The organism is Blastococcus sp. SYSU D00922 (assembly GCF_054050495.1).
In genome coordinates this window covers 222557-444857 of sequence record NZ_JBJGZL010000001.1, presented here as the reverse complement: position 1 = coordinate 444857, position 222301 = coordinate 222557, and the positions used below count along the sequence as shown (strand labels likewise).

Annotated in this window: 245 protein-coding genes and 4 tRNA genes (2 of these 249 cut by a window edge); 68 read left to right on the top strand and 181 right to left on the bottom strand. The window is 73.3% G+C overall.

All coding sequences use genetic code 11. The features are described 5' to 3' along the window. The 3 genes from ACI78T_RS02385 to ACI78T_RS02375 form a co-directional block, all read left to right on the top strand. On the top strand, positions 1 to 40 hold the final stretch of the coding sequence (locus tag ACI78T_RS02385) for a PspC domain-containing protein (RefSeq protein WP_456556467.1). Its footprint begins 905 nt before the window's first position; 40 of the gene's 945 nt are visible here — the last part of the coding sequence; its start codon lies beyond the left edge, outside the window; the stop codon is at positions 38 to 40. Next, on the top strand, positions 33 to 335 hold the full coding sequence (locus tag ACI78T_RS02380) for a hypothetical protein (protein WP_456556466.1): 303 nt from the start codon (positions 33 to 35) through the stop codon (positions 333 to 335). Before ACI78T_RS02385 ends, ACI78T_RS02380 begins: the two co-directional genes overlap by 8 nt. A gap of 96 nt (positions 336 to 431) precedes the next feature. Beyond that, entirely contained in the window at positions 432 to 1187 is a 756-nt protein-coding gene (locus tag ACI78T_RS02375; RefSeq protein WP_456556465.1) for an META domain-containing protein, read from the top strand. On the opposite strand, the gene ACI78T_RS02370 is transcribed toward ACI78T_RS02375, so the two are convergent. Next, the gene (locus tag ACI78T_RS02370) at positions 1172 to 1768 is read right to left on the bottom strand and encodes a dienelactone hydrolase family protein (protein ID WP_456556464.1); all 597 of its coding nucleotides are present in this window, start codon (positions 1766 to 1768) and stop codon (positions 1172 to 1174) included. The genes ACI78T_RS02375 and ACI78T_RS02370 overlap by 16 nt on opposite strands. Before the next feature lie 62 nt (positions 1769 to 1830). Here ACI78T_RS02370 and ACI78T_RS02365 point away from each other — a divergent pair, with 62 nt between their 5' ends. Continuing rightward, positions 1831 to 2532, top strand: a complete 702-nt coding sequence (locus ACI78T_RS02365) for a helix-turn-helix transcriptional regulator (protein ID WP_456556463.1) — start codon at positions 1831 to 1833, stop codon at positions 2530 to 2532. A 4-nt stretch (positions 2533 to 2536) separates the two neighbouring features. Here ACI78T_RS02365 and guaA read toward each other — a convergent pair whose 3' ends face one another. From guaA to guaB, 3 genes are all read right to left on the bottom strand, one after another. Beyond that, positions 2537 to 4099 (bottom strand): glutamine-hydrolyzing GMP synthase, encoded by a 1563-nt coding sequence (guaA, locus tag ACI78T_RS02360; protein ID WP_456556462.1) that lies wholly within the window; start codon positions 4097 to 4099, stop codon positions 2537 to 2539. After that, positions 4099 to 5235: a GuaB3 family IMP dehydrogenase-related protein gene (locus ACI78T_RS02355; protein WP_456556461.1), complete on the bottom strand. Its 1137-nt coding sequence runs from the start codon at positions 5233 to 5235 to the stop codon at positions 4099 to 4101. Before ACI78T_RS02355 ends, guaA begins: the two co-directional genes overlap by 1 nt. Positions 5236 to 5302: 67 nt before the next feature. Next, on the bottom strand, positions 5303 to 6817 hold the full coding sequence (gene guaB / locus ACI78T_RS02350; protein WP_456556460.1) for an IMP dehydrogenase: 1515 nt from the start codon (positions 6815 to 6817) through the stop codon (positions 5303 to 5305). A 125-nt stretch (positions 6818 to 6942) separates the two neighbouring features. Between guaB and ACI78T_RS02345 the strand changes: the two genes are divergently transcribed. After that, positions 6943 to 7341, top strand: coding sequence for a DUF5319 family protein (locus ACI78T_RS02345; RefSeq protein ID WP_456556459.1), 399 nt, complete (start codon positions 6943 to 6945; stop codon positions 7339 to 7341). A gap of 282 nt (positions 7342 to 7623) precedes the next feature. After that, on the top strand, positions 7624 to 8259 hold the full coding sequence (locus ACI78T_RS02340) for an ATP-dependent Clp protease proteolytic subunit (protein ID WP_456556458.1): 636 nt from the start codon (positions 7624 to 7626) through the stop codon (positions 8257 to 8259). Between the two features lie 69 nt (positions 8260 to 8328). Here ACI78T_RS02340 and ACI78T_RS02335 read toward each other — a convergent pair whose 3' ends face one another. Further along, the gene (locus ACI78T_RS02335) at positions 8329 to 9054 is read right to left on the bottom strand and encodes a response regulator transcription factor (RefSeq protein WP_456556457.1); all 726 of its coding nucleotides are present in this window, start codon (positions 9052 to 9054) and stop codon (positions 8329 to 8331) included. A 303-nt stretch (positions 9055 to 9357) separates the two neighbouring features. Here ACI78T_RS02335 and ACI78T_RS02330 point away from each other — a divergent pair, with 303 nt between their 5' ends. Continuing rightward, entirely contained in the window at positions 9358 to 9657 is a 300-nt protein-coding gene (locus ACI78T_RS02330) for a WhiB family transcriptional regulator (protein ID WP_116451093.1), read from the top strand. A 116-nt stretch (positions 9658 to 9773) separates the two neighbouring features. On the opposite strand, the gene groL is transcribed toward ACI78T_RS02330, so the two are convergent. Next, on the bottom strand, positions 9774 to 11420 hold the full coding sequence (gene groL / locus ACI78T_RS02325) for a chaperonin GroEL (RefSeq protein ID WP_456556456.1): 1647 nt from the start codon (positions 11418 to 11420) through the stop codon (positions 9774 to 9776). A gap of 124 nt (positions 11421 to 11544) precedes the next feature. Further along, a complete protein-coding gene (groES, locus tag ACI78T_RS02320) occupies positions 11545 to 11853 on the bottom strand; it encodes a co-chaperone GroES (protein WP_092194970.1) in 309 nt (102 codons plus the stop codon). Positions 11854 to 12070: 217 nt separating this feature from the next. Between groES and ACI78T_RS02315 the strand changes: the two genes are divergently transcribed. Beyond that, positions 12071 to 13300: a THUMP-like domain-containing protein gene (locus ACI78T_RS02315; protein ID WP_456556455.1), complete on the top strand. Its 1230-nt coding sequence runs from the start codon at positions 12071 to 12073 to the stop codon at positions 13298 to 13300. Here ACI78T_RS02315 and tsaD read toward each other — a convergent pair. From tsaD to ACI78T_RS02290, 5 genes are read right to left on the bottom strand one after another with little or no spacing between them, the layout of a single operon-like run. Beyond that, on the bottom strand, positions 13290 to 14342 hold the full coding sequence (tsaD, locus tag ACI78T_RS02310; RefSeq protein WP_456556454.1) for a tRNA (adenosine(37)-N6)-threonylcarbamoyltransferase complex transferase subunit TsaD: 1053 nt from the start codon (positions 14340 to 14342) through the stop codon (positions 13290 to 13292). The two genes, ACI78T_RS02315 and tsaD, sit on opposite strands and share 11 nt — an antisense overlap. Continuing rightward, positions 14335 to 14829: a ribosomal protein S18-alanine N-acetyltransferase gene (gene rimI, locus ACI78T_RS02305; protein WP_456556453.1), complete on the bottom strand. Its 495-nt coding sequence runs from the start codon at positions 14827 to 14829 to the stop codon at positions 14335 to 14337. Before rimI ends, tsaD begins: the two co-directional genes overlap by 8 nt. 17 nt (positions 14830 to 14846) lie before the next feature. Then, positions 14847 to 15482: a tRNA (adenosine(37)-N6)-threonylcarbamoyltransferase complex dimerization subunit type 1 TsaB gene (tsaB, locus tag ACI78T_RS02300; RefSeq protein ID WP_456556452.1), complete on the bottom strand. Its 636-nt coding sequence runs from the start codon at positions 15480 to 15482 to the stop codon at positions 14847 to 14849. 11 nt (positions 15483 to 15493) lie between these two features. Continuing rightward, complete coding sequence (gene tsaE, locus ACI78T_RS02295) at positions 15494 to 15970, bottom strand: tRNA (adenosine(37)-N6)-threonylcarbamoyltransferase complex ATPase subunit type 1 TsaE (RefSeq protein ID WP_456556451.1); 477 nt, start codon at positions 15968 to 15970, stop codon at positions 15494 to 15496. Beyond that, positions 15967 to 16596: a uracil-DNA glycosylase gene (locus tag ACI78T_RS02290; protein ID WP_456556450.1), complete on the bottom strand. Its 630-nt coding sequence runs from the start codon at positions 16594 to 16596 to the stop codon at positions 15967 to 15969. The genes tsaE and ACI78T_RS02290 overlap by 4 nt, the downstream gene beginning before the upstream one ends. A gap of 50 nt (positions 16597 to 16646) precedes the next feature. Here ACI78T_RS02290 and ACI78T_RS02285 point away from each other — a divergent pair, with 50 nt between their 5' ends. Both ACI78T_RS02285 and ACI78T_RS02280 read left to right on the top strand, forming a co-directional pair. Next, entirely contained in the window at positions 16647 to 17324 is a 678-nt protein-coding gene (locus tag ACI78T_RS02285) for a TIGR04222 domain-containing membrane protein (RefSeq protein ID WP_456556449.1), read from the top strand. A 26-nt stretch (positions 17325 to 17350) separates the two neighbouring features. Continuing rightward, positions 17351 to 17953 carry a TIGR04222 domain-containing membrane protein gene (locus tag ACI78T_RS02280; protein ID WP_456556448.1) on the top strand — a complete coding sequence of 201 codons (603 nt, stop codon included), beginning with the start codon at positions 17351 to 17353 and terminating at the stop codon, positions 17951 to 17953. Between the two features lie 6 nt (positions 17954 to 17959). On the opposite strand, the gene ACI78T_RS02275 is transcribed toward ACI78T_RS02280, so the two are convergent. The 9 genes from ACI78T_RS02275 to ACI78T_RS02235 form a co-directional block, all read right to left on the bottom strand. Then, complete coding sequence (locus tag ACI78T_RS02275; protein WP_456556447.1) at positions 17960 to 19126, bottom strand: alpha/beta fold hydrolase; 1167 nt, start codon at positions 19124 to 19126, stop codon at positions 17960 to 17962. Beyond that, a complete protein-coding gene (gene alr, locus ACI78T_RS02270) occupies positions 19126 to 20268 on the bottom strand; it encodes an alanine racemase (RefSeq protein ID WP_456556446.1) in 1143 nt (380 codons plus the stop codon). Before alr ends, ACI78T_RS02275 begins: the two co-directional genes overlap by 1 nt. Continuing rightward, entirely contained in the window at positions 20265 to 21731 is a 1467-nt protein-coding gene (locus ACI78T_RS02265) for an NAD(P)H-hydrate dehydratase (RefSeq protein ID WP_456556445.1), read from the bottom strand. Before ACI78T_RS02265 ends, alr begins: the two co-directional genes overlap by 4 nt. Continuing rightward, on the bottom strand, positions 21728 to 22120 hold the full coding sequence (locus tag ACI78T_RS02260; RefSeq protein ID WP_456556444.1) for a holo-ACP synthase: 393 nt from the start codon (positions 22118 to 22120) through the stop codon (positions 21728 to 21730). Before ACI78T_RS02260 ends, ACI78T_RS02265 begins: the two co-directional genes overlap by 4 nt. A 19-nt stretch (positions 22121 to 22139) precedes the next feature. Further along, positions 22140 to 24002: a glutamine--fructose-6-phosphate transaminase (isomerizing) gene (glmS, locus tag ACI78T_RS02255; protein WP_456556443.1), complete on the bottom strand. Its 1863-nt coding sequence runs from the start codon at positions 24000 to 24002 to the stop codon at positions 22140 to 22142. A 108-nt stretch (positions 24003 to 24110) separates the two neighbouring features. Next, positions 24111 to 25454 (bottom strand): phosphoglucosamine mutase, encoded by a 1344-nt coding sequence (gene glmM / locus ACI78T_RS02250; protein WP_456556442.1) that lies wholly within the window; start codon positions 25452 to 25454, stop codon positions 24111 to 24113. Between the two features lie 11 nt (positions 25455 to 25465). Beyond that, positions 25466 to 25885, bottom strand: a complete 420-nt coding sequence (gene rpsI / locus ACI78T_RS02245) for a 30S ribosomal protein S9 (RefSeq protein WP_116451080.1) — start codon at positions 25883 to 25885, stop codon at positions 25466 to 25468. Beyond that, on the bottom strand, positions 25882 to 26325 hold the full coding sequence (rplM, locus tag ACI78T_RS02240) for a 50S ribosomal protein L13 (protein WP_456556441.1): 444 nt from the start codon (positions 26323 to 26325) through the stop codon (positions 25882 to 25884). Before rplM ends, rpsI begins: the two co-directional genes overlap by 4 nt. Positions 26326 to 26469: 144 nt before the next feature. Then, entirely contained in the window at positions 26470 to 26955 is a 486-nt protein-coding gene (locus ACI78T_RS02235; RefSeq protein WP_456556440.1) for a beta-class carbonic anhydrase, read from the bottom strand. A gap of 55 nt (positions 26956 to 27010) precedes the next feature. Here ACI78T_RS02235 and moeA point away from each other — a divergent pair, with 55 nt between their 5' ends. Genes moeA through ACI78T_RS02210 form a run of 5 tightly spaced genes read left to right on the top strand, consistent with a single transcriptional unit; the run spans position 27011 to position 30078 of the window. Then, positions 27011 to 28204, top strand: a complete 1194-nt coding sequence (gene moeA, locus ACI78T_RS02230) for a molybdopterin molybdotransferase MoeA (protein ID WP_456556439.1) — start codon at positions 27011 to 27013, stop codon at positions 28202 to 28204. Beyond that, the gene (gene moaC / locus ACI78T_RS02225) at positions 28201 to 28674 is read left to right on the top strand and encodes a cyclic pyranopterin monophosphate synthase MoaC (protein WP_456556438.1); all 474 of its coding nucleotides are present in this window, start codon (positions 28201 to 28203) and stop codon (positions 28672 to 28674) included. The genes moeA and moaC overlap by 4 nt, the downstream gene beginning before the upstream one ends. Further along, the gene (locus ACI78T_RS02220) at positions 28671 to 29165 is read left to right on the top strand and encodes a MogA/MoaB family molybdenum cofactor biosynthesis protein (protein WP_456556437.1); all 495 of its coding nucleotides are present in this window, start codon (positions 28671 to 28673) and stop codon (positions 29163 to 29165) included. The genes moaC and ACI78T_RS02220 overlap by 4 nt, the downstream gene beginning before the upstream one ends. A gap of 23 nt (positions 29166 to 29188) precedes the next feature. After that, on the top strand, positions 29189 to 29698 hold the full coding sequence (locus ACI78T_RS02215; protein ID WP_456556436.1) for a DUF6578 domain-containing protein: 510 nt from the start codon (positions 29189 to 29191) through the stop codon (positions 29696 to 29698). Between the two features lie 20 nt (positions 29699 to 29718). Then, on the top strand, positions 29719 to 30078 hold the full coding sequence (locus ACI78T_RS02210; protein ID WP_456556435.1) for a VOC family protein: 360 nt from the start codon (positions 29719 to 29721) through the stop codon (positions 30076 to 30078). Here ACI78T_RS02210 and fdhD read toward each other — a convergent pair. Continuing rightward, positions 30072 to 30902: a formate dehydrogenase accessory sulfurtransferase FdhD gene (gene fdhD / locus ACI78T_RS02205; protein ID WP_456556434.1), complete on the bottom strand. Its 831-nt coding sequence runs from the start codon at positions 30900 to 30902 to the stop codon at positions 30072 to 30074. The genes ACI78T_RS02210 and fdhD overlap by 7 nt on opposite strands. A 39-nt stretch (positions 30903 to 30941) precedes the next feature. Between fdhD and mobA the strand changes: the two genes are divergently transcribed. From mobA to ACI78T_RS02190, 3 genes are read left to right on the top strand one after another with little or no spacing between them, the layout of a single operon-like run. Beyond that, on the top strand, positions 30942 to 31607 hold the full coding sequence (gene mobA, locus ACI78T_RS02200) for a molybdenum cofactor guanylyltransferase (protein ID WP_456556433.1): 666 nt from the start codon (positions 30942 to 30944) through the stop codon (positions 31605 to 31607). A 38-nt stretch (positions 31608 to 31645) separates the two neighbouring features. Continuing rightward, positions 31646 to 32242: an AMIN-like domain-containing (lipo)protein gene (locus ACI78T_RS02195; RefSeq protein WP_456556432.1), complete on the top strand. Its 597-nt coding sequence runs from the start codon at positions 31646 to 31648 to the stop codon at positions 32240 to 32242. 42 nt (positions 32243 to 32284) lie between these two features. After that, positions 32285 to 32965 (top strand): NAD(P)H-binding protein, encoded by a 681-nt coding sequence (locus tag ACI78T_RS02190; protein WP_456556431.1) that lies wholly within the window; start codon positions 32285 to 32287, stop codon positions 32963 to 32965. On the opposite strand, the gene truA is transcribed toward ACI78T_RS02190, so the two are convergent. The 37 genes from truA to rpsL form a co-directional block, all read right to left on the bottom strand. Further along, positions 32943 to 33725, bottom strand: a complete 783-nt coding sequence (gene truA, locus ACI78T_RS02185; RefSeq protein WP_456556509.1) for a tRNA pseudouridine(38-40) synthase TruA — start codon at positions 33723 to 33725, stop codon at positions 32943 to 32945. The two genes, ACI78T_RS02190 and truA, sit on opposite strands and share 23 nt — an antisense overlap. Positions 33726 to 33796: 71 nt before the next feature. Next, positions 33797 to 34171 carry a hypothetical protein gene (locus tag ACI78T_RS02180; RefSeq protein WP_456556430.1) on the bottom strand — a complete coding sequence of 125 codons (375 nt, stop codon included), beginning with the start codon at positions 34169 to 34171 and terminating at the stop codon, positions 33797 to 33799. Beyond that, positions 34168 to 34779 carry a 50S ribosomal protein L17 gene (rplQ, locus tag ACI78T_RS02175; protein ID WP_456556429.1) on the bottom strand — a complete coding sequence of 204 codons (612 nt, stop codon included), beginning with the start codon at positions 34777 to 34779 and terminating at the stop codon, positions 34168 to 34170. The genes ACI78T_RS02180 and rplQ overlap by 4 nt, the downstream gene beginning before the upstream one ends. A 140-nt stretch (positions 34780 to 34919) precedes the next feature. Continuing rightward, a complete protein-coding gene (locus tag ACI78T_RS02170; RefSeq protein WP_456556428.1) occupies positions 34920 to 35969 on the bottom strand; it encodes a DNA-directed RNA polymerase subunit alpha in 1050 nt (349 codons plus the stop codon). 114 nt (positions 35970 to 36083) lie between these two features. Next, positions 36084 to 36710, bottom strand: coding sequence for a 30S ribosomal protein S4 (gene rpsD, locus ACI78T_RS02165; protein ID WP_135096854.1), 627 nt, complete (start codon positions 36708 to 36710; stop codon positions 36084 to 36086). A gap of 35 nt (positions 36711 to 36745) precedes the next feature. Continuing rightward, positions 36746 to 37153, bottom strand: coding sequence for a 30S ribosomal protein S11 (rpsK, locus tag ACI78T_RS02160; RefSeq protein WP_014377968.1), 408 nt, complete (start codon positions 37151 to 37153; stop codon positions 36746 to 36748). Positions 37154 to 37248: 95 nt separating this feature from the next. Beyond that, on the bottom strand, positions 37249 to 37629 hold the full coding sequence (gene rpsM / locus ACI78T_RS02155) for a 30S ribosomal protein S13 (protein WP_116451069.1): 381 nt from the start codon (positions 37627 to 37629) through the stop codon (positions 37249 to 37251). Between the two features lie 14 nt (positions 37630 to 37643). Beyond that, complete coding sequence (gene rpmJ, locus ACI78T_RS02150) at positions 37644 to 37757, bottom strand: 50S ribosomal protein L36 (RefSeq protein WP_012950458.1); 114 nt, start codon at positions 37755 to 37757, stop codon at positions 37644 to 37646. Between the two features lie 69 nt (positions 37758 to 37826). Further along, positions 37827 to 38048, bottom strand: coding sequence for a translation initiation factor IF-1 (infA, locus tag ACI78T_RS02145; protein ID WP_012950459.1), 222 nt, complete (start codon positions 38046 to 38048; stop codon positions 37827 to 37829). Between the two features lie 247 nt (positions 38049 to 38295). Then, the gene (gene map / locus ACI78T_RS02140; RefSeq protein ID WP_456556427.1) at positions 38296 to 39099 is read right to left on the bottom strand and encodes a type I methionyl aminopeptidase; all 804 of its coding nucleotides are present in this window, start codon (positions 39097 to 39099) and stop codon (positions 38296 to 38298) included. 71 nt (positions 39100 to 39170) lie between these two features. After that, complete coding sequence (locus ACI78T_RS02135; RefSeq protein WP_456556426.1) at positions 39171 to 39776, bottom strand: adenylate kinase; 606 nt, start codon at positions 39774 to 39776, stop codon at positions 39171 to 39173. After that, the gene (gene secY, locus ACI78T_RS02130) at positions 39776 to 41086 is read right to left on the bottom strand and encodes a preprotein translocase subunit SecY (RefSeq protein WP_456556425.1); all 1311 of its coding nucleotides are present in this window, start codon (positions 41084 to 41086) and stop codon (positions 39776 to 39778) included. Before secY ends, ACI78T_RS02135 begins: the two co-directional genes overlap by 1 nt. An 86-nt stretch (positions 41087 to 41172) precedes the next feature. Then, positions 41173 to 41616, bottom strand: coding sequence for a 50S ribosomal protein L15 (gene rplO, locus ACI78T_RS02125; RefSeq protein ID WP_456556424.1), 444 nt, complete (start codon positions 41614 to 41616; stop codon positions 41173 to 41175). Between the two features lie 19 nt (positions 41617 to 41635). Continuing rightward, entirely contained in the window at positions 41636 to 41818 is a 183-nt protein-coding gene (gene rpmD, locus ACI78T_RS02120; protein WP_135096864.1) for a 50S ribosomal protein L30, read from the bottom strand. A 1-nt stretch (position 41819) separates the two neighbouring features. After that, positions 41820 to 42434 (bottom strand): 30S ribosomal protein S5, encoded by a 615-nt coding sequence (rpsE, locus tag ACI78T_RS02115; protein ID WP_116451064.1) that lies wholly within the window; start codon positions 42432 to 42434, stop codon positions 41820 to 41822. A gap of 31 nt (positions 42435 to 42465) precedes the next feature. Beyond that, positions 42466 to 42867: a 50S ribosomal protein L18 gene (rplR, locus tag ACI78T_RS02110; protein ID WP_116451063.1), complete on the bottom strand. Its 402-nt coding sequence runs from the start codon at positions 42865 to 42867 to the stop codon at positions 42466 to 42468. Further along, positions 42867 to 43406 (bottom strand): 50S ribosomal protein L6, encoded by a 540-nt coding sequence (gene rplF / locus ACI78T_RS02105; RefSeq protein WP_456556423.1) that lies wholly within the window; start codon positions 43404 to 43406, stop codon positions 42867 to 42869. The genes rplR and rplF overlap by 1 nt, the downstream gene beginning before the upstream one ends. Positions 43407 to 43421: 15 nt before the next feature. Further along, a complete protein-coding gene (gene rpsH, locus ACI78T_RS02100) occupies positions 43422 to 43832 on the bottom strand; it encodes a 30S ribosomal protein S8 (protein ID WP_113832898.1) in 411 nt (136 codons plus the stop codon). A 120-nt stretch (positions 43833 to 43952) separates the two neighbouring features. Further along, positions 43953 to 44138, bottom strand: a complete 186-nt coding sequence (locus tag ACI78T_RS02095; protein ID WP_089336472.1) for a type Z 30S ribosomal protein S14 — start codon at positions 44136 to 44138, stop codon at positions 43953 to 43955. A gap of 17 nt (positions 44139 to 44155) precedes the next feature. Then, on the bottom strand, positions 44156 to 44740 hold the full coding sequence (gene rplE, locus ACI78T_RS02090) for a 50S ribosomal protein L5 (protein WP_456556422.1): 585 nt from the start codon (positions 44738 to 44740) through the stop codon (positions 44156 to 44158). Positions 44741 to 44745: 5 nt separating this feature from the next. Continuing rightward, complete coding sequence (gene rplX / locus ACI78T_RS02085) at positions 44746 to 45087, bottom strand: 50S ribosomal protein L24 (RefSeq protein WP_456556421.1); 342 nt, start codon at positions 45085 to 45087, stop codon at positions 44746 to 44748. A gap of 3 nt (positions 45088 to 45090) precedes the next feature. Beyond that, positions 45091 to 45459: a 50S ribosomal protein L14 gene (rplN, locus tag ACI78T_RS02080; protein WP_091929103.1), complete on the bottom strand. Its 369-nt coding sequence runs from the start codon at positions 45457 to 45459 to the stop codon at positions 45091 to 45093. 220 nt (positions 45460 to 45679) lie between these two features. Beyond that, positions 45680 to 45970 (bottom strand): 30S ribosomal protein S17, encoded by a 291-nt coding sequence (gene rpsQ / locus ACI78T_RS02075; RefSeq protein ID WP_456556420.1) that lies wholly within the window; start codon positions 45968 to 45970, stop codon positions 45680 to 45682. After that, positions 45967 to 46200, bottom strand: coding sequence for a 50S ribosomal protein L29 (rpmC, locus tag ACI78T_RS02070; RefSeq protein WP_097194642.1), 234 nt, complete (start codon positions 46198 to 46200; stop codon positions 45967 to 45969). The genes rpsQ and rpmC overlap by 4 nt, the downstream gene beginning before the upstream one ends. Continuing rightward, positions 46200 to 46616 (bottom strand): 50S ribosomal protein L16, encoded by a 417-nt coding sequence (rplP, locus tag ACI78T_RS02065; protein ID WP_089336467.1) that lies wholly within the window; start codon positions 46614 to 46616, stop codon positions 46200 to 46202. Before rplP ends, rpmC begins: the two co-directional genes overlap by 1 nt. A gap of 3 nt (positions 46617 to 46619) precedes the next feature. Beyond that, positions 46620 to 47543 carry a 30S ribosomal protein S3 gene (gene rpsC / locus ACI78T_RS02060; RefSeq protein WP_456556419.1) on the bottom strand — a complete coding sequence of 308 codons (924 nt, stop codon included), beginning with the start codon at positions 47541 to 47543 and terminating at the stop codon, positions 46620 to 46622. Further along, complete coding sequence (rplV, locus tag ACI78T_RS02055) at positions 47543 to 48004, bottom strand: 50S ribosomal protein L22 (RefSeq protein WP_116451057.1); 462 nt, start codon at positions 48002 to 48004, stop codon at positions 47543 to 47545. The genes rpsC and rplV overlap by 1 nt, the downstream gene beginning before the upstream one ends. Positions 48005 to 48024: 20 nt before the next feature. Further along, complete coding sequence (gene rpsS / locus ACI78T_RS02050) at positions 48025 to 48306, bottom strand: 30S ribosomal protein S19 (RefSeq protein ID WP_236825796.1); 282 nt, start codon at positions 48304 to 48306, stop codon at positions 48025 to 48027. 23 nt (positions 48307 to 48329) lie between these two features. Then, complete coding sequence (gene rplB, locus ACI78T_RS02045) at positions 48330 to 49163, bottom strand: 50S ribosomal protein L2 (RefSeq protein WP_089402108.1); 834 nt, start codon at positions 49161 to 49163, stop codon at positions 48330 to 48332. A gap of 45 nt (positions 49164 to 49208) precedes the next feature. Continuing rightward, the gene (rplW, locus tag ACI78T_RS02040) at positions 49209 to 49511 is read right to left on the bottom strand and encodes a 50S ribosomal protein L23 (protein WP_456556418.1); all 303 of its coding nucleotides are present in this window, start codon (positions 49509 to 49511) and stop codon (positions 49209 to 49211) included. Continuing rightward, positions 49508 to 50503 carry a 50S ribosomal protein L4 gene (gene rplD / locus ACI78T_RS02035; protein ID WP_456556417.1) on the bottom strand — a complete coding sequence of 332 codons (996 nt, stop codon included), beginning with the start codon at positions 50501 to 50503 and terminating at the stop codon, positions 49508 to 49510. The genes rplW and rplD overlap by 4 nt, the downstream gene beginning before the upstream one ends. Further along, on the bottom strand, positions 50500 to 51165 hold the full coding sequence (gene rplC, locus ACI78T_RS02030; protein WP_456556416.1) for a 50S ribosomal protein L3: 666 nt from the start codon (positions 51163 to 51165) through the stop codon (positions 50500 to 50502). The genes rplD and rplC overlap by 4 nt, the downstream gene beginning before the upstream one ends. A gap of 15 nt (positions 51166 to 51180) precedes the next feature. Then, complete coding sequence (gene rpsJ, locus ACI78T_RS02025) at positions 51181 to 51486, bottom strand: 30S ribosomal protein S10 (RefSeq protein WP_014377994.1); 306 nt, start codon at positions 51484 to 51486, stop codon at positions 51181 to 51183. A 133-nt stretch (positions 51487 to 51619) separates the two neighbouring features. Then, positions 51620 to 52813, bottom strand: coding sequence for an elongation factor Tu (gene tuf / locus ACI78T_RS02020; protein WP_116451054.1), 1194 nt, complete (start codon positions 52811 to 52813; stop codon positions 51620 to 51622). Between the two features lie 75 nt (positions 52814 to 52888). Next, on the bottom strand, positions 52889 to 54985 hold the full coding sequence (gene fusA / locus ACI78T_RS02015; RefSeq protein WP_456556415.1) for an elongation factor G: 2097 nt from the start codon (positions 54983 to 54985) through the stop codon (positions 52889 to 52891). An 80-nt stretch (positions 54986 to 55065) separates the two neighbouring features. After that, positions 55066 to 55536, bottom strand: a complete 471-nt coding sequence (gene rpsG / locus ACI78T_RS02010; RefSeq protein WP_089336457.1) for a 30S ribosomal protein S7 — start codon at positions 55534 to 55536, stop codon at positions 55066 to 55068. Then, the gene (rpsL, locus tag ACI78T_RS02005; RefSeq protein WP_012950487.1) at positions 55536 to 55910 is read right to left on the bottom strand and encodes a 30S ribosomal protein S12; all 375 of its coding nucleotides are present in this window, start codon (positions 55908 to 55910) and stop codon (positions 55536 to 55538) included. Before rpsL ends, rpsG begins: the two co-directional genes overlap by 1 nt. A 583-nt stretch (positions 55911 to 56493) precedes the next feature. On the opposite strand from rpsL, the gene ACI78T_RS02000 reads away from it, so the two are divergent. The 3 genes from ACI78T_RS02000 (at position 56494) to ACI78T_RS01990 (ending at position 58816) form a co-directional block, all read left to right on the top strand. Continuing rightward, positions 56494 to 57450 (top strand): hypothetical protein, encoded by a 957-nt coding sequence (locus ACI78T_RS02000; RefSeq protein ID WP_456556414.1) that lies wholly within the window; start codon positions 56494 to 56496, stop codon positions 57448 to 57450. 38 nt (positions 57451 to 57488) lie between these two features. Then, a complete protein-coding gene (locus ACI78T_RS01995) occupies positions 57489 to 57704 on the top strand; it encodes a hypothetical protein (RefSeq protein WP_456556413.1) in 216 nt (71 codons plus the stop codon). A gap of 71 nt (positions 57705 to 57775) precedes the next feature. Continuing rightward, complete coding sequence (locus tag ACI78T_RS01990) at positions 57776 to 58816, top strand: LLM class F420-dependent oxidoreductase (protein WP_456556412.1); 1041 nt, start codon at positions 57776 to 57778, stop codon at positions 58814 to 58816. Between the two features lie 95 nt (positions 58817 to 58911). On the opposite strand, the gene ACI78T_RS01985 is transcribed toward ACI78T_RS01990, so the two are convergent. The 21 genes from ACI78T_RS01985 to ACI78T_RS01885 form a co-directional block, all read right to left on the bottom strand. Then, positions 58912 to 62817, bottom strand: coding sequence for a DNA-directed RNA polymerase subunit beta' (locus tag ACI78T_RS01985; protein ID WP_456556411.1), 3906 nt, complete (start codon positions 62815 to 62817; stop codon positions 58912 to 58914). 89 nt (positions 62818 to 62906) lie between these two features. After that, positions 62907 to 66416: a DNA-directed RNA polymerase subunit beta gene (rpoB, locus tag ACI78T_RS01980; RefSeq protein WP_456556410.1), complete on the bottom strand. Its 3510-nt coding sequence runs from the start codon at positions 66414 to 66416 to the stop codon at positions 62907 to 62909. A gap of 436 nt (positions 66417 to 66852) precedes the next feature. Further along, positions 66853 to 67629 carry a hypothetical protein gene (locus ACI78T_RS01975; protein ID WP_456556409.1) on the bottom strand — a complete coding sequence of 259 codons (777 nt, stop codon included), beginning with the start codon at positions 67627 to 67629 and terminating at the stop codon, positions 66853 to 66855. After that, entirely contained in the window at positions 67622 to 68317 is a 696-nt protein-coding gene (locus ACI78T_RS01970; protein WP_456556408.1) for a hypothetical protein, read from the bottom strand. The genes ACI78T_RS01975 and ACI78T_RS01970 overlap by 8 nt, the downstream gene beginning before the upstream one ends. Positions 68318 to 68369: 52 nt before the next feature. Beyond that, a complete protein-coding gene (locus ACI78T_RS01965) occupies positions 68370 to 69644 on the bottom strand; it encodes an MlaD family protein (RefSeq protein WP_456556407.1) in 1275 nt (424 codons plus the stop codon). Next, positions 69641 to 70888 carry an MCE family protein gene (locus ACI78T_RS01960; protein ID WP_456556406.1) on the bottom strand — a complete coding sequence of 416 codons (1248 nt, stop codon included), beginning with the start codon at positions 70886 to 70888 and terminating at the stop codon, positions 69641 to 69643. Before ACI78T_RS01960 ends, ACI78T_RS01965 begins: the two co-directional genes overlap by 4 nt. Then, positions 70885 to 72123, bottom strand: coding sequence for an MCE family protein (locus tag ACI78T_RS01955; protein WP_456556405.1), 1239 nt, complete (start codon positions 72121 to 72123; stop codon positions 70885 to 70887). Before ACI78T_RS01955 ends, ACI78T_RS01960 begins: the two co-directional genes overlap by 4 nt. Further along, positions 72120 to 73151 carry an MCE family protein gene (locus ACI78T_RS01950; RefSeq protein WP_456556404.1) on the bottom strand — a complete coding sequence of 344 codons (1032 nt, stop codon included), beginning with the start codon at positions 73149 to 73151 and terminating at the stop codon, positions 72120 to 72122. Before ACI78T_RS01950 ends, ACI78T_RS01955 begins: the two co-directional genes overlap by 4 nt. Next, positions 73151 to 74209 carry an MCE family protein gene (locus ACI78T_RS01945; protein ID WP_456556403.1) on the bottom strand — a complete coding sequence of 353 codons (1059 nt, stop codon included), beginning with the start codon at positions 74207 to 74209 and terminating at the stop codon, positions 73151 to 73153. The genes ACI78T_RS01950 and ACI78T_RS01945 overlap by 1 nt, the downstream gene beginning before the upstream one ends. Continuing rightward, a complete protein-coding gene (locus ACI78T_RS01940; RefSeq protein WP_456556402.1) occupies positions 74206 to 75573 on the bottom strand; it encodes an MCE family protein in 1368 nt (455 codons plus the stop codon). The genes ACI78T_RS01945 and ACI78T_RS01940 overlap by 4 nt, the downstream gene beginning before the upstream one ends. 7 nt (positions 75574 to 75580) lie before the next feature. Then, positions 75581 to 76447: an MlaE family ABC transporter permease gene (locus ACI78T_RS01935; protein WP_456556401.1), complete on the bottom strand. Its 867-nt coding sequence runs from the start codon at positions 76445 to 76447 to the stop codon at positions 75581 to 75583. A 1-nt stretch (position 76448) separates the two neighbouring features. After that, positions 76449 to 77264, bottom strand: coding sequence for an MlaE family ABC transporter permease (locus ACI78T_RS01930; RefSeq protein ID WP_456556400.1), 816 nt, complete (start codon positions 77262 to 77264; stop codon positions 76449 to 76451). After that, positions 77261 to 78394, bottom strand: a complete 1134-nt coding sequence (locus ACI78T_RS01925) for an ABC transporter ATP-binding protein (protein ID WP_456556399.1) — start codon at positions 78392 to 78394, stop codon at positions 77261 to 77263. Before ACI78T_RS01925 ends, ACI78T_RS01930 begins: the two co-directional genes overlap by 4 nt. A 314-nt stretch (positions 78395 to 78708) precedes the next feature. Further along, complete coding sequence (rplL, locus tag ACI78T_RS01920) at positions 78709 to 79104, bottom strand: 50S ribosomal protein L7/L12 (RefSeq protein WP_456556398.1); 396 nt, start codon at positions 79102 to 79104, stop codon at positions 78709 to 78711. 20 nt (positions 79105 to 79124) lie between these two features. Beyond that, on the bottom strand, positions 79125 to 79745 hold the full coding sequence (rplJ, locus tag ACI78T_RS01915) for a 50S ribosomal protein L10 (RefSeq protein ID WP_456556397.1): 621 nt from the start codon (positions 79743 to 79745) through the stop codon (positions 79125 to 79127). Positions 79746 to 80003: 258 nt separating this feature from the next. After that, the gene (locus ACI78T_RS01910) at positions 80004 to 80657 is read right to left on the bottom strand and encodes an NADPH-dependent F420 reductase (RefSeq protein ID WP_456556396.1); all 654 of its coding nucleotides are present in this window, start codon (positions 80655 to 80657) and stop codon (positions 80004 to 80006) included. 92 nt (positions 80658 to 80749) lie between these two features. After that, positions 80750 to 81469 carry a 50S ribosomal protein L1 gene (gene rplA / locus ACI78T_RS01905; protein WP_456556395.1) on the bottom strand — a complete coding sequence of 240 codons (720 nt, stop codon included), beginning with the start codon at positions 81467 to 81469 and terminating at the stop codon, positions 80750 to 80752. A gap of 98 nt (positions 81470 to 81567) precedes the next feature. After that, positions 81568 to 81996 (bottom strand): 50S ribosomal protein L11, encoded by a 429-nt coding sequence (gene rplK / locus ACI78T_RS01900; protein WP_113828722.1) that lies wholly within the window; start codon positions 81994 to 81996, stop codon positions 81568 to 81570. Between the two features lie 40 nt (positions 81997 to 82036). After that, the gene (nusG, locus tag ACI78T_RS01895) at positions 82037 to 82939 is read right to left on the bottom strand and encodes a transcription termination/antitermination protein NusG (RefSeq protein ID WP_456556394.1); all 903 of its coding nucleotides are present in this window, start codon (positions 82937 to 82939) and stop codon (positions 82037 to 82039) included. A 42-nt stretch (positions 82940 to 82981) separates the two neighbouring features. Beyond that, positions 82982 to 83500: a preprotein translocase subunit SecE gene (gene secE, locus ACI78T_RS01890; RefSeq protein WP_456556393.1), complete on the bottom strand. Its 519-nt coding sequence runs from the start codon at positions 83498 to 83500 to the stop codon at positions 82982 to 82984. 70 nt (positions 83501 to 83570) lie between these two features. Then, a tRNA-Trp gene (locus ACI78T_RS01885) sits at positions 83571 to 83646 on the bottom strand. Positions 83647 to 83908: 262 nt separating this feature from the next. Between ACI78T_RS01885 and ACI78T_RS01880 the strand changes: the two genes are divergently transcribed. Next, the gene (locus tag ACI78T_RS01880) at positions 83909 to 85156 is read left to right on the top strand and encodes a pyridoxal phosphate-dependent aminotransferase (protein WP_456556392.1); all 1248 of its coding nucleotides are present in this window, start codon (positions 83909 to 83911) and stop codon (positions 85154 to 85156) included. Between the two features lie 22 nt (positions 85157 to 85178). On the opposite strand, the gene ACI78T_RS01875 is transcribed toward ACI78T_RS01880, so the two are convergent. The 9 genes from ACI78T_RS01875 to ACI78T_RS01835 form a co-directional block, all read right to left on the bottom strand. Next, on the bottom strand, positions 85179 to 86621 hold the full coding sequence (locus ACI78T_RS01875) for a M1 family aminopeptidase (protein WP_456556391.1): 1443 nt from the start codon (positions 86619 to 86621) through the stop codon (positions 85179 to 85181). Then, positions 86618 to 87025 (bottom strand): MaoC family dehydratase, encoded by a 408-nt coding sequence (locus tag ACI78T_RS01870; protein WP_456556390.1) that lies wholly within the window; start codon positions 87023 to 87025, stop codon positions 86618 to 86620. The genes ACI78T_RS01875 and ACI78T_RS01870 overlap by 4 nt, the downstream gene beginning before the upstream one ends. Further along, positions 87025 to 87468: an FAS1-like dehydratase domain-containing protein gene (locus ACI78T_RS01865; protein ID WP_456556389.1), complete on the bottom strand. Its 444-nt coding sequence runs from the start codon at positions 87466 to 87468 to the stop codon at positions 87025 to 87027. The genes ACI78T_RS01870 and ACI78T_RS01865 overlap by 1 nt, the downstream gene beginning before the upstream one ends. 32 nt (positions 87469 to 87500) lie before the next feature. After that, entirely contained in the window at positions 87501 to 87665 is a 165-nt protein-coding gene (gene rpmG / locus ACI78T_RS01860) for a 50S ribosomal protein L33 (RefSeq protein ID WP_116451031.1), read from the bottom strand. A 97-nt stretch (positions 87666 to 87762) separates the two neighbouring features. After that, a tRNA-Met gene (locus ACI78T_RS01855) sits at positions 87763 to 87836 on the bottom strand. A 47-nt stretch (positions 87837 to 87883) separates the two neighbouring features. Next, a tRNA-Thr gene (locus tag ACI78T_RS01850) sits at positions 87884 to 87956 on the bottom strand. Positions 87957 to 88026: 70 nt separating this feature from the next. Then, complete coding sequence (locus ACI78T_RS01845; RefSeq protein WP_456556388.1) at positions 88027 to 90564, bottom strand: putative bifunctional diguanylate cyclase/phosphodiesterase; 2538 nt, start codon at positions 90562 to 90564, stop codon at positions 88027 to 88029. 482 nt (positions 90565 to 91046) lie between these two features. Continuing rightward, on the bottom strand, positions 91047 to 93185 hold the full coding sequence (locus ACI78T_RS01840) for a hypothetical protein (protein ID WP_456556387.1): 2139 nt from the start codon (positions 93183 to 93185) through the stop codon (positions 91047 to 91049). Positions 93186 to 93187: 2 nt separating this feature from the next. Then, entirely contained in the window at positions 93188 to 93472 is a 285-nt protein-coding gene (locus ACI78T_RS01835; RefSeq protein WP_456556386.1) for a hypothetical protein, read from the bottom strand. A 151-nt stretch (positions 93473 to 93623) separates the two neighbouring features. On the opposite strand from ACI78T_RS01835, the gene ACI78T_RS01830 reads away from it, so the two are divergent. After that, positions 93624 to 94055: a pilus assembly protein TadG-related protein gene (locus ACI78T_RS01830; protein ID WP_456556385.1), complete on the top strand. Its 432-nt coding sequence runs from the start codon at positions 93624 to 93626 to the stop codon at positions 94053 to 94055. A gap of 50 nt (positions 94056 to 94105) precedes the next feature. Here the strand turns inward: ACI78T_RS01830 and ACI78T_RS01825 are convergent. Further along, positions 94106 to 94187 (bottom strand) — tRNA-Tyr (locus ACI78T_RS01825). Between the two features lie 91 nt (positions 94188 to 94278). Between ACI78T_RS01825 and ACI78T_RS01820 the strand changes: the two genes are divergently transcribed. Beyond that, positions 94279 to 94770, top strand: a complete 492-nt coding sequence (locus ACI78T_RS01820) for a YajQ family cyclic di-GMP-binding protein (RefSeq protein WP_456556384.1) — start codon at positions 94279 to 94281, stop codon at positions 94768 to 94770. Positions 94771 to 94787: 17 nt separating this feature from the next. Here ACI78T_RS01820 and ACI78T_RS01815 read toward each other — a convergent pair whose 3' ends face one another. Both ACI78T_RS01815 and htpX read right to left on the bottom strand, forming a co-directional pair. After that, positions 94788 to 95237 (bottom strand): iron chaperone, encoded by a 450-nt coding sequence (locus ACI78T_RS01815; protein WP_456556383.1) that lies wholly within the window; start codon positions 95235 to 95237, stop codon positions 94788 to 94790. Between the two features lie 94 nt (positions 95238 to 95331). Further along, entirely contained in the window at positions 95332 to 96207 is an 876-nt protein-coding gene (htpX, locus tag ACI78T_RS01810) for a zinc metalloprotease HtpX (protein WP_456556382.1), read from the bottom strand. A gap of 174 nt (positions 96208 to 96381) precedes the next feature. Here htpX and ACI78T_RS01805 point away from each other — a divergent pair, with 174 nt between their 5' ends. Beyond that, a complete protein-coding gene (locus tag ACI78T_RS01805) occupies positions 96382 to 98340 on the top strand; it encodes a 2-oxoacid:acceptor oxidoreductase subunit alpha (protein ID WP_456556381.1) in 1959 nt (652 codons plus the stop codon). Further along, the gene (locus tag ACI78T_RS01800; protein WP_456556380.1) at positions 98337 to 99428 is read left to right on the top strand and encodes a 2-oxoacid:ferredoxin oxidoreductase subunit beta; all 1092 of its coding nucleotides are present in this window, start codon (positions 98337 to 98339) and stop codon (positions 99426 to 99428) included. Before ACI78T_RS01805 ends, ACI78T_RS01800 begins: the two co-directional genes overlap by 4 nt. Positions 99429 to 99434: 6 nt before the next feature. On the opposite strand, the gene ACI78T_RS01795 is transcribed toward ACI78T_RS01800, so the two are convergent. The 22 genes from ACI78T_RS01795 to ACI78T_RS01690 all read right to left on the bottom strand — a co-directional run bounded on the left by ACI78T_RS01795 (position 99435) and on the right by ACI78T_RS01690 (position 123133). Then, positions 99435 to 100574 (bottom strand): PQQ-dependent sugar dehydrogenase, encoded by a 1140-nt coding sequence (locus ACI78T_RS01795; RefSeq protein WP_456556379.1) that lies wholly within the window; start codon positions 100572 to 100574, stop codon positions 99435 to 99437. A gap of 15 nt (positions 100575 to 100589) precedes the next feature. Beyond that, positions 100590 to 101666, bottom strand: a complete 1077-nt coding sequence (locus tag ACI78T_RS01790) for a polyprenyl synthetase family protein (RefSeq protein ID WP_456556378.1) — start codon at positions 101664 to 101666, stop codon at positions 100590 to 100592. Then, the gene (gene nuoN / locus ACI78T_RS01785) at positions 101666 to 103216 is read right to left on the bottom strand and encodes an NADH-quinone oxidoreductase subunit NuoN (protein WP_456556377.1); all 1551 of its coding nucleotides are present in this window, start codon (positions 103214 to 103216) and stop codon (positions 101666 to 101668) included. Before nuoN ends, ACI78T_RS01790 begins: the two co-directional genes overlap by 1 nt. Beyond that, the gene (locus ACI78T_RS01780) at positions 103213 to 104787 is read right to left on the bottom strand and encodes an NADH-quinone oxidoreductase subunit M (RefSeq protein ID WP_456556376.1); all 1575 of its coding nucleotides are present in this window, start codon (positions 104785 to 104787) and stop codon (positions 103213 to 103215) included. Before ACI78T_RS01780 ends, nuoN begins: the two co-directional genes overlap by 4 nt. 25 nt (positions 104788 to 104812) lie before the next feature. Beyond that, on the bottom strand, positions 104813 to 106717 hold the full coding sequence (nuoL, locus tag ACI78T_RS01775) for an NADH-quinone oxidoreductase subunit L (RefSeq protein ID WP_456556375.1): 1905 nt from the start codon (positions 106715 to 106717) through the stop codon (positions 104813 to 104815). Between the two features lie 13 nt (positions 106718 to 106730). After that, positions 106731 to 107030 (bottom strand): NADH-quinone oxidoreductase subunit NuoK, encoded by a 300-nt coding sequence (gene nuoK / locus ACI78T_RS01770; protein WP_116451019.1) that lies wholly within the window; start codon positions 107028 to 107030, stop codon positions 106731 to 106733. After that, positions 107027 to 107833, bottom strand: coding sequence for an NADH-quinone oxidoreductase subunit J (locus ACI78T_RS01765; RefSeq protein WP_456556374.1), 807 nt, complete (start codon positions 107831 to 107833; stop codon positions 107027 to 107029). Before ACI78T_RS01765 ends, nuoK begins: the two co-directional genes overlap by 4 nt. Beyond that, entirely contained in the window at positions 107830 to 108390 is a 561-nt protein-coding gene (gene nuoI, locus ACI78T_RS01760; protein ID WP_456556373.1) for an NADH-quinone oxidoreductase subunit NuoI, read from the bottom strand. The genes ACI78T_RS01765 and nuoI overlap by 4 nt, the downstream gene beginning before the upstream one ends. Beyond that, positions 108383 to 109858, bottom strand: a complete 1476-nt coding sequence (nuoH, locus tag ACI78T_RS01755) for an NADH-quinone oxidoreductase subunit NuoH (protein WP_456556372.1) — start codon at positions 109856 to 109858, stop codon at positions 108383 to 108385. Before nuoH ends, nuoI begins: the two co-directional genes overlap by 8 nt. Beyond that, on the bottom strand, positions 109855 to 112332 hold the full coding sequence (locus ACI78T_RS01750; RefSeq protein ID WP_456556371.1) for an NADH-quinone oxidoreductase subunit G: 2478 nt from the start codon (positions 112330 to 112332) through the stop codon (positions 109855 to 109857). The genes nuoH and ACI78T_RS01750 overlap by 4 nt, the downstream gene beginning before the upstream one ends. 73 nt (positions 112333 to 112405) lie before the next feature. Then, the gene (gene nuoF / locus ACI78T_RS01745) at positions 112406 to 113734 is read right to left on the bottom strand and encodes an NADH-quinone oxidoreductase subunit NuoF (RefSeq protein WP_456556370.1); all 1329 of its coding nucleotides are present in this window, start codon (positions 113732 to 113734) and stop codon (positions 112406 to 112408) included. A 4-nt stretch (positions 113735 to 113738) separates the two neighbouring features. Next, the gene (nuoE, locus tag ACI78T_RS01740; protein WP_456556369.1) at positions 113739 to 114743 is read right to left on the bottom strand and encodes an NADH-quinone oxidoreductase subunit NuoE; all 1005 of its coding nucleotides are present in this window, start codon (positions 114741 to 114743) and stop codon (positions 113739 to 113741) included. Continuing rightward, positions 114743 to 116071, bottom strand: a complete 1329-nt coding sequence (locus ACI78T_RS01735) for an NADH-quinone oxidoreductase subunit D (protein ID WP_456556368.1) — start codon at positions 116069 to 116071, stop codon at positions 114743 to 114745. Before ACI78T_RS01735 ends, nuoE begins: the two co-directional genes overlap by 1 nt. 13 nt (positions 116072 to 116084) lie before the next feature. Then, a complete protein-coding gene (locus tag ACI78T_RS01730; protein WP_456556367.1) occupies positions 116085 to 116837 on the bottom strand; it encodes an NADH-quinone oxidoreductase subunit C in 753 nt (250 codons plus the stop codon). A 13-nt stretch (positions 116838 to 116850) separates the two neighbouring features. Then, complete coding sequence (locus tag ACI78T_RS01725; RefSeq protein WP_456556366.1) at positions 116851 to 117543, bottom strand: NuoB/complex I 20 kDa subunit family protein; 693 nt, start codon at positions 117541 to 117543, stop codon at positions 116851 to 116853. Between the two features lie 12 nt (positions 117544 to 117555). Continuing rightward, the gene (locus tag ACI78T_RS01720; protein ID WP_164704475.1) at positions 117556 to 117918 is read right to left on the bottom strand and encodes an NADH-quinone oxidoreductase subunit A; all 363 of its coding nucleotides are present in this window, start codon (positions 117916 to 117918) and stop codon (positions 117556 to 117558) included. An 87-nt stretch (positions 117919 to 118005) separates the two neighbouring features. After that, a complete protein-coding gene (locus ACI78T_RS01715; protein ID WP_456556365.1) occupies positions 118006 to 119286 on the bottom strand; it encodes a geranylgeranyl reductase family protein in 1281 nt (426 codons plus the stop codon). Positions 119287 to 119392: 106 nt separating this feature from the next. Continuing rightward, positions 119393 to 120052, bottom strand: coding sequence for a phosphoribosyltransferase (locus tag ACI78T_RS01710; RefSeq protein WP_456556364.1), 660 nt, complete (start codon positions 120050 to 120052; stop codon positions 119393 to 119395). 13 nt (positions 120053 to 120065) lie between these two features. After that, positions 120066 to 120218, bottom strand: a complete 153-nt coding sequence (locus tag ACI78T_RS01705; RefSeq protein WP_456556363.1) for a hypothetical protein — start codon at positions 120216 to 120218, stop codon at positions 120066 to 120068. A 47-nt stretch (positions 120219 to 120265) separates the two neighbouring features. Beyond that, positions 120266 to 120607 carry a VOC family protein gene (locus ACI78T_RS01700; RefSeq protein WP_456556362.1) on the bottom strand — a complete coding sequence of 114 codons (342 nt, stop codon included), beginning with the start codon at positions 120605 to 120607 and terminating at the stop codon, positions 120266 to 120268. 65 nt (positions 120608 to 120672) lie between these two features. After that, entirely contained in the window at positions 120673 to 122178 is a 1506-nt protein-coding gene (locus tag ACI78T_RS01695) for a DUF222 domain-containing protein (protein WP_456556361.1), read from the bottom strand. A 217-nt stretch (positions 122179 to 122395) separates the two neighbouring features. After that, the gene (locus tag ACI78T_RS01690; protein ID WP_456556360.1) at positions 122396 to 123133 is read right to left on the bottom strand and encodes a demethylmenaquinone methyltransferase; all 738 of its coding nucleotides are present in this window, start codon (positions 123131 to 123133) and stop codon (positions 122396 to 122398) included. Positions 123134 to 123168: 35 nt separating this feature from the next. On the opposite strand from ACI78T_RS01690, the gene ACI78T_RS01685 reads away from it, so the two are divergent. Continuing rightward, on the top strand, positions 123169 to 124419 hold the full coding sequence (locus ACI78T_RS01685) for an isochorismate synthase (RefSeq protein ID WP_456556359.1): 1251 nt from the start codon (positions 123169 to 123171) through the stop codon (positions 124417 to 124419). On the opposite strand, the gene menD is transcribed toward ACI78T_RS01685, so the two are convergent. Continuing rightward, positions 124416 to 126104 (bottom strand): 2-succinyl-5-enolpyruvyl-6-hydroxy-3-cyclohexene-1-carboxylic-acid synthase, encoded by a 1689-nt coding sequence (gene menD / locus ACI78T_RS01680; protein WP_456556358.1) that lies wholly within the window; start codon positions 126102 to 126104, stop codon positions 124416 to 124418. The genes ACI78T_RS01685 and menD overlap by 4 nt on opposite strands. Next, a complete protein-coding gene (locus ACI78T_RS01675) occupies positions 126101 to 127024 on the bottom strand; it encodes an o-succinylbenzoate synthase (protein WP_456556508.1) in 924 nt (307 codons plus the stop codon). The genes menD and ACI78T_RS01675 overlap by 4 nt, the downstream gene beginning before the upstream one ends. A 43-nt stretch (positions 127025 to 127067) precedes the next feature. On the opposite strand from ACI78T_RS01675, the gene menE reads away from it, so the two are divergent. Both menE and ACI78T_RS01665 read left to right on the top strand, forming a co-directional pair. Further along, positions 127068 to 128207: an o-succinylbenzoate--CoA ligase gene (gene menE, locus ACI78T_RS01670; RefSeq protein ID WP_456556357.1), complete on the top strand. Its 1140-nt coding sequence runs from the start codon at positions 127068 to 127070 to the stop codon at positions 128205 to 128207. Then, positions 128207 to 129079: a 1,4-dihydroxy-2-naphthoate polyprenyltransferase gene (locus tag ACI78T_RS01665; RefSeq protein WP_456556356.1), complete on the top strand. Its 873-nt coding sequence runs from the start codon at positions 128207 to 128209 to the stop codon at positions 129077 to 129079. Before menE ends, ACI78T_RS01665 begins: the two co-directional genes overlap by 1 nt. 5 nt (positions 129080 to 129084) lie before the next feature. Here ACI78T_RS01665 and ACI78T_RS01660 read toward each other — a convergent pair whose 3' ends face one another. Continuing rightward, positions 129085 to 129393 (bottom strand): DUF4229 domain-containing protein, encoded by a 309-nt coding sequence (locus ACI78T_RS01660; RefSeq protein ID WP_456556355.1) that lies wholly within the window; start codon positions 129391 to 129393, stop codon positions 129085 to 129087. Continuing rightward, the gene (locus ACI78T_RS01655) at positions 129386 to 129814 is read right to left on the bottom strand and encodes an Lrp/AsnC family transcriptional regulator (RefSeq protein ID WP_456556354.1); all 429 of its coding nucleotides are present in this window, start codon (positions 129812 to 129814) and stop codon (positions 129386 to 129388) included. The genes ACI78T_RS01660 and ACI78T_RS01655 overlap by 8 nt, the downstream gene beginning before the upstream one ends. 106 nt (positions 129815 to 129920) lie before the next feature. Here ACI78T_RS01655 and ACI78T_RS01650 point away from each other — a divergent pair, with 106 nt between their 5' ends. Next, positions 129921 to 130151, top strand: coding sequence for a hypothetical protein (locus ACI78T_RS01650; protein WP_456556353.1), 231 nt, complete (start codon positions 129921 to 129923; stop codon positions 130149 to 130151). Here ACI78T_RS01650 and ACI78T_RS01645 read toward each other — a convergent pair. The 15 genes from ACI78T_RS01645 to ACI78T_RS01575 form a co-directional block, all read right to left on the bottom strand. Next, positions 130148 to 130438, bottom strand: a complete 291-nt coding sequence (locus ACI78T_RS01645; protein WP_456556352.1) for a hypothetical protein — start codon at positions 130436 to 130438, stop codon at positions 130148 to 130150. The two genes, ACI78T_RS01650 and ACI78T_RS01645, sit on opposite strands and share 4 nt — an antisense overlap. A gap of 126 nt (positions 130439 to 130564) precedes the next feature. Beyond that, positions 130565 to 131527 (bottom strand): c-type cytochrome biogenesis protein CcsB, encoded by a 963-nt coding sequence (ccsB, locus tag ACI78T_RS01640; protein ID WP_456556351.1) that lies wholly within the window; start codon positions 131525 to 131527, stop codon positions 130565 to 130567. Further along, positions 131517 to 133109: a cytochrome c biogenesis protein ResB gene (resB, locus tag ACI78T_RS01635; RefSeq protein WP_456556350.1), complete on the bottom strand. Its 1593-nt coding sequence runs from the start codon at positions 133107 to 133109 to the stop codon at positions 131517 to 131519. The genes ccsB and resB overlap by 11 nt, the downstream gene beginning before the upstream one ends. Continuing rightward, entirely contained in the window at positions 133106 to 133915 is an 810-nt protein-coding gene (locus tag ACI78T_RS01630; protein WP_456556349.1) for a cytochrome c biogenesis CcdA family protein, read from the bottom strand. The genes resB and ACI78T_RS01630 overlap by 4 nt, the downstream gene beginning before the upstream one ends. A 1-nt stretch (position 133916) precedes the next feature. Beyond that, the gene (locus ACI78T_RS01625) at positions 133917 to 134489 is read right to left on the bottom strand and encodes a TlpA family protein disulfide reductase (RefSeq protein WP_456556348.1); all 573 of its coding nucleotides are present in this window, start codon (positions 134487 to 134489) and stop codon (positions 133917 to 133919) included. Beyond that, positions 134486 to 135121: a histidine phosphatase family protein gene (locus ACI78T_RS01620; protein WP_456556347.1), complete on the bottom strand. Its 636-nt coding sequence runs from the start codon at positions 135119 to 135121 to the stop codon at positions 134486 to 134488. The genes ACI78T_RS01625 and ACI78T_RS01620 overlap by 4 nt, the downstream gene beginning before the upstream one ends. Next, on the bottom strand, positions 135118 to 136485 hold the full coding sequence (hemL, locus tag ACI78T_RS01615; protein WP_456556346.1) for a glutamate-1-semialdehyde 2,1-aminomutase: 1368 nt from the start codon (positions 136483 to 136485) through the stop codon (positions 135118 to 135120). The genes ACI78T_RS01620 and hemL overlap by 4 nt, the downstream gene beginning before the upstream one ends. Then, entirely contained in the window at positions 136482 to 136940 is a 459-nt protein-coding gene (locus tag ACI78T_RS01610) for a hypothetical protein (RefSeq protein ID WP_456556345.1), read from the bottom strand. Before ACI78T_RS01610 ends, hemL begins: the two co-directional genes overlap by 4 nt. Further along, entirely contained in the window at positions 136937 to 137929 is a 993-nt protein-coding gene (gene hemB, locus ACI78T_RS01605) for a porphobilinogen synthase (protein ID WP_456556344.1), read from the bottom strand. The genes ACI78T_RS01610 and hemB overlap by 4 nt, the downstream gene beginning before the upstream one ends. Continuing rightward, the gene (locus tag ACI78T_RS01600; RefSeq protein WP_456556343.1) at positions 137926 to 139473 is read right to left on the bottom strand and encodes a uroporphyrinogen-III synthase; all 1548 of its coding nucleotides are present in this window, start codon (positions 139471 to 139473) and stop codon (positions 137926 to 137928) included. The genes hemB and ACI78T_RS01600 overlap by 4 nt, the downstream gene beginning before the upstream one ends. Positions 139474 to 139561: 88 nt before the next feature. Then, entirely contained in the window at positions 139562 to 140503 is a 942-nt protein-coding gene (gene hemC, locus ACI78T_RS01595) for a hydroxymethylbilane synthase (protein WP_456556342.1), read from the bottom strand. After that, a complete protein-coding gene (locus ACI78T_RS01590; RefSeq protein WP_456556341.1) occupies positions 140500 to 141834 on the bottom strand; it encodes a glutamyl-tRNA reductase in 1335 nt (444 codons plus the stop codon). The genes hemC and ACI78T_RS01590 overlap by 4 nt, the downstream gene beginning before the upstream one ends. After that, entirely contained in the window at positions 141831 to 142490 is a 660-nt protein-coding gene (locus ACI78T_RS01585) for a redox-sensing transcriptional repressor Rex (protein ID WP_456556340.1), read from the bottom strand. Before ACI78T_RS01585 ends, ACI78T_RS01590 begins: the two co-directional genes overlap by 4 nt. Positions 142491 to 142695: 205 nt before the next feature. Next, a complete protein-coding gene (locus tag ACI78T_RS01580) occupies positions 142696 to 142944 on the bottom strand; it encodes a glutaredoxin family protein (RefSeq protein WP_456556339.1) in 249 nt (82 codons plus the stop codon). After that, complete coding sequence (locus ACI78T_RS01575; protein ID WP_456556338.1) at positions 142937 to 144484, bottom strand: AMP-binding protein; 1548 nt, start codon at positions 144482 to 144484, stop codon at positions 142937 to 142939. Before ACI78T_RS01575 ends, ACI78T_RS01580 begins: the two co-directional genes overlap by 8 nt. A 344-nt stretch (positions 144485 to 144828) precedes the next feature. Here ACI78T_RS01575 and ACI78T_RS01570 point away from each other — a divergent pair, with 344 nt between their 5' ends. From ACI78T_RS01570 to ACI78T_RS01560, 3 genes are all read left to right on the top strand, one after another. After that, positions 144829 to 145464 (top strand): sigma-70 family RNA polymerase sigma factor, encoded by a 636-nt coding sequence (locus ACI78T_RS01570; RefSeq protein WP_456556337.1) that lies wholly within the window; start codon positions 144829 to 144831, stop codon positions 145462 to 145464. A 115-nt stretch (positions 145465 to 145579) separates the two neighbouring features. Beyond that, positions 145580 to 146722, top strand: coding sequence for a DUF5667 domain-containing protein (locus tag ACI78T_RS01565; RefSeq protein WP_456556336.1), 1143 nt, complete (start codon positions 145580 to 145582; stop codon positions 146720 to 146722). A gap of 86 nt (positions 146723 to 146808) precedes the next feature. Continuing rightward, positions 146809 to 147723 carry an HAD family hydrolase gene (locus ACI78T_RS01560; RefSeq protein ID WP_456556335.1) on the top strand — a complete coding sequence of 305 codons (915 nt, stop codon included), beginning with the start codon at positions 146809 to 146811 and terminating at the stop codon, positions 147721 to 147723. 21 nt (positions 147724 to 147744) lie between these two features. On the opposite strand, the gene ACI78T_RS01555 is transcribed toward ACI78T_RS01560, so the two are convergent. The 6 genes from ACI78T_RS01555 to ACI78T_RS01530 form a co-directional block, all read right to left on the bottom strand. Continuing rightward, the gene (locus ACI78T_RS01555) at positions 147745 to 148653 is read right to left on the bottom strand and encodes a lysophospholipid acyltransferase family protein (RefSeq protein ID WP_456556334.1); all 909 of its coding nucleotides are present in this window, start codon (positions 148651 to 148653) and stop codon (positions 147745 to 147747) included. After that, a complete protein-coding gene (locus tag ACI78T_RS01550) occupies positions 148646 to 149752 on the bottom strand; it encodes an NAD-dependent epimerase/dehydratase family protein (protein ID WP_456556333.1) in 1107 nt (368 codons plus the stop codon). The genes ACI78T_RS01555 and ACI78T_RS01550 overlap by 8 nt, the downstream gene beginning before the upstream one ends. A gap of 10 nt (positions 149753 to 149762) precedes the next feature. After that, positions 149763 to 149861: a 30S ribosomal protein bS22 gene (locus ACI78T_RS01545; protein WP_012854759.1), complete on the bottom strand. Its 99-nt coding sequence runs from the start codon at positions 149859 to 149861 to the stop codon at positions 149763 to 149765. A 143-nt stretch (positions 149862 to 150004) separates the two neighbouring features. Continuing rightward, entirely contained in the window at positions 150005 to 150340 is a 336-nt protein-coding gene (locus ACI78T_RS01540; protein ID WP_456556332.1) for a helix-turn-helix domain-containing protein, read from the bottom strand. Between the two features lie 307 nt (positions 150341 to 150647). Beyond that, entirely contained in the window at positions 150648 to 151466 is an 819-nt protein-coding gene (proC, locus tag ACI78T_RS01535) for a pyrroline-5-carboxylate reductase (RefSeq protein WP_456556331.1), read from the bottom strand. Further along, entirely contained in the window at positions 151463 to 152089 is a 627-nt protein-coding gene (locus tag ACI78T_RS01530; RefSeq protein WP_456556330.1) for a hypothetical protein, read from the bottom strand. Before ACI78T_RS01530 ends, proC begins: the two co-directional genes overlap by 4 nt. Before the next feature lie 80 nt (positions 152090 to 152169). Here ACI78T_RS01530 and ACI78T_RS01525 point away from each other — a divergent pair, with 80 nt between their 5' ends. Next, positions 152170 to 152712 (top strand): type 1 glutamine amidotransferase domain-containing protein, encoded by a 543-nt coding sequence (locus tag ACI78T_RS01525; protein WP_456556329.1) that lies wholly within the window; start codon positions 152170 to 152172, stop codon positions 152710 to 152712. A 3-nt stretch (positions 152713 to 152715) separates the two neighbouring features. On the opposite strand, the gene ACI78T_RS01520 is transcribed toward ACI78T_RS01525, so the two are convergent. Together ACI78T_RS01520 and ACI78T_RS01515 are read right to left on the bottom strand one after the other, a co-directional pair. Next, the gene (locus ACI78T_RS01520; RefSeq protein ID WP_456556328.1) at positions 152716 to 153564 is read right to left on the bottom strand and encodes a hypothetical protein; all 849 of its coding nucleotides are present in this window, start codon (positions 153562 to 153564) and stop codon (positions 152716 to 152718) included. Continuing rightward, positions 153564 to 154508 carry a Ppx/GppA phosphatase family protein gene (locus tag ACI78T_RS01515; protein WP_456556327.1) on the bottom strand — a complete coding sequence of 315 codons (945 nt, stop codon included), beginning with the start codon at positions 154506 to 154508 and terminating at the stop codon, positions 153564 to 153566. Before ACI78T_RS01515 ends, ACI78T_RS01520 begins: the two co-directional genes overlap by 1 nt. Positions 154509 to 154549: 41 nt before the next feature. Here ACI78T_RS01515 and ACI78T_RS01510 point away from each other — a divergent pair, with 41 nt between their 5' ends. Continuing rightward, positions 154550 to 155356 carry a hypothetical protein gene (locus ACI78T_RS01510; protein WP_456556326.1) on the top strand — a complete coding sequence of 269 codons (807 nt, stop codon included), beginning with the start codon at positions 154550 to 154552 and terminating at the stop codon, positions 155354 to 155356. On the opposite strand, the gene ACI78T_RS01505 is transcribed toward ACI78T_RS01510, so the two are convergent. Next, on the bottom strand, positions 155249 to 156328 hold the full coding sequence (locus ACI78T_RS01505) for a helix-turn-helix domain-containing protein (protein ID WP_456556325.1): 1080 nt from the start codon (positions 156326 to 156328) through the stop codon (positions 155249 to 155251). The two genes, ACI78T_RS01510 and ACI78T_RS01505, sit on opposite strands and share 108 nt — an antisense overlap. An 82-nt stretch (positions 156329 to 156410) precedes the next feature. Between ACI78T_RS01505 and ACI78T_RS01500 the strand changes: the two genes are divergently transcribed. Next, positions 156411 to 156614, top strand: coding sequence for a hypothetical protein (locus ACI78T_RS01500; RefSeq protein ID WP_456556324.1), 204 nt, complete (start codon positions 156411 to 156413; stop codon positions 156612 to 156614). Between the two features lie 10 nt (positions 156615 to 156624). Continuing rightward, complete coding sequence (locus ACI78T_RS01495) at positions 156625 to 156831, top strand: DUF3072 domain-containing protein (protein WP_456556323.1); 207 nt, start codon at positions 156625 to 156627, stop codon at positions 156829 to 156831. A 6-nt stretch (positions 156832 to 156837) separates the two neighbouring features. On the opposite strand, the gene ACI78T_RS01490 is transcribed toward ACI78T_RS01495, so the two are convergent. Both ACI78T_RS01490 and ACI78T_RS01485 read right to left on the bottom strand, forming a co-directional pair. Next, positions 156838 to 157524 carry a winged helix-turn-helix domain-containing protein gene (locus ACI78T_RS01490; protein ID WP_456556322.1) on the bottom strand — a complete coding sequence of 229 codons (687 nt, stop codon included), beginning with the start codon at positions 157522 to 157524 and terminating at the stop codon, positions 156838 to 156840. After that, positions 157521 to 158744, bottom strand: a complete 1224-nt coding sequence (locus ACI78T_RS01485; protein WP_456556321.1) for a sensor histidine kinase — start codon at positions 158742 to 158744, stop codon at positions 157521 to 157523. The genes ACI78T_RS01490 and ACI78T_RS01485 overlap by 4 nt, the downstream gene beginning before the upstream one ends. 170 nt (positions 158745 to 158914) lie before the next feature. On the opposite strand from ACI78T_RS01485, the gene phoU reads away from it, so the two are divergent. Continuing rightward, entirely contained in the window at positions 158915 to 159574 is a 660-nt protein-coding gene (phoU, locus tag ACI78T_RS01480) for a phosphate signaling complex protein PhoU (protein ID WP_456556320.1), read from the top strand. A gap of 33 nt (positions 159575 to 159607) precedes the next feature. On the opposite strand, the gene ACI78T_RS01475 is transcribed toward phoU, so the two are convergent. Genes ACI78T_RS01475 through mshA form a run of 6 tightly spaced genes read right to left on the bottom strand, consistent with a single transcriptional unit; the run spans position 159608 to position 165413 of the window. After that, positions 159608 to 160357 carry a phosphoglyceromutase gene (locus ACI78T_RS01475; protein WP_456556319.1) on the bottom strand — a complete coding sequence of 250 codons (750 nt, stop codon included), beginning with the start codon at positions 160355 to 160357 and terminating at the stop codon, positions 159608 to 159610. A gap of 23 nt (positions 160358 to 160380) precedes the next feature. Continuing rightward, positions 160381 to 160683 carry a hypothetical protein gene (locus ACI78T_RS01470; RefSeq protein WP_456556318.1) on the bottom strand — a complete coding sequence of 101 codons (303 nt, stop codon included), beginning with the start codon at positions 160681 to 160683 and terminating at the stop codon, positions 160381 to 160383. Positions 160684 to 160721: 38 nt separating this feature from the next. Continuing rightward, complete coding sequence (locus tag ACI78T_RS01465; protein WP_456556317.1) at positions 160722 to 161966, bottom strand: aminotransferase class I/II-fold pyridoxal phosphate-dependent enzyme; 1245 nt, start codon at positions 161964 to 161966, stop codon at positions 160722 to 160724. Positions 161967 to 162022: 56 nt separating this feature from the next. Continuing rightward, positions 162023 to 163579, bottom strand: coding sequence for an MFS transporter (locus ACI78T_RS01460; RefSeq protein ID WP_456556316.1), 1557 nt, complete (start codon positions 163577 to 163579; stop codon positions 162023 to 162025). Further along, a complete protein-coding gene (locus ACI78T_RS01455; RefSeq protein WP_456556315.1) occupies positions 163576 to 164082 on the bottom strand; it encodes a YbjN domain-containing protein in 507 nt (168 codons plus the stop codon). The genes ACI78T_RS01460 and ACI78T_RS01455 overlap by 4 nt, the downstream gene beginning before the upstream one ends. Then, the gene (mshA, locus tag ACI78T_RS01450) at positions 164079 to 165413 is read right to left on the bottom strand and encodes a D-inositol-3-phosphate glycosyltransferase (RefSeq protein WP_456556314.1); all 1335 of its coding nucleotides are present in this window, start codon (positions 165411 to 165413) and stop codon (positions 164079 to 164081) included. The genes ACI78T_RS01455 and mshA overlap by 4 nt, the downstream gene beginning before the upstream one ends. Positions 165414 to 165502: 89 nt before the next feature. Between mshA and ACI78T_RS01445 the strand changes: the two genes are divergently transcribed. Further along, complete coding sequence (locus ACI78T_RS01445) at positions 165503 to 166285, top strand: SDR family oxidoreductase (protein ID WP_456556313.1); 783 nt, start codon at positions 165503 to 165505, stop codon at positions 166283 to 166285. Between the two features lie 63 nt (positions 166286 to 166348). Here ACI78T_RS01445 and ACI78T_RS01440 read toward each other — a convergent pair whose 3' ends face one another. Then, positions 166349 to 167356, bottom strand: a complete 1008-nt coding sequence (locus ACI78T_RS01440; RefSeq protein ID WP_456556312.1) for a UDP-N-acetylmuramate dehydrogenase — start codon at positions 167354 to 167356, stop codon at positions 166349 to 166351. A 34-nt stretch (positions 167357 to 167390) separates the two neighbouring features. Between ACI78T_RS01440 and ACI78T_RS01435 the strand changes: the two genes are divergently transcribed. Both ACI78T_RS01435 and ACI78T_RS01430 read left to right on the top strand, forming a co-directional pair. Beyond that, entirely contained in the window at positions 167391 to 168254 is an 864-nt protein-coding gene (locus ACI78T_RS01435; protein ID WP_456556311.1) for a class I SAM-dependent methyltransferase, read from the top strand. Next, positions 168251 to 169090 carry a spermidine synthase gene (locus ACI78T_RS01430; protein ID WP_456556310.1) on the top strand — a complete coding sequence of 280 codons (840 nt, stop codon included), beginning with the start codon at positions 168251 to 168253 and terminating at the stop codon, positions 169088 to 169090. Before ACI78T_RS01435 ends, ACI78T_RS01430 begins: the two co-directional genes overlap by 4 nt. On the opposite strand, the gene ACI78T_RS01425 is transcribed toward ACI78T_RS01430, so the two are convergent. After that, on the bottom strand, positions 169080 to 169592 hold the full coding sequence (locus ACI78T_RS01425) for an O-acetyl-ADP-ribose deacetylase (RefSeq protein WP_456556309.1): 513 nt from the start codon (positions 169590 to 169592) through the stop codon (positions 169080 to 169082). The two genes, ACI78T_RS01430 and ACI78T_RS01425, sit on opposite strands and share 11 nt — an antisense overlap. 41 nt (positions 169593 to 169633) lie before the next feature. Here ACI78T_RS01425 and ACI78T_RS01420 point away from each other — a divergent pair, with 41 nt between their 5' ends. After that, positions 169634 to 169828: a PspC domain-containing protein gene (locus ACI78T_RS01420; protein WP_456556308.1), complete on the top strand. Its 195-nt coding sequence runs from the start codon at positions 169634 to 169636 to the stop codon at positions 169826 to 169828. 27 nt (positions 169829 to 169855) lie between these two features. On the opposite strand, the gene ACI78T_RS01415 is transcribed toward ACI78T_RS01420, so the two are convergent. The 8 genes from ACI78T_RS01415 to ACI78T_RS01380 form a co-directional block, all read right to left on the bottom strand. Beyond that, the gene (locus ACI78T_RS01415) at positions 169856 to 170143 is read right to left on the bottom strand and encodes a DUF2516 family protein (RefSeq protein ID WP_456556307.1); all 288 of its coding nucleotides are present in this window, start codon (positions 170141 to 170143) and stop codon (positions 169856 to 169858) included. Between the two features lie 130 nt (positions 170144 to 170273). After that, entirely contained in the window at positions 170274 to 171029 is a 756-nt protein-coding gene (locus ACI78T_RS01410) for a hypothetical protein (RefSeq protein WP_456556306.1), read from the bottom strand. Further along, a complete protein-coding gene (locus ACI78T_RS01405) occupies positions 171026 to 171535 on the bottom strand; it encodes a helix-turn-helix domain-containing protein (RefSeq protein ID WP_456556305.1) in 510 nt (169 codons plus the stop codon). Before ACI78T_RS01405 ends, ACI78T_RS01410 begins: the two co-directional genes overlap by 4 nt. 87 nt (positions 171536 to 171622) lie before the next feature. After that, on the bottom strand, positions 171623 to 172606 hold the full coding sequence (locus ACI78T_RS01400) for an asparaginase (protein ID WP_456556507.1): 984 nt from the start codon (positions 172604 to 172606) through the stop codon (positions 171623 to 171625). Next, on the bottom strand, positions 172603 to 173163 hold the full coding sequence (locus ACI78T_RS01395) for an RsiG family protein (protein ID WP_116450955.1): 561 nt from the start codon (positions 173161 to 173163) through the stop codon (positions 172603 to 172605). The genes ACI78T_RS01400 and ACI78T_RS01395 overlap by 4 nt, the downstream gene beginning before the upstream one ends. Further along, a complete protein-coding gene (locus ACI78T_RS01390; protein WP_456556304.1) occupies positions 173160 to 173999 on the bottom strand; it encodes a 3-keto-5-aminohexanoate cleavage protein in 840 nt (279 codons plus the stop codon). The genes ACI78T_RS01395 and ACI78T_RS01390 overlap by 4 nt, the downstream gene beginning before the upstream one ends. After that, complete coding sequence (gene ygfZ, locus ACI78T_RS01385) at positions 173996 to 175078, bottom strand: CAF17-like 4Fe-4S cluster assembly/insertion protein YgfZ (RefSeq protein ID WP_456556303.1); 1083 nt, start codon at positions 175076 to 175078, stop codon at positions 173996 to 173998. The genes ACI78T_RS01390 and ygfZ overlap by 4 nt, the downstream gene beginning before the upstream one ends. After that, positions 175075 to 175530 (bottom strand): Fur family transcriptional regulator, encoded by a 456-nt coding sequence (locus ACI78T_RS01380; RefSeq protein ID WP_456556302.1) that lies wholly within the window; start codon positions 175528 to 175530, stop codon positions 175075 to 175077. The genes ygfZ and ACI78T_RS01380 overlap by 4 nt, the downstream gene beginning before the upstream one ends. 93 nt (positions 175531 to 175623) lie before the next feature. On the opposite strand from ACI78T_RS01380, the gene nhaA reads away from it, so the two are divergent. Together nhaA and ACI78T_RS01370 are read left to right on the top strand one after the other, a co-directional pair. Further along, on the top strand, positions 175624 to 176955 hold the full coding sequence (gene nhaA, locus ACI78T_RS01375) for a Na+/H+ antiporter NhaA (protein WP_456556301.1): 1332 nt from the start codon (positions 175624 to 175626) through the stop codon (positions 176953 to 176955). 320 nt (positions 176956 to 177275) lie between these two features. Then, positions 177276 to 177959 (top strand): hypothetical protein, encoded by a 684-nt coding sequence (locus tag ACI78T_RS01370; RefSeq protein ID WP_456556300.1) that lies wholly within the window; start codon positions 177276 to 177278, stop codon positions 177957 to 177959. Here the strand turns inward: ACI78T_RS01370 and ACI78T_RS01365 are convergent. The 3 genes from ACI78T_RS01365 to ACI78T_RS01355 form a co-directional block, all read right to left on the bottom strand. Next, positions 177956 to 179656, bottom strand: coding sequence for a DUF885 domain-containing protein (locus tag ACI78T_RS01365; protein ID WP_456556299.1), 1701 nt, complete (start codon positions 179654 to 179656; stop codon positions 177956 to 177958). The genes ACI78T_RS01370 and ACI78T_RS01365 overlap by 4 nt on opposite strands. Continuing rightward, a complete protein-coding gene (locus ACI78T_RS01360) occupies positions 179653 to 180186 on the bottom strand; it encodes an FABP family protein (RefSeq protein WP_456556298.1) in 534 nt (177 codons plus the stop codon). Before ACI78T_RS01360 ends, ACI78T_RS01365 begins: the two co-directional genes overlap by 4 nt. A gap of 135 nt (positions 180187 to 180321) precedes the next feature. Then, positions 180322 to 181251, bottom strand: a complete 930-nt coding sequence (locus tag ACI78T_RS01355) for an NAD-dependent epimerase/dehydratase family protein (protein WP_456556297.1) — start codon at positions 181249 to 181251, stop codon at positions 180322 to 180324. Between the two features lie 126 nt (positions 181252 to 181377). Here ACI78T_RS01355 and ACI78T_RS01350 point away from each other — a divergent pair, with 126 nt between their 5' ends. Together ACI78T_RS01350 and ACI78T_RS01345 are read left to right on the top strand one after the other, a co-directional pair. Next, positions 181378 to 182055 carry a TetR/AcrR family transcriptional regulator gene (locus ACI78T_RS01350; RefSeq protein ID WP_456556296.1) on the top strand — a complete coding sequence of 226 codons (678 nt, stop codon included), beginning with the start codon at positions 181378 to 181380 and terminating at the stop codon, positions 182053 to 182055. Continuing rightward, positions 182056 to 182784, top strand: a complete 729-nt coding sequence (locus ACI78T_RS01345; RefSeq protein WP_456556295.1) for a DUF4184 family protein — start codon at positions 182056 to 182058, stop codon at positions 182782 to 182784. Position 182785: 1 nt separating this feature from the next. Here the strand turns inward: ACI78T_RS01345 and ACI78T_RS01340 are convergent, their stop codons facing one another. The 8 genes from ACI78T_RS01340 to ACI78T_RS01305 form a co-directional block, all read right to left on the bottom strand. Then, positions 182786 to 183199: a hypothetical protein gene (locus tag ACI78T_RS01340; RefSeq protein ID WP_456556294.1), complete on the bottom strand. Its 414-nt coding sequence runs from the start codon at positions 183197 to 183199 to the stop codon at positions 182786 to 182788. After that, positions 183192 to 183569 (bottom strand): hypothetical protein, encoded by a 378-nt coding sequence (locus ACI78T_RS01335; RefSeq protein WP_456556293.1) that lies wholly within the window; start codon positions 183567 to 183569, stop codon positions 183192 to 183194. The genes ACI78T_RS01340 and ACI78T_RS01335 overlap by 8 nt, the downstream gene beginning before the upstream one ends. A gap of 92 nt (positions 183570 to 183661) precedes the next feature. Continuing rightward, positions 183662 to 183955, bottom strand: a complete 294-nt coding sequence (locus ACI78T_RS01330) for a DUF1416 domain-containing protein (RefSeq protein ID WP_456556292.1) — start codon at positions 183953 to 183955, stop codon at positions 183662 to 183664. Between the two features lie 9 nt (positions 183956 to 183964). After that, positions 183965 to 184792: a sulfurtransferase gene (locus ACI78T_RS01325; protein ID WP_456556291.1), complete on the bottom strand. Its 828-nt coding sequence runs from the start codon at positions 184790 to 184792 to the stop codon at positions 183965 to 183967. A gap of 34 nt (positions 184793 to 184826) precedes the next feature. Then, positions 184827 to 185258, bottom strand: a complete 432-nt coding sequence (locus ACI78T_RS01320) for a DUF4395 domain-containing protein (protein WP_456556290.1) — start codon at positions 185256 to 185258, stop codon at positions 184827 to 184829. A gap of 148 nt (positions 185259 to 185406) precedes the next feature. Beyond that, the gene (locus ACI78T_RS01315; protein ID WP_456556289.1) at positions 185407 to 185838 is read right to left on the bottom strand and encodes a TlpA family protein disulfide reductase; all 432 of its coding nucleotides are present in this window, start codon (positions 185836 to 185838) and stop codon (positions 185407 to 185409) included. 30 nt (positions 185839 to 185868) lie between these two features. Further along, entirely contained in the window at positions 185869 to 186564 is a 696-nt protein-coding gene (locus ACI78T_RS01310; protein ID WP_456556288.1) for an LmeA family phospholipid-binding protein, read from the bottom strand. Then, positions 186561 to 187418: a hypothetical protein gene (locus tag ACI78T_RS01305; RefSeq protein ID WP_456556287.1), complete on the bottom strand. Its 858-nt coding sequence runs from the start codon at positions 187416 to 187418 to the stop codon at positions 186561 to 186563. The genes ACI78T_RS01310 and ACI78T_RS01305 overlap by 4 nt, the downstream gene beginning before the upstream one ends. 175 nt (positions 187419 to 187593) lie before the next feature. Between ACI78T_RS01305 and ACI78T_RS01300 the strand changes: the two genes are divergently transcribed. The 6 genes from ACI78T_RS01300 (at position 187594) to pstB (ending at position 193490) form a co-directional block, all read left to right on the top strand. Further along, complete coding sequence (locus tag ACI78T_RS01300) at positions 187594 to 188340, top strand: winged helix-turn-helix domain-containing protein (protein WP_456556286.1); 747 nt, start codon at positions 187594 to 187596, stop codon at positions 188338 to 188340. A 7-nt stretch (positions 188341 to 188347) separates the two neighbouring features. After that, entirely contained in the window at positions 188348 to 189238 is an 891-nt protein-coding gene (gene mshD, locus ACI78T_RS01295; protein WP_456556285.1) for a mycothiol synthase, read from the top strand. A gap of 188 nt (positions 189239 to 189426) precedes the next feature. Beyond that, on the top strand, positions 189427 to 190539 hold the full coding sequence (gene pstS / locus ACI78T_RS01290; RefSeq protein WP_456556284.1) for a phosphate ABC transporter substrate-binding protein PstS: 1113 nt from the start codon (positions 189427 to 189429) through the stop codon (positions 190537 to 190539). A 113-nt stretch (positions 190540 to 190652) separates the two neighbouring features. Then, complete coding sequence (gene pstC, locus ACI78T_RS01285; RefSeq protein ID WP_456556283.1) at positions 190653 to 191606, top strand: phosphate ABC transporter permease subunit PstC; 954 nt, start codon at positions 190653 to 190655, stop codon at positions 191604 to 191606. Beyond that, positions 191606 to 192682, top strand: coding sequence for a phosphate ABC transporter permease PstA (pstA, locus tag ACI78T_RS01280; RefSeq protein ID WP_456556282.1), 1077 nt, complete (start codon positions 191606 to 191608; stop codon positions 192680 to 192682). Before pstC ends, pstA begins: the two co-directional genes overlap by 1 nt. Positions 192683 to 192710: 28 nt before the next feature. Beyond that, positions 192711 to 193490 carry a phosphate ABC transporter ATP-binding protein PstB gene (pstB, locus tag ACI78T_RS01275; protein WP_456556281.1) on the top strand — a complete coding sequence of 260 codons (780 nt, stop codon included), beginning with the start codon at positions 192711 to 192713 and terminating at the stop codon, positions 193488 to 193490. Positions 193491 to 193759: 269 nt separating this feature from the next. Here the strand turns inward: pstB and ACI78T_RS01270 are convergent, their stop codons facing one another. Next, positions 193760 to 195673 (bottom strand): LCP family protein, encoded by a 1914-nt coding sequence (locus tag ACI78T_RS01270; protein WP_456556280.1) that lies wholly within the window; start codon positions 195671 to 195673, stop codon positions 193760 to 193762. A 183-nt stretch (positions 195674 to 195856) separates the two neighbouring features. Here ACI78T_RS01270 and ACI78T_RS01265 point away from each other — a divergent pair, with 183 nt between their 5' ends. Next, positions 195857 to 196663: a hypothetical protein gene (locus ACI78T_RS01265; RefSeq protein ID WP_456556279.1), complete on the top strand. Its 807-nt coding sequence runs from the start codon at positions 195857 to 195859 to the stop codon at positions 196661 to 196663. A gap of 13 nt (positions 196664 to 196676) precedes the next feature. On the opposite strand, the gene ACI78T_RS01260 is transcribed toward ACI78T_RS01265, so the two are convergent. Next, positions 196677 to 197135 carry a DUF2795 domain-containing protein gene (locus ACI78T_RS01260; RefSeq protein WP_456556278.1) on the bottom strand — a complete coding sequence of 153 codons (459 nt, stop codon included), beginning with the start codon at positions 197133 to 197135 and terminating at the stop codon, positions 196677 to 196679. Between the two features lie 45 nt (positions 197136 to 197180). Beyond that, entirely contained in the window at positions 197181 to 197390 is a 210-nt protein-coding gene (locus ACI78T_RS01255; protein WP_456556277.1) for a DUF2945 domain-containing protein, read from the bottom strand. 301 nt (positions 197391 to 197691) lie between these two features. On the opposite strand from ACI78T_RS01255, the gene ACI78T_RS01250 reads away from it, so the two are divergent. From ACI78T_RS01250 to ACI78T_RS01215, 8 genes are all read left to right on the top strand, one after another. Continuing rightward, complete coding sequence (locus ACI78T_RS01250) at positions 197692 to 198477, top strand: siderophore-interacting protein (protein WP_456556276.1); 786 nt, start codon at positions 197692 to 197694, stop codon at positions 198475 to 198477. A 67-nt stretch (positions 198478 to 198544) separates the two neighbouring features. Beyond that, positions 198545 to 199324 (top strand): response regulator transcription factor, encoded by a 780-nt coding sequence (locus ACI78T_RS01245; protein ID WP_456556275.1) that lies wholly within the window; start codon positions 198545 to 198547, stop codon positions 199322 to 199324. Between the two features lie 65 nt (positions 199325 to 199389). Continuing rightward, positions 199390 to 200886, top strand: a complete 1497-nt coding sequence (locus ACI78T_RS01240) for a sensor histidine kinase (RefSeq protein WP_456556274.1) — start codon at positions 199390 to 199392, stop codon at positions 200884 to 200886. Positions 200887 to 200907: 21 nt separating this feature from the next. Continuing rightward, positions 200908 to 201633, top strand: coding sequence for a PaaI family thioesterase (locus tag ACI78T_RS01235; protein WP_456556273.1), 726 nt, complete (start codon positions 200908 to 200910; stop codon positions 201631 to 201633). Then, positions 201630 to 202364, top strand: a complete 735-nt coding sequence (locus ACI78T_RS01230) for an inositol monophosphatase family protein (protein WP_456556272.1) — start codon at positions 201630 to 201632, stop codon at positions 202362 to 202364. The genes ACI78T_RS01235 and ACI78T_RS01230 overlap by 4 nt, the downstream gene beginning before the upstream one ends. A 75-nt stretch (positions 202365 to 202439) precedes the next feature. Next, positions 202440 to 203348: a sulfate adenylyltransferase subunit CysD gene (gene cysD / locus ACI78T_RS01225; RefSeq protein ID WP_456556271.1), complete on the top strand. Its 909-nt coding sequence runs from the start codon at positions 202440 to 202442 to the stop codon at positions 203346 to 203348. Further along, positions 203348 to 204673 (top strand): sulfate adenylyltransferase subunit 1, encoded by a 1326-nt coding sequence (locus tag ACI78T_RS01220; protein WP_456556270.1) that lies wholly within the window; start codon positions 203348 to 203350, stop codon positions 204671 to 204673. The genes cysD and ACI78T_RS01220 overlap by 1 nt, the downstream gene beginning before the upstream one ends. A 3-nt stretch (positions 204674 to 204676) precedes the next feature. Continuing rightward, positions 204677 to 205921 (top strand): MFS transporter, encoded by a 1245-nt coding sequence (locus tag ACI78T_RS01215; protein WP_456556269.1) that lies wholly within the window; start codon positions 204677 to 204679, stop codon positions 205919 to 205921. On the opposite strand, the gene ACI78T_RS01210 is transcribed toward ACI78T_RS01215, so the two are convergent. From ACI78T_RS01210 to ACI78T_RS01200, 3 genes are all read right to left on the bottom strand, one after another. After that, positions 205848 to 207197, bottom strand: a complete 1350-nt coding sequence (locus ACI78T_RS01210; RefSeq protein ID WP_456556268.1) for a cytochrome P450 — start codon at positions 207195 to 207197, stop codon at positions 205848 to 205850. The genes ACI78T_RS01215 and ACI78T_RS01210 overlap by 74 nt on opposite strands. A 61-nt stretch (positions 207198 to 207258) precedes the next feature. Continuing rightward, entirely contained in the window at positions 207259 to 207429 is a 171-nt protein-coding gene (locus ACI78T_RS01205; protein ID WP_456556267.1) for a hypothetical protein, read from the bottom strand. A 94-nt stretch (positions 207430 to 207523) separates the two neighbouring features. Next, positions 207524 to 207913: an ATP-binding protein gene (locus tag ACI78T_RS01200; protein WP_456556266.1), complete on the bottom strand. Its 390-nt coding sequence runs from the start codon at positions 207911 to 207913 to the stop codon at positions 207524 to 207526. Positions 207914 to 208108: 195 nt separating this feature from the next. Between ACI78T_RS01200 and ACI78T_RS01195 the strand changes: the two genes are divergently transcribed. After that, the gene (locus ACI78T_RS01195; protein WP_456556265.1) at positions 208109 to 208489 is read left to right on the top strand and encodes a hypothetical protein; all 381 of its coding nucleotides are present in this window, start codon (positions 208109 to 208111) and stop codon (positions 208487 to 208489) included. Between the two features lie 60 nt (positions 208490 to 208549). On the opposite strand, the gene hrpA is transcribed toward ACI78T_RS01195, so the two are convergent. Further along, entirely contained in the window at positions 208550 to 212503 is a 3954-nt protein-coding gene (hrpA, locus tag ACI78T_RS01190; RefSeq protein WP_456556264.1) for an ATP-dependent RNA helicase HrpA, read from the bottom strand. Between the two features lie 173 nt (positions 212504 to 212676). Between hrpA and ACI78T_RS01185 the strand changes: the two genes are divergently transcribed. From ACI78T_RS01185 to ACI78T_RS01175, 3 genes are all read left to right on the top strand, one after another. After that, positions 212677 to 213180, top strand: a complete 504-nt coding sequence (locus tag ACI78T_RS01185; RefSeq protein WP_456556263.1) for a MarR family winged helix-turn-helix transcriptional regulator — start codon at positions 212677 to 212679, stop codon at positions 213178 to 213180. After that, positions 213177 to 214946 carry an MDR family MFS transporter gene (locus ACI78T_RS01180; RefSeq protein ID WP_456556262.1) on the top strand — a complete coding sequence of 590 codons (1770 nt, stop codon included), beginning with the start codon at positions 213177 to 213179 and terminating at the stop codon, positions 214944 to 214946. The genes ACI78T_RS01185 and ACI78T_RS01180 overlap by 4 nt, the downstream gene beginning before the upstream one ends. 252 nt (positions 214947 to 215198) lie before the next feature. Further along, positions 215199 to 216992, top strand: coding sequence for an acyl-CoA dehydrogenase (locus tag ACI78T_RS01175; RefSeq protein ID WP_456556261.1), 1794 nt, complete (start codon positions 215199 to 215201; stop codon positions 216990 to 216992). Between the two features lie 73 nt (positions 216993 to 217065). On the opposite strand, the gene ACI78T_RS01170 is transcribed toward ACI78T_RS01175, so the two are convergent. Beyond that, on the bottom strand, positions 217066 to 217212 hold the full coding sequence (locus tag ACI78T_RS01170; protein ID WP_164704443.1) for a hypothetical protein: 147 nt from the start codon (positions 217210 to 217212) through the stop codon (positions 217066 to 217068). Positions 217213 to 217423: 211 nt separating this feature from the next. Between ACI78T_RS01170 and ACI78T_RS01165 the strand changes: the two genes are divergently transcribed. Both ACI78T_RS01165 and ACI78T_RS01160 read left to right on the top strand, forming a co-directional pair. Continuing rightward, positions 217424 to 218905: an MFS transporter gene (locus ACI78T_RS01165; RefSeq protein ID WP_456556260.1), complete on the top strand. Its 1482-nt coding sequence runs from the start codon at positions 217424 to 217426 to the stop codon at positions 218903 to 218905. A 103-nt stretch (positions 218906 to 219008) separates the two neighbouring features. Next, the gene (locus ACI78T_RS01160; RefSeq protein WP_456556259.1) at positions 219009 to 220052 is read left to right on the top strand and encodes a YihY/virulence factor BrkB family protein; all 1044 of its coding nucleotides are present in this window, start codon (positions 219009 to 219011) and stop codon (positions 220050 to 220052) included. 57 nt (positions 220053 to 220109) lie between these two features. Here the strand turns inward: ACI78T_RS01160 and ACI78T_RS01155 are convergent, their stop codons facing one another. Further along, entirely contained in the window at positions 220110 to 220814 is a 705-nt protein-coding gene (locus ACI78T_RS01155; RefSeq protein ID WP_456556258.1) for a hemerythrin domain-containing protein, read from the bottom strand. A gap of 55 nt (positions 220815 to 220869) precedes the next feature. Here ACI78T_RS01155 and ACI78T_RS01150 point away from each other — a divergent pair, with 55 nt between their 5' ends. After that, complete coding sequence (locus ACI78T_RS01150; protein WP_456556257.1) at positions 220870 to 222051, top strand: acyl-CoA dehydrogenase family protein; 1182 nt, start codon at positions 220870 to 220872, stop codon at positions 222049 to 222051. Here ACI78T_RS01150 and ACI78T_RS01145 read toward each other — a convergent pair whose 3' ends face one another. Continuing rightward, positions 222052 to 222301: the 3' portion of an enoyl-CoA hydratase-related protein gene (locus tag ACI78T_RS01145; protein ID WP_456556256.1), read on the bottom strand. Its footprint extends 422 nt past the window's final position; 250 of the gene's 672 nt are visible here — the last part of the coding sequence; its start codon lies off the right edge, out of view; the stop codon is at positions 222052 to 222054.

Below are 222301 nucleotides of genomic sequence, written 5' to 3'. Positions count from 1 at the left end.
CAACTCCGGTGTCGGAGACGTGGAGGTGTCCCGTGGCTGACTACAGCGAGTTCCCGACGACGCCGACGGCGTGGCAGGAGCAGCAGCTGAAGGACTGGCAGACGGTGATGCCGCTGTCGACGGAGGACCCCGAGCCCCCGCGCAAGCGGCCGGTCGACCTGACCGCGCTCGTGCCGGGCGTGCTCTTCATCGTCCTGGCCGTCGTCGCGATGGCCGGCGTGGACCTGCCCTTCGGGTTCTGGGAGGACGGCGGGTTCGTCTGGATCCTGCTCGTCGGCGGGGGCGTCGCGCTCCTCGTCTCGGAGCTGAAGAAGGCGCGGCGCCGCAGGCGCTGAACCGGAGGGCGGACGTCGGGAGGGCCCGGGGAGCGATCGCTCCCCGGGCCCTCCGTCGTGCGGGAACCGGGATGCGCCGCTGGGCGTGGAGAGGGCGTGCACCGCGCACCGCTGCTGTTCGCCGCCGTGCTGGCGCTCGCCGCCTGCGGCGGGGGCACCGGCAGCGCGCCCGACCTCGCCGGCGAGTGGGAGTTCGCCGGAGGGACGGCCGACGGGGCGGCGCTCCCCCGGCCCGACGGCGCGACGGCGACCCTCGAGGTGGACGGCGACGAGCTGCGCGGCCTCGCCTTCTGCAACCACTGGTTCGCGTCCTACCGGCTCGACGGGTCGTCGTTCTCCGTGTCGGGGCTCGGGAGCACCCAGATGGGGTGCGAGCCCGAGGTGCTGGCGGCCGAGAGCGCGTTCCTCGCCGCTCTCGGCGCGGTGGACACGGCAGCGTCGGGCGACGACGGGCTGCTGCTCACCGGCGACGAGGTCGAGCTGCGCTTCACCCGGGCCGCGCCCGTTCCCGACAGCCCGCTCCAGGGCACCGACTGGGTCCTGGAGTCGGTCATCGACGGCCAGACGGCGAGCTCCACCGTCGGGGAACCGGCGGTGCTGCGGCTGGACGCCGACGGCACGGCCGAGGCCACCACGGGCTGCCGCACGATCACCGGCCGGTGGCTCCTGGAGAACGGCCTGCTGGTGATCGACGACCTGCTCGCCGACGGCACCGCCTGCCCGCCCGAGGCCACGCAGCAGGACGCCCTGGTCGCCGCCGTCCTGGAGAGCGGACCGACCACGGGCATCGAGGAGGACCGGCTCACCCTGACGACCGAGGACGGCCGCGGGCTCATCTACCGCGCGGGCTGAGCGCCGACCGCGTCGCAGAACGCCAGCGCCCGCCCCCACAGGAGCTCGGTCGCCGGACCGTCGTGCTCACCGGGGAGGCTGGGGTCGGTGAACAGGTGGCCGCTCACCGGGTAGTCGAACGCCTCGACCGGTGCCCCTGACGCCCGTGCGGCGGCCAGGAACTCCTCGTCCCACTCCGGGTGGCGCATCGGGTCGCCCTCCGCGGCGTGCAGCTGCACCCGGACGCCGGGCGGCCATGCATCGGCCCCGAGCATCGCCAGCGGCAGCGCGCCCGAGATCATCAGGACGCCGGCGCACCGCCCCTGGAGGGCCACGTGCTCGGCCATCCCGGCACCGTTGGAGAAGCCGGCGGCCACGAAACCGTCGGGGAGGTCGGCGACCCCCTCCAGGGCGGCACCCATGAGCGCCGGGAACCCGACGCGCTCCACGTGCGCACCGGCGGCCGCGTAGTCGTCGAAGACCAGCCCGTCGTACTGGTCGACCACGCGGACCTGGTGACCGGCCGCCCGGAGCCGGTCGGCCGCGTCGAGGACGCCGGGGCGGATGCCGAGGACGGAGTGGAAGAGAGCGATCGTCGTCATGGCAGGACCTTCCCGCGACCTCGGTGACACCGTCCTGTCACCGTTTCTGCCACGATCTCCGGGTGAACCGCACCGACCGGATGCACGCCGTCTCCGAGGAGCTGCGCCGGGCGGGCCGGCGCGGTCGGACGGCGCAGCGACTCGCCGACTGGCTGGAGGTCTCACCGCGGACGATCAAGCGGGACGTCGCCGCCCTGCAGCAGGCCGGCGTGCCGATCTGGGCGTCCGCGGGACCCGGTGGCGGGTATGTGCTCGACGCCGCCGCGACGCTCCCCCCGGTGAACCTCACCCCGGCCCAGGCCGTGGCGGTGGCCGTCGCCCTGGCCGGTGCCCCCGACGCCCCGTTCGCCGTGGACGGCCGGGCGGCGCTGGAGAAGGTGCTGGGCGTGATGGGCGCCGGCGCGCGGGGAGAAGTCGAGCGGCTCGGTGCCCGCGTGTGGGTGCGCGAGCCCGTGCACCGGCGGTCCACGGCGGCCGCCGTGATCGAGGAGGCGCTGCTGCGCCGCCGCGTCCTGGCCATCCGCTACCGCGACGGGGCCGGCGAGGTGACACGGCGCCGGGTGGAGCCGGTCTTCCTCGCCCGGCCCGGCGCCCACTGGCAACTGGCCGCCTGGTGCCGCGAGCGCCAGGGGCCGCGCTGGTTCCGGTGGGACCGGATCGAGGCCGCCGACCTCACGGCCGAGACCGCGCCGGACCACGATCCGGCCATCTTCGGCACACCACCGGACGACGCACGAGCGGTGCGCTCGCCCGCTGCGCCCTAGCGGCTCATTCCCACTCGATGGTGCCCGGTGGCTTGCTGGTCACGTCGAGCGTGACCCGGTTGACCTCCGGCACCTCGTTGGTGATCCGGGTGGAGATGCGGGCCAGCACGTCGTAGGGCAGCCGGGTCCAGTCGGCGGTCATGGCGTCCTCGCTCGACACCGGCCGGAGCACGATGGGGTGCCCGTAGGTGCGGCCGTCGCCCTGCACACCGACCGACCGGACGTCGGCCAGCAGCACGACCGGGCACTGCCAGATCTCGCGGTCCAGCTTCGCGGCGGTGAGCTCGGCGCGGACGATCGCGTCGGCCTTGCGCAGGATGTCCAGCCGCTCCTGGGTCACCTCGCCGACGATCCGGATGCCGAGGCCCGGGCCCGGGAAGGGCTGGCGCCAGACCATCGCCTCGGGCAGTCCCAGCTGGAGCCCGACCTCGCGCACCTCGTCCTTGAACAGCGTCCGCAGCGGCTCGACCAGCGTGAACTGCAGGTCCTCCGGCAGGCCGCCGACGTTGTGGTGGCTCTTGATGTTCGCCGTCCCGCTGCCGCCGCCCGACTCGACGACGTCGGGGTAGAGCGTGCCCTGGACGAGGAAGTCGACCTTCTCGCCGTGCTCCTTGGCGTCGCCGACGACGTCGAGCGCGGCCTGCTCGAAGACCCGGATGAACTCCCGGCCGATGATCTTGCGCTTCTCCTCGGGGTCGGAGACCCCGGCGAGCGCACCGAGGAACTGCTCGCGGGCGTCGACCACCCGCAGGTCCACACCGGTGACGGCGACGAAGTCGCGCTCGATCTGCTCGGTCTCGCCCTCGCGCATCAGCCCGTGGTCGACGTAGACGCAGGTGAGCCGGTCGCCGATCGCCCGCTGGACCAGGGCGGCGGCGACGGCCGAGTCGACCCCGCCGGACAGCGCGCAGAGCGCCCGGCCCTCGCCGACCTGCTCGCGGATCCGCTCGACCTGCTCCTCGACGACGTTGGCCATCGTCCAGGTCGGCTCGAGGCCGGCGATGTCGAAGAGGAAGTGCTCGAGCACCGTCTGGCCGTGCGCGGTGTGCCGCACCTCGGGGTGGAACTGCACCCCGGCGAGCTTGCGGTCGACGTCCTCGAACGCCGCCACGGGCGCACCGGTGGAGGTGGCGGTGACGGTGAACCCGGGGGGCGCCTGCGAGACGGCGTCCCCGTGGCTCATCCAGACGTTCTGCTCGACCGGGAGCTCGCCGAACAGCCGGCCCGCCGTCGTGACGGTCAGCGGCGTGCCGCCGTACTCGCGGTCGCCGGTGTGCGCGACGGAGCCGCCGAGGCTCTGCGCCATCGCCTGGAAGCCGTAGCAGATGCCGAAGGCCGGGACGCCCGCCTCGAACAGCGTCGGGTCGACCTGCGGGGCGCCGGGCGCGTAGACGCTCGACGGCCCGCCCGACAGCACGATGGCCGCGGGCTTGCGGGCGACGATCTCCTCGGCGGGCACCTCGGAGGAGACGATCTCCGAGTAGACCCCCGCCTCGCGGATCCGCCGGGCGATCAGCTGGGCGTACTGGGCGCCGAAGTCGACGACGAGGACGGTCGGGAAGTCCATCAGCTCGCGTGCCCACCGATCACCAGGTCCACCCGCTGGAACTCCTTGAGGTCCCGGTAGCCGGTCTTGGCCATCGTCCTGGCGAGCGCGCCGAACAGGTTGGTGCGGCCGTCCGAGGTCTCCGCCGGGCCGAGCAGCACCTGCTCGAGCGAGCCCACGGGCGCCACCGGCGCCGAGGTGCCGCCGCGCGGGAGTCGCGGGTGCGCGGCGACGGAGTCCCACCAGATGCCGCCGGCGGGCGCCTCGCGGGCGATCCGCAGCGACTCCCCCAGCTGGACGGCGTCCGCGCCGCAGGCCAGGGCGCGGGCGATGGCGCCGCTGGTCTCGATCCGGCCATTGGCGATGACGTGCACGTACCGGCCGCCGGTCTCGTCGAGGTAGTCCCGGCGGGCGGCCGCGGCGTCGGCGATGGCGCTGGCCAGGGGCACGCGGATGCCCATGACGGCGTCACCGGTGGAGAAGCTGTCGGCGCCCACACCGACGATGACGCCGGCAGCGCCGGTGCGCATCAGGTGCAGGGCGGTCGTGTAGTTCGCCGCCCCGCCCACGATCACCGGGACGTCGAGGTCGGCGATGAACTGCTTGAGGTTCAGGGCGTCGCCCTGCGTCGTCACGTGCTCGGCCGAGACGATCGTGCCCTGGATGACCAGCAGGTCGACCCCGGCCTTGAGCGCGGCAGGCGCCAGCTGCTCGGTGTGCTGCGGCGAGACGCGCACGGCCGTGGTCGCCCCGGCGTCGCGCATCTCGCGGATCCGCTCGCCGATGAGCTCGGGCTTCACCGGCTCGCAGTAGACGTCCTGGAGCAGCGCCACCGGCGGGGCCCCGGCGCCGGCGGCGTCCCGGAGCTTGCGGTAGACCGGCTCGGGGTCCTCGTACCGGGTCCACAGCCCCTCGGCGTTCAGGACGCCGAGGCCGCCGGCCTGGCCGACCGCGATCGCCGTCGCCGGGCTGACCACGGCGTCGGACGGGCTGGTGACCAGCGGGATGCCGAACCGGAAGGCGTCGATCTGCCAGGCGGTCGAGACGTCGTCCACGTCGCGGGTGCGGCGGGACGGGACGATCGAGACCTCGTCGAGGTCGTAGCCGCGGCGGGCGAAGCGGTTGAGCCCGATCTCGACGGTGTCGCGCGCGCTCATCAACGCCCCCGGTAGTTCGGTGCCTCGACGGTCTGACTGGATGGCATGTGCCGGTTGCTCATCTCGGTCACCGACCCCGGTAGTTCGGGGCCTCGACGGTCATCTGGATGTCGTGGGGGTGGCTCTCGACCAGGCCCGCCGACGTGATGCGGGTCAGCCGGCCGCGCTCCTTGAGGTCGGCGACCGTGGCCGCGCCCGCGTAGCCCATCGAGGCGCGCAGGCCGCCGACGAGCTGGTGGGCGACGCCGGACAGCGCACCGCGGTAGGGCACCTGGCCCTCGATGCCCTCGGGCACGAGCTTGTCGTCGGAGAGGACGTCGTCGGCGAAGTACCGGTCACGGCTGAACGACTGGTTGCCGCGCTTCTGCATCGCGCCGAGCGACCCCATGCCGCGGTAGGTCTTGTACTGCTTGCCGTTCATGAAGACCAGCTCGCCCGGCGCCTCCTCGACACCGGCGAACAGCCCGCCGATCATCACGGTGTCGGCGCCGGCGACCAGGGCCTTGGCGATGTCACCGGAGTACTGCAGCCCGCCGTCGGCGATGACCGGCACACCGGCCGGTCCGGCCGCCAGCCACGCCTCGTAGATGGCGCTGACCTGGGGGACGCCGACGCCCGCGACCACGCGGGTGGTGCAGATGGAGCCGGGCCCGACGCCGACCTTGACCGCGTCCGCGCCGGCGTCGACCAGCGCCTGGGCGCCGTCCCGGGTGGCGATGTTGCCGCCGACGACCTCGACCCCGTCGTCGCCGCCGAAGTCGTTCTTCACGCGGGCGACCATGTCGAGGACGGCGCGCTGGTGGCCGTGCGCGGTGTCGACGACGAGGACGTCGACGCCCGCGTCGACGAGCAGGCCGGCGCGCTTGTAGGCGTCCTCGCCGACGCCCAGGGCGGCGCCGACGACGAGGCGGCCGTCGGCGTCCTTGGTGGAGTTCGGGTACTGGTCGCGCTTGACGAAGTCCTTGACCGTGATGAGCCCGCGCAGCCGGCCGCCCTCGTCGACGATCGGCAGCTTCTCGATCTTGTGCTTCGAGAGGAGGGTCAGCGCGGTGTCCGCGTCCACGCCCACGGGCGCGGTCACCAGCGGCATCGGCGTCATGACGTCGCGGACCAGGCGGTTGTGGTCGGTCTCGAACCGCATGTCGCGGTTGGTCACGATGCCGAGCAGGACGCCGTCGGCGTCGACCACGGGGGCACCGGAGATGCGGTAGCGGGCCGACAGCGCGTCGACCTCGGCCAGGGTGTTGTCCGGCGAGCAGGTGACCGGGTTGGTGACCATGCCGGCCTCGGACCGCTTCACCAGGTCCACCTGGCCCGCCTGGTCCTCGGCCGCGAGGTTGCGGTGCAGGACGCCCATGCCGCCGACGCGGGCCATCGCGATCGCCATGCGCGCCTCGGTCACGGTGTCCATCGCGCTGGACAGCAGCGGCACGGCCAGCCGGATCCGGCGGGTGACCCGGCTGCTGGTGTCGACCTCGGTCGGGACTATGTCGGACGCCCCCGGGATCAGCAGCACGTCGTCGTAGGTCAGCCCGAGCGGGGCGAACTTCGCCGGGAGCTCGGGTACGTAGTCGGCCTGCATGTGCCGCCACCCTCCAGGAATCGGGGCCGGACTCCGAACCGGGCGCAAGGAAGTCCGTGCACGATCGTAGGCGGCGGCGCGGAAGGCGCGGTGCGCTGCCTGCCGGGGCGGTTACGGTGGAGCACGTGACTCCGTTCGACGACGCCTCCGGCCCCGACTTCGGGCCCCTCGACCCGCCGGGTCAGCCTCCGCTGACGATGGAGGAGCGCGCCGGTGTCCTCGACGACCTCGCCGAGCTCGAGGTGTTCCGCACCCTGCTCGAGCCGACCGGCATCAAGGGCATCGTGGTCGACTGCCCCGACTGCGACGAGGAGCACCACGTCGACTGGGCGCTGATGCAGGCCAACCTGCGGCAGCTGCTCGACGAGGGGCAGACCGGTCGGCACGAGCCGCCGTTCGACCCGAACCCCGACGACTACGTCAGCTGGGACTACGCCAGCGGGTACGCCGACGGCATCGCCGCCACGGCCGAGCGCGAGGAGCCGACCGGCAAGCACGGCGGCCGGCACGCCCGCGAGGACTGAGCTATGACATCGCGGTGCTCCGCACCGCACCGCGGCCAATGGCCGTCCCCCGCCTGAGGTGAGCCGCTTCGTCACGCCTGCGCGGGACCCTCCGGGCCCCACTCGGCGCGACCTCGTTCGTCCCCGGCCCGCCCACTCGGCATCCTCGCTGTCAATTGACTTTCGCGATCGGCGCAACAATTCTGCGGTCCGCGCAATTGTCCATTCGTCGGCGCTTTTCTGCGCCATTCCCGCAAGACTCCGGGGCGACACTACTCACTGCTCCCGCGGAGGCCCGGATCCATGAACACTGCCGCGTCGTCGGACGGAACAGCGCGTCTGCTGGGCGAAACCGGCTCGCCCGGCAGCCTCCAGGATTCGATCTACGGGCGCCTGCTGGGCGAGCGGATCATCTTCCTCGGCAAGGAGGTCGACGACGCCGTCGCCAACCAGCTCGCCGCCCAGATGCTGCTGCTCTCCGCCGACGACCCGAGCCGGGACATCCACCTCTACATCAACTCACCCGGCGGCTCGGTCAGCGCCGGCATGGCGGTCTACGACACGATGCAGTTCGTCGACTGCGACGTCGCGACCTACGGGATGGGGATGGCCGCCTCGATGGGCCAGTTCCTGCTGACCTGCGGCACGCCGGGCAAGCGCTTCGCGCTCCCCCACACGCGGATCATGATGCACCAGCCCTCGGCCGGTGTCGGGGGCACGCAGTCGGACATCGCCATCCAGGCCGAGCTGTTCGGCAGGCTGAAGCGCGAGCTCAACGAGCTGCAGTCCCGCCACTCCGGGCAGAGCGTCGCGCAGATCGAGCAGGACTCCGACCGCGACCGTTGGTTCACCCCGGAGGAGGCGCTCGAGTACGGCCTGGTGGACCACGTCGTCGCGAACGCGGGCGCGCTCCCGATCCGCGACGTCCCCGTCGTCTGACGCACCCGCAGACGCCTGAGGGCGGTCATCCGGTGCCGGATGACCGCCCTCAGGCGCATGGGACAGCTGTCAGCTCATGATGCCGCGGCGGAAACCCGTCGCGACGGCCTCGGCACGGTCCTTCGCGCCGAGCTTGCGGAAGAGCCGGCGGGCGTGGGTCTTGATGGTGTCCTCGGACAGGTAGAGCTCCCGGCCGATCTGGGCGTTGCTCTTGCCCTGGCTCATGCCGGTGAGCACCTGCATCTCGCGCATCGACAGGCTGGCCTGCGGCGCCGTCTCGCGGACGGTCGAGCGCACGGTGGTCGGGGCGGACCCGGCCAGCGGCGCGGCACCGCTCCACGCGGGGACGCCGTTCGACGGGGCGGCCGCGACCTGCTGCGGAATGCGCCCGCCGTCGGCACGCAGCCCCACGCGCGACAGGCCCAGGCCCATCTCGATCGGGCTGGCGTCCCAGCGGAGGTAGCCACGCGCACCGAAGGCGACGGCGGCGCGGACGCTCTCGGCGTCGTCGGGCGCACCGAGCACCAGCACCGGCAGGCCCGGGTAGGCGCGCAGCGCCTGGGTGGCGGCGCTCAGCCCGGTGTCGACCGCCCGCTGGGTGCCGACGATCAGCACGTCGGGCGACCGGGTGGCCAGTCGCGACATCAGCGAGGCGGCGTCGGCCACGACCTCCACCCGGCCGACGAAGGGCAGCGCGACCAGGCGCGAGGCGACGTCGTCCCGGACCCGCCGGCGCTCGTCGTACACCCACACCGTGGCGCCGTTGACCGGCGCCCGCATCCTGTCCTCGATCACGTCGTGCTCCTCGCTCCCCCCGACGTCTCTGCCGGGCCCTGCCGGCCGGGGGACACCCCGCCGACGACGCAGGTCCCGGTGGAATCACCTCCGGAACCTCCGCGTCCAGAACCCACCTTGATCGACACGATCGGGCTACGACAGCGGCCCTCACCCCGCGGGGTGAGGGCCACGAGAGACGGGCGGAGGACGAATCGGCCCGAAAAGTTGCGATCTCGACGTGTTTGACCATGCAAGGGCAAGGGCACCCGGCCCCTTGCAGCCGGACAGCCCCCTCCGGCTCACCTGAGCCCTGGAGGAGACATGGCCGACATTCGCAGGCTCCCGACGCCGGTCGCCGAGGTCTGGGACTGGCAGCTCCACGGCGCCTGCCGTGGCGAGAACACGTCCCTCTTCTTCCACCCCGACGGCGAGCGCGGTCCCGCCCGTGCCAGGCGCCAGGCCGCGGCCAAGGCGGTGTGCGCCCGGTGCCCCGTCCTGGACGCCTGCCTCAAGCACGCGCTGTCGGTCCGCGAGCCCTACGGGGTCTGGGGTGGCATGAGCGAGGAGGAGCGGGCCCGCCTGATCGCCGCGGAGCCCGCCGCCGTCGCCGCCGGGGTCTGATCCCCCCACCGACGCCGAAGAGGGCGGGTCCGGATTTCTCCGGACCCGCCCTCTTGTGCATGGCCCGTCCTCCTCACGCGGAGCTCGCGAGGCGTGAGGAGGACGGGGTCCTTCTGCTAGTGCGAGTGGCCGTGGCCGCCGTGCGAGTGGCCGTGGGTGTGGTGCCCGCCGCCGTGCTCGTGCTCCTCCTCGGCCGGCTTGTCCACGACCGCCGAGTCGGTGGTCAGGACCATCGCCGCGATGGAGGCGGCGTTGCCGAGCGCGGCCTTGGTGACCTTCACCGGGTCGATGACGCCCTGGCCGGCCAGGTCGCCGAACTCGCCGGTCGCGGCGTTGAAGCCCTGGCCGACGCCGAGGTCGCGCACCTTGCTGACGACGACGCGGCCCTCGAAGCCGGCGTTCTCCGCGATGCGGGCCAGCGGGGCGTCCAGGGCCGAGCGGACCGCGCGGGCGCCGGTGAGCTCGTCACCCTCGAGCGAGAGGCCGTCGATGGCCTCGGCGCTGTGCACCAGCGCCGAGCCGCCGCCGGGGATGACCCCCTCCTCGACCGCCGCGCGGGTGGCCGCGATGGCGTCCTCGATGCGGTGCTTGCGCTCCTTGAGCTCGACCTCGGTGGCCGCGCCGACGCGGATGACGCCGATGCCGCCGGCCAGCTTCGCCAGCCGCTCCTGCAGCTTCTCGCGGTCCCAGTCGGAGTCGGTCGCCTCGATCTCGCGCCGGATCTGCGCGACCCGGTCGCCGATGGCCTCGGACGTGCCGCCGCCGTCGACGATCGTGGTGGCGTCCTTGGTGACGGTGACCCGGCGGGCGGTGCCGAGCACCTCGAGGCCGACGGAGTCCAGGGAGAGCCCGACGTCCTCGCTGACGACCTGACCGCCGGTGACGATGGCGAGGTCGGTCATGAACGCCTTGCGGCGGTCACCGAAGAACGGCGACTTCACGGCGACGACCTTGATCGTCTTGCGGATGGAGTTGACGACGAGGGTGGACAGCGCCTCGCCCTCGACGTCCTCGGCGACGATCAGCAGCGGGCGGCCGCCGGTCGAGAGGACCTTCTCCAGCAGCGGCAGGAGCTCGGCCAGCGCGCCGACCTTGCCGCTGACCAGCAGCACCAGGGCGTCCTCGAGGACGGCCTCCATGGACTCCTGGTCGGTGACGAAGTAGGGCGACAGGTAGCCCTTGTCGAACTGGACGCCCTCGGTGACGTCCAGGTCGGTGGACATGGTGTTGCTCTCCTCGACGGTGATCACACCGTCCTTGCCGACGCGCTCGAACGCCTCGCCGATCAGCTCGCCCACCTCGGCGTCCTGGGCGGAGATGGTGGCGACGCCGGCGATGGCCTTGCGGTCGTCGACCGGGGTGGCGACCTTGTCCAGGGCGGCGTGGACGGCGTCCACGGCCGCGCGCATGCCGCGGCCCAGCGCCATCGGGTTGGCACCCGCGGCGACGTTGCGCATGCCCTCGTGCACCAGCGCCTGGGCCAGCACGGTCGCGGTGGTGGTGCCGTCACCGGCGACGTCGTTGGTCTTCGTGGCGACGTTCTTGGCGAGCTGGGCGCCGAGGTTCTCGTACGGGTCGTCGAGGTCGATCTCCCGGGCGATGGTCACGCCGTCGTTGGTGATCGTGGGCGCGCCGAACTTCTTGTCGATGACGACGTTGCGACCGCGCGGGCCGAGGGTCACCTTGACCGCGTCGGCGAGCTTGTCGACGCCGCGCTCGAGCGAGCGCCGGGCGTCCTCGTTGAACTTGATGATCTTGGCCATGCCGGACCTCTCGTAGAGGGAGTGCTGGGGGCGGGTTGGGCGGGAGGCGGCCCAACACAGACCGCCCCGGGGCCCGAGGGAATCGGGTCGCCCGGGGCGGTCGGTCAGTGCGGGTGCGGAGAGGTCACTTCTCCACGACGGCGAGCAGGTCGCGCGCGGAGAGCACGAGGTACTCCTCGCCGCTGTACTTGACCTCGGTGCCGCCGTACTTCGAGTAGATGACCACGTCGCCGACGTTCACGTCGAGCGGGACGCGGTTGCCGTTGTCGTCGATGCGGCCGGGGCCGACGGCGACGACGGTGCCCTCCTGGGGCTTCTCCTTGGCGGTGTCCGGGATGACCAGACCGGAGGCGGTGGTGGTCTCGGCCTCGTTGGCCTGGACCACGACCCGGTCCTCCAGCGGCTTGATGCTGACCTTGGTAGCGGTCGTCACGTCGGTGACGCCCCCTTCGGTGTCGGACGGCTGTGGCTATGACTTTGTGGTGCGTCGGTGCTGATGCTGTGGCACGGGATCCGGGCACCCGCCGTCGCGGGGGTCGGGCGCCAGCCCGTGTCGATTGGCACTCTACCCACGAGAGTGCCAGCCGCTCAACCGGGTCCCCGACGTGGGTGACGGCGGGGCGCGCGGCACCGTGCGCGAGGCTGTGCGGGTGGAACGGGCACCCGACGAGCAGGCCGCCGAGACCGTGCGGCAGCTCCGGGCGCTCGCGACCCCTGCCGGCGCCCAGGCCCTCTCCCGTGCCGCGGAGCTGCTGGCCGGACGGGTCGACGCGGTGACCGCGCTGAGCCGGCTGCGTGCCGAGGTCGGCGCCGATCTCGCCGGCCCGGCGTGGGGCATCGCGCGTCAGCGGGACCGCGCCCGCGCGACGTTCGGCGCCGACGCGGACCGGTTGATGTTCACCGGCGACACCCTCGAGCAGGCCGGACGTCCGGAACTCGCCGACCGGCGGGCCGCGCGGCTCCTGGCCGGCGGGGCCGCCTCGGTCGCCGACCTGGGCTGCGCGGCGGGCACCGACACGATGGCCCTGGCCCGCGCCGGTGCGCGCGTCGTCGCCGTCGACCGCGACCCGGTCGCCCGGGAGCTCACCGGCCGCAACGTGGCAGCGCTCGGGCTGACCGGCGTCGAGGTGCTCGACGCCGATGTCACCGAGCTCGTCGCGGCGGCGGCCGACGGCCGCGTGGCGGGGTGCGACGCCGCGGTGCTCGACCCCGCCCGGCGGGCGGGCGGGCGGCGGCAGCTCGACCCCGACCGCTGGTCCCCGCCCTGGTCGACGGTCGCGGCGCTGCTCGACCGCGTCCCCGTCTCCGTGGTCAAGGTGGCGCCCGGCCTCGACCACGAGCGGGTGCCCGACGCCGTCGAGGCCGAGTGGGTGTCGGTCGGCGGCTCGATCGTCGAGGCGCTGCTGTGGGCCCCCGGCGTCGCGACCACCTGGCGGCGGGCGACGCTGGTCCACGACGGCGTCGTCAACGAGGTCGCCGCCGACGACGACCCGGGCCCCGCGCCGGTGGGCCCGGTGCGCGGGTGGCTGCACGAGCCCGACCCCGCGCTCATCCGGTCCGGGCTCATGTCGCTCGTGGCCGACGGCGCCACCCTGGTCGACCCGACGATCGCCTACCTGACCTCCGACGGACCGGCGGAGACGCCGTGGCTGAGCTCGTACCGGGTGCACGACGTCCTGCCGTTCAACCTCAAGAAGCTGAAGGCGCACCTGCGGGCCCGCCAGATCGGCCGCGTCGTCGTCAAGAAGCGGGGCTCGCCCATCGAGCCCGAGACCCTCGCGCGGCAGCTCAGGGGGCCCGGGAGCGGTTCCGCCGTCGTCGTGGTCACCCGGGTGGCCGGCGCGCCCACGGTGCTGGTCTGCGAGCCGCTCAGCGGGTGACGACCTCGATCGGCAGCGAGCTGTCGGCGCCCAGATCGGGCAGCGACGGCGCGATCCCGGACGCCACCAGTCGCGAGCCGAGCGCGGCGACCATCGCGCCGTTGTCGGTGCACAGCCGGGGGCTGGGTACCCGGAGCACGATCCCGGCCGCGGCGCAGCGCTCCTCGGCGAGGGCCCGCAGCCGCGAGTTCGCCGCCACGCCGCCACCCAGGACAAGGTGGTCGACCCCGTGGTCGCGGCAGGCCCGCACCGCCTTCGCGGTCAGGACGTCGGCGACCGCCTCCTGGAACGAGGCGGCGACGTCGGCCACCGGGACGTGCTCCCCCGCCCGCTGCCGCGCCTCGACCCAGCGGGCCACCGCGGTCTTCAGGCCGGAGAAGGAGAAGTCGTAGGGCGCGTCCCGGGGGCCGGTGAGGCCGCGCGGGAAGCCGATGGCGGCGGGGTCACCCTCCCGCGCCGCCTTGTCGATGGGCGGGCCGCCCGGGAAGGGCAGGCCCAGCACGCGGGCGACCTTGTCGAAGGCCTCCCCCGCCGCGTCGTCCACCGTGCGGCCCAGCGACTGCACGTCCTGCGCCAGGTCTGGGACGAGCAGCAGCGAGCTGTGCCCGCCGGACACGAGCAGCGCGATGGACGGCTCGGCCAGCGGGCCGTGCTGCAGCTCGTCGACGGCGACGTGCGCGGCCAGGTGGTTCACGCCGTACAGCGGCTTGCCGAGCGCCAGGGCGTAGGCCTTGGCCGCGGCGACGCCGACCAGCAGGGCGCCGGTCAGGCCGGGCCCGGAGGTCACCGCGATGGCGTCGACGTCGTCGACCGTCGCGCCGGCGTCGGCCAGCGCCCGGTGCACGGTCGGGACCATCGCCTCCAGGTGGGCCCGCGAGGCGATCTCCGGCACGACCCCGCCGAAGCGCTCGTGCTCCTCCATCGACGTGGCCAGGGCGTCGGCGAGCAGGGTGTGCCCGCGCACCAGCCCGACCCCGGTCTCGTCGCACGACGTCTCGAAGCCGAGCACCAGGGCTCCCCCACCCGACCCGTGATCAGCCACGTCCGCCTCCCGTCCGGCTCAGCGCGCGCACCCGCTTGCGCTTCATGACGACCGCGTCGGCACCGCTGGGCTGGTAGTAGCCCCGCCGCCGCCCGATCTCGACGAACCCGCGTCGCCGGTAGAGGTGCTGGGCGGCCTCGTTGTCCGCACGCACCTCCAGCAGGACGACGGGGCTGCGCCGGTCGGCCTCGGCCAGCAGGTCGTCGAGCAGCAGCGACCCGATCCCCTCCCCCTGGAGGGCCGTCGTCACCCCGAGCGTCGCCACGTGCGCCTCGTCGTCGTAGGCGATCAGCCCGCCGTAGCCGACCATCACCGGTGGGCCCTCGACCGGTTCGTCCTCGTCGCCGCCCACGTCGAACTCGGCCACGACGTAGTAGCGGGTGTCGGACCGCGCGAGCTCGTCGCGGTACATCGCCTCGGTCCAGGTGTCCGGGGCGAACAGCTCCTCCTCGAGCCGCATGACGGCGGGGAGGTCGGCGACCGTCATCGGCCGCAGGGTGACGGTCACTGCGAGACCGCCTTGATCGCCGTCGGCGGGGTGGCGTCCGGGCGGCGCAGGTAGAGCGGCAGCAGCGGGCCTGCCGACGACGGGTCGAGCAGCTGCGGCTCGGCCGCGCGGAGCAGGCCCGCGGTGGTCACCTCGGCGGCCGCGACGTCGGCACCCAGCCGGGCCGCGAACGCCGGGTCGCCGACGAACGGGCCGGGCCGGCCCAGATCCTCCGGCCGGACGACGCCGGGCCCGTCGACGCGGTCGCCCGACTCGTCGTACGCGGCCCAGTAGACCTCCTTGCGGCGGGCGTCGGTGACGACGGTCCGGGCGCCCGCGCCGACGGCGTCCAGGGAGCAGACGCCGAACACCGGCAGCCCGCGGGCGTCGGCCAGCGCGGCGGCGGTCACCACGCCCACCCGGAGGCCGGTGAACGGGCCCGGGCCCAGTCCGGTGACGACGGCGTCCAGATCCCCCATCGTCAGACCCGCGTCGTCGAGGACGCTGGTGATCGCCGGGGTCAGCAGCTCGGCGTGCCGGTTGCCGGAGGGCACCGCGCGCTCGGCCAGCACCTCGGTCGCCCCGTGCTTCGACCAGTCGGCGAGCCCGGCGACGAGCGTCGGTGTCGCGGTGTCGAGAGCGAGGACGAGCACGTCGGTCAACGTTACTGAGTCGCGGGCCGACCCACTCGGCCGCCGTCCAGCCGGCGCTCCCAGCCGGGACCGTGGGGCACCAGCACCGCCGTCCGCACGTCGTCGTCGCGCCGGTCGAGGCGCACCTCGAGGTGCTCGTCGGTCAGGCGCTCCACGAGCCCCTGACCCCACTCGACCACCGTCACCGACTCGTCGGTCGAGGCATCGAGGTCCAGGTCGTCGACGTCGCCCACCCCGCCCAGCCGGTAGGCGTCGACGTGCACCAGCGGGATCCGCCCGCCGCGGTGCACGCGCGAGATGACGAACGTCGGGGAGGTCACCGGCTCGCGGACGCCGAGCCCGGCGCCGATGCCCTGGGTGAGCGCCGTCTTCCCGGCGCCGAGCGGGCCGACCAGGACGACGAGATCACCCGGCTCCAGGACACCCGCGAGATCGCGGCCCAGCGCCTGGGTGTCCTCCGGGGTCGGCAGGACGTGCTCGAGCCTCATGCCAGGGTCCCCGCGACGGCGGTCAGGTCGGCGAGCAGCCCGGCCCGCGGAGCGCCCTTCGGGCCGAAGCGGATGGCGGCCGACGGGTGGTAGGTGGCCCAGACGGCCCGGCCGTCCACCTCGTGCGGCCGCGCGCGGACCTGCGCCAGGACGGTCCTCGGGCCCAGGAACCACTTCGCGGCCGACAGCCCCAGCGCGACGACGACCGGCGGGTCGAGCAGTTCCAGCTGCCGGCGCAGCCACCCGCTGCAGCGGGCGACCTCGGGCGTCTTCGGCGTGCGGTTGGCCGGGGGGCGGCACTTCACGATGTTCAGCACGGCGGCCTCCGCTCTCGACAGGCCCGCCTCGGCGAGCAGCTGGTCCAGCAGTGCACCGGACTTCCCGACGAACGGCCGCCCGGTCTCGTCCTCGGTCGCGCCGGGCGCCTCGCCGACCAGGACGAACCGCGGCCGGCCGGAGACCGGGACGTCACCCACGACGACGTGCTGCCGCGTCGCGGCCAGCTCCGGGCAGGCGACGCAGGGCCGGTTCACCTCGGCGAGGGTGGCCCAGTCGGGAGCGGCCGCGGCGACGCGGGCGACCTCGTCGGCCGCGGCGTCGAACCTCGGCGGTCGGAGAGCGGCCACGGAGGCACCCTAACCGCGGGTCCTCGGCCCCTTCCGCCGTCCACCACCCGATGACAGCCTCGCCGCAGGGTCCACCGGAAGGGACGACGGCCATGACGGCACCCGCGCTCGACCTCTACGACATCGCTTGCCTGGCCGGCGGACCGGACCGGGTCGTCGACACCGCCCTCGTCGCCCTGGTGGGGTCCGGCCGCCTCCGCGTGCACTCACCCGGGCAGCTCGCCACCACCGACCTGGTGCGCCGCCATCCGGTCGAGGCAGCCGTCCTCGACGCGGTCGGGCCGACGGGGCACCGCTCGGTGGACACGATCCGGTGGCGGGTGCACGACGACGACCGGTTGCTGGAGGTGGGCCACCGGCTCCAGCAGGCGGGGCTGCTCGGCCGTACCGGTGCGGTCGTCGTCCTGCTCCACGGCCACCGGCGGGCGCTGGCCCCGACGCGGGCCGGCCGCCGGGTCCTCGGCGAGCTGAAGGCGCGGGCCATGGCCGGCGGGCAGTATGAGCTGGTCCGGGTGGCGCTCGAGGGTCCGCAGCAGCCCGGGAACCGGCTCCGGGCGGAGATCTTCGAGCGTCCGCCGACGACCGTGCCCCCGCCCCGCCCCGGGCACCGGTCGCGCGGCGTCGACCACAGCGACCCCCACCTCGCCGCCTACCGCACCGGTGGCAGTGCGGCTGCCGCCGGCGCGTACCTCTCCCGGAGTCACTGGAACGCCTCCGGAGCCCCCTAGGTCCGATCCTGGAGAGGACGACCGCCGTGACCGCACCGCAGCTGGACGTCTACGACATCGCCCACCTCGCCGGCGGGCCCGAACGGGTGGTCGACACGGCCCTCGTCGCCCTGGCCGAGGAGGGTCGCATCACCGTGCAGCCGCCCGGCCGGCTCGCCGTCGTCGAGCCCACGCGGCGGCACCCGGTCGAGGGCGCGGTGCTCGACGCCGTGGGCACCCGCGGGGACCGGTCGGTCGACGTCGTCCGGTGGCGGCTCGCGGACGACGACCGCGTCCTCGCCATCGGTCGGCGGCTGACCGCCGCGGGCCTCGTCCGTCGCTGGAGCGTCGTCCCTCGTCGGGCGGAGCGGCCGGTGCACCTGACACCGGCGGGACGGCGGGCGCTCGCGGCACTCGCGGCAGAGCCGCCCTCGGATCCCGCGTGGGACGGCGGCACGGCCGTCCTCGTCGCCCTGCACGGACGCGACCGGTTGAGCGACGAGCTCAGACGGTCCTCGATGTTCGAGCCCATCCCGGTACCGACGGCCAAGGAACGAGCGGCGGGCCTGCGACGCCGGCTCGACGCCGTCCGCACCTACCACCCCGGTGGGCCGATGGGCGGCGGTGGCGGCGGGGACGGCGGCGGCTGAACCGAGTCAGCGCGCGGCGTTCGCCCCGGCGCCGACGCGGCGCAGCAGCGCGGTGAGCGCGTCCGTCACCTCGTCGGGCTTCTCCAGCAGCACCATGTGCCCCGCGTCCGGGACGACGACGTACTCCGCGTCCGGCAGCCGCTCGAGGAGCAGCTCGCTGTGCTCCACCGGGATCATCTTGTCCTTGTCCCCGGTGAGGACGAGCGTCGGGATCGTGCGCAGCGGCTCGAGGCTGCCGGTCTCGTCCAGGCCTGCCAGCGCCGGGTAGAACTCCGCGATGACGTCGACCGGGGTGCCGGCGATCATTGAGTCCACGTAGTGCACGAGGGCCGGGTCGACGTCCGCCGAGGCGAAGGAGAGCGAACGGGTCACCGCGGACACGAGCTCGGCGGCCACCCGCCGGGTCCGCTCGGCGAACGCGGGACGCCGCCGCATCGTCCAGGCGGCGACCGGGAACACGGCCGCCCGCACCCGGGTGAGCAGCTCGGGCAGGCCGAAGTTCAGGTCGGCGAGCTGCCCGCTCGACGTCGACAGGAGGGCGGCGGCGGTGACCCTGGACCCGAACAGCGCGGGCCGCAGCGCGGCCAGGCCCATGATCGTCATGCCGCCCATCGAGTGCCCGACGAGGACGACCGGCCCGCGGGGAACCCGCGTCTCCAGCACCGTGTCCAGGTCGCGGGCCAGCTGCTCGATCGTCGAGCTCTCCGCGCGACCCCGGCCCGAGGCGCCGTGGCCGCGCTGGTCGTAGAACACGAGGCGGACGTCGGGGCGGTGGCCGTTCGCCGTCGCCAGTTCCGCGGCCAGCGCCCTCCGTTGGAACGTCCACGAGGCCATGGAGAGCGTGTAGCCGTGCACGAAGACGACGGTGAGGGGCGCGTCGCGCGGGCCGATCTCCTCCACGGCGAGCAGCACGCCGTCGTCGGCCTGCACGAGCGCGGTGCGGTCCGCGGCACGCGAGGCGGGGCCGAGCGGGTCGTCCTCGCGCAGCTGCGCCGCGGTGAGCTCGGCGACGTCGCCCACCGGTCCCAGTTCCGCGGCCCGCACCCGCCGCCGCGCGATCCGGGTGACGGCCACACCGGCCGCCGTGCCTGCGGCAGCCAGGCCGACGACGGAGCCCACGATCCCTGCGGTGTGCGCCCGCGAGTGCTTGGGCGCGGGCTTCGACCGGGCCATCAGACCGCCCCGGTCGAGCCGACGTAGCGGCGGGCGAACCGTCCGCCGACGCGGGTGACCAGCTCGTAGTGGATGGTGTCGAGCGCGGTGGCCCACTGCTGGGCGGTCGGCTCGCCGTCGTCACCGGGACCCCAGAGGACGACCTGGTCGCCGGCCGCGATCGCGTCGTCGCCGACGTCGAGGACGAACTGGTCCATGCACACCCGTCCGGCGATGCGCCGCTGCGCGCCGGCGGCCAGCACCGGGGCGGTGTTGCCCGCGGCCCGCGGGATGCCGTCGGCGTAGCCCACCGGGACCAGGGCCAGCGTCGTCTCGGCCCGGGTCGTGTACGTGTGGCCGTAGGAGACGCCCACGCCGGCCGCCACCCGCTTGGTCAGCATCACGCCCGCCCGGACGGTCATCGCCGGGCGCAGCCCGTGCGCGTGGGGGTCGGAGCCGCAGAGCGGGTCCAGCCCGTAGAGCGCGATCCCCGGCCGCACCATGTCGTACCAGGTCTCGGGCAGCGCGACGGTGGCCGCCGAGTTGGCCAGGTGCAGGCGGGCGTCGGTGAGCCCGGCCGACCGCGCCAGGACGACGGCCTCGTCGAACACCCGCACCTGTGCCCCGATCGTCGGGTGGGTGGGGGCGTCGGCGTAGGCCATGTGGCTCCACAGGCCGACCACCGTCACGTACCCCTCGGCCTGCGCGCGGGCGGCCGCCTCGACCAGCGCCGGCCAGTCGGCCATGGTGGCGCCCTCCCGGGAGAGCCCGGTGTCGACGAACAGGTGGAGCTGGGCGGTGCGGCCGGTGGCGCGCGCGGCGGCGACGATCTCCTCCAGGCCCCAGACGGCGTTGGCCGACACCTGCACGTCCTGCTGGAGCGCCGGCGCGTAGTCGGTACCGGGGTTGTGCAGCCAGGAGAGCACCGGCGCGGTCACGCCGGCGGCGCGCAGGGCGAGCGCCTCGTCGAGCACGGTCACACCCAGGCAGTCCGCCCCGCCGGCCAGGACGGCGCGGGCGGCGGGCACCAGGCCGTGGCCGTAGCCGTCGGCCTTGACCACGGCCATCAGCGGCCGGTCGACCCGGTCGCGGAGCACCGCGGTGTTGGCGGCGATCGCGTCCAGGTCGACGACGACCTCGGCGCGGGGAGCAGCGTTCGTCACGCGCCCGAGTCTCCCAGGCCGGACGGCGCGAGCCCGCGCACCCGGCCGATGGTCTCGGGGAGGCGGCGGACCAGGTCGCCGGCGACCAGGGGTCCCCGCTGGGCGGCCACCTGGCCCGTGCGGCCGTGCAGGTGGGCGGCGACCGCGCCGGTCTCGACCGCGGGCAGCCCGGTGGCGAGGACCGCGCCGGCGATGCCGGACAGCACGTCGCCGGTTCCCGCGGTGGCCAGCCACGGCGTCCCGGTGCCGTTGACGAAAGCGGTCCCGTCGGCGTCGGCCACCACCGTGGCCTCGCCCTTGAGCAGCACCGTGCAGCCGAGCCCGGCGGCCAGCCGCCGCGCCGCGCCCACCCGGTCGGTGCCGACGTCCTCCCCGAACCTGGCGAACTCGCGGTCGTGCGGGGTCAGCAGCGTCGGCGCCGCGCGCCGGCGCACCAGCTCCGGCTGGGCCGCGCACATCGTCAGGGCGTCCGCGTCGACGACCACGGGCAGGTCGGTGGCCAGCACCTCCGCCAGCACGCTGCGCGCGGCGTCGTCGGTGCCCATCCCGGGGCCGACCACCCACGCCTGGACGCGGCCGGCGTCACCGGGGCGGCCGTCGGTGACGATCGCCTCGGGCCAGGCCGCGCGCACGCCGTCGGCGGCCGTACCGGCGTAGCGGACCAGGCCGGGCCGGGTGCGCAGGGCAGCCCCGGTGCACAGGACCCCGGCGCCCGGGTACGTGGCCGAGCCCGCCACGACGCCGACGACGCCCTGCGAGTACTTGTCGTCGGTGGCCGACGGCGGCGTGAGGCGGGCGGCGACGTCGGCGTCCGTGAGCTGGTGCACCGTCGCGACCGGGAGGTCGAGCCCGATGTCGACCAGGTGCACCTGGCCGGCGAACGCGCGCCCCTCCCCCACGACCAGACCGAGCTTCACCGCGCCGAAGGTGACCGTGTGCATGGCGGGGAAGGCCTCGCCGTCGACGGCACCGGTGGAGGCGTCGACCCCGCTGGGGACGTCGACCGCGACGGTGATCCCGGCGCCCGCTCCCGCGAGCGCCGCCAGTTCAGCGGCGGCAGGCCGGAGGCCGCCGGACCCGCCGATCCCCAGCATCCCGTCGAGCACCAGGTCGGCGCGGGTGACGGCCCGCTCCACCCCGGGCGAACCCGCCGCGAGCACGCGTCCGCCCGCCCGGCGCAGCGCGGCCAGACCGGCGTCGTGGACGCGGTCGGGATCCAGGAGCACCGCGGTCACCCGGCAGCCCCGAGCGGCCAGCCGTGCGCCGGCGAACAGGGCGTCGCCCCCGTTGTTGCCCGTGCCGACCAGGAGGGTCACCGCGCGGCCGTAGGCGCTGCCGAGCAGGCGCAGGCACACCGTGGCGAGGCCGGCGGCCGCGCGCTGCATGAGCGTGCCCGGCGGGGTGGCCGCGAGCAGCGGCTCCTCGGCCGCCCTGACCTCGGCGGCGGTGCGGAGCCCGATCACGCGGGCTCCCCGGCGCGGGGAAAGCCCTCGGCGACGACGACGGCGGACGCGATGCCGCCGTCGTGGCTCAGGGAGACGTGCCAGGACGAGACGCCGAGCTGCGCCGCGCGGCCGGCGACCGATCCCCGGACCTCCAGGTGCGGTCGCCCGTGCTCCCCGACGGTGACCTCGGCGTCGTGCCAGTGCAGGTCCCCCGGGGCGCCGAGGGCCTTGGCGAGGGCCTCCTTGGCCGCGAACCGGGCGGCCAGCGACTCGCCCGTCCTCGGGTTGCCCGACGGCGTCAGCTGCTCGGCCGCCGTGAACAGCCGGTCGCGCAGCCCGGGCGTGCGGGTGAGCGATTCGGCGAACCGCTCCACCGGCACCACGTCGATCCCGACCCCGATGATCACGCGGGCCAGTCTGCCGGAACTACTCGACGGTCACCGACTTGGCGAGGTTGCGCGGCTGGTCGACGTCGTAGCCGCGGGTGTCGGCGATCTCGCAGGCCAGCACCTGCAGCGGCACGGTCGTGACGACCGGCGCCAGCAGCGTCGGCGTCCGCGGCACGCGGATGACGTGGTCGGCGAACGGGACGACGTCCTCGTCGCCCTCCTCCGCGATCACGATGGTGCGGGCGCCGCGGGCGCGGACCTCCTGGATGTTCGAGACGACCTTCCCGTGCACCGACTCGCGGCTGCGCGGCGACGGCACGATCACGATGACCGGCGTCCCCTGGTCGATGACGGCGATCGGGCCGTGCTTGAGCTCACCTGCGGCGAAGCCCTCGGCGTGGATGTAGGCGAGCTCCTTGAGCTTGAGCGCACCCTCCAGCGCGACGGGGAACCCGACGTGCCGGCCCAGGAAGAGGATCGTGCCCGCGTCGGCCAGCGAGCGGCCGAGCGCACGGACCTCCTCCATGCCGGTGAGCACCTGCGCGACGGCCTCGGGGAGGCGGCGCAGGTCGTCCACGATGGCGGCGACCTCGTCCTCGTACTTCATGCCGCGCACCTGGGCCAGGAAGAGGCCGACCAGGTAGCAGGCGACGATCTGGCTGAGGAACGCCTTGGTCGAGGCGACCGCGATCTCCGGCCCGGCATGCGTGTAGAGCACGGCGTCGGACTCGCGCGGGATGGTCGAGCCGTTGGCGTTGCAGATGGCCAGGACGCGGGCCTTCTGCTCCTTGGCGTGCCGCAGCGCCATGAGGGTGTCCATCGTCTCGCCGGACTGGCTGATGACGATGACCAGCGTGGAGCGGTCGAGCACCGGGTCGCGGTAGCGGAACTCGCTGGCGACCTCCACCTCGACCGGGATGCGGGTCCAGTGCTCGATGGCGTACTTGGCGATCAGCCCCGCGTGGTACGAGGTGCCGCACGACACGACGAAGATCTTGTCGATGTCGCGGAGCTCCTGGTCGGAGAGGCGCACCTCGTCGAGCATGAGGTCGCCCTTCTCGCCGATCCGGCCCAGGAGGGTGTCGGCGACCGCCTGCGGCTGCTCGGCGATCTCCTTGAGCATGAACCAGTCGTAGCCACCCTTCTCGGCGGCGGCGGCGTCCCAGTCGACCGTGTACGCGGTGGGCTCGACCGGCGCGCCGGAGAAGTCGGTGACGGTCACGCCGCGGGTGCGGTCGATCTCGACGACCTGGTCCTGCCCGAGCTCCAGGGCGTTGCGGGTGTGCCCGATGAAGGCGGCGACGTCGGAGCCCAGGAAGTACTCGCCGTCGCCCACGCCGACGACCAGCGGGCTGCTGCGGCGGGAGGCGACGAGCGTGTCCGGCTCGTGCACCGACGAGGCGACCAGCGTGAAGGCGCCCTCGAGCCGGCGGCAGACGGTCCGCATGGCCTCGGCCAGGCGCCCCTCGCCCTCCGGGGTGGCGGCGTAGGCGGCCGCGAGGAGGTGGGCGGCGACCTCGGTGTCGGTCTCGGACTCGAACTCGACGCCGGCGGTCTCGAGCTCGGCGCGCAGGACGGCGAAGTTCTCGATGATGCCGTTGTGGATCACCGCGACCGACCCGTCGGCGGACAGGTGCGGGTGGGCGTTGCGGTCGGTCGGCCCGCCGTGCGTCGCCCACCGGGTGTGGCCGATGGCGACGGTGGCCGCCGGCAGCGGCTGCTCCGCGAGGACCTTCTCCAGGTTGGCCAGCTTGCCGGCCTTCTTGGCCGAGCTCAGCCCGCCGTCAGCGACGACCGCGATACCGGCGGAGTCGTACCCCCGGTACTCGAGCCGACGCAGACCCTCCAGGACCACGTCCCGGGCGTCCTGCGGACCGACGTACCCCACAATGCCGCACATTGGTCCCAGGGTACCGGCGGGGGCGGACCAGTCCGTCCAGGACGGCCGCTTCGCGGCGAAGGACCACCCCACCGGGGGTCCTCCGCCCCAGCAGTCACAGCCGCCCGGTCACCCGACGGCGGCGACGACCTCCGCCAGCCGGTGCGCGACCTCGTCGGCCTGCTCCTGCGTGGGCGCCTCGACCATCACGCGCACCAGCTGCTCGGTGCCCGAGGGGCGCAGCAGCACCCGCCCGGACTCGCCCAGCTCCTCCTCGACGGCGTTCACGGCCTCGGCGACCGCCTCGCTCTCCGCCACCGCGAGCCGGTCGGTGACCGGGACGTTGATCAGGATCTGCGGCAGGCGCTGCACCACCGACGCCAGCTCGGCGAGCGACCTGCCCGTCGCCCGCAGGCGGGAGAGCAGGGCCAGCCCGGTGAGCAGCCCGTCGCCGGTGGTCGCGTGGTCGAGGAAGACCAGGTGTCCGCTCTGCTCGCCGCCGAGGCTGAGCCCACCCTCCCGCAGGGCCTCCAGCACGTAGCGGTCGCCGACCGCGGTGGTCTGCACCGCGATCCCGGCGTCGCGCATCGTGTGGTGGAACCCGAGGTTGCTCATCACGGTCGCGACGACGGTGTCGCCCTTGAGCGCACCGCGCTCGTGCAGCGCCAGCGCGCAGATCGCGAGGATCGCGTCGCCGTCGACGACCTCGCCATCGGCGGTCACGGCGAGGCACCGGTCGGCGTCGCCGTCGTGGGCGATGCCGATGTCGGCGCCCTGGGCGCGGACCGCGTCGACGAGCGGCCCGAGGTGGGTCGAGCCGATGCCGTCGTTGATGTTCCAGCCGTCGGGCTCGTTGCCGATCGCGTGCACGGTGGCACCGGCGCGGCGGTAGACGTCCGGCGCGGTCCCGGCCGCGGCGCCGTGCGCGCAGTCGACGACGACGCGCAGCCCGTCGAGCGGCTGGTCGACGGTGGAGAGGACGTGCCGGGCGTAGCGCTCGGCGGCGTCGGGCAGCGCCCGCACCCGGCCGATGGCCGCGCCGCTCGGCCGGTGGCCGTCGGACGAGCCGCTGACGACGGTGCGCTCGATGGCCGCCTCCACGGCGTCGGGCAGCTTGTGCCCGCCGCGGCTGAACAGCTTGATGCCGTTGTCGGGCATCGGGTTGTGGCTCGCCGAGATCATGACGCCGAGGTCGGCGCCGGTCTCCGCGGTGAGGTGGGCCAGGGCGGGCGTGGGCACCACACCGGCCAGCAGCACCTCGGCCCCGGCGCTGGTCAGGCCGGCCACCACCGCGGCCTCGAGCATCTCCCCGCTGGCGCGGGGGTCACGCCCGACGACCGCGACGGGACGCGAGGTCCCGTCGCGGTCGGCGAGCACTCCGGCGGCAGCACGTGCCACCGAGAGGGACAGCTCCGGCGTGAGGTCGGCGTTGGCCAGACCCCGGACGCCGTCGGTCCCGAACAGGCGACCCAAGGTCGTGCGGGTCAGCGCTTGGAGTACTGAGGCGCCTTGCGCGCCTTCTTGAGGCCGTACTTCTTGCGCTCGGTGACGCGGGCGTCACGGGTGAGGAAGCCGGCCTTCTTCAGCGCGGGGCGGTCCTCGGCCTCGACCTCGATGAGGGCGCGGGCGATCGCCAGGCGCAGCGCGCCGGCCTGACCGGTGACGCCACCACCCTTGAGGATGCCGACGACGTCGTACTGCTCGGCCTTCTCCAGGATCACGAACGGCTCACGGATGAGCTGCTGGTGCACCTTGTTCGGGAAGTACTCCTCGAGGGAGCGGCCGTTGAGCTTGAACTGGCCGGTGCCGGGCAGGAGCCGGACGCGGACGACGGCCTCCTTGCGGCGGCCGACGGTCTGGATCGGGCGCCCGTCGGCGTCGGTCAGGGTCGCGGGGCTGGTCACTGGGCCACCTGCTTGATCTCGAAGGTCTGGGGCTGCTGCGCAGCGTGGGGGTGCTCCGGGCCGGCGTAGACCTTGAGCTTGGAGAGCATCTGACGGCCCAGGCTGTTGTGCGGCAGCATGCCCTTGATCGCGCGCTCGATGACGCGGTCGGGGTGCGTGCGCAGCTGGTCGCCGACGTTGATGGTCTTCAGACCACCCGGGTGGCCGGAGTGCCGGTAGGCGCGCTTGTCGTCGCGCTTGGAGCCGGTCAGGGCCACCTTGCCCGCGTTCACGATGACGACGAAGTCGCCGACGTCGAGGTGCGGGGCGTACTGGGGCTTGTGCTTGCCGCGCAGGAGCTGCGCGGTCTGGCTGGCGAGTCGGCCGAGCACCACGTCGGTGGCGTCGATGACATGCCAGGCCCGGTCGACCTCGCCGGGCTTGGGTGAGTACGTGCGCACGGCGCTCGTGTCCTCCGTCGTCGTCGGGATGGCTGGTGGGATCGCCTCACCGAGCACGGGAGACGGAGCGACACGCGGGCACCAGCCGGCTTGCGCGCGCCAGCCGATCACGATACCAGCCGACGGACGCCGCCCCGACCGCGGTCAGACGACCTCGCGGATGCGACCCGTCTCGACGTCGTAGACCGTCCCCCGCACCTCGCGGGACAGCAGGTACGGGCTCTCCTGGATCAGCCGGATCGACTCCCGGACGTCGTCGTCGACGACGGTGAAGAAGCGGGGCGCCCACGGCGGACGACGGCCGGTCGCCTGCTCCACCAGGTCGGCGAAGCTGACGTCGTCGCTCTTCTCGAGCCCGCAGTCGGTGTGGTGGACCAGCACGATCTCGCGGGTGCCCAGCAGGTGCTGGGAGATGGTCAGCGAACGGATCGTGTCCTCGGTGATGACCCCGCCCGCGTTGCGGATGACGTGCGCGTCACCGACGTCGAGACCGAGCAGCCCGAACAGCGGCATGCGGGAGTCCATGCAGGCCACGACGGCGACCTTGCGCGCGGGTCGCACGTCCTTGCTCCCGGGGAACCGCTGCGCCCAGTCCTCGTTCGCCTCGAGCATCCGATCGATCTCAGCCACGGTCGGACGATAACCGGCGCGGCGGGACGCCCGCTCGATCAGCCAGGATGACCCCGTGCGCACCGTCGAGGAACACCAGGCAGTGGTGAACGCGCTGCTCGGCGCCCTCCCGGAGGAGACCGTGCCGCTGGACGACGCCCACGGGCGCGTGCTGGCTCGGGACGTCGCGGCCGCCGTCGCCCTGCCGGGCTTCGACAACTCCGCCATGGACGGCTACGCCGCCCGGTGGGCCGAGGCCTCGCGCGCACCGGTCACCCTGCCGGTGGCCGACGACATCCCCGCCGGTCGCACCGACGTCGTCCCACTGGCGCCCGGGACCGTGCAGCGGATCATGACCGGCGCCCCGCTCCCCGCCGGCGCCGACGTGGTCGTCCCGGTGGAGCTCACCGACGGCGGCACGGACGTCGTCGAGATCCGGGACTGCCCCGCGGCCGGCACCCACCTGCGCGCGGCCGGCGAGGACATCGCGGCCGGTGCGGTGGCGCTGCAGGCGGGCAGCCCCCTGGGCGCCGCGCAGCTGGGGCTGGCCGCCGCGGTGGGCGTCACCGAGCTGCCGGTCCGCCGCAGGCCGCGCGTGCTCATCCTGTCGACGGGCAGCGAGCTGGTCGCCCCCGGGCAGCCGCTCCTCCCGGGGCAGATCTACGAGTCCAACTCGCGGCTGCTGGTCGCGGCCGTCGAGGACGCCGGGGGCGAGGCGCGGCGGCTGCACTTCGTGCCCGACGACGTGGACCAGTTCCTGGGCACCGTCCGCTCCGAGGTGGCGGCGGCCGACCTGCTGATCACCAGCGGCGGCGTCAGCGCCGGGGCGTACGAGGTGGTCAAGGACGCCTTCCGCGAGCTGGGCACCGTCGAGTTCGCGAAGGTCGCCATGCAGCCGGGTGGGCCGCAGGGCGCCGGCACCGTCGACGGCGTCCCGGTCGTGACGCTGCCGGGCAACCCGGTGAGCGCGTTCGTGTCGTTCGAGGTCTTCGTCCGGCCCGCGCTGCGCCGCGCGATGGGCTACACCTCGCCCGATCGGCTGCACGTGCCCGCGCGCCTCACCGGACCGCTGCGCTCCCCCGCCGGCCGCCGCCAGTTCCTGCGCGGCCGCTTCGACGGCGGGCAGGTCTCGCAGGTGGGCGGGCCGGGCTCGCACCTGGTGGCGCACCTCGCCCGCGCCAACTGCCTGGTCGTCGTCCCCGAGGACGTCACCGAACTGCCCGCCGGCGCCGAGGTCGACGTCGTGCTGATCGAGGGAGCCCTGCAATGACCGAGCCCCGGCTCACCCACGTGGACGAGACCGGCGCCGCCCGGATGGTCGACGTCAGCGCCAAGGCGGTCACCGCGCGGGAGGCCACGGCCGCCGGCCGCGTCCTCGTCAGCCCGGAGGTGGTCGACCTGCTGCGCGGGAAGGGCGTGCCGAAGGGCGACGCCGTCGCCGTGGCGCGGATCGCGGGCATCGCCGGGGCCAAGCGGACGCCCGACCTCGTCCCGCTCTGCCACCCGATCGCGCTGCACGGCGTGACCGTGGACATCGACGTGACCGACGACGGCGTGGACATCACCGCGACCGCCCGCACCGCCGACCGGACCGGCGTCGAGATGGAGGCGCTCACCTCCGTGACGGTCGCCGGGCTCACGATGATCGACATGGTCAAGGCGGTCGACCCGCGGGCGTCGATCACCGACGTCCGGCTGCTGCGGAAGTCCGGCGGCAAGAGCGGGGAGTGGACCCGGTGAGCGACCTCCCCGCGGACGCCCGCGCGCTGGTCCTCACCGCCTCCAACCGGGCCGCGGCCGGGGTCTACGAGGACCGCAGCGGACGGGCCCTCGCCGACGGGCTGGTGCGGCTGGGCTTCGACGTCGAGGGGCCGCACGTCCGCCCGGACGACGCCGCCGAGATCGAGGCGGTGCTGCGCAACGCGGTGGACGACGGCTTCGACGTCGTCGTCACCACCGGCGGCACCGGGCTCTCCCCCACCGACGTCACCCCCGAGGCGACGCGCGCGGTGCTCGAGCGCGAGGCGCCGGGCCTCGCCGAGGCGATCCGCCGCTACGGCGCCGGCAACGGCGTCCCCACCGCGGTGCTCTCCCGCGGCCTGGCCGGGATCGCCGGGCGCACGCTGATCGTGAACCTGCCCGGGTCGACCGGCGGGGTGAAGGACGGGCTGGCGGTGCTCGGCCCGCTCCTCCCCCACGTCGTCAGCCAGCTGCGGGGAGGCGACCACTGAGCATCTCCCGGGACCGTCTCGAGGTGCCGGTCTTCATGGACGGCTGGCAGATCGAGTGCTGCGCGGACCGGCCTGGACCGGGCGACCGCGTGGAATGGCCGCTGCTGTGGGTCGACGACCGCTCGGGTCCAGGCAACCTGGTCGTCGACTGGCGCTCGGAGCCACTCGGACCGGGTGCGTGGAACGAGCCGGGAGACCGTCTGCTCCGACACGGCCCCCTGACCGCGTACTGGCGCGGTCCTGCGCCGCCGCCGGCCCACGGCGCACTGGTCGCTGACGTGCACGGCGGCGTCCCCGAGGCGGTTCCCCGGGTGCTGGGCACGGTCGTGTCGGTCGACGTCGTCGACCAGGCCTGGCGGCTGACCGGCCCGGGCACGTACGTGCCGATCCCCGGTGACTTCCGGCTCCGCCGGGTGGCCCGGAGCCCGCGGTGGTTCTCCTCCGACGCGACGGTCGGGCAGGACCTCCCCGACCCGATGCGCGAGGACAGCGGCGTACTGGTCGCGGTGTCGGTGGAGATGCCGGCGACCTGAGCCCGATGCATCCTGCCGAGGTGATCGGACGGCTGGAGAAGACGGTGCTCGACTGCCCGGACCCGCGGGAGCTCGCGGCGTTCTACGGCGAGATCCTCGGCATGCGGGTCAACGAGGACACCGACGGCGAATGGGTGGTCATCGGCCGCGAGCCGGGGATGCGGGAGCTCGCCTTCCAGCGAGATCCGGGCTACACCCCGCCGGCGTGGCCGGACCCCGCGCGCCCGCAGCACGAGCACCTCGACATCCGCGTGGACGACGCGGACGCCGCCGAGCGCGCCGTGCTGGCGCTGGGCGCCCGGCTGCTCCAGGGCGAGTCGGGCACCGGGTTCCGGGTCTTCGCCGACCCGGCGGGGCACCCCTTCTGCCTCGTCTACTGAGGCAGCACGACCCGCTCGGTGGACGTGTAGACGTTGCAGCCGTCGCCCCGCAGGAACCCGACCAGCGTGATGCCCACCTCGCGCGCCAGCTCGACAGCGAGGGACGACGGCGCCGACACCGCGGCCAGCACGGGGATGCCGGCCATGGCCGCCTTCTGGGTCAGCTCGAAGCTGGCCCTGCCGCTGACCATGAGCACGTGCGCGGCCAGCGGGAGACGACCGGCCCGCACCCCGTCGCCGATCACCTTGTCCACGGCGTTGTGCCGGCCGACGTCCTCCCGCAGGGCGACGAGCTCGCCGGCCGCCGTGAACAGCCCGGCAGCGTGCAGGCCGCCGGTCTTCTCGAACACCTGCTGCTCGGCCCGCAGCCGGTCCGGCAGCGCCAGCAGCACCTCGAGGGGCACGCGGACGCCGTCGGCGGCGACGTCGAAGGCGGTCTTCGTGCGGATGGCGTCGATGCTCGCCTTCCCGCACACCCCGCACGAGCTCGACGTGTAGAAGTTCCGCTCGAGGCCGGTGTCCGGGATCGGCACACCGGGGGCCAGGTCGACGTCCACCACGTTGTAGGTGTTGCGTCCGTCGGCGTCCACGGAGTCGCAGTACCGCAGGCCCGCGACGTCGTCGTGCCCCGCGATCACGCCCTCCGTCGCGAGGAAGCCGTGCACCAGGTCGAAGTCGTCCCCGGGGGTCCGCATGGTGACCGCGAGCGGCGCACCGGCCAGCCGGATCTCCAGCGGTTCCTCGGCGGCGACCGTGTCGGGCCGGGTGGAGTGCTGCGGCCCGCGGATGCGCAGCACGGGTGTGCGGCTGGTGACTCGTCCCACGGGAGGACGGTACCCACGTCAGAGCTCTACGGTGACGCCGTGGACCCGCTGCCCGACTTCACGGCCGTGGTCCTGGCGGGCGGCCGGGCGGCCAGGCTGGGCGGGCAGGCCAAGCCGCAGCTGCTCGTGGGCGGGCGCCCCATCCTGGCCGCGGTGCTCGACGCGGTCGCCGACGCGCGGAGCCGCATCGTCGTCGGCCCGCCGCAGCCGGCGCCGCCCGACGTCCTCGTCGTCCGCGAGCAGCCGCCCGGCGGAGGACCGGTGGCCGCGCTCCGGGCGGGGCTCGCCGAGGTGCCCACCGACGTGGTCGTCGTCCTGGCCGGCGACCTCCCGTTCCTCTCGCCGTGGGTCGTCCGCGGGCTGCTCGACCGCCTCACGGGCGACGGCGTCATGGCCGTCGACGACACCGGCCGCGACCAGTACCTGCTCAGCGCCTGGCGCACTCCCGCGCTCCGGGGTGCGGTGACCGCCGCCCGCGGTCCGGCTCCGCTCCGCCGGGTGCTGGCGCCCCTCGCGGCGGACCGGTGGCGGCCCGACGTGCGCCCGGGCGAGCCGCCCCCGTGGCTGGACTGCGACACCCCGGCCGACCTGGCGCGGGCCCGGGCGATCGCCGACGGGCACCTCGAGCCGCCCCGGCCCTCGCCTCCCCCGGCGGCGGCCCCGAGCCTCTTCCCGCGCTTCCAGGCTCCCCACGAGCCCGGCTGAGCAGCTACTTTTCGGCCGACCGCCCGAGGGAGGACCCGATGCGCACCCGCCGCGCCGCCGCCGTCGTGTCGGCCGTGCTGCTCCTGGCCGCCTGCTCCGAGGAGGTGCAGGGCGTCTCCAGCCCCGGCGACCCGGCGCCCCCCTCCTCCAGCTCACCGGAGCCCGCCCCGCCGTCGGAGGAGCAGCCGGACGACCCCGGATCGGGCACGGGGACCGACACGGAGGACAAGTCGGGGCCCGGGACGGGAACGGGTGGCACGTCGGGGCAGCCGGCGGTCGCCGGGATCAACTTCCGGAGCGACGAGTCGACGGCGACGCTGGTCGTGAACCTCAGCGGCGACGGCGTCCCGGAGTGGACCGTGGCCTACTCGGAGGCCACGGCCCCCGACGGCTCGGCGGTCGACATCGCCGGTGACGCGTTCCTCCGAGTGCGGGTCCGCAGCGACGCCGGCGGCGGTCAGGGCTCGTCCCGGTTCTCCATCTCGCCCGGCCCGGTGGCCGAGGCCCGGACGACCGGCGCGGCCGACGGCTACGAGGAGGTGCTCATCGGCGTGCGCGGCGGCGAGCAGCCGTTCACGGTCGACGCCCTCTCGGACCCCGCGCGCCTCGTCGTCGAGGTCCGCACCGCCGGCTGACCGCCGTGTAGCGGCGCCGTGCGGGCGGGTAGGGCGGAGCCCATGCGCATCGTCATCGCCGGCGCCCACGGGCAGGTCGCCCGGCGGCTCGGCCGTCTCCTGTCCGCGCGGGGTGACTCGGTCGTCGGCCTGGTCCGCAACCCCGCCCACGAGGCCGACCTGGGCGCCGACGGCACCGAGCCGGTCCTGCTCGACCTCGAGTCCGCCTCGGTCGAGGAGGTGGCGCGGGTGGTCACGGGCGCGGACGCCGTCGTCTTCGCCGCGGGCGCGGGGCCCGGGAGCGGGGCGGCCCGCAAGGACACCGTGGACCGGGCCGCCGCCGTGCTGCTGGCCGACGCCACCGAGCGGGCCGGGGTGCGGCGGTACGTGCTCGTCTCCTCCGTGGGGGTCGAGTCGGTCGCCGACGGCGCCCGCCCGGAGGGGGTCGACGACGTCTTCGTCGCCTACCTGCGGGCCAAGCTGGCGGCCGAGCAGGACGTCCTGGCCCGCGGGGCGCTCCGGACGACGGTGCTCCGGCCCGGCAGCCTCACCGACGATCCCGGCACCGGCCTGGTGACGCTGCGGCGGCACGTCGACCGGGGCAGCGTGCCGCGCGACGACGTCGCCGCCGTGCTGGTGGCGCTGCTCGACGCCGATCTGGACGGCGCGGTGCTCGAGCTCGTCAGCGGGTCGACACCGGTCGACGACGCGGTCACCGCCGTCAGGCGCGACGGGCTCTCGTGACCAGCGCCCGGGCGGCCAGCTCCTCGTCGACCGGGTAGTCCACGCGCACCAGGGTGAGCCCGCCGGGCGGCGCGACCGGCACCTCGCTGGAGCGCTCGGTGCGGGCGAAGAGCCCGGCGGGCCACTCCGGTGGCCGCCGTCCCTCCCCCACCGCGGTCAGGGCGCCGACGAGGCTGCGGACCATCGAGTGGCAGAAGGCGTCCGCCGACGCGAAGACCTCGATCAGCGGGCCGGTGCGGACGACGTCCAGCGCCAGGAGCGTGCGGATCGTCGTGGCGGCCTCGCGGCGGCGGCAGAACGCGGCGAAGTCGTGCTCGCCGAGCAGCAGCCCGGCCGCGGCCGCCATGGCCGCGCCGTCCAGGGTCCGGGGCCAGGCGACGATGTCGGCGCGGCGCAGCGGCGGCGCCCCGGCGGGGTCGTCGGTCAGCCGGTAGACGTAGTGCCGCCCCAGCGCGCTGAAGCGCGCGTCGAAGTCTGGGGAGACCTCCGCGACGGTGGGCACCGCGATGTCGCGCGGCAGGACCCCGCGCAGCCGGCGCACGAGACGGTCGCGCTGCTCGGCCCAGACCTGCGCCGGGACGTCGCAGTGCGCCACCTGCCCGGTCGCGTGCACCCCCGCGTCGGTCCGCCCGGCGACGGTGAGGTCGACCGGCACGCGCAGCACCATCGTCAGCGCCTGCTCGAGGTCGCCCTGCACGGTGCGCTGGCCGGGCTGCCGGGCCCAGCCGTGCAGCGAGGTGCCGTCGTAGGAGACGCCCAGGCGAAGACGGACGAGCCCGTCCCCCCTCGGGGGAACGGGCTCGTCCGGGTGCTGCTGATCGTTCAGCGGACCTACTTCGGGTCCGGCGCGGCGTCGCCGCCCTGGTACTGCTGGCTGGCGGTCGCGGCGTCACCGAGCTCGGCGGCCTCGATCTCCGCCGCCGCCGCGTTCGCGACCTCCGGCGAGAGGGCCGGGTCGTCCACCACGGCGACGTTCTGCCGCTCGGGCTCCGGCGTGACGTCGGAGTCGTCCTGGCGCTCGCCGTCCGGCACGAACACGTCGGAGACGACCTCCTGGGCCTCGTCGGTGACGCTGCCGTCGGTCACGGCCGGGGAGGTGTCCCCGCCGGGGCCGGTGGTCTCGCCCTCGAACGTGGCCCCCTGGTCCCCGCCACCGGCGGAGACACCGGCAGCGCCGGCGCCAGGGACGTCCTCGGGGGAGCTCATCGCGCGTCCGTGCCCTCGGCGTCGTCGGCAGCGGTCTCCTCGGCCGGAGCCTCGTCCTCGGCACCGCCCTCGGCCGCGGCCACGTCCTCGTTCTCCGACGCGAGGGTCTCCGACTCCTCGGTGGTGTCCGCGTCCGCGGTCTCCACGGCGTCGGCGGTGACCTCGCCAGAGGCGGCGGCCGCACCGGCGCCGGAGGCGAACCGGGTGCCGCGGGCGCGCTCGGCCTCGCCGACGGCCTGCTGGCCCACGGTCAGGGCCTCGACCAGCTCGATGACCGCCATCGGGGCGTTGTCGCCCTTGCGGGGACCGACCTTGGTGATCCGGGTGTAGCCACCGGGGCGGTTCTCGTAGCGAGGACCGATCTCGGCGAAGAGCGTGTGGACGACGTCCTTGTCCCGGATGGTCGTCATGACCTGGCGACGGGCGTGCAGGTCACCGCGCTTGGCGAAGGTCACCAGCTTCTCGGCCAGGGGACGCAGGCGCTTCGCCTTCGTCTCGGTGGTCGTGATCCGCCCGTGCTCGAACAGCGAGGTGGCCAGGTTGGCCAGCATCAGCCGCTCGTGCGAGGGGGACCCGCCGAGGCGGGGGCCCTTGGTGGGGGTGGGCATGTCGGTCCTTCCTCAGGCGGCCGGAGGGAGTGCCGGCTGCGTCCGTGGTGGTGCTGAGTCTCTGGTGGTGCCGTCGTTCAGTGTCGCTGCCCGGAGGGCGGTGCCGGACGGCGGGTCGCCCCGCCGTCCGGCACGCGGCCTCAGAGCTGCTCGGTCTCCTGGTAGGAGGCGTCGCTATACTCGACGTCGGCGTACTCGGCCGAGCCCTGGTAGGCGTCGGTCTCGTAGCCCTCGTCGTAGCTCTCGATCGAGGTGGGGATGAACCCGGGCGGGCTGTCCTTGAGCGCGAGGCCCATGGCCGCCAGCTTCATCTTGACCTCGTCGATCGACTTGGCGCCGAAGTTGCGGATGTCGAGCAGGTCCGCCTCGGAGCGGGTGACGAGCTCACCGACGGTGTGCACGCCCTCGCGCTTGAGGCAGTTGTAGGACCGGACGGTGAGGTCCATGTCCTCGATCGGCATCGAGAAGTTCGCGATGTCGGCGGCCTCGGCCGGGCTGGGCCCGACCTCGATGCCCTCGGCGTCGACGTTCAGCTCGCGCAGCAGGCCGAACAGCTCGACCAGCGTCGACCCGGCGGACGCGATGGCGTCGCGGGGGGCGATGGAGGGCTTGGTCTCGACGTCGACCACGAGGCGGTCGAAGTCGGTGCGCTGCTCGACGCGGGTCGCCTCGACGGCGTAGGTGACCTTGAGGACCGGCGAGTAGATCGAGTCGACGGGGATGCGACCGATCTCCTGGCCGGGCTGCTTGTTCTGCGGCGCCGGCACGTAGCCACGGCCCCGCTCGACGACCAGCTCGATCTCGAGGCGGCCCTTGCCGTTGAGGGTGGCGATGTGCAGGTCGGGGTTGTGCACCTCGACGCCGGCCGGGGGCGCGATGTCCGCGGCGGTGACCTCACCCGGGCCCTGCTTGCGCAGGTACATGGTCACCGGCTCGTCGGAGTCGGAGCTGACGACCAGGCCCTTGAGGTTGAGGATGATCTCGGTGACGTCCTCCTTGACGCCCGGCACGGTGGTGAACTCGTGCAGGGTGCCCTCGATCCGGATGCTGGTGACAGCAGCGCCGGGGATCGAGGAGAGGAGGGTGCGGCGCAGGGAGTTGCCGAGGGTGTAGCCGAAGCCCGGCTCGAGGGGCTCGATGACGAACCGCGAGCGCGACTCGGTGATCGTGGGGCGCTGTGCGATGAGCACGGTGGTTCTCCTTCACAGTCCTCCGGCGACCGCCATATGACGCCGTGAGGGGGGTGGTGCGGGCTCCGGCGGGCATCTGTCCGCCCGCCGGAGCCGGTGTTGCTGTTCGAGCTCCTACTTGGAGTAGAGCTCGACGATCAGCTGCTCCTGGACCGGGGTGTCGATGACCTGGCGGGCCGGGATGCTGTGCACGAGCACGCGCAGCTGGCTGCTGATGACCTCGAGCCACGGGGGCACGGGGCGCTCGCCGGCGCGGGCCTGGGCGATCTCGAACGGCAGCATCGTGCGCGACTTCTCCGCGACCTCGATGATGTCGTTCTCGGTGACCCGGTAGGACGGGATGTCGACCTTGCGGCCGTTCACCCGGATGTGGCCGTGGCGCACCAGCTGGCGGGCCATGTCACGGGACTCGGCGAAGCCGGCCCGGTAGACCACGTTGTCCAGCCGCGACTCCAGGATCTGGAGGAGGACCTCACCGGTCTTGCCGGTCTTGCGGTTGGCCTCTTCGTAGTAACCGCGGAACTGCTTCTCAAGGACGCCGTAGATGCGGCGCGCCTTCTGCTTCTCACGCAGCTGGAGCAGGTACTCGCTGTCCTTCGTGCGACCGCGGCCGTGCTCGCCCGGCGGGTAGGGCCGGATCTCGATCGGGCACTTCGGGGACTCGCACTTGCTGCCCTTGAGGAACAGCTTCATCTTCTCGCGCCGGCACATGCGGCAGTCGGCTCCGGTGTAACGGGCCACGTCTATCTACCTCGTTCGTTCTCGTCGGTGGCCGGTCAGACCCGGCGGCGCTTCTTGGGGCGGCAGCCGTTGTGCGGCTGCGGCGTCACGTCCTGGATCTGCCCGACCTCGAGGCCGGTGGCCTGCAGGGAGCGGATGGCCGTCTCGCGACCCGAACCCGGGCCCTTGACGAAGACGTCGACCTTGCGCATGCCGTGCTCCTGCGCCTTGCGCGCAGCGTTCTCGGCAGCCATCTGCGCCGCGAACGGCGTGGACTTGCGCGAGCCCTTGAAGCCGACGTGGCCGGCGGAGGCCCAGCTGATCACGTTCCCGTTGGGGTCGGTGATCGACACGATCGTGTTGTTGAACGTGCTCTTGATGTGAGCGGCGCCGTGGGCGACGTTCTTCTTCTCCTTGCGGCGGACCTTCTTGGCACCGGCCGCGGCGCGAGCCCTGGGAGGCATGTGGGTTTCTGTTCCTTCTCTTCGTGGCCAGAGATGGCACGCGGCGTGCCGTCGCCCCCGCCCTCACGGGTCGCTGCGACGGCACGCACAGCGGCTTACTTCTTGCCGGCCTTCTTCTTGCCGGCGATGGTCTTGCGCGGGCCCTTGCTCGAGCGCGCGTTGGTCTTGGTGCGCTGACCGTGGACCGGGAGCCCACGGCGGTGGCGCAGACCCTGGTAGCAGCCGATCTCCACCTTGCGGCGGATGTCGGAAGCCACCTCGCGGCGCAGGTCACCCTCGACGCGGAAGTGCTCGTCGATGTAGTCGCGGAGCTTCAGCAGGTCCTCGTCGCCGAGGTCCTTGACGCGCAGGTCGGGGCTGACGCCCGTCGCGGCCAGGGTCTCCTTGGCGTGGGCCTTGCCGATGCCATAGATGTAGGTGAGCGCGATCTCCATCCGCTTCTCGCGGGGCAGGTCGACGCCAGCCAGTCGTGCCATGTTCAGGTACTCCCTCAGCCCTGGCGCTGCTTGTGCCGGGCGTTGTCGCAGATGACCATGACCCGGCCGTGCCGGCGGATCACCTTGCACTTGTCGCAGATCTTCTTCACCGACGGCTGGACCTTCACCGGTGCCGCCCCTCATTCCTCAGATCGTGTGCCGGCCGCGCTCCCCGGAGGGCGTTCGCGGCCGAGCGGTTACTTGTAGCGGTAGACGATGCGACCGCGGGTCAGGTCGTAGGGCGAGAGCTCCACGACCACGCGGTCCTCGGGCAGGATGCGGATGTAGTGCTGGCGCATCTTGCCGCTGATGTGGGCGAGCACCCGGTGCCCGTTCTGCAGCTCGACCCGGAACATCGCATTGGGCAGCGGCTCGACGACGCGACCCTCGACCTCGATGGCCCCGTCCTTCTTCGCCATTCCCTACACGCGCTCCTCGACTCGATGGTCCTCGTCCTCGCGCGCCCACGGGGGAACCCCGTCGGACGTGCTCGGTGGTTGCAGAACAGGTGGTGCAGACGCTCTCGCGAGGGCGCTCCGGGTCGTGCGGCCACAGCACGACGACGGAGCGGCGCGAACGCCGTCGTTCACTGTACCCCGGCGCCACACGGGTCACCAACCCGCCCCGGTGAGGGGTGGGCTACACAGGCCCTCGGGAAGGGGGCCCTCAGGAACGAGGGGTGATCCCGAACGGGGCGAGGCCGGCAGCCCCGCCGTCCTCGGCCGTGAGGACCCAGGGTCCCTCGGGCGTGACGGCCACGGTGTGCTCGAAGTGGGCGGCCCGGGAGCCGTCCTTGGTGACGACCGTCCAGCCGTCGTCGAGCTCGACCGTCGCCGGGTCCCCCACGGTGACCATCGGCTCGATGGCGAGCGTCAGGCCGGGGACCAGCTTGGGGCCACGGCCGGGACGGCCGTAGTTGAGCACGTGCGGGTCCTGGTGCATCTCGGTGCCGATGCCGTGCCCGCCGTAGTGGTCGACGATCCCGTACCGGTGCGACTCGGCGGTGATCGTCTGCTCGACGGCGGAGCTGATGTCGGTCAGGCGCCCACCGGCGATCGCGCGGGCCAGGCCCGCCCACATCGACCGTTCCGTCACGTCCATCAACGCGGCGTCCTCGGCGGAGGGCTCCCCCACCGTGACCGTCACCGCGGAGTCGCTGTGCCAGCCCTGCAGGATCGCCCCGCAGTCGATGGAGATGTTGTCCCCCTCCGCCAGCCGGCGGTCGGGGTTCGGGATCCCGTGGACGATCTCGTGGTTGATCGACGTGCAGATCGTGCCGGTGAACCCGTGGTAGCCGAGGAAGTTCGGCACGGCACCCTTGGACCGGATGTGGTCCTCGGCGATGGCGTCGAGCTCACCGGTGCTCACGCCGGGGCGGACGGCGGCCTTCACCGCGGCGATGGCACCCGCCGTCACGAGCCCGGAGGCACGCATGAGCTCGATCTCGTGCGCCGTCTTGATCTGGATCATCCGTCCACTCCACTTCGCGAGCAGCGGGAGGCGGCTCAGGATCCCGGCCGACATCTCCTGCCCCTGTCCCGTCAGTCCCCGGAGGGCTGCCCGGACTCCGACACCCCGCAGGCGGCCAGCGCGCGGGCGGTGACCTCCTCGACCTCACCGATCGCGTCGATGCGGCGCAGGAGCCCCTCGCCCTCGTAGAAGCCGGACAGCGGCGCCGTCTGTTCCCGGTAGACCTTCAGGCGGTGGCGAACGGTCTCGGGCTTGTCGTCCTCCCGCTGGACCATCTGCCCGTCCACCAGCATGCGCCGCCCGGAGAGCCGGCGCACCAGCTCCTCCTCGTCGACCACGAGCTCGAGGACGCAGTCCAGGCCGTGCCCGAGGTCCGCGAGCGACGAGCGCAGTTGCTCGGCCTGGGCGATCGTGCGGGGGAAGCCGTCCAGCAGGAACCCGGCCTTGGCGTCGGGCTCGGCGAGGCGGTCCTTCACCATGGCCACGGTGATCTCGTCCGGGACGAGGTCCCCGGCGTCCATGTAGGTCTTGGCCTTCTGGCCGAGCTCCGTCTGCCCGCTCACGTTCGCGCGGAAGATGTCGCCGGTCGAGATCGCGGGGACGCCGACGCGGCCGGCGATGATCTGCGCCTGGGTGCCCTTGCCCGCTCCGGGAGGGCCCAGCAGGACGACGCGCACTACTTCAGGAACCCTTCGTAGTTGCGCTGGTTGAGCTGCGTCTCGATCTGCTTCACCGTCTCCAACCCCACTCCGACCATGATCAGCACCGCGGTCCCGCCGAACGGGAAGTTCTGGTTCTGCCCCTCCTGCGTGATCGACAGGAAGAGGTTCGGCAGCACGGCCACCGTCCCGAGGTAGATCGACCCCGGCAGGGTGATCCGGGAGAGCACGTACTGCAGGTACTCGGCGGTGGGACGGCCCGGGCGGATGCCGGGGATGAAGCCGCCGTAGCGCTTCATGTCGTCGGCGCGCTCCTCCGGGTTGAACGTGATCGACACGTAGAAGTACGTGAAGAACACGATCAGGCCGAAGTAGAAGGCGACGTGGACCGGGCTGCTCTGGTCGATGATGTAGTTCTCGAAGAACCGCCGCACAGGTCCGGTCTCGTTGCCCTGGAGCTGCGTGATCAGCTGCGGCAGGTACAGCAGCGACGACGCGAAGATCACCGGGATGACGCCGGCCTGGTTGACCTTCAGCGGCAGGTAGGTCGACGTCCCGCCGTACATGCGGCGGCCGACCATCCGCTTGGCGTACTGCACGGGGATGCGGCGCTGGGCCTGCTCGACGTAGACGACCGCGCCGATGATCAGCAGCGCGAAGACGCAGACGATGGCGAAGACGACGCCGCCCCGGGTCTGCAGGATGTTGCCGCCCTCGGCCGGGATGCGCGCGGCGATCGAGGTGAAGATCAGCACGGACATGCCGTTGCCGATCCCCTTCTCGGTGAGCAGCTCGCCCAGCCACATGATCAGGGCGGTACCGGCCGTGAGCGCGATGACGAGGACCACCGTCGTCCACACGGACTCCGACGGGATGATCGACTCGCTGCAGTTCGGGAACAGCTGCCCGCTGCGCGCCAGGGCGATGATGCCGGTGCTCTGCAGGACGGCCAGGGCGATCGTCAGGTAGCGGGTGTACTGGGTCAGCTTCGCCTGACCCGACTGCCCTTCCTTCTTCAGCTGCTCGAAGCGCGGGATCACGACGACCAGCAGCTGCACGATGATGCTCGCCGTGATGTACGGCATGATCCCGAGCGCGAAGACGCTCAGGCGCAGCAGCGCACCGCCGGAGAACAGGTTGACCAGCGAGTAGATGTCGCGCTGGTCGGAGGCCTGCGCCTGCTCGAGGCAGTTGTTGATCGCCTCGACGGAGACGCCCGGCCCGGGCACGGAGGCGCCCAGCCGGTAGACGGCGATGATCGCCAGGGAGAACAGCAGCTTGCGCCGGAGATCTGGCGTCCGGAACGCCGCGGCGAACGCCTGCAGCACGTGCCCTCCCCTAGTTCGGTCGGCTGAGGTTAGCAATGCAGCCGTCGACCCCCGGGACGACGGGCGTCCCGGGGGTCGAGGGTGCTTCAGAGAACGGTGGTGCTGCCCCCGGCCGCGCCGATCTTCTCGGCAGCGGACGCGGAGAACGCGTGCGCCTGGACGTCGACCTTGACACCGCCGAGCTCGCCGGTGCCGAGGACCTTGACCGGCTGGTTGCGGCGCACGGCGCCGGCGTCGGCCAGGGTCTCCGGGTTCACGGTGCCGCCCTGCGGGAACAGCGCCGCGATCCGGTCGAGGTTGACGACCTGGAAGACGACCTTGTTCGGGCTCTTGAAGCCGGAGAGCTTGGGCAGCCGCATGTGCAGCGGGGTCTGCCCACCCTCGAACCGCGCGTGCGTGTTGCCCCGCGCGCCGGTGCCCTTGGTGCCGCGACCGGCGGTCTTGCCCTTGGAGCCCTCACCACGGCCGACTCGCGTCTTGGCGGTGTGGGCGCCCGGGGCCGGACGCAGGTGGTGGACCTTGAGAGTCATGAGATGTCCCTACTCAGCTTCAGCTGATCTCTTCGACGGTGACCAGGTGCGGCACCGTCGCGACCATCCCGCGGATCTCGGGACGGTCCTCCTGCACGACCGAGTCGTGGATGCGCTTGAGCCCGAGCGAACGCAGCGTCTCGCGCTGGTTCTGCTTGCGCCCGATCCCCGACTTGACCTGGGTGATCTTGAGCTGTGCCATCTCAGACTCCCTGACCCGCACGCGCCCGCAGCATGGCGGCGGGGGCGACGTCCTCGAGCGGCAGACCGCGGCGGGCCGCGATCTCCTCGGGGCGGACGAGGTCCTTCAGCGCCTGCATCGTGGCGTGCACGATGTTGATCGGGTTCGAGGAACCCAGGCTCTTGGAGAGCACGTCGTGGATGCCGGCGCACTCGAGCACGGCACGCACCGGGCCACCGGCGATGACACCGGTACCGGGGCTGGCCGGCTTGAGGAGCACGACACCGGCGGCCGCCTCACCCTGCACGGGGTGCGGGATGGTGCTGGCGATGCGCGGGACGGTGTAGAAGTGCTTCTTGGCCTCCTCGACGCCCTTGGCGATGGCCGCGGGCACCTCCTTGGCCTTGCCGTAGCCCACGCCGACCTTGCCGTCGCCGTCGCCCACGATCACCAGGGCGGTGAAGCTGAAGCGCCGACCACCCTTGACGACCTTGGACACGCGGTTGATGGCGACCACGCGCTCGATGTAGTTGCTCTTCTCGGCGGGAGCGCCTCCGGGGCCCCGCCCGCCGTCACGACGGTCGCGGCGGTCGTTACCGCCGCCGGCGCCGCCGCCGCGTCGCTGTGGTCCTGGCATCAGACGTCCCTCTCGATCTGCTTGTAAGTCATCAGAAGTCCAGCCCGCCCTCGCGAGCCCCGTCGGCGAGCGCGGCGATGCGACCGGCGTACCGGTTGCCACCACGGTCGAAGACGACGGCGGTCACGCCGGCGGCCTTGGCGCGCTCGGCGATCTGGGCACCCACCTGGCGGGCCAGGGCCGACTTGTCGCCCTCCGCGCCGCGGAGGCCCATCGTCGAGGCGCTGGCCAGCGTGCGGCCCGCGGTGTCGTCGACGAGCTGCACGTGGATGTGCCGCGACGAGCGCTTGACCACCAGGCGCGGGCGCTCCGGCGTACCGGTGACGCGCTTGCGCAGGCGGTTGTGACGACGCAGCCGCGAGGTGCGGCGTGCCGTGCTGATGTCGGTGCCGACGGGCTTGTGCACCCGAGCGGACTTCTCTGCGGTTGCCATCACTTACCCGTCTTCCCGACCTTGCGCTTGACGACCTCGCCCTGGTACCGCACGCCCTTGCCCTTGTACGGGTCGGGCTTGCGGATCTTGCGGATCTTGGCGGCGACCTCGCCGACCTGCTGCTTGTCGATGCCCGTGACCCGCAGGCGGGTCGGGGACTCGACCGCGAAGGTGATCCCCTCGGGGGCCTTCACCGGCACCGGGTGGCTGAAGCCCAGCGCGAACTCGAGGTCGGAGCCACGCGCCTGGACGCGGTAACCGACGCCGACGATCTCGAGGGTCTTGGTGTAGCCCTCGGTGACGCCGGTGATCATGTTGGCGATGAGCGTCCGGGAGAGGCCGTGGAGGGCCCGGTTCTGGCGCTCGTCGTTGGGACGCTGCACGCGCAGCGTGCCGTCCTCGTCGCGCACGACCGTGATGGGCGCCGCGACGGTGTGGGTCAGCGAGCCCTTGGGGCCCTTCACGCTGACGTCCTGGCCGTCGATGGTGACGTCGACACCGCTCGGGACGGCGATCGGGAGTCGTCCGATTCGTGACATGGGTCGTTCGCTCCCTTACCAGACGTAGGCGAGGACTTCCCCACCCACGCCCTTCTTGTTCGCCTGCTTGTCCGTCAGCAGCCCGGTCGACGTCGAGATGATCGCGACGCCGAGGCCACCGAGGACCTTGGGCAGCGAGTTCGACTTCGCGTAGACCCGCAGACCGGGCTTCGAGACCCGCCGGACGCCGGCGATGCTGCGCTCGCGGTTGGGGCCGTACTTCAGGTCGATCTGCAGCTGCTTGAAGGTGCTGCCGTCCTTCTCGACGTCCGAGACGTTCCAGCCGGCGATGTAGCCCTCCTGCTGGAGGATCTCGGCGATGTGCGTCTTGAGCTTCGAGGACGGCATGACCGTGCTGTCGTGGTACGCCTGGTTGGCGTTCCGCAGACGCGTGAGCATGTCCGCGATCGGGTCGGTCATCGTCATGTCAGGTGGTGCCTCTCTCGCCGCGGTTCCTCGTGCGCTGGGTCTCGGAGACTTGGCGCCGGGCCTCTCGGCGATCAGTGGTGCTGTGGTGACCGGGGCTGCTGCCCCGGCCGGGTGCTGCTACCAGCTGGACTTGCGCACGCCCGGGAGCTCCCCGGCGTGGGCCATCTCCCGCAGGCAGATCCGGCACAGGCCGAACTTGCGGAAGACCGAGTGCGGACGGCCGCACCGCTGGCAGCGGGTGTAGCCGCGGACCGCGAACTTCGGCTTGCGGGCCGCCTTGTTGATCAGAGCCTTCTTGGCCATTGGTTTCTCCTACCGGCTCAGCGGATGGTGGTCACGACGGGCTGGCCGGCGAAGGGGAAGCCGAGCTGGCGGAGCAGCTCGCGGCCCTCCTCGTCGTTCGTGGCGGTGGTGACCAGGGTGATGTCCATGCCGCGCGGCCGGTCGATCTTGTCGACGTCGATCTCGCGGAACATCGACTGCTCGTTGAGGCCGAAGGTGTAGTTGCCGTGGCCGTCGAACTGCTTGGGGTTCAGGCCGCGGAAGTCGCGGATGCGGGGCAGGGCCAGCGACAGCAGCCGGTCCAGGAACTCCCACATGCGGTCGCCGCGGAGGGTGACCTTCGCGCCGATCGGCATGCCCTCGCGCAGCTTGAACTGCGCGATGGACTTGCGGGCCCGGACGACCGCCGGCTTCTGGCCGGTGATCGCGGTGAGGTCGCGGACGGCGCCGTCCATCAGCTTGGCGTCGCGAGTGGCCTCGCCGACGCCCATGTTGACGACGATCTTCGTCAGGCGCGGGATCTGCATGACGTTCTCGAAGTTGAACTCCGACTGCAGCGCCGGCGCGATGGTCTCGCGGTAGTGGGCGAGCATGCGGGGCAGCTCACGCGTGGGTGCACTCATGGCGTTCAGAGGTCCTTACCGGTGCGCCGCGAGACCCGGATGCTGCGGCCGTTGTCGTCCTTGCGGTAACCGACCCGGGTCGGCTTGTCCTCGGAGTCGATCACCATCACGTTGCTCACGTGGATGGGAGCCTCCTGCGTCACGATCCCGCCCTGCTGGGCGCCGCGCTGCGTCGAGGAGATGCGGGTGTGCTTCTTCACGCGGCCCACGCCCTCGACCAGCACGCGCTGGTCCTTCGGGTAGGCGGCGATGACGCGACCCTTCGCACCCTTGTCCTTGCCGGACAGGACGACGACGGTGTCACCCTTCTTGACCTTCATGGACGGCGTCTTCTTGTTGTCAGCCATGGCTCACAGCACCTCCGGAGCGAGCGAGATGATCCGCATGAAGCGCTTGTCGCGGAGCTCCCGGCCGACGGGGCCGAAGATGCGCGTACCGCGCGGGTCGCCGCTGTCGCGGATGATGACCGCGGCGTTCTCGTCGAAGCGGATGTAGGAGCCGTCGGGACGACGCCGCTCCTTCACCGTGCGCACGACGACGGCCTTGACCACGTCGCCCTTCTTGACGCCGGCACCCGGCAGCGCGTCCTTGACGGTGCCGACGATGACGTCGCCGATGCCCGCGTAGCGTCGCCCGGAGCCGCCGAGCACGCGGATGCAGAGGATCTCCTTCGCACCGGTGTTGTCGGCGACTCGCAGCCGCGACTCCTGCTGGATCACGTCCTACTCCCAAATCTTGTGGTGACAGCCGGGCCGGAACGGTGAACCGGCTGTCCGGGACCCGCGTGCGGACGCACCGGCGGCGAGCGCCGCCGGTGCGTCCGAAGCACGGGTACCGGGATGCGGCGCGCGCCCCCCGCGAAGAGGGCACGATGCGCGCCAGTCGTCCAGAGTACGCGTATCGCTCTGGTGTTGTGCTACGGCCCCGGAGGGCCGCTCCTTACTTGGCCTTCTCGAGGATCTCGACCAGCCGCCACCGCTTGGTGGCCGACGTCGGCCGGGTCTCCATGATCTGCACGCGGTCACCGATGCCGGCGACGTTCTGCTCGTCGTGGACCTTGAGCTTGCTGGTCCGGCGGATGACCTTGCCGTAGAGGGCGTGCTTCACGCGGTCCTCCACCTCGACGACGATGGTCTTCTCCATCTTGTCGCTGACCACCAGGCCCTCGCGGACCTTCCGGTACCCACGGCCGGCCAGGCCGGGGCCCGTGGCTTCCTGGGTCTCGCTCATGCCACACCCTCGTTCGGGGCGACCGAGAGACCCAGCTCGCGCTCGCGCATGATCGTGTAGATCCGGGCGATGTCGCGGCGGACGGTCTGCAGTCGCCGGTTGTTGTCCAGCTGGCCGGTGGCCACCTGGAACCGCAGGTTGAACAGTTCTTCCTTGGACTCACGCAGCCGCGAGGCGAGCTCGTCGGCAGAGAGCTCGCGCAGCTCCGGAGCGGTCAGACCGGCGGCCATCACACTTCTCCTTCACGCGTGATGAAGCGGCACTTCATCGGGAGCTTGTGGATCGCGCGGCGCATGGCCTCGCGGGCCACCGGCTCGGCGACACCCGACAGCTCGAACATGATGCGGCCGGGCTTGACGTTGGCGACCCACCACTCCGGCGAACCCTTACCGGAACCCATGCGGGTCTCGGCCGGCTTCTTGGTGAGCGGACGGTCCGGGTAGATCGAGATCCACACCTTTCCGCCACGCTTGATGTGCCGGGTCATGGCGATACGGGCGGACTCGATCTGCCGGTTGGTCACGTAGGCCGGCTCGAGGGCCTGGATCGCGTACTCACCGAAGTTGATCGCGGTGCCGCCCTTGGCGCGGCCGCCACGGTCGGGGTGGTGCTGCTTGCGGTGCTTGACGCGCCGTGGGATGAGCATGGGTCAGCTCTCCGTGTTCTCGGTCGTCTCGGTCGCGGTGGCCTCGGCGGCCGCGGTGGCCTCCGGACCGGCGACCTCGGCGACGGTCGTCTCGGGCGCGACCTCGCCGGAGGTCACGGCCACGGTGCTCTCGGTGGTGTCGGCGACCGGACCGGTCGTCGACTCCGCGGCGGCGCGGCCGGCCTCGGTGCCACCGGCGGTGGTGCCGGAGGAACCGGAACGACGCTGCGGGCGCTGGGCGCGCTCACGGCGCTGCTGACGCTCGGCGAGGGCCGCGAGGGCCTCCCGCTCGGCGCGCGAGCCGCTGACGTCACCCTTGTAGATCCACACCTTCACGCCGATGCGGCCGAAGGTCGTGCGGGCCTCGTAGATGCCGTAGTCGATGTTCGCGCGGAGCGTGTGCAGCGGCACGCGACCCTCGCGGTAGAACTCCGACCGGCTCATCTCGGTGCCACCCAGGCGACCCGAGCACTGGACCCGGATGCCCTTGACCTGCGGGCTGCGCTGGGCCGACTGCATGGCCTTGCGCATGGCGCGGCGGAAGCTGACGCGGCTGGACAGCTGCTCGGCCACGCCCTGGGCGACGAGCTGGGCGTCGGACTCGGGGTTCTTCACCTCGAGGATGTTCAGCTGCACCTGCTTGCCGGTGAGCTTCTCGAGCTCGCCGCGGATGCGGTCGGCCTCCGCGCCGCGGCGGCCGATGACGATGCCCGGCCGGGCGGTGTGGATGTCGACGCGGACCCGGTCACGGGTGCGCTCGATCTCGACCTTGGAGATGCCGGCCCGCTCCATGCCCTTGGACATGAGCTTGCGGATCGCGACGTCTTCCTTGACGTAGTCCTTGTACAGCTTGTCCGCGTACCACCGGGACTTGTAGTCGGTGGTGATCCCGAGCCGGAACCCGTGCGGGTTGACCTTCTGACCCACTAGCGGGTCCCTCCCCTCGTGTTGTTCTGCTGGGTCGCCGGGCCGGACTGACCGGTGTCCCGGCGAGCCTTGCGCGACTTCTGCGCGAGGACGTCGCTGGAGGCGACCTCGCTCACCTCGACGGTGATGTGGCTGGTCCGCTTGTTGATGCGGAACGCCCGGCCCTGCGCACGCGGACGGATCCGCTTGAGGGTGGGGCCCTCGTCGACGTAGGCGGCGCTGACGACCAGCGCGGCCGGGTCGAGCTGCAGGTTGTGCTCGGCGTTGGCCACCGCGCTGGCGACGACCTTGGCCACCGGCTCGCTGGCGCTCTGGGGCGCGAAGCGCAGCAGCGCCAGGGCCTCGTCGGTCGGCAGGTAGCGGATCAGGTCCACCACCCGGCGGGCCTTCATGGGGGTCACGCGGACGAACCGGGCCGTAGCCCGGGCGACCGGCGCCTCCTGTCCCAACTGGGAAGTCATCTGAATCTCTCTCTACCTGGTCAGCCCCGCCGCGAGCGGCGGTCGTCCTTGACGTGCCCACGGAAGGTGCGCGTGGGCGCGAACTCGCCGAGCTTGTGCCCGACCATCGCCTCGGTCACGAAGACCGGGACGTGCTTGCGGCCGTCGTGCACGGCCAGCGTGTGGCCGAGCATGTCCGGGATGATCGTGGAACGACGCGACCAGGTGCGGATCACGTTCTTGGTGCCCTTGGCGTTCTGTGCGTCCACCTTGGCGAGCAGGTGGTCGTCGACGAACGGGCCCTTCTTCAGGCTGCGTGGCATGTCTGTCGGACTCCTCTACCCGCTCAGCGCTTCTTGTTGGTGCGCCGGCGGCGCACGATCAGGGCGTCACTGGCCTTCCGCTTGCGCGTCCGGCCCTCCGGCTTGCCCTTCGGGTTCACCGGGTGGCGACCACCGGAGGTCTTGCCCTCACCACCACCGTGCGGGTGGTCCACCGGGTTCATGGCGACACCGCGGACGGTCGGGCGCTTGCCCTTCCACCGCATGCGGCCGGCCTTGCCCCAGTTGATGTTGGACTGCTCGGCGTTGCCCACCTCGCCGACGGTCGCGCGGCAGCGCACGTCGACGTTGCGGATCTCGCCCGACGGCATGCGCAGCTGCGCGAAGCGACCCTCACGGGCGACCAGCTGGACGCTGGTACCCGCGGAACGGGCGATCTTCGCGCCGCCACCGGGACGGAGCTCGATGGCATGAACCACGGTGCCCACGGGGATGTTCCGCAGCGGCAGGTTGTTGCCGGGCTTGATGTCGGCCGAGGGGCCGCACTCCACCGTGTCGCCCTGCTTGAGGCGGGCCGGCGCGATGATGTAGCGCTTCTCGCCGTCCGCGAAGTGCAGCAGCGCGATGCGCGAGGTGCGGTTCGGGTCGTACTCGATGTGCGCGACCTTGGCGGGCACGCCGTCCTTGTCGGCCCGGCGGAAGTCGATCAGCCGGTAGGCCCGCTTGTGACCGCCACCCTGGTGGCGAGCGGTGACCTTGCCGTGGACGTTGCGCCCACCGCGGCCGTGCAGCGGCCGGACCAGCGACTTCTCGGGATGGTCGCGGGTGACCTCGGCGAAGTCGGCGACGCTGGAGCCGCGGCGGCCCGGCGTCGTCGGCTTGTACTTGCGGATAGCCATTGCTGACTCAGTCCTCTATCTCTGGTCCGTGGGATCCGGGTGCCGTCAGGCGCCCGGGCCCCCGAAGATCTCGATGCGGTCGCCGGGAGCGACGGAGACGATGGCGCGCTTGGTGTTCTTGCGCCGCCCCATCTGCGTGCCCCGGCTGCGCTTGCGCTTGCCCTGGCGGTTGACCGTGTTCACGCCGAGGACCTTCACGTTGAAGATCTGCTCGACCGCGATCTTGATCTGGGTCTTGTTCGCCTCGGGCAGCACGATGAAGGTGTACTGGTTGCCGTCGAGCAGCCCGTAGCTCTTCTCGGAGATGACCGGGGCGAGCAGGACGTCCCGGGGGTCGCGGACGCTCACTTGGTCTCCTCGGTGCTCGCGTCGGTGGTGCCGTCCTCGGTGGGCGCGGTGGCGTCCGGACCGGCGTTGGCGGCCTCGGCCTGCTCGACCGGGGCCTTGGCGGCCTCGTCGGCGGTGTCGGGGGCTGCCTTCTTGGCCGGCGCCTTCTTGGCAGCGGGCTTCTCCGCCGGGACCTCGGCCTCGGCAGCCGCGGCCTTCTTCGCCGGGGCCTTCTTGGCGGCGGCCTTCTTGGCCGGAGCCTCGGCGGCGGTCTCGACGGTGCCCTCGCCCTCGGCGGGAGCGACCGACGGGAGCCCACCCGGCGTCACGCGGGTCGAGACGTCGGGCTTGGCGGCACCGCCGCTGCGGCCCTCGACGTACTCGGCCAGCGCCGACTCCGTGAAGACGACCTCGTCGGCCACCAGCACGTCGTAGGTGTTGAGCTGGCCGGCCTCGATCAGGTGCACCTGCGGCGCGTTGCGCAGGCTGACCCAGTTGAGGACGTCGTCCCGGTCGAGCACGACCAGGACCCGCTTGGCCTGGGTCACCGCGTTGAGGGTCGCCAGGGCGGCCTTGGTCTTCGGGGCGTCGCCGTCCACGAAGGCGGAGACCACGTGCACCCGGCCCTCGCGGGCCCGGTCGGAGAGGGCACCGCGCAGGGCGGCGGCCTTCATCTTCTTCGGGGTCTTCTTCGTGTAGTCGCGCGGCGTCGGGCCGTGGACGATGCCACCGCCGGCGAACTGCGGCGCGCGGGTCGAGCCCTGACGGGCCCGGCCGGTGCCCTTCTGCCGGTACGGCTTGGCGCCACCGCCGCTGACCTGACCACGGGTCTTGGTCGAGTGCGTGCCCTGACGGGCCGCGGCGAGCTGCGCCACCACGACCTGGTGCATCAGGGAGACGTTCGCGTCGGCGTCGAAGAGCTCACCGGGCAGCGTGACGCTGCCGGAGGTCTCCCCCGCCGGGGTGCGGACGTCGACCTGGCGGTCGGTGCGCGTGTCGATCGACTGGCTCACTTCTTGTCACTCCCCACGGGGCCGCCCTTGACCGCGGAGCGGACCAGGACGAGACCGCCCTTGGGACCGGGGACGGCACCCTTGATCAGGATGAGCCCGCGCTCCGCGTCGACCTTGTGCACGACCAGCGAAAGCGTGGTCGTCTTCACCGCACCCATGCGGCCGGCCATCTTCAGGCCCTTGAACACGCGGCCCGGGGTGGACGCGCCACCGATGGAACCGGGCGACCGGTGCTTGCGCTGGGTGCCGTGCGCCGCGCCGAGGCCCTTGAAGCCGTGACGCTTCATGACACCGGCGGTGCCCTTGCCCTTGCTGGTGCCGATGACGTCGACCTTGGCCACGCCGTCGAAGACGTCCGCGGTCAGCTCCTGGCCGACCGTGTAGTCGCCGGCGTCCTCGGTGCGCAGTTCGACCAGGTGCCGCCGCGGCGTGACGCCCGCCTTGGTGAAGTGCCCGCCCTCGGGACGGTTCACCTTGCGCGGGTCGATCTCACCGAAGCCGAGCTGGACGGCCGAGTAGCCGTCGACCTCGGGGGTGCGCACCTGGGTCACCACACACGGGCCCGCCTTGACGACGGTCACCGGCACGAGGCGGTTGTTCTCGTCGAAAACCTGGGTCATCCCCAGCTTCTCGCCGAGAAGACCGCGAAATGTGCTCGCCATGTCTGCTGACTGCCCTTACTGGATGTTGACGTCGACCGAGGCCGGCAGGTCGATGCGCATGAGCGCGTCGACCGTCTTCGGCGTCGGGTCGAGGATGTCGATGAGCCGCTTGTGCGTGCGCATCTCGAAGTGCTCGAACGAGTCCTTGTACTTGTGCGGCGAACGGATCACCGCGTACACGTTCTTCTCCGTCGGCAGAGGCACCGGGCCGACCACACGCGCTCCGGTCTTGGTGACCGTCTCCACGATGCGCCGCGCCGAGGCGTCGATCGCCTCGTGGTCATAGGCCTTCAGCCGGATGCGGATCTTCTGTCCCGCCATCGCTGTCTTCTGCTCCTGCCGATCGGTTGTGAAAGTTCGAGTGGGTCCGGTGACCCGAGGGGTGGGGCCGGGGTGTCGCACCCGGACCCGGGGACGGGCGGCGGCCGGAGACCGGCCGCCGCCCGTCGGGGTGTTACTTGAGGATCTTGGTGACCCGGCCGGCGCCGACGGTGCGGCCACCCTCACGGATGGCGAACCGCAGGCCCTCCTCCATGGCGATGGGCTGGATGAGCTCCACCGTCATCTCGGTGTTGTCGCCGGGCATGACCATCTCGGTGCCCGCGGGCAGCGTGACCACGCCGGTGACGTCCGTCGTCCGGAAGTAGAACTGGGGACGGTAGTTGTTGAAGAACGGCGTGTGACGGCCACCCTCGTCCTTCGAGAGGATGTAGACCGAACCCTCGAAGTTGGTGTGCGGGGTGATCGAGCCGGGCTTCACGACGACCTGGCCGCGCTCCACGTCCTCGCGCTTGATGCCGCGGAGGAGCAGACCGACGTTGTCACCGGCCTGGCCCTGGTCGAGCAGCTTGCGGAACATCTCGACGCCGGTGACGGTCGTCTTCGTCGATCCCTCGCGGATACCGACGATCTCGATCTCCTCGGAGACCTTGACGATGCCACGCTCGACGCGACCGGTCACGACCGTGCCACGACCGGTGATGGTGAAGACGTCCTCGACGGGCATGAGGAACGGCTTGTCGATCTCGCGCTCCGGCTCCGGGATCGCGGTGTCGACGGCGTTCATCAGCTCCATGAGCTTGTCGCCCCACTCGGCGTCGCCCTCGAGGGCCTTGAGCGCGGAGACGCGGACCACGGGGACGTCGTCGCCCGGGAACTCGTACTCGGAGAGCAGCTCGCGGACCTCGAGCTCGACGAGCTCGAGGATCTCCTCGTCGTCGACCATGTCGGCCTTGTTGAGGGCCACGACGATGTAGGGGACGCCGACCTGGCGGGCCAGGAGGACGTGCTCCTTGGTCTGCGGCATGGGGCCGTCGGTCGCCGCGACCACCAGGATGGCGCCGTCCATCTGCGCCGCACCGGTGATCATGTTCTTGATGTAGTCGGCGTGACCCGGGCAGTCCACGTGCGCGTAGTGACGGTTCTCCGTCTGGTACTCGACGTGGGCGATCGAGATCGTGATGCCGCGGGCCTTCTCCTCGGGCGCCTTGTCGATCTGGTCGAAGGCGGACGCCTCGTTGAGGTCCGGGTACTTGTCGTGCAGGACCTTGGTGATCGCCGCGGTCAGCGTCGTCTTCCCGTGGTCGATGTGCCCGATGGTGCCGATGTTGACGTGCGGCTTGGTCCGCTCGAACTTGGCCTTGGCCACTGGGTTCCTCTCTTCGTGTCTTCGCAGTCGTGCGCGTGCTCTGGGGCTTGCGGTAGTGCTCGGGTGGTGCCGGGGTTACTCGCCGGTCGCCTTGGCGATGATCTCCTTGGCGACGTTGGCCGGGACCTCGGCGTACGAGTCGAACACCATGGTGTAGCTCGCCCGCCCCTGGGTGCGGCTGCGCAGGTCGCCCACGTAGCCGAACATCTCCGACAGCGGCACCAGGGCCCGGACGACGCGGGCGCCGGAGCGCTCCTCCATCGCCTGGATGGTCCCGCGGCGGGAGTTCAGGTCGCCGATGACGTCACCCATGTAGTCCTCGGGGGTGACGACCTCGACGGCCATCATCGGCTCGAGCAGGGCCGGGCTGGCCTTGCGTGCGGCCTCCTTGAAGACCATCGAGCCGGCGATCTTGAAGGCCATCTCCGAGGAGTCGACCTCGTGGTACTGGCCGTCGATCAGCGACGCCTTGACGCCGACCATCGGGTAGCCGGCCAGGACGCCGTACTGCATCGCGTCCTGGATGCCCTGGTCGACCGACGGGATGTACTCCCGCGGGATGCGGCCACCGGTGACGGCGTTCTCGAACTCGTAGGTCGGGCCGTCGGCCGTGACCTCGAGGGGCTCGATCGTGACCTGCACCTTGGCGAACTGGCCGGACCCACCCGTCTGCTTCTTGTGGGTGTAGTCGACCTTCTCGGCCGCCTTGCGGATGGTCTCGCGGTAGGCGACCTGCGGCTTGCCGACGTTGGCCTCGACCTTGAACTCGCGCCGCATGCGGTCGACGAGGATCTCCAGGTGCAGCTCGCCCATGCCGGAGATGACCGTCTGGCCGGTCTCCTCGTCGAGCTTCACCTGGAAGGTCGGGTCCTCCTCGGCCAGCTTCTGGATGGCCGTGCCCAGCTTCTCCTGGTCGCCCTTCGTCTTGGGCTCGATGGCGACCGAGATGACCGGCGCGGGGAAGGTCATCGACTCCAGGATGACCGGCTTCTGCGGGTCGCTGAGGGTGTCACCCGTCGTCGTCTGCTTCAGGCCGTTGACGGCGACGATCTCGCCGGCGCCGACGCCCTGGCGCTCCTCACGCTTGTTCGCGTGCATCTGGTAGATCTTGCCGACCCGCTCCTTGCGGTCCTTGGTGCTGTTCAGCACCGGGGAACCGGCGTCGAGCTTGCCCGAGTACACGCGGACGTAGGTCAGCTTGCCCAGGTGCTGGTCGGTCTGGATCTTGAACGCCAGCGCCGAGAACGGCTCGTCCTCGTCGGCGTGCCGCAGGACCTCGGTCTCGCCGTCGAGCGCGGTGCCGACGATCGCCTCGATGTCCAGCGGGCTGGGCAGGTAGTCGGTGACGGCGTCGAGCAGGGGCTGGATGCCCTTGTTCTTGAACGCGGTGCCGGTCAGGACCGGGTTGACCTGCGCGGCGATGGTCGCCTTGCGGATCGCGGCCTTGAGGCGCTCGACGGAGATCTCCTCGCCACCGAGGTAGGCCTCCATGAGCTCGTCGTCGAAGTCGGCGATGCCCTCGAGCAGCTTCTCCCGGTACTCGGCCGCCTGGTCGGCGAGCTCGGCCGGGATCTCCTCGATGGCGTAGTCCTCGCCCATCTTGGTCTCACCGCGCCAGGTGAGGGCGCGCATCTGGACCAGGTCCACGACGCCGATGAAGTCGGCCTCGGCACCGATGGGCAGCTGCAGCACGAGCGGGTTGGCGCCGAGGCGCTCGACCATCATGTCGACGCAGCGGAAGAAGTCGGCACCGGTGCGGTCGAGCTTGTTGACGAAGCACATGCGCGGGACGCCGTACTTCTCGGCCTGCCGCCACACCTGCTCGGTCTGCGGCTCCACGCCGGCGACACCGTCGTAGACCGCGACGGCACCGTCGAGCACCCGCAGGGACCGCTCCACCTCGACGGTGAAGTCGACGTGCCCGGGGGTGTCGATGATGTTGATGTCGTGGTCTTTCCAGGTGCACTTCGTCGCGGCCGACGTGATGGTGATGCCGCGCTCCTGCTCCTGCTCCATCCAGTCCATCGTGGCGGCGCCGTCGTGGACCTCACCGATCTTGTACGTGATACCGGTGTAGAAGAGGATGCGCTCCGTCGTCGTGGTCTTGCCGGCGTCGATGTGCGCCATGATCCCGATGTTGCGGGTCCTGGCGAGCTCGGCCTTCTTGGCCATGTCCTACTCCTCTTCGTTGCGGTCCGCGTGCGGGGCTTCCGGGGTTCGCCCGGTGTCCCGCGGGCGGCGGGCGCCGGTGATTACCAGCGGTAGTGCGCGAAGGCCTTGTTCGACTCGGCCATCTTGTGGGTGTCCTCGCGCCGCTTCACGGCGGCACCGAGGCCGTTGCTCGCGTCGAGCAGCTCGTTCATGAGGCGCTCGGTCATCGTCTTCTCGCGACGGGCCCGGCTGTACTGGATCAGCCAGCGCAGGCCGAGCGTGGTGCTCCGCGAGGGACGGACCTCGACCGGGACCTGGTAGGTCGCGCCACCGACACGGCGGCTGCGGACCTCGAGGGCCGGCTTCACGTTGTCCAGCGCGCGCTTGAGCGTGACGACCGGGTCGGTGTCGCTCTTGGCGCGGCAGCCCTCGAGGGCGCCGTAGACGATCGCCTCGGCGACCGAGCGCTTGCCGTCGACGAGCACCTTGTTCACCAGCTGGGTCACCAGCGGCGACTGGTACACCGGGTCGGCGACGAGCGGACGCTTCGGGGCGGGGCCCTTGCGCGGCATTAGCTCTTCTCCTTCTTCGCGCCGTAGCGGCTGCGGGCCTGCTTGCGGTTGCGGACACCCTGGGTGTCCAGCGAGCCGCGGATGATCTTGTAGCGCACGCCGGGGAGGTCCTTCACACGGCCGCCGCGCACGAGCACCATCGAGTGCTCCTGCAGGTTGTGGCCGACGCCCGGGATGTAGGCGGTCACCTCGATGCCACTGGTGAGGCGGACGCGAGCGACCTTGCGCAGCGCCGAGTTCGGCTTCTTCGGCGTCGTCGTGTAGACGCGCGTGCAGACTCCGCGACGCTGGGGCGAACCCTTCAGCGCCGGAGTCTTGGTCTTCTCGACCTTGTCCTCGCGGCCCTTGCGGACCAGCTGGTTGATCGTGGGCATGGGTGGCCTGGATCTCCTACCTGCGCTGGGGTGGTGCTCTCTTGGTACTGCTGATGACTGGCGGTGCTGCGGGTGCCGGGCCCTGGTGGACCTTCCCGATTCTGGCCGCCAGGCACCCTCCGGTCCCCGCGGTCGGGCGTGTCGCCTGACCCAGGACCGGCCGATGTTCGTCGGACCGGATTCGGTCGCCCCTCGCGACTCGGCGCCGCCACCCTCCGGCGGAACCGGGGGGCGGTCCCCGGCGACCCGAAGGTCACCCAGGCGCACCGCGAACGGGAGCAGGCCCAGGGCACCCTGGGCACAGCAGACCACGATACCCGTGCCCTGGAGACCGGTCAAAGCCGGGTCCCTCACACACGCAGCCGGTGGCCGGCCGTCGTCCACCGGGGCGGACGACACCCCGGTCAACGACCCCCGGACCGGTTCTCTTCCCGGTCCTCGGGTCCCGTCCCGGGGGCTCCCGGCGGCAGGCCGCACGTTACCCCGGACGCGCCGCGAGGGGGAGTACGCCGCGCGGCCGCCGGGAACGTCGTACCCGGGCCCTAGCGTCCCTCTCCCCCACCCCCTGCGCCCTGGAGGACCGTTGGACCCCGATGCCGCCCGCGAGCTCAAGGCCCGCATCCTCGAGCGCCTGCCGTCGGCCGTCGAGGCGTCCAGCCAGGCCGTGGAGCACGACGCCCCCTGGCCGTGGGTGGCGGTCGGCCTGCGGCCCACGGGCGACGGGGCCCGCGTGGCCGTGCGCCTCCAGCGGGACGGCGACCGCGCGCTCCTGCCCGACCTGGGCCGGGCGGCCGCGGCGGAGGTCGAGGTCAAGGTGATCGGCCCGGTGCGCTCGCAGTCCTCCCCCGCCGAGCTGCAGCGCCGCGTGCGCCCCCTGCGCCCCGGGCTCTCGGTCGCGCACCGGTCGGTCACCGCGGGCACGCTCGGCGGCTTCGTCCGCACGGCGTCGGGCCTGGCGATCCTGTCCAACAACCACGTGCTGGCCGCCAGCAACGCCGCCGTCCCCGGGGACGCCGTCCTGCAGCCCGGTCCGGCCGACGGCGGCACCCCGCAGGACCGGGTGGCCACGCTGACCGCCTTCCAGCGCATGGTCCCCCGTGGAGCGAACCTCGTGGACGCCGCTGTGGCGGCCCTGGACGACGGGGTCGACGCGGAGCCGGGCGCCCTGCCCGGCGGCCCCCTGCTCGGGACCGTTCCGCCCAGTCTCGACGTCGACCCCGACGAGGCCGTCGAGAAGATCGGCCGGACCACGGGGCACACCGCCGGGCGGATCACCGCGGTGGAGGTGGACGGGGTCGCGGTCCAGTACGACGACGCGGTGTACCGGTTCGACGACCAGATCGAGATCGAGGGGCGCGCGGGGGCGTTCAGCGCCGGTGGGGACAGCGGGTCGGTCATCTGGCGCAGCCGCGACCGTGCGCCGGTCGCGCTGCTCTTCGCCGGCAGCGAGACGGGTGGCTCGGGCGGGACCGGCGTCACCTTCGCCAACCCGCTGGCGACCGTCCTGTCGACCCTCGGGGTCACCTGGGTGAGCGGCTGACGCTGTCGCGGACGGCCGTGGCGGGGCACCATGGGCCCATGACCGACCGGGCCGCGGCGCGTGCCGCCAAGAGCACGCTGGCGCAGCGCCTGTCCGGCGACCCCGGCGTCGTCGGCATCGGCCTGGCCCGTCGCGAGAGCGGTTACGTGGTCAAGGTCGACCTGGCCGACGCCGCCGTCGCCCCGCGCGTGCCCGGCGACGTGGACGGCGTCCGCGTGGTCACCGAGGTGATCGGGGTCGTGCGGCCCCTCTGAACGCGCGCACGGGCAGCCGATAGCGTGCCCCGAGGCGCCGACGAGGGCGCCGCGCGACCGAGGGAGTGCACGTGCGCATCGGCATCCAGGCGAGCTACAGCGGCGGGTTCCAGGAGACAGCGGCCGAGATCCGCGACCTCGAGTCCGCGGGTCTCGACATCGCGGCGGTCGCCGAGGTCTACACGTTCGACGCGGTGAGCCAGCTCGGCTACCTCGCGGCGGTCACCGAGCGGGTCGAGCTGCTGAGCGCCATCTTCCCCATCTACAGCCGCACGCCGGCCCTGACCGCGATGACGGCGGCCGGCCTCGACTTCGTCTCCGGCGGCCGCTTCACCCTCGGTCTCGGCGCCTCGGGCCCGCAGGTCATCGAGGGCTGGCACGGCGTCCCCTACGACGCCCCCCTGCAGCGCACCCGCGAGGTCGTGGAGATCTGCCGCCAGGTGTGGCGCCGGGAGCGGCTCGACCACCAGGGCAAGAAGTACACCGTCCCGCTGCCGGCCGACCAGGGCACCGGGCTCGGCAAGCCGCTGAAGCTGATCAACACGCCCGTCCGCGACCGGATCCCCGTCATGCTGGCCGCGCTCGGGCCGAAGAACGTGGAGCTGGCCGCCGAGATCGCCGAGGCGTGGGAGCCGATCTTCTTCTACCCGGAGAAGGCGGCCTCGGTGTGGGGCGACTCGCTCGCCGCCGGCAAGGCCAAGCGCGACCCGGCGCTCGGCGAGCTGCAGGTCATCACCGGCGTCCCGGTGGCGATCGGGGACGACGTCGAGCCCCTCCTGGAGTTCGTGAAGCCGGCGCTGGCTCTCTACATCGGCGGCATGGGCGCCCGCGGCAAGAACTTCTACAACGACCTCGCCGTCCGCTACGGCTACGAGGCCGAGGCGAAGACCATCCAGGACCTCTACCTGGACGGCAAGAAGGACGAGGCCGCGGCCGTCGTCCCGGACGACCTGGTGCGGGCGTCGTCCCTCATCGGGCCGGAGTCCTACGTGGCCGAGCGGATCGCCGCGTTCGCCGAGGCCGGCGTCACCACGCTGATGCTGCAGCCCCTCGACGGCAGCCGCGAGGCCCGGCTGAAGACCGTCGAGACCATGAAGCGCCTCGCCGGCTGAACCACGAGGGACTTTCGTTACAGAAAGTCCCCCTGACGCGAAAGGGCCCCGCAGCCAGATGACTGCGGGGCCCTTTCGTCACTCAGCTAGGGCGCTCAGCCCCGCCAGTCGTACTCCTCGAGGCGCACGGCCTCGCCGGAGCCCTGACCGAAGACGTCCGGGCTGTAGTACTGCCCGTCGTCGTAGCCGGCCATGGTGTAGACGGCGGCACGCGCCTCCTCGGTCGGCTCGACCGTGATGTTCCGGTAGCGGCTGATGCCCGTACCCGCCGGGATCAGCTTTCCGATGATCACGTTCTCCTTGAGCCCGAGCAGGCTGTCGCTCTTGCCCTGGATCGCGGCGTCGGTGAGCACCTTCGTCGTCTCCTGGAAGGAGGCCGCCGACAGCCACGACTCGGTCGCGAGCGAGGCCTTGGTGATGCCCATGAGCACCGGACGGGCCGAGGCCGGCTCGCCGCCCTCGGCGACGACGCGGCGGTTCTCGGTCTCGAACAGCGTCCGCTCGACCAGCGCACCGGGCAGGAACTCCGTCGCGCCCGAGTCGATGATGGTCACCCGCTTCAGCATCTGGCGGATGATCACCTCGATGTGCTTGTCGTGGATCGACACACCCTGCGACCGGTAGACCTCCTGAACCTCGCGGACCAGGTGCAGCTGCACCTCGCGGGGGCCCATGATCCGCAGCACCTCGTGCGGGTCCACAGCACCCTCGGTGAGCTGCTCGCCGACCTCGACGTGCGCGCCGTCCTCGACCCGCAGCCGCGACCGACGCGACAGCTTGTCGATGACGACGTCGTCGGAGCCGTCGTCCGGGGTGATGGTGAGCTTGCGGAACTGCTCGCCGTCCTCGATGCGGATCGTGCCGGCCAGCTCCGCGATCGGCGCCTTGCCCTTGGGGACGCGGGCCTCGAAGAGCTCCACCACACGCGGCAGACCGTGGGTGATGTCCTCACCCGCGACACCACCGGTGTGGAAGGTGCGCATCGTCAGCTGCGTACCCGGCTCACCGATCGACTGGGCGGCGATGATGCCGACCGCCTCGCCGACGTCCACGAGCTTGCCGGTCGCGAGCGACCGGCCGTAGCAGGTGGCGCAGGTGCCGAGCAGCGACTCGCAGGTGAGCACCACGCGGACCTTGACCTCGGACACACCGGCGTCGATCAGCTGCTGGATCAGGACGTCGCCCAGGTCGGAGTTGGCCTCGGCGATGACCGTCCCGTCCTCGGCCACCACGTCGGCGGCCAGGGCGCGGGCGTACACGCTGGTCTCCACGTGGGCGTCCCGCACGACCTTGCCGTCGACGACGGTGCCGATCGGCATGATCACGCCGCGGTCGGTGCCGCAGTCCTCCTCGCGGATGATGACGTCCTGCGAGACGTCGACCAGCCGGCGGGTGAGGTAGCCGGAGTCGGCGGTGCGGAGCGCCGTGTCGGCCAGACCCTTGCGGGCACCGTGCGTGGAGATGAAGTACTCCAGCACGGACAGACCCTCCCGGAAGTTGGCCTTGATCGGCCGCGGGATGATCTCGCCCTTCGGGTTGGCGACCAGACCACGCATACCGGCGATCTGGCTGATCTGCATCATGTTGCCTCGGGCGCCCGAGTTGACCATGACCCAGACCGGGTTGGTGGTCGGGAAGTTGTCCACCATCGCCTGGCTGACCTCGGCCCGCGCGCGGGTCCAGATCTCGATGAGCTCACCGCGACGCTCGGCGTCGGTGATCACACCGCGCTCGTACTGGCGCTCGATCTTGGCGGCCTCGTCCTCGTGCCGGTCCAGGATCTCCTGCTTGACCGGCGGGGTGACGACGTCGTCGATGGCGATCGTGACGCCCGAACGGGTGGCCCAGCGGAAGCCGGCCGACTTGAGGGCGTCCAGCGTCGCCGCGACCTGCACCTTGGGGTAGCGCTCGGCGAGGTCGTTGACGATCGCCCCGAGCTCCTTCTTCGGCACCTGGTAGTTGACGAAGCGGTAGTCCTCGGGCAGGGCCTCGTTGAACAGGACCCGGCCCAGGCTGGTCTCCACCACGGCCGCCTGGCCGGGGGTCCAGTCCTCGGGCTGCGTCCACGCCTCGTTGACCTTGCCGTTGTCGACGCCGTACACCTCGTCGAGGCGGATCAGCGCGCGCTCCTGCAGGCCCAGGGCACCCATGTCGAAGGCCATGAGCGCCTCGGCCGCCGAGGCGAACGCCGCCGGCGTGCCACCGTCGGCCTCGTGCCGCGAGGGCACCAGGGTCGTCAGGTGGTACAGGCCCAGCACCATGTCCTGGGTCGGCGCGGTGATCGGGCGACCGTCAGCCGGCGACAGGATGTTGTTCGAGGACAGCATCAGGATGCGGGCCTCGGCCTGCGCCTCGGCCGACAGCGGCAGGTGCACGGCCATCTGGTCACCGTCGAAGTCCGCGTTGAACGCGGTGCAGACGAGCGGGTGGATCTGGATGGCCTTGCCCTCGACCAGCTGCGGCTCGAACGCCTGGATGCCCAGGCGGTGCAGCGTCGGCGCACGGTTCAGCAGGACCGGGTGCTCGGTGATGACCTCTTCCAGCACGTCCCACACGACCGGACGGGCGCGCTCGACCATCCGCTTGGCGGACTTGATGTTCTGCGCGTGGTTGAGGTCGACCAGCCGCTTCATGACGAAGGGCTTGAACAGCTCCAGCGCCATCTGCTTGGGCAGACCGCACTGGTGCAGCTTCAGCTGCGGGCCGACGACGATGACCGAACGGCCGGAGTAGTCGACGCGCTTGCCGAGCAGGTTCTGGCGGAACCGGCCCTGCTTGCCCTTGAGCAGGTCGCTCAGGGACTTCAGGGGGCGGTTGCCCGGGCCGGTGACCGGACGGCCGCGGCGGCCGTTGTCGAACAGCGCGTCCACGGACTCCTGGAGCATCCGCTTCTCGTTGTTCACGATGATCTCGGGGGCACCGAGGTCGAGCAGACGCTTCAGCCGGTTGTTCCGGTTGATCACGCGGCGGTACAGGTCGTTCATGTCGCTGGTCGCGAAGCGGCCACCGTCGAGCTGCACCATCGGGCGCAGGTCCGGCGGGATGACCGGGACGCAGTCCAGCACCATGCCCATGGGCGAGTTGCGGGTCTGCTGGAACGCGGCGACGACCTTCAGCCGCTTGAGCGCCCGCAGCTTGCGCTGGCCCTTGCCGCTGCGGATCGTCTCGCGCAGCGAGACGGCCTCGGCGTCGAGGTCGAAGTCGGCGAGCAGCTTCTGCAGCGCCGCGGCACCCATGCCGCCCTCGAAGTACTCACCGAAGCGGTCGCGCAGCTCGCGGTAGAGGCCCTCGTCGGCGATGAGCTGCTTGACCTCGAGCTTGCGGAAGGTGTCGAGGACCTCCTCGAGGCGGTCGATCTCCCGCTGGGCGCGGTCGCGCAGCTGGCGCATCTCGCGCTCGCCGCCCTCGCGCACCTTGCGGCGGACGTCGGACTTGGCGCCCTCCGCCTCGAGCTCGGCCAGGTCGGCCTCGAGCTTCTGCTGACGCGCCTCGACGTCGGCGTCGCGCCGGCCCTCGAGGTTGGACTTCTCGGCGCTGATCTCGGCCTCGATGGTCGGGAGGTCGCGGTGGCGCGCCTCGTCGTCGACCGAGGTGATCAGGTAGGCCGCGAAGTAGATGATCTTCTCGAGGTCCTTGGGCGCCAGGTCGAGCAGGTAGCCCAGGCGCGAGGGAACACCCTTGAAGAACCAGATGTGGGTCACCGGAGCGGCGAGCTCGATGTGGCCCATGCGCTCGCGGCGGACCTTGGCCCGGGTCACCTCGACGCCGCAGCGCTCGCAGATGATGCCCTTGAACCGGACCCGCTTGTACTTACCGCAGTAGCACTCCCAGTCCCGGGTGGGACCGAAGATCTTCTCGCAGAAGAGACCGTCCTTCTCCGGACGCAGCGTCCGGTAGTTGATGGTCTCGGGCTTCTTCACCTCACCGTGCGACCACTGGCGGATGTCGTCGCCGGTGGCCAGGCCGATGCGCAACTCGTCGAAGAAGTTGACGTCCAGCAAGTTGATGACCCCTTTCCGGGGCTAGTTCTTCTCTTTGTCCAAGTGGGTGGGTGGCCGGCCGGCCCCGTCCGGGGCCGGCCGGCTACCGATCAGACGTCCTCGACGGAAGACGGCTCGCGGCGGGACAGGTCGATGCCCAGCTCCTCCGCGGCCCGGAAGACCTCGTCGTCGGTGTCGCGCAGCTCGATCGCCTGCCCGTCGCCGGAGAGGACCTCGACGTTGAGGCAGAGCGACTGCAGCTCCTTGAGCAACACCTTGAACGACTCCGGGATGCCCGGCTCGGGGATGTTCTCGCCCTTGACGATGGCCTCGTAGACCTTGACGCGGCCCAGGATGTCGTCGGACTTGATGGTGAGCAGCTCCTGCAGCGCGTAGGCCGCGCCGTAGGCCTGCATCGCCCAGCACTCCATCTCGCCGAAGCGCTGACCACCGAACTGCGCCTTACCACCCAGCGGCTGCTGCGTGATCATCGAGTACGGGCCGGTCGACCGGGCGTGGATCTTGTCGTCGACCAGGTGCAGCAGCTTCAGGATGTAGACGTAGCCCACGGCGATCGGCTCGGGGTAGGGCTCGCCGGACCGACCGTCGAACAGCTGCGCCTTGCCGGTCTCCTTGACCATCCGCTCGCCGTCGCGGTTCGGCGTCGTCGAGCCGAGGAGGCCGATGATCTCGTCCTCCTTGGCGCCGTCGAACACCGGCGTCGCGGTGCGGGTGCCGGGAGCGGCGGCGCGGGCGGCCTCGGGCAGGTTCTTCGCCCAGTCCGGGTTGCCCTCGACCTCCCAGCCCTGCTTGGCGATCCACCCGAGGTGCATCTCCAGGACCTGGCCGACGTTCATGCGGCCGGGCACGCCGAGCGGGTTGAGGACGATGTCCACCGGGGTGCCGTCCTCGAGGAACGGCATGTCCTCCTGCGGCAGGATCTTCGAGATGACGCCCTTGTTGCCGTGGCGCCCGGCGAGCTTGTCGCCGTCGGAGATCTTGCGCATCTGGGCGACGTAGACCCGGATCAGCTCGTTGACGCCGGCGGGCAGCTCGTCGCCGTCCTCGCGCGAGAACACGCGGACGCCGATGACCTTGCCGGACTCACCGTGCTTGACCTTGAGCGACGTGTCGCGGACCTCGCGGGCCTTCTCGCCGAAGATCGCGCGGAGCAGCCGCTCCTCGGGGGTCAGCTCGGTCTCGCCCTTGGGCGTGACCTTGCCGACGAGGATGTCGCCGGGGACGACCTCGGCACCGATGCGGATGATGCCGCGCTCGTCGAGGTCGGCGAGGACCTCCTCGGAGACGTTCGGGATGTCCCGGGTGATCTCCTCGGCACCGAGCTTGGTGTCGCGCGCGTCGACCTCGAACTCCTCGATGTGGATCGAGGACAGGACGTCGTCCTGCACGAGGCGCTGCGACAGGATGATCGCGTCCTCGTAGTTGTGGCCCTCCCACGGCATGAAGGCGACGAGCAGGTTCTTGCCCAGCGCCATCTCGCCCTGGTCGGTGCACGGACCGTCGGCGATGACCTGGCCGACCTCGACCCGCTGGCCCTCCTCGACGACCGGGGACTGGTTGATCGACGTCCCCTGGTTCGAGCGGCGGAACTTCAGCAGGCGGTAGGTCTGCCGGGTGCCGTCGTCGGCCATGACCGTGACGTAGTCGGCGGTCGAGTCCTCGACCACACCGGCCTTCTCGGCCACGACGACGTCGCCGGCGTCGACCGCGGCGCGCAGCTCCATGCCGGTGCCCACGAGCGGGGCCTCCGAGCGGAGCAGCGGGACGGCCTGGCGCTGCATGTTCGCGCCCATGAGCGCGCGGTTGGCGTCGTCGTGCTCGAGGAACGGGATCATCGCCGTCGCGACCGAGGTCATCTGCCGCGGCGAGACGTCCATGTAGTCCACGTTCTCGGGCGCGAGGTAGTCGACCTCACCGCCCTTGGTGCGGACCAGGACGCGCTCCTCGGCGAGGCGACCCTGCGCGTCGAGCGGGCTGTTGGCCTGCGCGACGACGAAGCGGTCCTCCTCGTCGGCGGTCAGGTAGTCGATCTGGTCGGTGACGGTGCCGTTCTCGACCTTGCGGTACGGCGTCTCGATGAAGCCGAACGCGTTGACCCGGCCGAACGAGGACAGCGAACCGATCAGGCCGATGTTCGGGCCTTCCGGCGTCTCGATCGGGCACATCCGGCCGTAGTGGCTGGGGTGCACGTCGCGGACCTCCATGCCGGCCCGCTCACGCGACAGACCACCCGGACCCAGCGCCGAGAGGCGGCGCTTGTGGGTCAGGCCCGCGAGCGGGTTGGTCTGGTCCATGAACTGGGACAGCTGGCTGGTGCCGAAGAACTCCTTGATGGAGGCGACGACCGGCCGGATGTTGATCAGGGTCTGCGGCGTGATCGCCTCGACGTCCTGGGTCGTCATCCGCTCGCGGACCACGCGCTCCATGCGGGAGAGGCCGACCCGGATCTGGTTCTGGATCAGCTCGCCGACGGTGCGGAGGCGGCGGTTGCCGAAGTGGTCGATGTCGTCCACACCGTGCTCGGGCTCGCCGGCGTGGAGGCGCACGACGTACTCGATGGTGGCGACGATGTCGTCCTCGGTCAGCGTGCTGGTGCCCTGCGGCACGGAGACGCCGAGCTTCTTGTTCACCTTGTAGCGGCCGACCTTCGCCAGGTCGTAGCGCTTCGGGTTGAAGAAGAGGTTCTCCAGCAGCGCCTGGGCCGACTCGCGCGTCGGCGGCTCGCCCGGGCGGAGCTTGCGGTAGATGTCCAGCAGCGCCTCGTCCTGCCCGGCGATGTGGTCCTTCTCCAGCGTGGCCAGGACCGTGGGCGACCACTGGAAGTGCTCGCGGATGCGGTCCTCGGTCCAGCCGAGGGCCTTGAGCAGCACGGTGACCGGCTGGCGGCGCTTGCGGTCGATGCGCACGCCGACGGTGTCGCGCTTGTCGACGTCGAACTCCAGCCACGCACCGCGGCTGGGGATGACCTTGGCGCTGAAGACGTCCTTGTCCGACGTCTTGTCCAGCGTCTTGTCGAAGTAGACGCCGGGCGAGCGGACCAGCTGCGAGACGACGACGCGCTCGGTCCCGTTGATGACGAACGTGCCCTTGTTCGTCATGATCGGGAAGTCGCCCATGAACACCGTCTGCGACTTGATCTCGCCGGTGGTGTTGTTCATGAACTCGGCGGTGACGAACAGCGGCGCCGCGTAGGTCATGTCCTTGTCCTTGCACTCCTCGAGGGACGCCTTGACGTCCTCGAAGCGCGGGTTGGAGAAGGACAGCGACATCGAGCCGCTGAAGTCCTCGATCGGGGAGATCTCCTCGAGGATCTCGGCCAGACCGCCGACGGCGTCGGCCTGCTCCTCGGGGGCGAGCGTGGCCCGCCACTCGGGGCTGCCGATCAGCCAGTCGAAGGACGCGGTCTGCAGGGCCAGCAGATCCGGGACCTCGAGGGGCTCGTTGATCTTCGCGAACGAGACGCGGAGCGGAGCGCCGGGGATCTTCTGCTGGTCGGCCTCGCCGGTGCGGGTGCCCGACTGAGGCGACTTCGGGGCGGTGCGGGTGGTGCCGGACTCGGTGGTGCTGGGGTTGATGCTGGTGGGGCGAGAGCCTGCCAAGATGCGTCCTTCCAAGGACCTCACGACGTGCGGGCGGGTCTGTGCGGGTTTCGTCCTGGGTCGTCGTCGGTAGTGGCGGGCTGACCGCCTGAATGCCTGGGGGTCCGATCCGGACGGTCGACCGGGTGGCCGGGACTGCTCCCGGGCACCCCTGGTGACCCGTCTTCTGCGGGCAGGTAGTCAGAGGGCAGCGCAACAGGAGACCCTACCCCTGCTCGAGCGCGCTGTCCACGCCGGGGGGGCCGGTGCGACCGGCGCCACATCCCGGGGACCGCGACCCGTCGAGCGGGGTTGCAGCGGGCGTGCGCCGACCATGATGCCAGCCGGGGTGCCCCTTCCGGAATGCCACGCCGCACGGCGTCGAAAGGTGGCCGCACGGCGTCGAAAGGTGGCCGCACGGCGTCGAAAGGTCGCCGCGCGGCGGTGCGGCGACCCGTCAGCTGGTGGTGAGCAGCGTCAGCTCGTCGATCTTCCAGGCGCCGTCCACCTCGACGACGCGGACCCGGACCGTCTGGGTGCACGACTGCGCGCCGTCGGGCGTGACCAGGCACTCCGAGCCCTCGGGCGCGGCCTGGTCCCCGCTGTTCACCGACTTGACCACGTACTGCCCGAAGACGACGAGGGTGGCGGTGTCCTGCGCGTCGTTGACCTGCTGCAGGCCCACCTCGAGCACCTCGTAGCTGGTCGTCGCCGACACCTGCTCGTAGGTGTCGATGATCCCGCCCTGGCCGAGGTCCTCCTCGTACTGGTCGCGCAGCTCACCGGTGAGGACGTCGAGCTTGCCCTGGACGCTGCCCTCGGAGTCCTCGTAGTCGTAGGCGTACAGCGCCCGGACGCCGTCACGGGCGGCGGCGAAGATCGAGGAGTCGACGTAGGTCGGGTTGAGCCGCTGGTACAGCAGGAACCCGCCGCCGGCGGCGGCCGCCAGGCACAGCAGCGCGAGGACCAGCGCGAGGGCCGGGAACCGGCGGGACGACGTGCCGGCGGACGGGACCGCGGCGGTGGCGGCGGCCCGGGGCGCCGTGGGCCGCGCCGTGGCGCTCGCCCGCGCGGAGGAACCGGTCGCGGCCGGCGCGGCGGTGGTGCCCTCGGCGCGGGGAGGAGCGTCGTCGCGGTCGCGCCGGCTGCCGGCCACCCGGGGCCGCGGGCTGGGCTTGGCGCCCGGCCGGGGGCGCGGCGTCGGCCGCGTGCGGCCGTCGGGGGTCTCACTCATTCTCGGTCCCGGTCCCCTTGATGCCCGACAGCAGCCAGCGCCCGTCGTCCTTCTCGAGCTCGACCTCGATGCGGTAGCGCGCCACCTGGGCCTGCTCGCTCTGGTTGCTCTCCTGCGTCGACTGGATCACCAGCCAGACGGTGGCGGCCGAGGCGTCCGCCCGCGTCACGCCGCCGCCGACGACCTCGGTGTTGATGACCGCCTCGGCGTCGGTGATCTGCTGGCGCCGGGAGTCCAGCTCCGCGACGGCCTCCTCGCGCAGGTCACCGGTGGTGACCCGGCGGATCTGCTCGATGTCGTCGTCGAGGGTCAGGTAGTCGAACGAGGTCACGTCGACGACACCCGAGCGGGCGGCCTGCAGCGCCTCCACGTAGTCGCCCGTGCGCACCGACGAGGTGTCGGGGCGGGTGAACCACAGGTAGGCGGTCCCGCCCAGCAGCAGGAGCAGCAGGACCAGGAGCGCCGGGACGAGCGGGAGGGAGAGCCGGCGGCCGCGGCGCGGGCCGTCGCCGTCGTCCCCGCTCCCCCGGCGGGACGTCTTCCCCGCCGCGGGCTCGGTCGCCTGGTCCGAGGGCTCGGCCGCGGCCGGGGTGGCGTCCGCGGGCTCCGGAGGTTCGGGGGTGTCCGTGCCGCCGGGAGTGCCGGAGGTGTCGACCTCCTCCTCCAGGGGGCGCGCTTCGCTCGTCACGCGGGGGATTCTCCCTGTCCGGTCTGTGTGCGGGTCGGCGGCATGCCGCGGTTCACCCGACGGTGAAGGCGAACGGGTTCGCCGACAGCAGCTGCCCGAGCACCTGGCCCGGGATCCCGCTCAGCGGCGGGATCTGGCCGGCGGTCGAGCCCTGCGGCCCGCTGGAGCGGTTGCCGCCGGACCCGCCGATGTTCTGCTCGCCGCGGATGTTGGAGCCGTTCTCGTCGTAGCCGTCGCCGGCGTTCGGGTCGACCCCGTTGTAGACGTCGCAGGAGACGGCGTCGACGTCGGTGGTCGCCACCGCGCCCTCGCTCGGCAGCTGCGACGTCGGGATGTACCCGGTCGTGCAGGGGTGCGGGTCGCCGGCGTTGAGGACGAAGCCGAAGTGCGAGCGCATCACGCCGTCGGGGTCGCGGCGGACGACGGTGAAGTTGCCGGAGACCACGTCGGGGTAGGTCACCAGCAGCTGCTCGACGGCGTTCAGCCGCGGGATCGTGACGCCGTTGAGGATGTCGATGTTGCGCAGCAGCGAGCCCAGGCCCGGCCCGGCGTCCCGCACCAGCTGCTCCAGCTGCTCCCCCGCGTCCGGCGCGTTGACCACGAGCCCGCGCAGGTCGGGGTCGATCTCCACGAGCGTGTCGGTGAACGTGCGCAGCTCGGAGGCCCAGGTCTGGATCGCCGAGCGGCTGGCCACCTGGGTCCGGAGCACGGTGCGGCCGTCGGTGATCAGCCGCAGGGTCTGCGGCAGGGACTCCTCGGCGCGGGCGAGCAGGACGTCGCCGTTGTCGATCAGCCGACCGAGGTCGTCACCGGCACCGGCGAAGGCCTTCCCCAGCTCGTCGACGAGGACCCGCAGGTTCTCCTGGTCGATCGAGCCGACCAGGTTGTCGATGTTGAGCAGCAGCTGCTCGACCGGGACCGGGATGCCGGTCCGCGACTGCGGGATGACCGACCCGTCCTCGAGGAACGGGCCCTCGTCGGTGTCGGGCCGCAGGTCGATGTACTGCTCGCCGACCGCGCTGCGGGTGGCCACGACCGCCGCCGTGCTGGCCGGGATCGGATCGGTGTCGGGGTCGATGGTCAGGACGACGCGGACGCCGTCCTCCACCAGCTGCATGTCGCTGACCCGCCCGACGGCGACCCCGCGGTAGGTCACCTCGGCGTTCTCGAAGATGCCGCCGGAGTCGCTGAACTCCGCGGCCACCTCGTAGCCGGTGCCCAGCAGCACCCGGTCCAGGCCGATGTACTTGAAGCTGAGGTAGGAGATGCCCAGCAGCGCCACCGCGACGAACGCGAACAGCTGGATCCTCACCTTGCGACCGATCACTGGGTCACCCCCGGGATCTGCGGCAGGCCGAGCCGGCCGGTGGCCTCCTCGGCACCGGGGACGTGACCGACCACGTCGGGCAGCGTCGGGATCGACAGCGTGGACTGCTGCTGCCCCTCCCCGGCCGGGCTGCCGGACTGGTTGCCCGGCGGGCTGCCGGGCTGCCCGCACTCGGTGCCCGGGGGCTGGATCTTGAGCGCGCCGGTGAGCTGGTCGATCGCGTACCGGCAGAGGAGCTCGCTGAGGTCGAAGTTGATCTCGGCGGTCATGTTCGTGAACAGCCCGTACCCGCCGGTCTGCGCCTCGCGGTAGTTGAGCGCCGTCAGCGAGCTGTCCGGGAACGGGTAGGTGAGCAGCAGCTCCAGGGACCCGGCGAGGTTCGGCCCGGCCGCGGCCAGCTGGCTGAGGATGGGCTGCAGCAGCTGCAGGTCCGCGACGGTGTTCGCGGCCGACTGGTTGATGACCCGGGTGCCGACGTCGCCCAGGCGGGCCAGGCTCTCCAGCATCGACACCAGCAGCTCGCGCTGCTGGTTGATGACGTCGAGGCCCGGGCCGATGGTGTCCAGCGCCGTGCGGATGGTGGCGGTCCGCGAGGCGAGGGTCTCGGCCAGGCGGTTGGCGCTGTCGAGCGCCCTGCTGATCTCCGCCTTCTGGTCGTCCAGCCCGCCGATGAAGACGTCCAGCTGCTGGAGCGTGTCCTTCAGCTCGTCCTCGCGGCCCTCCATGGCCTCGCCGAGCTCCCGGTTGATGGTCTGCAGCTGGGCGAGCCCGCCACCGTTGAGGACCAGGGACAGCGCCCCCAGGAGCTCCTCGACCTCGACGTTGCGGTTGGTGCGCTCGAGCGGGATCCGCGGCTGGTCGCGCAGGTCGCCCGAGGGCTCGGCGTTGCCGGGCGGGGCCAGCTCCACGTACTTCTCACCCAGCAGCGAGGACTGCTGGATCGCCGCGACGGCGTTGGCCGGCAGGTCGACGTCGCCGTTGACGACGATGGTGACCACGGCCGACCAGTCCTCCTCGTCCAGCTCGATCTTCTCGACCCGGCCCACGGGCACGTCCGCCACGCGGACCGCCGACTGCTGGACCAGGTCGAGCACGTCGAGGAACTCCACCTCGACCCGGTACGGGTCGTCGCCGATGTCGGCGCCGCCGGGCAGGTTGAAGGAGTACGCCCCGCGGAAGCCGCACCCGCTGAGCAGCAGGACGCCGGCGGCCAGGGCGGTCATCCGCTGTGCGCGGCCGGTCATCCGGTCACCCCCGAGATCTGCGGCAGCCCGACCGGGTTGGGCCGCGAGCCGCCCCCGATGGCCCCCTGGAGCGCCTCGCGCAGCTCCTCGTAGTCCGGCCGGCCGTTGCCGTTCAGGTCGTCCAGCGCGCCATCGGCGTTGGCGTCGCCGGACAGCAGGCGCGAGCAGATCGCGTCGATCGTCGTCGGCAGCGGCACGGGGTTGAGCGGGTCCACCTGGACCGGCAGCTGGAGCTCGATCCGCCCGAGCTGGGCCAGGGCCCCGCAGACGACGACCTCGGCGTTGGCCGACCCCAGCCCGTTGTCGCGGGTGTCGAGGGTGCCGTAGTCGGGGTTGTAGGCGTGGGCCAGGTTCCCCAGGGCCGTCGGCGCGACGTCGAGGACCTCGGCCAGCGCCGACCGCTGCTGCACCAGCGACAACGTGACGTCGGCGAGCCGGTTCACGTTCGTCGACAGGAGGGTGTTGTTGTCCTGGATGAACCCGGCGACGTCGGCCAGCGCCTGGGAGAGCAGCCGCACGGCCGCCGCCAGGTCCTCCCGCTCGTCGGCGAGCAGCTCCGAGACGGCGGCCAGGTTGTCGTTGAACTGGCCGACCTGGGCGTCGACCGTCGCCAGCGCCGTCGTGAAGGTCTGCAGGTTGTCCAGCGAGGAGAACAGGTCGTCGCGGTTGGTCGCCAGCGTCTCGACCGCCTGCGAGAAGCCCGTCAGCGTCCGGTTCAGCGCCTCGCCGTTGCCCTCGAGGTTGGCCGCGCCGACGTCGACGAGGTCGGACAGGGCGCCGTCGGCGTTGGCGCCGTCGGGGCCCAGCGACGCCGAGAGCTCGTCGAGCGCCGAGTAGACCTGGTCGAGCTCCACCGGGGTGCCGGTGCGCTCGAGCGGGATCTCCGCGCCGTCCTCCAGCTTCGGGCCGCCGTCGTAGACGGGTGCGAACTGCACGTAGCGGTCCGACACCAGGGACGGCGCCAGGACGACCGCCTCCGCGTCGGCGGGGATGTCGTAGTCGTCGTCGATCTCCATCACGACGCGCACGCGGTCGCCGAGCGCCGTGATCTCGGTGACGTCGCCGACGTCGATGCCCAGGATGCTCACGCCGGAGCCCTCGTAGAGCCCGACGGTCCCGGTGAAGTACGCGGTCACGCGGTACTGGCCGGCCGGGCGGAGCACCGTCCACCCGAGGGCTGCCAGGAGCACCAAGGCGGCGGCGAGTGCCACGCCGCGCTGCAGGGAGCCGCTCATCCCGTCTCCTCCGAGCAGCCCACCGGCAGCGGCGTCTGCTCGACGTTGCCGCAGACCACCGAACCCAGGACCGTGGGCAGCAGGTCGTTGACGAAGCTGTCGAACCAGCGGCCGTTGCCGAGGGTGTTGGCGAACACCCGGACGAACGGCGCGAAGTTGTTCACCGTCTCGGCCAGCGCCGCCCGGTTGCGGCTGAGGATGTCGGTGACCGTGGACAGCTGCTGGAGCGTGGGCGTCAGCGCCTCGCGGTTGTCGGCGACGAGGCCGGACAGCTGCTCCGCGAGGTCCTGCACGTTCGTGAGGATCGAGTCGATGAGCGCCCGCCGCTCCTGGACCTCGGTGAGCAGCGTGTTGGAGTCCAGGATGAGCTGGGTGAACTCGCCGTTCCGGTCGGCCAGCACCTGCGTCACCTGGCGGGTGGCCGAGAGCAGCTCCTGCAGCTGCTGGTCGCGGGAGGCGATGGTGTCGGAGAGCCGGGCCAGGCCCTGCAGCGACGTCCGGACCTCGTCGGGCGTCTCGGCGAAGGTCTCGGCGAGCACCTCGAACGAGCTGGCCAGCTGCTCGGTGTCGAGCTCCTCCACCGTGGTCGACAGGTCGGCGAAGGCCTCGACCACGTCGTACGGCGACGCGGTGCGCTCCAGCGGGATGGGCTGGTCGGGGTCGAGCTCGCCCGAGCCGCGCGGGACGAGGGCGAGGTACTTGGCGCCGAGCACCGTCTCGATCTTGATCGCCGCCTCCGACCGGTCACCGACGAAGGCGTCGTCGACCCGGAACTCGACGAGCACCGCGCCGTCCTCGAGCGTCAGGTTCTCCACCGTGCCGACCTTGACCCCGGCGACGCGGACGACGTCGTCGGGCTGGAGGCCGGCCGCCTCGGAGAACTGCGCCTTGTAGACGGTGCCGCCGCCGATGAGCGGGAGGGACTGCGCGTTGAACGCCAGGAAGAGCAGCAGGGCGATGACGCTCAGGCTGATCGCCCCGATGGTGACCGGGTTGCGGTCGCGGAACGGCTTGGACTCGCGGGCCATCAGCACCCCTCCGCGCCGCTGTCGTACCGGAACTGCTGGCCGACGTCCTCGCCGCCGGTGAGCGCGGTGCCCGGCAGCGTGACGGTCCCGCCGGCGGCGCACAGGTAGAAGTTGAACCAGCTGCCGTTGATGGCGGTCCGCGTGATGAGGTCGATCTTCACCGGGGACAGCTGGAGGAACTCCTCCACCCGGTCGCCGTCGGCGGCCAGGTTGGCCGAGAGGTCGCCCAGCGCCTGGATGTCGGCGGCCAGCGGCGGGCGGGCGTCCTCGAGGAAGTCGCTCGTGGCCACGGCCAGGGTGTCGATCGTCTGCAGCGAGTCGAAGATCGCCTCCCGGTCGCCGGCCAGGCCGGTCACGAACTCCTGCAGGCTCACGATGAGGTCCGAGAGCTGCTGGTCCCGGTCGGCCACGGTGTTCATGACGGTGGTCAGGTTGTCGATCATGCTGCCGATGACGGCGTCCTTGTCCGCGAGCGAGTCGCTCAGCGAGGCGACGTGCGACAGCAGGCTCTGCACCGTGCCGCCCTCGCCCTGGAAGACCTGGATGATCTCGTAGGACAGCCGGTTCATGTCGGCCGGCGACAGCGCCTGCAGCAGCGGGCGGAAACCGCCGAAGAGGGTGGTCAGGTCCAGCGCCGGGGTCGTCTGGCTGAGCGGGATGACGTCGTCCTCCTGGAGCGTCTCCCCCGCCGACCCGTCGCCGTCGGTCAGCGCGATGTAGCGCTGGCCGACGAGGTTCCGGTAGCGGATCGTCGCCTGGACCCCGACGGGCAGCGGCACGTCGCCCGACACCTCGAGCTCGACCGAGGCCACCGGGCGGTCGGTGCCCTCGGCCAGGCCGATGCCGGTCACCTGACCGACGCGCACCCCGGCGATCCGGACCTCGTCGCCCTCGACGAGCCCGGCGACGTCGGAGAACTCCGCGCGGTAGGCGATCTGCTCGCCGTAGCCGGCGTTGGTGATGGTGCTGATGAGCACGTAGCTGGCCATGATCGTGACGAGGCCGAAGATCACCAGCTTGGTCAGCGGGCCGGCGAGCCCGCGCATCTTCTCCCTCACCGCAGCATCACCTGCGTCCCGCGCAGGAGCGGCGCCAGCGTCGACGCCGACAGGTCCGAGACCCGGCGGGGCTCGCGGCCGGTCTGGTAGCCGAGGATGTTGCGCACGAAATCGAGCTCCGCTGTCGATCCGGCCAGGTCGTAGGGCAACGACTGCCCGGCCGAGGGGTTGGGGTCACCGGCGCCCGGGGGCACGTCGTCCGGCCCGCTGCCGCCGAGGCAGACCGGGTTGCCGGTGGACGGGTTGTCCCGGGAGTCCACGCCGTCGGCCGGCGGGGTCGGGCAGTAGTACTCCCCCGCCTGGGCCGCCGCCATCAGGGCGTCGATGTCGGCCAGGCCCTGGCAGTCGGGCCCGGACTGGTCGAGGTACTCCGGCTGGTCCCCGGGCACGTAGGGGTTCCGCGGCGGGAAGCTCACGACGATGTTGAGGTTCAGCGCCGGGTCGCCGTCGCCGCCGAAGGACTCCGTGGTCAGCGGCGCGGCCCGGGTCAGCCCCTCGAGCATGCACGGGTAGCTCGGCGAGTACTTGGCGAAGACGCCGAGCACCGGCCGGGACGACGCCGCCACCGAGATGATGTTCTGCTCGTTCGCCTCGAGGAAGCCCGCGGTCGTGCGCGCGGAGCTGTCGCCGACGGTGAACGTCCGGCGCAGCTGCTCCTGCTGGTCGACGATCGTCGTGTTGGTGACGGCGAGGTTGTCGAGCACGGCGAGCAGGTCGTCGGCGGCCGCGTCGTAGGTGTCGGCGAAGTCGGCCAGCAGAGAGATGTCCTCCTGGAGCTCCGGCAGGACGGTGTTCAGCTGGCCGACGTAGCGGCCGGTGGAGGCCAGGTTGGCGCCGAGGTCGTCGCCGCTGCCCCGCAGCGCGTCGGCGATGGCCCCCAGGGTGTAGCTGAGGTCCTCCGGCTCCACCGCCTGCAGCAGCGGCAGCGTGTCGTCGATGACCCGCTGCAGCTCGATGGCGTTCTCGCTGCGGTCCTGGCCGATGACGTCGCCGTCGGCCAGCCGCTCCTGCGCCGGCGATTCGGGCAGCTCCAGGGAGACGAACCGCTCGCCGAAGAGCGTCTTCGGCAGCAACCGGGCCGTCACGTCGGCCGGGATCCGGTCGAGGTACTCGGGGTTGATCGCGAGGTCGATCGTGGCGCCCTCCGCGCTGGCCTGGACGTCGCGCACCTCGCCGACGATGACCCCGCGGACCTTGACGTCCGAGGCCTCCTGCAGCTGGTTGCCGGCGGTGTCGGTCTCCAGCGTCACGCGGGCGACGTCGGTGAAGGCCTTGTTGTACTGGGCGACCGCGAGCCCGAGCAGCAGCGCGAGGACGACGAGGAACGCCAGCCCCTGGAGCCGGACGCGGATCTTCTTGCTCATGCCCGCCTCACCCCGCGATCCGGACGGTCGTCGTGGAGCCCCAGATGGCCAGCGACAGGAAGAGGTCGATGACGTTGATCGCCACGATGGAGAAGCGCACCGCGCGGCCGACCGCCATGCCGACGCCCGAGGGACCGCCGCTGGCCCGGTAGCCGTAGTAGCAGTGGGTCAGGATGACCACGACGGAGAAGACCAGCACCTTGAGGAACGACCAGAGCACGTCCTCGGGGGGCAGGAACAGGTTGAAGTAGTGGTCGTAGGTGCCCGCCGACTGCCCGTAGGCCTGCGTGACGATCGTCCGGGTGGCGAAGTAGCTGGTGAGGAGCCCCAGCACGTAGAGCGGGATGACGGCGACGAAGCCGGCGACGATGCGCGTCGTGACGAGGAACGGCAGCGAGGGCACGCCCATGACCTCGAGGGCGTCGATCTCCTCGTTGATCCGCATCGCGCCGATCTGCGCGGTGAAGCCGCAGCCGACCGTCGCCGAGAGGGCGACGCCGGCGACCAGCGGTGCGATCTCGCGGGTGTTGAAGTAGGCCGAGAGGAACCCGGTGAAGGCCGACGTCCCGAGCTGGTCGAGCGCGGCGTAGCCCTGCAGGCCGACGGCCGAGCCGGTGAAGAAGGACAGGGCGGCGATGACGCCGACGGTGCCGCCGATCACGGCCAGCGCGCCGCTGCCGAAGGTCACCTCGGCGAGCAGCCGGCCGGTCTCCTTCTTGTAGCGCTTGAGGGTGCGCGGGGTCCAGGCCAGCGCCCGGGCGTAGAACGAGATCTGGTCGCCGAGGTCGTCCAGCGTGCCGAGCGGCTTCTGGTAGGTCCGCTTGAGCTTGCGCAGGTTGACCCGGATCTTGTCCGTCGTCGACAGAAGGGCCATGTCACTGCCCCTTCGGCGGGACGAGCTGGAAGTAGATCGCGGTGAGCACGAGGTTCACCGCGAACAGCAGGATGAACGTGATGACGACGGACTGGTTCACCGCGTCACCGACACCCTTGGGCCCACCTCCGGCGTTGAGGCCCTTGTACGACGCGACGATGCCGGCGATGAGCCCGAACACCAGCGCCTTGGTCTCCGACGCCCAGAAGTCCTCGATCTGGGCCAGCGCGCTGAACGAGGCCAGGTAGGCGCCCGGTGTCCCGCCTTGCAGCACGACGTTGAAGAAGTAGCCGCCCGCGGTGCCGACGACGCTGACCAGGCCGTTGAGCAGGACGGCGACCAGCATCGCGGCCAGCACCCGGGGGACGACGAGGCGCTGGATCGGGCTGATGCCCAGCACCTCCATCGCGTCGATCTCGTCGCGGATCTTGCGGGCGCCGAGGTCGGCGCAGATCGCCGAGCCGCCGGCGCCGGCGATGAGCAGCGCGGTCACGATCGGGCTGGCCTCGCGGAGGACGGCGAGGACCGAGGCGGCACCGGTGAACGACTGGGCGCCCAGCTGGCGGGTGAGCGAGCCCAGCTGCAGGGCGATGACCGCGCCGAAGGGGATCGCGACGAGCGCGGTCGGGATGATCGTGACGCTCGCGATGAACCAGGCCTGCTGGATGAACTCGCGGACCTGGAACGGCCGCTTCGGCAGGGCCCGGAGGACGTCGAGGGCGAAGGCGAAGAGGTTCCCGCTGACGGCGAGCGGCCGGGTCGGGGAGAACTTCCCGTCGAGCAGGCCGGGGGCCTTCGGCTTGTCGGTCGCCGTCACCCCTCACCGCCCTGCCGGGGCAGCGTGGCGGTGGCGCTCCGGGAGCCGGTGGCGTCGGGCTCGGGCGCCCAGTGCCGGCCGCCCGTCCCCGGCGTGGACCGGAAGGCGCCGGAGTCGGCCTGCGCCAGGAGGTCCTCCGGCAGCGACTTGCGGATGGCGGCCTGGGTCTCCTCGTCGAACTCGTGCAGCATCCGTGCGACCCGCTCCTGGCGGCGCCGCTCGGCCTTGCGCTCGGGCAGGCCCTCGGTGGGCGTGAGCTGCGGCGGGACGGCGTCGCCGCCGGTCGCGCCCTTGGGGCCGACGCCGTTGTGCGCGTCGCCGCCGCGGGCCTCCAGCGCGGCCATCTCGGCCTCCACCTGGGCGACGTCCTTCTCTTCGCTCATGCCGATCGGGCCCTCGCGCCGGCCGTTGAGGAACTGGCGGACGACGGGCTCCTGCGAGGTGAGCAGCTGCTCGCGCGGGCCGAACATGACCAGGTTGCGGCGGAACAGCAGGCCCAGGTTGTCGGGCACGGTGCGGGCGGTGCCGATGTCGTGGGTGACGATCAGGAACGTGGCGTCGATCTGCGCGTTGAGGTCGACGATCAGCTGGTTGAGGTAGGCCACGCGGACCGGGTCGAGTCCGGAGTCCGGCTCGTCGAACAGGATGATCTCGGGGTCGAGGACGAGGGCCCGGGCCAGCCCGGCGCGCTTGCGCATACCGCCGGAGATCTCGCCGGGCAGCTTCCCCTCCGCGCCCTGCAGACCGACCATGTCCATCTTCTCGAGCACGATGGACTTGATCTCCGACTCGCTCTTCTTGGTGTGCTCGCGCAGCGGGAAGGCGATGTTGTCGAACAGGTTCATCGACCCGAACAGCGCGCCGTCCTGGAACAGGACGCCGAAGAGCTTCCGGACCTCGTAGAGGTTGTGCTCGCTGGTCCGGCAGATGTCGGTCTCGTTGATGACGATCGAGCCCTTCTCGGGCTTGAGCAGCCCGACGAGGGACTTCAGGAACACCGACTTGCCGGTACCGGACGGGCCCAGGAGCACGGAGATCTCACCGGGGGGCAAGGTCAGGGTGACGTCGCTCCAGATGTTCTGGCTCCCGAACGACTTGGTCAGCCCTTCGACCTCGACTGCGACGCCCACGAGTGCCTGCCCCTCCGTTCCGGCTGCGTTGCCGGTCCCCGCCTCGTCGCACCGACGAGCCCCGGCAGTGTGCGACGTCCCGGGCCGATCCGCATGTCGGCCGCCCGGAACGTGCTTCTACTGACCAGTAACGACGATGCGAAGGACAGGTTACGTGTGTCACGGGTTTTGCGTGACCCGGATCTCCACGCATCCCCCGGGCGTGCTCGACCGGTCGCCCGGGCGGGGGACGCAGCAGGGGCCGCCCTCCCTGAGGAGGACGGCCCCTGATGGGTCGTGCGGTGGTGCGTCCCCCGGTCAGACCGGGGAGGGGGTCACTTGACGGTGACGGTGGCGCCGGCGCCCTCGAGGGCGGCCTTGGCCTTGTCAGCGGCGTCCTTGGCGACCTTCTCCAGGACCGGCTTCGGCGCGTTGTCGACCAGGTCCTTGGCCTCCTTGAGGCCGAGCGAGGTCAGGCCGCGCACCTCCTTGATGACCTGGATCTTCTTGTCGCCGGCGCTCTCGAGGATGACGTCGAACTCGTCCTGCTCGGCGGCGGCCTCGTCGCCACCGCCACCGCCGCCACCGGCGGGGGCGGCGGCCGCGACGGCCACGGGGGCAGCGGCGGTGACCTCGAAGGTCTCCTCGAACTGCTTCACGAAGTCGGACAGCTCGAGGAGGGTCATCTCCTTGAACGCGTCGAGCAGGTCCGCGGTGGACAGCTTGGCCATGTCTATCTCCTTGTGGTGGGTCAGTCGTCGCTCGCCGCGGCCTCGGCCGGGGCAGCGTCGGTTTCGGGGGTGGTGTCAGCAGCAGCGGTGTCGTCGGCGGGAGCCTCGGCGGCCGGAGCAGCGCCCTCGGCGGGCTTCTTCTCCTGCAGCGCCGCGGCGAGGCGGGCGACCTGCGACAGCGGGGCCTGGAACAGCCCGGCAGCCTTGGTCAGGTTGCCCTTCATCGCGCCGGCCAGCTTGGCCAGCAGGACCTCGCGGGGCTCGACGTCCGCGAGGCGCGTGACCTCGGAGGCGTCGACGGTGCGGCCGTCGACCACACCGCCCTTGACGACGAGCAGCGGGTTGGCCCTCGCGAAGTCGCGGATGGCCTTGGCGGCCTCGACCGGGTCACCCTCGATGAAGGCGATCGCGGTGGGGCCGTTCAGCAGCGGGCCGAGCTCGGAGAAACCGACCTCGTCCGCCGCCCGCTTCGTCAGGGTGTTCTTGACGACGGCGTAGCTGCTGCCCGCACCGAGGGAACGACGCAGCTGGGTCAGCTGCGCCACGGTCAGCCCGCGGTACTCGGTGAGCACCGCCGCACTCGAGTTCTGGAACCGCTCGGTGATCTCGTCGATCACCGCGGCCTTCGCCTGCGTGGGCATGGGCCTCCTCTCGTCTGTCGGGCGACCCCTGGCCTTCGCGCGAGCGCGGGCGATCGGTGCCCCGGGACGAGGAACGCCCCGGCGCAGTGCGCACGGGGCGAGGGACGGACGTCACGCGTCCGTCGATCGAACCGTCCACCTGCGCGGGTCGCCCGGAATCCGGGACCTTCGATCGCACGCGGACGTGCGACGACCAGCGGTCTTGGGGGGAACGTCGTCAAGAGTACGCGATGGTGGGGCCGGACCGGTAACCGGCGGTCAGCGGGTGGCCGCCGCCAGGTGGGCGCGCAGCTGGTCGGCGTCGTCCTCCGCCCCGTAGCCCGGTGTCCCCGGCTCGATCCGCCAGCTCTCGGCGAGGGGGCCGAGGTCGACGACGTCGAAGCCCAGCTCGTCGAGGAACGCCGCGACGCGCTGCCTGGCCACGGCGTCGTCCCCGGCGACGGCGAGGGCCCGGCGGTGCGCCGTACCGGCCGGCGCGCGGGAGTCGACGATCTGGGCGGCGGCGATGTGGTTGAAGGCCTTGACCACGGAGGACGACGGCAGGTGCCGCTGGAGCAGTTCGGAGCTCGTCGCGCGGCCCTCGTCCAGCTCGGCGATCCGCCCGTCGCGCTGGGAGTAGTAGTTGCCGGTGTCGATGACGACCTTGCCGGCGAGCGGCTCGACCGGCACCTGGCCCAGGGCGTGCAGCGGGATCGTCACGAGCGCGAGGTCGGCGGCCTCGGCCGCCTCCGGTGCCGTGGCGGCGCGCACCGACCCGCGCGCGGTGGGCCGGGCCGCCAGCTCGGCGACCAGGTCGGCGAGGCTCTCCGGGCCGCGGGAGTTGGACAGGACGACGTCGTACCCGGCGTCGAGCGCGACGCGGGCGACGGCGCTGCCGATGTGGCCGGCACCGATGGTTCCCAGGGTGGTCATGGTCGCGACAACCCCACGGGGCGCCCGACGCTTCCGGGAGACGACGAGGGCCCCGCAGCGACGTGCGCTGCGGGGCCCTCGTGCGGCTGCGATCAGGCGGTGGGCTCGTCCACCAGCATGTTGCGCGTGCGGTTCGGGTCGACCGGGATGCCGGGGCCCATGGTGGTCGAGACGGTGACCTTCTTGAGGTACCGGCCCTTGGCCGAGGACGGCTTGGCGCGCAGCACCTCGTCCAGCGCGGCCGCGTAGTTCTCGACCAGCTTGGCCTCGTCGAACGAGGTCTTGCCGATCACCAGGTGCAGGTTGGCCTGCTTGTCGACGCGGAAGTTGATCTTCCCGCCCTTGATGTCGTTCACGGCCTTGGTGACGTCGGGCGTCACGGTGCCGGTCTTCGGGTTCGGCATCAGGCCACGGGGGCCGAGGATGCGGGCGATGCGGCCGACCTTGGCCATCTGGTCGGGGGTCGCGATCGCGGCGTCGAAGTCCAGGAAGCCGCCCTGGATGCGCTCGATCAGGTCGTCCGAGCCGACGACGTCGGCGCCGGCGGCCTCGGCCTCGGCGGCCTTGTCACCGGTCGCGAAGACGATGACGCGGGCGGTCTTGCCGGTGCCGTGGGGCAGGTTGACCGTGCCGCGGACCATCTGGTCGGCCTTGCGCGGGTCGACGCCCAGGCGCATGGCGACCTCGACGGTGGCGTCGTAGGACGTCGTCGACGTCTCCTTGGCCAGCTTGGCGGCCTGGAGGGGGCTGTACAGGTTCTCGCGGTCGACCTTGTCGGCCACCGCGCGGTACTTCTTGCCGTGCTTCGCCATGGTGGTTCCTCTCTGCGGGGTCGCTCCTGGGAGCCGGTCCCCGATCGCGTGGTGAACGGGCCTGGCGGGGCCCTCCCACTGGTTCAGGTGGAGCTGGTTCAGACGACCGTGATGCCCATCGACCGGGCGGTGCCGGCGATGATCTTCTCGGCCTGGTCGAGGTCGTTGGCGTTGAGGTCGGCCATCTTGGTGGTGGCGATCTCGCGGACCTGGTCACGGGTGACCGTGGCGACCTTGGTCTTGTGGGGCTCGCCCGAGCCCTTCTCGACACCGGCGGCCTTGAGCAGCATGCGCGCGGCCGGCGGGGTCTTGGTGACGAACGTGAACGACCGGTCCTCGAAGACCGAGATCTCGACCGGGATCACGTTGCCGCGCTGCGACTCGGTCGCGGCGTTGTAGGCCTTGCAGAACTCCATGATGTTGACGCCGTGCTGGCCGAGCGCCGGACCCACGGGCGGCGCGGGGGTGGCCGCACCGGCGTTGATCTGGAGCTTGATGACCGCGGTCAACCGCTTCCTGGGGGGCATGACTTCCTTCTATCTCGCAGAACAGGTCCGGGTGGACCGCTCAGATCTTCTGGACCTGGCTGAACGACAGCTCGACGGGCGTCTCGCGGCCGAAGATGGAGACGAGCACCTGCAGCTTCTGCTGCTCGGCGTTGATCTCGTTGATGGTGGCGGGCAGCGTCGCGAAGGGCCCGTCCATGACGGTGACCGACTCACCGACCTCGAAGTCGACGACGGCGGCCGGCGCGGCGGCGGCACCACCGGTCGTGGCCTCGGCGCCGGTGGGGCGCGCGGCCTGCGGCGCGGTCGCCGGCACGAGGATCTTCACGACCTCGTCGATGGTCAGCGGCGAGGGCTTGGACGTCGCCCCGACGAAGCCGGTGACACCCGGGGTGTTGCGGACGGCACCCCACGACTCGTCGTTGAGCTCCATGCGGACGAGCAGGTAGCCCGGCAGGACCTTGCGGTTGACCTGCGCGCGCTTGCCGTTCTTGATCTCGGTGACCTCCTCGGTGGGCACCTCGATCTGGTAGATGTAGTCCTCGACGTCCAGGGACTGGATGCGCGCCTCGAGGTTGGTCTTCACCTTGTTCTCGTAGCCCGCGTACGAGTGCACGACGTACCAGTCACCGGGGGCCAGGCGCAGCGCCTTCTTCATCGCCTCGACCGGGTCCTCGTCCTCGGCGTCGACGGCGGGCAGGTCCGAGGCCGCGGCCGGCTCGACCAGCGGGTCGGTCACCAGGCTGTCGGTGTCGCCGCCCTCGATCTCCGGCGTCACGTCGGAGACCTCGGTGTCGGTGTCGAGGTCGGTGGTGTCGATCGAGCTCTCGGCCGCGCCGGTCTCACCGGCGCCGGTCTCGATGTCGACGGTGCCGCGCTGCTCGGCGCGGGCGTCGTCCAGATCCGTGGCGGTCGCGCCTTCGACCGGGGTGGCGGTCTCGAAGGGCTCGCGGGGGTCGGTCACAGGTGTCTCTTCCTTGTCTGGGGGCGTGCGGGCGGGCGGAGGTCAGCCGAAGACGGCGATCACGCCCTGGGCGAAGAGCAGGTCGAGGCCGGCGACCAGCGCGACGATGAACGCCACGAACACGATGACCACGGTGGTGTAGGTGATCAGCTCGCGGCGCCCGGGCCAGATGACCTTGCGCAGCTCGGCGACGACCTCGCGGAGGAACCGGGCCAGCGAGCGCTTCTGCCCGCCGGCGGCCCGCTCGCGCTCGGCGGCCGCCCGGGAGCGGGTCGCCCCGCCCTCGCGCGTGGCCGGACGGGAGGACGCGGGGCGGCGGGACCGGACGGGCCGGTCGTCGTCCTCGTCCTCGTCGTCGTCGGCGGTGATCCGGCCCCGGCGACGGCGGGCCGGCGTGGCGACGACCTTGTCCTCGTCGGCCTCCGCCTCCTCGGCGAGCTCGTCCTCGGCGGCCTCGAGCTCCGCGGCGTCGTCGACCCCCGGGGCCTCGCGGTCGAGCTGCTCGTCGGTCAGCTCGGCGTCGCGAGGGTCGTCCTCGCGTCCCGGCTTCTCGTCGCTCACTGCGCCTCGCTCGCCTCGTGGTGGTGACCGCTCGGTCGAGCGGCTCTGGTGGTCGGTTCGTGCCGTGCGGTGGCAGGGGTGACAGGACTTGAACCTGCAGCCTGCGGTTTTGGAGACCGCTGCTCTGCCAATTGAGCTACACCCCTAGTCCCCTGGGCGGGGCTCCGGGACCGCCCGCCTCACCACGGCAGCGCGGAGCCTCGAGGAGGTTCCGGGGCACGCCGGTGGCGGGGTCAGCTGCCCCAGGACTGCGAGTGTACGGGACCGCGGGCACGGACAGCCAACGTCCTGCCGGGCCCGCCCCTCCGACGGGTCCCGGCCCCTCCCCACGTGCGGTTCCGGTGCGGTTCCCGGCGGATCTCCTCACACGACGTCGTCGCGGCCCGTCGACTTTGACACGATGGGGGCATGACCGCCGTCTCCTCGGAGTCCGCCCCGTCCGCCGCCCCCTCGGGCCAGAGCCGCATCTCGCGCCGCATCGCCGCGATCAGCGAGTCGGCCACGCTGGCCGTCGACGCGAAGGCCAAGGCGCTCAAGGCCGCGGGCAAGCCGGTCATCGGCTTCGGCGCGGGCGAGCCGGACTTCCCGACGCCGGACTACATCGTCGAGGCGGCCGTCGCCGCCTGCCGCCAGCCCGCCATGCACCGGTACACCCCCGCGGGCGGCCTCCCCGCGCTCAAGGAGGCGATCGTCGCCAAGACGGCGCGCGACTCCGGCCTGCAGGCGACGCCGGCGAACGTCCTGGTGACCAACGGCGGCAAGCAGGCCGTCTACGAGGCCTTCGCCGCGCTGCTCGACCCGGGCGACGAGGTCCTGCTGCCGGCGCCGTACTGGACCACCTACCCGGAGGCCATCAAGCTGGCCGGCGGCGTGCCCGTGCCGGTCGTGGCCGACGAGCAGAGCGGGTACCTGGTCTCGGCGGCCCAGCTCGAGGCGGCCCGCACGCCGCGGACCAAGGTGCTGCTGTTCTGCTCGCCGTCCAACCCGACCGGCGCGGTCTACCCGCCCGAGCAGGTGGAGGAGATCGGCCGCTGGGCCCTCGACGCCGGCCTCTGGGTGCTCACCGACGAGATCTACGAGCACCTGACCTACGGCGGCGTGACCGCCCCGTCGATGCCGGTGGTCGTCCCCGAGCTGGCCGAGCGGTGCGTCGTGGTCAACGGCGTCGCCAAGACCTACGCCATGACCGGCTGGCGGGTGGGCTGGATCCTCGGCCCGACCGACGTCGTCAAGGCCGCCACCAACCTGCAGTCGCACGCGACGTCGAACGTCGCGAACGTCTCGCAGGCGGCGGCGATCGCGGCCCTGACCGGCGACCTGTCGGCGGTGGCGACCATGCGGGAGGCGTTCGACCGGCGGCGGCAGACGATCGTGTCGATGCTCCGCGAGATCCCCGGGGTCGCCTGTCCGGAGCCCCAGGGCGCGTTCTACGTCTACCCGTCGGTCAAGGGCCTGCTCGGCCGGCCGATCGCGGGACGGACGGCGGAGACCAGCGTCGAGCTCGCCGAGATCATCCTCGAGGAGGCCGAGGTGGCCGTCGTCCCGGGCGAGGCCTTCGGGACGCCGGGCTACCTGCGGATGTCGTACGCGCTCGGGGACGAGGACCTCGTCGAGGGCGTCTCCCGGATGCAGCGGCTGCTCGGCTCGGCCGGCTGAGGCCCGGCTCGGGGCGCAGCCCTCAGCGCGGGGCGTCGTCCTCGCCGAGCGCCTCGGCGCCCTCGAGGACGTCGAGCGCGGCAGGCAGGTCGGCGAGGGCGCGGTAGAGGTCGGTCGGGGTGGCGATGTCCCACGCCGTCGCGTCGACGTAGCAGCGGATCGCCGCCGCGAACGGCTCCTCGCCGGCGGCCCGCTGCGCCTGGAGCAGGGCCGCGCCGCCCTTGTCGTAGACCAGGCGGAAGTAGCGGAGGGAGCTCTCGTACTCCGCCATGCTCGCGCCGACCGGGCCGGGCAGGGTCAGCGCCTCCTCGGACACCAGCCCCGACCCCGGGTCCACCGTGGCCTCCGCCCAGGAGGCGAAGGCCTCGTCGAGCCAGGGGTCGCGGAACTGGGAGTTGCCGACCATCCCGTAGAACCACTGGTGCGCGACCTCGTGCACGAGGACCTGCGGGCTGGGCGTCGCCTCGAGGATCATGCTCGGGTACTCGATGCCGCCGCCGAAGTCGGGCAGCAGCGCGACCGACAGGGTGTCGTACGGGAACGGGCCCAGGAACTCCTCGAGGGCGCCGATCGCGTCGACGGTCCACGTGCTGAAGAGCTCCCCGGGCACGTCGCCGTCGGGCAGCACGCCGGTCGTCACCCGCGTCCCGCCCGGGGTCGTCGCCTCGGTGGTGGTGAACGGCCCGGCCGCGACGCCGACGTCCCGCGCGACCGGCTCCCGGGAGGTCCACGTCCGCCGGCCGTCGCGCGGCGCCGAGGGCTCCGCCTGCGCCCCCGTCATGAGCACGGTGAGGTCCTCGGGCGCGGAGACGGTGACGGTCGTGTCGGCGGCGGGGCTCGACGCCGTCTCGCCGCTGAGGGGCACGAACGGGTCCCTCGCCCAGCCGACCCCCGGCTCCCACGCCAGCAGCGGCGCCCCGCTGGCCCACCAGGACGCCGGCCCGTCGACCCCGACCCGGTCGAACGTGCCGGTGCCGAGGGTCAGCGTGAAGTCCAGCGACACCTCGGTGGAGTCCCCCGCCTCCAGCTCGTCGTCCAGCTCCACGACGTAGAGGCCGCCGGGGTCGTTCGCGCCGGCGGCCTCGTACCGGCCCTCGGCGACGTCGTCGCCGCGGACCGCGTCGACCACCAGGCGGTTGCCGGCCGGCGCGGAGTCGGGGCCGTTGGGCACGAGCCGGAACACCAGCTCGCGGACGTCCAGGTCGGGGGTGAAGACGACGGTCTCGGTGCCGGTCACGGTGCGCCGGTCGTCGGCGAGCGCGAAGTCGAGGTCGATCTCGGGCCGGTCGGGGTCGGGCTCTGCCCGCTCGGCCGGGCAGCCCGCCTCCTCCTCCTCCGCCTCCGGTGCGGCGGTGGGCGCGGGCGGTGTCGGGGTGGCGGGCGCGCTCACCGTGTCGGCGAACGAGGTGCAGCCGGTCGCGAGCAGCGCCGCGACGACGGCGACGGCGAGCCGCCGTGCGGTCATGCCAGGCGCACGATCGCGCGGGCCAGGGAGAGCACCTTCTCCCCGCCGCTGGTGACGGTGAGGTCCACGCGGGCGCGATCGTCGTCCAGCAGCGCTGCGACCTTGCCGCGCACGGTCACCTCGGCGCCCTCGTCGTCGTCCGGGACGACGACGGGCCGGCCGAAGCGGACGTGGTGCTCGACGAGGGCCGCGGGATCGCCGGTCCAGGCGGTGACGGCGCGGCCGGCGAGCGCCATGGTGAACATGCCGTGCGCGATGACGCCCGGCAGCCCGACCGCGGTGGCGGTGCGGTCGTTCCAGTGGATCGGGTTGAAGTCGCCGGAGGCGCCGGCGTAGCGCACGAGGTCCGCCCGGGTGACGCGGAAGACCTGCTCGGGCAGCTCGGTCCCGACCTCCACCGCCATCACTCCCCCCGGGCCACGAGCATCGAGGTGGCGGTGCACACCGGCTCGCCGTCCTCGGTGGCGAGGTCGACCCGCGCGGTCAGCATGTCGTTGCCGGCCACGGTCCGGGCCGCGTCGATCGTGGTGGTGGCGACGAGCCGGTCACCGGCGCGGATCGGCCGGTGGTGGGCGAACCGCTGCTCGCCGTGGACCACCCGGGAGTAGTCGATGGCGACGTCGGGGTCGTCGAGCACCACCATGGCGGCCTCGAGGCTGACCACGATCGCGAAGGTCGGCGGCGCGATGACGTCGGGGTGGCCTGCGGCGCGGGCGGCCTCGACGTCGCGGTGGACCGGGCTGTCCTCACCGACGGCGGTGGCGAACTCGGCGATCTTCGCCCGGCCGACCTCGTAGACGGCAGAGGGCGGGTAGCTGCGCCCGACCAGTTCCCGGTCCAGCGCCATGCTCCCGCCCTCGGCTCAGCTGTCCGCGCGCGTCAGCGCGTCTCGCGGTGCAGCGTGTGCTTGCGGTCCTTGGGGCAGTACTTCATCAGCTCGAGCCGGTCGGGGTCGTTCCGCCGGTTCTTGCGGGTGATGTAGTTGCGGTTCTTGCACTCCTGGCAGGCCAGGGTGATCTTCGGACGGATGTCGGTCGCTGCCATGAGGAGTGCTCCTAGCCTTGTGGTTCCCCTCCGGCGGCTGCCGGCGAGGTGTTCCTGACGTGCGGACGGACCCCGGGCGTGCGGGGTCCGTCGGGAGTAGCGGTGACCGGACTTGAACCGGTGACACAGCGATTATGAGCCGCTTGCTCTACCAGGCTGAGCTACACCGCCGGGATGACCGTGCGGCCCGGTCTCGCGACTGGACCGGCTGGTCACAGAGCCCCTTTACGGAATCGAACCGTAGACCTTCTCCTTACCATGGAGACGCTCTGCCGACTGAGCTAAAGGGGCGTGCTCGAAGAGCCGTCGAGAACTGTACCTGACCGGTGTCGTGCCGTCGGGCAGGGGGTTCGGCGGGTGGTCAGGTGCGGACGAACAACCTCCGGTGGGTGGCCCCCGGCGCGGCCTTGCGGACGCCCGTCCGGGCCAGCAGCCAGCTCTCCAGGCGGTCGTCGGGCAGCGGCCGGCTGACCAGGAAGCCCTGCAGCTTGTCGCAGCCCATCTCCGCCAGCAGGTTGCGGGTCAGCTCGTCCTCGACGCCCTCCGCGACCACGCGCAGGCCCAGGTTGTGGGCCAACTCGATGATCGACCGGGCGATGAACGACTCGCCCTGGCTCGTCGACATGCCGAGCACGAAGGACTTGTCGATCTTGACCTCGTCGATCGGCAGCTGGCGCAGCTGCGACAGGGACGAGTAGCCGGTCCCGAAGTCGTCCATGGACAGCCGCAGGCCCAGGCCGTGGAGATCGGCCAGGACGGTGCTGTCGCGGACTGAGTCGTCGACGACGCTGCCCTCGGTGAGCTCCAGGGTCAGCAATTCCCCGGGGACGCGGTGCCGTTGGAGGGCGCGACGCACGCGCGCGACGAGGTCGGGCTCGGTGAGGCAGTGCACCGAGAGGTTGACCGCGACCGACAGCGCGATGTCCTGGTCCAGCCAGCGCCGGCAGCGGGCGAGCGCGAGGTCCAGGACGTGGTCGGTGACCGCGCCGATGCGACCGATCTGCTCGGCCAGGTGGATGAAGTCGTCGGGGGCGATCGAGCCGTAGCGCGGGTGCGCCCACCGGACCAGCGTCTCCACCGACACGATGTCGGAGGTCTGCGCGTCGATGATCGGCTGGAAGACGACGCTGATCTGGCCGTCGGCCATCGCCTGCTCGAGCTCGGTGCCCAGCTGGAGGCGGCGCAGGCTCTGCTGGTCCAGCACGGGGTGGTAGCTGGCCACGCCACCCGAGTCGGCGGCGGCCAGGAGCGCGACGTCGGCGCGCTGCATGAGCATGCCCGAGTCCGTGCCGTGCACCGGGGCGGCGGCGACGCCGATGGTCAGCGTCACCTCCAGGTCCAGACCGGCCACCCGGGCCCGCGTGGAGGCCGCCTCCCGCAGCCGCCGCGCGGCGCGCTCGGTGGCCTGCAGGGAGAGCCCGGGCAGCAGGACGGCGAACTGCTCGCCCTCCATCCGCGCGAGCAGCGCCGACGGCGGGGCGTGCTCGCGCAGCAGGCCGGCGGTGACGAGCAGCAGCTCGTCGCTGGCCGCGTGCCCGAGGGTGTCGGTGACGTCGGTGTAGTTGCCCAGCGCCGCCAGGATCAGCCCGGCCCGCGCGGTGACCGGGTCGGCCGACAGGAGCTGGTCGATCTCGGCCGCCAGCCGCTGCCGGTTGGGCAGCCCGGTGAGCCGGTCGTGGTCGGCGTCGTAGCGGATCTGGGTCAGCAGCTGCTGGTGCCGGATGGCCGCGTTGACGTGCGTGAGCATCGAGTCCAGCGCGGCGCTGTCGCTGTCGCCGAAGGAGATGATGTCGCTGCGCCGGTCGCAGACCTCGAGGTAGCCCGGCTCCCCCGCGGCGGTCATGACGGCGGCGCCGAGCAGGTCGGAGACGCCCCGCCGCACGAGCGCGGCGGCCTCCTCGTCGTCGGCCCGGCTCAGCGAGACGCGGACCGGACCGTCGGTGGACTCGACGGCGCGGCGGCGGAACAGGTCGTCCGGGTCGCCCGGGCCGTCGTACCAGACGGCGCCGTTCTCGGCGACGACGACGAGGCGGGGCTCCTCGTCGAGGTAGGGCGGCAGCCAGAGCGCCACGCGGTCGGCGTTGAGCAGCTCGCGCACGGCTTCGACGATCTGCCGCGTGCCCGACTCGTCGGGCGGGACCTGCTCCACCCGGCGGGCGAAGTCGTAGACCCGCTCCACGCTGTGGCCCTCGCGCGTGACGGCGGCGAAGCGGCGGTAGAGCAGCGCGAGCGCCACCAGCAGGGGGGCGATGAGCAACCAGACCCACGGGCTGACGCTGACCAGCAGCAGGACGGCCAAGCCCACGATGACGGCGACCGGGCTCACCATGAGGACCGGGATGAACAGCGAGGTCCAGAGCGCCCGACCCGGGTACCCCTGGGTGGCGGTGATGGCGGCGGCGATCAGGCCGACCCCGACGACGGTGGCGACCACGACGGCGACCAGGTACGCCAGCCAGGTCCGCGGCTCGGAGATGTCACCGGCGGGCAGCACCCGCAGCACGCCGACGGCGATGCAGACCTCGAGGACGACGAGGCTGACGTTGAACGCGGCCTTCGGCGGGGCGTACCCCTGCGCGAGGCCGACGAGCCCGACCGCGATGGCCCAGGCGACCGCCGTCCAGGCCGGCCCCACCGCGGCGAGCGCCATGACGAAGGCGATCTCGCTGGGCGACCAGGCGAAGGTCTGCCGGCGGAACTCGAAGTCGACGTTGAAGGACTCGGCGGCGACCAGGCCGACGAAGGCCGCGATCAGGAGGACGGGCTCGACGGGCCCGGCCAGCGGCGGGAGGACCCAGAGAGAGATCGGGATCGCGACGGCGAGGCCGATCCAGGCCACGCTCCAGGGGTTGCGGAGACGCAGCGACCGCGACGGCGCTCGGTCCTGCTGCTCGGCCACTCGTACCTGCATTTCCCCTGGGAAGTCGGGCGCGCCGAGGCTAACAGCGAGGCGCCCCCGCGCAAGGCTCGACGGCCCCGTCGGGTGAGACGGGTCGCGGGGCCGCGGGACGGGGCGACACCCAGCGGGGCGCCCCGTCCTGCGCGGGAACGATCGGGCCGATCAGGCCCACTTGCCTCCGCGGGCCCACTTGCCACCACGCGCCCACTTGCCACCGCGGGCCCACTTGCCACCACGGGTCGAGACGGAGATCTGCACGCTGCTGCTCACGATTGCCTCCCAGGCATGACTGACTGCGACTTGCGGCAGCCACCTACGCGCGGGGGCAGAGCGTCGTTCAGTACGGACCGCGCTGGAGACATTGCTTCCCGTCACCCGCTCGGACAAGCATCGAAGATCACGACCGGGTGAACGCATGTCGCGTCGTCGCTCTGCGTGATCACAGTTCCACGAGCGGTCACCAGTTCGAGTGGAAAACGATGTCAGCGGCTCCCGGGCAGGAAGTCGGAGACGCCGGCGCCCCGCGTGGCGCGGTCCTTGTACTCGTCGAGCAGCCGCCCACCGAAGAGGTCGCCGGCGAGATCGGACGTCGCCGCGGCGTAGTCGCGCGGGACCGAGTCCGGGGCCTCGGGGGCGCCGAGCGCCCCGGCGGCGCGCCGGAACGACGCCTCGGCCTGGGCTTCGACGGCGGCGGCGCGGCCGGCCAGGTCCGGCGGCAGCGCCGCGAGCGCAACGGCCGCCGCGTCGTCCTCGTCGAACCGCAGGCCGCGGTCCGGCCCCACCTCGTAGGACCCGTCCATGCCGAGGAGCAGCGGACCGTAGGCGGCCACGACGTCGGCGACCAGGCCGACCGGCTTGGCCGGCGCGTACGAGACCACCTCGAGCAGCAGGCCGGCCGTCCAGTCCCACAGGGCGGCCTTGTCCTCCGCCTCGTCCTGGATCTCGAAGCCGTCCATCGCGTGGGTCAGCCGCTGCCCGTACTCCTGCACGGCCAGGTAGGCGGCCGGCACGGCGACGGCGGGGAGCGGTTCCCACCGGCTGCTGCCCGCGAGGTCGTGCGGCTGCGCCGTCGCCCACCCCGCCAGGGCCTGCTCCACGGTCGCCGCGGCCTGCCGGTCCACGGTGACGTAGCCCAGGCCCTTGAGGAGGTCCCCGGCGTCCTCACCACCGTTCTCGGTCGCGACCGACGACAGGGCGCCGGCCACGAGGTCCACGTGGGCGGACGCCGCGGCCGCGAGGTCCCGCGACACCCCCTCGGCCACCTCGCGGTCGAGCACCCGGTCGTCCGGGTCGCCCGCGACCAGGCCCGCGCCGATCGTCTCCAGCCCGGCCCGCACGGCGCGCTCGCCGGCGGCCCCCGCGTCGCCCCCGGCGAGGCGCACCACCTCACCGAGCGCCGCGCCGTCGTCGCCCCAGAACCGGCCGAGGGCGGCCTCCCAGACCTTCCCGTCCCCGAGCAGGGCAGCCGCGGCGCCGGCGTCCCCGCTGCGCGCCAGGGTGCCGACCGCGACGGCGGCCGGGTCGCCCGCCTCGCCCCTCCGGCCCCAGCCAGTCACCGTCATCCCGGCGGGAGTCCCCAGGTTCCGCTCGCGCAGGAGCAGCTGCCGCGCCCACTCCGCGACGGTGCCCGCCCGCGGCCCACCCGACCGCTCCCCCGCGACGAGGACCGCGGCCATCCCGATGGCGACCGCGTCGGCGCCGGCGTCGTCGGGCCGGACGTAGGTGGCCCCCAGCGCCGCAGCGACACCGTCTCGTGGGTGGTCGCCCGGTACCGCGGCGCCGAGCGCGGAGGCCAGCAGGCCCGCCACCGGGTCGTCGGCGGCCTCCGCCGGGTCCCACCCCAGCGCGACGAGCAGGCCCTCGACCCCCTCGGCCCCCAGCCCGCGGACCAGCGTGGTGGCGAAGGCGGGGCTCCCCGCGTACGCCGCCGCCTCGGCGGCGAGCGCCGCGCGCTCCGGCGGCGTCAGCGGTCCGCCCATCAGCCTGGCGGCCAGCTCCACCCCCCGGGCGGCCAGCTCCGGGTGCCCCCAGCCGGGCAGCTCCGCGGCCAGGTGGGCGAGGACCCGCCCGCCGTCCCCGGGGCGCCCGGTGCCCCCGACCGGGCGGCCGGCGTCGGCGAGGGCACGGGCGGTGGCCGCGGCGTCGTCCGCGAGCTCCTCGAGCAGCAGCCGGTGCCTCCGGCGGCGCCGCGCCTCGGACGCCTCCACCTCGGCGACGACCCCTGTCCAGGCCGGCGCGCCGGTCATGACGGCGAGCTGGGGGTTCTCGACGTCCCCGAGCCGCTGCCACGCCGCACGGAAGTCCTCGTCCTGCTCCTCGCGGAGCGCGGTGACCTCGCGGCGCGTGTCCCGGAGCAGCTCCCCGTGGGTGCTCAGCCGGCCCGTCGCGGAGAGCACCGCGTCGGCCGCCGCCCGCGCGATCCCGGCGACCCGCGCCAGCTCGGCCGTGGCGGCCGTGGCGTCGGCGCCCAGCCAGCCGGGTGCCGACGCCGCCGGGCCCGCGAGGCTGTCGGCGAGCCCGGCGAGCCGCAGCCCCGCACCCTCGACGTCGCGCACGAGGTCGTCGACGGCGGACGGGTCCCCCGGGGGCAGCTCGAGCGGCGCCTTGTCGGGCATCTGCACGCTCACTCCGCCACCGCCCGGCCGCGCGAGGCGAGCAGTCCCCGGTCGAGCGCCAGCCACGAGTCGGCGACGGCGTCGACGGTGCCGCCGAGCCAGCCGAGCTCGCCGGCCAGGGCCCGGCCGGCGGTCCGGTGGCAGTCCAGGAAGGTCTCCACGGCCGGCTGCAGGGTCTCCCCCACGTCACCCGCCCCGTCGAGGCGCGGAGCGATCTCCTCGGCGTGCGCGGCCGCCGCGCGCAGGGTGCCGGCGAGGGCGTGGACCTCGGCGGCGGGCATCTCGATGGACATGGGCGGAGTCTGGCGCCGGTGCCGGACCGCGCGCGGGCGTCGTCCACAGGTCCCCCCGCACGCGCAGGTCGCCACCCGATCGGGTGTCCACAGTGTCCACAGATCCTGTCCACAGGCCGTGGACAACTCCGCCCGCACCTACGCTGCCCCGGTGCGGCACGGCCAGCGGGACGGGGAGCGGGGCTCGACCCTGCCGTTCGTGCTGGTCTGCTGGACGGTCGCGGCGCTGATGGCGTTCGGTGCGATCGCCGCCTCCGACGCGTTCCTCGAGCAGCAGGAGGTCCAGTCGGTCTGCGAGGGCGCCGCGCTGGCCGCGGCCAACCGCGCCGACGAGGCCGCCGTGTACAGCCGGGGCGTGGGCGGGGAGCTCCCCCTGACCCGGGCCACGGCGCAGGCCGCCGTCGCCGACCAGCTCGCCGACGGTGGGACGGCGCTGGACTCCTGGTCGGCGGAGACCGACGGCGCCGAGGTGACGGTCCGCTGCACCCGCTACGTCGAGATCGCCTTCGGCTGGCTCTTCCTCGGCGGCGAGCCGCTCGAGCGCACCGCCACCGCGAGCGCCCGCGCACCGACGCTCCCCTGACATGCGAACGGCCCCCGACCTGGAGAGGTCGGGGGCCGTCGTACCGGGCGTGGCGGGTGAAGGATTCGAACCTTCGTAGGCTAAGCCGACGGATTTACAGTCCGCTCCCATTGGCCACTCGGGCAACCCGCCGTGCGGTGGTACCGGAGCAGCGTACAAGAACGGTGGACGGCGTCCTCGGAAACCCCCCGGGCCGCCGTCCGCCCAGCGGAAGGGAACAGCCATGGCCGACTCGTCTTTCGACGTCGTGAGCAAGGTCGACCGCCAGGAGGTCGACAACGCCCTGAACCAGGCGGGCAAGGAGCTGTCGCAGCGCTTCGACTTCCGCGGGACCAACGCCTCCATCGCCTGGGCCGGCGAGGACGGCGTCACCCTGCAGGCCGACACCGAGGAGCGGGTCAGCGCCGCCCTCGAGGTCTTCAAGGAGAAGCTGATCAAGCGCAACATCTCCCTGAAGGTCCTCGACGCCGGTGAGCCGCAGGCCTCGGGCAAGACCTACAAGATCGGCGCGCGGATCAAGCAGGGCATCGAGTCCGACGTCGCGAAGAAGATCGCCAAGCTGATCCGCGACGAGGGGCCCAAGGGCGTGCAGGCGCAGATCCAGGGCGACCAGCTCCGGGTCAGCGGCAAGAAGCGGGACGACCTGCAGGCCGTCCAGCAGCTGCTCCGCGGCGCCGACCTCGACGTCGCCCTCCAGTTCGACAACTACCGCTGACGCCGCCGCCCCGGGGGTCAGGAGACGGCCGCGGCCATCAGGGCGGCGACCTTCTCCTCGACCTCCGGGGTCCAGGCGACGAGCGCGTACGACACCGGCCACATGTCCCCGTCGTCCAGCCGGGCGGGGTCCTGGAACTCCAGGGTCGAGTAGCGCTGGCCGAACTTGCCCGCGTTCTTGAAGGCGACGACCACCTTGCCGTCGTCGTCCGCGTAGGCGGGCATGCCGTACCAGGTCCGGGGTGCGAGGTCGGGGGCCGCGCCCGTCACCGTCACGTGCACCCGCTCGGCCAGCGCCCGGTCCTCCGGGGCCATCGCGGCGATGGCGTCGAGCAGCGCCTGCAGCCCGTCGGCCTTCTTCGCGCCCTTCCTGCCCTCGGCCCGCAGTTCGGCCGCACGCGCCTTCATGGCGGCGCGCTCCTCCGCGGAGAAGCCGTCGGTCTGGTGCGGCGTGCTCGTCGCGGTCATGGCTCGTGCCTTCCTACGTCGGAGGGGTTCTCGACGCAGGACGCTAGGCCCTGGAGAGGGCCGGGAGCTTCTCGATTCCTGACCGGTCGTCGCGCTACCGCTGGCCGAGCTCCCGCGCCAGCGCCTCCAGCCGGGCGATCCGCTCGGGCATCGGCGGGTGGGAGGCGAACAGCGACGCCATCCCCTGGCCGCGGAACGGGTTGGCGATCATCAGGTGGCTCTGGGTGACCAGCCGGTCGTCCTGGGGCAGCGGCAGCGCCGTCGTCCCCCGCTCGATCTTGCGCAGGGCACTGGCGAGCGCGAGCGGGTCCTGCGACAGCACTCCGCCGGACTGGTCGGCCTGGAACTCCCGGCTCCGGCTGACCGACATCTGGATGAGGCCCGCGGCGATCGGACCGAGGAGGACCAGGAGCAGGCCGCCGAGGGCGTTGCCGCCCCCGCGGTCGTCCGAGCGGCCACCGAACAGCGAGGCGAACATCGCCATGTGCGCCAGGTACGTGATGACCGTGGCCATGGCGCCGGCGACGGAGCTGATCAGGATGTCGCGGTTGTAGACGTGGGAGAGCTCGTGGGCGAGGACTCCGCGCAGCTCGCGCCGGTCGAGCAGCTCGAGGATCCCCTGGGTCACGCAGACCGCGGCGTTGCGCGGGTTGCGGCCGGTGGCGAACGCGTTGGGCTGGTTGGTCGGGCTGACGTAGAGCCGTGGCACGGGCTGGCGCGCCTCGGTCGCCAGCTCGCGGACGATCGCGTAGTACTGCGGCGCCTGCGTCTCCGTGACGGGGAAGGCGCGCATCGCGCGCAGGGCCAGCTTGTCGCTGTTGAAGTAGGCGAAGCCGTTCACGCCGAGGGCGACCACCAGGGCGACGAGCAGCCCACCGCGGCCACCGACCAGCCCACCGACGGCCAGGATCAGCCCGCCCATCGCCCCCAGGAGGACGGCGGTCTTGAGTCCGTTGTTCCAGCGCTGCACGCCCGGTCCAACGCCGCGCCGGAGGGCGCCGTTCCCCGCGCCGGTGCGACCTCTCCCCCGTCGGAATGAGGAACGGCGTCGTCCTGTTAGGGCACCCGAAGAAGGTCGTGTCCGGATCCACATCCCGGCCGCGCGCGCACGCACGTAACCTCGGCCGGTGGAGGTACACCACTCATGACTGCGATCGAACGGCCCGAGACGGCCCCCAGCTCGGCGCCCGGCGGGCTGGTGAAGAGCGTCGTCGAGCTCGACCGCGTCGTCATCCGGCTCGCCGGCGACTCCGGCGACGGCATGCAGCTCACCGGCAACCGGTTCACCAGCGAGACGGCGAGCTTCGGCAACGACTTGTCGACGCTGCCCAACTTCCCCGCCGAGATCCGGGCGCCGACGGGGACCCTGCCCGGCGTCAGCTCCTTCCAGCTGCACTTCGCCGACCACGACATCATGACGCCGGGCGACGCCCCCGACGTCCTCGTGGCCATGAACCCGGCGGCCCTGAAGGCCAACCTGGCCGACCTGCCCGGCGGCGGCCTGCTCATCCTCGACTCGGACGAGTTCACCCCGCGCAACCTGGCCAAGGTGGGCTACGCGACCAACCCGATCGAGGACGGCTCGCTCGAGGGCTGGCAGACCGTCAGCGTGCCGCTGACCTCCATGACCCTCGACGCGCTCGCCGACTCGGGCCTCGGCAAGAAGGAGGCCGAGCGCTCGAAGAACATGTTCACGCTCGGCCTGCTCTCGTGGATGTACCACCGGCCCACCGAGGGCACGATCCGCTTCCTCGAGCGCACCTTCCGCCGCAAGCCCGAGATCGCCGCCGCGAACATCGCCGCCTTCCGCGCGGGCTACAACTACGGCGAGACGACGGAGGCCTTCGCGGTCTCCTACGAGATCAAGCCCGCCCCGATGGCGCCGGGCCGCTATCGCAACATCTCGGGCAACCAGGCGCTCGCGCTCGGGCTCGTGGCGGCGGCGCGGCGCTCGAAGCTGCCGATGTTCCTCGGCGCCTACCCGATCACGCCGGCCTCGGACATCCTCCACGAGCTGTCCAAGCACAAGGCGTTCGACGTGCGCACCTTCCAGGCGGAGGACGAGATCGCCGGCATCGCGTCGGCGATCGGCGCCTCCTTCGGTGGCGCGCTCGGCGTGACGACGACGTCCGGCCCGGGCGTCTCGCTCAAGTCCGAGGCCATGGGCCTCGCGGTGATGACCGAGCTGCCCCTGGTGATCGTCGACGTGCAGCGCGGTGGCCCCTCCACCGGCCTGCCGACCAAGACCGAGCAGTCGGACCTGCTGCAGGCGATGTTCGGCCGCAACGGCGAGGCGCCGATCCCGGTGATCGCGCCGCGCTCCCCCGGCGACTGCTTCGACGCCGCCATGGAGGCGTGCCGGATCGCGCTGGCCTACCGGACGCCGGTCATCCTGCTGTCCGACGGCTACCTCGCCAACGGCGCCGAGCCGTGGGCGATCCCGGACGTCGAGGACCTGCCCGACCTCAGCACCGTGGTGGACTTCGCGACCGAGCCCAACGGCGAGGACGGCGAGTTCCTCCCCTACCTGCGCGACGAGGAGACCCTGGCGCGGCCGTGGGCGATCCCGGGCACCGCGGGGATGCAGCACCGCATCGGCGGCCTGGAGAAGGCCGACCGGACGGGCAACATCTCCTACGACCCGGCCAACCACGACTTCATGACCCGCACGCGGCAGGCGAAGGTCGACGGCATCGCCGCGTCGATCCCGCTGACCGACGTGGACGACCCGGACGGGGACGCCAACGTCGCCGTCATCGGCTGGGGTTCGACCTACGGGCCCATCGGGGCCGCCTGCCGGCGGATCCGCCGTTCGGGCCGCAAGGTGGCGCAGATCCACCTGCGGCACGTGAACCCCATGCCTGCCGACCTGGGCGAGGTGCTGCGCCGCTACGACCGGGTGATCTGCCCCGAGATGAACCTCGGCCAGCTCTCCCTGCTGCTGCGGGCCAAGTACCTGGTCGACGTCGAGAGCCACACCCAGGTCCGCGGGCTGCCCTTCCGGGCCGCGGAGCTGGCCGCGGTGATCCAGGAGGTCATCGACCGCACGAGCGAGCCGGCCGCCGCGCAGCTGAGCGAGGCCGGGAACGGAGCACAGCAGTGACCACCGTCGAACTCGGGATGCCCGCCGAAGGCCCGATCGCCGACGCGATCGCGCACTCGGTCGACGCCCACGGCCCGAAGCTGACCGAGCTCAAGGCCAAGGACATGAAGACCGACCAGGAGGTGCGCTGGTGCCCCGGGTGCGGTGACTACGTCATCCTCAACGCGGTCCAGAGCTTCCTGCCCAGTCTCGGGATCGCCCGCGAGGACATGGTCATCGTGTCCGGCATCGGGTGCTCCTCGCGCTTCCCGTACTACATGAACACCTACGGGATGCACTCGATCCACGGCCGCGCCCCGGCGATCGCGACCGGCCTGGCCGCCTCGCGTCCGGACCTGTCGGTGTGGGTCGTGACCGGGGACGGCGACGCGCTGTCGATCGGCGGCAACCACCTGATCCACGCGCTGCGCCGCAACGTCAACATGACGATCCTGCTGTTCAACAACCGGATCTACGGCCTGACCAAGGGCCAGTACTCCCCCACCTCCGAGGTCGGGAAGGTCACCAAGTCCACGCCGATGGGCTCGCTCGACCACCCGTTCAACCCGGTGTCGCTGGCCATCGGCGCCGACGCCACGTTCGTGGGCCGGGCGATGGACTCCGACCGCAAGGGCCTCACCGAGGTGCTGCGGCAGGCGGCGGAGCACAAGGGCACGTCGCTGGTGGAGATCTACCAGAACTGCAACATCTTCAACGACGGCGCCTTCGAGCTGCTCAAGGACCCGGCGACCGGCACCCAGTGGTCGATCCCGCTCGTCCACGGGGAGCCGCTGGTCTTCGGCCCGGACGGCGCCTCGTGCGTGGTGCGGGACGACTTCGGCGGCCTGCGGATCGCCGAGACCAACCAGGTCGACGCCTCCGAGATCGTGGTGCACGACGCGCACCGCGAGAACCCTGCCTACGCGTTCGCCCTGTCCCGGCTCTCCAGCCAGGACCTGCGGTACACGCCGATGGGCGTCTTCCGGTCGGTCGAGAAGCCGACGTACGACGCGATGATGGCCGAGCAGCTCGACGTCGCCCGCGTGCAGGAGCCGGGCGACCTCGACGCGCTGCTGGCCGGCGGCGACACCTGGACCGTCGAGGCCTGACGGACCTCAGGGGCGGGGAGCGACCCGGAGCAGCCGGTCCTCCCCGCCGCCGTTGTCGGTGGTCACGTAGAGGGCGCCGTCGATGCCCTGCGTGAGGCTGCGGATCCGGCCCTGCTGCGCCTCCAGCTCGGGCAGCCGGAACTGCTCCTGGACGGCGCCCGCGTCGTCGAGCCGCAGCGCCAGCACGCCCTGAGCCTTGAGCAGGGCAACGAGCAGCAGGCCGTCGTAGGCACCCCACTCGGAGCCGGTGACGAACGTGGCCCCGCTGGTGGCGAGCGTCGGCTCCCCCGACGACCACACGGCCGCGACGGCCCCGTCGATCGCCGGATCGGTCATCGGCACGCTCTCGTCGTAGCTGCCGCCGCCGTCGGGGTCCCAGCCGTAGTTGCCGCCCTCGCGGAGCAGGTTGACCTCGTCGTCGCGGTCGGGCCCGTGCTCCACGGAGAACACCTGGTCCGTGCCGGGCCGCACGGCCAGGCCCTGCACGTTGCGGTGCCCCAGCGTCCAGATCTGCCGCTCCCCCGTGGCGGGGTCCACGCGCAGCACCTTGCCGCCGAGCGACCGGGGGTCCTGCGCGACGGTGCCGTCGGCGGTGTCCCCCGTGCCCACGAACAGCGTGCCGTCCGGTGCGAACGCCAGCCGGCAGCCGCCGTGCCGTCCCGAGCGCTCGTTCAGCGGCAGCCCGCCCACGAGCGGGTCGGCGACCCGGGTGGCCGACGACCAGTCGCCGGTCACCGTCCAGGCGACGACGACGATCTCGCCGTCCCGGCTCCCCTGGCAGCTGTAGAACCGGCGGCTCTGGGCGAAGCCCGGGTCGAGCGCCAGACCCATCAGGCCGGTCTCGCCGTCCGCGAAGAGGTCGCCGAGGTCCGCCGCCACGTCCCGCACGCTCCCGTCCGGCAGGACGGCGGTGAACCCGCCGGCCCGCTCGTCGACGAGGAGGGTGCCGTCGGGCGCCTGGACGACGTCCCAGGCGTGGTCGAGGCCGTCGGTCACGACCGCCACGTCCAGCGCCGGGGCGGCCGCGGGGGCAGGCGCCGACGACGCGGCGGGCGGCGTGCCGGAGGACGCGGGCGGATCGCTGACCGCCGGATCGGTGCACCCGGCCAGCAGGGCGAGCGCGAGGGCGGCGACGAGAGGACGCACCGCCCCAGGATGCCGTCAGCTGGTGCGGGTGACCACGTAGTCGCAGAGGGCGGAGAGGGCGTCCCGGACGTCGCCCGCGGGAACGCCCGCCAGCCGCGCCCGGGCCCGGTCGGCGTACTGCGCCAGGACCTCGTTGGCGCGGGCCAGCGCGGCCGACGACCGCAGGAGGGCGAGCGCCTCGGCGTGCTCGGCGTCGTCGGTGACGGGGCGGGCGACGAGCTCGCGGAGCCGGGCGTCGGCCGGGTCGTCACCCGCGAGCGCGAACAGCACCGGCAGGGTGGCGATGCCCTCGCGGAGGTCGGTGCCGGGTGACTTCCCGGAGGCGCCGTCCTCGCTCACGATGTCGAGCAGGTCGTCCGACAGCTGAAACGCGACGCCGACCTCCTCGGCGAAGGCGGTGAGCTCGGCGACGAGCGCCGGGTCGACGCCCGCGAAGCTCGCCCCGAACCGGGCGGAGGTGGCCACCAGCGAGCCGGTCTTGTCGGCGAGGACGTCGAGGTAATGGGCGACGGGGTCGACGCCGGGCTCCGCGCCGACGGTCTCCCGGATCTGGCCGGTGACCAGCCGCTCGAAGGTCTGCGCCTGGATCCGGACCGCCTCGGGCCCGAGGTCGGCGAGCAGGTCCGAGGCCCGCGCGAAGAGCAGGTCGCCGGTGAGGATCGCGATGCTGTTCGTCCAGCGGCTGTTCGCGCTGGGCGCCCCCCGGCGGACGACGGCCTCGTCCATGACGTCGTCGTGGTACAGCGTGGCCAGGTGGGTCAGCTCGCAGACCACCGCCGACTCGGTGACCCCGGACGCCTGCGGATCGCCCAGCTGGGCGGCCAGCAGCGCCAGCATCGGCCGGAACCGCTTGCCACCGGCCGACATGAGGTGGCCGGCCGCCTCCCGGATGAAGGCGTGCTCGCTGCCGACGGCCTCGACCAACGCCGCCTCGACCCGTGCCAGCCCGTCGGCCAGCGCGGCGCCCAGCTCGCCCTCGGGCAGCCAGGGCCCGATGGTCGACGCGGGGGTGGAGATCCGGCGCTGCAGCTGGGGGCTGCCGCCCTGGACCTGCAGGTTGGTGCCCTCGACTGCGGCACGGGCTCCGGTCATCAACCGACGAATCTAGCCGCCTGCTCGGCGAGGTCGAGCACCGACCCGGGCACGATGCCCAGCGCCAGCGTCGCCGTGGCGGTGATCGCCAGGACGACCGTGGTGGGCAGACCGGGGACGCCGACGGTCGGGCCCTGGCCCGTCTCGGCGCCGGCGGGCGGGGAGAAGTACATGAGCACGATGACCCGCAGGTAGAAGAACGCCGCCACGGCGCTGGCCAGGAGCGCGACGACCACCAGCGGCCAGGCGCCGTTCTCGATCGCCGCCCGGAACACCGCGAACTTGCCGGTGAAGCCGGCGGTGAGCGGGATGCCGGCGAGCGCGAGGAGGAAGAGGGTCATCACCGCGGCGACGAGCGGGGACCGCGCCGCCAGGCCCGCCCACTGCGACAGGTGCGTCGCCTCGCCGTCGCCGTCCCGGACGAGGGTGAGGACGGCGAAGGCACCGATCGTGGTCAGGCCGTAGGTGAGCAGGTAAAACATCGTGGCCGCCAGGCCCGAGCCCCCGCCGTCCGCGCCGAGACCGATGACGCCGGTGAGGAGGAACCCGGCGTGCGCGATCGAGGAGTAGGCGAGCATCCGCTTGAGGTCGGTCTGGGTCAGCCCGAGGACCGCCCCGACCACCATCGACACGATGGCCACCGCGTAGATCAGCGGCCGCCAGGTCCACTCGGCGGTCCCGAAGGCGACGTAGAGCAGCCTGAGGATGGCGCCGAACGCGGCGACCTTGGTGCAGGCCGCCATGAACGCGGTCACCGGTGTCGGGGCGCCCTGGTAGACGTCCGGCGTCCAGGTGTGGAACGGCGCGACGCTGGCCTTGAACAGCAGTCCGACGACGAGCAGCGCCAGGCCGAGGACGAGCAGCAGGTCGGTGCCCTCGGCCAGCGACGCCGAGCGGATGTCGGCGAGGCGGACGCTGCCGGTCGCGCCGTAGACGAGGGCCAGCCCGTAGAGGAAGAACGCCGAGGCGAAGGCGCCCAGCAGGAAGTACTTGACCGCCGCCTCCTGCGAGAGCAGCCGGCGCCGGCGGGCCAGGCCGCTGATCAGGTACAGCGGCAGGCTGAGCACCTCGAGGGCGACGAACATGATCAGCAGGTCGTTCGCCGTGACGAACAGCATCATGCCGCCGATGGCGAAGGTGGCCAGCGGGTAGACCTCGGTCTGCACGCGCGGCACGGTCAGCAGCTCGCGGTCGCGCGGGCTGCCGGCGGGGACCGCGGCCGAGACGACGAACGCCGACCGCGCCGGGTCCAGCGACCGCTCGGCGAACAGCAGGAGCGCCAGCGCGCCGAGCCCCGCGATGGTGGCCTGGAGGAACAGCCCCGCGCCGTCGACGGCCAGCGCGCCGCCGGCCGTCACCTCGCGGGTGCCGGCCAGCAGCAGCGTGCTCACGAAGGCCCCGAGCGTGCCCACCAGCGCGACGGCGACCTGCACCGGGTGCCGGGTGTCGCGCGGCCAGAACGCCTCGACCAGCACGCCGACGCAGGCCGCCCCGAGGACGAACAGCAGCGGCGCGAGCGCGGCGAAGGAGAGGTCGGGAACCTCGATCACTGGTCGATCCCTCCGAGGTCGCTCAAGGTGGCGCTGACGGCCGGCTCGATGAGGTCGAGCAGCGGCTGCGGGTACACGCCCAGCACGATGATCAGGGCGACGAGCGGGGCGACGACGCCGAGCTCGCGCCGGCTGAGGTCGGCCACGCGCAGCGTGCGGGTGGGCGCGGTGAGGGTGGCCGTCGCGCCGCCCTCGCCGGTCACCGGCACGGCCGGGTCCTCCCGCAGCAGCACGCCGCAGGCCGGGCCGTGCATCGTGCGCTGGTACATCAGCAGGATGTAGAGCGCGGCCAGGATGATCCCGGCGGTCGCGATGATGGTGAAGACCGGCTCCTCGGGGAACGAGCCGATCAGCACCAGGAACTCGCTGACGAAGCTGTTGGTCCCGGGCAGCGCCAGCGAGGCGAGGCCGGCCACGAGGAACGCGCCGGCCAGCAGGGGAGCCTTGGCGGCCACGCCGCCGTAGTCGCCGATCTGCCGGGAGCCGCCGCGGGCGATCAGCATCCCGACGACGAGGAAGAGCAGACCCGTCGCGATGCCGTGGTTGACCATGTACAGCACCGCGCCGGTGGCCGCCTCGGTCGTGAAGGCGAAGATCCCCAGCGCGATGAAGCCGAAGTGCGAGATCGACGTGTAGGACACCAGCCGCTTCATGTCGCTCTGCCCCATCGCGAGCAGCGCCGCGTAGAGCACGCCGATGACCGCGAGCACGAGGACGAACGGCGCGAAGAAGCGCGAGGCGTCGGGGAACAGCGGAAGGCAGTAGCGCAGGAAGCCGAACGTGCCGACCTTGTCGAGGACGCCGACGAGCAGCACCGCGCCGCCGATCGGCGCCTCGGAACCGGAGTCGGGCAGCCACGTGTGGAAGGGCACCAGCGGGGCCTTGATGGCGAACGCGATGAAGAACCCGAGGAACAGCAGCTTCTGCACGCCCGGGGTGATCTCCAGCTGGCGCAGCGCGTCGAAGGCGAAGGTGCCCTGGCCGAGCTCGCTGTTGCTCACCACGTAGAGGCCGATGACGGCGGCGAGCATGACCAGCCCGCCGACCAGGCTGTAGAGGAAGAACTTCACCGCGGCGTACTGCCGGCGCGGGCCGCCGAAGCTCCCGATGATGAAGTACATCGGGACGAGCATCGCCTCGAAGAAGACGTAGAACAGGAAGACGTCGGTGGCGGCGAAGACGCCGACCATCATCGCCTCGAGCAGCAGCAGCCAGGCGAAGTACGCCTTCATCGACCGGGCGCCGGGCAGCTCGTCGCCCCACGACGCGGCGATCACGATCGGCACCAGGACGCCGATGAGCAGCAGCATCACCAGCGCGATGCCGTCGACGCCGAGGGCGAAGGAGACGCCGAAGTCCTCGATCCAGGTCCAGGAGCTGGTCAGCTGGAAGCGGTCGCCGCCGGTGTCGAAGGCGATCGTCGTCAGCACGGCCAGCAGCAGGACGACGAGGCTCACGCCGAGCGACACCTGCTTGGCCAGGAGGTCGCGGTCCTTCGGCAGCGCCGCGACGGCGGCCGCCCCGATCGCGGGGATCGCGATCATGAGCAGCAGGAACGGCAGGTCGCTCACTGGACGCCCTTTCCGGAGGTCGAAGTCATCCCGCCGTCACCGCCAGCAGGGCGCCCGCGACCAGCACGGCGCCGCCGAGCATGCCGAGGGCGTAGGTGCGCACGAAGCCGGTCTGGGCGCGGCCCAGCCGGGAGGACGAGCCGCCGAGGCCGGCGGCCAGGCCGTTGACCGCGCCGTCGACCCCGCGGTTGTCCACCCAGACCAGGGCCCGGGTCAGCCACTGGCCGGGGCGCATGAACAGCGACTCGTTGATCGTGTCGGCGTAGAGGGCGTTGCGGGCGGCCCGGGTGACCGGCGAGACCCGGACCGGCGCGGTCACGGGCACCTCGCGGCGGCCGACGAACAGCCAGGCGGCGAGAACACCGAGCAGCATGATCACCGTCAGCGCGATGCCGATGGTCGCCGGCGCGATGACGTGCTCGGCCTCCTCCGGCTCGCCGAACACCGGCTCGAGCCAGTCGCTCAGGGGGAAGACGGAGACCAGCAGCGCGCCGGAGAACACCGACCCCACGGCCAGCACGATCATCGGCACCGTCATCACCGAGGGCGACTCGTGCGGGTGGACCCCGTCCTCCCAGCGGGCGCGGCCGAAGAAGGTCATCAGCATCAGGCGGGTCATGTAGAACGCGGTGAGGCCGGCGGCGAGGACGGCGACGCCGCCGAAGGCCCAGCCGAGCGCGTCGTCCCGGTCGAACGTGGCCTCGATGATCGCGTCCTTGGTGAAGTACCCGGACAGGAACGGGAAGCCGATCAGCGCCAGGTAGCCGAGGCCGAAGGTGACGAAGGTGACCGGCAGCTTCCGCCAGAGCCCGCCGAACCTGCGCATGTCGACCTGGTCGTCCATCGCGTGCATCACCGAGCCCGCGCCGAGGAACAGGCCGGCCTTGAAGAAGCCGTGGGCGAGCAGGTGCGCCAGGCCCGCGACGTAACCGGCGGGCCCGAGGCCGACGGCCAGGAACATGTAGCCGATCTGGCTGACCGTCGAGTAGGCCAGCACCTTCTTGATGTCGTCGTAGGCGCACCCGGCGATGGCCCCGATGAGCAGGGTGAGGGCGCCGATCGCCATGACGACGGTGCGCGCGGTCTCGGTGAGGTCGTAGATCGGCGCGGACCGGGCGATCAGGTAGACGCCGGCGGTGACCATGGTCGCCGCGTGGATGAGCGCCGAGACCGGGGTGGGGCCCTCCATGGCGTCGGGCAGCCAGGCCTGGAGCGGGAACTGGCCGGACTTGCCGCACGCGCCCAGCAGGAGCAGCAGGCCGATCGCGGTGATCGTGCCGCCGGCCAGGGTGCCGACGGTCCCGAAGACGCCGGCGTAGGACGTCGTCCCGAGCTGGGCGAACATCACGAAGATCGCCAGGGCCAGGCCGACGTCGCCGACCCGGTTCATGATGAACGCCTTCTTGGCCGCGGTGGCGGCCGCCGGGCGGGTGTACCAGAAGGCGATGAGCAGGTAGGACGCCAGGCCCACGCCCTCCCAGCCGACGTACAGCGCGACGAAGCTGTTGCCGAGGACGAGCAGCAGCATCGCGGCGACGAACAGGTTCAGGTAGGCGAAGAACCGCCGGCGCGCGGGGTCGTGCGCCATGTAGCCGATCGAGTAGACGTGGATCAGCGAGCCCACGCCGGTGATCAGCAGGACGAACACCGCAGACAGCGGGTCGTAGAGCAGCCCGGCGGTGACGTCGAGCTCGCCGGTCGAGATGAACGTGAACAGCTCCACATCGACCGAGCGCTCGTCGAGCCCGGCCAGCTGGAACGTGCACAGCAGGGCGAGCACGAAGGCGGCGACGACCGTCGCCGTCCCCAGCAGGTGGCCCCAGCGGTCGGTGCGCCGGCCGCCCAGCAGCAGCACCGCGGCACCGGCGAGCGGCAGCGCGATCAGCAGCCAGGAGGCGGCGAGCAGGCCCTCGGCGGGCAAGACATCCATTCCCCGGTCCCCGTCAGTACTTCAGCAGGTTGGCGTCGTCGACCGAGGCGGACCGCCTGGTGCGGTAGATCGACATGATGATGGCGAGGCCGACCACGACCTCCGCGGCGGCGACGACCATGACGAAGAACGCCATGATCTGGCCGTCGACGGTCCCGGTGGCGCGGGCGAACGTGACCAGGGTCAGGTTCACCGAGTTGAGCATCAGCTCGACGCACATGAACACGACGATCGCGTTGCGGCGCACCAGCACGCCGACCGCGCCGATGGTGAACAGGATCGCCGCGAGCACCAGGTAGTAGGTGAGCGTCACCGCTGCTCTCCGTCGAGGGGGGCGGGGTCGAGGGTCCCGAGCGCGGCGTCGGGCGAGCCGAGCTGCCCGCGGCCGGTGGGCCGGGGCATCTGGTCGGGGACCTCGGGCTCGATGCCCCCCGCCAGGCTGGCCTCGGAGCGGCTGCCGTCCGGGAGGATCGCGGCCACGGCGACCGAGTTGGCGCGGGCGAAGACACCGGGGCCGGGCAGCGTCTGCGGGTGGTCCGTGGTGAGGAACCGCGCGCGCGAGAGCTCCTTCTGCGACCGACGGCTGCCCGGCTCCCGCTCGATGTGCGCGAGCACCATGGCCCCGACCGCGGCGGTGATCAGCAGCGCGCTGGTCACCTCGAACGCGAGCAGGTAGTCGGTGAACAGCAGCTCGGCGATCGCCGGGATGTTGCCCACGCCGCCCTCGTCGGCCAGCCCCGCGACCGGCAGGTCGCGGGTGGCCTCGGCGATCCCCGCGCCCACCAGGCCGGCGAAGCCGATGCCGAGCAGGGTGGCGGCGATCCGCTGGCCGCGGAGGGTCTCCACGACCGAGTCGGAGGAGTCGCGGCCGACCAGCATCAGCACGAACAGGAAGAGGATCATGATCGCGCCGGTGTAGACGATGATCTGCACCGCGCCGAGGAACGGCGCCTCCTGGACGACGTAGAACACGCCCAGCGCGAGCATGGTGTTGACCAGCCAGAGCGCCGAGTGGACGGCGTTGCGGCTGAGCACCATGCCGAGGGCCCCGGCCAGGGCGATCGGCCCCAGCACCCAGAAGACGACGGTCTCGCCGCCGCCGAGCGTCTCGGTCATGCCCGCTCCGCCGCGCGCACGTAGTAGTCCTTCTCGTCGTCGCCGAGCCGCATCGGGTGCGGCGGCTGCTCCATGCCGGGCAGCAGCGGCGCCATGAGCTGCTCCTTGGTGTAGATCAGGTCCTGCCGGTTGTCGTCGGCCAGCTCGAAGTCGTTGCTCATCGTCAGCGAGCGGGTCGGGCAGGCCTCGATGCACAGCCCGCAGAAGATGCAGCGCAGGTAGTTGATCTGGTAGACCGCGCCGTACCGCTCACCCGGCGAGAAGCGGGCGTCCTCGGTGTTGTCACCGCCCTCGACGTAGATGGCGTCGGCCGGGCACGCCCAGGCGCACAGCTCGCAGCCGACGCACTTCTCCAGCCCGTCGGGGTGCCGGTTGAGCACGTGCCGCCCGTGGTAGCGCGGCTTGGTCACCTTGGGCTCGAACGGGTACTGCTCCGTCGTCACCTTGCGGAAGATCTGGGCGAACGTGACGCCGAACCCCTGGGCAGGCGCGGGCATGATGCTGTCCCGCACCGCCGGCCGGTTGCGCGCCCCGGTCGAGCGCTCGATCTCAGACATCGTCGTCCTCCTGGACGGTCGCGGGGCCCCGGCGTCCGGTGCTGACGACCACGTTCTGGGCGCCGTCGGTGCTGACCGGCTGGCGGCGCAGCCGCGGCGACGGCGGCACCTTCAGGTCCATCGGCGGGATGGGGAACCCGCCCTCCGAGCGGCTCGGCCCGCCGCTGGGCCGGCGGCGCGGGCCGGCCGCAGGCAGCACGTCGGGCTCGGGGTCGACGGCGTGGATGCCACCGGCGGCGGCCTCCTCGGCCATGAGCCGGGTGTCCCGGTTCGCCGTCCGGCTGGCGATGAGCAGGCCGGCCAGCACCAGCAGGGCGATCGGGACGCCGACGTAGAGCGCGACCTGACCGGTGGACAGGTCCGCCTCGCGGGACACCGTCCGCATGGTGGCGACGACCAGGATCCAGACCAGCGCGGTCGGGACGAGCACCTTCCAGCCGAACCGCATGAACTGGTCGTAGCGCAGGCGGGGCAGCGTGCCGCGCAGCCAGATGAACACGAACAGCGCGACGACGACCTTGAGGAAGAACCAGAGCAGCGGCCACCAGCCGGTGTTGGCGCCGTCCCAGATCGAGATCGGCCACGGAGCCCGCCAGCCGCCGAGGAACAGCGTCGCGGCCAGCGCCGAGACGGTGACCATGTTGATGTACTCGGCGAGGAAGAACAGCGCGAACTTCAGCGACGAGTACTCGGTGTGGAAGCCGCCGACCAGCTCGGACTCGGCCTCGGGGAGGTCGAACGGGGCGCGGTTGGTCTCGCCCACCACGGCGATGGCGTAGATGACGAACGACACCGGCAGCAGGACGGCGAACCAACTGGGCCCGGTGAACTCCCAGCCGAAGAAGGACAGCTGGTTGCCGTCGGCCTGGGCGGCCACGATCTCCGAGGTCGACATCGAGCCGGCGTAGAGGAACACCGCGACGATCGACAGGCCCATCGCGATCTCGTAGCTGACCATCTGGGCGGCGCTGCGCAGCCCGCCGAGCAGCGGGTACGTGGAGCCGGAGGCCCAGCCGGCCAGCACGATGCCGTAGACGCCCATGGCCGAGCAGGCGAGGACGACGAGGACGCCGATGGGGGCGTCGGTGAGCTGCAGCGGGGTGCGCTCGCCGAAGATGCTCACCGTCGGGCCGAGCGGGATGACCGAGAAGGCCAGGAAGGCCGGGATCGCGGCGATGACCGGCGCCAGGAAGTAGACCGGCTTGTCGGCGAGCGCCGGCATGATGTCTTCCTTGAACGCCAGCTTCAGCCCGTCGGCGAGGCTCTGCAGGTAGCCGCGCCAGCCGACCCGGTTGGGGCCGATGCGCTGCTGCATGCGCGCGACGACCTTGCGCTCGAAGACGATGGCGAACAGCGTCATGAGCACCAGCACCACAAAGATGCCGACGATCTTGATGAGGACGATCCACCAGACGTCGGAACCGAAGTCCTCGAGCGTCGGCTGGTCGGCACTGTCCAGCAGGTTCACAGCGCACTCCCCGCGGTCAGCCGCACCACGCCACCCGGGCCGGTGCCCAGGTCGCTCCGGACGTCGCTGCCCGGTGACCTCATCGGCAGCCAGACCACCTGGTCGGGCATGGCGGTGACACGGACGGGCAGGCTGACCGACCCGGTCGCGCCGCTCACCGTGATCCGGTCGCCGTCGACGACGCCGAGCCGGCCGGCGGCCTCGACGCCGATGCGGGCGACGGGCTGCCGGGCCGTGCCGGCCAGCTCCGGCTCGTCGCGCAGGAGCGTCCCGGAGTCGATGAGCTGCCGCCAGGAAGCGAGAACCGCCTCGTCCTGCCGGAGCGAGGGCGCCGGCGGGGGCTGGATGTCGAGGCCGGCCCCCTCCGCGGGACGGCGCACCGCGCCGAGCGCCGCGAGCTCCGCCCGGGCCGCCTCCGGCGAGGGCAGCCGCAGATCTGCGATGTCACTACCCATCTCGACCATGGCGTCAGCAATCCCCTGCAGCACGCGGCCGTCGGGCAGCCGCCCGGTGCCGTGCAGCGTGGCGTCGAAGACGCGCGGCCGGCCCTCCCAGTCGAGGTAGCTGCCGGCCTTCTCCGGCGCCGCGGCGACCGGCAGCACGACGTCGGCCCACTCGGTGACCACGCTCGGGAACATCTCGAGGCTCACCACGAACGACGCGGTCGCCAGGGCGGACTCGGCCAGCGCCTGGTCGGGCAGGTCGCACGGGTCGACGCCGCCGACCAGCAGGCCGGGCAGCTCGCCGTCGCGGACGGCGGTGAGGATGCCGGTGAGGTCGCGGCCCGGCGTCGCGGGCAGCTCGGCGCCCCACAGGGCGGCCACGTCGGCGCGCGCCGCGGCGTCGCCCACGGCGCGTCCGCCGGGCAGCAGGCTCGGCAGCGCACCGGCCTCGACGGCCCCGCGCTCCCCCGCCCGCCGCGGGACCCAGGCGACGCGCGCGCCGGTGGTGCGCGCCAGCGCCACGAGCGCCGAGAAGGCACCGGGCACCTCGGCCAGCCGCTCGCCGGCGAGGACGACCGCGCCGGGCGCGCGGAGCGCCTCGACCGCGGGTCCGCCCCAGGTGCCCTCTGCCAGCGCCCGCAGCGACTGCGCCTCGGCGCCGGGCAGCGTCGTCAGCACGGTCGCGTCGAGCTTCTCCGCGGCACGGGTGGCGAACGGCGCGAGGTCGAAGACCGGGAGCTTCCGGGTCCGCACCGCTCGGCGCAGGCGGAGGAAGACGATCGGCGACTCCTCCTCCGGCTCGAAGCCGGCCAGGAGGACCGCGGGCGCCTGCGCCAGCTCGTCGTAGGTGACCCCGCCGCGGCCCGGCCCCGTCCCGGCGACGAACGCGCCCAGGAAGGCGAGCTCCTCGGCGGAGTGGGCGCGGGCGCGGAAGTCGACGTCGTTGGTGCCGAGGGCCACGCGGGCGAACTTGGCGTAGGCGTAGGCGTCCTCGACGGTCAGCCGGCCGCCGGGGAGCACGCCGACGCCGCCCTCGGCCCGCGCCTGGCTCAGGCCGGCGGCCGCGGCGGCCCACGCCTCCGGCCAGGAAGCGGGCTGCAGCTCGCCGTCCCGGCGCACCAGCGGGGTGGTGAGCCGCTCGTTGGCGGTGACGTAGCGGAACGCGTAGCGACCCTTGTCGCAGTTCCACTCCTCGTTGACCGCCGGGTCCTCGCCGGCCAGCCGGCGGGTGGTCTTGCCGCGCCGGTAGTCGGTGCGCTGGGCGCAGCCGGACGCGCAGTGCTCGCAGACGCTGGCCTCGCTGCGCAGGTCGAACGGGCGGGCGCGGAACCGGTACTGCGCGCTGGTGAGCGCGCCGACCGGGCAGATCTGCGTGGTGTTGCCGGAGAAGTAGGACTCGAAGGGCTCGTCCTCGTAGATGGCGACCTGCTCCAGCGCCCCGCGCTCGAAGAGCTCGATGAACGGGTCGCCGGCCACCTGCTGGGAGAACCGGGTGCAGCGGGCGCACAGGACGCAGCGCTCGCGGTCGAGCAGGATCTCGCTGCTGATCGGCAGCGGCTTGGGGTAGGTCCGCTTGACGTCGACGAACCGGCTCTCGGTGCGGCCGTTGCTCATCGCCTGGTTCTGCAGCGGGCACTCGCCGCCCTTGTCGCACACCGGGCAGTCCAGCGGGTGGTTGATGAGCAGCAGCTCCATCGTGCCCTGCTGCGACTTGTCGGCGACCTCGCTGGTCAGCTGCGTCTTCACGACCATGCCGTCGGTGACCGGCATCGTGCAGGAGGCGACCGGCTTGCGCTGCCCCTCGACCTCGACCAGGCACTGGCGGCAGGCACCGACGGGCTCGAGCAGCGGGTGGTCGCAGAACCGCGGGATCTGCACGCCGATCTGCTCGGCGGCCCGGATGATCAGCGTCCCCTTGGGGACGGCGACCTCGAACCCGTCGATGGTGCAGTGGACGGCGTCCGGCGGCGTGTGCGGGCCGGGTGTGCCCGGGGGCACCGCCGGCGCCGGCGTCGGGTTCGTCAGTGTCACTGTTCCTCCTCGCTGGCGCTCGTCGTCCCAGTGCCACGGTGTGCTCTGCCTCTGCGTGCCCTCGCAAGCTCGGTCACGAGGCCACCCCCACGGGCTCGATCCGGAGGCTGCGACCCAGCCGGGCCTGCTCCTCCGGCGGCAGCAGGGCGACGTAGTCGTCCCGGAAGTACTTCAGCGAGCTGGCGATGCAGCTGGTCGCGCCGTCACCGAGGGCGCAGAACGAGCGGCCCAGGATGTTGTCGCAGGTGTCGGTCAGCAGGTCGAGGTCCTGCGCGGTGCCCCGGCCGTGCGCGATCCGGTCGAGGATCTGCACCAGCCAGTAGGTCCCCTCGCGGCACGGGGTGCACTTGCCGCAGCTCTCGTGCGCGTAGAACTCGGTGAACCGCAGGGTGGCCTCGACGATCGAGTCGGTCTCGTCGAACACCATCAGCGCGGTGGTGCCGAGCATCGAGCCCGCGGCCGCCACGGAGTCGAAGTCCAGCGGGACGTCGAGGTGCTCGGCGGTGAAGTACGGCGTCGAGGAACCACCCGGCGTCCAGAACTTCAGCTCGTGCCCGGGCCGGACGCCGCCGGCCATCTCGAGCAGCTCGCGCATCGTCGTCCCCATCGGGGCCTCGTACTGGCCCGGGCGGACGACGCGGCCCGACAGCGAGTAGATCTTCGGGCCGGGCGACTTCTCCGGGCCGAACTCCTTGAACCAGTCGGCGCCGCCGCGGACCACGAACGGCACGCTGGCCAGGGTCTCGACGTTGTTGATGACGGTCGGCGACCCGTAGAGGCCGGCGACGGCGGGGAACGGCGGCTTCAGGCGCGGCTGGCCGCGGTAGCCCTCGAGGGACTCCAGCAGCGCCGTCTCCTCGCCGCAGATGTAGGCGCCGGCGCCGGCGTGCACGACCAGCTCGAGGTCGTAGCCGGAGCCGAGGATGTCGGTGCCGAGGTAGCCGGCCGCGTAGGCCTCCTCGACGGCGGCGATCAGCCGGCGGTGGGCGTGCACCGCCTCGCCGCGGACGTAGATCGCGGCGAAGTGGGAGCGGATCGCGTACGCGGAGATGATCACGCCTTCGACCAGCGAGTGCGGGTCGGCCATCATCAGCGGCAGGTCCTTGCAGGTGCCCGGCTCGCCCTCGTCGGCGTTGACCACGAGGTACTTGGGCATCGCTGCCGGACCGGTCGGCGTCTCCCCCGGCTTGGGCTGCGGGATGAAGCTCCACTTCATGCCGGTCGGGAAGCCGGCGCCGCCGCGGCCGCGCAGGCCGGAGTCCTTGACCATCGTGACCAGCTCGTCGGGGGTCATCGACAGCGCCGTCCGGAGCGCGCTGTAGCCCTCCATCGACTCGTACGTCGACAGCCGCCAGGACTTGTCGGCACCCCAGCGGGTGGTGAGGACGGGAGTGAGAGGCATGGGATCAGGCCTTCCCGGGACCCTGGCCGGAGGTACCCGGCTCCTGTCCCGCAGGGGTCTCGGTGCCGTCGTCCTGGTCGGCCAGCGACCGGCCGGCCGGCTCGGGGGCGTCGGGGTGCGAGCCGGCCGCGCCGGCCTTCTCGGCCGGGGTGTCCGCGGCGGCGACGCGCGCGTCGGCCGCCTCGCGGCCCGGCGTCTCCCCCGTCCGGCCCGAGGGCGCGACGGTCGTCGCCGGTTCGCCGCGGTCGGCGGGCTCGGCCTCGGGCCGCCGGGGCATCGGCGGAGCCGACTCCCCCCGCTGCTCGGCCAGCCGCAGCCCGCGCAGCGTCGGCTCGTAGTTCCCGGGTGCGTCGACGGCGGCCGCGGGGTCGTCGTACTGGGAGAAGCCGGCCAGCTGCCGGGAGACGCCCTTGAAGTCGGTCAGCGGCGCGCCCCGGGTGGGCAGCGGCTTCTCGCCGCGGCGCAGGGCGGCCACCAGCTCGCGGGCGCTGTCGACGTCCTGCTGGTCGTAGAACTCGTAGTCGACGGTGACGACGGGCGCGTAGTCGCAGGCCGCGAGGCACTCGGCGTGCTCGAGGGTGATCGACCCGTCGGCGGTGGTCTCGTCGTGGTGCACGCCGAGGTCGCTGCTGAGCGCGTCCATGATCCGCTGGCCGCCGAGCACGCTGCACAGGGTGTTCGTGCAGACGCTGACCAGGTGCCGGCCGGTGGGACGGCGCTTGTACATCGTGTAGAACGTCGCGACCGCGCCGACCTCGGCCTTGGTGAGGCCGAGCTGGTCGGCGCAGAACGCCACGCCCTCGGGCGAGACGTAGCCCTGCACCGACTGGACCAGGTGCAGCATCGGCAGCAGCGCCGAGCGGGGCACCGGGTAGCGGGCGATGATCTCGGCCGCCTCCAGGCGGGTCTGCTCGGTCAGCGGCGGCAGGTCGAGCGGAGCGGGCTCGACCGGGCTGGAGTCGAGCCCGGTGACCGCGGTCCCCTCGGCGCTTCCGGGAAGTGCACTCATCAGCGATCCACTCCACCCATGACCGGGTCGATCGATGCGATGGCCGCGATGACGTCGGCGATCATGCCGCCCTCGCTCATCGCCGCCGTGGCCTGGAGGTTCACGAAGCTGGGGTCGCGCACGTGGACGCGCCACGGCCTCGTGCTGCCGTCGCTGACCACGTGGTAGCCGAGCTCGCCGCGGGGCGACTCGATCGGCACGTAGACCTGGCCGGCCGGCACCCGGAAGCCCTCGGTGACCAGCTTGAAGTGGTGGATCAGGGCCTCCATCGACTGGCCCATGATGTGCTTCACGTGCTCCAGCGAGTTGCCCATCCCGTCGGCACCGAGGGAGAGCTGCGCGGGCCAGGCGATCTTCCGGTCCTCGACCATGACCGGCCCCGGCTCGAGCCGGTCGGCGGCCTGCGCGATGAGCTTGAGCGACTCGCCGATCTCGGCCATCCGCACCAGGTAGCGGCCCCAGGCGTCGGCGGTGTCGGCGGTCGGGACCTCGAAGTCGTAGGTCTCGTAGCCGAGGTAGGGCTCGGTCTTGCGGAGGTCCCACGGCAGGCCGGCCGACCGCAGCACCGGGCCGGTGACGCCGAGGGCGAGGCAGCCGGTGACGTCGAGGTAGCCGACGTCCTTGAGCCGCCGCTGCCAGATCGGCTGCCCCGTGAGCATGCGGTGGTAGTCGGCGATCCGCTTCGGCATGATCTTGAGGAACTCGCGGATGGAGTCCAGCGCCGTCTCCGGCAGGTCCTGCGCCAGCCCGCCGGGGCGGATGTAGGCGTGGTTCATGCGGAGGCCGGTGATCTCCTCGAGCAGGTCGAGGCACATCTCCCGCTCGCGGAACCCGTTGGTCATCGCGGTGAGCGCGCCGAGCTCCATGCCGCCGGTGGCCAGGCCCACGAGGTGGGAGGCGATCCGGTTGATCTCCATGACCAGGACGCGGATGGTCGCCGCGCGCTGCGGGATCTCGATGCCGAGCAGCTTCTCCACCGCCATGCAGTAGGCGGCCTCGTTGAACAGCGGGCTCAGGTAGTCCATCCGGGTCACGAACGTCGTGCCCTGGGTCCAGTTGCGGTACTCGGTGTTCTTCTCGATGCCGGTGTGCAGGTACCCGATCGTCGTCCGGGCCTTCGTCACCGTCTCGCCCTCGAGGTCGAGGATCAGCCGGAGGACGCCGTGCGTCGACGGGTGCTGCGGGCCCATGTTGACGACGAGGCGCTCCTCGCCGTGCGGGTCGGCGAAGGTGAGGTCCCAGTCGCCGCCGGTGACCGTGTAGACGCGGCCCTCGGTGGTCTCCCGGGAGCCGGCGTACGGGTCGGCCTCGTTGTAGACGGTGCTCATCGGTAGGCCCCCTTCATCGGTAGGCACGTCGCGTGTCCGGCGGCGGGATGGTCGCGCCGTGGTACTCCACGGGGACGCCGCCGAGGGGGTAGTCCTTGCGCTGCGGGTGCCCGTCCCAGTCGTCCGGCATGAGGATCCGGGTCAGCGCCGGGTGGCCGTCGAAGACGACGCCGAACATGTCCCACGTCTCGCGCTCGTGCCAGTCCGCCGTCGGGTAGACGCCGGTCACGGACGGGACGTGCGGGTCCTCGGCGGTGACCGCGACCTCGAGCCGGATGCGGCGGCGGTAGGTCATCGAGGTCAGGTGGTAGACGACGTGCAGCCGCGGGCGGTCGGGGCCGGTCGCCGGGCCGCCGCTGTCGAGGTAGTCGACGCCGGAGACGCTGCTGCACAGCTCGAAGCGCAGCGCCTCGTCGTCGCGGAGCGCCCGCACGAGCGTGAGCAGGTGCTCGCGGGCGACGAAGTAGGTGATCTCGCCGCGGTCGACGAGCACCCGCTGCACCGCGGCCGCGTAGGTGGCCTCGCCCACCGACTCGATCAGCGCGTCGGTGACCTCGTCGAAGTACCCGCCGTAGGGCCGGTCGGTCGAGTGCAGCGCGACCGCGCCGCCCGGCTCGACCCGCACGAGCCCGCCGAAGCCGGAGGTGTCGCCGCTGCCGGTGACGCCGAAGGCGCCCTTCCGGAAGCCGCCGCTCGGCGCGGTGGCGTCGTCGTAGCCGGCCCCCTCGCGGCCGGGGACGACGTTCGATCCGCCGTCGTTGCTCATCGCCGCGCCCCCGTCATCGCCAGGCCTTCCCGAGGCCGCTGGGCCGCTCCTCCGGGAGCAGCACCGCGTTGCCGCCGCGCTGCTCGATGGCGAACTGCCCGGCGCGGCCCTCGGCGGCCGCCTCCTCGTAGGCGCGCCGCGCCTTCTTGTCCACGCGCACCGTCGAGGGCATCTCGACGTGCAGGTCCTTGGCCGTCCCGTCCTCGCGGGCCCGCTCCAGCTGCCGCTCGCGCTTGGCGCCGAGGGGCTCGTGCTGGATCTTGTGGTGCAGCTTGAGGATCGCGTCCATGAGCATCTCCGGCCGCGGCGGGCAGCCGGGCAGGTACATGTCCACCGGGACGATGTGGTCGACGCCCTGGACGATCGCGTAGTTGTTGAACATGCCGCCGGAGCTCGCGCAGACGCCCATCGCGAGCACCCAGCGCGGTTCGGGCATCTGGTCGTAGATCTGGCGCAGGACCGGCGCCATCTTCTGGCTGACCCGGCCGGCCACGATCATCAGGTCGGCCTGGCGCGGCGAGGCGCGGAAGACCTCCATGCCGAAGCGGGCCAGGTCGTAGCGGCCGGCGCCGGAGGCCATCATCTCGATCGCGCAGCAGGCCAGGCCGAAGGTCGCCGGCCACAGCGACGACTTGCGGGTCCAGTTGACCAGCTTCTCCACGCTGGTCAGCAGCACACCGCTCGGCAGCTTCTCCTCGAGTCCCATGTCAGCCCCCTGTCAGTCCCAGTCGAGCCCGCCGCGGCGCCACACGTACGCGTAGGCGATGAACACGGTGGCGATGAAGACGACCATCTCGACCAGCCCGAAGACGCCCAGCGCCTCGTTGTGCACGGCCCACGGGTAGAGGAAGACGATCTCGATGTCGAAGACGATGAAGAGCATCGCGACGAGGTAGTACTTCACCGGGAAGCGGCCGCCGGTGAGCGGCTGGTCGACCGGCTCGATCCCGCACTCGTAGGCCTCGAGCTTGGCGCGGTTGTAGCGGCGCGGGCCCACGTAGGGAGCGGCCGTCACCGAGAACAGCGCGAAGGCCGCGGCGAGCGCGAAGAGCCCGACGATCGGGACGTAGTTCGAGAGCATCAGCGGCACCCTACGGTGAGGTCGATCACGTTCCGGTCAGGGACCGGACGGTTGCGGAGCGTGTCGATACGCGTGTGACGTGGCATGTCAGACCGCCGGTGCCAGCCGTGTGAGGACGGCGATCGCGCGGTCCACGCCGTCGCCGTCCCGGCCGTCGCTGAGGTTGCCCATGAGCCGCAGCGCGGCGTTCACCAGCGCCGGTCGCTTGAGGCCGTGGGCGGTGGCGAACCGGACGACGTCCGGGCGGGCCAGCAGGGCGAGGAAGCCGACGCCGAGGCGGTGGTGCCGCCCGTAGGCGGCGCGCAGCAGCTCGGGGTAGCGGCGGAGCACGGACTCCCGCGCCGGGCCCTCGGGCCGGGAGAGCGCGTCGGCCGCGGTCTCGGCCGCCATGCGCCCGGTCTCCATCGCGTAGCTGATGCCCTCGCCGTTGAACGGGTTGACCGTGCCGGCGGCGTCGCCGGTGAGCAGGAGGCCGCGGGTGTAGGCCGGCTGCCGGTGCAGGGCCATGGGGAGCCCGGCCCCGCGCAGCGGCGTGACCGCGTGCTCCTCCCCCAGCTGGTCCGCGGCGGGGAAGGTGTCCAGCCACCGGCGGAGGACCTCGCGGTGGTGGCTGCCGTCGGAGCGCCGGGTGTCGAGCAGGCCGAAGCCGACGTTGGCGGTGCCGTCGCCCATCCCGAAGATCCAGCCGTAGCCGGGCATCGACTCCGAGGTGGGGCCCTCCGGCGCGAGGTCGAAGGAGATGTCGAGGTAGTCGTCCGAGGTGCGCGGGCTGCTCACGTACCGGCGGACGGCGACGCCGAGCGGCCGGTCCTCGCGGCGGGCCAGCCCCAGGCTCTTGGCGAGCCGTCCGGAGAGCCCCTCGGCCGAGACCACCAGGCGCGAGCGGATCTCGCCCGGCTCCTTGCCGGGACCGGCGGTGTAGCGGACGCCGGCGACCCGCCCGGCCTCGTCCAGCAGCGGGTCGGTGACGGTGACCTCGGTGTGCAGCCGGGCGCCGGCGGCCTGCGCGTGCGCGGCGAGGCGGGCGTCGAGCTCGCTGCGCCGGCACACCAGGCTGTGGCCCGGCCAGTTCGCCAGCCGCGGCCAGTCGACCTCGACGACCTGGCCCCCGCCGGCGACCCGGAGCCCCTTGTGCCGGACCCAGCCCGAGGTGTCGACGCCCATGTCGTCCAGAGCCTTGACCCCGCGCGGGGTCAGGCCGTCGCCGCAGACCTTCTCGCGGGGGAAGGCGGCCTTCTCCAGGACGACGACGTCGAGCCCGGCCCGCGCCAGCCACCACGCGGCGCTGGATCCAGCAGGACCGGCACCGACCACCACCACGTCGGCGCGGGCGTCCGCGTCGAGCGGTGCTGCGGTCGTGCCGGGCACGCTGCGCCTCCTCGGTCGAGCTTGTGAATTGGTTCACAAAGTCGGTCGTTCCGAGTCTAGGCCGCGATGTGAGCAACCTGACAGCACCCCCTGGCGGTGCGATCGGTCACAGCCCGTGCGCGGCGCCGTGGAGCGCGTCCCGGACCTCCTCGTCGGTGGTCTGGCCGAAGTCGCCGTACGCCTGCCCGACGGCCCGGAAGGACGGCGGGGCCAGCAGGCAGACCAGGTCGTCGACGAACGGTTCGAGGGCGTCGCAGGCACGTGGCGAGCCGACCGGAACGGCGACGGTGATCGACGCGGGACCAGCGGACCTGGCCGCGACGACGGCGGCGTGCATGGTGGCGCCGGTGGCCAACCCGTCGTCGACGAGGACCACGGCGCGGCCGGCCACGGGCGGCGGTGGCCGGCCCTCCCGGTAGGCGGCCTCCCGCCGCCGCAGCTCCACGAGCTCCCGCCGCCCCACCTCGTCGAACGCGGCGCTGCCCACGCCGGCGGCGGCGAGAACGGACTCGACCCGCACGGTCTCCACCGCATCGCCGAGGGCGGCGATCGCGCCCATGGCCAGCTCGGGCTGGGCGGGCAGGCCGAGCTTGCGGACGACGAGGACGTCGAGCGGTGCGGCCAGCGCCGCGGCCACCTCCGCGGCGACGACCACCCCGCCGCGCGGCAGGCCGAGCACGAGCGGAGCGGGGAGGGACCGGCGGGCCAGGTGCTCGCCGAGCGCCCGTCCCGCGGCGCGGCGGTCGGCGAACGGGCGGCGGCTCACCGGAGCCCCGGTCCTACAGCGGCTCGGGCATCGGCGCGGGCGGGGGCGCCGACGGGTCGGTGGGGTCGGGTGTCGGGTACGGCGCGGGCATCGGCGGCGGGATCGGGTCGGTCGGCGACGGCGAGGGACCCGGTGGCTGCGGCGACGGAGGCGGCGGGGTCGTCATGGACCGACGCTAGGACCGCAGGTGCCGCACCGGAACCCCGGGCGAGCTCACTGCGCCGGGCCGCCGCCCAATCCGATCTCATTGCCGTCGGGATCCCGGTAGGTCACCTTCCGCACGCCGTTCTCATAGGTTTCCTGCTCCGCCGGCGAGATCCCCTGGTCGGCGATGCGGCTCACCCAGGCGTCCAGGTCGTCGACGAAGAGCGTGTGCATCGCGTGGCCGGCGTGCTCGGGTCGCACGTCGATGTACAGGTACCGGTGCTCGCCGATCTCCCAGACCGCCTCGACGTCGTTGGGGAAGAACGCCGGGGCGCCCAGCAGCCGCTCGTACCAGGTCAGCGACAGCTCGTAGTCGGTGACGGGCAGGCCCGCGAAGAGGTCGACGGCCACGCCTGGACGCTAGCGACGCCGACGTCGGCCGGGAAGCGGCCGGCCTACCGCCGAGGTGCCCTTCGTCAGAAGGGCGGCGGTTCCTCGCGTGGGCGCGGAGGTGGCGGGGGTGCCGGCAGGGCTCGTTGCTCCACGGGGTGGCGTAGGCCCGGCGGCCGGGTGCACCGGGTGACGCCGCTCGGGGTGGTGACCCGGAGGGTCCCGTCGGGCGAGAGCTCGAAGCGCCAGTTCCGGGCGAAGGTCTTCAGCCGGTGGTGCGTCCGGCACAGGCAGCAGAGGTTCTCGCACCCGGTCCGTCCACCGCAGTCGTAGGCCACGACGTGGTCGGCGTCCGTGCGCCCGGCGGGCTGGGAGCAGCCGGGATGCCGGCAGGTGCGGTCCCGCAGCCTGAGGAACCGCACCTGCGTTGCGGTCGGCTCGTACCTCTCGACCGCGGGCGGCGCCGCGAGAACGGGGCAGGCGCAGGTGACGTCCCGACCGTGCGTCGGGCAGCCTCGTGCCGCCAGCCGCGCGAGCCCACCGGCGGTCGCCGTCGCCAGCAGCGCGCCGTCGTGGCCCGTGAACGCGACCTCGAGACTGCCGCCGGGTGGTGTCTGCACGCCGAGCGCACCCAGCTGGGTCATCAGCTCGCGCAGGTGCGCGGCGGTGATGGGCACGCCTGCCGCGGCCGGGCCCGAATCGACGCCGAGGTCGGCCTTGCCGCGGGGGTGCAACGCCGCCAACGGCGCCAGCACCGTGACCTGCGCCGTGAAGCCGGGGCCGGACGGCGAGCCGCCGGGGTTCAGCACCATCGCCGCGTGCGCCTCGGCCCGGAGCAGCCCGATCGGCCGGTCGTCCCCCGCGGTGCGCGCGAGCTGCGCTGCCGCGTCGATCGCCGACCACATCGCCGCGCCGATCGGAGAGGGCAGCTCGCTCGACAGCACCGACATCCCGTCCTGGGTCGGCCGGACCCGTACCTCCGCGCGTCGTTCGGCCTCGATCCGTCGTCTCTCGGCGAACTCCTCGTCCGCGGCGACCGCCGCGGCGATCAGCCGGCGGCGCAGCCGCCCCGACGAGAGGCCGGCCGCCTCCGGCAGCACGGCGGGGACGACGGCGGCGATCACCTCGTCGGAGGCGGTTCCCAGCACGTCCGCGAAGACCCGCGCCCGCCACCAGTCCAGCTCGCCCGCGGCGCACGCTGCCTGCACCGCCGGCATCCGCCCCGTCAGCACCCAGGCATCGGACAGCACGCCGGCCGCGAAGACGCGTGAGCAGTTCAGGACCAGGGCCAGCTCGTCGGGCAGGAACTCGCTCGTCCCGGGCACCGGCGACCCGGGGCCCCGGCGCCGCGCGCCGGGGTGCCCCGGTGGCGGGTCGTCGGTGTCGGGCCGATCGGCCGCGAGCGCCATGATCAGTTCCGCCTCGTAGGCGGCATCCATCGCCTTGCGGGCCTGCAGCCGCTGGAGCTCGGCGGCGAGCTGCCCCGCCGTCATCGCCTCGACGGGCAACCGCTCGATCGTGACGTCACGCTCCAACGCCCAGTCGAGCAGCAGCCCCTCTACGGGGCTGCGGTAGGGCTGCGCGACGACCACGGGTCGAACATACGTTCGGGATACGACAATTCCTGAGTGCTGCAGGATGGCGGAGTGACGACCCGACCGATCCACGGGCCCGAGCTACTGCTCGGCCTGGCGGGGGACGACCGGCGCCGTCACGGCCGCGGTGCTGGACCGGTGGGTCGTGGCGCTCGTCGTCCTGGTCGGCTGGAGCGTGGCGGAACTGCTCGTCGTCCTCGCGAGGAGGCGACGGTCAGGACGCGCGCGAGCTTTCTGACCGCCGAGCGCGGTGGAGGGCGACGATGCCGCCGGTGAGGTTGTGCCACGCGACGTCGTCCCAGCCGGCCTCCTGCACCCTCGCCGCGAGAGCGGCCTGGTCCGGCCAGGCGCGGATCGACTCGGCGAGGTAGACGTAGGCCTCCGGGTTGCTCGACACCGCGCGGGCGATCCGCGGCAACGCCTTCATGAGGTACTCGGTGTACACGGTGCGGAACGGCGTCCACGTCGGCGAGGAGAACTCGCAGATCACCAGCGTCCCGCCCGGCCGGGTGACCCGGTGGAACTCGCGCAGCGCCGCTGACGGGTCGGCCACGTTGCGCAGGCCGAAGGAGATGACGACGCCGTCCACGCTCTCGTCGGCCAGCGGCAGCGCCATCGCGTCGCCGGCCACCTTGGGCACCGGTCGCGCCGCACCCGCGCGCAGCATGCCCTGGGAGAAGTCGCAGGCGATCGCCGTCACGCCGCCCGCAGCCAGCTCGACCGTGGACACCGCCGTCCCGGCAGCGACGTCGAGGACCGTCTGCCCCGGCCGCGCGCCCAGCGCCTCGCGCGTGGCTCGCCGCCAGGAGGCGTCCAGGCCGCCCGAGAGGACCGTGTTGGTGACGTCGTAGCGCTTGGCGACCCGGTCGAACATCGCCGCGACGTCGGCCGGCCGCTTGTCCAGCCCCGCCCTCACGCCGGCGGTGTGTGCGCTGTCTCGCCGGTCTCCCACGGCACCGACGCTACCGGGCTGCCTACGCTGGGGTCGTGACGGCAGCGGCTCTGACCTCCCCGGCAGCGGCCGCGCGCACCGTCACGACCGTCTGCACGGAGGCCGTCGGCGAGCTGCTGGACCGGCTCCCGGCAGAGGGCGCGCTCTCCTGGGTGCGCCGCAGCGAGGGCCTGGTCGGCTGGGGCGAGGCCGCCCGGCTGGAGGTCAGCGGGCCGCGCGCGCTCGAGGAGGCGGCCGGCTGGTGGGCGGCCTTCACCGCCGGCCTCGACACCGACGACGAGCTGACCGTCCCCGGCTCGGGACCGGTCCTGTTCGCCAGCATCGCCTTCGACCCGGTCGCCGGGACGTCGGTCTTCCTCGTCCCCGAGGTGGTGCTCGGACGGCGGGACGGCGTCGCCTGGCTGACGACGGTCGGCGACGTCGACCCGCGCGACGTCCTCCTCCCCGCGCGCACCGACGACGGACCGGCACCGCGACTGCGCTACGCCGACGGGGCGATGGACCCCGCGAGCTGGTGCGCCGCCGTCGCCACCGCCGTGAAGCGCATCGACGCCGGCGAGCTGCAGAAGGTCGTGCTCGCCCGCGACCTGCTCGTCTCCGCCGACGTCCCACTCGACCCGCGGCGGCTGCTGCGCCGGCTGGCCGAGCGCTTCCCCGACTGCTGGACGTTCTCCGTCGACGGGCTCCTGGGCGCCACCCCCGAGCTCCTGCTCCGGCGGACCGGCCGCGAGCTGTCGGCGCGCGTCCTCGCCGGCACGGCTCCGCGCGGCGCCGGCGCGGACGACGAGCGGCTGGCCGCCGCCCTCATCGGCTCGGCCAAGGACCGGGCCGAGCACGCGCTGGCCGTCGACTCGCTCGTCCGGGCGCTGGAGCCCCACTGCTCCGCGCTCGACGCACCCGCGGAGCCACAGCTGCTCACCCTGGCCAACGTGCGGCACCTCGCCAGCGACGTCACCGGCAGGCAGCGCGGCCGGGCCGGGCTGCTCGAGCTCATCGGTGCGGTGCACCCGACCGCCGCCGTCGGTGGCACCCCCACCCCGGACGCCGTCGCGGTCATCGCGGAACTCGAGGGCATGGACCGCGGCCGCTACGCGGGGCCGGTCGGCTGGCTCGACGCCCGCGGTGACGGCGAGTTCGGCCTGGCCCTGCGCTGCGCAGAGCTGGTCGGCGACGACAGCGCCCGGCTGTTCGCCGGCTGCGGCATCGTGGCCGGTTCCGACCCGGCCGCGGAGCTGGCCGAGACGCAGTCGAAGTTCGCCGCGTTCCAGGCGGCTCTCGAGGGCTAGGCGAGCGCGGCCGCCGCAGCGGCGCGCAGCTCGACGGCGAGCGCGGCCTCGGCCCGCTGGTCGGTCCGGACGACGACGACCCTCGGACCGCCCAGGCCCAGCGCACCGGGCAGCTCCGACGGCGAGGAGATGCGCGTCGCCGCCCAGCCCAGCGACTGCGCCACCGCCACCAGGTCGCGCCCGTGCGGCGTGCCGAACACGCGGCGGTAGTCGCGCGCGTGCCGGTCCTGCCCCGGCTCGAGCTGGGCGAAGATCCCGCCGCCGTCGTTGTCCGGGACGACGACCGTCAGGTCCGGCGCGGGCTCGCCCTCGCCGAGCAGCAGCCCCGTCAGGTCGTGCAGGAACGTCAGGTCGCCCATCAGCGCGAACGCCGGACCGCCGTGGACCGTGGCGGCACCCACGGCCGTCGAGACGGTCCCGTCGATGCCGGCGACGCCCCGGTTGGCGAGCACGGTGAGGTCGGCGCGCGGCACCGCGAGGCGGTCGACGTCGCGCACCGGCGTCGACGACCCGAGCACCAGGAGGGCGCCGGACGGCAGCGCCGCGACGACGTCCCGCGCGAGCCGGGCCGCGGTGAACTCCGGGCGGGCGTCGAGCAGTTCGTCGACCGCGGCACCCACGGCGCTCCCCGCACGCTGCCACTCGCCCACCCACGACAGGTCGGTCGCCTCGCGGCCGTGCCCCCCACCCAGCGTGGCGGCCACGGAGCCGCTGCTGCGGACGGCGTCGGCCCAGCGCGGTGACGCGGTCACCGTCTCCACGTGGACGGCGGGATCGGCGAGCAGTGCGGTGACCGGCCGGGACAGCGTCGGGCGGCCGACCACCAGCACCCGCTCGGGCCGGTGCTCCGACAGCCACTCCCGCGCGCCCAGCACCAGGGCACCGGCACGCACGGCATCCGTCCCCCACGCCCCGCTCGAGGGCTCCGCGACGACGGGCCAGCCGAACGTCGAGCCGAGCTCCGCGGCCTCCCTGCCGAGCGCGGCCGGGCCGTCACCGACCACCACGAGCGTGCGGCGCCCGCGGCCGGGAGCCCCGCCGGAACCGGCGTGCACGGGAACCGCAGCCGTCCACGGGGCGCCGTCCGGGCGCCCCGCCCAGGGGCCGGTGAGGTCCGCTGCGTCGTGGTCCGGCACCAGCGGCTCGCGCAGCGCGAGGTTCAGGTGCACCGGTCCCGGGTCGGCCGAGAGCGCACCCCTCGCGGTGAGCAGCGCCTTGGCGGTCAGCGACCGCCAGTACCGGTTCTGCGCCTCCTCGCGGCCCTCCTCGGGCACGCCGACGTCGGCCGCCCACCGCACGGCGCCGCCGTACAGCCCGGCCTGCTCGATGGTCTGGTTCGCGCCGGTCGCCCGTAGCTCCGGCGGCCGGTCGGCGGTCAGCGCCAGCAGCGGCACCCCGCTGGCGTCGGCCTCCAGGACGGCGGCGTGCAGGTGCGCGGCCGCGGTCCCGGACGTGGTCAGCACGGGCACCGGCCGGCCCGACGCCTTCGCCAGACCGAGCGCGAGGAACGCCGCCGTCCGCTCGTCGATGCGGACGTGCAGCCGCAGCCGCCCGTCCCGCTCGGCGGCGGCGAGCGCCAGCGCGACCGGCGCCGAGCGGGAGCCGGGTGCCAGCACGGCGTCGGTCACGCCGCCCCGGACCAGCTCGTCGACCAGCACCCGGGCGAACGCGGTGGACGGGTTCACGCGGCCGCCACCGCGTCGAGCCGCGCCCGCCAGCGGGCCTCGGTGCCCGCGTCGGCGGCGACCGCGTCGAGCCGGTCCGGCTCCGGTCGCACCACCGGCAGCTCGCCGTCGACCGGAAGCAGGGGCGCGGACGTCACGTCGTCGGTGAACAGGGCGACCGTGGCGAGCCCGCAGGCGAAGGGCAGCTCCGGCAGGGCCGCGGCCAGCGCCACCCCAGCGGCGATCCCGACCGAGCTCTCCAGCGCCGAGGAGACGACGCACGGCAGGCCGTGCGCCTCGGCGACCCGCAGCGCCGCCCGCACCCCGCCCAGCGGCTGGACCTTGAGGACGACGACGTCGCACGCCTCGCGCAGGTCGACGCGCAGCGGGTCGGCCGAGCGGCGGACCACCTCGTCGGCGGCGACCCGGACGTCGATCCTCCGGCGCAGCGCCGCCAGCTCCTCGAGCGTGGCGCAGGGCTGCTCGACGTACTCCAGGCCGACGCGGTCGAGCTCGCCGATGCGTGCCACCGCCGTGTCGACGTCCCAGGCCGCGTTGGCGTCGACCCGGATCGCGCCGGCCGGTCCCAGGGCGTCGCGGACCGCCTCCACCCGAGCCAGGTCGTCGGCCGTGGTCTGGCCCGGCTCGGCGACCTTCACCTTGGCGGTGCGGCACCCGGAGGCGCTGACGATCGCGTGCGCCCGCTCGGCGTCGACCGCGGGCACCGTGACGTTCACCGGTACCGCCGAGCGCACCGGCTCCGGCCACCCCTCGACGGCCGACTCGACGGCGGCGGCCCACCACCGGCGGCTCTCGTCGACGTCGTAGTCCCAGAACGGGGAGAACTCGCCCCAGCCCGCCGGCCCCTGCACGAGCACCCCGTCGCGGACGTCGATGCCGCGGAAACGGGTGCGCAGCGGCACCGAGTACACGGCGGTCATCACCGGAACAGCCTAGTTGGGCAGGGTCGTAGGCTTGCCCCTCGTGGCCAGGCACCTCACCCCCGTGCCCGCCGCCGAGCTGACCCCCGACCACCTGCGCGCCGCCCTCGACGGGCGGCAGCCCCTCGCCGTGCTGCCCGCCGGTCCTCCCGCCGTCGTCGACGCCGCTCTCGCGGTGCTCCGGCCGGACGAGCCCCTCGAGCCCGGCGCCGACCTCGTCGTCGTCACCTCGGGCTCGACCGGCGGCGGCCGGGGCGTCCTGCTCCCCACCGCCGCGCTGGAGGCCTCGGCGGCCGCCACCCACGAGCGGCTGGGCGGGCGGGGCAGCTGGCTCCTGGCGCTGCCGGTGTCGGCGATCGCCGGGCTGCAGGTGCTCTGCCGCAGCCTCCTCGCGGGCACGCGGGCCGAGCTGCTGGCCAGGGGCGAGCCGCTCGCCGACGCGGTGCGGCGCATGCCGGCCGGTCGCCGGTACACGTCCCTGGTGCCCACGCAGCTGCGCCGCTACCTGGACGAGGAGCCCGCCGCGCTCCGGGCCTTCGACGCGGTCCTGGTGGGCGGCGCCGCCACCGACGCCGCCCTGCGCGAGCGCGCGCGGGAGGCCGGCGTCCACGTCGTGACCACCTACGGCATGACCGAGACCGCCGGCGGCTGCGTGTACGACGGTCTGCCGCTGGACGGCGTCCGGGTGCGGGTGACCGACGGGCCCGCAGGACCCGGCGGTGGTGGCGTGGAGTTGGCGGGCCCCACCGTCGCGCTGGGCTACCGGCTGGATCCCGCTGCGACCGAGGCCGCGTTCGGCGGCGGCTGGTTCCGGACCCGGGACGCCGGCACGCTCGACGCCGACGGCCGGCTGACCGTCACCGGCCGGCTGGACGACGTCGTCATCTCCGGCGGCGTGAACGTCGCCCCGGCCGCCGTGGAGGCCGCGCTCCGGGAGCACCCGGACGTCGTGGACGCCGTGGTCTTCGGCCGCCCGGACGAGAAGTGGGGCCAGCGCGTGGTCGCGGCGGTCGTCCCGGCGCCCGGGAGGACACCGGACCTGGCGGCGTTGCGCGCCTGGGTGGCCGGGAGACTGGGCGCGGCGGCCGCGCCCCGGCAGCTGCACCTGCTCGACGAGCTGCCCCTCCTGCACACCGGCAAGCCCGACCGCCGCGCGGTCGCCGCCCTGACCCCGGAGGTCTGATGGCCACCCCCGCCCAGTGGATCGCCGGCGCCCGGCCGAAGACCCTCCCGGCCGCGCTCGCCCCGGTCCTCGTGGGCAGCGGCGCGGCGGCCGCCCTCGACGGCTTCGACCTGCCCGCGGCCCTGCTCGCCCTGGTGGTCGCGCTCGCCCTGCAGGTGGCGGTCAACTACGCCAACGACTACTCCGACGGCAAGCGCGGGACCGACGCCGACCGGGTCGGGCCCATGCGGCTGGTGGGCTCCGGTGCCGCCACGCCGCAACAGGTCCTCGTCGCCGCGTGCCTCTCCTTCGGCGTCGCGGCGGTGGCCGGGCTGGCGCTGGCCGCCCTGTCCAGCTGGTGGCTGGTGGCGGTGGGCGCCGTCTGCATCCTCGCCGCGTGGACCTACACCGGCGGGCCGGCCCCCTACGGCTACCGCGCGCTGGGCGAGGTGTTCGTCTTCGTCTTCTTCGGCCCGGTCGCCGTCGTCGGCACGACGTTCGTGCAGACCGGCGGGATCGAGGGCCTGGCGATCGCCGTCTCGGTGCCGATCGGGCTGCTGATCGTCGCCATCCTGGTGGTCAACAACCTGCGCGACATCGACGGCGACGCGACGGCGGGCAAGCGCACCCTCGCCGTGCTGCTGGGCGACCGGGCCACCCGGTACCTGTTCGTCGACCTGTTCGTCGCCGCGTTCGTGGTGGTCCTCGCCGTCGGCGTCGTCCGGCCCTGGGCGCTGCTCGGCCTCCTGGCCGCGCCCCTCGCCGTCCCGCCGGCGCGCACGGTCCTGTCCGGTGGGCGGGGGCCGGCCCTCATCGCGGCGCTGCAGGGCACCGGGCAGCTGACGCTGGGGACCGGCGTGCTGCTGGGCGCGGGGCTCGCGCTGAGCGGCTGAGCGGGCTACTCGTTCCCGCTCAGCCGGGTGCGCAGGTCCTCCTTGGCCGCCTTGCGCGCGACGCTGCGGGCCGCGAGGGCCTCGGTGAGCCGGTCGCGGGAGGGCCGCAGCAGCAGGTAGGACACCGGCATGGACAGCAGCAGGCCGAACAGCAGGCCGGGGAAGCTGCCCAGCCCCAGCATCCAGAGGATCAGGACGAGCGCGGCGGCGATCGCGAACCGGCCCACCGTGTAGATCAGCAGCCAGGGCAGGATCTTCGGCGGTGTCGCCGGTCCCCCCGACGGGCCGGGGGGGACGGGACGGTTCTCAGCCATGTCGGCCTTCCCATTTCGTGGAGAGCACCACCGTGGTGCGGGTGCGGGCGACACCCCTGATCCGGTTCAACGCGCTGATGGTGGCCTCGAGTGCCGGGATGTCCGTCACGCGCACCTTGAGCACGTACCCCTCGCTGCCGGCGACCCGCCAGCAGTCCTCGATGCCGGGGACGTCGCGCATCGCCGCCTCGACACCGGTGTCGTCCACCGCGTCGCTCTCGATCACGCTGACCAGCGCGGTGACGTCCAGGCCCACGGCGGCCGGGTCGACGACCGCGCGGTAGCCGGTGATCACGCCGGCCGCCTCGAGCTTGCCGACGCGCTCGTGCACGGCCGGCGAGGACAGGCCGACCTGCCGGGCCAGCTCGGCGTAGCTCGCCCGGCCGTTGGCCCGCAGGAGGTCGATGAGCTGCTCGTCCACGGCGTCGATGGCGGGCTCCTGTCCGGGTGCGGTCCAGAGATGTTCGTTCGTCCGGCACCGAGTATCGCCGCGGACGTACGCTGGGTGCCGACGAGGGGGTTCAACCGTGGTGTTCCTGGTGGTGCTCGTGATCGCCGTGGCGATCGTCGTGCTGGTCATGCGGGCGGCTGCCGCCCCCGGGCGGCCGGGTGGAGGCCTGCGTGCGCCGCGGCCGCCGCGCAGCCCGCGTCCGCAGCGTCCGCAGGGCCGCCCGCGGCCCCTGGCGCCGGACGACGACCCCGAGTTCCTGCGCGAGCTGGACCGCCGCACCCGACGGGACGACGGCTCCCCCGCCTAGGCGACCCGGCTCGTCCCGAGCAGCCGCCGCCACCCGCGGCGCGCCGCGGCGGCCGGCGCGGGGGCCGGTGGTGCGGGCTCCTCGGACGCGCTGTCGTCCTCGTCCGCCCCGTCGCCGCCCAGATCGGCGGGCCAGCCCAGCCCGCCGCCCTCCTCGGCCGGCGTGCCCGGCCAGCCGACCGGCCCCTGGACCGCCGCGTGGTGCGCGGCTCCCGGCGGCCGGTGCGCGAGCGCGTCGGCGACGATCGGGTCGGCCGTTGCCCCCTCGGGCGCGGCGTGCTTACCCACGGTGAACCCCCCGGTGACTGGGCGACGGTCGTCCGGGGGCATGGAAGCACGGGAACCGCGCATCCGTCACCACCGGCTGCGCGAGGAGCTCACGAAACCGGTGACGCAGCGTGAGCGAAGCGGTGCTCAGCTGACGCCGGCGTAGCTGTGCAGCCCGGTGGACACCATGTTCACGAAGGTCAGGTTGAAGATCATCACGACCAGGCCGACGACGTTCACCCAGGCGGCCGGCTTGCCCCGCCAGCCGGCCGTCGTCCGCGCGTGCAGGTACGCGGCGTAGACCACCCAGGCGATGAAGGCCCAGGTCTCCTTGGGGTCCCAGCCCCAGAACCGGCCCCAGGCGGCCTCGGCCCAGATCGCGCCCGCGATGACGGTGAACGTCCAGATCGGGAAGCCGAACACCGCCGTCCGGTGGGCGACCCGGTCCAGCGCCGCGGCGCCGGGCAGCCGGGCGAGCAGGCCACCGGCCTCCTCGCCCGCGGCGACCCGCTCGTCGGAGCGGGTCTTGACCAGGTACAGGACGCTGGCGATCCCGCTGACGAAGAAGATGCCGAAGCCGATGATGGCCGTGCTCACGTGGATGGCCAGCCAGTACGACCGCAGCGCCGCCACGAGCGGGCCGGCCTCGGCGTAGAGGAACAGGCCGATCAGCACCATGGCCAGGACGACGGGCGCGAGCACGAACAGGCCGATGTGCCGCAGACCCGGCGTGCGGACCGCGAAGACCAGGTAGGCCACGACGGCGACGAAGACCGTCGCCGTCGAGAACTCGTACATGTTGCCCCAGGGCAGCCGGTCGGTCGCCAGCCCGCGGGTCACCAGGACGGCGCCGTGCGCGACGGCGCCCAGCGCGGTCAGGCCGAGCGCGATGGCGCCCCAGCGACGGCCGCGGCTGTCCTCGACGGGCGCCGGAGCGGGCTCGGGAGCGGCCGGGACGGCGGGAGCGCCCGCGCCGACCAGCTCCCGCGCGCGCGTCGTCCGCCGGCCGAAGGCGAGCTGGGCGCAGAAGGCCACCATGGCGACCGAGTACAGCGCGATGCTGATCGAGAACAGGCTGTCCGACAGCGAGGCGAGCTGGTCAGGAGTCACGCGGGGGTCCTCCGGGTTCGGGTGCGCGGGTGCCGAGGGCGGCGTCGAGGTCGTCGGTCAGGGCGGCGAACCGGGGCGCGTTCTCGCCGCTGCCCCGGGTGAGCGAGGCCAGCGTGAGCACGGTACCGCCGCCGCCGGGGGCTGGTTCGGCCCGGGCGAACACCCGCTCGCGGCGGAGCAGCAGCATGCCCAGCAGGCCGGTGAGCAGGGCGATCGCGGAGACCAGCACCCACACCTGGCCGGGGTCGTGGGAGTACTGGAAGGCGGCGAACTCGCGGTACCCGGTGAACGCGATCGTCGTCCCGTCGGGCAGCGTCGTCGACTGGCCGACGGCCAGGTTCGCCGACCCCACCTCGGTGAGGCTGCCGCGGTCGATCTGCGAGGCGTCGAGCGAGTAGACCGACTGCGGGATGCCCGAGTCCAGGCCCAGGTAGCCCGAGTAGGCGACGATCGCGACCTGCGGCGCCAGCGGACGCGGGTCGACCGAGGTCAGGATCCCGCCCTGCACCAGCCCGGTGGGGGCGAAGAAGCCCTCGATGGCCAGCTGGTCCTCGCCGTCGGCCTGCAGGTCGGGCACCTTGAGCGCGCCCTGGCTGGCCATCGTCGACTGGTCGGATGGGAGGAACGGCACCGACACGTCCTCCAGCGAGGTGCCGTCCGGGCGGCTGACGGTGAACGTCGGGCTGAACCCGTGCCCGGTCACGTAGACGCGGTCGCCGTCGAGGCGCAGCGGCTCGTTGACGCCGATCGTCGTCTTCCGCCCCTCCTCCCCCGGGCCGCCGTAGCGGATGTCGGCGGTGAACGAGGCGGCGGTCAGGTTCTCCTCGTACTCGGCGCGGAAGTCCTCGAGGTCGACGCACAGCGGGCTGAGGTCGCCGCTGTCGATCAGCGGGCCCGACGAGTAGGTGTCGTACTGCTGGAAGGAGTTGCAGAAGCCCTGGCCCTCGGTGACCAGGATGCTGCCCTCGTAGCCCCAGAGCTTCCCGCCGGCCAGCCCGAGCAGCAGCGCCACCAGCGAGAGGTGGAACAGCAGGTTGCCGGTCTCCTTGAGGTAACCCTTCTCGGCCGAGAGCTGGTCCTCCCGACGCACGACCCGGAACCTGCGGACACGCAGCTCCTCCTCGACCACGTCGAGGGCGTCCGACCCTGCGAGACAGGTGGTCAGCGTCCCCGAGTCGGGGAGGCGCAGCAGGTTGCGGGGCGCCGGCGGGGGCGCCGCGCGCATGGCGCGGAAGTGCTCGAGCCCGCGGGGCAGCACGCAGCCGATCAGCGAGACGAACAGCAGCAGGTAGACCGCGGCGAACCACGGTGAGCTGAAGACGTCGAACAGGTACAGCCGGTCGAGCACCGGCGCCAGCGTCGGGTGGTCGGCGAAGTACTGGTTGACGTTGTTCTGCGACAGCGACCGCTGCGGCAGCAGCGAGCCGGGCACGGCGGCCAGCGCGAGCAGGAACAGCAGCACGATGGCCGTGCGCATCGCGGTCAGTCGGCGCCACCAGCGCAGCAGGAACCCGGCGCCCCGTCGCGGGGCCGAGGGGGACGGCGCCGGGGCCGGCGGCCGAGGAGGGGCGATCGTGCTCACAGGGCGGACTCCCCGAAGCCGGTCGCGGCGAGCCACGAGCGCAGCCACTGCATCATCTCGGTCCAGGCGCCGGTCAGCAGGAGCAGCCCGACCAGCACCAGCACCGCCCCGCCGAAGCGGGTCACCGCCTGCGCGTGCCGGCGCAGGAACGACGTCGCCCCGACCGCCCAGCGGGCACCGAGCGCGACCAGCACGAACGGCACGCCCAGCCCGATGCAGTAGGCGACGCTCAGGATCGCGCCGCGGGTCGCCGTCGCCTCGGAGAAGGCCAGCGAGTACACCGCCGACAGCGTCGGGCCCAGGCACGGCGTCCAGCCGAGGCCGAACACGATGCCCAGCAGCGGTGCGCCGGCCAGCCCCGCGACCGGCCGGGCGTTGAGCCGCTTGGTCCGCTGCAGCAGGGGCAGCCAGCCGAGGAAGGCCAGGCCGACGACGATGGTGACGACGCCGAACACCCGGTTGAGCAGGTCGGCGTGCTGCACCATCAGCCGGCCCAGGCCGCCGAAGGCCGCGCCGAACGCGACGAACACCGCGGTGAAGCCGAGGACGAACAGGGATGCGCCCAGCACCATGCGGGCGCGCGGCGGCACCTCGGTGCGGACCGCCGTCGCCGTCCCCCCTGCCCCGGGCTCGGCCGGCGGCCGGCCCGTGCCGGAGCCGACCAGGCCGGTGACGTAGGAGAGGTAGCCGGGGACCAGCGGCAGCACGCAGGGCGAGGCGAAGCTGATCAGGCCCACCAGGGCCGCGACGGCGGCCGCGACCAGCAGCGGGCCGTCGGTGACGAGGCCGGCGAACGTGTCACCCACGTCAGGCCTCCTCCAGCACCAGGTCGATCACGCGGCGCAGGTCCTCCTGCGACACCTCGCCGGTGTAGACCGCGGCGACCCGGCCGTCCGGGTCCAGCACGATCGTGGACGGGATGGCGTTCGCCGGGTAGTCCCGGAACGCCAGCGCCACCTCGCCGCGCGGGTCGTAGAGCGAGGGGAACTCGATGCCGAAGCGCTCGACGAACTGCAGCGCGAACTGCTCGCTGGGCTCCTTCACGTTCAGCCCGAGGAACTGGACGCCCTCGTCGCGGACGTCGGCGTAGACCTCCTGGAACTCCGGCGTCTCCACCCGGCAGGGCGCGCACCAGGATCCCCAGAAGTTGAGGACGGCGACGTCGCCGGCGAGCTCGTCGGAGGAGAAGTCGCCGCCGTCGAGCAGCGTCCCGGCGAACTCGGGCGCGACGGCCCGCTCGTCCGGCGGGATGACCTCCCCGCTCGGCGTCGCCGCGACGAAGCGGAACTCGCCGCCGTTGTTCACGTCGACCTGGTCCGAGCCCGTCGAGCAGCCGGCCAGCAGCGCGGCCGCGGTCAGGGCGAGCAGCGCGCGCCTCATGCCCCGGGCACCGCGTCCGGGTCGGTGGCCCCCGCGGGCTCGGCGTAGCCCAGGCCGGCGAAGCGGTCGCCGTCGTAGGTCAGGGAGGTCACGCTGGCCAGGGCGCACTGGCGGCGCCGCGGGTCGTGCACGTAGCGCCGGCCCTCCATGTGCAGCCGCGTCGTCCAGATCGGCAGCTGGTGGCTGACCAGCACCGCCTCGTGCCCGCGGGCGGCGTCGCGCGCCGCCTCCACGGCGGCGAGCATGCGGGCGGCGATCTCGACGTAGGGCTCGCCCCACGAGGGCTGGAAGGGGTTGCGCAGCTTCCACCAGTTGCGGGGAGCGCGGAACACGCCGGCTCCGCCCGCCACCCGCATCCCCTCGAAGGCGTTGCCGGCCTCGATCAGCCGGTCGTCGATGCCGACCGGGAGCGAGAGCGACTCGGCGAGCGGGGCGGCGGTCTGCTGCGCCCGCTCGAGGGGGCTGGACACCAGGTGGGTGACGTCCTTGCCGGCGAACCACTCCGCGGCGGCCATCGCCATCGCCTCGCCCGTCGTCGACAGCCGGTAGCCGGGCAGCCGGCCGTACAGCACGCCGTCGGGGTTGAAGACCTCGCCGTGGCGGAGGAGGTGGACGACCGTGGTCTCGCTCATGTGGACCTCTCGCTGCCGAGCTCGCCGCTGCGGTGGTCGGTCGCCGCGGCGGCGGCCCGGGCCGCGGCGGGCAGGGCCTCGAGCACCCGGTCGAGGGCCTCACCCGACAGCGCCGCGTTGACGAACCACGCCTCGAACGCCGACGGCGGCAGGTACACGCCGCGGGCCAGCATCGCGTGGAAGAAAGCGGTGTACCGGGAGACGTCCTGGGTCTTCGCGTCGTCGTAGTCGCGCACCTGGCGTTCGTCGGGCACGAAGAAGACCGAGAACATCGAGCCGGCCTGCTGGACGCGGTGCGGCACGCCGGCGGCGAAGAGCGCCGCGCTGGCGGCCCCCCGGAGGACAGCGGCCACCTCGTCGCAGTGGGCGTAGACCTCGTCGGTGCAGTGGCGCAGCGTGGTGAGGCCCGCGGCGACGGCCACCGGGTTCCCGGACAGCGTGCCGGCCTGGTAGACGGGGCCGATCGGCGCCAGCTGGTCCATCAGGTCCGCGCGCCCACCGAAGGCGGCGGCCGGCAGCCCCCCGCCCATGACCTTGCCGAAGGTGAACAGGTCGGCGTCGACGGGGTCGAGGCCGTACCAGCCCGACCGCGAGACGCGGAAGCCCGTCATGACCTCGTCGAGGACGAGCAGCGCGCCGTGCGCGGCGGTGATCCGGCGCAGCTCGGAGTTGAAGCCGTCCAGCGGCGGGACGACGCCCATGTTGCCCGCCGCCGCCTCGCTGATGACGCAGGCGATGTCGCTCCCCCGCTCGGCGAAGACGGCCTCGACGGCGGCGACGTCGTTGTAGGGCAGGACGACGGTGTCGGCGGCCGCGCCGGTCGTCACGCCCGGGGTGTCGGGCAGGCCGAGCGTCGCGACGCCGGAGCCGGCCGAGGCCAGCAGCGCGTCGACGTGCCCGTGGTAGTTGCCGGCGAACTTCACGACCAGCGGCCGGCCGGTCGTGCCGCGGGCCAGCCGGACGGCGGAGAGGACCGCCTCGGTGCCGGAGTTGACCAGCCGCACCTTCTCGACCGGCGCCATCCGGTCGCGGATCTCCTCGGCCAGGTCGAGCTCACCCTCGGTGGGCGCGCCGAAGGACAGCCCGCGACGGGCCGCGGCCGTGACCGCCTCGACGACGGCCGGGTGCGCGTGTCCCAGGAGGAGCGGACCCCAGGAGCTGACCAGGTCGACGTAGCGCCGTCCGTCGGCGTCGGTGATCCAGGCACCGGAGCCCTCGACCATGAACCGCGGCGTGCCGCCGACGGCCTGGAAGGCACGCACCGGGCTGTTCACCCCGCCCGGGATGATCCCGCGGCCGCGGGCGAAGAGGTCGGCCGAGACCGGCGCCTCGTAGGTGTAGGCGGAGCTGTCCAGCGAGGTCACGAGCCCAGTGTCCCCTGCGGATCGAGGAGCACCGACCGCAGGGCGGCCGGGTCGGTCGTGGGGACGAGGACGGTGCGCCCGTCGGTGAGCTTCAGCGGCAGCCCGGTCCGGCCGCGGGGCAGCGACCAGCCCCCACCGAGCACCGGGGCCCCGGCGTCGACGCCCGAGTCGACCGAGCGCAGGTGGTCGGCGTCGATCTCCGCCAGCCGGACCTTCTCGCGCCCGACGGTCAGCGCGGCCTCGGGACCCTGGCCGTCCACCGTGACCGTCCAGATCCGCCGCGCCGACAGGCAGCCGGCCGCGACGATGCTCAGGACGACGACCAGCGCCAGCCAGGCGAACCACGGCAGGTCCCGGCCGGGGAGCACCAGCTCCAGGACGACGAACGCCGCCACCGCGGCCGCCACGATCCAGAACGGCCGCCAGGTGCCGCCCGGCTCGACGTACGGCGTCATCGCAGCAGGCGGGCCGCCTCCACCGCCCAGTACGTGAGGACGGTCCCGGCGCCCGCGCGCCGGATGGCGGTGAGCGTCTCGAGGATCGCCCGCTCGCGGTCCACCCAGCCGTTGGCCGCGGCCGCCTCGACCATCGCGTACTCGCCGCTGACCTGGTACGCGCTCACCGGCACGTGCACCGCGTCGGCGACCCGCGTGATGATGTCCAGGTAGGGCAGGGCCGGCTTCACCATGACGGCGTCGGCGCCCTCGGCGAGGTCCTGCGCCACCTCGCGCAGCGCCTCGTCGGCGTTGGGCGGGTCCATCTGGTAGGTCGAGCGGTCGCCGAACTGCGGCGCCCCCTCGGCCGCCTCGCGGAACGGGCCGTAGAAGCCGGACGCGTACTTGGCGGCGTAGGCCAGCACCGGCGTCTCGGTGTACGCGGCGCCGTCCAGCGCCTTCCGGATGGCGGCGACCTGGCCATCCATCATCCCGCTGGGGGCGATGACGTGGGCCCCGGCCTGGGCCTGGGCGATGGCCACGGCCGCGTAGCGGTCGAGGGTCGGGTCGTTGTCGACCACGCCCGCCGGGGTGACCACGCCGCAGTGCCCGTGGTCGGTGTACTCGCACAGGCAGAGGTCGGCCATGAGGACCAGCTCGTCGCCGAGGTCGGCCCGCAGCTGCCGCAGCGCGACGTTGACGATGCCGTCGGCGGCGTCGGCCTGCGAGCCGGCGGCGTCCTTCTCCCCGGGGATGCCGAACAGCATCAGGCCGCCGATGCCGGCCTCGGCCGCCTCGTGCGCGGCCTTCCGCAGCGAGTCCAGGGTGTGCTGGACGACGCCCGGCATCGAGCTGATCGCGACCGGCTCGTCGATGCCCTGCTTGACGAAGACCGGCAGCACGAAGTCCGCCGGAGCCAGCCGCGTCTGCGCGGTCAGCCGCCGCAGCGCGGGCGTCGACCGGAGCCGGCGCCCGCGCGCGAAACCGGGGTTCGCGCCGCCGGACGTCACTTGTCGGCCCCGTCCTCCGCGCTCTCGCGCAGCGACAGGGCGTACTCGGCCAGGGCGTCGACCAGCGGCGCGACGGCCGCGGTCTCCGGCTGCACGTCGACGCGCAGGCCGAACTCCTGGGCGCTGGCGGCGGTGGCGGGGCCGATCACCGCGACGACGGTCTTCGCGTGCGGCTTGCCGGCGATGCCGACGAGGTTGCGCACGGTGCTGGACGAGGTGAAGCACACCGCGTCGAAGCCGCCGCCCTTGATCGCCTCGCGGACCGACGCGGCCGGCGGGGCCGCCCGGACGGTGCGGTAGGCCGTGACGTCGTCGACCTCCCAGCCGCGCTCCTGCAGCCCGGCGGCGAGCGCCTCGGTCGCGATGTCGGCGTGCGGCAGCAGCACCCGGTCGATCGGGTCGAAGACGTCGTCGTAGGGCGGGAAGTCGGCCAGCAGGCCCTGGCTGGACTGCTCGCCCGAGGGCACCAGCTCGGGCTGGATGCCGAACGCGCGGACGGCCTCGGCGGTCTGCTCGCCCACGCAGGCGACCTTGACGCCGGCGAAGGCGCGGGCGTCGAGGCCGAGCTCGGCGAACTTCTCGCGGACGGCCTTCACGGCGTTGACCGAGGTGAAGACGATCCAGCCGTACCGGCCGGTGACCAGGCCCTTGATGGCGCGGTCCATCTGGGCCGGGCTGCGCGGCGGCTCGACGGCGATCGTCGGCACCTCGACGGGGACGGCGCCGTAGGCGCGCAGCCGGTCGCTCATCTCCCCGGCCTGGTCCTTGGTGCGCGGCACCAGGACCCGCCAGCCGAACAGCGGCCGGCTCTCCCACCAGGACAGGCGGGCGCGCTTGTCGACGGCGGTGCCGACGGTGGCGACGACGGGGCCGGTGAAGGCCTCCACGCCCGCGGTCTTCTCGGCCACGGCGGCGAGCTTGGCGACGACGCTCTTCTGCGCCGTGCCGGAGCCGCCGGTGGTCACGACGACCGGGGTGGTGGCCGACAGGCCGCCCTCGACCAGCCGGGCGGCGGCGTCGGGGAGGTCCTCGGCGTTGCCCTGGAGCACCAGGGTGCCGCCGGTGGCGTGCGCGGCGGCCGCGAGGGCCGGCACGTCGACGCCGGTGCGCAGGTCGGCGGTCACCGCGGTGCCGCCGGTGGCGACGCCGGCGTAGGCCGGCACGGCCGTCGCGGTGGCCACGCCGGGCACGACGTCGAAGGGCACGGAGGTCCGGCCGACGGCCAGCACCTCCTTGACCACGCCCTCGGCGGCGTACGGGTCGCCGGCGACCAGGCGGACGACGACGGCGCCCTTCTTGGCGGCCTCGACGGCGGCCTTGGCGACCTCGGCCGGCTCGCCCACGGCGGCGCTCAGCTCGGTGCCGGGGTGCGTCTCGCGGACGGCGTCCTGGACGGCCGGCGAGACGTCCGGGTCGACGAGGACGAGCGCGGCCTCGGCCAGCGCCGCCGTCGCCCGGGCGGTGAGCATGCCGGGGTCGCCCGGTCCTGCTCCGACGAAGACGACCCGGCCCGTCTGGCCTGCGGTCTTCTTGACGCGCGTCATCGCGTGCTCCTGATCTCTGCCCGGCTCGGCCGGGCGATCGGCACGGCCCGGAGGGCCGCTGTTACGGGGGTCTGGACGGGGTGGGCGGTCACTGGCCCACCGCCATGAGCTCGGCCGCACCGCGGTCGAGGAGTTCCGCGGCCAGCGCGCGCCCGAGGGCGACGGCACCGGCCGGCGGGCCGCTCACCGAGCCGCGGACGGCGTCGCTGCCGTCGATCGCGGTCACGGAGGCGCGGAGGAACAGTTCGGGACCCGAGTCGCCCTCGGCCACCTCGGCGTAGGCGGCGACGGGGGCGCTGCAGCCGGCCTCGAGCGCGGCCAGGGTGGCGCGCTCGGCCTGCACGCAGGCGCGGGCGGCGGGGTCCTCCAGCCGGCCGATCAGCTCGCGGGTGCGGGCGTCGCTGGCACGGCACTCGACCGCCAGCGCGCCCTGCGCCGGAGCGGGCAGGACCTGGAGGGGGTCGAGGGTCTCGGTGATGGCGTCCACCCGGCCCAGGCGGGTCAGCCCGGCCCGGGCGAGGACGACGGCGTCCAGATCGCCCGGCGCGACCCGGCCCATGCGGGTGTCCACGTTGCCGCGGATCGGGACGATCTCGAGGCCGAGCCCGAGGGCTCGCAGCTGGGCGACGCGCCGGGGGGCGCCGGTGCCCACCTTGGACCCCGGCGGCAGCTCGCCGAGCGTGAGGCCGTCGCGGGCGACCAGCGCGTCGCGCGGGTCCTCCCGGGCGGGCACCGCGGCGATGGTGAGGCCCGGTTCGGGCGCCGTCGGCAGGTCCTTGTAGCTGTGCACCGCCAGGTCGACCTCGCCCGCGAGCAGGGCGTCCCGCAGCGCGGCCACGAACACGCCGGTGCCCCCGAGCTGCTGGATCGCCGCCCGGGAGCGGTCGCCCTCGGTGACGATCGGCACGAGCTCGACGGCCGCGCCGGTCGCGGCGGTGATCGCGTCGGCGACGGTCTGGGACTGGGTGCGCGCCAGCAGGCTGGCCCGGGTGCCCAGGCGCAGCGTGGCGGTGACGGTGGACGTGGTCACGACGCGTCACCCGCCCGCAGGTCCGGGTCGACGCGCACGGCGTCGGACAGGGCCTCGACGGGGGTGTCGATGCCCAGGCCGAACAGCGCGCGCAGCGCACCGGCGTAGTCGGTGTCGCCGGGCGAGGCGGCCAGCTCCTTCACGCGCACCGTCGGCTCGTGCAGCAGCTTGTCGACGACGCGGCGGACGGTGCGGGCGATCTCGGCCCGCGCCCGGGCGTCGAGGTCGGGCAGGCGGGTCGACAGGCGCAGCAGCTCGGCGTCGACGACCTCCGCGGCCTGGCTGCGCAGGGCCGACACCGTGGGCGCGACCTCGGCGGCCTGGCGCTCGGCGCGCAGCAGAGCGGTCTCGGCCTCGACGAGGGCGTGCGCGGCGGCGACGTCGTCCGCGGCGAGCGCACCCGCACCGGAACCGCGCTCGGCCTGCAGGAGGGCCAGGTCCACGACGTGCACGCCGGGCAGGGCGGCGACGCCGGGGTCGACGTCCCGCGGGAGGGCGAGGTCGACGACGGCGAGGGGGCGCCCGTCGCGGCCGGCCATCGCCTCGGCGACGACGTCGGTGCCGACGACGAGCCCGGTGGCGCCGGTGCAGGTGAGCAGCAGGTCGGCGGCGGCGATCTCGGCGGGCATCTCGGCGAGGGCGGCGGCGCGGCCGCCGACGGCCTCGGCCACGCGGGCGGCGTGCGCCTCGGTGCGGCTGCTGACGACGACGGCGGCGCCGCGGCGGGCGAGGGTCGTGGCCGCGAGCGCGCCCATCGAGCCGGCGCCGACGACGAGGACCGGGCGGCCCTCGAGCCCGCCGATCGACTGCTCGGCGCGGTCGAGCGCCACGGACACCAGGGAGGCGCCGGCGCGGTCGATGCCGGTCTCGGTGTGCACCCGCTTGCCCACCCGCAGCGCGCGCTGCGCGACGGGATGCAGCGCCCGGCCGACGGTGCCCTCCTCGCGGGCGAGCGCGTAGGCGGCGCGCAGCTGCCCGAGCACCTGCGTCTCCCCCACGACCATCGAGTCGAGGCCGGAGGCGACCGTGAACAGGTGGGCGACGGCCTGGTCCTCGTAGTGCACGGTCACGTACGGGGAGAGCTCCTCCACCGTGGCCCCGGCCTGGCGGGCGAGCACCCGGCTGACGTCGGTGACTCCGCCGTGGAACTTCTCGACCTCGGCGAAGACCTCGATGCGGTTGCACGTGGCGAGCACCAGCGCCTCGGTGACGTGGTCGCTCCCGACGAGCTCGTGCAGCGCCTTGACGCGGTCGTCGGGGCCCATCGCGAACTGCTCGAGCAGCGACACCGGCGCGGTCCGGTGGGAGATCCCCACCGCCAGGACGCTCATGCCGGCTCCTCGACCGAGACCAGCCGCTGCTGGCCGAGGAACGCCAGCACCTGCAGCTCCACGGACAGGTCGACCTTGCGGATGTCGACCCCGGGCGGTGCGGCGAGCGTGACCGGCGCGAAGTTCAAGATGCTCCTCACCCCGGCCGCGGCCAGCCGGTCGCAGACCGACTGGGCCACCTCGGGCGGTGTCGTGATGACCCCGATGGACGCCTGGGACGCCGCGACGACGTCCTCCAGCTCGTCCATCGCCCGCACCGTGTGGCCGCCGATCCGCTGGCCGACCCGCGCGGGGGCGGCGTCGAAGAGGCCGACGAACTCGAAGCCCCGGGAGCCGAAGCCGGCGTAGTCGGCCAGCGCCGAGCCCAGGTTGCCGATGCCGACCAGCACGCAGGCCCGCGAGCGCTCGACGCCGAGCACGCGCGAGATGCGGTCGCGCAGCGTCCGTACCTCGTAGCCGACGCCGCGCACGCCGCAGGGACCGAGGTGGGAGAGGTCCTTGCGCAGGCCGGCGGGGTTGACCCCGGCCGCCGCGGCCAGCTCACCGGAGGAGACGGTGCTCCGGCCGCCGTCGGCCAGCGCCGTCAGCACCCGGAGGTACACGGCCAGGCGGGCGACGGTGGCCTCCGGGATGGTCCGGGGCCGCGGCTGGATCACGGGCTCTCCACAGCGATCGCGCCCGAGGTGGTCAGGGCGCGGGACAGAAGGACGCGGGCAGAACCGCCCGCGTCCGCCACGGTAACCGCTTGTGAACGCAGGAACAAAGTCGCTGCGGGGTGCGCGGGCCGCTGACCGGCCCGAACGGGTGCCGCTGTGGTGAGGACCACCCTAACGACCTGGTCAGGGCCCCTCGTCCGGGGGGCTAGAGCCCCAGATCCCGTCGAAGCCGGACGACGTCCACGGTGAAGTAGGAGTGCTCCTGCCCGTCGAGCAGCACCACCGGCACCCGGTCGCCGTACTCCGCCTGCAGCTCCGGGTCGCCGTCGACGTCCACCGCCACGGGCACCAGGCCCGCCTCGGCGCCGATCCGCTCCAGCGTCTCCGCGGCGGTCTCGCAGAGGTGGCACCCGGCCCGCGTCAGCAGCTGCAGCCGAGGGCCCGGCTCAGCCACCCGCAGCCACCCCGACCTCCTCGGCGGTGTCCTGCCCGGTGAGGCCCAGCTCGCGCAGCCGCGCCCGGCTGACCTTCCCGGTCAGCGAGTGCGGCAGGGAGGCCAGGAAGTGCACCGACGTGGGCACCTTGTACCGGGCGAGGGACTGCGCGGCGTGGGCCCGCAGCTCCTCGAACGTCAGCTGCTCGCCCGGGCGCACGACGACGACGGCGCGCACGGCAGCACCGGTCCGCGGGTCCGGCACGCCGATGACCGCGCTCTCCGCCACCGCGGGGTGCGACTCGAGCACCCGCTCCACCTCGGCCGGGTAGACGTTGAAGCCGCTGACCAGGATCAGGTCGCTGCGCCGGTCGACCAGGTGCAGGTCGCCGTCGGCGTCGCGGTAGGCCAGGTCGCCGGTGCCCAGCCAGCCGTCGGGGCCGGGGCCGTCGGCGCCGTCGGGCCAGTACCCGGCGAAGAGGTTCGGCCCGCGGACCCAGATCTCGCCGGGCCCCTCCTCGAGGTCCTCGTCCGCGTGCCCCTCCTGGGGCTCCTCCGTGGTCGCGGTGTCCCGCAGCTCCAGCTCGACGCCGGGGAGGGGGCCGCCGATGCAGTTCGGCTTCGCCCGGCCGGTGGCGAGCGTGCTGGCGACCACCGGGGAGGCCTCGGTCAGCCCGTAGCCCTCCCACACGGTGACCGCGGCCCGGTCGCGCATCGCCGTCCAGACGTCCTCGGGCAGCGGCGCCGCACCGGACGAGGCCTTCCGCATGGCAGCGAAGCCGCGACGCAGGTCCGCGTCGCTGCCCTGCGCGTCGGCCAGGGCCAGCCAGGCCTGGTACATCGGCGGCGCACCGGGCACCGCGGTGACCTGCTCCTCGGCCATGAGGGCCAGCGAGGCGCGCGGGTCGAAGGTCTCCTGGAGGACGGCGCAGGCCCCGGTGGCGGCCACCAGGCCGAAGCCGGCGTTGAGGCCGTAGACGTGGAACAGCGGCAGCACGAGGAGGACGCGGTCGTCCTCGCGCACCACCGGCGGCGTCATCGCCAGGCACTGCTCCTGGTTGGCCCGCAGGGCGGCCGCGGTGAGGATGGCGCCGCGGGGGCGGCCCGTCGTCCCGCTGGTGTAGGCCAGGAAGGACGGCGCGGCCGGGTCCGCGGCCACCTCGGGAGCCGGGCCCTCGGCCTCGGGCGGGCCCGCGTGCACCGGCACGCCCGCGACGGGCTCCCGGTCGGTCCGCGTGACGAACAGCGCGGCGCCGGAGTCGGTGAGCACGTACTCGAGCTCGGGGTCGGTGTAGGCGGTGTTGACCGGGACGACGACGAGCCCGGCGCGCAGGGCGCCCAGGGCGGCGCGCAGCCAGTCCAGGCCGTTCGGCAGCTGGATCGCGACGCGGTCGCCCGGCGCGAGGCCGTGCCCCGCGTAGCCGGCGGCGGCCCGGTCGACCGCCGCGTCGAGCTCCGCCCAGCTCAGCCGCTCGTCCCCCGCCACCACGGCCGGCGCCCCGGGCCGGCGCCGCGCGGCCGCCCGCACGAGATCGGCGAGCGACGTGCCTGCCTCTTCCACATCTCCTCCGTCGGTGCGGTGCTGTCGGCCGGCCGCCGGCAGGCACTTCCGCGTGCATTCCGGCAAGCTGGTTGGACGGGCTGGGGCGATGTTGTCACCATGGGGGCAGCCCTGCAGCATCGCGCGCCCGTTCCCCGCCGGGTGCGTCGGGGGAAGACGTCCTGGTACGCGGGCCGGCAAGGAGGTCGATCGCCCGCATGCCGCACCCTCTGGACGCGGAGCGAGAGCTCACGTCGTCGCCGCCCGCGGGGTCCGCGAGACCCACCCCGCACCCGCGGCCCTCCCCGAGGCCGCGACCGACCCCGTTCCCGCGCGCCAGCGCGGAGGCGCTCCCCGAGCCCAACGTGGTCGAGGAGCTGCCCGCCCCGCCGGAGGACGTGGACGAGGCCGCCGAGGTCGAGGCGCTGGAGGCCGGTCTCCCGCCGGCCCCGGAGGGTGTCGACGTCTGGGAGCTGGTGTCGCAGGCCCAGGCCGGCGACGCCGAGGCCTTCGGCCGGCTCTACGACCACTACGTGTCGATGGTCCACCGGTACGTCTACTACCGGGTCGGTGACCGGGCCACCGCCGAGGACGTCACCAGCGAGACCTTCGTGCGCGCGCTGCGCCGCATCGACTCGCTGTCGTTCCAGGGCCGCGACGTGGGCGCCTGGCTGGTCACCATCGCGCGCAACATCATCCGCGACCACGTGAAGAGCAGCCGGTACCGGCTGGAGGTCACCACCGCCGACATGCGCGACGCCGACCGGGCGACCGACGGCCCGGAGGACGCGGTGGTCCAGCACCTCACGAACCGGGAGCTCCTCGCGTGCGTGCAGCAGCTGGGCAGCGAGCAGCAGGAGTGCATCGTGCTGCGCTTCATCCACGGCCTCTCGGTGTCCGAGACCGCGGAGATCATGGGGAAGAAGGACGGCGCGATCAAGGCGCTCCAGCACCGCGCCGTGCGCCGGCTCGCGGCGCTCCTCCCGGACGGTCTGCGATGAGCGGAAATCGAATCGTCGGGGCCGTAACCGAATACCCTCGCCCCTCGTTGGAGCGGGTGCAGCGGGGTGCGCCGGTCGGTGGCGTCCTCGCAGGAACGACGTCCGGAGGCCCCAGGTGAGCGTGCACGAGCGCGAGGAAGCCGTCGTCGCGCGGCTGCGCGAGCTCGCGCCGCACCTCGACGGCGAGCCGGACCCGGCCTTCCGGGCCGCCACGCGCGCCCGGCTCGTGGCGATGGCCGCCGTCCGCACCCCGGAGCCGGCGCCCGCCACCGGGATGCAGCGGCTGCTGGCCGTCCGCGCCCCCGACGTCCGGCCCGCGCGCTGGCGCTCCCGGTTCACCGCGGGGCTGGCCGGCGCCGCGCTCACGGTCACCGCCCTGGCCGGCCTGGTGGCGGTGGCCGACGGCGCGCAGCCCGGGGACGTCCTCTACGACCTCAAGCGCGGCACGGAGCAGACCCAGCTCGCCCTCGCCGGCGACGCGCGCGGTCGGACGCTGCTCGACTTCGCCAGCACCCGCCTCGACGAGGTCGAGGCGCTGGTCGGCGAGGGCGGCACGGCCCTGCCGGTGGCGCCGGCCGAACCGGGTGCCGGCGGCGTCTCCGCCGCCGGTGCCGACCCGGCCCTCGTGCTCGAGACCCTGCGCACGATGGACGAGCAGACGACCGAGGGCGCGGCCTGGCTGGCCGACCGCGCCGTCGACACGCAGGACGCGCAGCCCCTCGACGAGCTGGCCGAGTGGGCCGCGGTGCAGACCGCCGAGCTGGCCGCGCTGCAGCCGCGGGTGCCCGACGAGGCCACCGAGGCCGTCGGGCAGTCGCTGACGCTGCTGGCCGAGATCGGTGCGCGCACCGGCGGGCTGCAGAGTGCCGTCGCCTGCCCGGGCGGACCGGCGGTGGCCGGGACCGACGACCTGGGCCCGGTGCCCGCCCCCTGCCCCGTCCCCGACCCGGTCCCGCCGGTGACGACGACCGGCGAGAGCCCCGACCCGTCGACGCAGGCCGGCACGGGGACCACGCCGAGCACGCCCGCCCAGCCCGCTCCCGAGCCGCTCCCGGTCCCGGGCACGACACCCGGCGGCAGCCTGCCCACCCCGGCGGTCCCGGCGCCGACGACGCCCGGTGGCGGCCTGGTGCCGACCCTGCCGCTGCCCCTGCCGGGCGGCGGCTCGTCGGCCAGGACGACCCCTCCCCCGGTCGTCCAGCTGCCCGGCCCGGTCACCCTGTGCCTCCCGCCGCTGGCCACCCTCGGCGACTGCTGACCGACCGGCTCCGCTCCCGGCGGCCCCGCTAGGGTCGGGAGGTCGGGTCGCCGCACCGGCGGCAGGTCGATCGCAGGGAGGACGTCGTGCCGCGAGTGCCGTTCCGCGGCCGGTCCGCGCGCTCGGAGGCGTCCGTCGACGAGGAGACCCGGGCCCACGTCGCCGGTGCCGCGTCGGCTGCCGCGGCAGAGGTCGCCCCGCCGCCGTCGGTCGAGCCCGACCCCACCGGCGCGGCGTTCTTCGACGTCGACAACACGATGATGATGGGCGCCTCGCTGTTCTGGTTCGCCCGTGGACTGGCCGCCCGGAAGTACTTCACCAGCCGCGACATGGCCGGCTTCGTGTGGCAGCAGCTCAAGTTCCGCGTCGGCGGGAACGAGGGCAGCGCCGACGACATGCACACCATCCGCGAGAACGCGCTCGCCTTCGTCGCCGGCCGGCCCGTCGCCGAGATCGTGCAGGCCAGCGAGGAGATCTACGACGAGCTGATGGCCGACCGGATCTGGGCCGGCACGCGTGCGCTGGCGCAGCAGCACCTCGACTCCGGGCAGCGGGTCTGGCTGGTCACCGCGACGCCGGTGGAGCTGGCCTCGATCATCGCCCACCGGCTGGGGCTCACCGGCGCACTCGGGACGGTCGCGGAGGTCGTCGACGGCAAGTACACCGGCCGGCTGGTCGGCGAGCTGATGCACGGCCCCGCGAAGGCGGAGGCGGTGCTGGCCCTGGCCGAGCGGGAGGGCCTCGACCTCGCCCGCTGCACCGCCTACAGCGACTCGGCGAACGACCTGCCGATGCTGTCGCTCACCGGGAACGCCGTCGCGGTCAACCCCGACACCGAGCTGCGGGCGGTCGCGCGGGCCCGGGGCTGGACGATCCGCGACTTCCGCACCGGCCGGAAGGCGGCGAAGATCGGCGTCCCGACGGTGGCCGCCGCGGCGCTGACCGGCGGCGTGGTCGGCGGAGCGATCGCCCTGCGGAGGCGCGACAAGCTCCCCTGGTGACCCAGATCGGCGCCGAGCTGATCAGCCGAAGACCGACTTGCGCTGCAGGAGCAGCTGGTAGAGCGAGTGCTGGATGGTCTCGCGGACCTGGTCGGTCAGGTTGAACACCAGCATCGGGTCCTCGGCGGCGGCCGGGCCGTAGGACGCCGTCTCGATCGGCTCTCCGAAGGCGATCAGCCACTTCGAGGGCAGCGGCACCAGGCCGAGGGGGCCGAGCAGCGGGAACGTCGGGGTGATCGGCAGGTACGGCAGGCCGAGCAGCCGGGCCGCCGTCCTGGCGTTGCCGATCATCGGGTAGATCTCCTCGGCGCCCACGATCGCGCACGGGATGATCGGGACGCCGGTCCGCAGCGCCGCCGTGACGAAACCGCCCCGGCCGAACCGCTGCAGTGTGTAGCGCTCGCGGAAGGGCTTGCCGATGCCCTTGAACCCCTCGGGGAAGACGCCGACCAGCTCGCCGGCGTGGAGCAGCCGTTCGGCGTCCTCGTTGCACGCCAGCGTGGTGCCCATCTTGCGGGACATCGTGCCGATGAACGGGAGCTCGAAGACCAGGTCGGCGCCGAGCAGCCGCAGCCGCCGCTGAGCCGGGTGGTCGTCGTGCAGCGCGACGGTCGTCATCAGCGCGTCGACGGGGAGCGTGCCCGAGTGGTTGGCGACCAGCAGCGCGCCGCCCTCGGCGGGCACGTTCTCCAGCCCCTGGCTCTCGACGCGGAACCACTTCTCGAAGAACGGCCGCAGGATCGGCAGCAGCACGTGGTCGGTGAGGTCGGGGTCGAAGCCGAACTCGTCGGTCTCGTACTCACCCGTCAGCCGACGGCGCAGGAACTCCAGCCCACCGGCGAGCTGCTCCTCCCAGCCGGGCGGCGCCGCGGGCGGGATGTAGGCGTCGTCGTCGTCCGGGCGCAGCGGGATCACGCGGGCCTCAGGCATCGCGCACCGCCCGGAGGCCCGGGGCCGGCGGCGACGGCCGGAGCCGCTCGCCGACCGCGGTCGCGGTGTCGCCGGCGTGCTCGAGGACCGAGCGGGCGCGCGAGGTGATCGAGTGCACCAGGCGCGGCGAGACGACCGGCGGCACGGTGCGGGCGTAGTCGTCCAGTGCGGCCTCCGTGGTGTACCGGGGGGTGTAGCCGAACCGCTCGCGCAGGACCGTCGTGTCGACGACCCGCCCGAAGTTGAGGAACCGCATCTGCTCGGGCGAGTAGTCGACGAAGCCGAACCGCCGGGACAGGCGGCCGACCGAGCCGAGCGCCGGCGTGGGCAGCGGGACCTCGATGCGCCCCAGCCGGCGGATCGCCTGCGAGAGGAGCAGCGTGCCCTCGCCGCCGACGTTCACCGTGCCGGTGAAGTCGCCGGTGGTCGCGCGGGTCAGCACGGCCAGGGCGTCGTCCTCGTGGAGGAGCTGGACGCGGGCGTCGTAGCCGAGGGCCGTGGGCACGACCGGCATCCGGAAGAAGCCGGTGAGCAGGGAGTCGATCCGCGGACCGATGAAGTTGGTGAACCGCAGCATCGCGACGTCGACCTCGGGCCGACGGCGGGAGAACGCGCGGACGTAGCCCTCGATGTCGAGGCTGTCCTTGGCGAACCCGCCCGAGGGCACGGCGCGCGCCTGCATGGCCTCGGTGAACACCGCGGGATCGCGGGAGGAGGCCCCGTAGACAGCGCTGGTCGACTTCAGCACGAAGCGGCGCACCGACGGCGCCCGCTGGCACGCGGCCAGCAGCTGCATGGTGCCGATGACGTTGAGTTCCTTCATCGGCACGCGCCCGCCGGAGCCGGCCGGGGTGGAGCTGATGTTCATGTGCACGACGGTGTCGACGGACGCCGCCGCGATGACCTTGCCGATCAGCGGGTTGCGGATGTCGGCCCGCACGAACTCGGTGCGCCCGAGCCGGCGGAGCATCTCCTGCGACGGCGGGACCGTGTCCACGCCGATGACCCGCCCGATCGAGGGGTCGGCTGCCAGCTCGGCCGCCAGCGCACCACCCAGCCACCGGCTCACACCGGTGACGAGGACGACCGCGGGCGGCACGAGCGTCAGCTCACTTCTTGTTGCGTCGCTGAACGCGCGTCTTCTTCAGCAGCTTGCGGTGCTTCTTCTTCGCCATCCGCTTGCGCCGCTTCTTGATGACCGAACCCACGTGGTGCTCCCGACGTCGTTGCAGAAAAGGATCAGCTCGAACGCGACAGCGGGATCGGTCCCGGTGTCGCCCGGCGACCGAGCGTACCCGAGCCGCCCCGCGGCTACGTTGCCGCGGGCGGCCCTACCGGGGACGACGGTCTCTCAGGCGATGTCGGTGTAGGCGTCGCGCAGGTAGTCCTGCACGGCGCGCTCCGGGACGCGGAAGGAACGGCCGACTCGGACGGCGGAGAGCTCACCGGCGTGGACGAGGCGGTACACGGTCATCTTGGAGACGCGCATCATCGAGGCGACCTCGGCGACGGTCAGGAAGGTGACGGCGGCGCGGGGGGCCGGGACGGCGGTGCGGCCGAGCGGCATGGCGGCCGGGTGCTGCGCGGGAACCGGGCGGGCCATCGTGGCGGCCATCGGGCGACCGACGGGGCGGGGGCCGGGCACACCGGGGCGGGCCATCGCGGGGGCTGCAGAGCGCTGGGGCATGGTCATCTCTTCGTCTCCGGACCTAGCTCATGTCGTGGCGCCGGCTTCCCCACCGGCAACTGAACACGCATGCGCTGGTACAGAGCGTAAGGGGCCCACGTGACTGGAGCGATGGGTGAATCGAACAGGCGGACCGGTCCGTCCTCGGCAGAACTACACCAGTGCAACCGCTCAGAACTGTGGCGCCCCGCGTTTCGCGACTCTGTGACGACGCGATGACGGACAGTGCTGGATTCATGTCGACTTGTGGGTTACTGTGCCCGGCTCGCCGCCGCAGCGGCCGCACCCGCCCCACGGCCCCCTCGCGTCAGCGGGTGTCGCGCCCGAGCTCCACCGAGCGGGCGTGCGCCGCCTCGATCGCCGCGATGAGCGCCGCCCGCACCCCGTGGCGCTCCAGTTCCCGGACGGCGGCGATCGTCGTCCCGCCGGGACTGGTGACCGCCTCCCGCAGCTGCACCGGGTGCTCACCGGAGTCGCGCATCATCACCGCGGAGCCCAGCGCCGTCTGCACGATGAGGTCGGCCGCCAGCGCCCGCGGCAGGCCCAGCAGGATGCCGGCGTCGACCATCGCCTCGACCAGGTAGAAGAAGTAGGCCGGGCCGCTGCCCGAGAGCGCGGTCACCGCGTCCTGCTGGTCCTCCGGCACCCGGCGCACGCGCCCGACGGCGGCCAGCAGCGCCTCCGCCTCGTCGAGGTGCTCCTCCCCCGCGTGCGCCCCCGCCGAGAGCACGCTCATGCCCTCGTCGACGAGGGCCGGGGTGTTCGGCATGACCCGGACGACCGGGACGCCGTCGGGCAGGGCTGCCTCGATCCGCCGCGTCGGGACGCCGGCAGCGACCGAGACCACCAGGTGGCCGGCGTCGACGTGCTCGGCGAGCCGGCCGAGCAGGACGTCGATGTCCTGCGGCTTGACCGCGAGGAGGAGCACCCGTGCGCGGGTGGCCGCCTCCCCCAGGTCCACCGTGCCCACGCCGTAGCGCTTCGCCAGCTCGGCCGCGCGCTCCGGGCTGCGCTCGCAGACCAGGATCCCGTCGGGCCCACCGCGCCGGACCAGGCCGGACAGCAGCGCCTCGCCGATCTTCCCGCCGCCGATGATCGCCAGCCCGCGGCGCCCGGTCGCGGTCACGGGGCGACCGCCAGGCCGACCCGGACGGCCGAGCCGGCGGCGACCAGCCGCCGCTGCTCGGGAAGCAGGACTCCGTAGGGCATGACGAGCTCCCAGCTGTCGGACGGGCGGCCGTTCCAGGCCGCGCGTTCACCGGCGATGGCGACCAACCGCGGATCGGACACCGCGACACCCAGGTGCCCGTCGGCGGCCATCAGGACGTTGAGGCAGCGGACGAAGCGGAGGCCGGCCGCGCGGCCGGGTCCCGCCCCGAGCCGGATCCGCCGGCCGGCGAGGCGGCGGCAGCGGTCGTCGGCGCCGGGCTCGTCGGCCCGCACGACGATCCGGGTGCCGGACGGCGCGAGCTCGTCGACCACCGCGGGCGGACCCGTGACGGCGATCGCGACACCGGCCCGCTCCGCGGGTCCGCGGACCCCGTCGAGGCGGTCGACCGGGACCGTCAGCTCGCAGGACGCCGCCGGCCCGGCCTCGCGGACGCGCGCCACGAGGCCCGCGTCGCCCCCCTCGAACGCCACGAGGCACCCCGCGCCGACGACCTCCTGCGCGAGGTCCACGGGGTCGCGCCCGGCGACGAGCCGCCGGGACAGCAGACCGCGCAGGGCGGTGGCGGGGCTGACGGGCACGCGGGAAACCGTAGTGCGCCGGTGTGTGCCCCGTCGGGGGCCCGGGTAGCGGCGGCCTCATGGCAGGAGAACTGAACGGGATGAAGGTGGCAGTGCTGGCCACGGACGGCGTCGAGCAGGTCGAGCTGGACCGGCCGTGGCAGGCGCTCGAGGAGGCCGGCGCCGAGCCGGAGCTGGTGTCGCTGGAGGGCGGGACCATCACCGCCTACGACCACATCGACAAGGGCGGCACCAAGAAGGTCGACGCCGTCGTCAGCTCCGCCGATCCCGACTCCTACGGCGCCCTGGTGCTGCCCGGTGGCGTCATCAACGGCGACTTCGTCCGGGCCGACGCCGACGCCGTCGCGTTCGTCACCTCCTTCTTCGACGCGGGCAAGCCGGTCGCGGCGATCTGCCACGCGCCGTGGGTGCTCATCGAGGCCGGGGTCGTGAAGGGCCGCCGGATGACGTCGTGGCCGTCCCTGCAGACCGACCTGCGCAACGCCGGCGCCGACTGGGTGGACGAGGAGGTCGTCGTCGACGGCAACCTGGTCACCAGCCGCAAGCCCGACGACCTCGACGCGTTCAGCGCGGCGATCGTCGAGGAGTTCGCCCGCGCCGACGAGGACGACGAGGAGGACTGACCCTCAGGAGCCGGCGGCGAGCAGCCCGGCGGCGGGGGCGATGGTCAGCAGCGTGCCCGCGAACACCAGCACGGCCAGGAGCCACGCGCCGACCGGCTCCCGCCCCTGCCGCTGCCGCCACACCCCCACGCCCGTGACCAGCCCGGTCACGGCGAGCGGGGCGAGCAGGACGGCGACGTGCGGGAGGATCTCCCAGAGGACGGTGGCGGCGAAGTAGACGCCCACACCCGCGGCGAGGGCGATGACCAGCTCGCCGGCGAAGCGCAGCCAGGCGAGCGCGCTCTCCTTGGGGGTGACGTCGAGGTCGGCGTCCAGGTCCGCGTCGATCCCGCCGGGCCGGACCACCGGGATGGGACCGGTGGACGGGTGCTCCTCGCGCACGGGGCGGGAGGACGCCCGCTGCGGGATCTCGCGCGAGTGCCGGCGGTCGAGGGTCGGGACCGGCTTGCTGTGCAGGGCCTCCCGCGGCACCGGCGCGCTGGGCATCGGGGCGGCGACGGGGACGCCGGGCTTCCGGTCGGGGCGGATGCCGGGGATGGCCGCGGTCGAGGGGTCGGGCGCGCGGCGCGCCTGCCGCCGCTCGGGCTGCTGCCGGCGCTCCATGCCCGGGGGCGGGATCGTGAAGTCGGGGCGGTCGGGCGTCTGGTCGCTGCGGCGCCGTCCGTAGCCGGTGCGGCCGGCCAGCCCGTCGGCGGCCGCGGCCTCGGCCCGGCGCTGCCGGATGCCGGTCTCCTCGGGGTCGTCCCAGGAGCGGCGGCGGGCAGCGCGGTCGGCCCGCTCGATGCCGGCCTCACGGAGGATCTCGGCGAGCGAGCGACCCCCGGTGTCCGGGCTCCAGTCCGGCTCCGCCATCACACCCCTCCCAACGAGTCCAGCCTGCGCAGGATGACACCCTCCCGCAGCGCCCACGGACAGATCCTCACGCACCGTACGTCCAGCGCACGCATAGTTGCGGCAGCCACCACGGCGCCGGCGGGAACCTGGTGCGCGCGGTCGGGCGAGACGCCCCGCAGCTCGGCCAGCGCGGAGCTCTCGATCCGCGACACGAAGCCGACGAGCTGGTCGAGGCCGTCGGCGGTGAGCTCGCGCGGGACCTGGAGCCCGGCGGAGTACGGGGCGGCCCCGGTCAGCCGCGCCAGCGTGCGGAAGGTCTTGCTGGTGGCGGCCACGATGTCGGGCCGGCCGGCACCCCGCAGCTTCTTCGCGCCGGGAGTCAGGAGCTCCGTGGCGTAGGAGTCCAGCTTGCCCAGGGCGGCCAGGTCGGGGCGGCCGCCGACGCGGGCCTCGGGCAGGAACCGCCGGGTCATGCGGCCCGCACCCAGCGGCAGGGAGAGGGCGACGTCGGGGTCCTCGTCGACGCCGCTGGCCAGCTCCAGCGACCCGCCGCCGATGTCGAGGACCAGCAGCCGGCCCGCGCTCCAGCCGAACCACCGGCGGACGGCCAGGAAGGTGAGCCGGGCCTCGTCCTCCCCGGTGAGCACCTGGAACTCCACGCCGGTGCGCTCCCGGACGCGGTCGAGGACCTCCTCGCCGTTGGACGCCTCCCGGATCGCGGAGGTGACCATGGCCAGCAGCTCGTCGCAGCCCTCCCGCTCCGCCTGCTCGCACGCCTCCTGCACCGCCTTCAGCAGGGCCTTCTCCCCCGCCTTGGACAGCAGGCCGTCGTCCCCGATCTGCTCGGCGAGGCGCAGCAGCCAGCGGTCGTCGTGCATCGGGGTGGGGTGCGCGCCGCGGTGGGCGTCCACCACGAGGAGGTGCACGGTGTTCGAGCCGACGTCCAGCACCCCGAGTCGCATGGCCCCAGTCTGCCGGGCGCGACCGCACCTAGGCTGGGCGCGTGCCAGACCCGCTCTCCGAGGTGCCGCTCGACTTCGCCCGCGAGTGGGTGGAGTTCCCTGATCCGGCCGACCCCGGGCACGTGATCCGGGCGGACCTCACCTGGCTGACGTCGGCCTGGACGTGCATCTTCGGCCGCGGCTGCGCGGGCGTGGTCGAGGGGCGGCCCGACGACGGCTGCTGCAGCCACGGCGCCTTCTTCACCGACGACGACGACCTGGCACGGGTCACCGCGTCCGTCGCGCTCCTGACCGACGAGGACTGGCAGCTGGCCCCGGTCGGCCGCGTCGCGTGGACCGAGGAGGACAGCGCGCACGACGACAGCGGGAAGGGGTCGCTGCGCACCCGCGTCGTCGACGGCGCGTGCGTCTTCCTCAACCGGCCCGGGTTCGCGGGCGGCCAGGGCTGCGCGCTGCACCGGATGGCGCTGCGGACCGGGGTGCACCCGCTGACCACCAAGCCCGACGTCTGCTGGCAGCTGCCGGTGCGGCGGGAGCAGGAGCACGTGGAGCGCCCGGACGGGACCACCGTGCTCGTCTCCAGCATCGGCGAGTTCGACCGCCGCGGGTGGGGCCCGGGTGGGGCGGACCTGCACTGGTGGTGCACCGGCTCACCGCTGGCGCACGTCTCCCGGGAGCCGCTGGTCGAGACCTACGCGCCCGAGCTGACCGCGCTCATCGGCGAGGCGGCGTTCGCCGAGCTACGCCGGCTGGCCGAACTCCGCCTCGACCAGGGTCTCGTCGCGCCGCACCCAGCCAGCCCCCGGCCGGTGCCCGTCGAGCTGCAGCGGCGCCGGCCCGGAGCCTGACGCCGCCCCGGCCCGGAAGGTCTGCCGGTAGGCGCGCGGGGAGACCCCGCGACGCCGCGCGAACTGCTCGCGCAGGCCGGCGGCGGTGCCGAAGCCCACGAGCCGCGCGATCTCCTCGACCGGGGCGTCGGTCTCCTCCAGCAGCGCCTCGGCCGCCGCGAGCCGCTGACCCAGGAGCCAGGCGTGCGGCGTCGTCCCGGTGGTGGCCTTGAACCGGCGGGCGAAGCTGCGCGGGCTCATGAGCGCCCGCCGGGCGAGCAGGTCGACCGAGATGTCCGCGGCCAGGTTGGCGGTGGCCCACTCCAGGACGGCGCCGAGCAGGTCGTCCTCGCAGGCGGGGACGGGTGCGTCGATGAACTGGGCCTGGCCGCCGTCGCGGTGCGGCGGGACGACCATCTCGCGGGCCAGCGCGTTCGCGGCCGCGGAACCCCACTCGCGGCGCACGAGGTGCAGCAGCGTGTCGACGCCGGCCGCCGTCCCGGCACCGGTGATGACCTGCCCGTTGTCGACGTAGAGGACCGAGGGGTCGACGGTGACCTGCGGGAAGCGGGCGGCCAGCTCGCCGGCGTACTTCCAGTGCGTGGTGACCCGCTTGCCGTCGAGCAGCCCGGCCTCGGCGAGCACGAACGCGCCGGTGCAGTGGCTGATGATCGTCGCGCCGCGGGCGTGGGCCGCGCGGAAGGCGTCGAGCATGGCCGGCGAGGGGACGCGGTCGAACAGCTCCCAGGCGGTGATCGACACGATGTCGGAGGAGGCGAGCCGCTCGAGGCCGTGCTCCACGCTGATCGGGATGCCCGTGTCGGTGCGCAGGAGGCCCGGCGTCTCGCTCACCAGCCCGAAGTCGAACCGGGGCAGCCCCATGGAGCGGCGGTCGTAGCCGAAGACCTCGGCGCAGACCCCGAGGCCGAAGCTGCCGACGAGACCGTCGGCGACGACGACGCTGACGACGAGCGGGCGGTCGGGGAGGGCCATGCGGGCATCATGGCAGAAAAGATGCGATAGCGGTCACTTCTGCCACTCGTCCTCGCCCGACCGGGCGAGCACGCTTCCCCCCATGTTGCTGATCACCTGCCCCGTCACCAGCACCGACGAGCTGGTCGCCGACCGGCGGATCCGGTCGGTCGCGAACCACCCGACGCACATCGCGATGCACGTGGAGTGCCCGGCCTGCGGGAGCGTGCACGTCTACCGGACGGGCCGCCGGCACGCCGTCCAGGCCGCCCCCGCTCGGGAGGCGCGCGTCCCGGTCCCGGCCTAGCATCGAACACATGAGCGAATCGAACGCGAACACCGGCCAGGCCGGCGACCCCACCGCCGAGAAGGACCCCGCCGACTGGGTGACCGGTGACGAACCGGCCACCGGCGCCCAGAAGAGCTACCTCGAGACGCTGTCCCGCCAGAGCGACGAGGAGGTCCCCGAGGACCTCACCAAGGCCGAGGCGTCGCAGAAGATCGACGAGCTCAAGAACGGCTGAGCCGGCTCAGGCCTCGAGCTTGTAGCCCAGCCCGCGCACCGTCAGCAGGTACTTGGGGTTGGCCGGGTCGGGCTCGATCTTGGCCCGCAGCCGCTTGACGTGGACGTCGAGCGTCTTGGTGTCGCCGACGTAGTCCGAACCCCACACGCGGTCGATGAGCTGGCCGCGGGTGAGCACGCGGCCGGCGTTGCGGAGCAGGTACTCGAGCAGGTCGAACTCCTTGAGCGGGAGGGAGACCTGCTCGTTGTCCACCGCGACGACGTGGCGCTCGACGTCCATCCGCACCGGGCCGGCCTCGAGGACGCCCTCGGTCGACGGCGCCTCGCCGGTCTCGCCGCGCCGGCGCAGGACCGCGCGGATCCGGGCGACGAGCTCGCGCGCCGAGTACGGCTTGGTGACGTAGTCGTCGGCGCCGAGCTCGAGCCCGACGACCTTGTCGATCTCGCCGTCCTTGGCCGTCAGCATGATGATCGGGACGTTGCTGCGGCTGCGCAGCGACCGGCAGACCTCGGTGCCGGGCAGGCCCGGGAGCATGAGGTCGAGCAGCACGATGTCGGCGCCCGCGCGGTCGAACTCCGCCAGGGCATCCGGGCCGTTCGAGGCCACGACGGCGTCGTAGCCCTCCCGCCGCAGCATGTAGGAGAGGGCGTCGGAGAACGACTCCTCGTCCTCGACGACCAGTACTCGGGTCATGAACGCTCGATCTCCATCTTCTCGGCGGGCCTCTCGTCGGCCCCCGCGGGCTGGGGTGCGTCGGTGTCGCCGGGGTCGGTGGGCCCGGACACCAGCGGGATGCGCAGGGTGAACGTGGAGCCGAGGCCTTCCTCGCTCCACACGGCGACCGATCCGCCGTGGTTGCTGGCCACGTGCTTGACGATGGCCAGACCGAGCCCGGTGCCACCGGTGCTGCTGGCCCGCGACTGGTCGACCCGGTAGAAGCGCTCGAACACCCGGTTGCGGTCCTTGCGCGGGATGCCGACGCCGCTGTCGGTGACGGCGATCTCGGCGAACCCGGAACGGGCGCGGGCGGCCACGGCGATGCGGTTGTTCCCCTCGCTGTAGGCGACGGCGTTGGCGAGCAGGTTGGTCACCGCGGTCACCAGCTGGTTCTCGACGCCGCGGACCACCAGACCCGCGTGCCCGCCGACGGCGATGTGCAGGTCCTTGGCCTTGGCGGCGGTGCGCGTGCGGTCGACCGCCTCGGCGATCACGTCGTCCACCTCGACGGGCACCAGCTCGGGCAGCGGCTCGCCGCCCTGCAGACGGGACAGGTCGATGAGCTCGCGCACCAGGCGGGCCAGCCGGTCGGACTCGCGGGCGATCCGGCCGGCGAACCGCTGCACCGCCTCGGGGTCGTCGGCGGCCTGCTCGATCGCCTCGGCCAGCAGGGCGAGCGCGCCGACGGGCGTCTTCAGCTCGTGCCCGACGTTGGCGACGAAGTCGCGGCGGACGGCCTCGGTGCGCCGGGTCTCGGTGACGTCCTGCAGGACCAGCGCCACCGGCCCCGGCAGCGGCGCCGTCCCGCTGTGCAACCGGACGCCGTGCACGCCCATCAGCCGGGGTCCGGACCCGGCGAGGTCGCCGGGCAGCCGGACGTCGGCGCGGCGGCTGCCGCCCGACCGGACGTCCTGCACCAGCGTGAGCAGGTCGGGGACGAGCAGCCGGCTCCCCCGCACGATGCCCAGGGCCCGGGCCGACGGGTTGGCCAGCAGCACCGCGTCGTCGACGTCCACCAGGACGACGGCGGGGTCCATGAGGTCCAGCAGGCGCCGGGCGAAGGCGGCCTCGGGCGGGCCGACGACGGCGCCGTCGACCTCGGGACCGGCCGGGTCCCGCGGGAAGCGGAGGATGACCGTGGCGGTCGCGACCCCGCCCAGGACGAGGCCGACCACCAGGGCGACCAGTGGACTCACGACCCGATGCTAGGTCGGAATACCCCTGTTTCCGCCGGAACGCAGCCGATCTCCCCCTCCGGCGGGGCAGTGTTCACCTGGGTGTGGGCAGGCGTTCACCCGGCGACGACGAACAGGGTTCCCGGCGCACCTACCCTCGCAGGCACGCTGCAACGGGAGGACGACGACACATGCGCGAGAGCTACTTCGAGGAGCTCGAGGACATCCGGGGTTGCCTGGTCGAGATGGCGAACACCGTGGGCTCGCAGATGAGCACCGCCACGACCGCCCTGCTGGACGCCGACGTCGCCCTGGCCGACCTCGTGATCGCCGGCGACGAGCAGATCGACGCCACCCGGGAGAGCATCGACCAGCGCTGCTTCACCCTGCTGGCCCGCCAGCAGCCGGTCGCGACCGACCTGCGCACGATCGTGACGGCCACGCGGATCGCCAGCGACCTCGAGCGGATGGGCGACCTCGCCGAGCACATCGCGAAGGTGGCCCGGATGCGCTTCCCCGACCACGCGGTGCCGCAGGAGGTGCGCCCCGCGTTCCTGGAGGCCGGCCACGTCGCCGAGATGCTGGTCGCCAAGGCCGGCACCGTGATCGCCAAGCGCGACGTCGAGGCCGCCCGCGAGCTGGAGACCGACGACGACGCGATGGACCGCATCCACCGCGAGCTCTTCCGGGAGCTGCTGGCACCCAGCTGGCCGCACGGGGTGGAGACGGCCATCGACGTCACGCTGCTCGGCCGGTACTACGAGCGCTTCGGCGACCACGCCGTCGGCGTCGCCCGCCGGGTCGTCTACCTGGTGACCGGCGAACGGCACGTCCCGGAGCCCAGCGCCTGAGGCGAGCGGGCGCTCGACGAGCGCCCGCTCGTCCTACTTCTTGCCCTGGTTCTTGACGGCCTCGATGGCGGCGGCCGCGGCCTCGGGGTCGAGGTACTCGCCGCCGGTCTTCACCGGGCGCAGGTCGTCGTCGAGGTCGTAGCGCAGCGGGACGCCGGTCGGGATGTTGAGGCCGACGACCTCGTCGTCCCCCATGCCGTCGAGGTGCTTCACCAGCGCGCGCAGGCTGTTGCCGTGCGCGGCCACGAGCACCGTCTGGCCCAATCGCAGGTCCGGGACGATCGCGTCGTACCAGTACGGCAGCATCCGGACGACGACGTCCTTCAGGCACTCGGTCGCCGGTCGCGCCTCCGGCGGCAGGAACGAGTAGCGGGCGTCGCCGTCCTGGGAGTACTCGCTGCCGGGCTCGATCGGCGGCGGCGGGGTGTCGTAGGAGCGGCGCCAGATCATGAACTGCTCCTCGCCGTACTCGGCGAGGGTGGCGGCCTTGTCCTTGCCCTGCAGGGCGCCGTAGTGCCGTTCGTTCAGCCGCCACGACCGGCGCACCGGGATCCACTGGCGGTCGGCCTCGCCCAGGGCCAGCTCGGCGGTGCTGATCGCCCGCTTGAGCAGCGAGGTGTGCAGCACGTCGGGCAGCAGGCCGTGCTCGGCCAGCAGCTGACCGCCGCGGGCGGCCTCGGCGCGGCCCTTCTCCGACAGGGGCACGTCGACCCAGCCGGTGAAGAGGTTGGCCTTGTTCCACTCGCTCTCACCGTGGCGGAGCAGCACGAGAGTTCCAGTCACGCCGTCATCCTGCCGGACGGCGCTCAGGCCGCCAGCCGGGGCCAGACCAGCCACAGCTCGAAGAGCACCGGCGGGGCCAGCCCGAGCAGCAGCCAGTAGCTCAGGACGCGCCGGGCGGCACCCCACCGGACCGCCGCGACGACGCCCACGCTGGAGAGGACGCCGACCACCGACCAGAGGCCGACCGCCCAGCCGTGCACCGGCTGGAGCTGGGCGAGCACGAGCATGACGGCGCTGACGAGCACGGGGTAGACCAGCGCCGAGGCGGCCACGACGCCCATGAGAGCGCGGGCGCGACGCTCGGGTGCGGGTCTGCTGTCCGCCATCCCCGACCACGCTAACCGCGGGCGGGCGTGCGTGCCGCTCAGGCGGGGGCGGCGATGCGGGACCGGGCGGTGGCGACGGCCTCGGCGATGATCTCGCCGGCCCGGAGCAGCTGCTCCTCGGTGTGCGTGGCCATCAGCGTCAGGCGCAGCACCCCCCGCCCGCGTGGGACGGCGGGGTAGGCGACGGCGTTGGTGTAGACGTCGGCGTCGAAGGCCAGCCGCCAGGCCAGCTGGGTCACCTCGTCCTGCCCGGTGGGCACCGCGATGACCGCGCCCTCCCCGGTGATGGGGGCCGCGCCGTTCTCGGCGAGCACCCGGCGGAGCAGCTCGCAGTTGTCCTGCAGGCGGCTGACCCGCTCAGGCTCGGCGCGCAGGATCCGCAGCGCGGCGAGGGCGGCCGCCACCGACGCGGGGTCGTTGCCTGCGCTGAATACGTAGGGCATGGCCGAGGCACGGATGCCCTCGGCGGCTGCGCGGGAGGTCATGATCGCGCCGCCGATGCTGGCCAGCGCCTTGCTCAGCGCCACGGTCACCGCGTCGACGCGGGAGGCGACGCCGAGGTGCTCGGCGGCACCCCGGCCGGTCTTGCCGAGGACGCCGAGGCCGTGCGCCTCGTCGACGACCAGGCGGGCGCCGTTGCGCGCGCACAGCTCGGTGATCTCGGCCAGCGGGGCGACCTCGCCCGTCATCGAGTAGACCCCGTCGACCACCACGACGGCGCCCGCCCGCGGATCGATCGACGCCAGCCGCTCGGCGAGGCTGTCCAGGTCGTTGTGCCGCCAGCGCAGCGCGGTGCCACGGCTGGCGGCGGCCGCGGCGTGCAGGCTGGCGTGCACGTGCCCGTCGACCAGCAGCACGTCGTCGGTGCCGCAGATCGTCGACAGCAGGGCGACGTTGGCGTTCACGCCGGAGGAGGTGAGGACCGCCGCCTCGGTGCCGTAGTGGTCGGCGAGCTCCTCCTCGAGCGCCAGGTGCAGCCCCGTCGTCCCGTTGAGGACCCGGCTGCCGGCCGTGCTGGTGCCGTACTGCGCGAGGGCGGCCGCCGCCGCCTCGATCACGCGGGGGTCCCCGGCGAGCCCGAGGTAGTTGCCGGTGCCGAGGTTGATCCGCTCGCGCCCGTCGGAGTACCGCGTCGCCGGCAGCGGCGCACCGTCCGTCGGGACCGCGTGCGTCGCCGCGCCGTCGGCCACGTGCTGGCGGAACAGGGCGGCGAGGGGGTTCTCGAGCAGCGGCGCGAACGGGTCCCGTCGTCCCTGGACGGGGACGGGGTGGTCGGCGCGCACGCGCACCAATGTCGGCGGAGCAGGGCGTGTCGTCAACCGTGCGTTCCACCTTGGGGTCAGTCGGTGACGAGCGACACGCTCCTGCGCCGTCCGGGCAGCCACACGAGCACGACGGCCGCCGCGACCAGCGCCGCCATGGCGGTGAAGACCGCGGTCACGTGCATGGCGGAGACGAACGCCTCGCGGGCCGGCCCGGCCAGCTCGGCCGCGGCCCGGGCCGCCTCGGCGTCCCCACCGGCCTGGACCACCCGGACCGCCTCGAGGGTGGCGACGATCGACTGGCTGGCCTCGGCGCGGACCTCCGGCGGCAGCACGTCGACGGCGCTGCCGAGGTGCGCCGAGTACGAGGCGGCGAGGACCGAGCCGAGGATCGCGACGCCGAGGGCGCCCCCGACCTGGCGGACGGAGTTGTTGACCGCCGCCCCGGCGCCGGCCTTCTCCCGGGGGACGACGGACATGATCGACTCGGTGGCGGGGGCCATCACCGCGCCCATGCCGAGGCCCTGGACGCTCAGCACGAGCAGCAGCAGCCAGAGCGGGCTCGTCAGGTCCAGCAGCTGGATGCCGACGAACGACAGCGCGATCAGCACGAAGCCGCTCGCGCACACGGCCTTCGCCCCGAACCGCTCCGCCAGACCGGAACTCCGGGGCGCCATGACCGCCATGCCCAGCGCGACCGGGATCAGCGCGGCGCCGCTCTGCAGCGGGGTGTAGCCGCGGACGCCCTGCAGGTAGAAGACGAGGTAGAACGTGGCGCCCAGCAGGGCGAAGAAGTTGAGCCCGAGCGCGGCGGCGGCCGCGGAGAAGGCGGGGTTGCGGAACAGGCTCACGTCGAGCGCCGGGTGGGTCGACCGGCGCTGGAGCCAGACGAAGAGGGCCAGCAGCAGGAGCCCGCCGACCAGGGGGATCAGCACGCCGGGCGTCGTCCACCCCACGCCCGAGCCGCCCCGGATGAGCCCGTAGACGATCCCGGCCAGCGCGACGATCGACAGGAGGACGCCGGGGATGTCCAGCCGCCCGGGAGAGGGGTCCCGCGACTCGGGGACGAACGCGAGGACGGCGACGATGCCGAGGAGGGCCACCGGGACGCCGACGAGGAAGACCGAGCCCCACCAGAAGTGCTCCAGCACGGCCCCGCCTGCCAGCGGTCCGCCGGCGACGCCGATCCCCGCCGTGCCGGCCCACACGCCGATCGCCCGGCCGCGCTCGCGGGGCGGGAAGACGTTGGTGATGACCGCGAGGGTGGTGGGCTGCACCGCGGCCCCGCCGATGCCCATGACCGCGCGCCAGGCGATCAGCTCGACGGCGCTGTCGCTGAAGGCGGCCAGCACGGACCCGACGGCGAAGACCGTGAGACCGATGAGGAGGACGCGCTTGCGGCCGATGCGGTCACCGATGACGCCCCAGGTGAAGAGCAGCCCGGCGAACACGAGGATGTAGGCGTCGACGGCCCACTGGAGCTCGCCCTGGGTGGCCCGCAGCTCGCGCTGCACGGTCGGGATGGCGACGTTGAGGCTCGTGTTCCCCGTGATCACCACGAGCAGGCAGACGGTCATGGTGGCGAGGACCCACCAGCGCCTCGGGTAGCCGGGCGAGGAGGGCTCCTCGCTCACGCCCGGCGGGTGGGGTCGGCGAACGCGGCGAAGGCCTCGAGGTTGCGCAGGGACTCCCCGCGCTTGACGCGCCACTCCCACTCGCGGCGGATCGAGGTGCCGAACCCGATCTCGAGCATGGCGTTGAAGTGGTCGTCGGCGTAGCTGAGCACCGAGCCGAGGATGCGGTCGATCTCCTCGGGCGTGACGGCGGCGTGCGGGAGCCGGCCGGTCAGGTAGACGTCGCCCACGCTGTCGATGGAGTAGGCGACGCCGTACATCCGCGCGTTGTGCTGCAGCAGGAAGGTCCACAGCTGCTCGCGGTTCTCGTCGGGCTGCCGGCAGACGAACGCCTCCACCCGGAGGGCGTGCTCGCCGACGATCAGCCCGCAGACGGTCTTGAGCTTCTTGGTGCCGGGCAGGTCGACCAGCCACTTCCCCGGGGCCGGGTGCTCGTGGACGAGCTCGCTGTCGCGCAGGGTCTGCTCGATGACGGCGTCGAGCTCCGCGACCGTGCGGCTCACCGGGCCACCTGGACACCGGGGAGCGCCCGCAGCGGGCCGATGGCGTGCGCGCGCACCGGGCGCGGCGCGCGGCCCATCTCCTCGGCGGCCGAGGAGTAGGCCGCCACGAGGGCGTCGGCGGTGCGGTCCCAGGAGAACAGCCCCGCGTGCCGGCGGGCGCCCGCCGAGAGGAGCTCGCGTCGGGCGAGCACGGCGCGGACGGCGGTGGCGTAGTCGCGGGGGTCGTGGCCGTCGACGAGGACGCCCGAGACGCCGTCCCGGACGGCGGTGCGCAGGCCGCCGACGGCCGCGGCGACGACGGGGGTGCCGCAGGCCTGGGCCTCGAGCGCGACGAGCCCGAAGGACTCGTTGTGGCTCGGGACGACGGTGACGTCGGCGGCCCGGTAGTGCTCGGCCAGCCGCTCCGGCGGCTGCGGCGGGAAGAACGTGACGACGTCGGCGATGCCCAGGTCACCGGCGAGCTTCTGCAGCTGCTCGGGGGCGTCGAGCCCCGAGCCGCTGGGCGCGCCGACGACGTGGACGCGGAGCCGGCGGCGGAGGGCGGGTTCGTCGCGCAGCAGGTGGGCGGCGGCGTGCAGCAGGACGTCGGGCGCCTTGAGCGGCTGGATCCGGCCGACGAACAGCAGCACGATCGCGTCCTCGGGCATGCCGACGGCGCGGCGGGCGGCGGCGCGGTCACCCGGGCAGAAGCGGTCGAGGTCGACACCCGGCGGGACGACGAGGGTGCGCGCGGGGTCGGCGCCGTAGAGGCGGACCAGCTGGCGGGCCTCCTCCTCGGTGTTGGCGATCAGCCGGTCGGCCTCGGCGACCACCTGCTCCTCGCCGATCACGCGGGCCCGCGGCTCGGGCCGGTCGCCGTCGGCGAGGGCCTCGTTCTTCACCTTGGCGAGGGTGTGCGCGGTGTGGATGAGCGGCACGCTCCAGCGGTCGCGGGCGAGCCAGCCGACCTGGCCGGAGAGCCAGTAGTGGGAGTGGACGACGTCGTAGTAGCCCGGCTCGTGCTGGGCCTCCTCGCGCAGGACCGCCGCCGTGAAGGCGCACAGCTGGGCGGGCAGCTCCTCCTTGCCCAGGCCCTCGAACGGGCCGGCGCTGACGTGGCGGACCGTCACACCCGGGCTCATCTCGACCACCGGCGGGAGGTCGCTGGAGGTGGCGCGGGTGAAGATGTCGACCTCGATGCCGCGGGCGGCGAGGCGGCGCGAGGCCTCGACGATGTAGACGTTCATGCCGCCCGCGTCGCCGGCGCCGGGCTGGTCGAGCGGGCTCGTGTGCACCGACAGCGTGGCCACGCGCCGGGGCGTGGCGGAGCGCGGGAAGCGGCGAGCGGGCACGGCGTTCCTCCCGCTCTCGATCCGCTGGTGGCGGGGCCTTCCGGCCCCCTGACGACAGTTCAGTGTGCAACAACGTCAGGATGGGCTTCATGCCCGGTACCGAGCCGTCCCACTCCCCCGCCCGCCCGCTTCCCGGATCGGGGCGGACCGCCGTCGTCACCGGGGCGTCGAGCGGGATCGGCGCGGCGACCGCCACGCGGCTGGCCGCCGAGGGGTTCGACGTCGTGCTGGCCGCGCGCCGGCTGGACCGGCTGGAGGCGCTCGCGGCGTCCATCGGCGGGCGGGCCCTGGAGCTGGACGTGACCGATCCGGCGTCGGTCGAGGCGTTCGCCGCCGCGCTGGAGCGCGTGGACGTGCTGGTGAACAACGCCGGCGGCGCCTTCGACGCGAAGCCGGTCGCGGACGCCGACCTGGACTCGTGGGCGCGGACGTACGAGGTGAACGTGCTGGGCACGGTGCGGCTGACGAAGGCGCTGCTGCCGGCGCTGCGCGCGTCCGGCGCCGGTGACGTGCTCTTCGTCAGCTCGACGGCGGCGCTGGTCTCGTACGAGGGCGGGGCGTCGTACACGGCGGCGAAGCACGGGGTGCACACGCTGGCCGAGACGCTGCGGCTGGAGCTCAACGGCGAGCCCGTGCGGGTGATGGAGATCGCGCCGGGGATGGTGCGCACGGAGGAGTTCTCGCTCAACCGGCTGGGCTCGGCCGACGCGGCGGACGCCGTCTACCGCGGCGTGCGCGAGCCGCTGGTCGCCGAGGACGTCGCCGACTGCATCGCCTGGGCGGTCACCCGCCCGCACCACGTGAACATCGACCTGATGGTGGTCCGCCCCCTCGCGCAGGCCGCCCAGCACAAGGTCGCCCGCGAGAGCTGACCTCGCGAGATCTGCACACTCGGGGTCATCAGGGCCTGATCGCCACGAGTGTGCAGATCTCGGCTAGGGGCGCACCGCGGTGGGCTCGCGCTCCAGGAGGACGCCGAACTTCTCCTCGACGGTCGCGACGACGCGGTCCGCGAACGCGAGCAGCTCCGCCGCCGTGGCGCCGTCCTCCGTGGTGAGGGCGAGGCTGTGCCGGGACGACGTCCCGACGTTCCCCTCGCGCGTGCCGCGGCCGAAGCCGCCGTGCTGCACGAGCCAGGCGGCGCTGAGCTTGACCAGCCCGTCGCCGGCCGGCCAGCTGGGACATCCCTCGACCGCCTTGTCAGCGGGCACGATCGGGTTGGTGAAGAACGAGCCGGCGCTGCGGCTGTCGGGGTCGGCGGGGTCCCACACCATGCCCTTGCCGCGGCGCAGCCGCAGCACGGCCTCCCGGACGTCGGCGAGCGGCGCGGGCTGCCCGATCTCGACGCCCAGCGTGCGCGCCAGCTCGGCGTACGTGACCGGTCGCGACTCCGCGCCCGGGTGCAGCGCGTAGGTGACGTCGAGGACGACGAACCGGCCGGGCTCCCGCTTCAGCCGGCTGTCGCGGTAGGCGAAGCCGCAGTCGGCCGGCGAGAGGGTGCGCTCGGACTTCTCGGCGCGGTCGTACACGCGCACGGCGGTGATCGTCTGCGCGACCTCCTGGCCGTAGGCCCCCACGTTCTGGATCGGCGTGGCGCCGGTGGAGCCGGGGATGCCGGACAGGGCCTCGATGCCCGCCAGCCGGTTCTCGACGGTGTACGCCACCAGCTCGTCCCAGTCGTGCCCGGCCTGCACGGTGAGGCTGTCGCCGTCGCGCTCGATGCCGCGCGAGCGGACGAGGACGACGTCGCCCGGCCACCCCTCGTCGGGCGCGACCACGTTCGAGCCGCCGCCGAGCAGGAGCAGCGGCGTACCCGCCTCGTCGGCGTCGCGGACCGCCGCGACGAGCTCGTCGCCGTTCTCGACCTCGATCAGCCGCTCGATCGGGCCACCGACGGCGAGGGTCGTGAGGTCCGCCAGACGGACGTCGGATCGCACCTGCACGGCACCACGCTAGCCGGGACTACCCTCCGACACGGTGAGCGAGGCGGGGGGCGACCACAAGCAGCGGGCATCGCTGTCCCCTGCTCCGCACCGCAAGACCCCGCGGCTGGCGGCCGGTCGCGCCCGGGCGCTGGGCCTGCCGACCCGCGGCACCACGAACGCCAACCGGCTGCGGCGGGTCGACCGGTGGCTGCTCGCGACCCAGGTCCCGCGCTTGCGCGACTCCGCCCGTCCGCTCGTGGTCGACCTGGGCTACGGGTCGTCCGCCGTCACCACCCTCGAGCTCGTCGAGCGGCTCGGCCCCGAGGTCGACGGCCTGGAGGTCGTAGGGCTGGAGATCGACCCCGCGCGCGTGGCCGCCGTCGAGGCCGACCGCGACCCGCCGCGCGTGGACTTCCGGGTGGGCGGGTTCGAGCTGGCCGGGCTGCAGCCGGTGATCGTGCGGGCGTTCAACGTGCTGCGGCAGTACGACGAGGAGTCCGCGGCCCGGGCCTGGGACACGATGCGGGCGGCCCTGGCGCCGGGCGGCCTCCTCGTCGAGGGCACCTGCGACGAGTGGGGACGGCGCTCGGCGTGGGTGGCGCTGGACGCCGACGGACCGCTGACGCTGACGCTCGCCACGCGGGTCGCGGACATCACCAGGCCGTCGGACCTCGCGGAGCGGCTGCCGAAGGCGCTGATCCACCACAACGTGCCCGGGCAGCCGGTGCACGACTTCCTGCGCGCGTTCGACGCCGCGTGGGCGGCCGCCGCCGGGCTGTCGGCGTTCGGGCCGCGCCAGCGGTGGGTGGCGGCGGTCGAGGCGCTGGCAGAGCAGGGCTGGCCGATGGTGGGTTCGTCCCGGCGCTGGCGGCACGGCGAGGTGACGGTCCGGTGGTCGGCGGTCGCGCCGACGTGAGGCTGCCCCCCGGCCCGACCGAGGTGGCGGGCGGGACGGCCGAGCTGCTCGCCGACGCCGACCGCGACGGCTCCTGGATGCTGCTGGTCAACGGCACGCCGCAGTCGCACGTCGACCTCGACGACCCCGCTCACCTCGAGTTCGAGTACGTCCGCCGCATGGGCCACGTCCTCGACCTCGCGGCGGAGCCCGGCGCACCGATCGACGTCGCGCACCTCGGCGGCGGCGCGCTCACGCTCCCCCGGTACGTGGCGGTGACCCGCCCGGGCTCGCGGCAGCGCGTGGTGGAGATCGACCAGCCGCTCACCGACCTCGTCCGCGAGCACCTGCCGCTCCCCCGCGGTGCCCGCATCCGCGTGCGTGCGGACGACGCGCGCGTCGGGCTGACCGCCCTCCACACGGCCAGCGCGGACGTCGTGGTCTGCGACGTGTTCGCCGGCGCGCGAACCCCCGCGCACCTCACCAGCGCCGAGTTCGCCGCGGAGGCGCACCGCGTGCTGCGACCCGGCGGCGTCTACACCGCCAACGTCGCCGACGGCCCGCCGCTGCGGTTCGCCCGCGCCCAGGTCGCCACCCTCCGCGCGGTCTTCCGCCACGTCTGCCTGCTCGCCGAGCCCGGCACGATGCGCGGCCGGCGCTTCGGCAACCTGGTCGCGGTCGCCTCCGACGCGGAGCTGCCGATCGACGGGTACGTCCGCCGGTGCGCTCGTGACCCGATGCCTGCCCGCGTCGTGCACGGGCCGGACCTGGCGCGCTTCGCGAAGGGGGCGCAGCCGGTCCTCGACGCCGACGCCGTCGACTCCCCCGAGCCCCCCGACGGCGTCTTCAGCCGCTGAGCGCCGCCTCGAACGCGGTCAGCGCCTCGTCGGAGAACAGGACGAAGCGGACCTCCTGCACGTGCTGGGGCTCCACCGAGCGCACCGCCGTGACCGCCTGGCGCGCGGCGTCGTCCAGGGGCCAGCCGTACACACCCGCGGAGACGGCCGGGAACGCGACGGTCCTGGCACCCAGCTCGTCGGCCACCCGCAGGCTCTCGCGGTAGCAGGACCGCAGGACGCCGGACAGGTCGCGGGTCGCCGACCAGATCGGCCCCGCTGTGTGCACGACCCAGCGGGCCGGCAACCGGCCGCCGGTGGTCGCGACCGCCTCCCCTCGCGTCAGCCGCCCGCCCGGGAGGCGGGCGACGATCGCGCGGCACTCGGCCAGGATCGCCGGGCCTCCGGCGGCGTGGATGGCGCCGTCCACGCCACCGCCGCCGAGCAGCCCGGGGTTGGCCGCGTTGACGACGACGTCGACGTCGGCCCGCGTGATGTCCCCGAGCACCGCCCGCACCCGCACGCGCGCCCTCCCGTCAGCGATCCCCCGTAGGGTCTACCGGCATGACGGTGCCCGCGAACCTCCCGCTGCGCCGGGACTCCCGCAACAAGGTGATCGGCGGGGTCTGCGCCGGCATCGCCCGCCGCTACGGGCTCTCCCGCAACGGCCTGCGCCTGGCGTTCGTGCTCTCCTGCGTGCTCCCCGGCCCGCAGTTCATCGCCTACCTGCTGCTCTGGCTGCTCATCCCCGCCGACTGAGACGGCGGCCCGCCGAGGCGGGACGGCTCACCAGCTGTTGCCGCGCCGTAGCCCGCGCACGGCCGGGCGCACGTCGACCAGGTAGACGATCGCGGCGATGACCGCCGGGAGGCCGAACAGCGTCATCGGGTTCTGCTGCCAGAAGATGAGCAGCGCCGCGAGCCCGGTGATGCCGGCCCAGGCGGGCTTGGTGAGCTTGCCGGTGGCGACGTAGCCGGCGGCCGGCCGGATCAGCGCATCGACGAAGGCCCACAGCGTGAGTGCCTGCGCGCCCACGTAGAGCACGAGCAGCACCAGCCCTTCGAACGTCGCCATGGGGGCGAGCCTACCCGCCCGGCGCCCGGGATCCCGGGGATCGCGGGCGCCGCAGCCCGCGGACGCGACAGGGCCCCGGAGCGCTGCACGCAGCTCCGGGGCCCTGGTCGGTGGTCCGACGTCGGGGACGTCAGTTCTTCTTGGCGGGCACCGCGGTCGGGTTGGCCGGCTTGGCGGTGCGGGCGCGGGTCACCCGGGCCGAGGTGGACTTGGCCGGGGCCTTGCGGGCGGCGGTCGTCTTCTTGGCGGCGGGCTTGGCGGCCTTGGGGGCCTCGACGGCCTTCTCGGCGGTGGCCTTGGTGCTCTCGGCGGCGTCCTCGACCTTGTTCTCGGCCTTGGCCGCGACCTTGGTGGCCTTGGCGGCGGTCTTCTGCGCCACCGAGGTCACCTCGTTGGAGGCCTCGACGACGGCCTCGGCGGTCTCCTCGAGGACCTCCTCGAGGGCGTCCTCGACGGTGTCGACGGCGCGCTCGGCGCGACGCACGACCCGGCGGAAGCCCGGCTGCTGGCGCAGCTCCTCGACGACCTCGGCGCCGTGGGCGGCCAGGGACTCGACGGTGGCCAGCGCCTGGGTGCGGGCGGTCTCGACCAGGCCGGCGACGGTGCTGCGCAGCGCCTCCGGGCGGACGGCGACGGCCAGCTGCTGCGCCGTGGTGCGGGCGTTGACGGCGGCCTCGGTGGCCCGGGTGCGGGCCTCCTTGACGGCCAGGTCGGCCTGGACCTGGGCCTCGCCCGGCAGAGCCTCGGCCCGCGAGCGGAACTGGGCCACGACGGTCTTGGCGCGCTCGACGGCCAGGTCACCGGCGCCGATGGCGGCCAGGACGGCCGGCTTGGCCACGGTCACGACGGTCTCGCCGTACTGCTTCACGGTCTCGGTGGGGGTCATGCCGACTCCTTCGTAGAGCTGTCTGTGGGGTGGGAAGAGGTCTTCGCTGCGGCCCGGTGCTCGCGCACGTACGTCTCGTACAGCTCGAGCAGGACCGCCTTGTGACGCTCGGACAGGGCGTCGTCCGATCGGATCGCCGCCACGGTGTCCGGGTTGCCGGAGCGCCGGTCGAGGATCCCCGCCTGCTCGTAGAGCGATTCGGCGGAGATCTTCAGGCCCCGGGCGATCGACGCGAGGATCTCCGCTGACGGCTTGCGAAGACCCCGCTCCACCTGGGACAGGTACGGGTTGCTGACCCCGGCGGTGCGGGCCAGCTCGCGCAGGGAGACCCGGGCAGCACTGCGCTGCTCGCGGATGAACTCGCCGACCTGGGAGCTGACGGCCGCGACGCTGGGCTTGTCCCCCACCGATCCCGCGACCGACTCCGCCACGCTGCCGGCGACCCGGTCCACCTTCTCGCGGACCGTCGTCACCTGCTCGCGGACGAACTCACCGGGCGTCTGCACACCAGCAACTCTAGGCACAGGTGCTAGCAGCTGCAAGCGGAGTTGCTAGCAGATGGGCGTGAGGCCAGTCACAGGCGAAACCGCAGGTCAGCCCAGCAGGACCGAGCCCGGGCGGACCTCGCCGACCACGCCGTCCCCGCCGGACACCGGTGTCAGCAACCACCGCGACAGCTGCTCGGCCGGCACGCCCAGCCGGCGGAGCGCCGCGGCCAGGGCCGGGATGCGGCCGCGGTCACCGCCGTCGTCCAGCTTCAGCGCCACGGCGCCGAGACCGGGGACGGCGGCCACGTGCACGCCGTCGGCGCCGCCCTTGACCAGCAGCCCGGGCACCGCCTGCATGAGCTCGGTGTCCTCGCGGCCGGTGCCCGCGACGAACCACGGCTCGGCCCGCATGGCGTCGGCGACGGCGCGCTCCCGCGTGCCCGCGGCGGCCTCCACCAGCGACAGGACGCCGCGGGCCAGGCCGGTCACCGACAGCGCGTGCTGCGGAGCTCCGCACCCGTCGACCACGACCGCCGTCACCGGCTCACCCGCCGCCTGGCCCAGACGTGCCTCGATCGACCGCTGGAGGGGGTGGTCGCGCTCCAGGTAGCCGCCGGTCGGCCAGCCCGCCGCCACGCAGGCCGCCAGCATCGCCGCGTGCTTGCCCGAGCAGTTCATCGCCAGGCGCTCCGGCGCACGGCCGGTCGCGATCCAGTCGGCCTTCGTCCCCTCGTGCTGCGGCAGCGCCGGGGGGCAGCCCAGGTCGTCGGGGCCGAGGGCCGCCGCCGCCAGCATCGACGCGGCCAGGTCGCGGTGCGCGTCCTCGCCGTTGTGCGACCCGGCGCCGATCGCCAGCTCCTGCGCCGACCGCGGGGCCCACCCGGCGGCCAGCATCGCCGTCGCCTGGACCGGCTTGTTCGACGAGCGCGGCAGGATCGGGCGGTCGAGCGCGCCGGCGCCGAAGGTCACCGCCCCGGACGTGTCGAGGACGACGAGCGACCCGCGGTGCACCGACTCGAGGAAGCCCGACCGCCAGACCTCGACGAGAACCGGGTTGTCGGGCCAGTCGGTGACCGGAGCCGCGTTCAGTGCCGGCCCTCGTCCGCCAGCAGGGCGGCGACGTCGGCCTCGCCGTCCCGGTACCGGCGCCCGAGCTCGGCGGCCAGGCCGTCCATCACCTGCTGCACACCGCGCCGCCGCTCGGACAGGTCGCTCTCCGCGTCGGCGAGCGCGCGGGCGGCCTTCTCCAGCTTGGCATCGGTCAGGCTCTGGATCGCGGAGATGTCCACGCCCTTGGTCAGCGAGTTGACCCAGGACTCGTACTCCTCCGGGGCCTGCGGCTGCACCGTCTGGTGCCGGCCCAGGCCGTGCGCCGGGCCGCGCCCCTTCTCGCTCAGGATCTCCGGCAGCAGGTCGACCAGCGACCGGCCGTCGTGCTCGGCGCGGCGCTGCAGCTCGCGGCGCACGATGTCGAGGCGCCCCTGCAGCAGGCGGCGGGTGTAGGAGAGGTTGACCTCCTGCTGCTCGGCGTCCCGGCGCAGGCGGCGGACCTCGGACATCGGCTGCCTCGTGGCGTTCTCCAGGAACGCGGGCTCGAGGAGCGCGTCGACGGCGGCACCGCCGGCGGGGGCAGGCTTGGGACTCATCGGGCAATCTCCATCGGCTTGATCCCCAGGAAGGTTCGGGCGTCCTCGGTAGTCATCGGCGGGCGCTGGGCGATCCGGGCGAGCCCGGCCGCGCGGGCGACCAGCTGGGTGTTGTCGCGGACCGGCTCGCCGGGAGCGTAGGTGAGCGTGTCCTCCATGCCCACCCGCAGGTGACCACCCGCGGACAGCGCCGCGAGCATCACCGGCAGCGACGTCCGGCCGACACCGGTGGCGGCGAAGGTCGCCCCGGGCGGAAGCAGCGGCAGGCACGCGGTCAGCGCCTGCGCCGTCCCCGGCATGCCGCCGGGCACGCCCATCACCAGGTCGACGTGCACGTGCCCGCCGTGCGGCGGGCCGTACCTGTCGAGCAGCCGGGTGAGGGTCGCCAGCTGCCCGAGGTCGAAGACCTCGTACTCGGGCACGATGCCGCGCTGCTGCATCTGGGTGTGCAGCTCGACGATCAGGTCCCACGGGTTGGAGAAGACGTCGCGGCCGAAGTTGACGGTGCCCAGCGTCAGCGACGCGGCGTCCGGTTCGGCGTCCAGGACGGCGAGCCGCGCGTCGAACGGGTCGGTCACCGCACCGCCGGAGGACAGCTGCACCACGAGGTCGGTGCTCTCGCGCACCGCCGCCACGACCTCGCGCACCCGGCCGAGGTCGAGCGTGGGCCGGGTGTCGGCGTCCCGCACGTGCAGGTGGATGACTGCGGCGCCGACGGCCTCGCAGCCGCGCGCGGCGGCCACGACCTCCTCGACGGTCACCGGCAGGGCCGGCACGTCGGCCTTCGCCGACTCGGCGCCGGTGGGGGCGACCGTGATGAGGGTGCTGGAGGTCACCGGCCGATCGTCGCAGACCGGACCGCCCGGACGCGTTCGCGGGCCGCGACCAGGGTGTCGTCGGCCTCCGCCGGGGCATCGTCGGGGTCGATCGCGGCCGTCGAGCCGGCGACGGTGAGGGCCGCGTCCATCGCGACCGACTGCTTCACCAGCGCGAGGGCGATCACGCCGAGCTCGTGGTGGCGGACGACGGTCCCCACCCGGCCCACCTCGCGGGTCCCGGCGAGCACCGGAGTCCCCGGCTCGGCCAGCACCTCGCTGACGCCGTCCAGGTGCAGGAGGACCAGCCGGCGCGGCGGCCGGCCCAGGTTGTGCACCCGGGCGACGGTCTCCTGGCCCCGGTAGCAGCCCTTGTCCAGGTGGACCGCGGTCCGCAGCCACGGCAGCTCGTTGGGGATCGTGCGGTGGTCGGTGTCCAGGCCGAACCGGGGACGGCGGGCCTCCACCCGGAGTGCCTCGTAGGCGTCGACGCCGGCCAGCGGCGCGCCGAGCCGGTCGGCGATCCCGTCGACGTCGGTACGCGGCACGACCAGGTCGAACACGGCCGCTCCGCCGTCGCCGATCGCGGGCATGCGGCGCACGAAGCCGCCGCCGTCCAGGCTGCCGACGCCGTCCGGCACCGGGAAGCCGGCGGCCGCCAGCGCCTCCTCCGCCTTCGGGCCGACCAGGCTCAGCACGGCCCACGCGTCGGTGACAAGGGCGGGCTCGACGCGGAGCATGAAGCGCATCTTCTGGAGGAAGGCCTCCAGCGCGGAACCGGTGCCCGGCTCGACGTCGACCCACGTCGTCCCGGCCAGCTCGGCGACCGCGAGGTGGTGCTCGACGTGGCCGTTCGGCGAGAGCACGAGCGCCTCGCTGCCGGACCCGTCGGTCAGCCGGTCGAAGTGCTGGCTGGTGATGCTGTGCAGCCACGAGAGCCGGTCCACGCCGGGGACCTGGAGGACGTCGCGGTCGCTGCGGTCGACCAGGCCCGCCGCCTCGGCCAGCAGCCGCTGCTCGCGGAGGGGGTCGCCGTAGTGGGCCGCGATCGCGCCACCCTCGACGACGACGGCACCGGGACGGGCGAGCAGGGGGTTCACGAGGTCTCCGTTCTCTCACGGCACGCGCGGCACGTCCCGGACAGGGCGACGTGCCCCACGTCCACCGTGAAACCCAGATCGGCCGCCAGACGTTCCGCGGCGCTGTCGAGGAGGTCCGGCGCGGCCGAGGCGATCTCGCCGCACGACTGGCAGACCACGTGCAGGTGCGGGTGCTCGGCCGCGTGGTACACCGGCGCGCCCTTGCCGAGGTGGGTGTGCCAGACCAGGCCGAGCCGCTCGAGCAGCTCGAGGTTGCGGTAGACGGTCGAGGTGTCCGGCGCGGCCCCGCCCGGGCCGGCTTCCTCGCGCAGCCGGGCCCCGATCGCCTCCGGGGTCGCGTGCTCCAGGGCGGCGACGGCGGCCAGGACCCGCTGGCGCTGCGCCGTCAGCCGCAGCCCCTTCGCGCGCAGCCGCTCGGCGAGCGGGGCGCTGCTGTCCTGGCTGTCGGCCACCCGCCAAGGGTAGTTCCCGGTAGGGTCGGCCCCGGTGCGCCGGGAAGTCTGGTCGGCAACGTCCTCGTCGACCCCCTGACCCCGGAGCCGCCCGTGCCCTCCACCACCTCCCGCCTGCTGAGCCGGGGCTCCTACCCGGAGGCGCAGCGGATCGCGTCGGTCCTGCGCAAGGAGACCGTCGGCGGGGCCCTGCTCCTGGCCGGTGCGGCGATCGCACTCGTCTGGGCCAACTCCCCCTGGGGTGGCGCCTACGAGAGCCTCCGGGACACCCGGGTCGGCCCGTCGTCCCTCCACCTGGACCTCTCGCTGGGCACCTGGGCCGCCGACGGGCTGCTCGCCATCTTCTTCTTCGTCGCGGGGCTGGAGCTCAAGCGCGAGTTCGTCGCCGGCGACCTGCGTGACCCCCGCAGGGCCGCCCTGCCCATCGCCGCCGCCGTCGGGGGCATGGCGGTGCCCGCGCTGTTCTTCGTCTTGCTCAACCTGGGCGGGCGCGAGGGCGCGCTGGCCGGGTGGGCGATCCCGTCGGCCACCGACATCGCGTTCGCCCTCGCCGTCCTGGCGGTGATCAGCACCCACCTGCCCAGCGCGCTGCGGACGTTCCTGCTCACCCTCGCCGTCGTCGACGACCTGCTGGCGATCGTCGTCATCGCGATCTTCTACACGGAGCAGCTGTCGATCGGCTTCCTCGCGCTGGCGCTGCTGCCGCTGGCGGCATTCGGCTTCCTGGTGCAGCGGCGGGTCCGCTCGTGGTGGCTGCTGCTCCCGCTCGCCGCGCTCACGTGGGTGTTCATGCACGAGTCGGGCGTCCACGCCACCGTCGCCGGCGTCCTGCTGGCCTTCACGGTGCCCGTCGTGCGCAGCGAGGCGGCCGGCGGCCCGGACGCCGGACCGGGGCTGGCCGAGCACTTCGAGCACCGGCTGCGGCCGCTGTCCGCGGGGTTCGCCGTCCCGGTGTTCGCCTTCTTCTCCGCGGGCGTGGCCGTGGGCGGGCTGTCGGGGCTCGGCGCCTCGCTGGGCGACAGCATCGCGATCGGGATCGTCGTCGGCCTGGTGGCCGGCAAGACCATCGGCATCACCGCGGCCACCTGGCTGGTGTCGCGCTTCACGCGGGCCGAGCTCGACGAGAACCTGGGCTGGCCGGACGTGATCGGGCTGTCCCTGCTCGGGGGGATCGGCTTCACCGTCTCGCTGCTGATCACCGAGCTCGCGTACGGCGCGGAGAGCGAGAGCTACGACCACGCCAAGGTCGGCATCCTGGCCGGAACGCTGCTCGCCGCCCTGCTGGCCACGGTCGTCCTCCGCCTCCGCAACCGCCGCTACAAGCGCATGTACGAGGAGGAGCGGCGCGACGTCGACCGGGACGGCATCCCCGACGCCTGGGACCCGGTCGACGACAGGCCCGCCCGCCCGTCCGCCGAGGGCTGAAATTCCTCGTTGCACGACCCTCCGGGACCGACGTACTTTCGTCGTACACGAGAGAGGAGGTGGTCCGTAACTTTGCTGAGCTACAGGACTCGTGAGGTGGCTGTCCGCTAGCCGCCGTCCAGATGGGCCGCCCGTTCAGACGACAGTCTGAGCGACGGCAGATCGCCCGTCCGTCGTACGGCGGCGAGCGAGAACCGGACAGTCACCCGACCCCCGGGCCGCCGACACTTGTCCAGTCGGCCCGCGTGCAGCTCCCTCTCCGGAGGACAGCGCCGCGGAGCAGCCCGGGGGTTGTCCGTTCCCTGGGTAGGTTCGTGGTCGTGGAGCTCGGCGGACTACCTGTCGAGACCGACGTCTCCCAGGGCGTGTGGATTTCCTCCTCCCGGCGCCGGGCAGAGCCGGGCACCGTCGCCTCCCTGGTGCCGGACGTCTTCGAGGCCTGGGCCCGCGTCCTGCACCCCGCCGTCCGCTACGCGGGCGACGACGACGTCGAGGTGCCGTGGGCCGAGGTCGCGGCGCACAACGGCACCGCCGTCGGCCCGTTCGCGCGGTGGGACGCGATCACCCGGGGACCCGCCGACTGCCAGCCCCCCGTGTGGGACGACGGGCCCAGCGAGGGCCACCTCCCCGTACCCCTGGCCGACCGCCTCGCTGCCGTGCTCGCCCGGCACACCACGACGCCGGAGCACTGCCTGCTCGGTCGGTGGGACGGCTTCGGCTACGACCTGACCTCGCCCGACGAGCCGCCCCGGCTGCTGCTGAAGGGCGAGCGGGACGTGGTTCTCGTCCGCGGCACCGTCGCCGACGCCGTCCGCAACCTGGCGCCGGAGCCGCACGAGCAGAGCGCCAACCTCTGGTGGCCCGACGACCGGGCCTGGTGCGTGGTCACCGACGTCGACCTGCGCAGCACCTACGTCGGGGCCGGCGCGGCCTGCATCGCCGAGCTGCTGTCCAGCGACGGCGTCGAGGCCTTCGCCGTCGCACCCGGCGATCCGGTCGCCTAGAGCCGGGCGAGCTCCGCGGCGAGGTCGTCGAGGCCCAGCGAGCCCTGGGACAGCGCGGCCATGTGCCAGGACTTGAGGTCGAACTCGGCGCCCCGCGCGGCGGCCGCCTGCCGGGCAGCGGCGCGGCCCTCCAGCCAGGCCCGCTCCCCCAGCTTGTAGCTGATCGCCTGCCCCGGGATGCCGAGGTAGCGGACCAGCTCGCTGTCCAGGAAGGCCGGGTCGGCGCCGGAGTGCTCACCCATGAAGGTGCGGGCGAGCTCCGGCGTCCACGGGCGGCCGCGGTGCTCGGCCAGCGCCCCGTCGGCGTCGGCCGGGATCGGCAGCCCGAGGTGCATGCCGATGTCGATGACCACCCGGACCGCGCGCAGCTGCTGGGCGTCGAGGTAGCCCAGGCGGGTGCCCGGGTCGGGCAGGAAGCCGAGCTCGTCCATCAGCCGCTCGGCGTACAGCGCCCAGCCCTCGACGTTCGCGCTCACCGAGCCGAGCGAGGTCTGGTACGTCGACAGCTGCCCGGAGACGTAGGCCCACTGCGCCAGCTGCAGGTGGTGGCCGGGGACCCCCTCGTGGTACCAGATCGAGACGAGGTCCCAGAGCGGGAAGCGCTCCCGGCCCAGCGTGGGCAGCCAGGTCCGGCCCGGGCGGGAGAAGTCCTGCGCCGGCCGGGTGTAGTACGGCGCCGCCGCGCTACCGGGGGGCGCGATCATCGCCTCCACCTCGCGCACCGGCGCGGCGAGGTCGAAGTGCGTCCCGTCGAGGGCCTCGATCGCCTCGTCCATCATCGCCTGGAGCCGCTCGCGGATCGCCTCGACGCCGTCGACTGCCGGGCCGTGCTCCGTCAGCCAGCGCATGGCCTCGAGCGGGGTGCCGCCCGGAAGGATCTTCTCGGCCTCCGCCCGCTGCTCGGCGGCGATCCCCCGGTGCTCGGCCCAGCCCCACGCGTAGGCGTCCTCGAGGCCGGCGCCCGTCCCGAGGTCGGAACCGGTCCAGCGGCGGACGGCGACGGCGTAGCGCTCGCGGCCGACCGCGTCCGGCGTCCCCTCCGCCCGGGGTGCGTACTCGTCGCGCAGGTAGTCGCGGATCGCGGCGACGGCGCCGTCGGCCGCGGCCGCGGCGCGCACGAGGTCCGCGCGCAGCGCCTCGGGGCCGGCGGCCACGAACGAGGTGAAGTAGGGCCCGGTGAGCCACTCGTCGAGCTGCCCCACGACGGTGAGCACCTGCCGCGGCGCGGCGAACAGCCCCCGTCGCGCGCCCTCCTCCAGGGAGGCCCGGAAGCCCGCGTAGGCCTCCGGGACGCGGGCCATCCGCCGAGCGACGACGGCCCAGTCCTGCTCGGTCGCCAGCGGCATGATCAGGAAGACCTGCCGGACCGAGTGGATCGGGCTGAACAGGTTGGACAGCGACCGGTAGCCCTCGCCCGCCTCGTACGCGGCCAGCTCGGCGCCCAGGCGCTCGCGCAGCAACCGGGCGCAGCCCCGCTCGATCGGGTCGTCGAGCAGCGCGGGCGACTCGGCGAGCACCCGGTCGAGCTCGGCGAGCGTGGTGCGGGCCAGCTCCGCCTCGGCCTCCAGGCCGGCAGGGCTGTAGTCGGGCAGCCGGTCGTCGCCCGGGCGCGTCCCGAGCGAGGCCGCGGTGATGGGGTCGAGGTCGCAGACGGCGTCGACGAAGGCGTCGGCGACGGCGCGGGGGGTGCGGTTCATCGGATCCGTTCGAGTCGTGCTGACATCCACGGGCGCGGCGCCTCGTCGGGGCCGGCGCGGTCGATGGCGTACATGAGCGCGCCCTCGACGATCCCGTACAGCCGGACCGCGCGGCTCACGTCCGGTGCGCCCGGCGTGCGGGCCATGACGTCGGTGGTCAGCTCCCAGCTCGTCGTCGTCCGCGCCCGGCCGACGTAGAGCTCGACCAGCCCGTCGGGGTTGGTCACCAGGAGCTCGACGTCGTCCTGGCCGCGCGGCCGCCAGAAGCCGGACTCCCGGACGCCCGGCCCGACGATCGCGCCGTCGTCGGTGAGCCGCCACGAGCGGGCGTCGTAGGCGAGGAACCCGCGACCGTCGTGGCTGAACCGGATCCACTGGCCGAAGCGGAAGTCACCGCCCGCGCCGGTCGCCTGCCCCTCGCCGTGCCACTCCCCCAGGAGCGGCAGGACCGACAGCAGCTCCTCGGACACCTCGGGACCGGACCGCACGTCGGCGGTGTCGGGCACCGGCAGCTCGGTCGCCCCGCTCACCGCCGCGCACCCTTCGGCCGCCGCGCGAGCCGGAGCGCGCCGACGGCGCAGGCGACCGCGCCCAGCGACGCCAGTGCCGCGAGGATCCACGCTGAAACCATGGCCCCCACCGTAGGTGCGGGTCGCCGACAGGGTTCAGGCGGTCACCGGAGCCGCCGCGGTCGTCGCCCGCACGACCTCCTCCCACGGCGTCGCGGTGAGGCCGAACGTCTCCGTGGTCGCCGTCGCGTCGGTGACGAAGTCCTGGTCCCACTGGTGCCGGATGGCCACGACCTCGCGCATCATCGGGACGGCGAGGCCCACGGCGCGCAGGACCGGCCACGGGATGCCGCTGACCGGGACCGGGGGCACGCCCATCCCCTCCGCCAGGTCGGCGAGCGCCTGCCGCTGGGAGCGCGGCGCGGTGTTCGGCACGTGCCACGCCCGGCCGAGTGCCCGCTCGTCGGTGCCGAGGGTGGCCAGCGTGACGGCGACGTCGGGCAGGTAGGCCCAGCTCCGCCGGGCGTCGGGGTCGCCGATGACCCACGCCCGGCGGCCCGCGCGGAGAGCCGGCAGCTGCCGGTTGAGGTGGGAGTGGTCCGCGGGGACCTGCGGGCCGACGAAGTCCGCGGCGCGCGCCTCGGTCACCCGCACCCGTCCCGCCTCGTGGGCGGCCAGCGCGTCCTCCCACATGCGGATGCGCACCCGGCCCTTGACGTCGGTCGCGGCGAGCGGGGTGTCCGTCGTCATGGGGCCGGACGGGCGGCCGTAGCCGTAGAGGTTCGACATCGTCACCAGGACGGCGCCCGTCCGCTCGGCCGCCGCGAGCAGCGCCGCGGCGACCGGCGGCCAGTCGGTGGGCCAGCGGTGGTAGGCGGGGTTGACGGCGTTGTAGAGCGCCGCGGCACCGCGCGTGGCTTCGGTCAGCGCGTCGGCGTCCGCGGCGTCCACCTGCCGGTGCTCCACCTCGCCGGTGGAGCGCCCGCCGCTGCGGGACAGCACGCGGACCCGGTGGCCGCGGGCCACCAGCTCGTCCGCGGTCGTCACGCCGACCGGTCCCTTGCCGACGATCACCTGCAGTGCCATGGGAGCTCCTTCGGTTTGCGAGAGCGGTGCTCTCGTTCGAGACCGATGCTCGACCAGTTCGGACACTCCTGTCAAGAGCACCGCTCACGGTTGCGAGCGATGCTCACGATCCGGCATCATCGGGCGGTGCCCACCGCCCGTGAACGCGTCCGCGCCGAGCTGACCGCGGAGATCACCGACGCCGCCCGCCGGCAGCTCGCGGAGGTCGGCGCGGCGGCGCTGTCGCTGCGCGCCGTCGCCCGGGAGGTCGGGATGGTCTCCTCGGCGGTCTACCGCTACTTCCCGAGCCGGGACGACCTGCTCACCCGGCTGATCATCGACGGCTACGACGCGCTCGGGGAGGCGGCGGAGGCCGCCGACGACCCGGCCGCCGAGCCGCGGGCCCGCTGGCTGGCCGTCTGCCGCGCCGTGCGGTCCTGGGCGCTCGCGCACCCGCACGAGTACGCCCTGCTGTACGGCTCGCCGGTGCCCGGCTACGCGGCCCCCCAGGACACCGTGCCCGCCGCGGCGCGCGTCGGCATCGTGCTGGGCCGGATCCTGGGCGACGCCGCCCGCGCCGGGCAGCTGCCGGAGGGGTCGGGCGAGCGCGACCCGGCGCTGGTGAGCGACCAGACCGCCGCCGTGCTCGGCGGCGAGCACCCGGCGATCGACGAGACCGTCCGGGTCCGAGCCCTGCTCGCCTGGAGCTCCCTCTACGGGACGATCAGCTTCGAGCTGTTCGGGCACTTCGTGGGCTCTGTCGAGGACGGGGACCGCTACTTCGACCGGGCGATGACCGACCTCGCCGTCCTCATCGGCCTCTGAGTGCCGTTCACCCCGAGCCACGCGGCGGCGGTGCTGCCGCTCCTGCGCACTCCCCTGCCCGCCTCCGCGCTCGTGATCGGCAGCCTCACCCCGGACCTGCCCTTCTACCTGCCGGGCGGGTTCCCGTGGCGGACGCACACCGCGCTCGCCGTCGTCACCACCGATGTCGTCCTGGGCCTGGTGGCGTGGGTGGTCTGGCACGGGCTGCTGGCCGAGCCGGCACTGGCGGCGGCCCCCGCCGGGCTGCGCGGACGCATCCCCGGACCCCCGCCCGGCCTGCGCACCCGCCTCGCGTCGCCCGCCCGCGCCGGCTGGACGGTGACCGCTCTCGCCGTGGGTGCGGCCACGCACGTGCTGTGGGACGAGTTCACCCACGCGCGCCGCTGGGGTCCGGCGCACATCCAGGTCCTGGCGGAGGACTGGGGGTCGGCCCCCGGCTACCGCTGGCTCCAGTACGCGAGCAGCGTGCTCGGCGGCGTGGTCCTGCTCCTCTGGCTCGTGCGCTGGTGGCGGCGGACCCCGCCCCGGCCCGGTGTCCGCCGGCCCGGCGTCCGCTGGGCGTGGGCGGTCCTGCTCGCGGTGGGTGGCTCCATCGGCGCCGTGGCCGCGGCCGGCGCGCCCGACCTCGGCGCCGCCGTCTACGAGGGCGCGACCTCCGGCGGGCAAGCGGGACTCGGCGTGGCCGCGCTCCTGGCGGTGGCCTGGCACGTGCGGCACCGGAGCCGCTGACTCAGCCGCCCGGGCAGCGGTTGTCGCCGCCGCTGTGCTCCTGGCAGACCGCCGGCCCCGAGTCCGGCGCCGGCCCGTCGAACGCCTCCCGGAACTCCGTGGCCAGCAGCGTCGCGACCGGGACGGCCACCACGATCATGGCTGCGGCGAAGCACGAGGCCGCGACCTTCCGCGCGCGCCAGGTGAGCAGCACCCCGAGGAACGGCAGCCCCAGCGCCAGTGCCGAGGCGACGAGGTACAGCGTGGTCGCCTGCGAGCGCTCCGCGGCCGTGGGCTCCTCGCCGAAGAACGGCGCGGCGGCGATCGCGCCGCCGAAGACCAGCAGCGGCGGGACCAGGACCCACGCCAGCCAGATCAGCACCAGCGCCGCGGACGACGTCCGGACCGGGCGACGGGCGGGACGGACGTCAGCCATCGGGGCAGGGCCCCTCGCCCATGGTCACCTGCTGGCACAGCGACGGTCCCGGGTCCACCATCCCGCCCTCCCGGTCCCGGTACCAGCCGTCGGGGAGGCTCGACGCGATCAGGAGCACCACCCCGGCCAGGGCCGCCGCGAAGAAGCCGGCGGCGACCCTGCGGCTCCGCCACGTCATGAGCAGGCCGCTGAACGGCAGGCCCACGGCCAGGAGCACCCCGGCCAGCAGGAAGAGGAGCGACGTCCACCCGGCGACGTACAGCATCGGCGGCAGCACCAGCCACGCCACCCAGATCAGGACGAGCGTGCTCGACGACGTCCGGACCGGGCGGCCGCCGGCCAGCCGGGCCCAGCCCGCGCTGTCGCTCACGCGCGCATCCTGCACCACGTCGTCACGGAAGTCCGGGAACGACGACGCCCGCCCTCCCCTGCGGGAGAGCGGGCGTCGCGCGACCTCGTGCGTCAGTCGATGACGATGGTGGTCTCGTTCAGGCCGACCTCGGCGGCGACGACCCGCTCGCCCTTGCCCACGGGAGCCAGGGAACGGACCTTCCACTCGCCGGGCGCGGCGAAGAACCGGAACTCACCCTCGGGGCTGGTGACGACCTCCGCGGTGAACTCGTCGGTCCCGTCCAGCAGCCGGACGTAGGCACCGGCCACCGGGGCGCCGTCGTGCCATACCTGACCCTGGATGACGGTCTGCGTGCTCAGGTCGATGCCGGCCAGGGCACCGCCCTGCTTCGGGGCTCCGCACATGTCAGCGACTCACTTCTCGATCGGGACGCCGACGAGCGAGCCGTACTCGACCCAGCTGCCGTCGTAGTTCTTGACGTCGTTCTTGCCGAGCAGCTCGCGCAGCACGAACCAGGTGTGGCTCGAGCGCTCGCCGATCCGGCAGTAGGCGATGGTCGGGCGGCTGTCGTCGAAGCCCTGCTCGGCGTAGAGCTTCTCGAGCTCCTCGTCGCTCTTGAACGTGCCGTCCTCGTTGGCCGCCTTGCTCCACGGGATGTTGATCGCGGTCGGGACGTGCCCACCGCGCTGCGACTGCTCCTGCGGCAGGTGCGCGGGCGCCAGGATCTTGCCGGAGAACTCGTCGGGCGAGCGGACGTCGACGATGTTCTTGGACCCGATCGAGGAGACGACCTCGTCGCGGAAGGCGCGGATCGAGAGGTCGGGGTCCTTGGCCGTGTACTGGGTGGCCGGGCGCTGGACGGCGTCCTTCGACAGCGGGCGCCCGTCGAGCTCCCACTTCTTGCGGCCGCCGTCGATCAGCTTGACGTTCTCGTGGCCGTAGAGCTTGAAGTACCAGTAGGCGTAGGCGGCGAACCAGTTGTTGTTGCCGCCGTAGAGGACGACGGTGTCGTCGTTGCTGATCCCGCGGGAGGACAGCAGCGCCTCGAAGGCCTCCTTGTTGACGAAGTCGCGGCGCAGCGGGTCCTGCAGGTCCTTCTTCCAGTCCAGCTTGACGGCACCCTCGAGGTGGCCGCCGTCGTAGGCGCTGGTGTCCTCGTCGACCTCGACGAAGACGAGGCCGGGGGTCCCGAGGTTCTCCTGGGCCCAGTCGGCGGTGACGAGCACGTCGTTGCGGCTCATGGTGGTTCCTCCGTTGATCGGTGTGTGCGGACGGTCAGGCGCGGGCCGGCAGGGCCCGCCGGGCGATCAGGTAGAGCTCGCAGCCCAGGCAGAACCCGGTGGCCGCGTTGAGCAGGGCCGCCACCAGCGCGAGGCCGGTGGCGACGGCGCCGAGCGCCGGCGCGCCCAGCAGGTAGCCGGCCGCGCCGACGACGGCGAAGACCAGGCCGACGACCTGGGCGAACCGCGGCGGGGCCTCCGGCTCCCGCTCGCGCACCGGGCCGAGCCGGGGCGCGACGAGCAGCCGGAAGAGGAGGCCGTACGGGGAGACGCGCAGGCCGGCCGCCGCACCGATCGCGAACACCACCGCCTGGGCGGCGACCACCCAGCCGTTGCCGGTGAGCAGCGCGACGGCGAGCACGACGGACGTGAGCGCCGCGGCGAACCGCGGGGCGCGCACGTCGACCTGACGGGACGGTGCAGTCATGGCAGAAGGGACCTTCGGACGGCGGACAGGGCGCGTCTGGACGGTCGGGACCGACCTCAGGGGGTCGGACAGAGGCAGCTGCCGACGCGGCACAGGTCGACTGTGCGGCGAGAGGTCAGCAGGGTGCCCACGGCGCGAGAGTAGCCGATCACGGGGTCGCCCCGACATGGGCGTCTACCAGGGCGGTGAGCTCAGCGGGTGCCGGCGCGCCGCTGCTGCGGCCGATCACGCGGCCCGCGCGGTCCAGGTAGAACAGCGTCGGCGTGCGGCGGACGTCCAGCTCGCGCACCTCGTCGAGGTGGCTCTCGGCGTCGACCTGGACGACCGCCAGGCCCGGTCGGGTGGCCTGCAGCTGCTGCAGCCGGGCCTTGGTCGCGCGGCAGGGTCCGCAGAAGGCGGTGGAGAACTGGACGACGGTGAGGTCGGCGTCGGCGGGCCGGGCCCCGAGCCGCTTGAACACGCCGCTCGAGGGCACCTCGTCGATCGTCCGCACCGCCCCGTTCCTCGTGCGCAGCCACCACGCCGCGACGGCGGTCACCGCCAGCGCGGCGACCAGCACGGCCGCTCCGATCCCGCTCATCCCCCGCACCAACCCCATCGGGCCGGTGGGCTATTCCGGGGCGCGCAGGACCGTGTCGGTCGCCTCGACGCGGACCACGACGCCGTCGTCCGCGACCGTCAGGCCGGTGAGCTGCAGCCCGAACGGCAGGGCGGGCACGGCGTACCGCAGGTCGAGCAGGTCGGCGACGCGGTCGACGAGGAACCCGGGGACGTCCATGCCGGCTCCGGACGCGTTCTCGACATCGACGACCACGGCGTCCCCGTCGAGCGTGACGGTGCCGGCGGCGGTGAGCGGGATGGTCCGCCCCAGCACCTCGACGGTCTTGGTGATCCGCAGGCCGTCCCCCTCCCGGCGCAGCGTCGTGTCGCCGCCGAGCTGGGCCGACAGGAGCTCGTAGGACAGCGTCGCCGTGCCGTCGATGCGCTCGACCGGCACCTCCTGGACGGTGCCCGAGAAGATGCTCGACAGCGGCACCTGCACTCCGCGCAGGACGACGTCGGCGCGGGTGCCCTCGGGCTGACCGAGCTGCTCGGCGGTGAGCGAGATGTGCACGTCGTCGTAGCGGCCCGCGACGGCCTGGGTCAGGAACGGGAAGCCGCGGGCGTCGACCTCGGGTGCGGCGGCCAGCCCCGCCTGCTCGACCAGCTGGTCGGCGACGTACCCCTCCGCCCACCGCTCGGTGAGCCGGTCGGCCACGAAGAGCAGGCCGACGACCAGGACGAGGACGACGAGCAGCGCCTTCACAGCACCGTCTGCAGCGCCAGTGCCACCGGGGCGCACGCCGCGAAGGGCAGCACGGCCTGGACGACCGACACCGCCCACGGCGACAGCGACGGGTCCAGCCGCGGGGCGTGGTCGGCGGGTTGCTCCTCGGCGGTGGCCTCCACGACGACGTAGCTGGCCACGAGCGCGACCAGGGCGGTGACACCGGCGAGGGCCGCGCCGAGGACCAGGGCCGGCACCGCGCCGGCGGTGCCGCCGAGGTTGCGGCCCAGGTAGGCCACGAGGGCGCCGGCGACGACGGAGAGCACCAGCCCGAGCAGGCCGCGGGGGACGCCCGTCGCCAGGTACGGCCGCGGCAGCACCAGGTCGACCAGGTGCCCGACCAGCAGCGCGACGCCGACCGCCAGCAGGGCGACGAGCGCGCGGTCGTGCCCTTCGTCGGTCCGGCCCAGCAGCAGGAGCGCGGCGAGGGCGGCCACCGCGGTCAGGAGCATCACCGCGCCGGCCAGGGAGGCGACCAGGGCCTCCCGGGGACGGCGGAACATCTGCTGCACCACGGCGACCAGGAAGCCCACCCCGAGGACGACGAGGAGGTCGCCCAGCTCCGGGCTCTCCGGCAGGACGAGGACGAGGTCGGCCGCCACCGCCGCCGCCGCACCGACGGCGAGCGACCCGGCGAACCCCTGGATGCCGGTCACGACCACCCAGGTCAGCACGAGCCCGAGCTGGAGCACCAGGACCGCGGCCAGCCGGCCGCGGTCGCCCCACAGCTCGGGCAGCCCGGCGACGAGGGCGACGGCGACCACCGTCAGCAGCGCCGGCTGGAGGTGGTGCACCCGCGCGGGGAGCGCGGACCGCATCGCCGAGGACGTCACCCCGGGATCGTCGCAGAAGCGCGCCCCGCGCTCCGTCCGACGAGCGGACGGGTGGGAAATCCGCTGCACCGGGCCCGACCGCGGTTCCGTCAGCTATCCTGCCCTCTCACCTCGACAGCGGCGTCGGAGGTCCGGGGACGGCGGCCGTCGTCCCACGGCACCGTGAGGAGACGACATGCGACTCGTGCTCATGACCGCCGCGCGTCAGGCGACGACCGAGGTGCTGCCCGCCCTCGGGCTGCTGGCCCACCAGGTGCGCGTGGTCGCCCCCGAGCTCTCCAGCCTGCTGGACGGCGACTCCGGTGACGTCGTCCTCGTCGACGCCCGCCACGACCTCATCCAGGCACGCACGCTCTGCGGCCTGCTCTCCTCCACCGGCGTTGCCGCCTCCCTCGTCGCGGTCCTCTCCGAGGGTGGCCTCGTCGCGCTCTCGGCCGACTGGGGCATCGACGACGTCCTGCTCGACACCGCCGGCCCGGCCGAGGTCGACGCCCGCCTGAAGTGGGCGACCGCCCGCCGGCTGGCCGCCAGCACGCCGGCCGACGGCGGCGACGGTGGCGTCACCCAGGCCGGCGAGCTCGTCATCGACGAGCACAGCTACTCGGCGAAGCTGCGCGGCCGCCCGCTCGACCTCACGTACAAGGAGTTCGAGCTCCTCAAGTACCTCGCCCAGCACCCGGGCCGGGTCTTCTCCCGCGCCCAGCTGCTGCAGGAGATCTGGGGCTACGACTACTTCGGCGGCACCCGCACCGTCGACGTCCACGTGCGACGCCTGCGCGCCAAGCTGGGCACGGAGCACGAGGCCCTGATCGGCACCGTCCGCAACGTCGGCTACAAGCTCGACCAGCAGGTGGCGGACGCGACGGCGAAGGCGGCCCAGGCGGCCACCTCCGACGACAGGGCCGACGCCGAGCTGGTCTGATGACGGGGTGAGCGATCCCGTCGACGTCCCCGAGGTCCTCGGCCTGCTGGACGCGGCAGCCGCGGCCGACGGCGTCCAGCCGCTGTCCGAGGACGCCCGGCTGCGGCTGCGGCACGGCTCCCCCGGCGGGCACGACCTGGCCGTCCGCACCGCCGACGGCGAGCTGGCGGGCTACGCCCGGCTGGACGACGGCGTCGCGGAGCTGGTCGTGCACCCTCGGCTGCGCCGGCGCGGGTTCGGCTCGGCCCTCCTCGACCGGGTGCTGGAGCTGACCGGCCCGGACCCGGTGAGCATCTGGGCGCACGGCGACCTGCCGGGCTCGGCGGAGCTCCTGGCCCCGCGCGGCTTCACCAGGGCCCGGGTGCTGCTGCAGATGCGCATGCCGCTGGCCGGGGTCGAGGCCGATCCGCGACCCGAGCTGCCCGGCGACGTGCACGTGGAGCCCTTCCGCCCCGGCCGGGACGAGGGCGCCTGGCTGCGGGTCAACGCGCGCGCCTTCGCCTGGCACCCCGAGCAGGGGCGGATGACCCGCGGCGACCTGGAGCTGCGGGAGGCCGAGCCGTGGTTCGACCCCGCGGGCTTCCTCATGGCGTGGCGGGGCGACCCCGACGACGGCGGGCAGCTGCTCGGCTCCCACTGGACCAAGGTCCACCCGCCGGGGGACGCCGGCGACGAGGCGGTCGGCGAGGTCTACGTGCTCGGCGTCGACCCGGAGGCACAGGGGATGCGCCTGGGCCGCGCCCTGACCGACCTCGGGCTCGCCCACCTGCGCGGCCGGGACCTCGCGGAGGTGCTCCTCTACGTGGAGGAGGGCAACACCGCTGCCGTCCGGCTGTACGAGGGCCGCGGTTTCCGCCGGTCCGCCGTCGACGTCTCCTGGCGGCTCGAGACCTCCTGAGGGGCCCTTCCGGACCCGGTTCACCCGGTGGACGTATGACGGCCGCCACACGTCGACCCAAGGATCGACGGCCGTTCACCCCTCGTTCACCGACTCACCGGTGTGCGGCCACCTCGGCTCCCTAACTTCCCCCTCGTCGGTCCAACGCTGCCCGGAAATCGTCCGGGCAAATGTCGAGAGGCACTGAGTTGAAGCTCAGCACCAAGACGCGCGCCACCACGCTCTCCGTGGCGCTCGCCAGCACCCTCGCGCTCACCGCGTGCGGCGCATCGAACGAGACGGACGCCGGAGGGAGCGGTGACGGCGGCTCGACGCAGGAGCTGAGCGGCGAGCTCGTCGGCGCGGGCGCGAGCAGCCAGCAGTCGGCCATGGAGGCCTGGCAGGCCGGCTTCCAGGGCGAGTTCCCCGATGTCCAGTTCAGCTACGACCCGGCCGGTTCCGGCGCGGGCCGCGAGCAGTTCATCGACGGCTCCGCCGACTTCGCCGGCTCGGACGCGGCGCTGGACGAGGAGGAGCTGGCCGCGGCGCAGGAGCGCTGCGCCGGTGGCGAGGTCTTCGAGCTGCCGAACTACATCTCGCCGATCGCCGTCATCTTCAACCTCGAGGGCGTCGACGAGCTGAACCTGACGCCGCAGACGATCGCCGGCATCTTCACCGGTGCCATCACCACGTGGAACGACCCGGCCATCGCCGAGGACAACCCCGACGCGACCCTGCCGGACACGGCGATCACCCCCGTGCACCGCGCCGACGACTCGGGCACCACGGACAACTTCACCGACTACCTGTTCCAGGCCGCCGGTGACGTGTGGACCTCCGAGCCGGACGGCGTGTGGCCGCTCGAGGGCGGCGAGGCCGCCAACGGCACCTCGGGTGTCGTCGAGGTCGTCACCAGCACCGCCGGTGCCGTGACCTACGCCGACGCCAGCCGCGCCGGCGACCTGGGTGTCGCCAACGTCGCCGTGGGCGAGGAGTTCGTCGCCCCCAGCGCCGAGGCCGCCGCGGCCGTCGTCGAGAACTCCCCGGCCGTCGAGGGTCGCGGCGAGTACGACTTCGCCATCGAGGTGAACCGCGAGACCGAGGGTTCCGGCGAGTACCCGATCGTCCTGGTCAGCTACCACATCGGTTGCATCGAGTACGACGACCAGGAGACCGCGGACAACGTCAAGGCCTTCATGAACTACGTGATCAGCGAGGACGGCCAGGCGGCCGCCTCGGAGAACGCCGGCAACGCCGAGATCTCCGACTCGCTGCGCGAGCAGGCCCAGGGCGCGGTCGACGCCATCACCGCCGCCGCCTGACACCCGCACGCCGCGATGGCCCGGGACGTCCGACGGACGTCCCGGGCCATCGCACCGCCCGCGACCGGGCACCAGCACCAGCACCAGCCACGAACGACTCTGACGGAGCAGCGGTGACCGCCACGAAGGCCCCGACCGAACCCCCGGTGAAGCAGGGCGCTGTGCGCCGCCCGGGCGACCGCATCTTCGCCGGCAGCGCCAAGGGCTCCGGCGTCTTCATCCTCGTCGTCCTCGCCGGGGTCGCCGCGTTCCTGATCAGCGAGGCCATCCCGGCGCTCACGGCCCCGTCGGAGGACATCCCCGGCGGCGAGGGGCTGGCGAGCTACATCGGCCCGCTGATCCTCGGCACCCTGCTCGGCGCCGTCCTGGCGCTGCTGGTCGCCACGCCGCTCGCCGTGGGCATCGCGCTCTACGTGACCTACTACGCGCCCCGCCGCATCGCGTCGGTCCTGGGGTACGTCATCGACCTGCTGGCGGCCATCCCCAGCGTCGTCTACGGCTTCTGGGGCCTGGCGGTCCTGGCGCCGCAGCTCGTGCCCTTCCACGTCTGGGCGGAGGACCACCTGGGCTGGCTGCCGTTCTTCGCCGGCCCGGCGTCGGCCAGCGGGCGCACGATGCTGACCGTCGGGCTCGTGCTCGGCGTCATGATCCTTCCGATCATCTCGGCCATCGCCCGCGAGGTGTTCGGGCAGGCCCCGGCGCTGCACCGCGAGGCGGCCCTCGCCCTCGGCGCGACCCGCTGGGAGATGATCCGGATGGCGGTGCTCCCCTACGGCAAGTCCGGCGTCATCGCCGGCGCGATGCTGGGCCTGGGCCGCGCGCTCGGCGAGACGATGGCCGTGGCGATCATCCTCTCCGGCGGCGCCGGGGCCACGGTCAACCTGATCAGCAACTCGAACCCGTCGACCATCGCGTCGAACATCGCGCTGCGCTTCCCCGAGGCCACCGGCGTGGGCGTCAACACCCTGATCGCCAGCGGGCTGGTGCTGTTCGTCATCACCCTCGCGGTCAACATGATCGCCCGGTGGATCGTCAACCGGCGCGCCGACTTCTCCGGAGCCAACTGATGAGCACCGCCACGCAGTCCGCGCCGGAGACCTCCGCGCCGCGGGGACCCGTCCGCGTCGAGCGGCGGCTCCCCCGCTTCTCCCCGCTCGGGCTCTACCTGGCCGGCATCGCCCTCGGTGCGGGGCTCTCGGCCCTCACCGGCTTCGCCGTCACCTCGACCGTCGTCTACGGCGTGGTCCTCGGGACGCTGGCGGTCTACGTCGCCTCCCGGGCCGTCGAAGGACGGCGCAAGTCCACCGACCGGCTGGTCACCTGCCTGGTGACCACGGCCTTCGGGATCGCGATGGTCCCGCTGGTGTCCCTGGTCTACACGGTCCTGGACAAGGGCCTCGCCCGGCTGGACGGCGACTTCTTCGCCATGTCGATGTTCCGGGTGGTCGGCGAGGGCGGCGGCGCGTACCACGCCATCGTCGGCACGGTGATCATCACGCTCCTGGCGACGCTGATCTCCGTCCCGATCGGGCTGATGACCGCCATCTACCTGGTCGAGTACGGCACCGGCCGGCTCAAGCGCGGCATCACCTTCTTCGTCGACGTCATGACGGGCATCCCGTCGATCGTCGCCGGCCTGTTCGCCTTCGCCCTCTTCACGCTGCTGTTCGGGAACGACTTCCGCGCGGGCGTGATGGGCGCCGTGGCCCTCTCGGTGCTGATGATCCCGGTGGTCGTCCGCTCCTGCGAGGAGGTCCTCAAGCTGGTGCCGAACGAGCTGCGCGAGGCCAGCTTCGCCCTGGGCGTCCCCAAGTGGCGCACGGTGGTCAAGGTCGTCCTGCCGACCGCGATCGCCGGCCTCGGCACCGGCGTCACGCTGGCCGTGGCCCGGGTCGTCGGTGAGACCGCGCCCCTGCTCATCACCGTCGGCCTGATCACCGGCACGAACCTCAACCCGTTCGACGGGCGCATGGCGACCCTGCCGGTGTTCGCCTACTACCAGCTGACCCAGCCGGGAACCGCGACCCAGGCGTTCATCGACCGGGCCTGGACGGCAGCGCTCGTACTCATCATCCTGGTCATGGCGCTCAACGTCGTCGCCCGCCTGATCAGCCGCTTCTTCGCTCCCAAGACCGGTCGCTGACCGACCGACTGACCCGGAGGACACGCACGTGGCCAAGCGCATCGAGGTCTCCGACCTCAACATCTACTACGGCAACTTCCTGGCCGTCGAGGGCGTCAACGTCTCCATCGAGCCGCGCAGCATCACCGCGCTGATCGGCCCCTCGGGCTGCGGGAAGTCGACCTTCCTCCGCTCGCTGAACCGGATGCACGAGGTGCTGCCCGGCGCCCGCGTGGAGGGCAAGGTCGTCATGGATGGCCAGGACCTCTACGGCGCCGACGTCGACCCGGTGAACGTGCGCCGCCAGATCGGCATGGTCTTCCAGCGGCCCAACCCGTTCCCGACGATGTCGATCTACGACAACGTCATCGCCGGCAACCGGCTGAACAACAAGCGGATGAAGAAGTCCGAGACCGACGACCTGGTCGAGAAGTCGCTGCGCGGCGCCAACCTCTGGAACGAGGTCAAGGATCGCCTCGACCGGCCCGGCTCGGGCCTGTCCGGCGGTCAGCAGCAGCGGCTGTGCATCGCCCGCGCCATCGCCGTCGAGCCCGACGTCCTGCTGATGGACGAGCCCTGCTCGGCGCTGGACCCCATCTCCACGCTGGCCATCGAGGACCTGATGACCGAGCTCAAGGAGCGGTTCACCATCGTCATCGTCACGCACAACATGCAGCAGGCGGCGCGGGTGAGCGAGTCCACCGGGTTCTTCAACCTCAACGGCGTGGGGCAGCCGGGCCGGCTGATCGAGTTCAACCCGACCGAGAAGATCTTCAGCAACCCCGACGAGAAGGCGACCGAGGACTACATCTCCGGCCGCTTCGGCTGATCGGGCCCGACCTCGTCGGGGTCGGGGGTGCGGAAGGGCGGTTCGCCTCGGGCGGGCCGCCCTTCGCCGTCGTCGGATCCGGGTGCCACGTCGGGCTCCTCGCCGCCGACGCCGAACCCCGGGGCCGGCTCGGGAGCACCCCGGCCCGGGTCCGCGGCGGGGATCCCCTCGTCCGCGGGATCTGCGCTGAAGGGCGGCGGCATCATCGACATGCCCCTCCCCTACCCCGTTCTCGTGGCTGCGGAGCGACCGCGGGGTGAACAGCTGCGTCAGCAGCTGACGGGGGTCTGCTCCGGTCCGGCCGCCGGGGTTGGCATCGTGTCCGCTGCCGGCGCCTCGGGGGCGGCGCCCACGGTCACCGGGACGACGGTCGAGTAGCCCGGCCCGATCACCAGCTGGACGGTGTCGCCGATCGAGTCGCTGGGCTGCAGCACCGCTCCCGGTACCGACGCCGCGACGGTGCGGGCCTGCTCCAGGACGTTCGGGCCGTAGCGGACGACGGTCTCGCTGACCGTCCCCGGCTCGTTGCCGACGGCGCCGACGACGAAGCCCTGGCCGCGCATCAGGTCGGCCACGGTCGCGGCCAGCCCGGTCGTCGCCGTCCCGTTCAGGACGTCGACGGCGATCGATGCCGGCGGCACCGTCAGCGCGGCGTCCGCGGGCGGAGCCTCCGGCGCGGGCGGCGCCTCCTCGGCGGGCGGCTCCTCGGCAGGCGGCGCCTCCTCGGGGCCGATCAGGAACTCCTCGGGCACCGAGGTGCCCTCGATGACGGCGTCGAACAGCGACCGGGTGCCCCTGCCGTCGAGGAGCACGTAGGCCTGGTCGGTCCCGGCCGGCACGTAGCCGACCTGGGCGACCGGGAGGCCGGCCCGCTGCACCGCGTCGCCGGACAGGTCGCCGAGGCTGCCGGCCAGCCCGCGGAGGTCACCGAGCGTCGTCTGCTCGTCGACTGTCAGCGCCTCGGCCGCGCGGTTGAGGAAGCGGTTCAGGGTCAGCGGGTCGACCAGGGTGCTGGTCGACATCGCCGCGCGCAGCGTGGAGGTCAGCAGCCGCTGGGCGCGCTCGGCGACCGCCGTCCCGGTGACGTCGGCGCCGCTGTCGCCCGGCTGCAGGTAACCGGCCGCGTCCTCGCCCGAGACCTCCGAGTAGCCGGCCGGGAGCGGCGCGGCCGCGGCCGCCGTGGCCTGGGAGGGGACGACGCAGACCGGTACCCCGCCCAGGGCGTCGACCATGCCGGGGAGATCGGCGAGGTCGACGCCGAGGTAGTGGTCGACGCGCAGGCCGGAGAGCTGCTGGACCGCCCGCACCATGCAGCTGGGGCCGCCTTCGAGCAGCGAGCTCGCGAACGCCTCCGTGGCGGGGCTGCGCAGATCGCCGTCGGGCGTCCGGCACGCCGGGGTGTCCACCAGCGCCGTCGGCGGGAAGCTCACGAGGACCGCCCGATCGCCCTCCGAGGAGACGGAGGCGAGCAGCGCGGCGACCGACGCCGTCCCGGTCTGACCCGGCACCCCGCTGCCGACCACGAGGTAGGTCTCGTCACCGGCCTGCAGCTGCGGCGCGAGGATCTCCGGGCCGTCGACGGCGAGGGCGTCGACCCGGTCGATCTTCTGGTCGACGTAGAAGTAGAGGCCCAGGTGGTAGAGGACGACGACGCCGAGGACGGCGGCCAGCGCCACCAGCGCCCGGGTGAGCCGCCGTCGTCCGGGGCTGGCCGGCGGGCGAGCCGGGCGCGCGCCACGGGGCCGGTCCGCCGGCTCGGGCGGCGGGAACAGGCCGGGCAGCGGGGGGATCGGGCCGCTGCGGCGGACGGGCCGGTTGTCGGGGTGCCAGTCGACCTGCGGGCGCGGGCCCGGAGGGACGGGCGGGAGGGCCGGCTGGGCCGCGGGGCGGGCGGCGCCGGGGACCGGGGGGAGGCCGCCCTGGCGGGCCGGAGGCGCCGCGGCACCGGGGACCGGCGGCAGTCCGGCGCGGACGGCGGGCGGCGGTTCCTCGGGTGCGCGGAGGACCGGCTCCTCGACCCGACGGGCGGCCCGGCGGCGGCCGACGCCGGTGTCCTGGCGGGACAGGAGCTGCTCGACGGTCAGCCCCCCCGGCTGCTCGCCGTCCCGGCTGCGGCGGCTGCGCCCGGGGCCGCCCCGGGGGACGCCGGAACCACCCGCGTCCCACGTCGGCTTGTCCCCCACCGGAGTCGACACCTTCTCGTCGTCGTCCCTGCCCCGTCACCGGCCCGCGACGGAGCCTCCTCCCGACGATACGGGGAGGGGAGCGGGGAGACCGCCGGACGCGCGGCACCGCGGGCCCCCGGACGGGCGAGGAAGTCCGCAACCGGATAGTGGGCGACCGGTTCCCTGCGTAGCGTGGTCGCGGTGAGACTGCCCTCGGTGCCCGGCCCCTCCGACCTCCTGAACGCCGTGGGCGGGGTGCGCGACGGGTTCACCGAGGCGCTCGACCTCGTCCCCCGGGTCGGGGCCGCCGTCGGCCGCATGGAGGAGCTGCTGGGCCGGGTGGCGACGCTGCTCGACCGCGTCGACGGGATCGTCGACCGCGCGGACGGGGCGATCACCCGTCTGGAGGCCACGCGGGCGCGCGCCGACGAGGCGATCGACGGCGTCGAGCGCATCCAGGCGAAGGCGGACGACGCCATCGAGGGCGTGGGGCGCACCCAGCAGAAGGCCGACGACGCCATCGAGGCGGTCGGCCGGACGCAGCAGAAGGCCGACGACGCGATCTCGGCGGTCGGGGAGACGCAGCAGAAGGCCGACGACGCGATCGAGCGGGTGGGCGGCACGACGTCCCGGGCGGACGCGATCGTCGACCGGACCGACGGGCTGGTCGGCCGGCTCGAGCCGCTCGTGAGCGACTACGAGCCGGTGCTCACCGCGCTCGCGCCGTCCCTGCGACGCCTCGCGGACTCCTTCGACCCGTCCGAGGTCGACGCGCTGATCACCCTCATCGACCGGCTGCCGCAGCTGGTGACCCACCTCGACGAGGACATCCTGCCGGTGCTGGAGACCCTCGGGACGGTGGGCACCGATGTGCACGACCTGGTCGACACCGTCCAGGACATGCGGCAGATCGTGAAGGGCTTCCCGGGCTCCCGCCTGTTCCGCCGCCGCGGTGCGGAGGAGATCGCGCAGGACGAGGCCCGGGAAGCCGCGGCCGACCAGGCCTGATCCCGCTGGGGCTTCAGCCCTCCTCGGCACCCGGCCCGGGACCGGTCTCGGTCGGGTAGCCGAGGGCGCGGACGACGTCGCCGATCCGCTCGTAGGTCTCGCCGTCGGGCAGCTTCTCCAGCTCGGCGGCGACGACGTCGGGCGCGCGGTGGTCGCGCGCGGCCTCGACCAGCTCGGGGCCGGTCGCCGGGAAGTCCGCGCGGTCCAGCCAGCGGGCCAGCTCGGCGCGGGCCACGACGGCGTCCTCGGTCATCCCGACGGGGACACCGCCCACGAGCGTCCCCGCCGGGTCGGCGGTGATGTCGGGGTCGCCCTCGGCGATCGGCTCGACCTCGCGCCACTCCTCGGACCGGGTGGCGTGCTCGGCCTTGAGCATCCCCTGGATCTCGTGCTCGAGCTCCTCGTCGACGCGGGGGCTGTGCTTCGTGCTGCGTGCGGACGCTCCGGCGAACTGGTCTCCGGCCTCGGTCACGGTGTCTCCTCGCTGTCAGGCCCGGACGACGCCGGGCCGGGTGGTTCAGTCCTCGTGCAGGGCGCCGGGCTTGTGCACCGCCGTCTTGCCGCTCTTGTCGCTCTTGACCTCGTACTGCGGCTCGTCCTCGCTGGCCTTCACCTTCCGGCCGGACGCCTCGGTCTCCTCGGTGATCTTCCGTTCGACGGTGCCCTCCACGCGGTTCCCGTGGCTGTTCCAGGTGACGTGGTCACCCTTCTTCAGGTCGTCGGCCATGACCGCTCCTCTCGCGTCCGGACCGTGCTGCCCCTGCCCTGCCCCCTGCCGCCGCCGCACACACATCGCCCTGGCGGAGCGCACGATCACCCGTTCGGGACGCGACCTCACCCCTAGGGGCCATGGCAGGGGCGCTTTCGTCACGTAGCGTCGACAGCGACGGACACCCGATGGACGTCCGCGCTGGTCCGGCGAGCGTTCTCGCTACCCAGCGTGACCCCGGGGACCGTCCTCGATCGCCGGCCCGGTCGACTCCATTCCCCCGGAGTCGGCCGGGTCGGCCCCTTTACGCTGGTGTGCCGTGTCCACCCCCCTCTCCCTCGACGGGCTGCGCGACGTCGACGTCCTGACGGTGGTCTCGGTCTCGGACGTGACCCCGTCGGTCCGGCGGGTGACGCTCTCCGGCAGCCCGGAGGCCGTCGCCGCCGCGGGCCCGACGGTGAACCTGCTGGTGCCGCGGGTCGACGACCCGGCGCCGCGGTGGCCCCGCATCCAGCGGGACGGCCGGATCGTCTGGCCCGAGGGCAGCCACGGGGTGGCGTTGCGCAGCTACACCGCCCGCCGCCAGGACCCGTCAGCAGGCCTGGTCGAGATCGACTTCGTGCTCCACGGCGACGGCCCCGCGGCCACCTGGGCGGCCGCCGCCCGGCCGGGCGCCCTGCTCGCCGTCGCCGGTGCGGCCTCGCTGGCCGAACGCCCCGCCGGCTGGTTGCTCCTGGCCGGGGACGAGACGGCGCTGCCCGCGATCAGCCGGCTGCTCGCCGCCGCGCCTCCGACGGCGACCGGCGTCGCCCTCCTCGAGGTGGCCGGGCCCGAGGAGGAGCAGCAGCTGGACGGGCCTCCGGGCATCGCCGTGCGGTGGCTGCACCGGGGCGGGACCCCGCCCGGCGAGAGCACGCTGCTCGCGGACGCCGTCGCGGCACTGGAGCGCCCCGAGGGGGACGACGTCTTCGCCTGGGTGGGCGCCGAGTCCGCCGCGGTGCGCACGATCCGCGCTGACCTGCGCGGTCGGTGGGGGCTCGGGCGGGCCCAGCACCACGCGATCGGGTACTGGCGGCGCGGCCGGGCGATGTCGCCCGCGGGGTGAGCCTCCCCCAGGGAGTTCACAGGTAGCGTCCAGACCGAACGCAGCGGGGGGAGCCACTCTCGGTGGCATGACGACGGCACCCGCTCGCCCGACCGGAGGACCCGTGGCCGGCACCTCGCAGTCTTCTGCTGGGACCACCCGCAGCACCCCGGAGGCCCGCCTCCTCGTCGTGGACGACGAGCCGAACATCCGCGAGCTGCTGTCCGCCAGCCTGCGCTACGCCGGGTTCGAGGTGGCCACCGCCGCGGACGGCCAGCAGGCGCTCGCACTGGCGGAGTCCTTCCGCCCCGACCTGCTCGTCCTCGACGTGATGATGCCCGGGCTGGACGGCTTCGGCGTCGTCCGCCGGCTGCGCCAGTCGGGCCGGCACACCCCGGTGCTGTTCCTGACCGCCCGGGACGGAGCCGAGGACAAGGTGTCCGGGCTGACCCTGGGCGGCGACGACTACGTGACCAAGCCGTTCAGCCTCGACGAGGTCGTCGCCCGCATCCGCGCCGTGCTGCGCCGCACCGCCGGCGCCCAGCAGGCGGCCGCCGAGGCGCCCCGGCTCACCTTCGCCGACATCGAACTGGACGAGGAGAGCCACGAGGTCATCAAGGCCGGCACGCTGATCAGCCTCTCCCCCACCGAGTTCAAGCTGCTGCGCTACCTGATGGCCAACGCCGGGCGGGTGCTGTCGAAGGCGCAGATCCTCGACCACGTGTGGAACTACGACTTCAACGGCGAGGCGAACGTCGTCGAGTCCTACATCTCCTACCTGCGCCGCAAGATCGACACGACGGAGCCGCGGCTGCTGCACACGATCCGGGGGGTCGGGTACACGCTCCGGCTGCCACGGGGCGCATGACGCCTCCTCCTCCCCCCGACGTGCGGGGTCCGCGGGTCCCGCTCCGGGTCACCCTCGTCGCGCTCATGCTCGTGCTCCTGAGCGCGGCGCTGCTCGCGACGGGGTTCGCCACCACGTCCCTGCTCAAGGGCTACCTCACCGGCCAGCAGGACGACGAGCTGAAGCTCAACGCCCGGAGCATCTCGGGCGACCCGCGGCGCGCCGCCGAGTTCTGCAGCGAGGGCACCCGGTACCCCTCCACCGACTTCGTGGGCTGCCTCGTCCCCGACGAGGGGCAGGTGCTCGTCTTCGCCGGCCCGCTGGACCGCCAGGGCGCGCTCCCGCGGTTCAGGGCCGACGTCGTGGACGACAAGGCCGGCGAGTACGGCCTGGAGGCAGATGCCCCGGAACCGTTCACCGTGCGCGCGCGGGACGGCAGCACGTCGTGGCGGATGGTGGCGGTGACCCTGCCGGACGGCAACGTCGCCCTGTTCGGCAGCGACCTCGAGGTCGACCAGAAGGCGATCTCCCGCCTGGTGCGGATCGAGCTGAGCGTCGGGGTGGCCGTGCTCGTCGTGCTCGGCGCGGCGGGGTACGTCATGGTCCGCAACAGCCTCCGCCCGCTGACCGAGGTCGAGCGGACCGCCCGGGCCATCGCGGCCGGCGACCTGTCGCAGCGCGTGCCGGCCGGCGACGAGCGCACCGAGGTCGGCAGGCTGTCGGCGGCGCTGAACGTGATGCTCGCCCGCATCGAGACCGCCTTCCACCTGCAGCAGGCCTCGGAGGAGGCAGCCCGCGGCTCCGAGCACCGCATGCGCCGCTTCGTCGCCGACGCCAGCCACGAGCTGCGCACGCCGCTGACGTCCATCCGGGGCTTCGCCGAGCTCTACCGGCAGGGCGCCGTCCGCAGCGAGGACGACGTCACGCGCCTCATGCAGCGGATCGAGGCCGAGGGCGCCCGCATGGGTCTGCTCGTCGAGGACCTCCTGCTCCTGGCCCGGCTCGACCAGCAGCGCCCGCTGACCTTCACCCCCGTCGACCTGGCCGAGGTGGCCGGCGACGCCGTCCACGACGCCAGGGCCGTGCAGCCGGACCGGCCGATCAGCCTGCACGTGGACGAGTCCCTGACCGAGATCCCCGTCCTCATGGGCGACGAGGGCCGGCTGCGGCAGGTGGTCGGGAACCTGGTGACCAACGCGCTGACCCACACGCCGCCGGACGCGCCCGTGACCGTCACCGTCGCCGAGGCGCCCGACGACCCCGACGTGCTGGTGCTCCGGGTCGCCGACCAGGGCCCCGGCATGGCGCCGGCCGACGCCGAGCGCGCGTTCGAGCGCTTCTACCGGGCGGAGGCCTCCCGCACCCGCGGGGAGGACACCACCGCCGAGGCGGGCGGCACGGGCCTCGGCCTGGCCATCGTCTCGTCACTGGTGGCGGCGCACGGGGGCTCGGTCGAGCTCGCCACCGCACCGGGTCAGGGCGCCACGTTCACCGTCCGGCTCCCCCGCTCCGGCCCGGCGGACATCGCGGCGGAGGCGGCCCCGCACGACGAGCGCGTCGGGGGCGGCGAGCAGCCCGGCTGAGCGCCCTGCCACGATCCGGACGTGACGACGGACGACAGCGCGACCATCCCCGACGCCGAACCGCTCGCGGCAGCGACCGACCTGGGGACAGCGCTGCGCGAGCTGATCGAGATCTCGGTGACCACGACCGTGGCCGCGGCCGAGGTGCGCGCCGCGGCCGAGCTGGTCCGCCAGGCGACGGAGCGGCTCGCGGTCGCCCGCCGGCCGGTCTCCCAGCTGCCGGCCCTGGACGACGTCGGGCAGGGCCGCCGCGTGTTCAACCCGGTGACCGGCATCGGCAGCGCGCTGGCACCGCCGCTGGTGGTCCGGCGCGACGGCGACGGCGTCGTCGCCGAGGTGACGCTCGGCGTGGCCTACGAGGGCCCGCCCAGCTTCGTGCACGGCGGCATGAGCGCGCTGTTCATGGACCAGCTGCTGGGCTCGGCCGCGGCCGCCGCCGGCCTCTGGGGAATGACCGCGCACCTGGAGCTCGACTACCGGGGGCCGCTGCCGCTGGAGACCCGGCTGGTCATGCGCGCCGGGGTCGCCGAGCAGTCCGGCCGGAAGTCGATCATCACGGGCACGATCGCGCTGGCCGACGACCCCGACACCGTCCTCGTGGAGGCGCGAGGCGTCTTCGTGATGCCGCGACCGGAGAAGGCGCAGGCGTACTTCGGCGCCATCACCGACGCGTCCGGGCAGCACCGGCCGCCGCGCCGGCCCGGCGACGCCACAGCTCTGGACGACACCGCCCTCGAGAACTCGTGACCGACATCGATGTCGCCGCCCGGGCGGCGCGGGCGGCCGGCGCCGTCCTGCTGGAGCTGCGGTCCGGGGACCTGTCCGGACGAGCCCTGGGCGACGCGGGCGACGCCGCGGCGCAGCGGGCGATCGCGGAGGTCCTGCGGACCGAACGCCCGGACGACGTCGTCTTCAGCGAGGAGGCCGCCGACGACCGGCGGCGCCTGGGCGCGGACCGGGTGTGGATCGTCGACCCCCTCGACGGCACCCGCGAGTACGGGGAACCGGGCCGGCACGACTGGGCGGTGCACGTCGCGCTCTGGTCGGGAGGCGCGCTGGGGGCGTCCGCCGTCGCCCTCCCCGGTCTGGACGAGGTGCTGCTGACCGAGCCGGCGCCCGCGGTCCCCGCACGGGCGGACGGACCGGTCCGGATCGCCGTGAGCCGCACCCGCCCGCCCGCGGAGGCCGACGCGGTCGCCGCCGCGCTGGACGGCGTCCTGGTGCCGCTCGGGTCCGCCGGCTACAAGACCGTCGCCGTCGTCCGGGGCGAGGTCGACGCCTACGTCCACGCCGGTGGCATGTACCAGTGGGACTCCGCCGCTCCGGTCGCGATCGCCGCGGCGGCGGGGCTCACCACCTGCCGGCTGGACGGCTCCCCGCTCGTCTACAACGAGCCCGATCCCTCCCTGCCCGACCTCGTCGTCTGCCGCCCGGAGCTGACCGAGCGGGTCCTGGCTGCGGTGCGCGCCGCGCGATAGCGGACACTGGACGGGAATCCGCACCAATCGCATGCGGTTGCTCGTCCTGATGTCGAACTCCCGGAGCCTGAGCGCATGAGCACGCCCGACTACCGGCTGAGCCAGCTGGAGACGCTGGAGGCCGAGTCCATCCACGTCATCCGGGAGGTCGTCGCCGAGCTCGAACGCCCGGTGCTGCTCTTCTCCGGCGGCAAGGACTCGATCGTCATGCTGGAGCTGGCCCGCAAGGCCTTCGCCCCGGCGCGCATCCCGTTCCCGGTCATGCACGTCGACACCGGCCTGAATTTCCCCGACGTGCTGGAGTTCCGCGACAAGCGGGTCGCCGAGCTCGGCGTCCAGCTGATCGTCGCCTCCGTCCCGGACGCGATCGCCGCCGGCACGGTCAAGGAGGAGCCCAACGGCTCCCGCAACCGGATCCAGACGCCGGTCCTGCTCGACGCCGTCGAGGAGCACGGCTTCACCGCGCTGTTCGGTGGCGCACGGCGCGACGAGGACAAGGCCCGCGCCAAGGAGCGGGTGTTCTCCTTCCGCGACGAGTTCGGCCAGTGGGACCCGAAGAACCAGCGGCCCGAGCTCTGGGACCTCTACAACGGCCGGATCCACCTCGGCGAGTCGATCCGCGTCTTCCCGCTGTCCAACTGGACCGAGCTCGACATCTGGCAGTACATCCTCCGCGAGGAGATCGAGATCCCGCCGCTGTACCTCGCGCAGGAGCGGGAGGTCGTCGAGCGGCAGGGGATGCTCTACGCGGTCAACGAGTTCATCCGCCCCAAGGACGGTGAGCAGGTCCGCAAGGAGACCGTGCGCTACCGCACCGTCGGCGACGCGAACCTGACCGCGGCGGTGCTGTCCGAGGCGACCACCGTCGAGGACGTCATCGCCGAGATCGCGGTGACCCGCATGACCGAGCGCGGCGCCACCCGCGGCGACGACAAGGTCAGCGACGCCGCCATGGAGGACCGGAAGAAGGAGGGCTATTTCTGATGAGCACCCACCCGTCCCTCCCCACGGCCGTTCCACTGCACTCCCCGGAAGCAGAGCACGCACACGACGTCGCCCTCGCCCGCAAGGACATCCTGCGGATCGCCACCGCCGGGTCCGTCGACGACGGCAAGAGCACGCTGATCGGCCGGCTGCTCTACGACAGCAAGGCGATCTTCGAGGACCAGTACGAGGCGGTCGAGCGCGCCAGCAAGGGCGACTACGTCGACCTGGCGCTGCTCACCGACGGGCTGCGCGCCGAGCGCGAGCAGGGCATCACCATCGACGTCGCCTACCGGTACTTCTCCACGCCGCGGCGCACGTTCATCCTCGCCGACACCCCCGGCCACGTGCAGTACACCCGGAACATGGTCACCGGCGCCTCGACCGCCGACCTGGCGATCGTGCTGGTCGACGCGCGCAAGGGGATGCTCGAGCAGAGCCGCCGGCACGCCTTCCTCGCCTCGCTGCTGCGGGTGCCGCACCTCGTCGTCGCGGTCAACAAGATGGACCTCGTCGACTGGTCGGAGGAGGTCTTCGAGGGCATCCGCGACGAGTTCAGCGCCTTCGCCAGCAAGTTGAACGTGCCCGACCTGACCGTCGTCCCGATCTCGGCGCTGCACGGCGACAACGTCGTCACGCACTCGCAGAACACCCCCTGGTACGAGGGGACGACGCTGCTGCACCACCTCGAGCACGTGCACGTGGCCAGCGACCGCAACCTGGTCGACACCCGGTTCCCCGTGCAGTACGTGATCCGGCCGCAGTCCGACGCCTTCCACGACTACCGCGGCTACGCGGGCACCGTCGCCAGCGGCGTCCTGCGCCCCGGCGACGAGGTGCAGGTCCTGCCCAGCGGGCTCACCACGACGATCGCCGGCATCGACGGCCCCCGCGGGCCGGTCGACGAGGCGTTCCCGCCCATGGCGGTCACCGTCCGGCTCGCCGACGACGTCGACGTCTCCCGGGGCGACCTCATCTGCCGGCCGGCCAACGCCCCGCAGGCCACCCAGGACGTCGACGCGCTGGTGTGCTGGATGGCCGACGAGCCGCTCCGCCCCCGGCAGCGGCTGGCGATCAAGCACACCACCCGGACCGTGCGCGGGATGGTCAAGGAGCTCGCGTACCGGCTCGACGTCAACACGCTGCACCGCGACCCCGACGCCACCGAGCTCGGGCTCAACGACATCGGCCGGGTGCGGCTGCGCGCCACCCAGCCGCTGTTCGTCGACGACTACACCCGGAACCGCGCGACCGGCCGGTTCATCCTGATCGACGAGGCGACCAACGCCACGGTCGGCGCCGGGATGCTCACCCCCGCCGGCTGACGGGTGAGCCGTACCCGCGTCGCGAGCGTCCTCCTCGTCGCGGCGATCGTCGCGGTCGCGCTCAACCAGCGCCCGGCCGTGGTCGCCGTGGCACCGATCCTCGGGGAGCTGCGGTCCGACACCGGGCTGTCGTCGGCGATGGCCGGCCTGCTGACCACGCTGCCGGTGCTGTGCTTCGGCGCCTTCGCCCCCGTCGCGCCGCGCCTGGCCCGCCGGATCGGGCTGGAGACCGCGGTCGGGCTCTCGCTGGGCCTCCTCGTCGCCGGCATCGCCCTGCGGCTGCTCTCGCCCGTCGCGACGTTGTTCGCCGGCAGCCTGCTCGCCGGAGCGGCCATCGCGCTGGCCAACGTGCTGCTGCCGGCCTACGTCAAGCGCGAGTTCCGGCGCCCCGGCGCGGTCATGGGTCTCTACTCGGCCTCGCTGAACATCGGCGCCGCGGCCGGCGCGGCGCTCACGATCCCGCTGGCGGGAGCTCTCGGCGTCGACTGGCGCTGGGCGCTCGGGACCTGGCTGGTCCTCGCCCTCGCGGCGCTCGCCCTCTGGCTGCCGGTCGCCGGGACAGGCCGCGACCGCCGCGTGAGCGGGCCGCTGCCCGAGGGCCAGGGCTCGTGGTCCCTGCTGCGCCAGCCACTGGCCCGCCAGGTGACCGCCTACATCGGCCTGCAGAGCGTGCAGTTCTACTCGGTCGCCGCCTGGCTGCCCACCCTGCTCGCCGACGCGGGCGTCCCGGCGGGCGAGGGCGGGCTGCTGCTCGGGCTGGCCAACGTCGTCGGCGCCGTCGGCGCGCTGCTGGCCCCCGCGCAGGCGGGCCGGATGCGCACCCAGCGGCCGCTGGTCCTCGCCGTCGCGCTCGCCTACGTGGTGGGCCTGGGCGGCCTGCTGGCCGATCCGGACGGCGCCACCCTGGTCTGGGTGGCCGCGTTCGGCCTGGCGCAGGGCGCCGGCTTCGCCCTGGCGCTGACCCTCATCGTGCTGCGCAGCCCCACCCCGCTGGTCGCCGCCCGGCTCGGCGGCGTCGCGCAGTGCCTCGGCTACCTGCTGGCCGCGCTGGGGCCGCTGGTCCTGGGTGCGCTGCACGACGCGACGCACGGCTGGTCGTGGCCGCTCGCGCTGCTGCTCGCCGTGCTGCTGCCCATGACGTGGGCCGGCTGGGGCGCCGCCCGCGCGGCGGTGCTCAGCGGAGCACCACCGGCAGGTGCTCGAACCCCCGCAGCGTCTGCAGATCCCGTCGCACCGGCCGGCCGCTGACCCGCAGCGCGGGGAACCGCTCGCTCAGCGCCCGCAGGCCGACGACGCCCTCCAGCCGGGCCAGGCCCGCACCCACGCAGTAGTGGATGCCGGCGGAGAAGGCGAGGTGCTCGCGGGCGTTGGCCCGGCCGACGTCGAAGCGGCCGGGCGCCGGGAAGACGTCGGGGTCGCGGTTGGCCGCACCCAGCAGGACCGTCACCCGCGTGCCCGGCCGGACCTCGCGGCCGGCGAGGGCGACCGGCTCCTTCGCCGACCGGCCGGTGATCTGCACCGGGCTGTCGAACCGCAGGATCTCCTCCACGGCCCCGTCCCAGCCCGACGGCGCGGCGCGCAGGGCGTCCCACTGCTCGCGGTGGCCGTCGAGCAGCACGACGCCGTTGCCGAGCAGGTTCACCGTGGTCTCGAAGCCGGCGCCGAGCAGGAGCATCACCGTGGCGTGCAGCTCGCGCTCGGTGAGCGCCTCGTCGTCCGGGAGCCCGACCAGCCGGCTGACCAGGTCCTCGCCGGGGTCGCGGCGCAGCCGGGCGAAGTGCTCGCGGAGGAAGGCGTGCATGGCGCGCAGCGCGCGCTCGGCGGCCACGTACCTCCGGAAGGACAGCCCCGGGTCGAGGGTGGCGGCGGCCGCGGCGCCCCAGCGGAGGAAGTCCTCGCGGCGCTCGGTCGGTACACCCAGCAGGTCGGCGATCACCAGCACGGGCAGCTGCGCGGCGTAGGTCTCGACGAGGTCGACCTCGCCGCTCCGGAGCTCCAGGGCGTCGAGCAGGGCGTCGGCGGTCCGCTGGACCACCGGCTCGAACGCGGCGGTGGCCCGCGGCGTGAACGCGCGGCTCACCAGCCGGCGGAAGCGCGTGTGGTCGGGCGGGTCGACGACCAGCATCGACGGCGGCTCGGCCACGCCCGTCGCGTCCAGCTCGTCGCCGAAGCGCAGGGCCCAGCGGATCAGCCGGGGCGCCTGCGAGCGGTCCCAGCCGACGCCGAAGCGCTCGGACCTCAGGATCTCCGAGGCGACGGCGTGCGACGGGGTGACCAGCCCGATGCTGCCGGGGGACAGCGGGCCGCGGGCGCGCAGCTCCTCGTACAGCATGTACGGCTCGTCCCGCACGGAGCTGTCGCGCAGCAGCCGGCCCACCAGGTCCCCGCGCCGCGCCCCGCGTTCGAGGAAGACGGCGGGCAGGCCGTGCCGCACACCCCAGCGGACCACGGTCCGGGCGGGGCTCAGGGCGGGCCGCAGCGCTCCCGCGAGGGGGTTCACGGTCGTGGACGTGTCCGTGGTCACGTCCGCAGTCTGTCAGTGCGGACGCCGCCCGGCCGCTGCCGGCCGGACGGCGTCCCGGGCCTCAGGCCTCGTCGGTCGGGGCCGGCGCCTCGCTCGGGTCGCCGTTCCAGTCCTTGCCGGCCGTGTCGGCGTTCTCGGACGCGCTGTCGGTCTGGCCGGCGACGGTCTCGACCATCTCCTCGTCGGAGAGGCCCTCGCCTGCCGCCTGGGTGTGGCTGCTGGGCTCGCTCATGTGCGTCGTCCCTTCGGGTCGCTGACGTGTGCTCCCGACAGCCCTCCCCGATGACGCTCCGCGGCAAACCAGCAGGCCCGTCACACGCGCCGGGTCAGCGGACGGGCGGGCGGAGCTCGAACCAGACGCGCTTGCCACCCCGGTGGTCCTCGGCGCCCCACCGGTCGGCGATCGCCTGGACCATGCGCATCCCGCGGCCTCGGGAGCGTTCGGTCGAGAGCTCGCGCACCACCGGCCGCACCGACGAGCCGTCGGCCACCGCGATGCGCAGCCAGTCGTCGGAGACCTCCAGCTCCAGGGACAGGTTCGCCTCGCCACCGACGTGGTCCACGACGTTCGACACCAGCTCCGTGACCAGCAGGGCGGCGTCCTCGCGGTCGTGCGGGACGTCCCAGACGCGCAGCAGCTCGAGCACCAGGTGCCGGGCCGCGGGCACGCTGGCGGCTGTCGGCGGGAGGTCGACGGAGGCGGTGCGGCTGGACACGGAGCGGTTCCCGATCTGCTGGAGGGACGGAGGCATCCGCGCTGACACGATTCCGTTGCGCACAACCTAAGCGCTCTCCCGTGGGGGCGCAAGACCCCTTGCGCGCACGGCGTGTTGCACGGCACGGCCGTTGCCTGCAACACCCGTGACACTCCGGTAGTGTGCAACCTGGTTGCGGCCTACGAGAGGGATTCCGTGAGCGCAGAGGTGGACACCGCCCCATCCCGCGACGAAGCCGGCGCTGCACTCGAGGACCTCGTCGTCGAGCTCGACCGCTGCATCGACGAGCTCGTGCAGGCTCGCGCCCGCGCCGACACCCTGCTGCGGGAGCGCCGGTCGGGCCGGGCCTGGCTGGAGATCGTCACGGGCGAGGCGCGCCCCCTGGTCGTCGAGCGCATCTCCACGGTGCTGGCGACCCTGTCCGCCGCCGGGCACACCTGGCGGCGGGAGCAGGCCGCGGCACTCCGGGCCGAGCAGGTGAGCATCAACCGCATCGCCGCGCTGTTCGGCGTCACCCGGCAGCGCATCTCGGCGCTGCTCCGGGAGGACGGCCCTGAGGAGGCGGTCGACGCCTAGGCGATGAGCTGGTCGGGGCGGTTCGCCGTCAGGCGATGAGCTAGTCGGGGCGGTTCGCCGTCAGGCGATGAGCTGGTCGATCGCCTTGTAGACGCGCTGCTCGGAGATGGGCCGCGGCGTGCCGATGCCCTGGGCGAACAGCCCCACCCGCAGCTCCTCGATCATCCAGCGCACGCGCGCCACCGGGTCGTCGGGCGCCCCCGTGCCCGGCTGCTGCGCCCGCAGCTGCTCGTACTCCGCGGTGACCGCCTCGACCTGGCGCATCCACAGCTCGTCGCGCGCCGCGTTGGCCGGCAGCTTCTCCAGGCGGTAGGCCATCGCGCGCAGGTAGCGGACCAGGTCGGGCAGCCGGCGTCGGCCGGCGGCGGCCACGAACCCGCGGTGCAGCAGCCCGGTCATCTGGCGGCGCAGGTCGGCCACGGCGGCCTCCGGGACGCGGCGGGCAGGTGCGGCCCCGATGGCGACCGCGACCTCGCGCGCCTGGGTCAGCACGTCCTCGACCTTCTGCACCGCGTCGACGGTCAGCCGGTGCAGCTCGCCCTTCGCCGTGGCGACCAGCGCCGAGAAGGCGGCCTCGTCGCGCGGCGGCCCACCGGCCGCGGCGATCAGCTCGTCGGCCGCCGCGTCGACGCAGTCGGCCACGAGCTCGGGGATCTCCCCGTCCGGGTTGAACTGGAGAGCCAGTCGCGAGCGCGGCGACAGCGTCTTCACGACGGCCTTGACCGGCGACCCCGCCACCAGGATCAGCAGCCGTCGCGCGCCCCGCCGGGTCAGCCGCTCGGCCTCCGCCTCCATGGGGACGACGCGGATGCCGACGGTCTCGCCCTCGTCGACCAGCGCGGGGTAGGCGGTCACCACGTGGGCGCCCCGCTGCACGTCGACCGTCCGCGGCAGCGTGCCGAACGTCCACCCGGTCAGCCCGGTCCGCTCGAGGTCGGACGCGGCCCGCGCCAGGCTGGCGCGCGCCTTCGGCGCCACCTGGGCGCGCAACGCCTCGAGGTCCTTGCCCGTAGCCATCGGCCGCTGCTGGTCGTCGAGCACCCGGAACGTCGCCCGCAGGTGACCGGGCACCTGGTCCGGCGCCCAGGCGTCCGGCGGGATGGTCACCGCGGTGGCCCGCCGCAGCTCGCGCTCGAGCGCGGGCAGCAACGGCTCCCCCGGGTCGATGTTGGGCAGGACCTCCCGCACCCGGTCCGGGATGGGCACCAGGCCACGCCGCAGCTGCTTGGGCAGCGTCCGGAGCAGCGCCGTGACCAGCTCCTCGCGCAGGCCGGGCACCGTGAACGCCAGCGACTCCCCCGACGTCGCCTGCGCGACCCCGTCGAGCACCGCCAGCGGGACGTCGACCGTGACGCCGTCCTGCGCCGCCCCTGGGGCGAACGCGTACGAGAGCGGCAGGGTGAGGCCCTGCGAGAGCTGGACCTCGTCCGGGTAGTCCTCGGGGCGGACCTCCCCCGCGGCCGCGGCGTTGGTGAGCATCTCCGGGGTGAACGTCAGCAGGTCGGGCGTCTGCCGGCGGGCGGTCTTCCACCACCTGTCGAAGTGCCGGGTCGAGACGACGTCCGCCGGGATCCGCGCGTCGTAGAGCTCGAACAGCGTCTCGTCGTCGACGCCGATGTCGCGGCGGCGTGCACGCTCCTCCAGCTCGGCGACCTGCTCGATCGCCCGCTGGTTGTCGGCCCAGAACCGGTGGTGCGTCGTCCACTGCCCCTGGACCAGGGCGTGGCGGATGAACAGCTCCCGGGAGACGACCGGGTCGATCGAGCCGTACTGCACCCTCCGGCCGACGACCAGCGGCAGCCCGTAGAGCGTGACCCGCTCGGTGGCGACCACCGAGCCGCGCTTGGCGTCCCACCGCGGCTCCGAGTACTGGCGCTTGACCAGGTGGTCGGCCAGCTTCTCGACGGTCTCGGGGTCGATGCGTGCCACGGTGCGGGCGAAGAGCCGGCTGGTCTCCACCAGCTCGGCGGCGACGACCCAGCGCGGCGGCTTCTTCGCCAGCGGGGTGCCCGGGGCGATCACGAAGCGGGTGTTGCGGGTGCCCAGGTACTCGCGACCGGGGCGGCCCGGCTTGCCGTCCCGGTTCTTGGCCGGCTCCATCTGCAGGCCGACGTGGCTCAGCAGCCCGGCGACGAGGGACGCGTGGATGCCGCGCTCGTCGGGCTCGGTGGCCGGCTCGCCCAGCTCCATGCCCAGCCGCCGGGCGGTCCCGCGGAGCTGTCCGTGCAGGTCCTGCCACTCGCGGATGCGCAGGTAGTGCAGGAACTCCCGCTTCACCGTCCGCCGGAACTGGTTCCCGCTCAGGGCGTCCTGCTGGTCCGAGAGGTACCGCCACAGGTTGAGCAGCGCCAGGAAGTCGGAGTTCTCGTCCGCGAACCGCGCGTGCATCTGGTCGGCCGCCTGCTGGTGCTCGGTCGGCCGCTCGCGCGGGTCCTGGATGGTCAGCCCGGCCGCGATCACCAGGACCTCGTCGAGCACACCGCGGCGGTCCGCCTCGACGACCATCCGTGCCATGCGCGGGTCCAGCGGCAGGGCGGCGAGCGCCCGGCCGGTGTCGGTGAGCTTCCCGTCCCCGTCGAGGGCGTGCAGCTCCTCGAGCAGGGCCAGGCCGTCGGCGATCGCGCGGCGGTCGGGCGGGTCGACGAACGGGAACTCCTCGACGACGCCCAGGTCGAGGGCCGCCATCTGCAGCAGCACCGACGCGAGGTTGGTGCGCAGGATCTCCGGGTCGGTGAACTCCGGCCGGGCGTCGAAGTCGTCCTCGGTGTAGAGCCTGATGGCGATCCCCGGGCCCAGCCGGCCGCAGCGGCCCGAGCGCTGCCGGGCCGACGCCTGGCTCACCGGCTCGATCGGCAGCCGCTGCACCTTGGTGCGATGGCTGTACCGGGAGATGCGCGCGGTCCCGGGGTCGATGACGTAGCGGATCCCGGGCACGGTCAGCGAGGTCTCGGCGACGTTGGTCGACAGCACGATCCGCCGGCCGGTGTGCGGGGCGAAGACCTTGTGCTGGTCGGCCGCCGACAGCCGCGAGTAGAGCGGCACGATCTCCGTGTTCGGCAGGTCGCGGTCGGCCAGCGCGTCCTGCGTGTCGCGGATCTCCCGCTCGCCGGCGAGGAAGACCAGGACGTCGCCGGGCCCCTCGGCGACCAGCTCGTCGACAGCATCGAGGATCGCCGTCACCTGGTCGCGGTCCGGATCGGCCTCCGGGTCGTCGGGGTCGACGACCGGCCGGTAGCGGACCTCGACCGGGTAGGTCCGCCCGCTCACCTCGACGACCGGGGCGCCCGCGAAGTGGGCGGCCACCCGCTCGACGTCGATGGTCGCGGACGTGATGACCAGCTTCAGGTCCGGCCGGCGCGGCAGGATCTGGGCGAGGTAGCCCAGCAGGAAGTCGATGTTGAGGCTCCGCTCGTGGGCCTCGTCGAGGATGATCGTGTCGTACTGGCGCAGCAGCCGGTCGTGGGCGATCTCGGCCAGCAGCACGCCGTCGGTCATCAGCTTGACCAGCGTCGAGTCCGACACCTGGTCGTTGAAGCGCATCTTGTAGCCGACGGCCTCGCCCAGCGGCGTACCCAGCTCCTCGGCGATCCGCTCGGCGACGCTGCGGGCGGCGATGCGGCGTGGCTGCGTGTGCCCGATGCGGCCGCGGACCCCGCGGCCGAGCTCCAGCGCGATCTTGGGCAGCTGCGTCGTCTTCCCCGAGCCGGTCTCACCGGCGACGACCACGACCTGGGAGGTCCGCAGCGCCTCGGCGATGTCGTCGCGCCGGGCGCTGACCGGCAGGTCCTCGGGGTAGCCGACCGCGGGGGCGGCGGCACGACGCCGCGCGATCCGCTGCTCGGCGGCCGCGACGTCGGCGGCGATCCGCTCGCGCTGACGGGCGCGCGCCTGCGGGTCCCGGGTCTTCCGCAGGCCGTCGAGCCGTCGGCGCAGCCGGTGCTCGTCGGCGATGGTGAGCGCCGCCAGCCGCTCCCGGAGCTCCGGCTCCGGAGCGGGGATCTCGGGCGCACTCACGGTGGTACTCGGGTTCCTCTCGGATCGGACGGGGCACTCCAGGGTCCCACCCCCGCAGCAGTCGGGTCCCCCGCGGTCGCCGACGTCACACTTCGTGCGCCCTGCAACTTGTTGCTTGTGTCGTGCAACCGGTTGTACCGTGCATGCGACCGAGCTCCGGAGGTGACCTGGTCATGCAGCAGACGCCGGCCGACCGGCTCACCGAGGTGCGCAAGCTCTCCGAGCAGCTGCCCCGCTTCATGCGGGTCGTGCACGCCCTCAAGACCCAGGCGGCGCGCGCCGACAGCCGCGACCGCGCGGCCCTGGTGCTCCTCTTCCCGCTCGTCCGGCTCGGCCCGCTCCGCCAGGGGGCGCTCGCCGAGCTGGTGCACGCCGACCCGTCGACCGTCAGCCGGCACGTCGCCGCGCTGGTGGAGCAGGGCCTGGTCCGGCGGGTCGCCGACGAGGCGGACGGGCGGGCCAGCCGGCTCGTCGTCACCGATGCCGGCCACACCGCTCTCGAGGCCCTGCGCCGGGAACGGGAGAACCACCTCGCTCAGGTCACCGCGGACTGGGAGGCCGACGAGCTGGCCACCCTGACCAGCCTGTTCGGCCGCTTCCTGGACGACCTGTCCGCCGCCCTGCCCGGCATCCCCGACGCCGGCGTCCCCACCGACTCCCCGAGAGAGAACCGATGAGCCAGTCCACCCGCGCCACCGCGGCCGACCGACGGGGCGCTCGCGCCGCCGCGGCCGCGCCGGACGCCAGCGGCGTGTTCACGCACCGCCAGATCCTCACGATCCTCGGCGGCCTCATGCTCGGCATGTTCCTGGCGGCCCTCGACCAGACCGTGGTCTCGACCGCGATCCGGACCATCGCCGACGACCTCGACGGGTACGACCTGCAGGCCTGGGCGACGACGGCCTTCCTGATCACGTCGACGATCGCGACCCCGCTGTACGGCAAGCTGTCGGACCTCTACGGGCGCCGGCCGTTCTACCTCTTCGCCATCGGCGTCTTCGTCCTGGGCTCGATGCTCTGCGGCCTGGCCGACTCGATGTACCAGCTGGCCGCTTACCGGGCGATCCAGGGCATCGGCGCGGGCGGCCTCATGTCGCTGGCCCTGGCGATCATCGGCGACATCGTGCCGCCGCGGGAGCGCTCCCGGTACCAGGGCATGTTCATGGCCGTCTTCGGGACGTCGAGCGTGCTGGGCCCGGTCATCGGCGGCTTCTTCGCCGGGCAGACCTCGCTCCTGGCGATCGACGGCTGGCGCTGGATCTTCTACATCAACGTGCCCCTGGGCATCGCGGCGTTCGCCGTCGTCTTCCGGGTGCTGCACCTCCCGCACACCCGCCGCGACCACCGCATCGACTGGCCCGGCGCCCTGGCGCTGGTCATCTGCCTGGTGCCGCTGCTGATCGTCGCCGAGCAGGGCCGCATCTGGGGCTGGGACTCGGGTCGCGCGCTGCTCTGCTACGCGATCGGCGTCGTCGGTCTGGTGCTCTTCATCCTCGCCGAGCGGGCCTACAAGGACGACGCCCTGCTCCCGCTGCGCATGTTCGCGAACCGCAGCTTCGCGGTGAGCAGCGTCGGCAGCGTCGTCCTGGGTGCGGGCATGTTCGGCGGCATCCTGCTGCTGCCGCAGTACCTGCAGATCGTCCACGGCTCGAGCCCGACGGTGGCGGGCCTGCAGATGATCCCGCTGGTCGCCGGCATCATGACCGGCGCCATGGGCTCGGGCATCGCGATCTCGAAGACCGGCAAGTACAAGATCTACCCGCTGGTCGGGATCGTCTTCATCGTGGCCGCGCTGGTGGCGATGTCGTTCATCATCGACGCCGACACCTCGGTCTGGGTCCTCGCGCCGTTCATGGTCCTGCTCGGTCTCGGGCTCGGCTTCAACTTCCAGCCGGTGATCCTGGCCGTGCAGAACGCCGTCCGGCCGACCGAGATGGGCGTCGCCACCTCGTCGGTGACGTTCTTCCGGCAGATGGGCGGCACGATCGGGGTCGCGGCCTTCCTGTCCATCCTGTTCACCACGCTGCCGGACAAGATCAGCAGCGCGGTGCGCGCCGCGGCGGCGACCGACCCGCGGGTGGCCGAGGCCGTGCAGAGCGGCCAGCTCAACGGCGGCGGGGACCTCTCGGACACCTCGTTCATCCAGCAGCTCCCCGACTTCCTCGCGCTGCCGTTCAAGACCGGGTTCTCCGACTCGATCGACCTGGTCTTCCTGGTCGCGGCGATCGTCGTGGCGATCGGCTTCTTCGTGATGCTGTTCCTGCCGGAGCTGCCGCTGCGCAACCAGTCCGGGATCCAGGCCCAGCAGGCCGGCGCCGGCGAGATCACCGGCACCGCGGTCACCCCGGACGTCGAGGCCGACCAGAAGGTGCAGTCGGTCGGCGCCTCGGCACCGACGTCGACGCCGCCGCCGTCCGGCACGGCGGAGGACCCGCGCGACTGACCGCACCGCCGTGTCCCGCAGGGGCCGTCTCTCCCACCGGAGTGGCGGCCCCTGCTGCATGTCGTGCCGAGTGGGCCCCGGAGGGGTCCGCGCAGGCACGACGGAACGGCTCCGCGCGACCGAGGAGGGCACCTGGGCGCGGTGTCGTGCCGAGTGGGCCCCGGAGGGGTCCGCGCAGGCGCGACGGAACGGCCCGCCGCAGCCGCGGAGGGCACCTGGGCGCGGTGTCGTCCGGAGGACGACAATGTCACCGTGGCTCCGTCGCTGATCCTGTCCCGCCGTGACCTCGACTTCATGCTGCACGAGTGGCTCGACGTCGAGTCGCTGACCAAGCGGCCCCGGTTCACCGAGCACTCCCGCGAGACGTTCGACGCCGTCCTGGACCTCGCCGAGCAGATCGCGACCGACCACTTCGCGCCGCACAACCGCACGGCGGACCTGAACGAGCCGCGCATGGTCGACGGCAAGGTCGAGATGATCCCCGAGGTCGCGCGGGCCCTGAAGGTCTTCACCGACGCGGGCCTCATGGCCGGGTCGTTCGACGAGGAGTACGGCGGCATGCAGCTGCCGCACACCGTCGGGCAGGCGGTGTTCGCCTGGTTCAAGGCGGCGAACGTCGGCACGTCGGCCTACCCGTTCCTCACGATGGGCAACGCGCGGCTGCTGCTCGCCCACGGCAGCCCGGAGCAGATCGACACCTACGTGCGGCCCGAGCTCGAGGGCCGCTGGTTCGGCACGATGGCGCTGTCCGAGCCGCAGGCGGGCTCGTCGCTGGCCGACATCACGACGAAGGCCGAGCCGCAGGACGACGGCACCTACCGGCTGACCGGCAACAAGATGTGGATCTCCGGCGGCGACCACGAGCTGACCGAGAACATCGTCCACCTGGTCCTGGCCAAGATCCCCGGCGGACCGGCCGGGACCAAGGGCATCTCGCTGTTCATCGTGCCCAAGTTCCTGCTGAACACCGACGGCACGCTCGGCGAGCGCAACGACGTCGTCCTGGCCGGGCTGAACCACAAGATGGGCTACCGCGGGACGACGAACACGCTGCTCAACTTCGGCGAGGGCGTGCACACCCCCGGCGGCAGGGCGGGCGCCGTCGGCTACCTGGTGGGAGAGCCGCACAAGGGCCTCACCTACATGTTCCACATGATGAACGAGGCGCGGATCGGCGTCGGGGTCGGCGCGACCGTCCTCGGCTACACCGGCTACCTGCACGCGCTGGAGTACGCCCGCACCCGGACGCAGGGCCGCCCGGCCGGCGCCAAGGACCCGGCCACGCCGATGGTCCCGATCATCGAGCACCCCGACGTCCGGCGGATGCTGCTGACGGCCAAGTCCTACGTCGAGGGCGGGATGGCGCTGGGCCTCTACTGCGCCCGGCTGGTCGACGAGGAGCAGACCGCGGAGACGCAGGAGGAGCGCGACCGCGCGCACCTGCTGCTCGACATGCTCACCCCGATCGCGAAGGCGTGGCCCTCGCAGTGGGGGCTGGCGGCCGACGACCTGGCCATCCAGGTGCACGGCGGCTACGGCTACACCCGCGACTACCCGGTCGAGCAGTTCTACCGCGACAACCGGCTCAACCCGATCCACGAGGGCACGCAGGGCATCCAGTCGCTGGACCTGCTCGGCCGCAAGGTCGTGATGCAGGGCGGCGCCGGGCTCGCCCTGCTCGGGCAGACGATCGGCGCGACGACGGCGCGCGCAGCGGGCACCGAGTGGGCCGGCTTCGCCGCCGACCTGGACGCCGCGGTCGCCCGCATGGGCTCGGTGACGGCGACGCTGTGGGGCGCCGGCGACCCGGAGGTGACCCTGGCCAACTCGCACGTGTACCTGGAGGCCGCGGGGCACCTCGTCGTCGCCTGGCTGTGGCTGGAGCAGGCGCTCGCCACGGGCTCGTCGGAGTCGGACTTCCACGAGGGCAAGCGCCAGGCGGCGCGGTTCTTCTGGAAGTGGGAGCTCCCGCGGGTGCACCACCGGTTCGACCTGCTCGAGTCGCTGGACCGGACGGTCCTCGACGCGGACCCCGGCTGGCTCTGAGCCAGGACCCCGGACATGACAGCGCCCCGCTCCTCCTGACGGAGGACGCGGGGCGCGCTGTCGTGCTGCCGGGTCAGGCGGGGGCGGCGCCCACCGTCTCGGCGGCGGCCTGGCGCTGCGTGGCCACACCCTCCGCACGCTCCCGCTCGTAGCGGGCGGTGGACGAGGTGCCCATCGCGATGACCAGGGCCGTCAGGAAGAAGAACCCCAGCAGGGTCACGGCCATCATCATCAGTTCGGTACTCCCCCAAGCAATCGGGTGATCCGCCGGGACAGGGGCGGAACACGTCGTCGGGGAACTGTGTCCCCCGCCGATCGAGGTCTCAATCGTCGAGTTGGGTACTTCACCTGACTGAGTGTGATCGGCTTCACCTCCATCGGTTGCCGACCGCACCGACTTGAGGGCCCGGGCCGCGTGGTCTGATCGATCCGTGCCCACGACCACCGTCCGACCCGGGCTGCTGGTCCTGGCACTGGCCCTCGGGGTCACCACCCTGTCGCTGCTGCAGAGCCTCGTGGTGCCCGTCCTGGGTGCCATCGAGCAGCAGCTGGACGTCTCCGCCGGGGCCGCGGGCTGGGTGCTGACCGCGAACCTGCTCGCCGCCGCCGTCCTCACGCCGGTCCTCGGCCGGCTCGGCGACCTGCGCGGGGAGCGCCCCGTGATCCTGGGGATCCTCGTCGCGGTGGCGGTGGGCACGCTGCTGACCATCGTCACGACGTCGCTGCCCCTGCTCCTGGCCGGCCGGATCCTGCAGGGCGCCTCCTACGGGCTGTTCCCGTTGTCCATCAGCGTGCTGCGCCGCGAGCTTCCCGAACGCCGGCTGAGCGTGGCCATGAGCGTGGTCAGCAGCACCCTGGCCGTGGGCGGGGTGGCCGGGCTGGTGGCCACCGGCCTCCTGATCGGGGACGGCGGCGACTACCGCAGGCCCTTCTGGATCGGACTCGGTGCCGCCCTCGTCTCGCTGCTGATGGCGCACCGGGTGCTGCCGCACCGCCCGTCGTCGGCCTCCGGGCGCGTCGACTGGTGGGGCGCGCTGGTCCTGGGGCTGGGGTTGGTGCTGCTCCTGCTGCCGGTCTCGCAGGGCAACCCGTGGGGCTGGACGTCGCCGGCCGTCGTCGGGTGCTTCGCGGGGGCGGTCGTCGTGCTGGCCGCCTGGGTGGTCCTGCAGCGCCGGACGGCGCAGCCGCTCGTGCGCCCCGCGATGCTGGCCGACCGGCGCACCGTCGTCCCGAACGTCGCCGGGCTCATGACCGGCATCGCGCTGTTCGCCTCCTTCCTCGCCGTCCTGCAGTACGTGCAGGCCCCGCCGTCGGTCACCGGTTACGGCTTCGGCGCGTCGGTGCTGGAGGCGTCGGTCGTCTACCTGCTCCCCGGGGGGATCGCCGGCATCGCCCTCGCCCCCGTCGCCGGCCGCGTGGTGACCCGGCTCGGTGCGCTCCCGACCCTGCTCGCGGGCGCCTCCTCGGGCGTCGCCGGGTTCCTGCTGCTCGCCTTCCTGCGCGGCGAGCCCTGGCTGGTCGTCGTCGCCGGCCTGCTGACCCAGGTGTCGGTGACGGTCGCCTACGCGGCCCTGCCGGCCCTGGTCGTGCAGGCCGTGCGCGAGAACGAGACCGGCGTGGCCAACGCCGTCAACTCGATCGCCCGGTCCGTCGGGCAGGCCCTGGGCAGCACCGTGGCGGTCACGCTCATCGCGGCCGGCCTCGATCCGGCGACGGGATTCCCCGACGAGGGCGTCTACACCCAGGTGGCGCTGGTCGGCGCCCTCGCGACGCTCGCCGTGGTGGTCGTCGCGATCGCCGGGATGGTCGCCGACCGCCGCTCCGGCCGGGCGCGGCGGAGCGACCCGCTGGCCGAGGTGGAGGAGGCCACGGCCCGGGCCGGGGAGTGGTCGCCGGTGTCCGGGATCCGCTGACCACGTCTGCTCCGCCGAACCGTTACCGGCGCGTCCGGCATGGAACGGGTCCGTCCGGGGAACCGCAGTCAGGACTTCCCGCCGCCTGACCCCGGAGGACCCCATGGCCCGAGCCACCGGCTCGCACCGCACAGCGGAGACGCAGTTCCACGGCAACCGTGCCGCCGACACCGCCGGGGACCCCGCGCCCGAGACCGACGAGATCAGCGGCACGCGTGCCGACTACGCGCCCACGGGGGCCGATCCGAAGCCGGGTGCCTTCCCGACGCTGAAGCGCACGCTCAAGGAGTTCAGCGAGGACAACCTCACCGACTGGGCCGCCGCGCTCACCTACTACGGCGTCCTCGCCCTCTTCCCCGCGCTGATCGCACTCACGTCGATCGTCGGGCTGTTCACCACCCCGCGGGAGCTGACCGACGCGCTCACCGCCGTGGTGCCGCAGAGCGCGGCGCGGACCCTGGGTCCGGTGATCGACCAGGTCGCCGGGAACAACGGCACCGCGGGCATCGCGCTGATCATCGGTCTCGCCGGTGCGGTCTGGTCGGCGTCGGGCTACGTCGGGGCGTTCACCCGCGCCGCCAACGTGGTCTACGAGACGCCCGAGGGCCGCAAGATCTGGAAGCTCAAGCCGCTCCAGCTGCTGGTCACCCTGGTCGGCATCCTCTTCGCCGCGGTGATCCTCGCGCTGCTCGTCCTGAGCGGTCCGGTCGTCGACGCGATCGCCGGGGCCATCGGCATCGGTGAGACCGGCCAGACCATCTGGAACGTCGTCAAGTGGCCGGTCGTGCTCGTCGTCCTGGCGCTGATGATCGCCGTCCTCTACTACTCGACGCCGAACGCCAAGCTGCGCGGCTTCAAGTGGGTGAGCCCGGGTGCCGCTGTCGCCATCGTCGTCGCGATCGTGGCGTCGGCCGCCTTCGCCTTCTACGTGGGCAACTTCGGCAGCTACAACAAGACCTACGGCGCGCTCGCCGGCGTCGTCGTCTTCCTGATCTGGTTCTGGCTGATCAACGTGGCGCTGCTGTTCGGCATCGAGCTCGACGCCGAGATCGAGCGGAACCGGGAGCTCAAGGAGGGCGTCCCGAGGGCCGAGAAGGAGATCCAGCTCGACGCCCGCGAGGACCCGAAGGACAAGCAGACGACGTAAGGCGCACGACCACCGCAGGCGCCCCCTCCCCGACGGGAGGGGGCGCCTGCTGCGTAATCAGCGGCTGGTCGGCGGCCGGTCGCCCGTCCGGGACGGCGGCATGCGCTCGACCAGGCCGGCGAGCGCCGCGAGGCCCTTGCTGAGCGCCTCGCCCACCGGCACCAGCTGCGCCGGCGCGCGGCGGACGCCGGCGTCGACGACGTCCCGGGTCCGGTCGAGCAGCGACAGCGGGAGCCCGGACAGGGCGTTGCCGGGCGGACGGCGGGAGACCGTCGGGTGCGGCCGGGTGGGCGACAGGCGCCGCATCAGCTCCCAGCGGCGGCCCAGCCGGCGCAGCTCGTCGGCCGGCACCGCCTGCTGGAGGTGCGGGAAGAGGACGTCCTCCTCGTCGCGCACGTCCTCGCGGAGCACCTCGACCAGGCGGGCCAGCCGGGCCGGGCGGCGCGGGTCGTCGGGCCCGTCGGCCTCGAGCGCGCTGACCAGCTCGTTGACCTCCTGGTGCTCCTTCTCCACCTGCAGGGTCAGGGCGTCGCCGTCCGGGAGCACCCGGCGCAGCACCGGCCACAGCACCGTCTCCTCGGCGAAGGCGTGGCTGAACACCAGCCGGTCGATGCGGTTGAGAACCTCCTCCTGGGTCCGGCCGGTGGTGCCGTCCAGTTCCTGGAGGAGCCGGTCGAGCTCGATGTGGTCGTCGCGCTGGCGGACCAGGACGCTGCCCGGTCCGCCCAGCTCGTCGACGGTCTGGTCGGCGATGGATCGCATGGGGTGCTGGTGCCCATCCGGTTGATCGTCCATGCCGCGCGGGTAGGGGGCGGGCGTGACCGAGGCGAGGACAGTGACGTCCGACTTCTACGACCTGGAGGCGCTCCTCGACGAGGAGGACCGCGCGGTGCTGCACCGCGTGCGCGCGTTCATGGACGAGCAGGTCCAGCCGATCATCAACGACTACTGGACGCGGGCGAAGTTTCCGCTGGAGCTGGTCCCGGGTCTGGCGGAGCTCGGCATCATCGGCACCCCGTACTCCGGCTACGGCTGCCCGGGGAAGTCCTCGCTGCTCGACGGCATGATCTCGATGGAGCTCTCCCGCGGCGACCCGTCGATCGCCACGTTCTACGGCGTCCACAGCGGGCTGGCCATGGGGTCGGTGCACCTCTGCGGCTCCGAGGAGCAGAAGGAGCGCTGGCTGCCGGCCATGGCCCGGATGGACCTGCTCGGCGCCTTCGGCCTGACCGAGCCGGAGTCCGGCTCCGACGTCGCGCGGGGCTTGCGGACCAAGGCCCGCCGGGACGGCGACTCGTGGGTCCTCGACGGGCAGAAGAAGTGGATCGGCAACGGCAGCTTCGCCGACCTGGTCGTCGTCTGGGCGCAGGACGTCGACACCCAGCGGGTGCTCGGCTTCGTCGTGGAGAAGGACACCCCCGGGTTCAGCGCGGTCGACCTCGAGGACAAGATCGCGCTGCGGGCGGTGCAGAACGCCCTGATCACGCTCGACGGCGTGCGGGTGCCCGAGGAGAACCGGCTGCAGGAGGCCAACAGCTTCAAGGACACCGCCAAGGTGCTGAAGATGACGCGCGCGCTGGTGGCGTGGTCGGCGGTCGGCTGCGCGCGCGGCGCCTACGAGCACGCGCTGCGCTACGCCACCGACCGCACCCAGTTCGGCAAGCCGATCGCCGGCTTCCAGCTCGTGCAGGACCTGCTCGTGCGCATGCTCGGCAACATCACCGCCTCGGCGTCGCTGTGCGCGCGGCTGTCCCAGCTGCAGGACTGCGGCACGATGACCGACGAGCAGGCCTCGCTGGCCAAGGCCTTCACCACCGTGCGCATGCGCGAGACCGTCGGCTGGGCCCGGGAACTGATGGGCGGCAACGGCATCCTGCTGGAGCACAACGTCGGCAGGTACGTCGCCGACGCGGAGGCGATCTACTCCTACGAGGGCACCCGCGAGGTGAACACGCTGATCGTCGGACGGGCGATCACCGGCAAGGGCGCGATCGTCTGATCAGCCGCGGGGGTTGTCTCGGTCGCGGAGGACGTCGAGGACCGGCGCGTACAGGCGCGACTTGATCGTCCCGAGGACCTCGCCGGCCTTGCCGGTCAGGGACCCGGCGAGCTCCACCGCGGTCGAGCGCACCTCGTCCTCACCGACCGCCCGGTCGACCACCGCCGCGGCGAGCGCCTCGTCACCGCCGTAGCGGCGGGCGGTGGTCATCGCCTCGTGCGCCGTCTGCGGCGTCAGCCGCGCCTGGATC

What these genes read in the sequence shown, in the direction of transcription:
- ACI78T_RS02370 (WP_456556464.1), bottom strand. Translation starts at nt 1,768, where the DNA reads ATGACGACGATCGCTCTCTTCCACTCCGTCCTCGGCATCCGCCCCGGC.
- guaA (WP_456556462.1), bottom strand. Translation starts at nt 4,099, where the DNA reads ATGGACTTCCCGACCGTCCTCGTCGTCGACTTCGGCGCCCAGTACGCC.
- ACI78T_RS02355 (WP_456556461.1), bottom strand. Translation starts at nt 5,235, where the DNA reads ATGAGCGCGCGCGACACCGTCGAGATCGGGCTCAACCGCTTCGCCCGC.
- guaB (WP_456556460.1), bottom strand. Translation starts at nt 6,817, where the DNA reads ATGCAGGCCGACTACGTACCCGAGCTCCCGGCGAAGTTCGCCCCGCTC.
- ACI78T_RS02340 (WP_456556458.1), top strand. Translation starts at nt 7,624, where the DNA reads ATGAACACTGCCGCGTCGTCGGACGGAACAGCGCGTCTGCTGGGCGAA.
- ACI78T_RS02330 (WP_116451093.1), top strand. Translation starts at nt 9,358, where the DNA reads ATGGCCGACATTCGCAGGCTCCCGACGCCGGTCGCCGAGGTCTGGGAC.
- groL (WP_456556456.1), bottom strand. Translation starts at nt 11,420, where the DNA reads ATGGCCAAGATCATCAAGTTCAACGAGGACGCCCGGCGCTCGCTCGAG.
- rimI (WP_456556453.1), bottom strand. Translation starts at nt 14,829, where the DNA reads ATGACGGTCGCCGACCTCCCCGCCGTCATGCGGCTCGAGGAGGAGCTG.
- tsaE (WP_456556451.1), bottom strand. Translation starts at nt 15,970, where the DNA reads ATGAGGCTCGAGCACGTCCTGCCGACCCCGGAGGACACCCAGGCGCTG.
- ACI78T_RS02285 (WP_456556449.1), top strand. Translation starts at nt 16,647, where the DNA reads ATGACAGCCTCGCCGCAGGGTCCACCGGAAGGGACGACGGCCATGACG.
- ACI78T_RS02275 (WP_456556447.1), bottom strand. Translation starts at nt 19,126, where the DNA reads ATGGCCCGGTCGAAGCCCGCGCCCAAGCACTCGCGGGCGCACACCGCA.
- glmS (WP_456556443.1), bottom strand. Translation starts at nt 24,002, where the DNA reads ATGTGCGGCATTGTGGGGTACGTCGGTCCGCAGGACGCCCGGGACGTG.
- moaC (WP_456556438.1), top strand. Translation starts at nt 28,201, where the DNA reads ATGACCGAGCCCCGGCTCACCCACGTGGACGAGACCGGCGCCGCCCGG.
- ACI78T_RS02195 (WP_456556432.1), top strand. Translation starts at nt 31,646, where the DNA reads ATGCGCACCCGCCGCGCCGCCGCCGTCGTGTCGGCCGTGCTGCTCCTG.
- ACI78T_RS02190 (WP_456556431.1), top strand. Translation starts at nt 32,285, where the DNA reads ATGCGCATCGTCATCGCCGGCGCCCACGGGCAGGTCGCCCGGCGGCTC.
- ACI78T_RS02180 (WP_456556430.1), bottom strand. Translation starts at nt 34,171, where the DNA reads ATGAGCTCCCCCGAGGACGTCCCTGGCGCCGGCGCTGCCGGTGTCTCC.
- rplQ (WP_456556429.1), bottom strand. Translation starts at nt 34,779, where the DNA reads ATGCCCACCCCCACCAAGGGCCCCCGCCTCGGCGGGTCCCCCTCGCAC.
- rpsK (WP_014377968.1), bottom strand. Translation starts at nt 37,153, where the DNA reads ATGCCTCCCAGGGCTCGCGCCGCGGCCGGTGCCAAGAAGGTCCGCCGC.
- rpsM (WP_116451069.1), bottom strand. Translation starts at nt 37,629, where the DNA reads ATGGCACGACTGGCTGGCGTCGACCTGCCCCGCGAGAAGCGGATGGAG.
- infA (WP_012950459.1), bottom strand. Translation starts at nt 38,048, where the DNA reads ATGGCGAAGAAGGACGGGGCCATCGAGGTCGAGGGTCGCGTCGTCGAG.
- map (WP_456556427.1), bottom strand. Translation starts at nt 39,099, where the DNA reads ATGATCCAGATCAAGACGGCGCACGAGATCGAGCTCATGCGTGCCTCC.
- rplO (WP_456556424.1), bottom strand. Translation starts at nt 41,616, where the DNA reads ATGACTCTCAAGGTCCACCACCTGCGTCCGGCCCCGGGCGCCCACACC.
- rpmD (WP_135096864.1), bottom strand. Translation starts at nt 41,818, where the DNA reads ATGGCACAGCTCAAGATCACCCAGGTCAAGTCGGGGATCGGGCGCAAG.
- rpsE (WP_116451064.1), bottom strand. Translation starts at nt 42,434, where the DNA reads ATGCCAGGACCACAGCGACGCGGCGGCGGCGCCGGCGGCGGTAACGAC.
- rplR (WP_116451063.1), bottom strand. Translation starts at nt 42,867, where the DNA reads ATGGCAACCGCAGAGAAGTCCGCTCGGGTGCACAAGCCCGTCGGCACC.
- rplF (WP_456556423.1), bottom strand. Translation starts at nt 43,406, where the DNA reads ATGTCACGAATCGGACGACTCCCGATCGCCGTCCCGAGCGGTGTCGAC.
- rpsH (WP_113832898.1), bottom strand. Translation starts at nt 43,832, where the DNA reads ATGACGATGACCGACCCGATCGCGGACATGCTCACGCGTCTGCGGAAC.
- ACI78T_RS02095 (WP_089336472.1), bottom strand. Translation starts at nt 44,138, where the DNA reads ATGGCCAAGAAGGCTCTGATCAACAAGGCGGCCCGCAAGCCGAAGTTC.
- rplE (WP_456556422.1), bottom strand. Translation starts at nt 44,740, where the DNA reads ATGAGTGCACCCACGCGTGAGCTGCCCCGCATGCTCGCCCACTACCGC.
- rplX (WP_456556421.1), bottom strand. Translation starts at nt 45,087, where the DNA reads ATGGCTGACAACAAGAAGACGCCGTCCATGAAGGTCAAGAAGGGTGAC.
- rpsQ (WP_456556420.1), bottom strand. Translation starts at nt 45,970, where the DNA reads ATGAGCGAGACCCAGGAAGCCACGGGCCCCGGCCTGGCCGGCCGTGGG.
- rpmC (WP_097194642.1), bottom strand. Translation starts at nt 46,200, where the DNA reads ATGGCCGCCGGTCTGACCGCTCCGGAGCTGCGCGAGCTCTCTGCCGAC.
- rplP (WP_089336467.1), bottom strand. Translation starts at nt 46,616, where the DNA reads ATGCTCATCCCACGGCGCGTCAAGCACCGCAAGCAGCACCACCCCGAC.
- rplV (WP_116451057.1), bottom strand. Translation starts at nt 48,004, where the DNA reads ATGACTTCCCAGTTGGGACAGGAGGCGCCGGTCGCCCGGGCTACGGCC.
- rpsS (WP_236825796.1), bottom strand. Translation starts at nt 48,306, where the DNA reads ATGCCACGCAGCCTGAAGAAGGGCCCGTTCGTCGACGACCACCTGCTC.
- rplB (WP_089402108.1), bottom strand. Translation starts at nt 49,163, where the DNA reads ATGGCTATCCGCAAGTACAAGCCGACGACGCCGGGCCGCCGCGGCTCC.
- rplC (WP_456556416.1), bottom strand. Translation starts at nt 51,165, where the DNA reads ATGGCGAGCACATTTCGCGGTCTTCTCGGCGAGAAGCTGGGGATGACC.
- rpsJ (WP_014377994.1), bottom strand. Translation starts at nt 51,486, where the DNA reads ATGGCGGGACAGAAGATCCGCATCCGGCTGAAGGCCTATGACCACGAG.
- fusA (WP_456556415.1), bottom strand. Translation starts at nt 54,985, where the DNA reads ATGGCCAAGAAGGCCGAGCTCGCCAGGACCCGCAACATCGGGATCATG.
- rpsG (WP_089336457.1), bottom strand. Translation starts at nt 55,536, where the DNA reads ATGCCGCGCAAGGGCCCCGCCCCGAAGCGTCCGCTCGTCGCCGACCCG.
- rpsL (WP_012950487.1), bottom strand. Translation starts at nt 55,910, where the DNA reads ATGCCCACGATCAACCAGCTGGTCCGCAAGGGCCGCGAGGACAAGGTC.
- ACI78T_RS01995 (WP_456556413.1), top strand. Translation starts at nt 57,489, where the DNA reads ATGACCGACCGGGCCGCGGCGCGTGCCGCCAAGAGCACGCTGGCGCAG.
- ACI78T_RS01975 (WP_456556409.1), bottom strand. Translation starts at nt 67,629, where the DNA reads ATGAGTGAGACCCCCGACGGCCGCACGCGGCCGACGCCGCGCCCCCGG.
- ACI78T_RS01960 (WP_456556406.1), bottom strand. Translation starts at nt 70,888, where the DNA reads ATGACCGGCCGCGCACAGCGGATGACCGCCCTGGCCGCCGGCGTCCTG.
- ACI78T_RS01955 (WP_456556405.1), bottom strand. Translation starts at nt 72,123, where the DNA reads ATGAGCGGCTCCCTGCAGCGCGGCGTGGCACTCGCCGCCGCCTTGGTG.
- ACI78T_RS01950 (WP_456556404.1), bottom strand. Translation starts at nt 73,151, where the DNA reads ATGGCCCGCGAGTCCAAGCCGTTCCGCGACCGCAACCCGGTCACCATC.
- ACI78T_RS01940 (WP_456556402.1), bottom strand. Translation starts at nt 75,573, where the DNA reads ATGAGCAAGAAGATCCGCGTCCGGCTCCAGGGGCTGGCGTTCCTCGTC.
- ACI78T_RS01935 (WP_456556401.1), bottom strand. Translation starts at nt 76,447, where the DNA reads ATGGCCCTTCTGTCGACGACGGACAAGATCCGGGTCAACCTGCGCAAG.
- rplL (WP_456556398.1), bottom strand. Translation starts at nt 79,104, where the DNA reads ATGGCCAAGCTGTCCACCGCGGACCTGCTCGACGCGTTCAAGGAGATG.
- rplJ (WP_456556397.1), bottom strand. Translation starts at nt 79,745, where the DNA reads ATGCCCACGCAGGCGAAGGCCGCGGTGATCGACGAGATCACCGAGCGG.
- ACI78T_RS01910 (WP_456556396.1), bottom strand. Translation starts at nt 80,657, where the DNA reads ATGACCACCCTGGGAACCATCGGTGCCGGCCACATCGGCAGCGCCGTC.
- rplA (WP_456556395.1), bottom strand. Translation starts at nt 81,469, where the DNA reads ATGGCGAAGCACGGCAAGAAGTACCGCGCGGTGGCCGACAAGGTCGAC.
- rplK (WP_113828722.1), bottom strand. Translation starts at nt 81,996, where the DNA reads ATGCCCCCCAGGAAGCGGTTGACCGCGGTCATCAAGCTCCAGATCAAC.
- ACI78T_RS01880 (WP_456556392.1), top strand. Translation starts at nt 83,909, where the DNA reads ATGACCGCCGTCTCCTCGGAGTCCGCCCCGTCCGCCGCCCCCTCGGGC.
- ACI78T_RS01875 (WP_456556391.1), bottom strand. Translation starts at nt 86,621, where the DNA reads ATGACCGCACGGCGGCTCGCCGTCGCCGTCGTCGCGGCGCTGCTCGCG.
- ACI78T_RS01870 (WP_456556390.1), bottom strand. Translation starts at nt 87,025, where the DNA reads ATGGCGGTGGAGGTCGGGACCGAGCTGCCCGAGCAGGTCTTCCGCGTC.
- ACI78T_RS01865 (WP_456556389.1), bottom strand. Translation starts at nt 87,468, where the DNA reads ATGGCGCTGGACCGGGAACTGGTCGGGCGCAGCTACCCGCCCTCTGCC.
- rpmG (WP_116451031.1), bottom strand. Translation starts at nt 87,665, where the DNA reads ATGGCAGCGACCGACATCCGTCCGAAGATCACCCTGGCCTGCCAGGAG.
- ACI78T_RS01835 (WP_456556386.1), bottom strand. Translation starts at nt 93,472, where the DNA reads ATGTCCATCGAGATGCCCGCCGCCGAGGTCCACGCCCTCGCCGGCACC.
- ACI78T_RS01820 (WP_456556384.1), top strand. Translation starts at nt 94,279, where the DNA reads ATGGCCGACTCGTCTTTCGACGTCGTGAGCAAGGTCGACCGCCAGGAG.
- ACI78T_RS01815 (WP_456556383.1), bottom strand. Translation starts at nt 95,237, where the DNA reads ATGACCGCGACGAGCACGCCGCACCAGACCGACGGCTTCTCCGCGGAG.
- ACI78T_RS01805 (WP_456556381.1), top strand. Translation starts at nt 96,382, where the DNA reads ATGACTGCGATCGAACGGCCCGAGACGGCCCCCAGCTCGGCGCCCGGC.
- ACI78T_RS01790 (WP_456556378.1), bottom strand. Translation starts at nt 101,666, where the DNA reads ATGACCGGAGCCCGTGCCGCAGTCGAGGGCACCAACCTGCAGGTCCAG.
- nuoL (WP_456556375.1), bottom strand. Translation starts at nt 106,717, where the DNA reads ATGGATGTCTTGCCCGCCGAGGGCCTGCTCGCCGCCTCCTGGCTGCTG.
- ACI78T_RS01765 (WP_456556374.1), bottom strand. Translation starts at nt 107,833, where the DNA reads ATGACCGAGACGCTCGGCGGCGGCGAGACCGTCGTCTTCTGGGTGCTG.
- nuoI (WP_456556373.1), bottom strand. Translation starts at nt 108,390, where the DNA reads ATGTCTGAGATCGAGCGCTCGACCGGGGCGCGCAACCGGCCGGCGGTG.
- nuoF (WP_456556370.1), bottom strand. Translation starts at nt 113,734, where the DNA reads ATGCCTCTCACTCCCGTCCTCACCACCCGCTGGGGTGCCGACAAGTCC.
- nuoE (WP_456556369.1), bottom strand. Translation starts at nt 114,743, where the DNA reads ATGAGTGCACTTCCCGGAAGCGCCGAGGGGACCGCGGTCACCGGGCTC.
- ACI78T_RS01735 (WP_456556368.1), bottom strand. Translation starts at nt 116,071, where the DNA reads ATGAGCACCGTCTACAACGAGGCCGACCCGTACGCCGGCTCCCGGGAG.
- ACI78T_RS01730 (WP_456556367.1), bottom strand. Translation starts at nt 116,837, where the DNA reads ATGAGCAACGACGGCGGATCGAACGTCGTCCCCGGCCGCGAGGGGGCC.
- ACI78T_RS01725 (WP_456556366.1), bottom strand. Translation starts at nt 117,543, where the DNA reads ATGGGACTCGAGGAGAAGCTGCCGAGCGGTGTGCTGCTGACCAGCGTG.
- ACI78T_RS01720 (WP_164704475.1), bottom strand. Translation starts at nt 117,918, where the DNA reads ATGCTCTCGAACTACGTCCCGATCGTCGGGCTCTTCGCGCTCGCCGCG.
- ACI78T_RS01705 (WP_456556363.1), bottom strand. Translation starts at nt 120,218, where the DNA reads ATGACGACCCCGCCGCCTCCGTCGCCGCAGCCACCGGGTCCCTCGCCG.
- ACI78T_RS01675 (WP_456556508.1), bottom strand. Translation starts at nt 127,024, where the DNA reads ATGACCGCCGTGTACTCGGTGCCGCTGCGCACCCGTTTCCGCGGCATC.
- ACI78T_RS01665 (WP_456556356.1), top strand. Translation starts at nt 128,207, where the DNA reads ATGGCCACCCCCGCCCAGTGGATCGCCGGCGCCCGGCCGAAGACCCTC.
- ACI78T_RS01660 (WP_456556355.1), bottom strand. Translation starts at nt 129,393, where the DNA reads ATGGCTGAGAACCGTCCCGTCCCCCCCGGCCCGTCGGGGGGACCGGCG.
- ACI78T_RS01625 (WP_456556348.1), bottom strand. Translation starts at nt 134,489, where the DNA reads ATGAGGCGCGCGCTGCTCGCCCTGACCGCGGCCGCGCTGCTGGCCGGC.
- ACI78T_RS01620 (WP_456556347.1), bottom strand. Translation starts at nt 135,121, where the DNA reads ATGAGCGAGACCACGGTCGTCCACCTCCTCCGCCACGGCGAGGTCTTC.
- ACI78T_RS01610 (WP_456556345.1), bottom strand. Translation starts at nt 136,940, where the DNA reads ATGACGCCGTACGTCGAGCCGGGCGGCACCTGGCGGCCGTTCTGGATC.
- ACI78T_RS01600 (WP_456556343.1), bottom strand. Translation starts at nt 139,473, where the DNA reads ATGACGCGCGTCAAGAAGACCGCAGGCCAGACGGGCCGGGTCGTCTTC.
- ACI78T_RS01590 (WP_456556341.1), bottom strand. Translation starts at nt 141,834, where the DNA reads ATGAGCGTCCTGGCGGTGGGGATCTCCCACCGGACCGCGCCGGTGTCG.
- ACI78T_RS01555 (WP_456556334.1), bottom strand. Translation starts at nt 148,653, where the DNA reads ATGCCTGAGGCCCGCGTGATCCCGCTGCGCCCGGACGACGACGACGCC.
- ACI78T_RS01540 (WP_456556332.1), bottom strand. Translation starts at nt 150,340, where the DNA reads ATGCCCCAGCGCTCTGCAGCCCCCGCGATGGCCCGCCCCGGTGTGCCC.
- ACI78T_RS01525 (WP_456556329.1), top strand. Translation starts at nt 152,170, where the DNA reads ATGAAGGTGGCAGTGCTGGCCACGGACGGCGTCGAGCAGGTCGAGCTG.
- ACI78T_RS01520 (WP_456556328.1), bottom strand. Translation starts at nt 153,564, where the DNA reads ATGGCGGAGCCGGACTGGAGCCCGGACACCGGGGGTCGCTCGCTCGCC.
- ACI78T_RS01515 (WP_456556327.1), bottom strand. Translation starts at nt 154,508, where the DNA reads ATGCGACTCGGGGTGCTGGACGTCGGCTCGAACACCGTGCACCTCCTC.
- ACI78T_RS01505 (WP_456556325.1), bottom strand. Translation starts at nt 156,328, where the DNA reads ATGGCCCTCCCCGACCGCCCGCTCGTCGTCAGCGTCGTCGTCGCCGAC.
- ACI78T_RS01500 (WP_456556324.1), top strand. Translation starts at nt 156,411, where the DNA reads ATGTTGCTGATCACCTGCCCCGTCACCAGCACCGACGAGCTGGTCGCC.
- ACI78T_RS01495 (WP_456556323.1), top strand. Translation starts at nt 156,625, where the DNA reads ATGAGCGAATCGAACGCGAACACCGGCCAGGCCGGCGACCCCACCGCC.
- ACI78T_RS01490 (WP_456556322.1), bottom strand. Translation starts at nt 157,524, where the DNA reads ATGACCCGAGTACTGGTCGTCGAGGACGAGGAGTCGTTCTCCGACGCC.
- phoU (WP_456556320.1), top strand. Translation starts at nt 158,915, where the DNA reads ATGCGCGAGAGCTACTTCGAGGAGCTCGAGGACATCCGGGGTTGCCTG.
- ACI78T_RS01470 (WP_456556318.1), bottom strand. Translation starts at nt 160,683, where the DNA reads ATGGCGGACAGCAGACCCGCACCCGAGCGTCGCGCCCGCGCTCTCATG.
- ACI78T_RS01445 (WP_456556313.1), top strand. Translation starts at nt 165,503, where the DNA reads ATGCCCGGTACCGAGCCGTCCCACTCCCCCGCCCGCCCGCTTCCCGGA.
- ACI78T_RS01420 (WP_456556308.1), top strand. Translation starts at nt 169,634, where the DNA reads ATGACGGTGCCCGCGAACCTCCCGCTGCGCCGGGACTCCCGCAACAAG.
- ACI78T_RS01415 (WP_456556307.1), bottom strand. Translation starts at nt 170,143, where the DNA reads ATGGCGACGTTCGAAGGGCTGGTGCTGCTCGTGCTCTACGTGGGCGCG.
- ACI78T_RS01410 (WP_456556306.1), bottom strand. Translation starts at nt 171,029, where the DNA reads ATGACCCCCACCGAGACCGTGAAGCAGTACGGCGAGACCGTCGTGACC.
- ACI78T_RS01395 (WP_116450955.1), bottom strand. Translation starts at nt 173,163, where the DNA reads ATGAGTCCCAAGCCTGCCCCCGCCGGCGGTGCCGCCGTCGACGCGCTC.
- ACI78T_RS01365 (WP_456556299.1), bottom strand. Translation starts at nt 179,656, where the DNA reads ATGAACCGCACCCCCCGCGCCGTCGCCGACGCCTTCGTCGACGCCGTC.
- ACI78T_RS01355 (WP_456556297.1), bottom strand. Translation starts at nt 181,251, where the DNA reads ATGGCACTGCAGGTGATCGTCGGCAAGGGACCGGTCGGCGTGACGACC.
- ACI78T_RS01340 (WP_456556294.1), bottom strand. Translation starts at nt 183,199, where the DNA reads ATGGCTGACGTCCGTCCCGCCCGTCGCCCGGTCCGGACGTCGTCCGCG.
- ACI78T_RS01330 (WP_456556292.1), bottom strand. Translation starts at nt 183,955, where the DNA reads ATGTGCGGAGCCCCGAAGCAGGGCGGTGCCCTGGCCGGCATCGACCTG.
- ACI78T_RS01325 (WP_456556291.1), bottom strand. Translation starts at nt 184,792, where the DNA reads ATGAGCCGCAACGACGTGCTCGTCACCGCCGACTGGGCCCAGGAGAAC.
- ACI78T_RS01320 (WP_456556290.1), bottom strand. Translation starts at nt 185,258, where the DNA reads ATGACTGCACCGTCCCGTCAGGTCGACGTGCGCGCCCCGCGGTTCGCC.
- ACI78T_RS01315 (WP_456556289.1), bottom strand. Translation starts at nt 185,838, where the DNA reads ATGAGCGGGATCGGAGCGGCCGTGCTGGTCGCCGCGCTGGCGGTGACC.
- ACI78T_RS01300 (WP_456556286.1), top strand. Translation starts at nt 187,594, where the DNA reads ATGCGACTCGTGCTCATGACCGCCGCGCGTCAGGCGACGACCGAGGTG.
- pstA (WP_456556282.1), top strand. Translation starts at nt 191,606, where the DNA reads ATGAGCACCGCCACGCAGTCCGCGCCGGAGACCTCCGCGCCGCGGGGA.
- ACI78T_RS01255 (WP_456556277.1), bottom strand. Translation starts at nt 197,390, where the DNA reads ATGGCCGACGACCTGAAGAAGGGTGACCACGTCACCTGGAACAGCCAC.
- ACI78T_RS01245 (WP_456556275.1), top strand. Translation starts at nt 198,545, where the DNA reads ATGACGACGGCACCCGCTCGCCCGACCGGAGGACCCGTGGCCGGCACC.
- ACI78T_RS01240 (WP_456556274.1), top strand. Translation starts at nt 199,390, where the DNA reads ATGCTCGTGCTCCTGAGCGCGGCGCTGCTCGCGACGGGGTTCGCCACC.
- cysD (WP_456556271.1), top strand. Translation starts at nt 202,440, where the DNA reads ATGAGCACGCCCGACTACCGGCTGAGCCAGCTGGAGACGCTGGAGGCC.
- ACI78T_RS01220 (WP_456556270.1), top strand. Translation starts at nt 203,348, where the DNA reads ATGAGCACCCACCCGTCCCTCCCCACGGCCGTTCCACTGCACTCCCCG.
- ACI78T_RS01205 (WP_456556267.1), bottom strand. Translation starts at nt 207,429, where the DNA reads ATGAGCGAGCCCAGCAGCCACACCCAGGCGGCAGGCGAGGGCCTCTCC.
- ACI78T_RS01185 (WP_456556263.1), top strand. Translation starts at nt 212,677, where the DNA reads ATGCAGCAGACGCCGGCCGACCGGCTCACCGAGGTGCGCAAGCTCTCC.
- ACI78T_RS01180 (WP_456556262.1), top strand. Translation starts at nt 213,177, where the DNA reads ATGAGCCAGTCCACCCGCGCCACCGCGGCCGACCGACGGGGCGCTCGC.
- ACI78T_RS01160 (WP_456556259.1), top strand. Translation starts at nt 219,009, where the DNA reads ATGGCCCGAGCCACCGGCTCGCACCGCACAGCGGAGACGCAGTTCCAC.
- ACI78T_RS01155 (WP_456556258.1), bottom strand. Translation starts at nt 220,814, where the DNA reads ATGCGATCCATCGCCGACCAGACCGTCGACGAGCTGGGCGGACCGGGC.